206 protein-coding genes, 4 tRNA genes and 1 riboswitch (1 of these 211 running past the window's edge) are annotated in these 212,192 nt (G+C 65.4%); of the genes, 115 read left to right on the forward strand and 95 right to left on the reverse strand.

The genetic code is table 11. The features are described from left to right. The 5 genes in view from Q0C42_RS15775 to Q0C42_RS15795 are tightly spaced (at most 4 nt apart) and all read left to right on the forward strand, a layout consistent with a single transcriptional unit that may run on beyond the window. Positions 1–411: the final stretch of an ABC transporter permease gene (locus Q0C42_RS15775; protein WP_295077946.1), read on the forward strand. 678 nt of this gene lie to the left of the window's left edge; the window shows 411 of its 1,089 coding nt (coding positions 679–1,089); its start codon lies beyond the left edge, outside the window; the stop codon is at positions 409–411. Positions 412–415: 4 nt separating this feature from the next. Beyond that, positions 416–2,059 carry a nitrate ABC transporter ATP-binding protein gene (locus Q0C42_RS15780; protein ID WP_295077949.1) on the forward strand — a complete coding sequence of 548 codons (1,644 nt, stop codon included), beginning with the start codon at positions 416–418 and terminating at the stop codon, positions 2,057–2,059. Next, on the forward strand, positions 2,056–4,479 hold the full coding sequence (gene nirB / locus Q0C42_RS15785; protein ID WP_295077952.1) for a nitrite reductase large subunit NirB: 2,424 nt from the start codon (positions 2,056–2,058) through the stop codon (positions 4,477–4,479). The genes Q0C42_RS15780 and nirB overlap by 4 nt, the downstream gene beginning before the upstream one ends. Next, the gene (gene nirD, locus Q0C42_RS15790; RefSeq protein ID WP_295077955.1) at positions 4,476–4,811 is read left to right on the forward strand and encodes a nitrite reductase small subunit NirD; all 336 of its coding nucleotides are present in this window, start codon (positions 4,476–4,478) and stop codon (positions 4,809–4,811) included. Before nirB ends, nirD begins: the two co-directional genes overlap by 4 nt. Beyond that, the gene (locus tag Q0C42_RS15795; RefSeq protein WP_295077958.1) at positions 4,808–7,459 is read left to right on the forward strand and encodes a nitrate reductase; all 2,652 of its coding nucleotides are present in this window, start codon (positions 4,808–4,810) and stop codon (positions 7,457–7,459) included. The genes nirD and Q0C42_RS15795 overlap by 4 nt, the downstream gene beginning before the upstream one ends. 223 nt (positions 7,460–7,682) lie before the next feature. On the opposite strand, the gene Q0C42_RS15800 is transcribed toward Q0C42_RS15795, so the two are convergent. Beyond that, positions 7,683–7,767, reverse strand: a tRNA-Leu gene (locus Q0C42_RS15800). 153 nt (positions 7,768–7,920) lie between these two features. On the opposite strand from Q0C42_RS15800, the gene Q0C42_RS15805 reads away from it, so the two are divergent. From Q0C42_RS15805 to gltB, 7 genes are all read left to right on the forward strand, one after another. Further along, the gene (locus tag Q0C42_RS15805; protein WP_295077961.1) at positions 7,921–8,907 is read left to right on the forward strand and encodes a complex I NDUFA9 subunit family protein; all 987 of its coding nucleotides are present in this window, start codon (positions 7,921–7,923) and stop codon (positions 8,905–8,907) included. A 3-nt stretch (positions 8,908–8,910) separates the two neighbouring features. Then, positions 8,911–9,711, forward strand: coding sequence for an undecaprenyl-diphosphate phosphatase (locus Q0C42_RS15810; protein WP_295077964.1), 801 nt, complete (start codon positions 8,911–8,913; stop codon positions 9,709–9,711). Between the two features lie 162 nt (positions 9,712–9,873). After that, positions 9,874–11,310 (forward strand): NAD(P)-dependent oxidoreductase, encoded by a 1,437-nt coding sequence (locus Q0C42_RS15815; RefSeq protein ID WP_295077967.1) that lies wholly within the window; start codon positions 9,874–9,876, stop codon positions 11,308–11,310. A 105-nt stretch (positions 11,311–11,415) separates the two neighbouring features. After that, a complete protein-coding gene (locus Q0C42_RS15820) occupies positions 11,416–12,111 on the forward strand; it encodes a hypothetical protein (protein WP_295077969.1) in 696 nt (231 codons plus the stop codon). Then, entirely contained in the window at positions 12,101–12,544 is a 444-nt protein-coding gene (locus Q0C42_RS15825) for a GFA family protein (RefSeq protein WP_295077972.1), read from the forward strand. Before Q0C42_RS15820 ends, Q0C42_RS15825 begins: the two co-directional genes overlap by 11 nt. 7 nt (positions 12,545–12,551) lie before the next feature. Continuing rightward, positions 12,552–13,187 (forward strand): hypothetical protein, encoded by a 636-nt coding sequence (locus tag Q0C42_RS15830; RefSeq protein ID WP_295077975.1) that lies wholly within the window; start codon positions 12,552–12,554, stop codon positions 13,185–13,187. Between the two features lie 4 nt (positions 13,188–13,191). Next, complete coding sequence (gene gltB, locus Q0C42_RS15835) at positions 13,192–17,730, forward strand: glutamate synthase large subunit (protein ID WP_295077978.1); 4,539 nt, start codon at positions 13,192–13,194, stop codon at positions 17,728–17,730. Between the two features lie 46 nt (positions 17,731–17,776). On the opposite strand, the gene Q0C42_RS15840 is transcribed toward gltB, so the two are convergent. Both Q0C42_RS15840 and mgrA read right to left on the reverse strand, forming a co-directional pair. Then, entirely contained in the window at positions 17,777–18,283 is a 507-nt protein-coding gene (locus Q0C42_RS15840; protein WP_295077981.1) for a hydrolase, read from the reverse strand. A gap of 90 nt (positions 18,284–18,373) precedes the next feature. Then, positions 18,374–19,399, reverse strand: coding sequence for an L-glyceraldehyde 3-phosphate reductase (gene mgrA / locus Q0C42_RS15845; protein WP_295077984.1), 1,026 nt, complete (start codon positions 19,397–19,399; stop codon positions 18,374–18,376). An 85-nt stretch (positions 19,400–19,484) separates the two neighbouring features. On the opposite strand from mgrA, the gene Q0C42_RS15850 reads away from it, so the two are divergent. After that, positions 19,485–20,327 (forward strand): YihY/virulence factor BrkB family protein, encoded by an 843-nt coding sequence (locus Q0C42_RS15850; protein ID WP_295077987.1) that lies wholly within the window; start codon positions 19,485–19,487, stop codon positions 20,325–20,327. A gap of 53 nt (positions 20,328–20,380) precedes the next feature. Here the strand turns inward: Q0C42_RS15850 and Q0C42_RS15855 are convergent, their stop codons facing one another. Then, on the reverse strand, positions 20,381–22,048 hold the full coding sequence (locus Q0C42_RS15855; protein ID WP_295077990.1) for a glycoside hydrolase family 3 N-terminal domain-containing protein: 1,668 nt from the start codon (positions 22,046–22,048) through the stop codon (positions 20,381–20,383). A 20-nt stretch (positions 22,049–22,068) separates the two neighbouring features. Continuing rightward, on the reverse strand, positions 22,069–23,349 hold the full coding sequence (locus Q0C42_RS15860; RefSeq protein ID WP_295077993.1) for an ROK family transcriptional regulator: 1,281 nt from the start codon (positions 23,347–23,349) through the stop codon (positions 22,069–22,071). 214 nt (positions 23,350–23,563) lie between these two features. Between Q0C42_RS15860 and Q0C42_RS15865 the strand changes: the two genes are divergently transcribed. The 6 genes from Q0C42_RS15865 (at position 23,564) to xylA (ending at position 30,816) form a co-directional block, all read left to right on the forward strand. Further along, the gene (locus Q0C42_RS15865) at positions 23,564–24,589 is read left to right on the forward strand and encodes a substrate-binding domain-containing protein (RefSeq protein ID WP_295077996.1); all 1,026 of its coding nucleotides are present in this window, start codon (positions 23,564–23,566) and stop codon (positions 24,587–24,589) included. A 149-nt stretch (positions 24,590–24,738) separates the two neighbouring features. After that, the gene (locus Q0C42_RS15870; protein ID WP_295077998.1) at positions 24,739–25,764 is read left to right on the forward strand and encodes a substrate-binding domain-containing protein; all 1,026 of its coding nucleotides are present in this window, start codon (positions 24,739–24,741) and stop codon (positions 25,762–25,764) included. Positions 25,765–25,910: 146 nt separating this feature from the next. Continuing rightward, positions 25,911–27,302 (forward strand): sugar ABC transporter permease, encoded by a 1,392-nt coding sequence (locus Q0C42_RS15875; protein WP_295078001.1) that lies wholly within the window; start codon positions 25,911–25,913, stop codon positions 27,300–27,302. A 12-nt stretch (positions 27,303–27,314) separates the two neighbouring features. Next, positions 27,315–28,079 carry an ATP-binding cassette domain-containing protein gene (locus tag Q0C42_RS15880; protein ID WP_295078004.1) on the forward strand — a complete coding sequence of 255 codons (765 nt, stop codon included), beginning with the start codon at positions 27,315–27,317 and terminating at the stop codon, positions 28,077–28,079. Beyond that, complete coding sequence (xylB, locus tag Q0C42_RS15885; RefSeq protein ID WP_295078007.1) at positions 28,079–29,518, forward strand: xylulokinase; 1,440 nt, start codon at positions 28,079–28,081, stop codon at positions 29,516–29,518. The genes Q0C42_RS15880 and xylB overlap by 1 nt, the downstream gene beginning before the upstream one ends. Beyond that, positions 29,515–30,816, forward strand: a complete 1,302-nt coding sequence (xylA, locus tag Q0C42_RS15890) for a xylose isomerase (RefSeq protein ID WP_295078010.1) — start codon at positions 29,515–29,517, stop codon at positions 30,814–30,816. Before xylB ends, xylA begins: the two co-directional genes overlap by 4 nt. Positions 30,817–30,868: 52 nt before the next feature. Here xylA and Q0C42_RS15895 read toward each other — a convergent pair whose 3' ends face one another. Further along, positions 30,869–31,711 (reverse strand): SDR family oxidoreductase, encoded by an 843-nt coding sequence (locus Q0C42_RS15895; protein ID WP_295078013.1) that lies wholly within the window; start codon positions 31,709–31,711, stop codon positions 30,869–30,871. Between the two features lie 90 nt (positions 31,712–31,801). Here Q0C42_RS15895 and Q0C42_RS15900 point away from each other — a divergent pair, with 90 nt between their 5' ends. The 4 genes from Q0C42_RS15900 to Q0C42_RS15915 all read left to right on the forward strand — a co-directional run bounded on the left by Q0C42_RS15900 (position 31,802) and on the right by Q0C42_RS15915 (position 34,883). Then, positions 31,802–32,449 (forward strand): class I SAM-dependent methyltransferase, encoded by a 648-nt coding sequence (locus Q0C42_RS15900; RefSeq protein WP_295078015.1) that lies wholly within the window; start codon positions 31,802–31,804, stop codon positions 32,447–32,449. A 74-nt stretch (positions 32,450–32,523) separates the two neighbouring features. After that, positions 32,524–33,996, forward strand: a complete 1,473-nt coding sequence (locus tag Q0C42_RS15905; RefSeq protein ID WP_295078017.1) for an AMP nucleosidase — start codon at positions 32,524–32,526, stop codon at positions 33,994–33,996. 163 nt (positions 33,997–34,159) lie between these two features. Further along, complete coding sequence (locus tag Q0C42_RS15910) at positions 34,160–34,447, forward strand: HU family DNA-binding protein (RefSeq protein WP_295078020.1); 288 nt, start codon at positions 34,160–34,162, stop codon at positions 34,445–34,447. Positions 34,448–34,517: 70 nt separating this feature from the next. Beyond that, positions 34,518–34,883, forward strand: a complete 366-nt coding sequence (locus Q0C42_RS15915; protein WP_295078023.1) for a VOC family protein — start codon at positions 34,518–34,520, stop codon at positions 34,881–34,883. A 6-nt stretch (positions 34,884–34,889) separates the two neighbouring features. Here the strand turns inward: Q0C42_RS15915 and Q0C42_RS15920 are convergent, their stop codons facing one another. From Q0C42_RS15920 to Q0C42_RS15930, 3 genes are read right to left on the reverse strand one after another with little or no spacing between them, the layout of a single operon-like run. Then, positions 34,890–35,666: an enoyl-CoA hydratase gene (locus tag Q0C42_RS15920; protein ID WP_295078026.1), complete on the reverse strand. Its 777-nt coding sequence runs from the start codon at positions 35,664–35,666 to the stop codon at positions 34,890–34,892. Between the two features lie 58 nt (positions 35,667–35,724). Next, positions 35,725–36,576: a bifunctional DNA-formamidopyrimidine glycosylase/DNA-(apurinic or apyrimidinic site) lyase gene (gene mutM / locus Q0C42_RS15925; protein WP_295078029.1), complete on the reverse strand. Its 852-nt coding sequence runs from the start codon at positions 36,574–36,576 to the stop codon at positions 35,725–35,727. Positions 36,577–36,579: 3 nt separating this feature from the next. After that, complete coding sequence (locus Q0C42_RS15930; RefSeq protein WP_295078032.1) at positions 36,580–37,239, reverse strand: hypothetical protein; 660 nt, start codon at positions 37,237–37,239, stop codon at positions 36,580–36,582. Between the two features lie 86 nt (positions 37,240–37,325). Here Q0C42_RS15930 and ubiE point away from each other — a divergent pair, with 86 nt between their 5' ends. Both ubiE and ubiB read left to right on the forward strand, forming a co-directional pair. Continuing rightward, positions 37,326–38,072 carry a bifunctional demethylmenaquinone methyltransferase/2-methoxy-6-polyprenyl-1,4-benzoquinol methylase UbiE gene (ubiE, locus tag Q0C42_RS15935; protein ID WP_295078035.1) on the forward strand — a complete coding sequence of 249 codons (747 nt, stop codon included), beginning with the start codon at positions 37,326–37,328 and terminating at the stop codon, positions 38,070–38,072. Continuing rightward, positions 38,069–39,601 (forward strand): 2-polyprenylphenol 6-hydroxylase, encoded by a 1,533-nt coding sequence (gene ubiB / locus Q0C42_RS15940; RefSeq protein ID WP_295078038.1) that lies wholly within the window; start codon positions 38,069–38,071, stop codon positions 39,599–39,601. Before ubiE ends, ubiB begins: the two co-directional genes overlap by 4 nt. A gap of 63 nt (positions 39,602–39,664) precedes the next feature. On the opposite strand, the gene Q0C42_RS15945 is transcribed toward ubiB, so the two are convergent. Together Q0C42_RS15945 and Q0C42_RS15950 are read right to left on the reverse strand one after the other, a co-directional pair. Further along, complete coding sequence (locus tag Q0C42_RS15945; protein ID WP_295078040.1) at positions 39,665–40,324, reverse strand: flagellar hook capping FlgD N-terminal domain-containing protein; 660 nt, start codon at positions 40,322–40,324, stop codon at positions 39,665–39,667. A gap of 7 nt (positions 40,325–40,331) precedes the next feature. Continuing rightward, positions 40,332–42,113 carry a flagellar hook-length control protein FliK gene (locus Q0C42_RS15950; protein WP_295078043.1) on the reverse strand — a complete coding sequence of 594 codons (1,782 nt, stop codon included), beginning with the start codon at positions 42,111–42,113 and terminating at the stop codon, positions 40,332–40,334. Positions 42,114–42,221: 108 nt separating this feature from the next. Between Q0C42_RS15950 and Q0C42_RS15955 the strand changes: the two genes are divergently transcribed. The 6 genes from Q0C42_RS15955 (at position 42,222) to Q0C42_RS15980 (ending at position 45,828) form a co-directional block, all read left to right on the forward strand. Beyond that, positions 42,222–42,494: a rod-binding protein gene (locus tag Q0C42_RS15955; protein WP_295078046.1), complete on the forward strand. Its 273-nt coding sequence runs from the start codon at positions 42,222–42,224 to the stop codon at positions 42,492–42,494. Beyond that, a complete protein-coding gene (locus Q0C42_RS15960; RefSeq protein ID WP_295078049.1) occupies positions 42,481–42,789 on the forward strand; it encodes a hypothetical protein in 309 nt (102 codons plus the stop codon). The genes Q0C42_RS15955 and Q0C42_RS15960 overlap by 14 nt, the downstream gene beginning before the upstream one ends. A gap of 198 nt (positions 42,790–42,987) precedes the next feature. Next, entirely contained in the window at positions 42,988–44,196 is a 1,209-nt protein-coding gene (locus Q0C42_RS15965) for a flagellin (RefSeq protein WP_295078052.1), read from the forward strand. A gap of 71 nt (positions 44,197–44,267) precedes the next feature. Then, positions 44,268–44,639 (forward strand): flagellar biosynthesis regulator FlaF, encoded by a 372-nt coding sequence (gene flaF / locus Q0C42_RS15970; RefSeq protein WP_295078054.1) that lies wholly within the window; start codon positions 44,268–44,270, stop codon positions 44,637–44,639. Further along, entirely contained in the window at positions 44,636–45,040 is a 405-nt protein-coding gene (gene flbT, locus Q0C42_RS15975; RefSeq protein WP_295078057.1) for a flagellar biosynthesis repressor FlbT, read from the forward strand. The genes flaF and flbT overlap by 4 nt, the downstream gene beginning before the upstream one ends. Continuing rightward, on the forward strand, positions 45,037–45,828 hold the full coding sequence (locus Q0C42_RS15980; RefSeq protein WP_295078060.1) for a DUF1217 domain-containing protein: 792 nt from the start codon (positions 45,037–45,039) through the stop codon (positions 45,826–45,828). The genes flbT and Q0C42_RS15980 overlap by 4 nt, the downstream gene beginning before the upstream one ends. A gap of 75 nt (positions 45,829–45,903) precedes the next feature. Here Q0C42_RS15980 and Q0C42_RS15985 read toward each other — a convergent pair whose 3' ends face one another. After that, positions 45,904–47,214, reverse strand: a complete 1,311-nt coding sequence (locus tag Q0C42_RS15985; protein WP_295078063.1) for a FliI/YscN family ATPase — start codon at positions 47,212–47,214, stop codon at positions 45,904–45,906. 85 nt (positions 47,215–47,299) lie between these two features. On the opposite strand from Q0C42_RS15985, the gene Q0C42_RS15990 reads away from it, so the two are divergent. Genes Q0C42_RS15990 through Q0C42_RS16030 form a run of 9 tightly spaced genes read left to right on the forward strand, consistent with a single transcriptional unit; the run spans position 47,300 to position 51,806 of the window. Continuing rightward, a complete protein-coding gene (locus Q0C42_RS15990; protein WP_295078065.1) occupies positions 47,300–47,683 on the forward strand; it encodes a FlgB family protein in 384 nt (127 codons plus the stop codon). 10 nt (positions 47,684–47,693) lie between these two features. Then, positions 47,694–48,077, forward strand: coding sequence for a flagellar basal body rod protein FlgC (flgC, locus tag Q0C42_RS15995; protein ID WP_295078069.1), 384 nt, complete (start codon positions 47,694–47,696; stop codon positions 48,075–48,077). 11 nt (positions 48,078–48,088) lie between these two features. After that, positions 48,089–48,379 carry a flagellar hook-basal body complex protein FliE gene (fliE, locus tag Q0C42_RS16000; protein WP_295078072.1) on the forward strand — a complete coding sequence of 97 codons (291 nt, stop codon included), beginning with the start codon at positions 48,089–48,091 and terminating at the stop codon, positions 48,377–48,379. Then, complete coding sequence (locus tag Q0C42_RS16005; protein WP_295078075.1) at positions 48,376–48,642, forward strand: flagellar biosynthetic protein FliQ; 267 nt, start codon at positions 48,376–48,378, stop codon at positions 48,640–48,642. Before fliE ends, Q0C42_RS16005 begins: the two co-directional genes overlap by 4 nt. 3 nt (positions 48,643–48,645) lie before the next feature. Further along, positions 48,646–49,356: a flagellar hook-basal body complex protein gene (locus Q0C42_RS16010; RefSeq protein WP_295078078.1), complete on the forward strand. Its 711-nt coding sequence runs from the start codon at positions 48,646–48,648 to the stop codon at positions 49,354–49,356. A 9-nt stretch (positions 49,357–49,365) separates the two neighbouring features. Next, positions 49,366–50,151, forward strand: coding sequence for a flagellar basal-body rod protein FlgG (gene flgG / locus Q0C42_RS16015; protein ID WP_295078081.1), 786 nt, complete (start codon positions 49,366–49,368; stop codon positions 50,149–50,151). After that, positions 50,151–50,570 (forward strand): flagellar basal body P-ring formation chaperone FlgA, encoded by a 420-nt coding sequence (gene flgA, locus Q0C42_RS16020; protein ID WP_295078083.1) that lies wholly within the window; start codon positions 50,151–50,153, stop codon positions 50,568–50,570. Before flgG ends, flgA begins: the two co-directional genes overlap by 1 nt. 7 nt (positions 50,571–50,577) lie before the next feature. Further along, positions 50,578–51,297 (forward strand): flagellar basal body L-ring protein FlgH, encoded by a 720-nt coding sequence (gene flgH / locus Q0C42_RS16025; protein ID WP_295078517.1) that lies wholly within the window; start codon positions 50,578–50,580, stop codon positions 51,295–51,297. Between the two features lie 2 nt (positions 51,298–51,299). Next, the gene (locus Q0C42_RS16030; protein ID WP_295078085.1) at positions 51,300–51,806 is read left to right on the forward strand and encodes a flagellar basal body-associated FliL family protein; all 507 of its coding nucleotides are present in this window, start codon (positions 51,300–51,302) and stop codon (positions 51,804–51,806) included. A 3-nt stretch (positions 51,807–51,809) separates the two neighbouring features. Here the strand turns inward: Q0C42_RS16030 and Q0C42_RS16035 are convergent, their stop codons facing one another. The 10 genes from Q0C42_RS16035 to fliL form a co-directional block, all read right to left on the reverse strand. Next, a complete protein-coding gene (locus Q0C42_RS16035) occupies positions 51,810–52,151 on the reverse strand; it encodes a hypothetical protein (protein ID WP_295078087.1) in 342 nt (113 codons plus the stop codon). Next, positions 52,148–53,227, reverse strand: a complete 1,080-nt coding sequence (locus Q0C42_RS16040; RefSeq protein ID WP_295078089.1) for a flagellar biosynthesis protein FlhB — start codon at positions 53,225–53,227, stop codon at positions 52,148–52,150. Before Q0C42_RS16040 ends, Q0C42_RS16035 begins: the two co-directional genes overlap by 4 nt. After that, on the reverse strand, positions 53,224–54,006 hold the full coding sequence (locus Q0C42_RS16045; protein WP_367115745.1) for a flagellar biosynthetic protein FliR: 783 nt from the start codon (positions 54,004–54,006) through the stop codon (positions 53,224–53,226). Before Q0C42_RS16045 ends, Q0C42_RS16040 begins: the two co-directional genes overlap by 4 nt. Next, on the reverse strand, positions 54,003–56,075 hold the full coding sequence (gene flhA / locus Q0C42_RS16050) for a flagellar biosynthesis protein FlhA (protein WP_295078092.1): 2,073 nt from the start codon (positions 56,073–56,075) through the stop codon (positions 54,003–54,005). The genes Q0C42_RS16045 and flhA overlap by 4 nt, the downstream gene beginning before the upstream one ends. Next, positions 56,072–56,758 carry a transglycosylase SLT domain-containing protein gene (locus Q0C42_RS16055; protein ID WP_295078095.1) on the reverse strand — a complete coding sequence of 229 codons (687 nt, stop codon included), beginning with the start codon at positions 56,756–56,758 and terminating at the stop codon, positions 56,072–56,074. The genes flhA and Q0C42_RS16055 overlap by 4 nt, the downstream gene beginning before the upstream one ends. A gap of 78 nt (positions 56,759–56,836) precedes the next feature. Beyond that, complete coding sequence (locus Q0C42_RS16060) at positions 56,837–58,972, reverse strand: hypothetical protein (RefSeq protein WP_295078098.1); 2,136 nt, start codon at positions 58,970–58,972, stop codon at positions 56,837–56,839. Then, positions 58,969–59,838 carry a flagellar motor stator protein MotA gene (motA, locus tag Q0C42_RS16065; RefSeq protein ID WP_295078101.1) on the reverse strand — a complete coding sequence of 290 codons (870 nt, stop codon included), beginning with the start codon at positions 59,836–59,838 and terminating at the stop codon, positions 58,969–58,971. Before motA ends, Q0C42_RS16060 begins: the two co-directional genes overlap by 4 nt. Positions 59,839–59,907: 69 nt before the next feature. Beyond that, a complete protein-coding gene (locus tag Q0C42_RS16070) occupies positions 59,908–60,471 on the reverse strand; it encodes a hypothetical protein (protein WP_295078104.1) in 564 nt (187 codons plus the stop codon). Further along, positions 60,468–60,863, reverse strand: coding sequence for a hypothetical protein (locus Q0C42_RS16075; protein WP_295078107.1), 396 nt, complete (start codon positions 60,861–60,863; stop codon positions 60,468–60,470). The genes Q0C42_RS16070 and Q0C42_RS16075 overlap by 4 nt, the downstream gene beginning before the upstream one ends. Before the next feature lie 9 nt (positions 60,864–60,872). Continuing rightward, entirely contained in the window at positions 60,873–61,355 is a 483-nt protein-coding gene (gene fliL, locus Q0C42_RS16080; RefSeq protein WP_295078521.1) for a flagellar basal body-associated protein FliL, read from the reverse strand. Between the two features lie 117 nt (positions 61,356–61,472). Between fliL and fliF the strand changes: the two genes are divergently transcribed. The 4 genes from fliF to fliP all read left to right on the forward strand — a co-directional run bounded on the left by fliF (position 61,473) and on the right by fliP (position 64,652). After that, a complete protein-coding gene (gene fliF / locus Q0C42_RS16085; protein ID WP_295078109.1) occupies positions 61,473–63,074 on the forward strand; it encodes a flagellar basal-body MS-ring/collar protein FliF in 1,602 nt (533 codons plus the stop codon). Beyond that, the gene (locus Q0C42_RS16090) at positions 63,074–63,655 is read left to right on the forward strand and encodes a flagellar biosynthesis protein (protein WP_295078111.1); all 582 of its coding nucleotides are present in this window, start codon (positions 63,074–63,076) and stop codon (positions 63,653–63,655) included. Before fliF ends, Q0C42_RS16090 begins: the two co-directional genes overlap by 1 nt. An 8-nt stretch (positions 63,656–63,663) precedes the next feature. Continuing rightward, entirely contained in the window at positions 63,664–63,933 is a 270-nt protein-coding gene (locus Q0C42_RS16095) for a FliM/FliN family flagellar motor switch protein (protein ID WP_295078114.1), read from the forward strand. A gap of 62 nt (positions 63,934–63,995) precedes the next feature. Then, positions 63,996–64,652, forward strand: a complete 657-nt coding sequence (gene fliP / locus Q0C42_RS16100) for a flagellar type III secretion system pore protein FliP (RefSeq protein WP_295078523.1) — start codon at positions 63,996–63,998, stop codon at positions 64,650–64,652. 11 nt (positions 64,653–64,663) lie between these two features. Here fliP and Q0C42_RS16105 read toward each other — a convergent pair whose 3' ends face one another. From Q0C42_RS16105 to Q0C42_RS16115, 3 genes are all read right to left on the reverse strand, one after another. Continuing rightward, the gene (locus Q0C42_RS16105) at positions 64,664–65,515 is read right to left on the reverse strand and encodes a 4-(cytidine 5'-diphospho)-2-C-methyl-D-erythritol kinase (RefSeq protein WP_295078116.1); all 852 of its coding nucleotides are present in this window, start codon (positions 65,513–65,515) and stop codon (positions 64,664–64,666) included. Then, on the reverse strand, positions 65,505–67,220 hold the full coding sequence (locus Q0C42_RS16110; RefSeq protein ID WP_295078119.1) for a tetratricopeptide repeat protein: 1,716 nt from the start codon (positions 67,218–67,220) through the stop codon (positions 65,505–65,507). Before Q0C42_RS16110 ends, Q0C42_RS16105 begins: the two co-directional genes overlap by 11 nt. A gap of 115 nt (positions 67,221–67,335) precedes the next feature. Then, a complete protein-coding gene (locus Q0C42_RS16115; RefSeq protein ID WP_295078122.1) occupies positions 67,336–68,982 on the reverse strand; it encodes an electron transfer flavoprotein-ubiquinone oxidoreductase in 1,647 nt (548 codons plus the stop codon). A 276-nt stretch (positions 68,983–69,258) separates the two neighbouring features. Here Q0C42_RS16115 and greA point away from each other — a divergent pair, with 276 nt between their 5' ends. From greA to Q0C42_RS16130, 3 genes are all read left to right on the forward strand, one after another. After that, entirely contained in the window at positions 69,259–69,729 is a 471-nt protein-coding gene (gene greA / locus Q0C42_RS16120) for a transcription elongation factor GreA (protein ID WP_295078525.1), read from the forward strand. A 15-nt stretch (positions 69,730–69,744) separates the two neighbouring features. Continuing rightward, positions 69,745–70,779 carry a hypothetical protein gene (locus Q0C42_RS16125; RefSeq protein WP_295078125.1) on the forward strand — a complete coding sequence of 345 codons (1,035 nt, stop codon included), beginning with the start codon at positions 69,745–69,747 and terminating at the stop codon, positions 70,777–70,779. A gap of 150 nt (positions 70,780–70,929) precedes the next feature. Then, positions 70,930–71,580, forward strand: coding sequence for a peroxiredoxin (locus Q0C42_RS16130; RefSeq protein WP_295078128.1), 651 nt, complete (start codon positions 70,930–70,932; stop codon positions 71,578–71,580). Between the two features lie 27 nt (positions 71,581–71,607). On the opposite strand, the gene Q0C42_RS16135 is transcribed toward Q0C42_RS16130, so the two are convergent. The 5 genes from Q0C42_RS16135 to Q0C42_RS16155 form a co-directional block, all read right to left on the reverse strand. Further along, a complete protein-coding gene (locus Q0C42_RS16135; protein ID WP_295078131.1) occupies positions 71,608–72,198 on the reverse strand; it encodes a L,D-transpeptidase in 591 nt (196 codons plus the stop codon). A gap of 128 nt (positions 72,199–72,326) precedes the next feature. Further along, a complete protein-coding gene (gene pnp, locus Q0C42_RS16140; RefSeq protein WP_295078134.1) occupies positions 72,327–74,468 on the reverse strand; it encodes a polyribonucleotide nucleotidyltransferase in 2,142 nt (713 codons plus the stop codon). 177 nt (positions 74,469–74,645) lie between these two features. Further along, positions 74,646–75,434, reverse strand: a complete 789-nt coding sequence (locus Q0C42_RS16145) for an SDR family NAD(P)-dependent oxidoreductase (protein WP_295078137.1) — start codon at positions 75,432–75,434, stop codon at positions 74,646–74,648. 56 nt (positions 75,435–75,490) lie between these two features. Continuing rightward, entirely contained in the window at positions 75,491–76,441 is a 951-nt protein-coding gene (locus Q0C42_RS16150; RefSeq protein WP_295078140.1) for an NAD(P)H-binding protein, read from the reverse strand. A gap of 48 nt (positions 76,442–76,489) precedes the next feature. Further along, positions 76,490–77,200 (reverse strand): helix-turn-helix domain-containing protein, encoded by a 711-nt coding sequence (locus Q0C42_RS16155; RefSeq protein ID WP_295078143.1) that lies wholly within the window; start codon positions 77,198–77,200, stop codon positions 76,490–76,492. A 151-nt stretch (positions 77,201–77,351) separates the two neighbouring features. On the opposite strand from Q0C42_RS16155, the gene Q0C42_RS16160 reads away from it, so the two are divergent. Then, positions 77,352–77,606 carry a hypothetical protein gene (locus Q0C42_RS16160; RefSeq protein ID WP_295078146.1) on the forward strand — a complete coding sequence of 85 codons (255 nt, stop codon included), beginning with the start codon at positions 77,352–77,354 and terminating at the stop codon, positions 77,604–77,606. A gap of 62 nt (positions 77,607–77,668) precedes the next feature. Continuing rightward, complete coding sequence (locus Q0C42_RS16165; protein WP_295078149.1) at positions 77,669–78,442, forward strand: hypothetical protein; 774 nt, start codon at positions 77,669–77,671, stop codon at positions 78,440–78,442. Between the two features lie 50 nt (positions 78,443–78,492). Here the strand turns inward: Q0C42_RS16165 and trxA are convergent, their stop codons facing one another. From trxA to regB, 8 genes are all read right to left on the reverse strand, one after another. Then, on the reverse strand, positions 78,493–78,819 hold the full coding sequence (gene trxA / locus Q0C42_RS16170) for a thioredoxin (protein WP_295078151.1): 327 nt from the start codon (positions 78,817–78,819) through the stop codon (positions 78,493–78,495). A gap of 57 nt (positions 78,820–78,876) precedes the next feature. Continuing rightward, positions 78,877–82,188, reverse strand: a complete 3,312-nt coding sequence (addA, locus tag Q0C42_RS16175) for a double-strand break repair helicase AddA (protein ID WP_295078154.1) — start codon at positions 82,186–82,188, stop codon at positions 78,877–78,879. Continuing rightward, a complete protein-coding gene (gene addB / locus Q0C42_RS16180) occupies positions 82,185–85,076 on the reverse strand; it encodes a double-strand break repair protein AddB (protein WP_295078157.1) in 2,892 nt (963 codons plus the stop codon). The genes addA and addB overlap by 4 nt, the downstream gene beginning before the upstream one ends. Continuing rightward, positions 85,069–85,773, reverse strand: a complete 705-nt coding sequence (locus Q0C42_RS16185) for a nucleotidyltransferase family protein (protein ID WP_295078160.1) — start codon at positions 85,771–85,773, stop codon at positions 85,069–85,071. Before Q0C42_RS16185 ends, addB begins: the two co-directional genes overlap by 8 nt. After that, a complete protein-coding gene (locus tag Q0C42_RS16190) occupies positions 85,749–86,765 on the reverse strand; it encodes a phosphotransferase (protein ID WP_295078163.1) in 1,017 nt (338 codons plus the stop codon). Before Q0C42_RS16190 ends, Q0C42_RS16185 begins: the two co-directional genes overlap by 25 nt. Then, on the reverse strand, positions 86,758–87,219 hold the full coding sequence (gene tsaE / locus Q0C42_RS16195; protein ID WP_295078166.1) for a tRNA (adenosine(37)-N6)-threonylcarbamoyltransferase complex ATPase subunit type 1 TsaE: 462 nt from the start codon (positions 87,217–87,219) through the stop codon (positions 86,758–86,760). Before tsaE ends, Q0C42_RS16190 begins: the two co-directional genes overlap by 8 nt. 37 nt (positions 87,220–87,256) lie before the next feature. Next, positions 87,257–88,822 (reverse strand): PAS-domain containing protein, encoded by a 1,566-nt coding sequence (locus Q0C42_RS16200; RefSeq protein WP_295078169.1) that lies wholly within the window; start codon positions 88,820–88,822, stop codon positions 87,257–87,259. Positions 88,823–88,893: 71 nt separating this feature from the next. After that, on the reverse strand, positions 88,894–90,285 hold the full coding sequence (regB, locus tag Q0C42_RS16205; RefSeq protein ID WP_295078172.1) for a sensor histidine kinase RegB: 1,392 nt from the start codon (positions 90,283–90,285) through the stop codon (positions 88,894–88,896). Between the two features lie 92 nt (positions 90,286–90,377). Between regB and Q0C42_RS16210 the strand changes: the two genes are divergently transcribed. The 3 genes from Q0C42_RS16210 (at position 90,378) to Q0C42_RS16220 (ending at position 91,960) form a co-directional block, all read left to right on the forward strand. Beyond that, positions 90,378–91,004, forward strand: coding sequence for an SCO family protein (locus Q0C42_RS16210; RefSeq protein ID WP_295078175.1), 627 nt, complete (start codon positions 90,378–90,380; stop codon positions 91,002–91,004). A 20-nt stretch (positions 91,005–91,024) separates the two neighbouring features. Beyond that, positions 91,025–91,576, forward strand: a complete 552-nt coding sequence (locus tag Q0C42_RS16215; protein ID WP_295078179.1) for an ActR/PrrA/RegA family redox response regulator transcription factor — start codon at positions 91,025–91,027, stop codon at positions 91,574–91,576. Positions 91,577–91,645: 69 nt separating this feature from the next. Further along, positions 91,646–91,960, forward strand: a complete 315-nt coding sequence (locus tag Q0C42_RS16220; RefSeq protein ID WP_295078182.1) for an H-NS histone family protein — start codon at positions 91,646–91,648, stop codon at positions 91,958–91,960. A 3-nt stretch (positions 91,961–91,963) separates the two neighbouring features. Here the strand turns inward: Q0C42_RS16220 and Q0C42_RS16225 are convergent, their stop codons facing one another. Continuing rightward, positions 91,964–92,836 carry a LysR family transcriptional regulator gene (locus Q0C42_RS16225; protein ID WP_295078185.1) on the reverse strand — a complete coding sequence of 291 codons (873 nt, stop codon included), beginning with the start codon at positions 92,834–92,836 and terminating at the stop codon, positions 91,964–91,966. A 97-nt stretch (positions 92,837–92,933) separates the two neighbouring features. Between Q0C42_RS16225 and Q0C42_RS16230 the strand changes: the two genes are divergently transcribed. Further along, a complete protein-coding gene (locus Q0C42_RS16230; RefSeq protein WP_295078188.1) occupies positions 92,934–93,092 on the forward strand; it encodes a hypothetical protein in 159 nt (52 codons plus the stop codon). Between the two features lie 28 nt (positions 93,093–93,120). Here the strand turns inward: Q0C42_RS16230 and Q0C42_RS16235 are convergent, their stop codons facing one another. Both Q0C42_RS16235 and Q0C42_RS16240 read right to left on the reverse strand, forming a co-directional pair. After that, positions 93,121–93,711 (reverse strand): HD family hydrolase, encoded by a 591-nt coding sequence (locus tag Q0C42_RS16235; RefSeq protein WP_295078191.1) that lies wholly within the window; start codon positions 93,709–93,711, stop codon positions 93,121–93,123. Then, on the reverse strand, positions 93,708–94,658 hold the full coding sequence (locus Q0C42_RS16240) for a glycosyltransferase family 8 protein (RefSeq protein WP_295078194.1): 951 nt from the start codon (positions 94,656–94,658) through the stop codon (positions 93,708–93,710). The genes Q0C42_RS16235 and Q0C42_RS16240 overlap by 4 nt, the downstream gene beginning before the upstream one ends. Before the next feature lie 69 nt (positions 94,659–94,727). On the opposite strand from Q0C42_RS16240, the gene ahcY reads away from it, so the two are divergent. Beyond that, positions 94,728–96,116, forward strand: a complete 1,389-nt coding sequence (gene ahcY / locus Q0C42_RS16245) for an adenosylhomocysteinase (RefSeq protein WP_295078197.1) — start codon at positions 94,728–94,730, stop codon at positions 96,114–96,116. A gap of 36 nt (positions 96,117–96,152) precedes the next feature. Here the strand turns inward: ahcY and Q0C42_RS16250 are convergent, their stop codons facing one another. Further along, positions 96,153–97,355: a glycosyltransferase family 2 protein gene (locus Q0C42_RS16250; protein WP_295078200.1), complete on the reverse strand. Its 1,203-nt coding sequence runs from the start codon at positions 97,353–97,355 to the stop codon at positions 96,153–96,155. Positions 97,356–97,578: 223 nt separating this feature from the next. Here Q0C42_RS16250 and Q0C42_RS16255 point away from each other — a divergent pair, with 223 nt between their 5' ends. The 3 genes from Q0C42_RS16255 (at position 97,579) to Q0C42_RS16265 (ending at position 100,240) form a co-directional block, all read left to right on the forward strand. Beyond that, positions 97,579–99,372, forward strand: coding sequence for a hypothetical protein (locus Q0C42_RS16255; RefSeq protein WP_295078204.1), 1,794 nt, complete (start codon positions 97,579–97,581; stop codon positions 99,370–99,372). Continuing rightward, positions 99,369–99,749: a GtrA family protein gene (locus tag Q0C42_RS16260; RefSeq protein WP_295078207.1), complete on the forward strand. Its 381-nt coding sequence runs from the start codon at positions 99,369–99,371 to the stop codon at positions 99,747–99,749. Before Q0C42_RS16255 ends, Q0C42_RS16260 begins: the two co-directional genes overlap by 4 nt. 149 nt (positions 99,750–99,898) lie before the next feature. Continuing rightward, the gene (locus tag Q0C42_RS16265) at positions 99,899–100,240 is read left to right on the forward strand and encodes a DUF2853 family protein (protein ID WP_295078210.1); all 342 of its coding nucleotides are present in this window, start codon (positions 99,899–99,901) and stop codon (positions 100,238–100,240) included. A gap of 386 nt (positions 100,241–100,626) precedes the next feature. Here the strand turns inward: Q0C42_RS16265 and aroC are convergent, their stop codons facing one another. Further along, on the reverse strand, positions 100,627–101,727 hold the full coding sequence (gene aroC, locus Q0C42_RS16270; RefSeq protein ID WP_295078214.1) for a chorismate synthase: 1,101 nt from the start codon (positions 101,725–101,727) through the stop codon (positions 100,627–100,629). Positions 101,728–102,034: 307 nt separating this feature from the next. Here aroC and Q0C42_RS16275 point away from each other — a divergent pair, with 307 nt between their 5' ends. Next, entirely contained in the window at positions 102,035–103,060 is a 1,026-nt protein-coding gene (locus Q0C42_RS16275) for a TerC family protein (RefSeq protein ID WP_295078217.1), read from the forward strand. 58 nt (positions 103,061–103,118) lie between these two features. On the opposite strand, the gene Q0C42_RS16280 is transcribed toward Q0C42_RS16275, so the two are convergent. The 7 genes from Q0C42_RS16280 to Q0C42_RS16310 form a co-directional block, all read right to left on the reverse strand. Continuing rightward, complete coding sequence (locus Q0C42_RS16280; protein WP_295078220.1) at positions 103,119–105,470, reverse strand: sulfatase-like hydrolase/transferase; 2,352 nt, start codon at positions 105,468–105,470, stop codon at positions 103,119–103,121. Further along, positions 105,431–106,864: a hypothetical protein gene (locus Q0C42_RS16285; RefSeq protein ID WP_295078222.1), complete on the reverse strand. Its 1,434-nt coding sequence runs from the start codon at positions 106,862–106,864 to the stop codon at positions 105,431–105,433. Before Q0C42_RS16285 ends, Q0C42_RS16280 begins: the two co-directional genes overlap by 40 nt. After that, positions 106,864–107,757 (reverse strand): glycosyltransferase family 2 protein, encoded by an 894-nt coding sequence (locus tag Q0C42_RS16290; protein ID WP_295078225.1) that lies wholly within the window; start codon positions 107,755–107,757, stop codon positions 106,864–106,866. The genes Q0C42_RS16285 and Q0C42_RS16290 overlap by 1 nt, the downstream gene beginning before the upstream one ends. A gap of 81 nt (positions 107,758–107,838) precedes the next feature. After that, entirely contained in the window at positions 107,839–108,771 is a 933-nt protein-coding gene (locus tag Q0C42_RS16295; RefSeq protein WP_295078227.1) for a hypothetical protein, read from the reverse strand. Further along, positions 108,772–109,518, reverse strand: coding sequence for a hypothetical protein (locus tag Q0C42_RS16300; RefSeq protein WP_295078230.1), 747 nt, complete (start codon positions 109,516–109,518; stop codon positions 108,772–108,774). Next, a complete protein-coding gene (locus Q0C42_RS16305) occupies positions 109,518–110,315 on the reverse strand; it encodes a hypothetical protein (protein ID WP_295078233.1) in 798 nt (265 codons plus the stop codon). The genes Q0C42_RS16300 and Q0C42_RS16305 overlap by 1 nt, the downstream gene beginning before the upstream one ends. Beyond that, positions 110,308–111,408 (reverse strand): GSCFA domain-containing protein, encoded by a 1,101-nt coding sequence (locus Q0C42_RS16310; protein WP_295078236.1) that lies wholly within the window; start codon positions 111,406–111,408, stop codon positions 110,308–110,310. Before Q0C42_RS16310 ends, Q0C42_RS16305 begins: the two co-directional genes overlap by 8 nt. 116 nt (positions 111,409–111,524) lie before the next feature. On the opposite strand from Q0C42_RS16310, the gene Q0C42_RS16315 reads away from it, so the two are divergent. Next, complete coding sequence (locus Q0C42_RS16315; RefSeq protein ID WP_295078239.1) at positions 111,525–112,781, forward strand: DNA polymerase IV; 1,257 nt, start codon at positions 111,525–111,527, stop codon at positions 112,779–112,781. Between the two features lie 144 nt (positions 112,782–112,925). On the opposite strand, the gene Q0C42_RS16320 is transcribed toward Q0C42_RS16315, so the two are convergent. From Q0C42_RS16320 to Q0C42_RS16330, 3 genes are all read right to left on the reverse strand, one after another. Next, on the reverse strand, positions 112,926–113,279 hold the full coding sequence (locus tag Q0C42_RS16320; protein WP_295078242.1) for a hypothetical protein: 354 nt from the start codon (positions 113,277–113,279) through the stop codon (positions 112,926–112,928). Between the two features lie 56 nt (positions 113,280–113,335). Continuing rightward, on the reverse strand, positions 113,336–113,644 hold the full coding sequence (locus Q0C42_RS16325) for a hypothetical protein (protein ID WP_295078245.1): 309 nt from the start codon (positions 113,642–113,644) through the stop codon (positions 113,336–113,338). Positions 113,645–113,911: 267 nt separating this feature from the next. After that, positions 113,912–114,721, reverse strand: a complete 810-nt coding sequence (locus Q0C42_RS16330; RefSeq protein WP_295078527.1) for an N-formylglutamate amidohydrolase — start codon at positions 114,719–114,721, stop codon at positions 113,912–113,914. Between the two features lie 225 nt (positions 114,722–114,946). Here Q0C42_RS16330 and Q0C42_RS16335 point away from each other — a divergent pair. The 10 genes from Q0C42_RS16335 to Q0C42_RS16380 all read left to right on the forward strand — a co-directional run bounded on the left by Q0C42_RS16335 (position 114,947) and on the right by Q0C42_RS16380 (position 121,363). Further along, positions 114,947–115,021 (forward strand) — tRNA-Val (locus Q0C42_RS16335). A 71-nt stretch (positions 115,022–115,092) separates the two neighbouring features. Continuing rightward, positions 115,093–115,218: a type B 50S ribosomal protein L36 gene (gene ykgO, locus Q0C42_RS16340; protein WP_023666132.1), complete on the forward strand. Its 126-nt coding sequence runs from the start codon at positions 115,093–115,095 to the stop codon at positions 115,216–115,218. Between the two features lie 122 nt (positions 115,219–115,340). Further along, positions 115,341–116,117, forward strand: coding sequence for a hypothetical protein (locus Q0C42_RS16345; protein ID WP_295078248.1), 777 nt, complete (start codon positions 115,341–115,343; stop codon positions 116,115–116,117). Positions 116,118–116,208: 91 nt separating this feature from the next. Further along, positions 116,209–116,832, forward strand: coding sequence for an FMN-binding negative transcriptional regulator (locus Q0C42_RS16350; RefSeq protein WP_295078251.1), 624 nt, complete (start codon positions 116,209–116,211; stop codon positions 116,830–116,832). A gap of 9 nt (positions 116,833–116,841) precedes the next feature. Next, on the forward strand, positions 116,842–117,405 hold the full coding sequence (locus Q0C42_RS16355) for a hypothetical protein (protein WP_295078254.1): 564 nt from the start codon (positions 116,842–116,844) through the stop codon (positions 117,403–117,405). A gap of 133 nt (positions 117,406–117,538) precedes the next feature. Next, positions 117,539–117,844 carry a hypothetical protein gene (locus Q0C42_RS16360; protein WP_295078257.1) on the forward strand — a complete coding sequence of 102 codons (306 nt, stop codon included), beginning with the start codon at positions 117,539–117,541 and terminating at the stop codon, positions 117,842–117,844. After that, positions 117,841–118,449: a glutathione S-transferase gene (locus tag Q0C42_RS16365; RefSeq protein WP_295078259.1), complete on the forward strand. Its 609-nt coding sequence runs from the start codon at positions 117,841–117,843 to the stop codon at positions 118,447–118,449. The genes Q0C42_RS16360 and Q0C42_RS16365 overlap by 4 nt, the downstream gene beginning before the upstream one ends. A gap of 184 nt (positions 118,450–118,633) precedes the next feature. Then, positions 118,634–119,206: a ubiquinol-cytochrome c reductase iron-sulfur subunit gene (petA, locus tag Q0C42_RS16370; RefSeq protein WP_295078262.1), complete on the forward strand. Its 573-nt coding sequence runs from the start codon at positions 118,634–118,636 to the stop codon at positions 119,204–119,206. A gap of 11 nt (positions 119,207–119,217) precedes the next feature. Continuing rightward, positions 119,218–120,555 (forward strand): cytochrome b, encoded by a 1,338-nt coding sequence (gene petB / locus Q0C42_RS16375; RefSeq protein WP_295078265.1) that lies wholly within the window; start codon positions 119,218–119,220, stop codon positions 120,553–120,555. A gap of 13 nt (positions 120,556–120,568) precedes the next feature. Next, positions 120,569–121,363, forward strand: a complete 795-nt coding sequence (locus Q0C42_RS16380; protein WP_295078268.1) for a cytochrome c1 — start codon at positions 120,569–120,571, stop codon at positions 121,361–121,363. A 54-nt stretch (positions 121,364–121,417) separates the two neighbouring features. On the opposite strand, the gene Q0C42_RS16385 is transcribed toward Q0C42_RS16380, so the two are convergent. The 10 genes from Q0C42_RS16385 to Q0C42_RS16430 form a co-directional block, all read right to left on the reverse strand. Continuing rightward, on the reverse strand, positions 121,418–122,110 hold the full coding sequence (locus tag Q0C42_RS16385) for an ATP-binding cassette domain-containing protein (protein ID WP_295078271.1): 693 nt from the start codon (positions 122,108–122,110) through the stop codon (positions 121,418–121,420). Then, complete coding sequence (locus Q0C42_RS16390; RefSeq protein WP_295078274.1) at positions 122,097–123,641, reverse strand: thiamine/thiamine pyrophosphate ABC transporter permease ThiP; 1,545 nt, start codon at positions 123,639–123,641, stop codon at positions 122,097–122,099. Before Q0C42_RS16390 ends, Q0C42_RS16385 begins: the two co-directional genes overlap by 14 nt. Continuing rightward, entirely contained in the window at positions 123,617–124,600 is a 984-nt protein-coding gene (gene thiB, locus Q0C42_RS16395; RefSeq protein WP_295078277.1) for a thiamine ABC transporter substrate binding subunit, read from the reverse strand. The genes Q0C42_RS16390 and thiB overlap by 25 nt, the downstream gene beginning before the upstream one ends. A 37-nt stretch (positions 124,601–124,637) precedes the next feature. Beyond that, positions 124,638–124,736, reverse strand: a riboswitch (TPP riboswitch). 99 nt (positions 124,737–124,835) lie between these two features. Beyond that, on the reverse strand, positions 124,836–125,630 hold the full coding sequence (locus Q0C42_RS16400) for a hypothetical protein (protein ID WP_295078280.1): 795 nt from the start codon (positions 125,628–125,630) through the stop codon (positions 124,836–124,838). Positions 125,631–125,644: 14 nt separating this feature from the next. After that, a complete protein-coding gene (locus tag Q0C42_RS16405) occupies positions 125,645–126,370 on the reverse strand; it encodes a HupE/UreJ family protein (RefSeq protein WP_295078283.1) in 726 nt (241 codons plus the stop codon). A gap of 52 nt (positions 126,371–126,422) precedes the next feature. Further along, the gene (locus tag Q0C42_RS16410; protein ID WP_295078286.1) at positions 126,423–126,761 is read right to left on the reverse strand and encodes a hypothetical protein; all 339 of its coding nucleotides are present in this window, start codon (positions 126,759–126,761) and stop codon (positions 126,423–126,425) included. An 89-nt stretch (positions 126,762–126,850) separates the two neighbouring features. Beyond that, complete coding sequence (locus Q0C42_RS16415; protein WP_295078289.1) at positions 126,851–128,641, reverse strand: glycosyltransferase family 2 protein; 1,791 nt, start codon at positions 128,639–128,641, stop codon at positions 126,851–126,853. Continuing rightward, on the reverse strand, positions 128,638–129,450 hold the full coding sequence (locus Q0C42_RS16420) for a hypothetical protein (RefSeq protein ID WP_295078292.1): 813 nt from the start codon (positions 129,448–129,450) through the stop codon (positions 128,638–128,640). The genes Q0C42_RS16415 and Q0C42_RS16420 overlap by 4 nt, the downstream gene beginning before the upstream one ends. Positions 129,451–129,485: 35 nt before the next feature. After that, entirely contained in the window at positions 129,486–130,400 is a 915-nt protein-coding gene (locus Q0C42_RS16425) for a glycosyltransferase family 2 protein (protein ID WP_295078295.1), read from the reverse strand. Between the two features lie 51 nt (positions 130,401–130,451). After that, positions 130,452–131,156: a YafY family protein gene (locus tag Q0C42_RS16430; RefSeq protein ID WP_295078298.1), complete on the reverse strand. Its 705-nt coding sequence runs from the start codon at positions 131,154–131,156 to the stop codon at positions 130,452–130,454. A 69-nt stretch (positions 131,157–131,225) separates the two neighbouring features. Here Q0C42_RS16430 and Q0C42_RS16435 point away from each other — a divergent pair, with 69 nt between their 5' ends. The 21 genes from Q0C42_RS16435 to gyrB all read left to right on the forward strand — a co-directional run bounded on the left by Q0C42_RS16435 (position 131,226) and on the right by gyrB (position 157,309). Continuing rightward, positions 131,226–131,849, forward strand: coding sequence for a glutathione S-transferase family protein (locus tag Q0C42_RS16435; RefSeq protein ID WP_295078301.1), 624 nt, complete (start codon positions 131,226–131,228; stop codon positions 131,847–131,849). 298 nt (positions 131,850–132,147) lie between these two features. Then, positions 132,148–132,813, forward strand: coding sequence for a response regulator transcription factor (locus Q0C42_RS16440; RefSeq protein WP_295078304.1), 666 nt, complete (start codon positions 132,148–132,150; stop codon positions 132,811–132,813). A 284-nt stretch (positions 132,814–133,097) separates the two neighbouring features. Further along, positions 133,098–134,417, forward strand: coding sequence for a nucleotide sugar dehydrogenase (locus Q0C42_RS16445; protein ID WP_295078307.1), 1,320 nt, complete (start codon positions 133,098–133,100; stop codon positions 134,415–134,417). Then, complete coding sequence (locus Q0C42_RS16450) at positions 134,417–135,889, forward strand: glycosyltransferase (protein WP_295078310.1); 1,473 nt, start codon at positions 134,417–134,419, stop codon at positions 135,887–135,889. The genes Q0C42_RS16445 and Q0C42_RS16450 overlap by 1 nt, the downstream gene beginning before the upstream one ends. 24 nt (positions 135,890–135,913) lie before the next feature. Beyond that, complete coding sequence (locus Q0C42_RS16455; RefSeq protein ID WP_295078314.1) at positions 135,914–137,005, forward strand: hypothetical protein; 1,092 nt, start codon at positions 135,914–135,916, stop codon at positions 137,003–137,005. Continuing rightward, the gene (locus Q0C42_RS16460) at positions 137,002–138,441 is read left to right on the forward strand and encodes a mannose-1-phosphate guanylyltransferase/mannose-6-phosphate isomerase (protein ID WP_295078317.1); all 1,440 of its coding nucleotides are present in this window, start codon (positions 137,002–137,004) and stop codon (positions 138,439–138,441) included. The genes Q0C42_RS16455 and Q0C42_RS16460 overlap by 4 nt, the downstream gene beginning before the upstream one ends. Next, positions 138,441–139,868 carry a right-handed parallel beta-helix repeat-containing protein gene (locus Q0C42_RS16465; RefSeq protein WP_295078320.1) on the forward strand — a complete coding sequence of 476 codons (1,428 nt, stop codon included), beginning with the start codon at positions 138,441–138,443 and terminating at the stop codon, positions 139,866–139,868. The genes Q0C42_RS16460 and Q0C42_RS16465 overlap by 1 nt, the downstream gene beginning before the upstream one ends. A 4-nt stretch (positions 139,869–139,872) precedes the next feature. After that, complete coding sequence (locus Q0C42_RS16470) at positions 139,873–141,300, forward strand: MBOAT family protein (protein ID WP_295078322.1); 1,428 nt, start codon at positions 139,873–139,875, stop codon at positions 141,298–141,300. Positions 141,301–141,309: 9 nt separating this feature from the next. Then, positions 141,310–142,404, forward strand: coding sequence for a hypothetical protein (locus tag Q0C42_RS16475; protein ID WP_295078324.1), 1,095 nt, complete (start codon positions 141,310–141,312; stop codon positions 142,402–142,404). Beyond that, positions 142,397–143,170 carry a hypothetical protein gene (locus tag Q0C42_RS16480; protein WP_295078327.1) on the forward strand — a complete coding sequence of 258 codons (774 nt, stop codon included), beginning with the start codon at positions 142,397–142,399 and terminating at the stop codon, positions 143,168–143,170. Before Q0C42_RS16475 ends, Q0C42_RS16480 begins: the two co-directional genes overlap by 8 nt. Beyond that, positions 143,167–144,534, forward strand: coding sequence for a hypothetical protein (locus Q0C42_RS16485; protein ID WP_295078330.1), 1,368 nt, complete (start codon positions 143,167–143,169; stop codon positions 144,532–144,534). The genes Q0C42_RS16480 and Q0C42_RS16485 overlap by 4 nt, the downstream gene beginning before the upstream one ends. Next, entirely contained in the window at positions 144,531–145,160 is a 630-nt protein-coding gene (locus Q0C42_RS16490) for an alginate O-acetyltransferase AlgF (protein WP_295078333.1), read from the forward strand. The genes Q0C42_RS16485 and Q0C42_RS16490 overlap by 4 nt, the downstream gene beginning before the upstream one ends. A 17-nt stretch (positions 145,161–145,177) precedes the next feature. Then, positions 145,178–147,907, forward strand: coding sequence for a hypothetical protein (locus tag Q0C42_RS16495; protein ID WP_295078336.1), 2,730 nt, complete (start codon positions 145,178–145,180; stop codon positions 147,905–147,907). Next, positions 147,904–148,947 carry an alginate lyase family protein gene (locus tag Q0C42_RS16500; protein ID WP_295078339.1) on the forward strand — a complete coding sequence of 348 codons (1,044 nt, stop codon included), beginning with the start codon at positions 147,904–147,906 and terminating at the stop codon, positions 148,945–148,947. The genes Q0C42_RS16495 and Q0C42_RS16500 overlap by 4 nt, the downstream gene beginning before the upstream one ends. Before the next feature lie 156 nt (positions 148,948–149,103). Next, positions 149,104–149,379 (forward strand): 30S ribosomal protein S20, encoded by a 276-nt coding sequence (rpsT, locus tag Q0C42_RS16505; RefSeq protein ID WP_295078342.1) that lies wholly within the window; start codon positions 149,104–149,106, stop codon positions 149,377–149,379. 519 nt (positions 149,380–149,898) lie between these two features. After that, positions 149,899–151,260: a chromosomal replication initiator protein DnaA gene (gene dnaA / locus Q0C42_RS16510; RefSeq protein ID WP_295078345.1), complete on the forward strand. Its 1,362-nt coding sequence runs from the start codon at positions 149,899–149,901 to the stop codon at positions 151,258–151,260. A 117-nt stretch (positions 151,261–151,377) separates the two neighbouring features. Next, positions 151,378–152,496, forward strand: a complete 1,119-nt coding sequence (gene dnaN / locus Q0C42_RS16515) for a DNA polymerase III subunit beta (protein WP_295078348.1) — start codon at positions 151,378–151,380, stop codon at positions 152,494–152,496. A 35-nt stretch (positions 152,497–152,531) separates the two neighbouring features. Further along, the gene (gene recF / locus Q0C42_RS16520) at positions 152,532–153,623 is read left to right on the forward strand and encodes a DNA replication/repair protein RecF (protein WP_295078351.1); all 1,092 of its coding nucleotides are present in this window, start codon (positions 152,532–152,534) and stop codon (positions 153,621–153,623) included. Continuing rightward, complete coding sequence (locus Q0C42_RS16525; RefSeq protein ID WP_295078354.1) at positions 153,620–154,147, forward strand: GNAT family N-acetyltransferase; 528 nt, start codon at positions 153,620–153,622, stop codon at positions 154,145–154,147. The genes recF and Q0C42_RS16525 overlap by 4 nt, the downstream gene beginning before the upstream one ends. Positions 154,148–154,156: 9 nt before the next feature. After that, complete coding sequence (locus Q0C42_RS16530) at positions 154,157–154,777, forward strand: LysE family translocator (RefSeq protein ID WP_295078357.1); 621 nt, start codon at positions 154,157–154,159, stop codon at positions 154,775–154,777. Between the two features lie 81 nt (positions 154,778–154,858). Beyond that, positions 154,859–157,309, forward strand: coding sequence for a DNA topoisomerase (ATP-hydrolyzing) subunit B (gene gyrB / locus Q0C42_RS16535; RefSeq protein ID WP_295078360.1), 2,451 nt, complete (start codon positions 154,859–154,861; stop codon positions 157,307–157,309). Here the strand turns inward: gyrB and Q0C42_RS16540 are convergent. The 5 genes from Q0C42_RS16540 to Q0C42_RS16560 form a co-directional block, all read right to left on the reverse strand. Then, positions 157,306–159,102: a hypothetical protein gene (locus Q0C42_RS16540; RefSeq protein WP_295078363.1), complete on the reverse strand. Its 1,797-nt coding sequence runs from the start codon at positions 159,100–159,102 to the stop codon at positions 157,306–157,308. The genes gyrB and Q0C42_RS16540 overlap by 4 nt on opposite strands. Before the next feature lie 251 nt (positions 159,103–159,353). After that, positions 159,354–160,340 carry a uroporphyrinogen decarboxylase family protein gene (locus Q0C42_RS16545; RefSeq protein WP_295078366.1) on the reverse strand — a complete coding sequence of 329 codons (987 nt, stop codon included), beginning with the start codon at positions 160,338–160,340 and terminating at the stop codon, positions 159,354–159,356. Beyond that, positions 160,337–161,392 (reverse strand): DUF4037 domain-containing protein, encoded by a 1,056-nt coding sequence (locus Q0C42_RS16550; RefSeq protein ID WP_295078369.1) that lies wholly within the window; start codon positions 161,390–161,392, stop codon positions 160,337–160,339. Before Q0C42_RS16550 ends, Q0C42_RS16545 begins: the two co-directional genes overlap by 4 nt. Before the next feature lie 28 nt (positions 161,393–161,420). Continuing rightward, complete coding sequence (gene rhaI, locus Q0C42_RS16555) at positions 161,421–162,707, reverse strand: L-rhamnose catabolism isomerase (protein WP_295078372.1); 1,287 nt, start codon at positions 162,705–162,707, stop codon at positions 161,421–161,423. Between the two features lie 9 nt (positions 162,708–162,716). Next, positions 162,717–164,786 (reverse strand): bifunctional rhamnulose-1-phosphate aldolase/short-chain dehydrogenase, encoded by a 2,070-nt coding sequence (locus Q0C42_RS16560; protein ID WP_295078374.1) that lies wholly within the window; start codon positions 164,784–164,786, stop codon positions 162,717–162,719. 157 nt (positions 164,787–164,943) lie between these two features. Here Q0C42_RS16560 and Q0C42_RS16565 point away from each other — a divergent pair, with 157 nt between their 5' ends. From Q0C42_RS16565 to rhaM, 6 genes are all read left to right on the forward strand, one after another. Continuing rightward, a complete protein-coding gene (locus Q0C42_RS16565) occupies positions 164,944–165,744 on the forward strand; it encodes a DeoR/GlpR family DNA-binding transcription regulator (protein WP_295078377.1) in 801 nt (266 codons plus the stop codon). A gap of 41 nt (positions 165,745–165,785) precedes the next feature. Continuing rightward, positions 165,786–166,835, forward strand: coding sequence for a substrate-binding domain-containing protein (locus Q0C42_RS16570; RefSeq protein WP_295078380.1), 1,050 nt, complete (start codon positions 165,786–165,788; stop codon positions 166,833–166,835). Positions 166,836–166,902: 67 nt separating this feature from the next. Continuing rightward, entirely contained in the window at positions 166,903–168,414 is a 1,512-nt protein-coding gene (locus tag Q0C42_RS16575; protein WP_295078383.1) for a sugar ABC transporter ATP-binding protein, read from the forward strand. 163 nt (positions 168,415–168,577) lie between these two features. Beyond that, positions 168,578–169,585, forward strand: coding sequence for an ABC transporter permease (locus tag Q0C42_RS16580; protein ID WP_295078386.1), 1,008 nt, complete (start codon positions 168,578–168,580; stop codon positions 169,583–169,585). Beyond that, entirely contained in the window at positions 169,582–170,538 is a 957-nt protein-coding gene (locus tag Q0C42_RS16585) for an ABC transporter permease (RefSeq protein WP_295078389.1), read from the forward strand. The genes Q0C42_RS16580 and Q0C42_RS16585 overlap by 4 nt, the downstream gene beginning before the upstream one ends. Further along, on the forward strand, positions 170,538–170,852 hold the full coding sequence (gene rhaM, locus Q0C42_RS16590; RefSeq protein WP_295078392.1) for an L-rhamnose mutarotase: 315 nt from the start codon (positions 170,538–170,540) through the stop codon (positions 170,850–170,852). Before Q0C42_RS16585 ends, rhaM begins: the two co-directional genes overlap by 1 nt. Before the next feature lie 71 nt (positions 170,853–170,923). Here the strand turns inward: rhaM and Q0C42_RS16595 are convergent, their stop codons facing one another. Continuing rightward, positions 170,924–172,276, reverse strand: a complete 1,353-nt coding sequence (locus tag Q0C42_RS16595) for an FGGY family carbohydrate kinase (protein ID WP_295078395.1) — start codon at positions 172,274–172,276, stop codon at positions 170,924–170,926. A gap of 243 nt (positions 172,277–172,519) precedes the next feature. On the opposite strand from Q0C42_RS16595, the gene Q0C42_RS16600 reads away from it, so the two are divergent. Beyond that, positions 172,520–172,756 carry a hypothetical protein gene (locus Q0C42_RS16600; protein ID WP_295078397.1) on the forward strand — a complete coding sequence of 79 codons (237 nt, stop codon included), beginning with the start codon at positions 172,520–172,522 and terminating at the stop codon, positions 172,754–172,756. Between the two features lie 115 nt (positions 172,757–172,871). On the opposite strand, the gene Q0C42_RS16605 is transcribed toward Q0C42_RS16600, so the two are convergent. Continuing rightward, a tRNA-Arg gene (locus Q0C42_RS16605) sits at positions 172,872–172,947 on the reverse strand. Between the two features lie 249 nt (positions 172,948–173,196). Between Q0C42_RS16605 and Q0C42_RS16610 the strand changes: the two genes are divergently transcribed. Continuing rightward, positions 173,197–174,210, forward strand: a complete 1,014-nt coding sequence (locus Q0C42_RS16610) for a LacI family DNA-binding transcriptional regulator (protein WP_295078400.1) — start codon at positions 173,197–173,199, stop codon at positions 174,208–174,210. Positions 174,211–174,225: 15 nt separating this feature from the next. Here the strand turns inward: Q0C42_RS16610 and Q0C42_RS16615 are convergent, their stop codons facing one another. The 4 genes from Q0C42_RS16615 to Q0C42_RS16630 all read right to left on the reverse strand — a co-directional run bounded on the left by Q0C42_RS16615 (position 174,226) and on the right by Q0C42_RS16630 (position 176,827). Next, positions 174,226–175,044 (reverse strand): TylF/MycF/NovP-related O-methyltransferase, encoded by an 819-nt coding sequence (locus tag Q0C42_RS16615; protein ID WP_295078403.1) that lies wholly within the window; start codon positions 175,042–175,044, stop codon positions 174,226–174,228. 185 nt (positions 175,045–175,229) lie between these two features. Further along, positions 175,230–175,649 carry an NUDIX hydrolase gene (locus tag Q0C42_RS16620; RefSeq protein ID WP_295078406.1) on the reverse strand — a complete coding sequence of 140 codons (420 nt, stop codon included), beginning with the start codon at positions 175,647–175,649 and terminating at the stop codon, positions 175,230–175,232. Between the two features lie 13 nt (positions 175,650–175,662). Then, positions 175,663–175,944, reverse strand: coding sequence for a hypothetical protein (locus tag Q0C42_RS16625; protein ID WP_295078409.1), 282 nt, complete (start codon positions 175,942–175,944; stop codon positions 175,663–175,665). Between the two features lies 1 nt (position 175,945). Next, positions 175,946–176,827, reverse strand: a complete 882-nt coding sequence (locus tag Q0C42_RS16630; RefSeq protein ID WP_295078412.1) for an SPFH domain-containing protein — start codon at positions 176,825–176,827, stop codon at positions 175,946–175,948. Positions 176,828–176,987: 160 nt separating this feature from the next. Between Q0C42_RS16630 and Q0C42_RS16635 the strand changes: the two genes are divergently transcribed. Genes Q0C42_RS16635 through lpxK form a run of 3 tightly spaced genes read left to right on the forward strand, consistent with a single transcriptional unit; the run spans position 176,988 to position 179,421 of the window. Then, the gene (locus tag Q0C42_RS16635) at positions 176,988–177,233 is read left to right on the forward strand and encodes a DUF4170 domain-containing protein (RefSeq protein WP_295078415.1); all 246 of its coding nucleotides are present in this window, start codon (positions 176,988–176,990) and stop codon (positions 177,231–177,233) included. A 5-nt stretch (positions 177,234–177,238) separates the two neighbouring features. Then, positions 177,239–178,432: a glycosyltransferase N-terminal domain-containing protein gene (locus tag Q0C42_RS16640; RefSeq protein ID WP_295078418.1), complete on the forward strand. Its 1,194-nt coding sequence runs from the start codon at positions 177,239–177,241 to the stop codon at positions 178,430–178,432. Continuing rightward, positions 178,432–179,421: a tetraacyldisaccharide 4'-kinase gene (gene lpxK / locus Q0C42_RS16645; RefSeq protein WP_295078530.1), complete on the forward strand. Its 990-nt coding sequence runs from the start codon at positions 178,432–178,434 to the stop codon at positions 179,419–179,421. The genes Q0C42_RS16640 and lpxK overlap by 1 nt, the downstream gene beginning before the upstream one ends. A 41-nt stretch (positions 179,422–179,462) precedes the next feature. On the opposite strand, the gene Q0C42_RS16650 is transcribed toward lpxK, so the two are convergent. The 3 genes from Q0C42_RS16650 to Q0C42_RS16660 all read right to left on the reverse strand — a co-directional run bounded on the left by Q0C42_RS16650 (position 179,463) and on the right by Q0C42_RS16660 (position 181,778). Next, complete coding sequence (locus Q0C42_RS16650) at positions 179,463–180,596, reverse strand: CaiB/BaiF CoA-transferase family protein (protein ID WP_295078421.1); 1,134 nt, start codon at positions 180,594–180,596, stop codon at positions 179,463–179,465. Beyond that, positions 180,596–181,168, reverse strand: a complete 573-nt coding sequence (locus Q0C42_RS16655; RefSeq protein ID WP_295078533.1) for a DsbA family protein — start codon at positions 181,166–181,168, stop codon at positions 180,596–180,598. The genes Q0C42_RS16650 and Q0C42_RS16655 overlap by 1 nt, the downstream gene beginning before the upstream one ends. 85 nt (positions 181,169–181,253) lie before the next feature. Then, entirely contained in the window at positions 181,254–181,778 is a 525-nt protein-coding gene (locus Q0C42_RS16660; protein WP_295078424.1) for a DUF721 domain-containing protein, read from the reverse strand. A gap of 762 nt (positions 181,779–182,540) precedes the next feature. Here Q0C42_RS16660 and mutY point away from each other — a divergent pair. Genes mutY through Q0C42_RS16675 form a run of 3 tightly spaced genes read left to right on the forward strand, consistent with a single transcriptional unit; the run spans position 182,541 to position 185,456 of the window. Beyond that, entirely contained in the window at positions 182,541–183,647 is a 1,107-nt protein-coding gene (mutY, locus tag Q0C42_RS16665) for an A/G-specific adenine glycosylase (RefSeq protein ID WP_295078425.1), read from the forward strand. 28 nt (positions 183,648–183,675) lie between these two features. Further along, positions 183,676–184,797, forward strand: a complete 1,122-nt coding sequence (locus Q0C42_RS16670) for an alkane 1-monooxygenase (protein WP_295078428.1) — start codon at positions 183,676–183,678, stop codon at positions 184,795–184,797. Positions 184,798–184,844: 47 nt separating this feature from the next. Beyond that, on the forward strand, positions 184,845–185,456 hold the full coding sequence (locus tag Q0C42_RS16675) for a glutathione S-transferase family protein (RefSeq protein ID WP_295078431.1): 612 nt from the start codon (positions 184,845–184,847) through the stop codon (positions 185,454–185,456). A gap of 56 nt (positions 185,457–185,512) precedes the next feature. Here Q0C42_RS16675 and Q0C42_RS16680 read toward each other — a convergent pair whose 3' ends face one another. The 4 genes from Q0C42_RS16680 to Q0C42_RS16695 all read right to left on the reverse strand — a co-directional run bounded on the left by Q0C42_RS16680 (position 185,513) and on the right by Q0C42_RS16695 (position 189,753). Further along, positions 185,513–187,057, reverse strand: a complete 1,545-nt coding sequence (locus tag Q0C42_RS16680) for an acetolactate synthase large subunit (protein WP_295078434.1) — start codon at positions 187,055–187,057, stop codon at positions 185,513–185,515. Between the two features lie 229 nt (positions 187,058–187,286). Then, positions 187,287–188,408: a site-specific DNA-methyltransferase gene (locus tag Q0C42_RS16685; RefSeq protein WP_295078436.1), complete on the reverse strand. Its 1,122-nt coding sequence runs from the start codon at positions 188,406–188,408 to the stop codon at positions 187,287–187,289. A gap of 88 nt (positions 188,409–188,496) precedes the next feature. Beyond that, on the reverse strand, positions 188,497–189,129 hold the full coding sequence (locus tag Q0C42_RS16690) for a ribonuclease HII (RefSeq protein ID WP_295078439.1): 633 nt from the start codon (positions 189,127–189,129) through the stop codon (positions 188,497–188,499). A 129-nt stretch (positions 189,130–189,258) separates the two neighbouring features. Continuing rightward, positions 189,259–189,753: a hypothetical protein gene (locus Q0C42_RS16695; protein WP_295078442.1), complete on the reverse strand. Its 495-nt coding sequence runs from the start codon at positions 189,751–189,753 to the stop codon at positions 189,259–189,261. Positions 189,754–190,002: 249 nt separating this feature from the next. Here Q0C42_RS16695 and Q0C42_RS16700 point away from each other — a divergent pair, with 249 nt between their 5' ends. Beyond that, positions 190,003–190,287 carry a hypothetical protein gene (locus Q0C42_RS16700; protein ID WP_295078446.1) on the forward strand — a complete coding sequence of 95 codons (285 nt, stop codon included), beginning with the start codon at positions 190,003–190,005 and terminating at the stop codon, positions 190,285–190,287. Further along, entirely contained in the window at positions 190,259–190,963 is a 705-nt protein-coding gene (locus Q0C42_RS16705) for a hypothetical protein (RefSeq protein WP_295078449.1), read from the forward strand. The genes Q0C42_RS16700 and Q0C42_RS16705 overlap by 29 nt, the downstream gene beginning before the upstream one ends. A gap of 43 nt (positions 190,964–191,006) precedes the next feature. On the opposite strand, the gene Q0C42_RS16710 is transcribed toward Q0C42_RS16705, so the two are convergent. After that, positions 191,007–191,082 (reverse strand) — tRNA-Lys (locus Q0C42_RS16710). 95 nt (positions 191,083–191,177) lie between these two features. On the opposite strand from Q0C42_RS16710, the gene dapF reads away from it, so the two are divergent. After that, positions 191,178–192,017 (forward strand): diaminopimelate epimerase, encoded by an 840-nt coding sequence (gene dapF, locus Q0C42_RS16715; RefSeq protein WP_295078452.1) that lies wholly within the window; start codon positions 191,178–191,180, stop codon positions 192,015–192,017. Continuing rightward, positions 192,014–193,276 (forward strand): tRNA (N(6)-L-threonylcarbamoyladenosine(37)-C(2))-methylthiotransferase MtaB, encoded by a 1,263-nt coding sequence (gene mtaB / locus Q0C42_RS16720; protein WP_295078455.1) that lies wholly within the window; start codon positions 192,014–192,016, stop codon positions 193,274–193,276. The genes dapF and mtaB overlap by 4 nt, the downstream gene beginning before the upstream one ends. A 258-nt stretch (positions 193,277–193,534) precedes the next feature. Here mtaB and Q0C42_RS16725 read toward each other — a convergent pair whose 3' ends face one another. The 8 genes from Q0C42_RS16725 to pyrF all read right to left on the reverse strand — a co-directional run bounded on the left by Q0C42_RS16725 (position 193,535) and on the right by pyrF (position 201,260). After that, complete coding sequence (locus Q0C42_RS16725; protein WP_295078458.1) at positions 193,535–194,581, reverse strand: DUF1513 domain-containing protein; 1,047 nt, start codon at positions 194,579–194,581, stop codon at positions 193,535–193,537. Next, positions 194,581–195,582: an imelysin family protein gene (locus Q0C42_RS16730; RefSeq protein ID WP_295078461.1), complete on the reverse strand. Its 1,002-nt coding sequence runs from the start codon at positions 195,580–195,582 to the stop codon at positions 194,581–194,583. The genes Q0C42_RS16725 and Q0C42_RS16730 overlap by 1 nt, the downstream gene beginning before the upstream one ends. Further along, complete coding sequence (locus tag Q0C42_RS16735; RefSeq protein WP_295078464.1) at positions 195,582–197,087, reverse strand: di-heme oxidoredictase family protein; 1,506 nt, start codon at positions 197,085–197,087, stop codon at positions 195,582–195,584. Before Q0C42_RS16735 ends, Q0C42_RS16730 begins: the two co-directional genes overlap by 1 nt. 267 nt (positions 197,088–197,354) lie before the next feature. Beyond that, positions 197,355–198,371, reverse strand: a complete 1,017-nt coding sequence (locus Q0C42_RS16740) for a substrate-binding domain-containing protein (protein ID WP_295078467.1) — start codon at positions 198,369–198,371, stop codon at positions 197,355–197,357. A gap of 114 nt (positions 198,372–198,485) precedes the next feature. Further along, the gene (bfr, locus tag Q0C42_RS16745) at positions 198,486–198,971 is read right to left on the reverse strand and encodes a bacterioferritin (protein ID WP_295078470.1); all 486 of its coding nucleotides are present in this window, start codon (positions 198,969–198,971) and stop codon (positions 198,486–198,488) included. 60 nt (positions 198,972–199,031) lie between these two features. Further along, the gene (locus Q0C42_RS16750) at positions 199,032–199,259 is read right to left on the reverse strand and encodes a bacterioferritin-associated ferredoxin (RefSeq protein ID WP_295078473.1); all 228 of its coding nucleotides are present in this window, start codon (positions 199,257–199,259) and stop codon (positions 199,032–199,034) included. Then, the gene (locus tag Q0C42_RS16755; RefSeq protein ID WP_295078475.1) at positions 199,256–200,497 is read right to left on the reverse strand and encodes an imelysin family protein; all 1,242 of its coding nucleotides are present in this window, start codon (positions 200,495–200,497) and stop codon (positions 199,256–199,258) included. Before Q0C42_RS16755 ends, Q0C42_RS16750 begins: the two co-directional genes overlap by 4 nt. Before the next feature lie 67 nt (positions 200,498–200,564). Beyond that, complete coding sequence (gene pyrF, locus Q0C42_RS16760; protein ID WP_295078478.1) at positions 200,565–201,260, reverse strand: orotidine-5'-phosphate decarboxylase; 696 nt, start codon at positions 201,258–201,260, stop codon at positions 200,565–200,567. A 77-nt stretch (positions 201,261–201,337) separates the two neighbouring features. On the opposite strand from pyrF, the gene Q0C42_RS16765 reads away from it, so the two are divergent. The 4 genes from Q0C42_RS16765 to Q0C42_RS16780 all read left to right on the forward strand — a co-directional run bounded on the left by Q0C42_RS16765 (position 201,338) and on the right by Q0C42_RS16780 (position 204,612). Then, positions 201,338–202,207 carry an ROK family protein gene (locus tag Q0C42_RS16765; protein ID WP_295078481.1) on the forward strand — a complete coding sequence of 290 codons (870 nt, stop codon included), beginning with the start codon at positions 201,338–201,340 and terminating at the stop codon, positions 202,205–202,207. Then, entirely contained in the window at positions 202,198–202,920 is a 723-nt protein-coding gene (locus tag Q0C42_RS16770) for a copper homeostasis protein CutC (RefSeq protein ID WP_295078484.1), read from the forward strand. Before Q0C42_RS16765 ends, Q0C42_RS16770 begins: the two co-directional genes overlap by 10 nt. A gap of 9 nt (positions 202,921–202,929) precedes the next feature. Further along, complete coding sequence (locus tag Q0C42_RS16775; protein WP_295078487.1) at positions 202,930–203,703, forward strand: hypothetical protein; 774 nt, start codon at positions 202,930–202,932, stop codon at positions 203,701–203,703. An 84-nt stretch (positions 203,704–203,787) separates the two neighbouring features. Then, positions 203,788–204,612: a hypothetical protein gene (locus tag Q0C42_RS16780; protein WP_295078490.1), complete on the forward strand. Its 825-nt coding sequence runs from the start codon at positions 203,788–203,790 to the stop codon at positions 204,610–204,612. Here the strand turns inward: Q0C42_RS16780 and Q0C42_RS16785 are convergent. Continuing rightward, the gene (locus Q0C42_RS16785) at positions 204,609–205,049 is read right to left on the reverse strand and encodes a hypothetical protein (protein ID WP_295078492.1); all 441 of its coding nucleotides are present in this window, start codon (positions 205,047–205,049) and stop codon (positions 204,609–204,611) included. The two genes, Q0C42_RS16780 and Q0C42_RS16785, sit on opposite strands and share 4 nt — an antisense overlap. A 282-nt stretch (positions 205,050–205,331) precedes the next feature. On the opposite strand from Q0C42_RS16785, the gene clpB reads away from it, so the two are divergent. Further along, complete coding sequence (gene clpB / locus Q0C42_RS16790) at positions 205,332–207,947, forward strand: ATP-dependent chaperone ClpB (RefSeq protein WP_295078496.1); 2,616 nt, start codon at positions 205,332–205,334, stop codon at positions 207,945–207,947. A gap of 81 nt (positions 207,948–208,028) precedes the next feature. Here clpB and Q0C42_RS16795 read toward each other — a convergent pair whose 3' ends face one another. The 4 genes from Q0C42_RS16795 to Q0C42_RS16810 form a co-directional block, all read right to left on the reverse strand. Further along, a complete protein-coding gene (locus tag Q0C42_RS16795; RefSeq protein ID WP_295078499.1) occupies positions 208,029–208,514 on the reverse strand; it encodes a YidB family protein in 486 nt (161 codons plus the stop codon). 28 nt (positions 208,515–208,542) lie between these two features. After that, positions 208,543–208,797 (reverse strand): GlsB/YeaQ/YmgE family stress response membrane protein, encoded by a 255-nt coding sequence (locus Q0C42_RS16800; RefSeq protein WP_295078501.1) that lies wholly within the window; start codon positions 208,795–208,797, stop codon positions 208,543–208,545. 292 nt (positions 208,798–209,089) lie between these two features. After that, on the reverse strand, positions 209,090–209,581 hold the full coding sequence (locus Q0C42_RS16805; protein WP_295078503.1) for a fasciclin domain-containing protein: 492 nt from the start codon (positions 209,579–209,581) through the stop codon (positions 209,090–209,092). Positions 209,582–209,642: 61 nt separating this feature from the next. Then, positions 209,643–210,122: a fasciclin domain-containing protein gene (locus tag Q0C42_RS16810; RefSeq protein WP_295078506.1), complete on the reverse strand. Its 480-nt coding sequence runs from the start codon at positions 210,120–210,122 to the stop codon at positions 209,643–209,645. A gap of 283 nt (positions 210,123–210,405) precedes the next feature. Here Q0C42_RS16810 and msrP point away from each other — a divergent pair, with 283 nt between their 5' ends. Both msrP and msrQ read left to right on the forward strand, forming a co-directional pair. Then, positions 210,406–211,305, forward strand: a complete 900-nt coding sequence (gene msrP / locus Q0C42_RS16815) for a protein-methionine-sulfoxide reductase catalytic subunit MsrP (RefSeq protein WP_295078509.1) — start codon at positions 210,406–210,408, stop codon at positions 211,303–211,305. After that, complete coding sequence (gene msrQ, locus Q0C42_RS16820; protein ID WP_295078512.1) at positions 211,305–211,913, forward strand: protein-methionine-sulfoxide reductase heme-binding subunit MsrQ; 609 nt, start codon at positions 211,305–211,307, stop codon at positions 211,911–211,913. Before msrP ends, msrQ begins: the two co-directional genes overlap by 1 nt. Positions 211,914–212,192 lie beyond the last annotated feature (279 nt).

The raw sequence follows: 212,192 nt of genomic DNA on the forward strand, positions 1-212,192 counted from the left end.
AGCTTTGTCATCTCGGCGGTGACGGTGACCTTGTGCTCGCTGTGGCCGACGCTGATCAACACCGCCCTCGGGGTGGCGTCGATTGACAAGGATCTGGTGAACGTCGGACGGGTGCTGAAGCTTTCGACCTGGACGAAGGTGACGCGGCTGGTGTTGCCGTCGGCCCTACCGCTGATCTTCACCGGGCTGCGGCTGTCGCTGGGCGTGGGCTGGATGGTCCTGATCGCCGCAGAGATGCTGGCGCAGAACCCGGGACTGGGGAAGTTCGTCTGGGACGAGTTCCAGAACGGCTCGGAACAGTCCCTGGCGCGGATCATGGTGGCGGTGCTGACCATCGGGATCATCGGCTTCCTTCTGGACCGGGTGATGTTCGCCCTGCAGCAGGCCTTTACCTTCAGCGGAAAGCGGTGACGTCATGGGCATTCTTGAACTCAAGGGCGTGTCGAAGGGCTACGGCGACCATGCCGTGCTCAAGCGGTTGGATCTGTCCGTCGCGGAGGGAGAGTTTCTGGCGGTGCTGGGCTTCTCTGGCACCGGCAAGACGACGCTGATCAACCTTCTGGCCGGACTGGAATTGCCCGACGCGGGGGAGGTTCTTTTCCAGGGCGCGGCCGTTACCGGGCCGGGACCGGAGCGCGGGCTGGTCTTCCAGTCCTACGCGCTGATGCCCTGGCTAACGGTCGCGGGGAACATCGCGCTGGCGGTGGATGCGGTGTCCAAGGGGTCGAAGGCCGACCGTGCGGCGCTGGTGGCGAAGTATATCGGGATGGTCGAGCTGGCTCATGCGGCGGACCGGCGACCGGCGGAACTGTCGGGCGGGATGCGGCAGCGGGTTGCCGTGGCGCGGGCGCTGGCGATGCAGCCCAAAGTGTTGTTGATGGACGAGCCCCTCTCCGCGCTGGACGCGCTGACGCGGGCGAATGTGGCATCCGAGATCGAGGCGATCTGGGCGGCCGAAAAGCGCACCGTTGTGCTGGTCACCAACGACGTGGACGAGGCCTTGGTGCTGGCCGACCGCATCCTGTGTCTGAACCCGGACGGGACCTTGGGGGCCGCCTTCACGGTCGACCTGCCCCGGCCGCGTGACCGTTCGGCGATGAATGACGATCCGGTGTTCAAATCGCTTCGGGCGGATGTCACGGCCTACCTGATGGACGTCGGCATCAAGGGCAAGGTCGAGGGATCGCGTCTTCTGCCCACCGTCATCCCTCGCCACGCCCTGCCGCGCGCCTATGCGCAGGCGGCGAAAAGCTTCACCGACGACCGCTATCTGCAGTTCTCGCAACTCCACAAGGTCTATGCCACGCCGAAGGGTCCATTGACCGTGGTCAAGGACTTCAACCTGACCCTGAAGAAGGGCGAGTTCGTCTCCCTCATCGGCCATTCCGGCTGCGGCAAGTCCACTGTCCTGACGATGGCGGCGGGGCTGAACGAGATCTCCAAAGGCGCAATCAAGCTGGACGGTTTGCACGTCGAAGGGGCCGATCCGGAGCGGGCCGTGGTGTTTCAATCGCCCAGCCTGTTCCCCTGGCTGACGGCGCGCGAGAACGTGGCGATCGGCGTGGACCGGGTCTACCCGAAGGCGACGCAGGCCGAGCGGCAGGACGTGGTGGAATACTACCTGGAGCGGGTGGGGTTGGCCGATGCGATGCACAAGCCCGCGGCGGAGCTGTCGAACGGGATGAAGCAGCGGGTCGGCATCGCGCGGGCCTTTGCCCTGTCGCCGAAGCTTCTGCTGCTGGATGAACCCTTCGGGATGCTGGACAGCCTGACGCGCTGGGAGTTGCAGGAAGTGCTGATGGAGGTGTGGTCGCGGACCCAGGTCACCGCGATCTGCGTGACGCATGACGTGGACGAGGCGATCCTTCTGGCCGACCGGGTGGTGATGATGACCAACGGACCTGAGGCCACCATCGGCAAGATCACCGAGGTCAAACTGCCCCGCCCCCGAACCCGCCGGGCTTTGCTGGATCACGCCGATTACTGGCACTACCGGGCGGAGGTTCTGGGCTTCCTGGAGGAATACGAGCACGGCGTGAAGAAGAAGGACGCAGCATGATGCGGTTGGTTGTCATCGGGGCCGGAATGGCCAGCGGCCGGATGCTGGAGCAGTTGTTCGAGGCGGGGTTTGCCGGGGAGGTCACCCTGTTCAACGGCGAGCCACGGGGGAACTACAACCGACTGATGCTGTCGCCAGTGCTGTCGGGCGAAAAGACCTACGCTCAGATCGTGACGCATGACGACGCCTGGTATGCCGCGCATGGGGTGGAGTGCCGGTTCGGCGAACATGTGACGAAGATTGACCGGGAGCGGAAGGTTGTGGTCTCCAAGCGCGGCGAGACACCCTATGACGCGCTGGTCATCGCGACGGGGTCGGCTCCGTTCATCATTCCGGTGGCGGGGAAGGAGTTGCCGGGGGTCTGCACCTACCGCGACCTGGAAGACACGAATGCGATGATTGCCGCCTCACGCCCCGGGGCCAAGGCGGTGGTGATCGGCGGCGGGTTGCTGGGACTGGAGGCGGCTGCCGGGATGGCCGCGCGGGGGGCGGAGGTGACGGTCATTCACCTGATGGGTCACCTGATGGAACGGCAGCTTGATCCCTCGGCCGGGTATCTGCTGCAGAAGGATCTGGAGCGGCGGGGGATACGCATCCACTGCACGGGCGCGACGAAGGCGATCCTGGGCGCGGAGCGGGTTGAGGCGGTGCTGTTGGAGGATGCCACCGTCTACCCTGCCGATTTGGTCTGCATGGCCGTGGGTATCCGGCCCGAGGTGCGGCTGGCGACCGACGCGCATCTGGAAATCGGGCGCGGGGTGGTGGTGGACGACCAGATGCGGACATCGGACCCGGCGATCTTTGCGCTGGGGGAGTGTGTGGAGCACAACAAGCAGCTGTTTGGTCTGGTGGCTCCGCTTTACGATCAGGCCAAGGTGCTGGCGGCGACGCTGATGGGTACGGAGGCCGCGTTCAGGCCAGTGCAGACGGCGACGAAGCTGAAGGTGACGGGCGTCGACCTCTTCAGCGCGGGCGATTTTGCCGATGCGCCGGGACGTGAGGACATCGTGTTCCGCGATCCGGGGCGGGGGGTCTACAAGCGGCTGGTGCTGGAGGGCGACCAGCTGATCGGCGCGGTGATGTATGGCGACACAGGGGATGGGTCCTGGTTCTTCGACAAGATCAAGTCGGGAGAGGATGTAAGCGGCGCCCGCGAGACGTTGATCTTTGGCCCGGCCTTCCAGGGGGGTGCCCAAGCGGACCCTCTGGCAGCCGTTGCAGCCTTGCCGCCTGAGGCGGAAATCTGTGGCTGCAACGGCGTCTGCAAGGGCAAGATCACGGCCGCCGTGGCCGCTGGCGCGGTGACCTTGGACGCGGTGCGCGTCGAGACCAAGGCCAGCGCCTCGTGCGGGACCTGCACCGGGCTGGTGGAGAAGGTGATGGCGCTGACGCTGGGCGACAGCTTCACCGCCAACGCCAACCCACCGATGTGCAAATGCACCGACCACACGCATGAAGACGTGCGGAGGATGATCAAAGCGCAGGGGCTGAAGTCCATTCCAGCGGTGATGCAGGAGTTGGGGTGGAAGACGGTGGGGGGTTGTGCAAGCTGCCGTCCGGCGCTGAACTACTACCTGATCTCGGACTGGCCGCTGGAGTACCGGGACGACCGGCAGTCGCGCTTCGTCAACGAAAGGAACCACGCCAACATCCAGAAGGACGGAACCTATTCCGTCGTGCCGCGGATGTGGGGCGGGGTCACGACCTCGGCCGAGTTGCGGGCGATTGCCGATGCGGCCGACCGCTATGCCGTTCCGATGATCAAGGTGACGGGTGGGCAAAGGATCGACCTTTTGGGCGTGAAGAAGCATGACCTGCCCGCGATCTGGGCCGACCTGAACGACGCCGGGATGGTCAGCGGCCACGCCTATGCCAAAGGGCTGCGGACGGTAAAGACCTGCGTGGGGACAGAGTTCTGCCGCTTTGGCACGCAGGATTCGACGGGTCTGGGGATCAAGCTGGAAAAGCTGCTCTGGGGGTCCTGGACGCCTGCAAAGGTGAAGCTGGCGGTCAGTGGCTGCCCCCGGAACTGCGCCGAGGCGACGTGCAAGGATATCGGCGTCGTCTGCGTGGACAGCGGCTACCAGATCAGCGTCGCAGGGGCCGCGGGGATGGATGTGAAGGAGACGGAGCTTCTGTGCACCGTCGCGACCGAGGAAGAGGCGATGGAGGTCATCTCGGCCTTCGTCCAGCTTTACCGCGAGAACGCGCGCTACCTGCACCGGATCTACAAATGGGTGGCGAAGGTCGGCCTTGACTGGTGCAAGGCGCAGATCGCCGACCCCGCCAATCGCCGGGCGCTGCATGACCGCTTCATCCTGTCGCAACGTATCTACCAGACCGATCCTTGGGCCGAACTGGCGGAACGTCCCGCCGACTGGGCCCCGATTGCCGACCTGACCCTGAGGGCCGCCGAATGACCGCAATGATCGACATTGCCGCGCTGGACGACATTCCCCGCCAAGGCGCGCGGGTGGTGAAGACGGAGGCCGGATGCGTTGCGGTGTTCCGCACGGCGGACGATCAGGTCTTTGCGCTTGACGACCGCTGTCCGCACAAGGGCGGGCCCTTGTCCGAGGGGATCGTGCACGGAACATCCGTCACTTGCCCTCTGCATAACTGGGTTTTCGACCTTGCGACCGGGATAGCAAAGGGTGCCGATGAGGGGCAGGTCCGGACCTATCCGGCGCGCATGGAAAACGGGCGGGTGCTGCTGGACGTGTCTTTCCTTCAACGTCGGTCGGCGGCATGAACATCCCCAACCCCCTGCCCTCCCCCAACGGGGAGCGGGGAGACGTCCGCTCCACCTGCCCTTATTGCGGCGTGGGATGCGGCGTGATCCTGACACGGGATGGAAAGGGCGGTCTTTCGGTGAAGGGCGATCCGGAGCATCCGGCGAACTTCGGGCGGCTCTGTTCCAAGGGGGCCGCTTTGGGAGATACGGTGGGGCTGGAGGGGCGGCTGCTGAGCCCGCGTGTCTTCGGGCAGGAGGTCGGGTGGGATGCAGCCCTTGGCGTCGTCGCCAAACGGTTCGCCCGGACGATTGCGGAACACGGGCCGGACTCGGTGGCGCTTTACGTCTCGGGACAGATGCTGACCGAGGACTACTACGTCGCCAACAAGCTGGCGAAAGGCTTCTGGGGCACGGCCAACATCGACACGAACTCGCGACTTTGCATGGCCTCCAGCGTGGCGGGCCACCGGAGGGCCTTCGGGACGGACACGGTGCCGGGGCAATACGATGACCTGGAGCTTGCGGACCTGGTGGTGCTGGTGGGGTCGAACCTTGCATGGTGCCACCCCGTTCTTCATCAGCGTCTGCTGGCGGCCAAGGCGGCGCGGCCGGAGATGAAGGTCGTCGTCGTCGACCCGCGCCGCACGGCGACCTGCGAGAGTGCGGACCTGCACCTCGCGATTGCTCCGGGCGGGGATGTGGCGCTGTTCAATGCGCTTCTTGCCGGGATCGAGGCGAAAGGCTGCGCCGATCCGGCCTTCATGGCTCGGATCACCGGAGCCGAGGCGGCCTTCGCTGCTGCCCGGGCGACCGATCCTGCCGGGGCGGGGCTTGCAGAAAGCGACCTGCGCGCGTTCATCGACCTCTGGTGCAGGACCGAGAAGGTCGTCACCGTCTACAGCCAGGGGGTGAACCAGTCTTCACACGGGACGGACAAGGTGAACGCGATCCTGAATTGCCACCTTGCCACGGGCCGGATCGGGCGGCCGGGGATGGGGCCGTTCAGCGTCACGGGCCAGCCCAATGCGATGGGGGGCCGCGAGGTTGGCGGGCTGGCCAACATGCTGGCCTGCCATATGGAGATCGAGAATCCGCTTCACCGCGCCGCTGTGCAAGAGTTCTGGAACGCGCCCCGCATGGCCGAGAAACCCGGCCTGAAGGCCGTGGACATGTTCCGCGCCGTGGCGGATGGCCGGATCAGGGCGATCTGGATCATCCACACCAACCCGGTCGTGTCGATGCCCGAGGCCGACCTGGTGGCAAAGGCGCTGCAAGCCTGTCCCTTCGTCGTGGTGCAGGACATCACCGCCGCGACCGATACGGCCCGTCTGGCGCATGTCCTGCTCCCCGCGACCGCCTGGGCCGAGAAATCGGGCACCGTGACCAATTCCGAACGCCGAATCAGCCGCCAGCGGACGGCCCTGCCGGCACCCGGACAGGCGCGCGACGACTGGCGCATCCTGGCAGAGGTCGCACAGCGGATGGGCTGGGTCGCAAGCTTTGCCTGGGACACGCCCGCAGAGGTTTTTGCCGAACATGCAGCCCTTTCCGGAGTAGCAGGCGACTTCGGCCTGGATTTCGACATCTCGAACCATGCGTCGATCAGTACCGACGGATATGACAAGCTTGCCCCCTTCACCTGGCCCGCGAACGCCCGGCAGTCGGGGGGGCGGTTCTTTGCGGACGGGGGGTTCCACACCCCGGACGGCAAGGCGCGGATGATCGCCGTCCAGCCTCCGGTTTTGGTCGCGGATGGGCTGCCGTTCCGCCTGAACACCGGCCGGATCCGGGACCAGTGGCACAGCATGACCCGGACGGCGAAAAGTCCGCGCCTGTCGGCGCATCTGGCCGAGCCATTCCTGGAACTTCATCCATCGGATGCCAACAGTCTGGGGCTACGGACGGCCGACCTGGCCGAAGTGAGAAATGCGCTGGGCCAAGCAATTCTGCGCGTGCTGGTGACCGACCGGGTAGCCCCGCAGCAACCCTTCGCGTCGATCCACTGGACGGCAGAGACCGCTCCGACCGGACGGATCGATGTCTTGGTCGCGGCCAACCCTGATCCCATTTCCGGGCAGCCTGACAGCAAGGCAAGCCGCGTCTCTATCAGCAAGTTCGCCGCGCGCTGGTATGGCTTTGCCGTGTCGACCACGACGCTCCGACCGGACTGCACCTACTGGGCGGTGGCAAGGGCCGCGGGCGGCTGGCGTGCCGAGTTGGCCGGTGCCGAAGCCCCGGCAGACTGGGAGACCTTCGCCCGCTCACTTTTCGGGGTGACGGATGCCCCGGTTGTCTCGGTCGCGGACCCGGCACGCGGGATTGCCCGTCTGGCCTTTCACCGTGACGGTCGACTGGTTGCTGCCCTGTTCGTCGGGCCTGCACCGATCGCCGTGGCCCGAGATGCGCTTGCTGCCCGGCTGGTCGATGGTGACCTCAATGACATTCTGGCAGGGCGAGCCCGGGGCGACGTGCCCGATCCGGGCCCGACGGTCTGTGCCTGCCTTGGGGTTGGACGCAACACCATCTGCTCCGCCATCGAAGGCGGCAGGGCGACGACGGTTGCGGCCCTGGGCGATGTCTTGGGAGCAGGAACCTCCTGCGGGTCATGCCGTCCCGAGTTGGCCGCCCTGATCGGACAGTTCAGGCTTCGGGAGGCGGCGGAATAAGGGCCGGGCGTGGTCGCCGTCCGCTGAACACCTGAAGGTCAGCAGCGCGCTTTTGCCGCAAGGTTCGGTCTGCCGCTGGCCCGCCCTGTCCTTCGATCCGGCCATTCTCAATCATCTGGCAGCGGACCCACGGCAAAGCGTGAGTTCCTGAACGCTACCGAGCGACCAGGAAAAAAGAAAAAGCCCTGCAATCATTTAAGATTGCTGGGCTTCTGGTAGGTAGTGGTGCCCAGAAGAGGACTCGAACCTCCACGCCTTGCAGCGCTGGTACCTGAAACCAGTGCGTCTACCAATTCCGCCATCTGGGCACTGATGGGCGATGTAACGGCCCGGTTTGGCAGAGTCAACGGCCCCTTCAGCAAATTTCTTGGCCGTGCTTTGGCCTTGCCCGTCCGGGGCGGCGCGGCTATTCATCGGCCCAGTTTCCGGTGCCTTTCAGGTGCCCGTGAGGGAGTGCGCGCATGAGCAAGCTGGTCACCATCATCGGCGGTTCGGGCTTTGTTGGCCGCTACATCGCGCGCCGGCTGGCGAAAGACGGTTGGCGGGTTCGCGTGGCCGTCCGTCGCCCGAACGAGGCGCTGTTCGTCCGGCCCTATGGCGTGCCCGGACAGGTCGAGCCGGTGGCCTGCAACATCCGTGATGACGCCTCGGTCCGGGCGGTGATCCGGGGTGCAGATGCGGTGGTGAACTGCGTGGGCGTGCTGAACAGTGTCGGCGCGAACACCTTCGATGCGGTCCAGGCACAGGGCGCGGGCCGGGTGGCGCGGATTGCGGCGGAACTGGGTGTCGAACGTCTGGTCCAAATCTCGGCAATCGGCGCGGACGCCCAATCGGACAGCAGCTATGCCCGCAGCAAGGCCGAGGGCGAGGCCGCCGTGCTGAACGCTTTCCCGACGGCGGTGATCCTGCGCCCGTCGATCATCTTCGGGACCGAGGACCAGTTCTTCAACCGCTTCGCCGCGATGTCGCGGATGGGTCCGATCCTGCCGGTCGTCGGGGGCGATACCCGTTTCCAGCCGGTCTACGTCGATGACGTCGCGCAGGCCGCGGTCAAGGCGATCAATGGCGAGGCGGCTGCGGGCGTCTACGAGCTTGGCGGCCCGGAAGTCGACACCTTCCGCGGATTGATGGGGCGGATGCTCAAGGTGATCCAGCGCCGCCGTGCCGTCGTCACCGTTCCCTTCTTCGTCGCCCGGATGATGGGTTTCGGCTTTGACATGGCGCAGGCGGTGACGCTGGGTCTGATCGAGAACAAGATGATCACCCGCGATCAGGTGCGAAACCTTGCCCGCGACAACGTGGTCTCTCCCACGGCCCGCGGCTTTGCCGAGCTTGGCATTACCCCCACGGCGATGGAGGGCGTTCTGCCCGAATACCTGTGGCGCTATCGCCCGTCGGGCCAGTACGCGGCGATCAAGGATTCGGCCAAAAATCTCAAGAAAGTCTAAGGCGTGGACAACACGCTGACTGCAGCCTTCCTGGGTCTCCTGGAAGGCCTGACCGAGTTCCTGCCGGTGTCTTCGACGGGTCACCTGCTTCTGGCCGGACATTTCCTGGGCTTTCATTCCGCGGGCCACACCTTCGAGGTGGTGATCCAGCTGGGCGCGATCCTGGCGCTGTTTTCGGTCTACGCGACGCTGATCCTGCGCCTGGTGCTGCGTGCGCGTCATGAAGATGCGGCCCGGCGCTCGCTCACTTCGCTGTTTCTGGCGTTTCTGCCCGCCGTCGTGATCGGTGTCCTGGCGCATGGATTTGTGAAATCAGTGCTGTTCGAGACCCCGATTCTGATTGCCGTCGTGCTGATTCTGGGCGGGTTGGTCCTTTTGGTGATCGACCGCATCGCGCCGCCGGCTGTGCACCAAGACGCATTGGCCCTGCCATTCAGGAAGTCGCTGGCCATCGGGTTCTGCCAGACCCTCGCGCTCGTCCCGGGCGTCTCGCGGTCAGGGGCGACCATCGTCGGGGCCCTGTTGATGGGGGTCGAGAAGCGGGCTGCGGCGGAGTTTTCGTTCCTCCTCAGCCTGCCGACAATGGGCGCGGCGGTTGTCTATGATCTGTACCAGAACCGTGATGTCCTGGACTTTGCCGCCGTCTGGGACATCGCCATCGGCTTCGCGGTCGCCTTTGTTACCGCGGCAGTGGTGGTCCGCTGGGTGCTGAACTTCATCGGCAAGCATGGCTATGCGCTGTTCGGCTGGTGGCGAATCATTGTGGGATCCGTCGCTTTGACCGCGCTTTTGCTGGGTTACTAGCCGAGTTCGGAAACCATGCTGACCTAATTTCCCATAAAAACGGCAGAGCCGATGTCTTATCCGGTCAAAAACCGATAAATAGGTAAGCACTACTGACTTTTCATGTTGGCAGAAGGGTTGTATCCCGTCGGTCCCGGAAGAACTCTCAAGGGACGCTAGGTCATGGCCACGCAGAAGATGCTCAAATTCGTCACCGTCGGGAAAGAGATGCCCGAGAAACGGGACGCATCCTCGCGCGCGCAGGATTTCCACGAGATTTACCGGGAGTACGCGGACCGCAAGGCCGCCGAGCAGGCCAGTCGGTGCAGCCAGTGCGGCGTACCCTATTGCCAGTCGCATTGCCCGCTGCACAACAACATCCCGGACTGGCTGAAGCTGACCGCCGAGGGCCGTTTGCAAGAGGCCTATGAGCTTAGCCAGGCCACCAACACCTTCCCGGAGATTTGCGGCCGCATCTGCCCGCAGGATCGCCTTTGTGAAGGCAACTGCGTGATCGAGCAGTCGGGGCATGGCACGGTGACCATCGGGTCCGTCGAGAAGTACATCACCGACACGGCTTGGGAAGAGGGCTGGGTCAAGCCGATCCGCCCCTACGCCGAACGCACGGAATCCGTGGGCATCATCGGCGCCGGGCCGGGGGGTCTTGCGGCGGCCGACATGCTGCGGCGGCAGGGCGTGCAGGTCACGATCTATGACCGCTACGACCGTTCGGGCGGGCTGATGACCTATGGCATCCCCGGCTTCAAGCTGGAGAAGGACGTGGTCGAACGCCGCAATGCGCAGTTGGCGGACGGAGGCGTGAGCTTCGTCCTGAACTGCAACGTGGGCCAGGACATCACCTTTGACGCGATCCGGGGCCAGCACGATGCAGTGCTGATCGCCACGGGCGTCTACAAGGCCCGGGATATCGAGGCTCCGGGTGTGGGCGCGCGCGGTATCGTGAAGGCGCTGGACTACCTGACGGTGTCGAACAAGCAGGGCTTTGGCGACGACGTGCCGGAGTATGAGAGCGGTGAGCTGAACGCCAACGGCAAGCGCGTGGTGGTGATCGGCGGTGGCGATACCGCGATGGACTGCGTGCGCACCGCGATCCGGCAGGGCGCCCTGTCGGTGAAGTGCCTCTATCGCCGCGACCGGGCGAACATGCCGGGGTCGCAGCGCGAAGTGCAGAACGCCGAGGAAGAAGGCGTCGAGTTCGTCTGGCTTTCCGCACCGAAGGGATTCACCGGCGGCACGGAAGTCGACGGCGTGATGGTGCAGAAGATGCGTTTGGGCGCCCCGGACGCGACAGGCCGCCAGACGCCGGAGATCATCGAAGGGGCGGACTATGTCGAACCCGCCGACCTGGTGATCCAGGCGCTGGGCTTCGAGCCGGAGGACCTGCCGGTGCTCTGGGGTGTTCCGGAACTGAAAGTGACCCGCTGGGGCACGATCAAGGCCGATTTCCGGACCCATGAGACCAGCCTGCCGGGCGTCTATGCGGCGGGCGACATCGTGCGCGGCGCGTCATTGGTCGTCTGGGCGATCCGCGACGGGCGCGAGGCGGCCGAAGCGATCCTGGGCTATCTGGCCCAGACCGGAGCACTGGCGGCAGAGTAGGCTACAACCCGTCTACATCGCGTATGCATCCCGTGCATACGCGCGCCGGGTGCAGAGAAAGTTAAACGTCAGGACACGTGACCTGACTCCAGTGGTGAAACGGCGATGCGGAAGTTTCTGATCCTTGCCTGCCTGACCACCCCGGCCGCCCCCGCGCTGGCCGGTACCTGGGATGCACCCGAGGGCTGCGAGGGATTTCTGACCGTGCAGTCCAAGCAATGCCGCGTCTCGCACTTCTACCGCTGCGCCGCCGATCTGCCGGGCGACCAGTGGCGGGTGGATCTGGATCAGGAAGGGCCGTTCTTCTATTCGAAGATCGACGTCGAGGGTCAGTGGCTGGAAAGCTATGACCCGGTGAAGCAGGTGCTGGACCCCAACCCCGCGGACCCGGCCAGCATGTCCGAGTTGATCGGCGAAGGTGTGGACACCTGGAGTTTCAGCCTGTCGAAAGACGACGGCACCGGCAGCCGGGCCGAGGGCTATGACCGGCTGACCGGGACATCCGTCCTGATCGACGGGATCACGCTGCAACAGACCGAGGTCGATTTCACCGAATACGACCTGTCCGGCACCGTCCTGCGCCGGTCGCGCGGCAGCGAATACATCCACTCCGAGTGGCGTCTGTTCTTCGCGGGTCCGGGCGAGACCGACTTGGGTGACGGGCAGTGGCTGCCGATCGACGGCTCGCCGGTGCAGTTCGTGTTTCCCGGGGAAGAGGGGTTCCTGTCCAGCCAGCCGATGTTCGATTGCGACGCGCTGACGGCCTCGCTTCCCGTCTGGAGGGTGCGCCATGAACCTTGAGCGGGAAGGTGGCTGTCTCTGCGGGGCGGTGAGGTTTCAGGCCGTGCTGACGGGCACGAACTTTGGTGTTTGCCACTGTCCGATGTGTCGCAAGTGGACGGGGTCGGCGCTGCTGGGGATCACCGTTCCGGACGCGAATGTCGCGTGGACGGGGCTTGAGCATGTGGCAAAACGCCAGTCCTCACCCTGGGGCGAGCGGGCCTGGTGCGCCGACTGCGGCTCGGCCCTGTGGTTTCGGGTGACGGTGGACGGACCCTATGCGGGGAACGTGGAGCTGCCGATCGGCACGTTCGACGATGCGAACGGACTGACCATGACGAACGAGATCTACATCGACCACAAGCCCGACAGCTATGCCTTCGCGGGCGAGGGTCGGAACGTTTTGACGCGAGCGCAGTGCGTGGAGAAATTCCCGCTTCTGGCCAGTGAATAGGTCGATCATGCGCAAAGCGAACGTCTTACTGACCGGGTCCAGACTGACTTTGCTGCGGGCAAACGTGGTGACTGCCGCTTTTGTCGTTGGGATGGCCTGTGCGTGTCCGGCTGTCGCGAAAGACGTCGTTGGGTTGGCTGTGGAAGTGACTTATCTTGCGGCTCCGACGGACTGGTGCCCTGCTGACGCCGGCGTGCCGATGACCGTCAAGATGGATGGCCCCGATATCATCCGGGGGCCGAGTGAGGTTCCCAGAAAAGTCTTGGAGAGGCGCGGTGGTAGCCTGAGAATCATTCATACCGCCGAGAACACCGCTTCGTTCAATCGCTCCGATGCCTTTGCAGGACCGAACGCCGAGGTAATTGGCCGGTTCTCGGCCGAATTCCAGGCCTGTTTCAGCGCGATTGAGGCAAGCCTTGCGACAGGGGCCTGGAGCTTGACCGGACCAGATGGCCGGGAAATTGCAACGGGTGTTCTAGAGAATGAAGCGCTTGGCTTCTCGCTTTCTCTCCCTTTCTTTCAACCCGTTAGCGGACCCGTGACAGCCTACTACGCGCAGTTTGGTGAGCAGCTGCTTTTCACGTCGAGCAAACCGGACCCCAAGACCTCCCAGACATTCCTGGCCGAGCCAGACAAGGAGTAACGCCATGACGAACTATGATGCCGCCTGGGTGAAGGCCGAAGAGGAAAAGCGCGCCTGGTTGGATGCGAATGGTCTCTACAAGACCGAGGACGAGCATTCGTCCTGCGGTGTGGGGCTGGTCGTTTCCATCAGTGGGAAGCCCAGCCGCAAGGTCGTGGAGAACGGGATCAACGCTCTGAAGGCGGTCTGGCACCGGGGCGCGGTGGATGCGGATGGCAAGACCGGCGACGGGGCGGGCATCCATGTGCAGATCCCGGTCAAGTTCTTCTACGACCAGGTGCGGCGCACGGGGCATGAGCCGGATGTGGGCAAGCTGATCGCCGTGGGGCAGGTGTTCCTGCCCCGGACGGACTTTGGCGCTCAGGAGCGTTGCCGGACCATCGTAGAGACCGAGGTCCTGCGGATGGGGCATTACATCTATGGTTGGCGGCATGTGCCGGTGGATGTCTCGGTGCTGGGCGACAAGGCCAACGCGACGCGGCCCGAAATCGAGCAGATCCTGATCCGTTGCGAGAAGGACATCGACCAGGACCACTTCGAGCGCGAGCTTTACGTCATCCGGCGGCGGATCGAGAAGGCGGCGACGGCTGCGGGCATCCAGGGGATGTACCTGTGTTCGCTGTCTTGCCGGTCGATCATCTACAAGGGGATGATGCTGGCCGAGCAGGTCGCGACCTTCTACCCGGATTTGATGGACGAGCGGTTCGAAAGCGCCTTCGCGATCTACCACCAGCGGTACAGCACGAACACCTTCCCGCAGTGGTGGCTGGCGCAGCCGTTCCGGATGCTGGCCCACAACGGCGAGATCAACACGCTGAAGGGCAACGTCAACTGGATGAAGTCCCACGAAATCCGGATGGCGTCGAACAACTTTGGCGAGGCGGCAGAGGACATCAAGCCGATCATTCCGGGGGGGACTTCGGACAGTGGCGCGCTGGATGCGGTGTTCGAGGTGCTGGTGCGGTCGGGGCGGTCGGCGCCGATGGCCAAGACGATGCTGGTGCCCGAGGCTTGGTCGAAGCAGACGGTGAACATGCCCAAGGCCTGGGCCGACATGTATTCCTATTGCAACTCGGTCATCGAACCCTGGGATGGTCCGGCGGCTTTGGCGATGACCGATGGCCGCTGGGTCTGCGGCGGGCTTGACCGCAACGGTCTGCGGCCGATGCGCTACGTGGTGACGGGCGACGGGATGCTGATCGCGGGGTCGGAGGCTGGCATGGTTCCGGTCGATGAATCCACTATCCGCGAGAAGGGCGCCTTGGGGCCGGGGCAGATGATTGCCGTCGATATGGTGGAGGGCAAGCTTTACCACGACGTCGAGATGAAGGACAAACTTGCCGCGGCCCAGCCGTATGGCGAGTGGGTTGGCAAGATCGTCGACCTGAACGCGCTGCTGAAGGATATCCCCGAGACGCAAAGCTTTACCGGCGGCGACCTGCGCAAGCGGCAGATCGCAGCGGGGTTCACCATCGAGGAGCTGGAGCAGGTTCTGGCCCCGATGGCCGAGGACGGGAAAGAGATGGTCGCCTCGATGGGCGACGATACTCCTCCGGCGGTGCTGTCGTCGGTCTACCGGCCGCTGTCGCACTATTTCCGGCAGAACTTCAGCCAGGTGACGAACCCGCCCATCGACTCGCTTCGCGAAGGCCGGGTGATGTCGCTGAAAACGCGGTTCGGCAACCTGCGGAACGTGCTGGACGAGAACAACTCCCAGACCGAAATCCTTGTGCTGGAAAGCCCCTTCGTCGCGAACCGCGAGTTCGAGGTGATGGTGGAGCGGTTCGGGGATCAGGTGGCGTTCATCGACTGCACCTTCCCGGTGGGCGAGGGGCTGGATGACTTGCGTGTCGGGCTGGAGCGCATCCGCGCCGAGGCCGAGGACGCCGTGCGGTCCGGTGCCGGGCAACTGGTGCTGACGGACGAACATCAGGGGCCGGTGAAGGTCGGGATGCCGATGATTTTGGCGACCTCGGCGGTGCATTCCTGGCTGACGCGCAAGGGGCTGCGGACGTTCTGTTCGATCAACGTGCGGTCGGCGGAGTGCATCGACCCGCATTACTTTGCCGTGCTGATCGGCTCGGGCGCGACAACGGTGAACCCCTATCTGGCGCAGGATTCGATTGCGGACCGGATCGACCGCGGGCTGCTGGACGGCTCGTTGACCGATGCGATGCGGCGGTATCGGGATGCCATCGACGCGGGTCTTCTGAAGATCATGTCGAAGATGGGGATTTCGGTGATCTCCAGCTATCGCGGCGGGTTGAACTTCGAGGCGGTGGGTCTGAGCCGCGCCATGGTGGCCGAATACTTCCCCGGCATGCAGTCGCGCATCTCGGGCATCGGCCTGACCGGCGTCGAGCAGAAGCTGGAAGAGGTCCACAAGCGCGGCTGGCTGGGTGGGGCGGATGTGCTGCCCATCGGCGGCTTCTACAAGGCGCGGCGGTCGGGCGAGAAGCACGCCTGGGAAGCGCAGACGATGCACATGCTGCAGTCGGCCTGTGACCGGGCGAGTTATGACATGTGGAAGCAGTATTCGGCCGCGATGCGGTCGAACCCGCCGATCCATCTGCGGGACTTGCTGGACATCAAAACGCTGGGCAAGCCGGTGCCGATTGAAGAGGTGGAAAGCATCACCTCGATCCGCAAGCGGTTTGTGACGCCGGGGATGTCCTTGGGCGCTCTCAGCCCCGAGGCGCACAAGACGCTGAACGTGGCGATGAACCGGATCGGGGCGAAGTCGGACAGTGGCGAGGGCGGCGAGGACCCGGCGCATTTCGTGCCGGAGCCGAACGGGGACAACCCGTCCGCCAAGATCAAGCAGGTCGCGTCCGGGCGCTTTGGCGTGACGGCGGAGTATCTGAACGCCTGCGAGGAGTTGGAGATCAAGGTCGCCCAGGGCGCCAAGCCCGGTGAGGGCGGCCAGCTGCCGGGGATGAAGGTCACGGCGCTGATCGCTCGGCTGCGGCATTCGACGCCGGGGGTGACGCTGATCAGCCCGCCGCCGCACCACGATATCTATTCGATCGAGGATTTGGCGCAGCTGATCTACGACCTCAAGCAGATCAACCCGCGCGCCAAGGTGACGGTGAAGCTGGTGTCGTCGTCGGGTGTCGGGACCATCGCGGCGGGTGTGGCGAAGGCCAAGGCCGACGTGATCCTGATCAGTGGCCACAACGGGGGCACGGGGGCGTCGCCTGCGACCAGCATCAAGTACGCGGGCCTACCGTGGGAGATGGGTCTGACCGAGGCGCATCAGGTTCTGGCGATGAACAACCTGCGGGAGCGGGTGACATTGCGCACCGATGGGGGGCTGCGGACCGGGCGCGACATCGTCATGGCGGCGATGATGGGGGCCGAGGAATACGGCATCGGCACCGCCGCGCTGATCGCGATGGGCTGCATTATGGTGCGCCAGTGCCAGTCGAACACCTGCCCGGTGGGGGTCTGCACGCAGAACGAGGCGCTGCGGGCCAAGTTCACCGGCAGCGCGGACAAGGTGGTGAACCTGATCACCTTCTACGCGCAGGAAGTGCGGGAGATTTTGGCGTCGATTGGTGCGCGGTCGATGGATGAGATCATCGGGCGGGCGGACCTCCTGACGCAAGTCAGCCGTGGGGCCGCGAACCTGGATGACCTTGACCTGAACCCGATGCTGATCAGCGTCGATGGCGCGCGGGCGATCACCTATGACCGCACGAAGCCGCGCAATGCGGTGCCGGACACACTGGACGCCGAGATCATCAAGGACGGCCACCGGTTCTTCGAGGACGGCGAGAAGATGCAGCTGTCTTACGCGGTGCGGAACACGCTGCGGACCATCGGGACGCGGGCGTCGAGCCATATCGTCAAGAAGTTCGGGATGCGGAACGCGTTGCAGCCCGACCATCTGACGGTGAAGCTGACCGGCTCTTGCGGGCAGTCGCTCGGGGCGTTCTCGGTGAGGGGTCTCAAGCTGGAAGTGCAGGGCGATGCCAACGACTATGTCGGCAAGGGCCTGTCGGGCGGCACGATCACGGTGCGGCCGTTGATGTCCTCGCCGCTGAAGGCCGAGGAGAACACGATCATCGGGAACACCGTTCTGTATGGTGCGACCGACGGATTCCTGTTCGCCAGCGGTCGGGCGGGGGAACGCTTCGCGGTGCGGAACTCGGGCGCTTCGGTGGTCGTGGAAGGCTGCGGGTCGAATGGGTGTGAGTACATGACCGGCGGCGTTGCGGTGATCCTTGGACGGATCGGCGCGAACTTCGGGGCGGGGATGACGGGCGGGATGGCCTATGTCTACGATCCCGAGGGTGTGGCCGAGGACTTCATGAACCTGGAGTCGATCCTGACTTGTGCGGTGGAGCATCCGCATTGGGAGATGCAGCTGAAGGGCCTGATCGGCCGGCATCTGGAGGAAACGGGTAGCCGGGTCGCCGAGCGTATCCTGAGCAATTGGGACCGCGAGCGGCTGAACTTCCTGCAGGTCTGCCCGAAGGAGATGCTGGACCGGCTGCCCTATCCGCTGTCGGACGAGGTGGCGAAGGTTCCGGCGGAGTAACCCGAAGACAGGACGGCCCGACCGGTTCGGGCCGTCCACCAGAGCCTTAAACCTCGGCCAGCCCCACGACGTAGTTTTCCCCGTAGGCCTTCGCGCATTTCGGGCAGGTCGTGTAAAAGAACCAGATCCGACCGTCCTCCTTGCCGTGACTGGCGCTGAGAGCTTTCAGAGTTTCGTGCCAATCCTTTGCCTCGCGGTAAGGACCCTCGAACACCTTGGTGACGTAGTCGCCCGACATCCGGAGCATCTGTTCGTCCGGGACGACCCTGGTGACCGCGAAAAGGTGTTCCCCCTTGAACGCGGACAGATCCCGCGACAGCACGATGGACTGGTCGGGGTCCATCGCGGCGGCGGCGTCGATATGGCGTTGGACGCGGGAGAAGACCTTGCCCATGTTCAGCGGGATATGCATGGCGGACACGGTTTCGGCCCGCAGGAAAAGCTTGTCGCGGAAATGCAGCTCTGCCCCTTCCCATCCCGCGGGGTTGAAGCGCGGGCAGCAGCCGGTGGTGTTGTCAGAACGGTCCGAGACCGGGAGCGCGTTGGTTTGCATCGTCCTTCTCCTCCGGCGAAGGGCCGGAGAAGCAGGATAGCTGACAGCGGCGCGGTCGCCTTGACTGCGGTCAAGGCAACCGGGCAGGGGCTAGTCTTCGGACGACCGGGCCCAGAGGTTGATGTCCTTTTCTTCCGAGATGGCGTCGATCTGGGCCAGTTCTTCGGCAGTAAAGTCCAGCTTCTGCAGCGCGCCGACGCAGTCCACGACCTGCTCGGGCTTCGAGGCCCCGATCAGCGCCGAGGTGATGCCGCCGTTCCGCAGCACCCAGGCGAGCGCCATCTGGGCAAGGGTCTGTCCCCGCGCCGCGGCCATGTCGTTCAGCTTCTTCACCGAACCGATCGCCTTTTCGACGACGGACGGATGCAGCGACTTGTCCTGCGTGGCGCGGCTGCCAGCGGGAATGCCGTTGAGGTACTTGTTGGTCAGGATACCTTGCGCCAGAGGCACAAAGGCGATGGAGCCGACGCCCAGTTCCTTCAGCGTGTCCTTCAGCCCGTCGGTTTCGACCCAGCGGTTCAGGATGTTGTAGCTGGGCTGGTGGATCACCAGCGGCGTCCCGAGGCCTTTCAGGATCGCCACGGCCTCCCGCGTGCGCTGGGAGTTGTAGCTGGAAATGCCGATGTACTGCGCGCGACCTGACCGGACGATGTGGTCGAGTGCGCCCATCGTCTCTTCCAGGGGCGTGTCGGGGTCGAAACGGTGGGAATAGAAGATGTCGACGTAATCGAGGCCCATCCGCTTCAAAGACTGGTCGCAGGAGGCGATGACATACTTGCGGCTGCCCCATTCGCCGTAAGGGCCGTTCCACATTTCGTAACCGGCCTTGGAAGAGATGATCAGCTCGTCGCGAAGGGAACGGAAGTCGGTCCGGAGGAGTTCACCGAACGCCTCCTCGGCACTTCCGGGCGGGGGGCCGTAGTTGTTGGCCAGGTCGAAGTGGGTGATGCCGAGGTCAAACGCGGTCCGACAGATCGCCTGCTTGGTCGCGTGCGGCGTATCGTGGCCGAAGTTGTGCCAAAGGCCGAGGCTGATGGCCGGAAGTTTCAGGCCAGAGTTTCCGCAACGGTTGTAGATCATCCGCTCGTAGCGGTTGGCGGCGGGGATATAGGTCATGGGGTCCTCCTGTTGGAACTATCATGCGACGGAGGCTGGTCGGCTTCAAGTTGCGCTGGCCGGGAATCCGGGGGATGCTTGGCGAATGAGGATTATCCGCGAGGTTTGGGAGTTTCTGGTCTGCGTCTGGACGCGGGTTGGCAACGGGCATTTTGGCCTGATCGCCGCGGGGGTGGCGTTCTTCGCGATGTTCGCGGTCTTTCCGGGGCTGGCGGCGGCGATTGCGGTCTGGGGCATGTTCGCCGATCCGCGGGCGATTGAGGGCTACCTGTCCATCGCCGAGCGTTTCCTGCCGCCCGAGGCGCGGGCGCTGGTGCATGATCAGGTGATGGGCCTGATCTCGGCCCCGCGCACGGCACTGCAATGGACGACGCTTCTGTCGCTGCTGATCGCGCTTTACTCGGCCCGGGCCGGGGTTTCGGCGCTGGTGCAGGGGCTGGACGTGGTGCATCGGTCGAAGCCGCGGTCCTGGCTTTGGAGCTGGGCGGTCGACTTCGTTCTGACCGGGGCGCTGATCGGCGCGCTGTTCGTGGCGCTGGTGACGGTGATCGTCGTGCCGATCCTGTTGAACTTCGTGCAATTCGGCACTTTCGAGGCCTGGCTGACCAAGGTCCTGCCCTGGGGGGCGATGTTCCTGCTGGTGGTGACCTGCCTGTCGATCCTGTATCGCTTCGGACCGAATGTGCCGGGCGGGTTCCGGTCGCCCTGGATTTCGGTGGGCGTCCTGGTCGCGTCGATCGCCTGGGCCGGGGTGTCGATCGGGTTTTCGGTCTATCTGGCGAACTTCAACAGCTACAACGTCTTCTACGGATCGATCGGGGCCGTCATCATCCTGATGATGTGGCTGTACCTTTCGGTCTGGTCGATCCTGCTGGGCGGGGCGATCAACGCGGAACTGGACGCGCGGATGCGGATGGCGGGCCGATGACGGCGCCCCCCCCTCGCCGTGGCGAGGAGGAGACGCGGTCGATCAAGGAGCGGTCAGTAGCGGGCGTCTGGCAGGCCGCAGAACGGGTCGACCGGGTTGTTTCCCTGGAAGGGGGCGCGGCCCAGCAGACAGTCCAGCGTGGCGCGCTGCATCGTGTCCATTGTTGCATAGGCGTTGACGACACAGGGCAGGCGCGGCGCGTCGTACAGGTAGTAGGGATAGCCGAAGGAAATCAGCGCTGTCGGCACCTCGTGCCAATGGCGCTCCATCGCGCCGGACAGGCCCCCGGTCAGGCGGTTCCAGTCGAGGAAAATTCGGCCACGGGTCAGCAGGGTTTCCTCTGCCATCACATAAAGCACCAGGTCGAAGCTGCGCGGGTCCGGACGGGTTGCAGGGTCGTAAAGCGTGACCTCGAACCCTTCGGCGCGCAGAAGGTCCGGGAAGATCAACGGCATCCCGTCACCATCGAGGGGTGTGACGATCCCGGTGGAGTAGACCAGAACCCGTCGGTGGTCCTTGGGTGACAGTGGCAGGAGACCCTGCACGTCCTTCACCAGCGTCGGCGCACGGGCGGTGATCCTGCGGGCGGCTTCGGCACTGGCGGGGGTCGCGAGTTTGGAGCGGTCCGCCGGTGCTTTTCCCGTCTGGTGCAGCCCGAGGGCGGCCTTCAGGCCCAGGACACGGATCATTGCCTCGTCCAGCCGTGCTGCGGTGATCCGGCCATCCTCCAGTGCGGCCTCGATCCGGGCGATGTCGGCCTCGGGCTCGTCGGAAAAGAGGATGACGTCGCAGCCCGAGGAGACGATTTCCGGCAGCGCCACGTCGCGGTGCGCCCAGGCACCAAGTCCGGCCATCGGCGTCGCGTCCGAGACGATGAGGCCGTTGAACCCCAACTCCTCGCGCAGGAGGGTCTGGTTCAGCAGGCGCGAAACCGAGGCGGGGCGGTAGGCCTCCAGCCCGGCGTCGGGGTCCTGGGCCAGGACATAGGCCGGGAAGGCGATATGGGCGGACATCACGGACATCACCCCGGCCTCGATTGCCGCGCGGTACAGCGCGCCGTGGCTGGCGTTCCATTCGTCGATCGATAGCGGGTTGATCGTGGTGACAAGGTGCTGGTCGCGGTCGTCGTGGCCTTCGCCGGGCCAGTGCTTGACCGTCGCCGCCACGCCTGCGGCCTGCAGTTCGCGGATATGGGCAAGGGCATGCTCGCGGATGCGGTCGGGGGCGGACCCAAGGCCGCGGGTGGCTACGATGGGCGAGCGGAAGAGCGCGTTGATGTCGATGACGGGCGTGAAGGACCAGTTGATCCCGGCGGCCCGGGCTTCCGTCGCCATGATCCGGGCGATGGTGGCGGAAGCCTGAACGTCGTCGACCGCCGCAAGGGCGAGGGGGTTCGGCACCTCGGTCCCGAAAGAGGGACTCATCCGGCTGCCCTCAAGATCGGCGGAGACGAGGTAGGGGATGTCTGCCGCCGCGCGGAGAGCTTCCAGCGTGTCCAGTTCCGCCGTGGCATCGGGGCCGAAGAACTTGGTGATCCCGGCGGGGGCCAGAGCAGTGATGCGGTCGGCCACTTCGGGGCCGGTGCCAAAGCAGATATGGACGAACAGCTGCCGGACCTTCGCGGCGCGGTCCATGCCGGCAAGGGTGGTGCGGACCCAGTCCCTGGCTGGTGCGTCCAGGGCGAAGGGCGCGGCGGAAAGCATTTGATCGATCTGGGTCATCGGACAGCTTTGTCGGGGGGTTACTGCGCCGCGATTTCGCGCGCGACCGAAGAAAGGATCGCCTCGGTCACTTCGGAGAGGGCCAGTGCCGCCGCCCCATGCGCCCATAGGAGATCGCCCCAGGCGTGGATCTCGATCGGTGGGCGCGGGCGACCGGTGTTGATCGCCAGGTTCTCCATCTCGTCCAGCGTTTCGGCGGCGTAGAGGTAGTCGTAGCGCATCCGCTCGCCTGACAGGATGATCAGCGAGGGGTCGAAGAGGTTGACCACGTTGGACAGCCCCAAGGCCAGATAACGCCCGGCGCGGCGGAAGATCGACTTCGCGGTCACGTTGCCGGCCTTGGCGTGGTCGTAGAGGCTTTCCAGAAGCACGTTGATCGGCTGGCTTTCCTTGTGGCCCCAGTTCAGGGCCGTCGCCGCCTCGCGCGCAAGGGCATAGTCGGCGACATAGGCTTCGATGCAGCCCCGCTGGCCGCAACGGCACAGGGCACCGTCCAATTGCACCTTCATGTGCCCCAGTTCCATCCCCAGGCGCTGGGCGCCGCGGTAGATGCGGTGGTTCATCACGAACCCCATGCCGACGCCGTGTTCGATGGTGACCACGGCGAAGTCCGACAGGCTGCGCCCCGCGCCGAACCACAGCTCGGCCAGCGCGACAAGGTTGGCATCGTTGTCGACATAGGCGGGCAGGCCAAGCCGCGCTGTGGCGGCGGCGGCGATGGGGACGTTGCGTTCGGCCAGGATCGAGGACCAGAAGACCGTGCCTTCGGCGCAGTCGACGAAGCCGGGCAGGCCGATGCCCACGGCGGAAAGGTCCGATCGCTCCATCCCGGCCTTGGCGCAGACCCGGGCAAGCAGGGTTTCGATGACCTCAAGGATTTCGGGCAGCGACATCGGGCCGGGTCGGCGGGGAATCGCATCGTCGGCGATCAGCTTGCCGGCGAAGTCGACGATGACGGCGGTATGTTCCCGGTCCGACAGCTTCATCCCGGCGACGCGATGCGCCTGCGCGCGGACCCCCAGCGCCACGGCGGGGCGGCCGCGCCCGGCATCGTTGTCGCGCGGGGCGGCGACTTCCTCGATCAGTCCCGCCTCGATCAGTTCGGAGGATATGGTGGTCACCGAGGCCGGGCTGACGCCCAGATCCTTGGCCAGCTGCACGCGGGGGATGAGGCCGGCGGCACGCACCAGTTCGAACACCTGCTGACGCAGCGGCCGCTGGCTTTCGGTCAGCGGCGGGATCAAGGGGCCAACGCCCTTGCGACCCTCGCTGCCGGCGTGCCGAGTCGCGCTGGGAGGCATTTATTTGTTCCCCGAAGTAAACGTTGCCGAATGTGGCAGTAAGCGCCACCACTTAACCGTATTTTTGCCGGATTTGCCCCGACACTCGCGAATGCCCAGCTTCTGCCAGACGAATTATTTTGACAACTGAAATTGTTGTGGCAGCGTTGGGTCGCAGTTCGCTCAACCGAAAGAGTAGTCGTGTTGAGTTCCAATCCACCGGAGAAGACACCTCATGCGCAGCCTTATCCTTGCCGCCGTTCTGGTCATCACCAGCTTCGCCACTGATGCCCTTGCAGAAGGCAAGCGGATCGGCGTGGCCTGGGGCGACTTTCAAGAGGCGCGCTGGCGCTGGGACGCGACCGCGATGCGGTCGATGATCGAGCGGAACGGCAACAAGTACATCCCGACCAATGCGGGCGGATCGGCCGAGCAGCAGCTGCGCGACATCGAGAAACTGGTGGCGGAAGGCATTGATGCCCTGATCATCCAGCCCGTGGACAAGGAAGCCATCGGCCCCGGCATCGACCGCGCTGCGGCGGCCGGGGTTCCGATCCTGGGCTACGACCGGATGATCGAGGACGAGCGGGTGTTCTACCTGACCTTCGACAACGTCGGCGTGGGGCGGCTGATCGCTGCCATCGTCAAGCAGGTCCAGCCCGAGGGGAATTATGCCATCGTCCTGGGCGATCCCAGCGATGCGAACAGCACTTTCCTCCGGACAGGCATGGAAGAAGTCATCGGTGCGGCGGTGGCTGGCGGACAGATCAAGATCGTCGGCGAGGCCAATGCCGACGGCTGGAAACCCGAGAATGCCAAGGCGGTGATGGAGAAGATCCTTGCCGATAGCGGAAACCAGGTCGATGCGGTGCTGGCGCAGAACGACGGCATGGCCGGCGCGGCGATCGAGGCTCTGGCCGCGGCGGGGCTTTCGGTGCCGGTGGGCGGCCAGGACGGCGACCCGGCTGCGCTGAACCGGGTGGCCCAGGGCACGCAGACGGTTTCGGTCTGGAAGAACAACTTCGAACTTGCCAAACGCGCCGGCCTGATCGCCGGGCTTCTGGCGGACGGAACCCCGATGAACCTGATCCCGGACGCGACCCAGTTCACCGGGGGCGAGAAGGGCATTCCGGTCTGGGCCATCCTGCTGACCCCGACAGCCGTCACCGCGGAGAACCTGGACGTCGTCATCGATGCAGACCACGTGACGAAGAAGGATGTGTGCAAAGGCGCGCTTCCGACCGTGGAAGCCTGCCAGTAAACGCAAGGCTACCCCGCGATTGTGACGGTCGCGCAAGGCGCGGCCGTTTTATATTTTGACAACTGAAATTATTCGCGGCAAAGTCGCGCCTGCCACGGCGAATCTGCCGGGCCGGCCTTCTGCTGGCCGATACACTAGGGAGGTTACATATGCGTAACGCAATTCTCGCCGCCGTTCTGGCGGTGACCGGCTTTTCGTCCGCCGCGCTGGCCGAAGGCAAGGTGATCGGCGTCAGCTGGGCGCAGTTCCAGGAAGAGCGCTGGAAGATCGACGAAGCGGCGATGAAGGCCGCGATCGAAGCTGCCGGCAACACCTACGTCTCGGCCGACGCACAGTCGTCCGCTGAAAAGCAGCTGTCGGACATCGACGCACTGATCGCACAAGGCGTTGACGCCCTCGTCATCAACGCCTGGGACAAGGACGCCATCGGGCCGGCCATCGAGAAAGCCGCTGCCGAAGGTATCCCGGTCGTCGGCTACGACCGTCTGATCGAAGACGACCGCACCTTCTACCTGACGTTCGACAACGTTGGCGTCGGCCGCATCATCGCGGAATCGGTGTTCGCCGTGGCCCCCAAGGGCAACTACGCGATCATCAAGGGCGACCCGGGTGACCCGAACGTTGGCTTCCTGCGTCAGGGCATGGAAGAAGTCATCGGCGCTGCTGTCGCCTCGGGCGACATCGTGATCGTTGGCGAAGCGAACTCGGACGGCTGGAAGCCGGAAAATGCTCAGAAGAACATGGAGCAGATCCTGACCGCCAACAACAACGCCGTTGACGCCGTTCTGAGCCAGAACGACGGCATGGCTGGTGGCGCTGCCGCCGCGCTGGCTGCACAGGGCCTGAACGTTCCGCTGGGTGGCCAGGACGGCGACCTTGCCGCGATCAACCGTGTGGCACGCGGCACCCAGACCGTTTCGGTCTGGAAGGACGCGCGTCAGCTTGGCAAGGCCGCGGGCGAAATCGCCTCGGCTCTGGCCGACGGGGCCGCTCTGGACGCAGTTCCGGGCGCGACCAAGTTCTCGGGCGGCGAGAAGGGCGTGGAGATGAACGCCATCCTCCTGTCCCCGACCCCGATCACCAAGGACACGCTGAACGTTGCGATCGAAGCGGGTCACATCACCAAAGAGCAGGCTTGCGAAGGCGCTGCTGCCGAAGTCGCTGCCTGCCAGTGATCTAGGCTGATCTCCGGCGCCGTCCTTGCGGGCGGCGCCGGTCCTTTCCCATGGCTGGTCCGTCGTTCCGCATTTCGGGCGACATGGCGCACAGGTTTGCGCAAGCTACCGGCACAGCCCTATCCCCTCTCAGGCTGGACGAGGACATGACCGATACACCCCATTCCCCGACACTCCAGGCGCCACAGGAAGGCGGGTTCTCCCGATTTCTGCGCGCAACGGAGATCGACCCGCGCCTTCTGGGCATGGTCGGCGCGCTGCTGCTGATCTGGGTCGCTTTCGAGGCCTATTCGACCTTCGTCCTGGGCCGGCCCTCGCTGCTGCTGGGTGCCGCGCAAGCCGAGGCGAACGGCTTCCTGACCCCGCGCAACCTGTGGAACCTGTCGGTCCAGACCGCCTATATCGGCATCATGGCGACGGGGATGGTGCTGGTCATCATCACCCGGAACATCGACCTTTCGGTCGGGTCGATCATGGGCATGGTCGGCATGTACATGGGCCTGCTGCAAGTCGAGTGGCTGACGCCCGCCCTGGGCCTGGGTCATCCGTCGATCTGGATCATCACGGTGATCTTCGGCATCGCGATGGGGGCACTGATCGGGGCCTTCCAGGGCGTGCTGATCGCCTTCCTGAACATCCCCTCGTTCATTGTCACGCTGGGCGGTCTTCTTGTCTGGCGCGGGGCCGCGTTTCTGGTGGCCGGCGGCAAGACCATCGCGCCTCTGGATGACACGTTCTCGTTGATCGGTGGCGGGTCCTTCGGGGCACTGGGCAAGACCGGCAGCTGGATCTTCGCGGTCATCGCCTGCGTCTTCGTGGTCTGGGCCTTCCTTAACGGTCGCCGCTCGCGCAAGACCCACGGTTTCGCGCAACGCCCGGTCTGGGCCGAGACCTTCGTGATCGGTCTGGTCTGCGCGGTGATCCTGGGCGCGACGGCGATGGTCAACAGCTACATCTGGCCGCTGGGCAACATCCAGAAATACTATGCCAGCATCGGGCAAGAGGTACCGGCCTGCGCGCAGAAGGGTGGGGACATCTACACCGACGTCTGCGCCAGCTTCGGCCACGGCTTCGCCTACCCCGTGCTGATCATGATCATCGTCGCCATCGGGATGACCATCCTGATGACCCGAACCCGGTTCGGCCGCTATGTCTTTGCCATCGGTGGCAACCCCGAGGCCGCGGCTCTGTCCGGCATCAACACCCGCGCGATGACGGTGAAGATCTTCACCCTGATGGGTGCGCTGGCTGGGATCGCCGCCGTGATCGGTGCGGCGCGTCAGAACAGTGCCACCAACGCGATGGGCAACCTGGACGAATTGTACGTGATCGCGGCGGCCGTTGTCGGCGGGACATCGTTGGCTGGCGGCGTGGGCACGATCTACGGCGCGATCATCGGGGCGCTGATCCTCACGTCCTTACAGACCGGCATGGTGCTGATCGGCTTCGGCGACGGGTCCTACCAGCGGATCGTGATCGGCATCGCACTGGTGTTGGCCGTCTGGCTCGACATCGTTTACCGCAAACGCATCAAGTAAGGGGCTGATATCATGGTAGACAGAACCGGAACCCCGCTTGTCGAACTGCGCGATATCTCGATCTCGTTCGGGGGGATCAAGGCCGTGGACCATGTCACGGTCGACCTTTTCCCCGGTGAGGTCGTGGGCCTTCTGGGCCACAATGGCGCGGGCAAGTCGACGCTGATCAAATGCCTGTCCGGGGCGTATCAGAAGGATGCGGGCCAGATCCTGATCAACGGCCAGGAGGTCGAGATCAAGGACCCGCGCGATGCCCGCGCGCAGAACATCGAGACGATCTACCAGACGCTTGCGCTGGCGGACAATCTGGATGCGGCGTCGAACCTGTTCCTGGGGCGCGAGTTGGTGGGGCCGATGGGCTTCGTCGACGAGTCGAAGATGGAGGCCGAGACGCGGAAGATCATGGGTCGCCTGAACCCGAACTTCCGCAAGTTCAACGTGCCGGTGAACATGCTGTCCGGCGGCCAGCGTCAGTCGGTCGCCATCGCGCGGGCGGTCTACTTCAACGCCAAGATCCTGATCATGGATGAACCCACCGCCGCTTTGGGTCCGCATGAGACGCAGATGGTGGCCGAGTTGATCCAGGAGCTGAAGGCCCAAGGCCTTGGCATCTTCCTAATCGAGCATGACATCCACAACGTCATGAAGCTGTGCGACCGGGCGTCCGTAATGAAGAACGGCCAGCTGGTCGGCACGGTGAACGTGGACGAGGTCACCGACGACGACATCCTGGGCATGATCATCTTGGGCAAGAAGCCCCAGCATCTGGCCGCGTGATGTATATCGGGCTGGACCTCGGGACCTCGGGTCTGAAGGGCATTCTCATCGGCGAGGACCAGACGGTCCTTGCCGAGGCGACTGCCCCCCTGACCGTGCAGCGCCCGCATGAAGGGTGGAGCGAGCAGGCCCCGTCCGACTGGATTTCCGCGGCCGAGACGGTGTTCGACCGGCTTGCGGCGCAGAAACCGCTGGGACAGGTACGCGGCATCGGGCTTTCGGGTCACATGCACGGCGCGACCCTTCTGGACGCCAGCGACGAGGTCCTGCGCCCCTGCATCCTGTGGAACGACACCCGCAGTCATGAGGAAGCCGCCGAGCTGGACGGCGACCCGATGTTCCGCCGCCTGACCGGCAACATCGTGTTCCCGGGCTTTACGGCGCCGAAGCTGATGTGGGTCGCCCAGCACGAACCCGCGATCCGCGAGCGGGTGGCGAAGGTGCTGCTGCCGAAGGACTACCTGCGGCTTTGGCTGACCGGAGAGCATGTCGGCGAAATGTCCGATGCCGCCGGGACGGCTTGGCTGGACACGGCCAAGCGCGACTGGTCGGATGAGCTGTTGCAGGCCACTGGCCTTGACCGCAGCCATATGCCGAAGCTGGTCGAAGGCTCGCAAGTCTCGGGCTATCTGCGCGATGCGCTGTCGGCCCGCTGGGGCTTGCCGAAGGGCGTGGTCGTGGCCGGGGGCGGCGGCGACAACGCGGCCTCGGGCGTTGGCGTGGGCGTCGTGCGGGCGGGGGAGGCGTTTGTCTCGCTTGGCACCTCGGGCGTTCTCTTTGCGGCGAACGACGGCTACCAGCCCGATCCGGCGACAGCGGTGCATACTTTCTGCCACGCGTTGCCGAATACCTGGCATCAGATGGGCGTGATCCTGGCCGCGACCGATGCGCTGAACTGGTATGCCAATCTGATCGGCACCGATGCGGCCCGGCTGACCGGGGAACTCGGCGATCTGCAAGCCCCCGGCAGGACCCTGTTCCTGCCTTACCTTGGTGGTGAACGGACGCCCCTGAACTCGGCCACCGTGCGGGGCGCCTTCACGGGCCTTGAACATGCGACCGACCGCAAGGCTGCCACCCGCGCCGTGCTGGAGGGTGTCACCTTCGCCATCCGCGACAGCCGCGATGCGCTGGCTGCGACGGGCACGCGGCTGCAGCACCTGCTGGCTGTCGGGGGTGGATCGAAGTCGGACTACTGGCTGAAGCTGATCGCCACCGCGCTGGATTGCCCGGTCCAGCTACCCGTTGCCGGGGACTTCGGTGGTGCCTTCGGGGCCGCTCGCCTTGGCCTGATGGCCGCGACCGGTGCCGGTGCCGAGATCGCCACGCTGCCGCAGATCGCCCGCATCATCGACCCCGATCCGTCCCTCAAGGATGCCTTCGACGCGGGCCATGCCCGCTTCCGCGCCGCCCAAACTGCCATCAAGGACCTGACATGACCGACTTCTTCAAAGGCATTCCGCACATCACGTTCGAGGGTCCGGAGTCCCAGAACGAATTTGCCTTCCGCCACTACAATCCGGACGAAGTGGTCCTGGGCAAGCGGATGGAGGATCATCTGCGCTTTGCCGTCGCCTATTGGCACAGCTTTGCCTGGCCGGGTGGCGACCCGTTCGGCGGGCAGACCCTGCAGCGCCCCTGGTTCGGCGACACGATGGATCTCGCGCGGCTCAAGGCCGACGTGGCTTTCGAGATGTTCGATATCCTGAACGTCCCCTTCTATTGCTTCCACGATGCCGACATGCGGCCGGAAGGCGCCACCTTCGCGGAATCGCTCAAGAACCTGAACGAGATCGCGGATTACATCGGCGAGAAGCAGGCCAAGCATAAGGCCAAGCTGCTTTGGGGCACGGCGAACATGTTCAGCCACCGCCGCTGGATGTCGGGCGCGGCCACGAACCCCGACCCGGACGTCTACGCCTATGCAGCCGCGACCGTGAAGGCGAACATGGACGTGACGCACCGGTTGGGTGGCGCGAACTACGTCCTTTGGGGCGGGCGTGAAGGCTATGAGACGCTGCTGAACACCGACCTCAAGGCCGAGCGCAACCATGCTGGCCGCTTCCTGCAGCAGGTGGTGGAGTACAAGCACAAGATCGGCTTCAAGGGCCAAATCCTGATCGAGCCGAAGCCGCAGGAGCCGTCGAAGCACCAGTACGACTATGACGTCGCGACGGTCTACGGCTTCCTGAAGGACTTCGGGCTGGAAAAGGAAGTGAAGACCAACATCGAACAGGGCCACGCGATCCTGGCTGGGCATTCGTTCGAGCACGAGATCGGGCTGGCCGCCGCGCTGGGGATCTTCGGGTCGATCGACATGAACCGGAACGATTACCAGTCCGGCTGGGACACCGACCAGTTCCCGAACAACCACGCCGAAAAGGCCGTGGCCTTCTACGAGATCCTGAAGGCGGGCGGCTACACCACCGGCGGCACCAACTTTGACGCCAAGATCCGCCGTCAATCGCTGGACCCCGAGGATCTGATCCTGGCCCATGTCGGCGGGATGGACACCTGCGCCCGTGCGCTGAAAGCCGCCGCCGCCCTGCTGGAGTCGGGCGAGATGGAGGCAGCGGTCAAGACGCGCTACGCCGGGTGGAACGACCCGAAGGCTCAGTCCATGCTGAAAGGCAGCCTGGAAGATGCCGCCGCGCGCGTCACGGCCGAGAAGCTGGAACCGCAGCCCAAGTCCGGACGGCAGGAGCGGTTGGAGAACCTCTGGAACCGCTACGTCTGAACGAGATTGCATCAAACCAGAAGGCCGGGGAATTGCCCCGGCCTTCGTCGTTTCAGTCGCCGTCGGCCAGCAGTGCTGCCAGCCCCAGCGGATAGTCGGGATACAGAAGCTTCACCCCCAGCTCGTCCTTGATCCGGTCGTTCCTGACCTTCTTTGACTCGCTGTAAAAGCCAAGCGCCATCGGGGTCATCGTTGGCGCGACCGCTTCGAAGGGCACCGCAGGTGGCTCGGGCATCCCCAGAAGCTGGGCGGCGTAACCGATCACCTCTTGCGGCGGGCAGGGGTTGTCGTCGCAGACGTTGTAGGCCGCCCCGGGATTGGGCTGGCGCATCGAGGCTTCCAGCACCTGCGCGATATCGTCGACATGGATGCGGCTGAAGACCTGCCCCGGCTTGATGATCCGGCGGGCTGTCCCGTCGCGCACCTTCTCGAACGGGCCGCGGCCGGGGCCGTAGATGCCCGCGAGGCGGAAGATGTGGACCGGCAGGCCCGTGGCCAGCCACTGCCCCTCGGCCAGCACCCTTTGCCGCCCCCGGTCAGATTGCGGAGTGAGCGGCGTCGTCTCATCCACCCAGCCGCCGTCATGGTCGCCATAGACTCCGGTGGTCGAGAGATAGCCGACCCAACCCGCTTTCGACCGTGCAATTTCGGGCACCGCCTGCAGGAAGGGGTCGCCCTTCGCATCCGGAGCGGCGGAACAGAGGATATGCGTCGCCTCTTCCAGCACCCACTCCAGATCGCCGGGCCAAAGCAGCGGCTCCACGCCTTCGGCGCGGAACTTGTCGGCCTTGGCGGGGTTGCGGGTGGTACCGATGATCCGCCAGCCCTGGGGAACCAGAAGCCGGGCAAGAGCGCGGGCGGAATAGCCGTGACCAAGGGAAAGTAACGTGGACATGGGGCGACTATCGGGGGGCGGGCAAGGCGAGGCAAGGGCTTGCGACATCCTGGATCGCATTCCATGCTGAACAAGACGCGGAGGTGACAGATGGAGCAGGGCAAGGACCAGGGGCTGAAGGGCGCGCTGGGGCTGGCGGGGCCAGAGGCCTGCCTGGCCTACTACCGTCACTGGGCCGAGAACTACGACCAGGGGTTCGCGTCCGAGATGCAGTACCTCTTGCCCGCCCATGTTGCGGCGGCCTTTCTGGGATCACGGGGGCAGGGCCCGGTTCTGGATGTGGGCGCGGGCACGGGGCTTCTGGCCGCGGCGTTGCGGCAGATGGGGTTTACCGATCCGGTGGATGCCGTCGATTTCTCGGCCGCCATGCTGGAGCGCGCGGCCGAAAAAGGCATCTATGAGGGTCAGTTTCAGGCTGACATCACCAAGCCGCTAAGCCTGCCTCGGCGCTATGGCGGCATCGTTTCGTCGGGCACATTCACCGCGGGGCATGTCGGACCCGAGGCGCTGCCGCACCTGCTTTCGGTCGCCCGCCCGCAGGCGCAGTTCGCGCTGTCGATCAACCGCCGGGTCTGGACCTCGGCGGGGTTCGACGTTGCGCTGGCGGATCTGGCGGACCAGAAGCGCATCACCGACCTTCACCTGATCGAAGTCGATGTCTATGGCGCCGCTGCCGCCGGGATCGATGCCGAACATGCCGCCGACCGCGCTGCTATCGCGCTTTTCCGGGCCGCCTGATCTGTCATGATGGCTTCACTTGCGGACCCGACCCGGTTTCGGCTTATATGCCGGATCAATTTGCAGGACCCGCAATGGACGACGCCCATACCATCCTTTCCCCAGAAGCCCCGGCGCATGAAAGCTTTACCAGTGCCGCCGCAGCCGTCGACCGGCTGGAGGCGCTGTATTCCCAGGCAACCCAGTTCCTGTCCGACCAGTTCCTGCGGACCGTGTCCAAGGGCCATCCCGGCCGCCGAATTCGCGCCTACTACCCCGAAATCCGCCTGACGGTCAGCAGCTTCGACAAGGTCGACACGCGCCTGGCCTTTGGCCATGTCTCCAGCCCCGGGACCTATGCCACGACGGTCACGCGCCCCGACCTCTTTCGCAACTACCTGATCCAGCAGATCGAGCTTCTGATCCGCAATCACGGGGTGTCCGTGGATGTGGGCCTGTCGGAAACGCCGATGCCCGTCCACTTCGCCGTCTCTGGCAGCGCTGTCGCCATTCCGCAGGAAGGTGTGATGGACTTCTCGCTTCGGGACGTGTTCGACGTGCCGGACCTGGTCACGACGAACGACGACATCGTCAACGGGGTGATGACCCGCTACGACGACGGCTCGGTGCCGCTGGCGCCCTTTACCGCGCAAAGGGTGGACTACAGCCTTGCGCGCCTGTCGCATTACACCGCGACCGATCCGACGCATTTCCAGAACCACGTCCTGTTCACCAACTACCAGTTCTACGTTGACGAGTTCGAGGCCTACGCCCGCGCTGCCCTGGCCGACAGGTCTACGGGCTATACCGCCTTCGTCGCGACCGGGAACCAGGTGATCGAGACGGCCGACGGGGTGATCCACCCGGTCACCAAGATGCCGCAGATGCCGACCTATCACCTGAAACGGGCGGACGGGAACGGGATCACCTTGGTCAACATCGGCGTCGGTCCGTCCAACGCCAAGACCGCCACCGACCACATCGCCGTCCTGCGGCCCCATGCCTGGCTGATGGTCGGTCACTGCGCGGGCCTGCGCAACAGCCAGTCGCTGGGCGATTTCGTCCTGGCCCACGCCTACCTGCGCGAAGATCACGTGCTGGACGACGACCTGCCGGTCTGGGTCCCGATCCCGGCGCTGGCGGAAATCCAGATCGCGCTGGAAAAGGCCGTGGCCGAAGTCACTCAGCTGGAAGGCTATGAGCTGAAGCGCATCATGCGGACCGGCACTGTCGCGACCATCGACAACCGCAACTGGGAGCTGCGCGACCAGTCCGGCCCGGTCCGCCGCCTGTCGCAATCGCGCGCCGTGGCGCTGGACATGGAATCGGCCACCATCGCCGCCAACGGGTTCCGGTTCCGTGTGCCCTACGGCACGCTTCTGTGCGTCAGCGACAAGCCTCTGCACGGCGAGCTGAAGCTGCCCGGCATGGCATCCGATTTCTACAAGACCCAGGTCAGCCGCCATTTGCAGATCGGCATCCGGGCGATGGAACGTCTGCGCGAAACGCCTATCGAACGGTTGCACAGCCGGAAACTGCGGTCTTTCGAGGAAACAGCCTTCCTTTGAGAGCCAAAAAAGCCGTCCGTCTGCAATTGGCCGCGGTTTTTTGGGTTGATTTTGGGCTTTAAACCGTGTGTCTGGGCCGGGACCCCGGAATGGGGGGACGCCCGCCATTTGCGGGTGGATACGTGCATATGACACGAAACGAATAACAACGAAGGATGATCCAATGTCCAAACCGATGACCAAGACCCAGCTGGTGGCTGCCCTCGCCGAAGAAATGGGCGGCGACAAGAAGACCGCGAATGCGGCTCTGGATGCAATTGCTGCGGTCGTGTCCCGCGAAGTCGCTGCTGGCGGCACCGTGACCCTGCCGGGCCTCGGCAAGGTGGCCTGCAAGGCCCGCCCCGAGCGTCAGGTCCGCAACCCGGCCACGGGCGAGACGATGACTAAGGCCGCCGACAAGCAGGTCAAGTTCGCCATCGCCAAGGCGCTGAAGGATGTAGTCAACGGCTAAGGCTTCTCGCCTGTCGTTATGTGTGAGAGGGTCGTCCAAGGGGCGACCCTTTTGCTTTGTGGAGGCACGCATGGCCAAGGTCACCGGCATCGGCGGCATCTTCTTCCGGGCGCGCGACCCCGAGGCGTTGAACGCCTGGTACCAGACCCATCTTGGCATCACCCAGCCCGATCTGGCGGTCTGGATGCAAGAGGCCGGGCCGACGGTCTTTTCCCCGTTCAAGGCGACGACGGACTATTTCGCGGCCGACAAGGAGTGGATGCTGAACCTGCGGGTCGATGATCTGGCCGGCCTTATGGCGCAACTTAAGGCCGCAGGGATCGCGGTTGAGACGCGGGCGGAGTGGGACGGCGACGGCAGCTACGGCATATTCGCCCGCATCCACGATCCCGAAGGGACGCCGATCGAGCTTTGGCAGCCGCCGTCAGGGACCTGAAGCGGCTTAGCGGTCGCGGAACTGCGGCTGGCGCTTTTCCAGGAAGGCGGCCATGCCTTCCTTCTGGTCCTCGGTCGAGAACATCGCGTGGAACATCCGGCGTTCGAAAAGCAACCCCTCGGCGAGCGAGGTTTCCTGTGCGCGGTTGACGCATTCCTTGACGACGCGGGTGGTGACAGCCGATTTCTCGACGATCTTCTGCGCGGCCTTCATCGCCTCTTCCATCAGAGCCTTCGCGGGGACCACGCGGCTGACAAGGCCGCAGCGTTCCGCCTCGGCGGCGTCCATGAAGCGGCCGGTTAGGTGCATGTCCATCGACTTCGACTTGCCCACGGCGCGGGTCAGGCGTTGCGTGCCACCCATTCCGGCGACGATGCCCAGGTTGATCTCGGGCTGGCCGAACTTGGCGCTGTCGGCCGCGATGATGAAATCGCACAGCATGGCCAGTTCGCAGCCGCCGCCCAGGCAATATCCGCTCACCGCCGCAATGATCGGCTTGCGCGCGCGGGCGATGATCTGAGCCTCGGGGCCGAAGAGGTCGTCGAAATAGACGTCGATAAAGCTTTTCTCGGCCATCTCCTTCACGTCGGCGCCGGCCGCAAAGGCTTTTTCCGACCCGGTGATGACGATGCAGCGCACCCGTTCATTCGCCTCGGCCGCCGTCACGGCCGCCGCAAGCTCGCGCATCAGCGTCGAGTTCAGGGCGTTCATGGCGTCGGGGCGGTTGAGCCGGATCAGCGAGACATAGTCTTCGATCTCGACGATCAGCGTTTCATAGGCCATGTCGGCCTCCTTCATGGCAGTCGGGGTGACTCCTAGCACCAATCGGCGCGTTGGCAAGTCACCTCTGGCAGGAGGGGCACCAGAAGGACGACCGGCCGGACTGCACCGTGCGGGTGATCGTCCCTGTGCAGGCCGGGGTCTCGCAGGGGTCGCCCTCACGGTCATACACCTGGAAATGCTTGGAAAAGTAGCCCAGCTCGCCGTTGGCCTGCCGGAAGTCGCGCAACGAGGACCCGCCCGCCTCGATGGCTTCCGCAAGCACCTCGCGGATGATCGGGACCAGACCGTTCGCTTCGGTTTCCGACAGGTCCCCGGCCAGCCGCAGTGGGCTGATCCGGGCGCGGAACAGGGTTTCCGCGACATAGATGTTGCCAAGGCCCGCCACGATGCGCTGGTCCAGAAGGGCGGCCTTGATCGGGGTCTTGCGGCCCTTCAGACGGGCGGCAAGATAGGGTTCGTTGAAATCGTTGCCGAAAGGCTCGGGTCCAAGGTCCTTCAGCAGCATGTGGTCCTGGGCGCGGTCGGTGGGCATCAGGTCCATCGCGCCAAAGCGGCGGGCGTCGTTGAAGGTGATCCGTGCGCCGCCGTCCATGTGCAGCACCACGTGGTCATGTTTCTGCGGCGCGGGGTGATCGTGGTAGAACGTCCCAAGCTGCGTGCCCGAGATCAGCATTCGTCCCGACATGCCCAGATGCACCAGCAGCGTCTCGCCGCTGTCGAGGTCGGCCAGGATATACTTCGACCGCCGCCGCAGCGCCGTGACGCGTTTGCCGGTCAGCCGGTCGGCCATCCGTTCGGGCAATGGCCAGCGCAGATCGGGACGGTTGACCTCGGCCTGCGCGATCACGGCACCTTCCATGACGGGAAGGAGCCCTCTGCGGACAGTTTCGACTTCGGGAAGTTCGGGCATGATCTACCTGGCTTTGCGCACCTGTTCCTGCGCGAAAAGCTTGAACTCTTCAATGCCCCGGCAGTGTTTCAGCACCTTGGCCTTGCCGCCCGGCGTGAAACGCAGGACCAGATCATAGGCCCCATCGTCGCCGATCCACTCCAGGTTTTTCCAGCGGTACTCTCGGCGGCTTAAGAACATCCGCGTGGTGACAAGGATGTCACGGTTATAGCGGGCCTCAAACCCGAAGATGTAGAAGACCCCGTTCAGCGCGGCCAAGAACAGCAGCAGTTGCGGCACGATGGGCGGGACCGGCAATTCGCGGAGCGCGGCGTCAAAGCCCTCCGAGCCAAAGCCGGGCAGAAAGAGGAAGCCGGTGATCGCCAGCGCAATCCCCGCCACCAGCAGGCGCACGCCGGGCGAGGGGCGCAGGATGCGGTCGTCCAGCGTGCGGGGCGCATCGCCCTTTGTGCCCAGCCGGGCCAGGGCGTCATATTGTTTCGGCAGGTCCGCCCCTTGCAGGAAACCCGCCGGGCCGATGGAGCCTTCGGTCCGATGCTTCTGGATCAACCGATAGCGGCGAAAGGCCGTGCGCCAGTGAAACCAGGCAATCGGCCCCAGAACGATGACCAATCCCAGCACGACCGGGACATAGCGCAGAACCAGTTCCAGACTCTGTGACATGCTTTGCCTTTCCCTGCGGCACAGTTGCAGGTTTTCCTTATCGCGGCTTCGGTATAACTCCTGTGTGGCACCAATCGGGCGGACCCATGATCGAAGAACCCCAAGTCAATTTCGGCGAGAAGCTGGTCCCCGAGTCCGAGAAGGCCGGGATGGTGCATGAGGTCTTCACCCGGGTCGCCTCGAAATACGACATCATGAACGACGTGATGTCCGTCGGCATCCACCGGCTGTGGAAGGATGCGATGATGGACTGGCTGGCCCCGCGGCCGGGCCAGCGCCTTCTGGACGTGGCAGGCGGGACCGGCGACGTGGCGTTCCGCTTCCTGGGTCGTGCGCCCAGTGCCACCGCCGTGGTCTGCGACATGACCGAATCCATGCTGGTCGAGGGCCGCAAGCGGGCCGAGGCCGAGCGGCTACATGACCACCTGGACTGGGTCGTCGGCGACGCAATGGCGCTGCCGTTTCCCGACAACAGCTTCGACGTCTACACGATTTCCTTCGGCATCCGGAACGTCACCCGCATCCCCGACGCCCTGTCCGAGGCCTACCGCGTGCTGAAACCCGGCGGGCGGCTCATGGTGCTGGAGTTCAGCCAGATCCCCAACGACCTGCTGCAAAAAGCCTATGACCTGTATTCCTACAATGTCATCCCGGTGATGGGCCAGATCATCGCCGGGGACCGTCCATCCTATCAGTACCTCGTCGAATCCATCCGAAAGTTCCCGGATCAGGAGACTTTCGCCGCGATGATCCGCACCGCCGGGTTCGGGATGGTCAAATACCGCAACCTCTCGCTTGGCATCGCAGCACTTCATTCCGGCTGGAAGCTGTGAAGGGTCCGCACAACATCATCCGCCTGATCCGCACTGGCGCCACGCTGGAGCGGACCGGCGCCATGGACGTGGTGCTGGAAGCCTTCCGCGCGCCCCCCCGCCTGCGCTTTGCCGCCAGGATGCTGGGCTGGCCCTTCAAGTGGCTGGGTCTGAAGGGTGACCCCGAGCTGCCGCCCGCCACCCGCGCGCTGACCGCCCTTGGCCCGGCCTACATCAAGTTCGGCCAGGTCCTGTCCACCCGCCCGGACGTGGTGGGCGAGGAACTGGCGCTGCAGTTGAAGTACCTGCAGGACAAGCTGCCGCCCTTCCCCAGCGCCATTGCCAAGAAGATGATCGAGGCCGAGCTGGAGCTTCCGGTTTCGACCATTTTCTCGGAGTTCTCGGAGCCCGTCGCCGCCGCCTCCATCGCCCAGGTCCACCGGGCGCGGCTGGCGGATACGGGTGAGGAGGTTGCGGTCAAGGTCCTGCGCCCCGGCATCGAACGCGCGTTCCGCAAGGACATCGACGCCTTCTACCTTGCCGCCCGCTGGATCGAACGCCTCGCGCCGTTCTCGCGCCGCCTGCGCCCAGTGGAGGTCATCACCCATTTCGAAGGCGTGGTGATGGGCGAATTGGACCTGCGGCTGGAAAGCTCTTCGGCCGCCGAGTTCGCCGCGAACACCGAAAAGGACGAGGGCTTCCAGGTTCCAAAGCCGCACTGGTTCCTGTCCAGCCGCAACGTGATGACGCTGGGCTGGGCGGAAGGCATCGGGCTGAACGACAACGCCGCCATTGACGCGGCGGGCCACGACCGCACGGTCCTGGGTGCGCGCGTGTTGCAGCTGTTCCTGAACCACGCCCTGCGGGACGGGTTCTTCCACGCCGACATGCACCAGGGTAACCTGAAGATCGCGGCCAACGGCGACATCATCGCCTATGACTTCGGGATCATGGGCCGGATCGACGAGTACACCCGCCGGGTCTATGCCGAGATCCTGATCGGCTTCATCCGCAAGGATTACCGCCGCGTCGCCGAGGTGCATTTCGAGGCCGGTTACGTCCCCCCCGACCGCGACATCGACGAATTTGCCCGTGCGCTGCGTGCGGTGGGCGAGCCGATCTTCGGCATGGACGCCAGCCGCATCTCGATGGCGCGGCTGCTGGCCTATCTTTTCGAGGTCACCGAACGCTTCGGGATGGAGACGCGGACCGAGCTGATCCTGTTGCAACGCACGATGGTCGTCGTCGAAGGCGTGGCGCGCAGCCTGGACCCGCACATCAACATCTGGCAGGTCGCCAGCCCCATCGTCGAACGCTACATTCGCGAGAACATCGGGCCGAAGGCCGTGGTGCGCGACCTGCTGAAGACCGCCCGCGTCCTGGCGCGCTTCGGGCCAAGGCTTCCGGCCCTGGTCGAGGCGCAGCTGATCCGTTCGGGGAACCCGACCACGGTGGTCGTCCGGCCGCGGCGATCTGTGGTGCCGCTGCTTTGGATCATGGCGGTCGGACTGGCTTTCGTGGCGGGGATTTCGTTCGACCGTTTCTTCTGACCGCAGGGCGAGGTCGACATTCCTGCAAAGGAATTTCCAAGAGTTTTCGAAAATTCTTGGGTCTTACGACTGCGGTTCGCGCAAGGCGGTGACGTCGGTGGCAAGCACTTCGATGCCGCCTTCAAGCACCAGCCTTGTCCCGCCGGTGCCACCCCCCTTCGCCTCGATCACCCTCGCGTAATGCTCCACCGGGGTGGTCGAGATCACCCGGTCGCCGTTCAGGCTTTCCAGCGCGATGGAATAGTTGCCCGGCGGCAAGGGCGTGCCGTCGATGCCCGCGCCCAGCCACTGATATGGCCGCGTGCTGACCGGAATCTCCTCGCGCGAGACGAGGGTTCCCTGGGCGTCCTTTACCACCAGCACCGTCCGGTCCGCGCCGACAGCGGGGTTGGGCGACAGGGTCACCGGCATGCCATCATAGCGGACCGGAGCCGCGGAGCGCGCTTCCTTGCCGATCCAGCTGGCCATTTCTGACATGCCAAGCTGCTGGAACTTGCCCTGCATCTCGCCCAGAAGCTGGTTGGTCCGGACCTGCTGCTCCACACCGGAAAAGGTCGCAAGCTGGACTGCGTAGTCCGCAGAATCGAGGGGCTTCAGGGGGTCCTGGTTCTGCATCTGCACCGTCAGCATCCGCAGGAACGTGTCGAAATCGGAACTGATCTTCGAAGGTGCCGCCGTTGCAGGGGTCGTGGTCGGGGCGGTGGTCACAGAGGTGACGTCCATTCTGGCCTCACAATCTAAGGTCTAAGGAAGCCCCGGCGGTAAGGCGCGGGGCGGAGGAATGCGGGTGGTCGTGCTCAGGCTGGTCTTGCCCCGTGGCCCTGCCGGCAAAGCGGGCGGCGGACCCCTCCGAGCCACCTGAACCGGACTGATCCTGTCCAAAGCCGATGTCGGCTGCGGAATAGCCCGCGTCGCGCAGGGCATCCGCCAGTTCGCCGGCGTGGCGGCGGAAGAGGTCCAACGTCTCGGGCCGCTCAAAGGTGATCATCACCACCATACGGTCGGGGTTGGCCGCGTCGGGTTCAAGCCGCAGTCGGACAGTCCCCAGTTCATCCGGTGAAAGCGCAAGTTCCGTCGCCCCGTCCGCGCCGCGAGACAGGGCCGCCACGATCTGTGCCGCAACCGGCAAAGCCGGGCTGGCGTGCACCGCGTGTGGCGCTGCCTGCGTCGAGGGTCCCGTCGCCGCTGTCGCGCCAGGTGCGAAAAGGGGCTGCAGCGCCTCCTCTGCGCGCGCCGCATCATGATCGCGTCCCGCCGCAACCAGGGGCGATGCATCCGCCCAAAGCACCACGGAAGGAGCGGCACGTGGTGCAGCAGTTGGGAATCCTGGAGCGTCGGCCCGGCGACTGGGTGCTGTCGGCCCGTCTGCGACCGCGGTCTCCAGGCGGCGCCCTTCTACCGCCTTGCCGTCTTCCTGCGGCGGGATCACACCCGCGCCACCGATTGACGTGGCCACTGCCGTCGGCGCGGTCGCGCCCGTGGGCAATTCCCGCGCGACAGCACGTGTTAGCGCGTCGTTTGCCGACAGGGGCAAGGGAAGGGAGGTGAATATCCGCTCCCAGAACCCGGCCTGAAGTGGTAGGGGCCGCACCTGATCGGCGGACTCAGGCTTGTCAGGTGCGGCAGCAGTCGAAGGCTGCGCTTCCGTGGCGGTATCGGTTCCCGGAGAATCCGTGCTGTCGCGGGCGGCGTTCACCGTGGTCGCGATGCTGTCCCGGATTGTCGCGGGCGTCTCCACAGGCGCCTGTATGGGCGTCGCCTTGCCCGTCGAATCCGCCAGTGCAGGTGCCAGTTCCGGTCGATCCACTGCCACCACGGGCAAGGCTGCCGACGGCAACAGGTCTTGCACCGGAACCCGGTGACCCGCCGCCCGAGTCTGCTGTGGGTGGTCCTCCGATGTTGCACCCTCCACCCCCGGAGCGCGGTTCGCGGGAATGGATGGCAACCCTTCCGAATCCTTCCCCCCCGTCCGTGCTACCGTCAAAGCCGTGTCGGCGTTCGTCGACCGGAAGGAAGAACCCGCCCCCGATTCTTTCGCCACTGGCGGAGTGGCTGTGGCGTCCAGGCCCGACCGAATGGCGACGGACAGTTCCTTCGCGTCGGGCGCAGCGTCCAGATCCGCAGCCATCCTGCGAGGCGCGGTGATCCCCGAGTCGGGCGTCATCTCCACAGCCCGAGCCACCTGCGCCACGCTGTCACTTGGCGGACGCGAGATGCCATCATTCCGGGTTTCGGCCCGAACGGCGGCCCCTTCCAGCGGCGCGGCAGGCCCTTCCAACGTATCCGCCATACTCTCGCCGGTCGGCGTGACCCCATCGTCGGTCGCGTCGACGGGCAATGGCAGCATCTGTGCCACCGAAACCGCCAGCATGACCGGGGTCGCCTCTGGAGCCGCATCGGAAGGCTCCGGTTCGAACGCGGAAAGGAACGCCCCGTCCGTCACCGGGGGGACATTCTCCACGACGTCGGGCGCGGAGGTCAGGTAGGGAGAAAGGACAAGCACAGTCTGCATGGTTCCACGACTTCTGCCGCAACTGCCCCGTTATCCCGCCAAGAGGTTACCCATTCTTTACCCCCATCGTGGATCGTTGGTGAAAATCCGACCGATCCAGAGGGCCGCATGGACATTGCACCGATCACTCTGCCCCCCCCGTCGCGCCACGACCAGCTCATGGCCAAGGCGGAGGAGCTTGAAGCCACCTTCCTGGCGGAAATGCTGGCCCACACCGGGTTGGGTGAAATGCAGGGCACCTTCACAGGCGGCCCCGGTGAGGCGCAATTCGCCTCGCTCCTGCGGCAGGAGCAGGCGCGGCTGATGGTCGAGAAAGGTGGCATGGGCCTGGCGGAACTCATCTTCAACTCGATGGTGGAGGCCGAGAATGTCAGCCCTTGAAGAACTTCTCGACCAGGCGGCCGAGGCCCTTCTTGCCGGAGACCTATCGGGTCTGGCGGGTCTTACCCCCCGGATCGAATCGGCAGGCTTCCCGCAGGACCTTGCGACGGCCCAGCGTCTGCAAGCGAAGGCACAGCGGAATGCCCGCCTCCTGGAAGCCGCGACCCGGGGCGTGAAGGCCGCCCGCCTGCGCCTGGCCGAGATCAAGCGCGGGCCCATGCTGACCACCTACGACTCGCGCGGGTTGAAGGCAGACATTGCGCCGCAGGGCCTGAGCCCGGCCAGAAGGGTCTGACCTTTAAGTCAAATGCCCTGCATTTGCCCGGCGGCGTTTAGGAATTGGTTAGCTGCTTTGGCCCTTCACTGGTCTTGCGCCTCATGACGGGGCGGCGCTTTCCGGCCAGCCCGGCAAGCACGGACAGAACGCCTAAACTGCCGCCTCCGGTGGCTTTCCGGCCGTGAAACCTGCGGCCCCGTGTGAAGGACTGAATACATGTCGTCGATCCTGACCAATACCAGCGCGATGGTTGCCCTGCAGACCATGAAGGGCATCAGCGCCAACCTGAACAAGACCCAGGCGGACATCTCGACCGGCAAGACCATCGCCAGCGCGAAGGACAACGCCGCCGTCTGGGCCATCTCCAAGGTGATGGAATCGGATGTCGAAGGCTTCAAGGGCATCTCCGACAGCCTTTCCGTCGGCAATGCCACGCTCACTGTGGCGCGCAACGCGTCGGAGTCCGTGACCAAGCTTCTGACCGAAATGAAGGGCAAGATCGTCGCCGCCCAGGCCGAAAACGTCGACCGCAGCAAGCTGCAGACTGACATCACGCAGTTGACCAAACAGATCGAATCGGTCGTCGGCGCGGCGCAGTTCAACGGCCTCAACCTGGTTGACGGGTCGCAGACGTCGATCAACGTGCTGTCTTCGCTCGACCGCAGTGCGACCGGTGTCGCCTCCTCCAACATCCAGGTCACGGCGCAGAACCTGTCGACCGATGCGGGGTCGGCGCTGACAGGCACCGCGCTTGGCGCTGTGACCAACCCGACGGGTGCGCCGAACGCCACCAGCACCGTGGGGACCTTTGTCCTCCAGGGTGGCGCTGGGGCCCTTGCATCGAATGCGTTCGGTGCAAACCCGGCCACCGCAACCGCATTGATCGAAGGCGATGCCATCGAACTGACCGTCGGTTCCACCACCGGACGCTACGTCGTGAAGGAAGGCGATACCAATGACGAGCTTGCCGAAGGCCTGCGCAATGCGCTGACCCAAGGCGGGCTCAACGGGTCCGACTTCACCTTGTCGGCAGCCGGTGGGGTCCTGAGCGTCACCAACAACACCAACACGGCAGCTGCGGTGGCGGTGACGGCGACGCGGGGTGAAGGCGGGCTGGCTGCGCTGGGCACGATCGACGTGACGGCTGATCCGGCGGCGGCGCTGGCCGACATCGAGGGCCTGCTGCAAACCTCGATCAACGCGGCGTCTAGCTTCGGTTCGTCGCAAAAGCGGATCGACATCCAGTCCGAGTTTGTTGGCAAGCTGACCGACTCGCTCAAGACCGGCATCGGCGCAATGGTCGATACCGACATGGAGGAAGCCTCGGCCCGGCTGCAGGCGCTGCAGGTTCAGCAGCAGCTGGCCACCCAGGCGCTGTCGATCGCCAACCAGCAGCCGCAGGGTCTCCTGTCTCTGTTCCGTTAAGCACTTCGGGCCGCGGGGGGTGACCCTCGCGGCCCACCGCACCCCAACGCTTTCGAACAGATGGACACCCCATGACCTTCCATTCCGCCATCAGCTACGCCCGGCCCGAGGCACCGACCCGGTCCCTGCGTTCGGTCGAATACGATCTGCTCGCGCAGACCACGCAGCGGCTGCGCACCGCCTGGACCCATCGCGACGCGGACTATCCCGCGCTGGTCGGAGCGGTGACCGACAACGTCACCCTTTGGTCCACGCTGGCCTCCGACGTGGCCTTGCCCGGCAACGGATTGCCCGCAGCCTTGCGCGCCCGGCTATTCTATCTTTACGAGTTTACCGCCAAGCACAGCCGCGCAGTCCTGGACGACAAGGCCAGCGTCGAGGTTCTGGCCGACATCAACATGGCCGTCATGCGCGGCCTGCGCGGTGATGGTGGTGCCAAATGAGCGGCCTTGTCCTGAAGCTTGGGCCGCATGAACGGGTGCTGATCAATGGCGCGGTGATCGAGAACGGCGAAAAACGTTCGCGCCTTGCGATCATGACGCCCCACGCCAACATCCTGCGGCTGCGCGATGCCATCCATCCAGAAGAGGTGAACACTCCCGTCCGCCGCGTTTGCTACATCGCCCAGCTGGTGCTGACCGGCGACGCCGAACCGGAGGATGCCAAGATGCAGCTTCTGCGCGGGATCGAGCAACTCAGCCAGGTGCTGACCGACTATGACAGCCGCACGCAGCTGACCCTCGCCAGCCGCGCGGTGATGGAGGCGCAGCCCTATCAGGCGCTCAAGGCCTTGCGATCTCTGCTTCCCCGGGAGGAGCGGCTGTTCGCCGCCGCGCGGGCATGAGCTTTCAGCCGGTCCTGCCGCTTTCCGGCTTTACCGGCTGGGGGTTCCTCAAGCGCACGATGGAACGTCAGCAGGCGGTGCAGCAGGCGCTTCCGGTCCAGAAACGCGACGAGGCCTATTTTCGCGACAGGATCGCCAAGGCGGACACCGCCGAAAAGCTGGTGAACGACAAACGGCTTCTGCGCATCGCCCTCACGGCCTTCGGGCTGGAGGGCGATGTGAACAGCAAGGCCTTCATCCAGAAGGTGCTCGAGGGCGGCACCTTGAAAGAAGGCAGCCTTGCCAACAAGCTGGCGGACAAGCAGTACCAGAAATTTGCCGCGGCCTTTGGCTACGGCGATTTTTCGGTTCCCCGGACGAAGATCTCGACCTTCCCGGACGAGATCCTGGCACAGTTCCGCGCCCGGACCTTCGAGACGGCCGTGGGTCAGCAGAACAACACCTACCGCCTGGCGATGAATGCCGAACGCGAGCTTCCGGCGCTCGCTTCGCGGACGATCAGTGAAGGCGCCAAATGGTTTACCGTTCTTGGCAACGCGCCGCTGCGCGAGGTGATGCAGACGGCCCTCGGCCTGCCGAGAAGCTTTGCCTCCATCGACCTCGACCAGCAGGTCGCGGTCCTGAAGAAGCGGACCGAAGCCACGTTCGGCTCGCCCGACATCGGCCAGTTCAAGGACCCCGCAAAGCTGGAAGCCCTGACGCGGCGGTTTATCCTTCAGTCCGAGATGCAGGGGCAACTGGCGGCCAATTCACCGGCGGCAACGGCGCTGATGCTGTTGCGGCACTAGGCAGCGGCGGCGCACGGGTCTGGCAAGGCGTTAAACTTTCGGAGGGTCGCCACCGTGGCGGGTGCCCGTCCTCCGTCAGCCCTTTAGGTTGACTCGCAACCTTTCGAAACTTCCGGCGATCCCGTTGGCCGGTGCCGACTCTGCCAGAAACCCGTCCAGTTGCGGCCAGACCTTGATCGCGCGGTCGATCACCGGGTCCGACCCGGTCGCATAAAGACCGGCCTGGATCATCATCTCGGCCCGGTCATAGGCCCCCAGAAGCCGCCGTGTCTCGCCGATCATCTGGTTTTCTTCCTCCGTGGCGGCCTCGGGCAAGGACCGGCTGACCGAGCGAAGCAGATCGATGGCCGGAAACCGCCCCCGCTCGGCGATCCGGCGGTCCATCACCACATGTCCGTCCAGGACCCCGCGCAGGATGTCGGCCACGGGCTCCTCCATGTCCGACCCTGCGACCAGGACCGAGAAGACCGCCGTGATGTCCCCTGCCCCCTCCGGCCCCGGACCGGCCCGCTCCGCTAGCCCCATGATCGTCTGGGTCAGCGAGGGCGGGAACCCGCGCAGCGAGGCGTCCTCACCCCCGGCCAGTGCGACCTCACGGTGCGCCTCGGCAAAGCGGGTGACGCTGTCGACCAACAGCAGCACATGCTTGCCTTGGTCGCGGAAATGCTCTGCCACCGCCATCGCCGTCATCGCGCACATCCGCCGCATCAGCGGGGACTGGTCCGAGGTCGCCGTGACCACCACGCTGCGCGCCATTCCAGAAGGGCCGAGCACGCGCTCGGTAAACTCACGCAATTCGCGGCCCCGTTCGCCGACCAGTGCGATCACGACGAGGTCCGCCTCCACTCCGCGCGCGAACTTGGCCAAGAGCGAGGACTTGCCGACGCCCGAGCCGGCGAAAAGACCGATCCGCTGCCCGCGGACAAGGGGGAGCAGCGTGTCGAACACCGCCACGCCGGTTTCAAGCCGCGCACCCAGCCGCCGCCGGGATGCCGCCGGGGGGGCCGGTGCCCGCAACGCGCGCGCCTGCGCACCGCGCAGCAACGGGCGTCCATCCAGCGGCTGGCCGGTCGCATCGATGATCCGACCGATCCAGCTGTCGTCCGGAGCGATTTCGGCCTTTCCCAGAAGCTCGACCCGGTCGCCGATCGCCATGCCGTCGCCGGAGGCATCCGGGAGAACCGAACAGCGACCCGGAGTGAGCCGCAACACCTCGCCCCCTGCCACGCCGTCGCGGCTGTGGATCAGCACCCGGTCGCCGAGTGCTGCGGTTTCCAGCCCCGTCACTTCGGCCAGGCCGCGCCGCGTCTCCGCCACGCGCCCCAACCGCCGCACGGACGCGCTGCCGGCGATTTCCGCCAGGAGGCCATCGAAAAGTCCAGCCACGGGATTCTCCCTTTGTTCGCTCTCAACCGTTTCTAAAGGAATCACCCTTAAGCCTTGGTGAAGCAGGTCGAGGGAGAAGCCCCGAATGTTCGAAAAACTGGAACTCACCCGAATGGCGCAGGCCCTGGCCGCGCAGTCCGGGTCACGCATGGCGGTGATCGCCGAGAACGTCGCGAATGCGGATACTCCTGGCTACAAAGCCAAGGACATGCCCGCGTTTGCCGACGTCTACGAAGCGGCCGGACTGGACATGCGCGCCACCCGGTCAGGCCACCTCACGGCGGCTTCGCCAGCATCCATGCCGGTCCCCGACATCAAGCGCGGGCATGAATCGCCCAACGGCAACTCGGTCTCGCTGGAGGCCGAGATGGTGAAGTCGGTCGAGGCACGCCAGGGCCACGAGATGGCGCTGGCGATCTACCGGGCGACCTCGGATGTGGTCCGGGCCAGCCTTGGCCGGCCGCGGTAAGGGATAGGACATGGGCAACGATCTGATCTCGTCACTGTCCTTTGCCGCCTCGGGCATGGAGACGCAGGCGATGCGGCTGCGCCATGTGTCGGAGAACATCGCGAATGCCGACACGCCTGGCTACCACCGCAAGGTGATGACCTTCGAACAGGCGATGGACAGCGGACTTGTCCAAGCCGGTCCGGTGAAACTGGACCAGACCGATCTGGCGAAGATCTACGATCCCGGGCATCCGCTCGCGGACGAAACCGGTCACTACGACGGCTCGAATGTCGATCTGGTGATCGAAATCGCTGACGCGCGTGAAGCGCAGCGCAGCTACGAGGCGAACCTCAGGATGTTCGACCAGACGCGTCAGATGACGCAAAGCCTGTTCGATCTTCTGCGCCGTTAGGGAGCTCCAGAATGGACGTGAAAACCTCTTTCGTTTCTCAGGCCTACGCGAATGCCCGGACGGCCGCCGCACCTCAGCCAAAGGCGGGTGCGGCGGAACAGGGCTTCGCTCGCCTGGCCGACAACTTTCTTGGCGCCCTGCAAGAGCACGAGCAGACGGCGCGCGCGGCGATGACCGGCGGCGCCGATCCACATGCGCTGGTCCAAGCGCTCGCCTCCTCGCAGATGGCGGTCGAGACCGTGGCAACCGTCCGCGACCGAGTGGTCGAGGCCTACCAGGAAATCCTGAGGATGCCGGTATGACCGAGGCCATGATCTATGACCTGACCCGCCAGGCCCTGTGGGTCTGCGTGGTGATCTCGGCGCCCCTGCTGACGATTGCCCTCGTGGTCGGGGTGGTCATTGGCCTGTTCCAGGCACTGACCTCGGTGCAGGAGATGACGCTTACCTTCGTGCCCAAAGCTGCGGTGATGCTGGGCGTCTTCTGGCTGTCGATGAGCTTCATGACCTCGACGCTGGTCACCTTCTTCACCGAAACGATCATCCCGCAGATCGCAGGGAGCTAAGCCATGGACGCCGCCGGATATGCGACGCTGAACCGCCAGTCGGGCCTGATGCGCGAAATGGGCGTGGTGGCGAACAACATCGCCAACGCCTCCACGACGGGCTTTCGGCGCGAGGGGGTGGTGTTCTCCGAGTATGTCGCCGCCCTGGACCAGGACCCGTCGCTGTCGATGGCCCATGCCAGCGGTCGCCATGTGGACCTGTCGCAGTCCACCCTCGCGCAAACCGGCGGACAGTTCGACTTTGCGATCCAGGGCGAGGGGTTCTTTCTGATCGAAACGCCTCAGGGCGAGCGGTTGACCCGTGCCGGCAGCTTCACGCCCTCGGCCGAGGGTGAGTTGGTGACGCCGGACGGCTACCGGCTGCTCGACGCCGGAGGCGCACCGATCTTCGTGCCTCCCGATGCGAAGGGCGTGGCCCTGGCGGAGGACGGCACGCTGTCGACTGCAGGACAGCCCATCGCGCAGGTGGGGCTCTGGCGGCCCGCCGACCCGCTGTCGCTGCGCCACCAGGCGGGCACGATGTTCGCCGCGGGCGAGCTGGAGCCTGCCGAGGGCACAACGGTCCTGCAAGGGATGCTGGAGGACAGCAACGTCGAGCCGGTCTCGGAGATCGCGCGGATGATCGAGGTCCAGCGCGCCTACGAGATGGGACAGAAATTCCTGGATGCCGAGGACGAACGCGTCCGCGGCGTGATCCAGGCACTTGGTCGATAGGAGGCCATGATGAAGGCTTTGCAGATCGCTGCAACGGGGATGTCCGCGCAGCAGATGAAGGTTGACGTGGTGTCGAACAACCTCGCGAACATGTCGACCACGGGGTACAACCCACGCCGCGCGGACTTTGCGGACCTGACCTATCAGCAGATGGCCAGACCCGGCAGCGTGTCGGCGGCGGATGGGTCCATGCTGCCGACCGGTGTGCAGATCGGCCTCGGCGTGCGGCCCGCTTCCGTCTCCATCGTGGTCGGGCAGGGCACTCTGGACGCTACGGGCGGCGACCTTGACGTTGCCATCGACGGCAATGGCTACATCGAAGTGCAGATGCCGTCAGGTCAGGTTGGCTACACCCGCGATGGGGCGCTGAAGCGGTCGGCCGAAGGGCTGATCGTGACCTCGGACGGCTATCCGGTGGTGCCGGGCATCACGATTCCGGATGACGCGCGTGGCCTGACGATCTCGCCGTCGGGCGAAGTCTGGGCCGATTTCGCGGACCGCGTGGACCCCGAGCTGATCGGGCAGCTGACCCTGTCATCGTTTCCGAACGAGAAGGGGCTGGAAGCAATCGGATCAAACCTGTTCCTGGAAAGCCCGGCCTCGGGTGCGGCCTCCTCGGGTGCGCCGGGGCAGGAGGGGCTGGGGACTTTGCGGCACGGCTATCTTGAAAGCAGTTCGGTCGACGCGGTGCGCGAGGTGACCGAACTGATCAAGGCGCAGCGCGGCTACGAGCTGAACGCCAAGGTGATCACAGCGGCCGACCAGATGCTGGCCGCCACGACGCAGGTGCGCTGATGCTGAAGGTCATGCTGCTTGTCGCGCTGGCGACCCCGGTCTCTGCCGAAAGTCTGGTCGCCACGCGGACGATCCGCGCCAAGTCGGTTGTCGCGCCCGAGGACCTTGTCCTGGTCAGCGCAGCCCTTCCCGGGGCGCTGAGCGACCCCGGCCAGGCTGTGGGGCTTGAGGCACGCGTTGCGATCTATGCCGGAAAGCCGATCCGCGCGGGGGACCTTGGTCCACCGACGCTGGTCGAACGCAACCAGCTGGTGACGCTGGTCTTCCTGTCCGGAGGGCTGGCGATTTCCACCGAAGGGCGAGCGCTGGCGCGAGGGGCGGAGGGTGAGGAAATCCGGGTGATGAACCTCGGCTCACGCAACACGGTCATGGGGCGGATTGGCCCGGACGGAGCAGTCTATGTCGGATGGAATGGATAAGATGATGATGCGGTCCTGCATGATTTTTACGCTGGCTCTGGCCGGTTGCGGCAAGCTGGAACAGGTCGGGCGGGCACCCGACTTTTCGGGTCTGGAAGGCTCGGGGCAGCACTATGCGATGTATTCCGCCACGATGCCGGACGACGCGCCGCCGGCAACGGCGACGGACGGCTCATCGCTGTGGACCGGGGAGACCCAGTCACTCTTTGGCGACCGGCGTGCGGCGAAACGCGGGGACATCCTGACCGTCGTCATCGAGATCGACGACAGTGCCTCGATTTCGAACTCCACCGGTCGCAGCCGCAGTGGCGAGCAAAGCGGCGGCATTCCCGATCTGCTTGGCATTCCGCAGCGGCTCAACGAAAGCCTGCCCGAGGGCGCCAGCATGGGAGACGCATTCGACATGGATTCGTCGTCCAGCTTCAAGGGCCAGGGCTCGGTTTCCCGGAACGAAGAGCTGACCTTGCGGGTCGCGGTGACCGTGGTCGAGGAACTGCCGAACGGCGTCCTGAAGATCGAAGGCCAGCAGGAGGTACGGGTGAACTTCGAGATGCGCGAGCTGATCGTGACCGGTTACGTCCGTCCCACCGACATCTCGCGGCAAAACGAGATCACCTATGACAAGATCGCCGGAGCGCGGATCGCCTATGGCGGGCGCGGCCAGATTACGGACGTGCAGCAGCCGACCTACGGCCAGCAGGTCGCCGATATCGTGATGCCGTTCTGATCATGCTGGGCAAACTGCTTCCCATCCTCCTTGCGCTGATCGGTCTGGGCGGAGGCGTCGGTGCCGGTCTTTTCCTGCGCCCCGCCCCAACTCCCGAGGACCATGCCGTGGCGTCGGGGTCCGAACCTGACGCCGCGGGCGATCACGCCGAAGCTGAGAGCGAGGGTGAAGAGGCGGCAGAGAACGCGCCGGACTATGTGAAGCTGAACAACCAGTTCGTCGTTCCGGTTGTCGAGAAGGGCCGGGTGGCCGCTCTGGTGGTCCTGTCGCTGTCGCTGGAGGTCGCCCCGGGGAACACGGAGGCGGTCTATCTGCGCGAACCAAAGCTGCGGGACGTCTTCCTGCAGGTGATGTTCGACCACTCCAACACTGGCGGGTTTTCGGGCTCGTTCACCGACGGGTCCAATCTTGTTGTCCTGCGGACCAGTCTGAAAGAGGCCGCCGCACAGGTGCTTGGTCCGGTGATCAGCGACGTCCTGATTACCGATATCGCGCGTCAGGACAGCTGACAGTCACCGCTTTTCCTTCAGCCGCGTGGCCAGACCCTGCAGGGCCTGCACGCGGCCGAAGGCTGTCTGCGCCTCGCCACGGGCCTCCATCCAGGCAACGGTCTGGCGGGCGATCACCAGGTTAAGCTCGGCTCGGCGCTGGTCGGCCCAGCGGCTGTAGGTCAGCGACACCTTTTCAGCTGCCAAGGGCTCCAGATCCGTCGGCGTGGTCTTTTGATCAAGCGCCGCGATCTGCATCCGGCTGCGATCCAGCTCGGCCGCGGTACTGCGCAGTTGGCTCAGGCGATGGTCGAGCACCAATTGAGCCAAGTCTGCCATGCGGGCTATCTCGGAAGCCTTGGTCATTTCCGACGCGCCCGTTTGCGCATGGCTTCTGCGAACCGGATCGCGGCGGCGACAGCCCGATACTGCTCGGCGCGGATTTCCTGTCCAATCTCGACCGTTGCATGGATTGCCCGGGCAGTCGGCGGATCGCTGTGGATCGGCACGCCATGTTCCGCGGCACGCTCGCGAATCGTGCGGGCGATTTCATCGACACCTTTGGCGACGCAGATCGGGGCGCCTCCCTTGGAGCGATCCCATTTCAAGGCCACGGCGTAGTGGGTCGGGTTCACAACCACCACGTTTGCCGTCGCGACGTCAGTGAGCATCCGGTTCGTCGCGACCTCTTGCGCACGCTGGCGCCGGGCCGATTTCTGGTGAGGATCGCCCTCGCTTTCCTTGTACTCATCCATCATCTCCTTTCGTGACATGCGCAGGCGCTGGCGGTGCTGATGGATCTGCCAGAGAAAATCCACCCCGCCGATGACCAGCTGGACCAGGAAGACGATGAACAGAAAGTGCAAGGTCAGTCGCGCCATCAGCGCGCCGGACATCGCCGGGGTAAGGTAGAGGCTGGCCAGGATCTCCTCGAGCCGTGCGGCCAGGAAGTAGTAGAGGATGATCGAGACGAGGCAGAGCTTTATTGCGCTTTTGGCAAAGTCCACCAATCCCTCGATGCCGAACTTTTGGCCGGCCGTCGCGATGGGCGAGATCCGCGACAGCTTGGGTGCCAGCTTGGTGGGGGCGACGACAAAGCCGCGCGTTGCCACCAGAAGCGCCAGAACCAGCAGGGGTGCCAGCACCAGAAGGGCCAGTGGCGGTCCGGCGGCTGCCAAAAGGATGCCCGCAACCGGGCCGCTTCCCCCGGCCGTCAGAAGCGTGGACAGCCGGTCCGCCTGGTCCAGAAGTACCATTCCGGCCGTGCCCGCGCGTTCGATTGCCCAAGCACCGAAACTGAAGACCGCAAGCAGGAAGCCACCTGTCGCAACGGCGGTCTGCAGATCAACCGACTTCGGAATGTCCCCGTCCGTGCGGGCCCGGTCAATCTTCTGCTGTGATGCCTCGTGTTCCTTGTCGCCGTCGTCTTCCTGACCGCTCATGGGGACACCGCGAAGGGTTGCTCCAGATGGGTCATGAAGGCGTCAAGCCAGACGGCCAGGAGCACGGGCGTGGCAACCGCGAGCAAAGCGAGACCGCCCAAGGTCAGCGCTGGCGCGCCGACCATCGATACCATCAGCGTCGGCATGGCCCGGTTGATGGCCCCGAGCGCAAGGTTGTAGATCAGAGAAGCGATGACGAAGGGTGCCGCCAGGGAAAAGGCCAGGCTGAAGGTGCGGCTGATCAACAACAGACCCCAATCGGCTGCTCCGGCGGCCGAATGGTGCACGCCCGCGGGCAGGATGTCATAAGACAAAAGCACAAGCTCGGCGGCCCTGACATGAAGTCCGGCCGCCATTGCCAGCGCAATCCCGGCGATGATCAGCAGGTTCCCGATGGCCGGTTGCGGTTCGGGTGCGACACCCGAGAAAAGCTGCGACAGAGTCGTCGCCTGTGCGATCATCGCGGCTGCGGTCTGAAGCGAGGCGATGAAGAGCCGCATCCCGATCCCCAGGATCAACCCCGCGACGGCCTCGCCGCCCAGGGCCAGGAAGGAGGGCGGGACCCCGGACGCGCTGATGCGTTCGGCCAACAGCGGTGTGACGACAAGCGTGAAGGCGACGACCACGGCAAGCTTGATACGCTGCGGAACCGCAGGATCGCCAAAGCCCGGCATCAGCGCGACCACGGCACCGATCCGGACAAAGGCCAGAGCCGCCGCCCAGGCAATACTTTCCGCCAGCCCGAGAAGTCCGGACAGATCAGCGACCAGCTGATTCACGCCGGCACCTGCCCGATCAGGGCCGGGCGGGCTTCGGTTCCGATCTCTTCATAGGAGAGGACCGGCATGTGGAGGCCTTTGGCGTTGACAACCGTTCGCAGAAAGCGCCGACGCCCGACCGAAGTGACAAGAGCGGGGTAAACGCCGTTCTCGGCGGCGCGGTTCACCCGTTCGGTCAGGCCGTTGGCAAGCCGGGCGAAGACCTCCGGCGGAAGGGCCACGTCCCGCTGCCCCCGCTCGCCATCGATCTGGTAAGTCGAGAAGGCCCGTTCCCACTCGGGCGCCAGCTGGATCAGGGGGACCGAACCATCGGAGCGTTTAAGCTCGGCGAGGATCTGGAAGCCCAGGCGCTGGCGCACATGCTCGCAGATCGCTTCGGGTGTGCCATATTGGCGCGCTTCTGCCACCGCTTCCAGAATGAGGGGAAGGTTCCGGATCGAAACGCGTTCGTCCAGAAGAAGGCGCAAGACGGCGTGAAGAAGATCGATCGGAACCTTGTCCGGGATCAGTTCATCGAGGAGACGCCGGTTCGCCTCGGCCCGGGAAGGATCGGAGAGCTTGACGAATTCGTCCAGCAGTCGCCGCAGGCCGCGCAGGGTAAGGAGCCGCGCCAGGTTGGACTTCAGGACCTCAAGCAGATGGGTCGCCAGCACTTCGGTGGGCGACACCACAGTCAGCCCGGACAACGCGGCGTCCTCCTGCTGGTCCGGGCGGATCCATCGCGCCGGAGCGCCGTAGACCGGTTCCCGAGCATCCAGGCCGTCGGGCGCCGGTGTCCCGTCGGTGAGAAGGACCAGAACCCGGTCGGGGTAAAGCCGATCCGCGACCCGTTCGACGCCCTGAAGCCGGATGCGGTACTGCCCCGGCGGCAGAGCCCCTTCGTCGGTCAGCCGGATCTCGGGCAGGATGAAGCCGTAGGCCGTCGCGACATGGTTGCGCATGTTGGCGATGCGGCTGTCCAGCCCGGTGGCCGGATCAAGCACCATCGCCACCAGGTTCGGAGCGAACTCGATGTGGATGTCGTCGAAGTCCAGGACATCGCCAATCGAGCGCGGCACCGGTGCCTCAAGGGTCGGAAGAGGAGGGGGCACGGGCTGAGACGCACGGCGGGACTGGACGAAGGCCATCGCGCCAAGCCCCAGCGCGGAAAGCATGAAGGGCAGGAACGGCATCCCGGGAACCAGCGCGAACAGCGCCATCAGCGCAGCCACCGTTCCAAGTGCACCAGGATAGCGGCCGAGCTGCGCAAAGAACGAGACGTCCGCGGCGCCCTTCTCGCTACCCTTGGCAAGAAGAAGTGCGGCGGCGACCGAGATGATAACCGCGGGGATCTGGCCGACAAGACCGTCCCCGACGGTCAGGATCGTATAGGTCTCGAAGGCCGTGGCAGTATCGAGGCCATGGACGAAAATGCCGACGATGAGACCCACCACGATGTTCAGCATGGTGATCAGAAGGCCGGCAATCGCATCCCCCTTCACGAACTTCGAAGCACCATCGAGCGACCCGAAGAAGTTGGTCTCGGCCAATTCCTGTTCGCGCCGCCGCTTTGCTTCGTCGTGGTCGATCGCGCCGGCAGAAAGGTCCGCATCGATCGCCATCTGGCGTCCGGGCATCCCGTCCAGGGCAAAACGTGCGCCGACCTCAGCCATGCGGCCTGCGCCCTTGGTGATGACGATGAAGTTCACGATCAGGAGCACGATGAAGATCACCAGGCCCAGGATCAGGTTGCCGTCCATGATGAAGTTGGCAAATCCCTCGATCACGTGACCGGCGGCGTCTGTGCCGGTGTGGCCCTGCCCGATGATCAGCTTGGTCGACGAGACGTTCAGGGAAAGCCGCAGCAGGAGCGATGCCAGCAGGATTGTGGGGAAGGCCGAAAAATCCAGCGGGCGGTCGATGAAAAGCGTGACCGTAAGCATCAGGATCGCCAGTGCGAAGGAGATGGCAAGTCCGAGGTCCAGCAACCACGGCGGCACCGGCAGGATCATCATGACGATGACAGCCATCAGGCCGATGGCCAGCAGGATCGTGGGGCGGAAGACCGCTGCGGAAAATCCCTTGATCATGTGCCTGGTGCCCCGATCAGGCGGATTCCCCCGGAACTTGCCGGGACAAGGGAGCCTCGCGATCCGCCAGACCCGGCAACCAGCAGGGGAAACCGGTTCTCGCGTGCGTGCAAATCGGGCTCCGCGCCGTGGGTTACAGGGGACGTGGCGTCCAGATCGGCATATGCCCTTTCGAACTTGGCCCGGTACGCCGAGGCGTATTCCGGCGTGGCCGAATGATAGGCCGCCGCAGCAAGCGCCCAATCTCCGGTCTGCGCATAGTGCTGCGCCAGGTATTCTGCCGCGTAGGTGGCGTTCTGGGCGGGATCCAGCATGTCGGCGACCGAGGCAAAGCCTTCGGCGTGCCAGCGATAGTTCAGCTGAAAGCAGCCAAGGTCGACGTTGGTGGCCCCTTGGCCAAGTGCCTCGGTCACGTCCTCCGCGGCTTCGGCCGCGCTGTCATACCAGCGGCCATCGCCGCCGAAGTTCACCGTCCAAGGCCACGGACGGCCTTGCCGCCCGGTTTCGACCGTGGCGATGGCTTGAAGCACGGCAAAGGGTACTCCAGTCCGCTCTGCGGCATTGGTGGCAGCCTGCAGGCAAAGCTCCGACGGGTCTTCGCGCGCCTCGGCGACAGCAGCGGACAAAAGGGACGCCAATGCTGCCAAGAGCGGGAAGTCGGGTATCGAACGTCTGCGGTGCATGTCTCGCTCCACCCTCCGCGTTCTGCGAAGGCTCGGGAGCCAGACTATTCGGCGAATCTTTCTGCGAAGTTACCGCCGTCAGTTTTCGCCAGGCGACGGTACGCCTTCGAGCAGCGCTTTGATCGCATCGCGGGCGGCAAGACTGGCTTTTACCGTGCGATTGCCACGATCAAGCAGGCCGGATGCTTCGGAAGCTGGCCGGGCCTGCGCCAGATCAGCTGCTGCCCGCCATGGATCTGCGGCTTGCGGTGAAAGGTTTGCCCAGTTGCCCGCCCATAGCTCCACTCGGGAGGCGGCTTCGCTCTCGCCAGCATCGGCGAGCGCAGCCCTTGCGCCCGGCAGATCGCCAAGTTGCAGCAGTGCCTGCGCGCGAACCTCTTCGGCCTCGGTCCCTGGCACGCCCTCAAGCAAGGTCAGCGCAGCCCTGGCATCGCCCCGCTTGAACTGCATCCTTGCGGCTGGGAGCCGCAGCTCTGGCGGGGCGGAGGCATCGACGGGTCCAAGCCAGACAAGGGCTGCGTCCGCGAACCCCAAGGCGAGCAGTCGGTCAGCCGTGGCGCGGGCCACCTCGTCGGCAACCTCCGGCCAAGAGGCTTCTGCAGGAAGCACGGCATGGCGCAGGAAGTCGTCGTCGGAGGAGCGGGCTTGCACGACTTGCCACAGATCCGAGAGGTCCAAGGACGTTGGCCCCGCTTCGAACGCGGCGTTCGTTCGGTTGGACAGTGCGAGTGCCAGCACGATGGCACGATCGATCTCCAACAGTTCGTCGCCGCCAGCTTCCCCGCGCAGTGCCAGAAGAGCATCCGCGATGCCCGGATCAATCGGTTGCAGCTTCCGGAAATGTGCTTCGACCAGAGTAACAAGGCTTCCCGCCCTGTTGCCGTCCAGTGCCACGGCAGCTTCGGCATGGCTCCGCGCCGCCTCCGTGTCGCCTTCGTGGAGGCTGGTCTTTGCATCCAGGAGGGCAACGCTGCTTTCATCAACCTCTGGCGACCGTTCCATCGCGTCGCGGATCATCCGGACGGCTTCGCTGTCGTCACGGGCAAGGAATTTTTCGGCAAGTTCGGCGCCCAGGTGGCGCCGCAAATGGGCTGGAAGCGCCATGAAGGCCTGCAGGATCGCATCGCGGTTCACGCCGGGTCCGGCGGGAAGCCGGTCATGTGCCAGCGCGGCCCAGAGAGCGGCCGGTCCAGCGCACTCCAGCATCGCGGCGAAGGGTGTTGTCGGATCGGTTTCGCCATCCACGAGACGGGACATCGATAGATAAAGCGCCACGGCTTCGTCCGCAGACCCCATGCTCAGCATGTCCAGCGTCTGGCGCGCCTCGACACCGAATCCTAAGTAGAGCAATTGGCGCGCCGAGCGCAGGATCGTGGCATCATCCGGCAGGTCGAATTCTCCAAACAGGCCCGATCGCGCCTCGACCAGCAGGTCGTGCGGCATCCGGCCTTCACCCCAAGCCGCAAGATCGACAATCTCGATCGCTGCGCAGGAGTCGGGCGGTATGTCCTCGGCAATCAGGGCGCCGGGATTTGTCACCGTGACGCCGGGCTGCTCACCAATCCTGATGTTCGACCAAGGCAACACCGCGCGGTCAGACGCTGGCATCTCGGTGGGCTTTCCGGGCAACTCCATGTCGACCAAGCCGTCCGCCGCGCCCTTGGCAATCTGTTCCAGAAGCTCGTCACGCAGGGGTTCAAGCGATACGGTCCCGGTGTCCAACCGAAGGGGCAGGGCCGCGACCACAGGACGGTCGGGCGGGATCGCGGCAATCCAGCTGTACTCCGGCGCCGGCTTCGTCCCGTTTGCAGGCGCGGGCTGAGAGGAGAAGTCAGCCTCGAAAGCCGAGCTTTCGGGCGCCGGACCCTCCTTGATGTCTAGCACCACGATTCCGGTATCGTATTCAAAAGGGAATATGTGACAATCGCATCCGAGGTCGAGCGACAGGACACCGCTGGCAGGATCTACCGCAAGGTCCGCCAGTCTGGCGCGCGGGATGCGCTGCCATACGGCCGTCAGGTCATAGTCCGGCTGTGTCTCGCCCCTTGCGGAAAAGGCATAGCCCGTAGCCGTGCGGCCCAGGGTCCATTCCGGCGCGCCGGGCAGCTCCATCACCAGACGGGTGAATGCGCCATGCTCGCCGGAAAGCACCCGAGCCGTTTCCGCCCGGGCCGGTGCAACCAAAAGCAAAAGCAGCAGCAGCGCGTATATCATGCCGCTTCCTGTTTGAGGTTGCGCATGGCTTCTTCGAGTTCGGTGAAGCCCGGGCGGACGTGGTGCGGCGTATTCTGGCGGCCGACCTCGATGCAGATATTGGCCGGGTGGCGGTGGAGATTGGCGACCAGCACCTCGCGGATCAACTGGTAGAAGTGGATGTCCTCTTCCACCACGGCCTTCACCCGAGCTGCAAACGGCCCCATCAGGCCATAGGCCAGGAACACGCCCAGGAAGGTACCGACGAGCGCGCCGCCGATCATCTTTCCCAGGACCTCTGGCGGCTGATCGATCGAGCCCATCGTCTTGATCACGCCCAGAACCGCCGCGACGATGCCCAGCGCGGGCAGCCCATCGGCCATGGTCTGCAGAGCGTGGCTGGAGTGCATCGCGTGGTGCAGGGTCGCCTCCATGCGCTTGTCCATCACCTCTTCCACCTGATGCGGGTCATCGTAGTTCATCGAGGCCGCGCGCATCGTGTCGCAGATGAACTCCATCGCCTCGTGGTCGTGCTGGATTCGAGGATACTTGCCGAAGATCGCCGAGGTGTCGGGCGATTCGACATGCTCTTCCAGCGCGACAGGGTTGGCGCGGGCCAGACGGATCAGTTCGAACAAGAGGCACAGCAGATCGCGGTAGTCGTCCGGCTTCCACTTCGGTCCCTTGAAAACCTTGCCGATGTCCTTCAGCGTCTGTTTCACTCCGGACATGTCGTTCGAAATCAGGAAGGCGCCAACGGCTGCCCCGCCGATCATGATCATCTCGAAGGGCAAAGCCTTGAGGATGATCCCCATCTTGCCGCCCGCAAGGACATAGCCGCCGAAGACCATGATAAGAATGACGGCGATGCCGACGATGCCGAGCATGATGTTGTCCTGTGTGGCCTTCGGTTGCGGTCAGTATCGTGGAGGTGGGTTAAGACTCTCTCACCGGCTTCACTCGGTCGGCACACCGGCGTTGCGGCCTGCAACGATCACGCTGACGCCGTATGCCGCCTCGGCAGACATGCCAGAGAGGATCGCCGCCGCCGACTCGGGAGGCATCCGGCCCAGAAAGCCCGCTGCGAACTCGGGAGACATCGTCTCGAACAGGACCGCAGCATCCTTTGGCTTCATCGCCTGGTAGACGGCGGTAAGCTGCTGGATATCCTCTTCGGCGGCACCATCTGCCAATGCCAAGGTGGCCTTCAGCTCGTCCTCGACCGCCTGCATCTCTGCCATGCGCGCAGAGATTGCCGCCTCGGCCAGCGCCAGTGCCGCAAGACGGTCCTGCAACGCCACTTCCTGCGCCGCGACCCGGTCTTCGCGCAGGCTCAGCGCCTCGGAGAGCGCACTTGGCATCTCGCAGCTTGCCGGGACCGTCTCCGCGGTCACCGCTTTTTCACCGGACTCAGCCAAGGCAGCACCGATACCCGACCCCAATCTCAACGCACCGGACGAAGCAAAGAGCATCGCCACGATCAGGAGCGCGCCCTGGCCTGCACGCCGCCGCCGGCTCATTCTGCGGCCTCCAGTTCATCGCGGGGCGCGCGGCGGCGCACAAAGCGCGGCCGGCGCTGTTCTTCCAGCGGATCGTCGGGCTCTGCCCGTCCAGCAGGTGCCTTTGGATCGGGCAGGTCGTGCAGCGATGCGACCAGCAGTTCCAGCTTGCGCGCGACCGTCTCTCCGCGCGCCGTCAGCGCTTCCAGGCTCTCCGCCGAGCCGTTTGCGGCCCCCCGTGCCCGGTCCAGGGCCACGGTCATGTCATCGACCTGGGCCGAGAGGACGGCGATTGCCCCGCCCATCCCGGATTCAAGGGTCGTGAATTTCTTCAACCGGTTGGACAGAACGTAACAGTAGATCGCGGCTCCGAACGAGCCTGCCATCAGAAGGATATCGGCAATCAGGTTCATGTGTCCGTCCTAGTTCAACACGAATTCGGTGATCAGAAGGTCGCGCACCCGGCCTTCGCCGGTCACGACCTGAATGCGGCGCAACATCTGCGCGCGAAGCCGCGCCAGGGCCTGCGGGTCCTCGATCGACGCAGTGTCGATTGCGCGCAGGTAGCTGTTCACCACGTCCAGAATGCGTGGCGTCAGCGTCGTGACGTCCTTCACTGCGGACTCCACGACCTCGAGCTGGGCAGTGAACCGCAGATGCTCACTGCCCGAGTCCGGGGCAAGCGAGACGACAATGGTTTCCAGGGGAACGAAGGCGATGCCGGCCAGAGGGCCCGGAAGCATTTCCTCCTCGGTGTGATCCTCTCCGCCGCCCAGGATCAGTCCGGAAAATGTGGCGTAGAATCCACCCCCGCCCAGCAGCAGGGCCAGCATCAGACCGATCAGCAAGGGCTTCTTCGATCGCTTCTTCGCGGGCTCTTCGATCGCGGCTTCGGCCGTGGCCATGTTCATGCTCCGTTTCTCGGGACAAGGCGACCATAAGCCAAAGGTCACTAACCGATTGTTAAGCCCGACCGGCGAAAGCTTGGCGTACGGCAGAACCGCCGGAGCCGGAGAATCGCCTTGCAGAACGTGATCGACATCTGGACCAAACTCGACCTGCGCCGCCGCATCATCATCGTGGGGGCCACGGTGGCCATGTTCGCGGCGGTCCTGGCCCTTAGCCGCATGGCGGGTCAGCCGGAAATGGGCCTGCTTTACGCAGGGTTGGAGCCTGGTGCTGCGGGCGAAGTGGTCGCCGCTCTGGACCAGCGCGGGGTGGCGTACGAAATCCAGGGCGACTCGATCCTCGTAGATGTCAGTCAGCGGGATGCCCTGCGCATGGCATTGGCGTCCGAGGGACTGCCGGCCGCCGGTGGTGGTGGCTACGAGCTGCTTGATTCGCTTTCCGGCTTCGGCACCACGTCGCAAATGTTCGACGCGGCATACTGGCGTGCGAAGGAAGGCGAGATCGCGCGGACGCTGCTTGCCATGCCCGAGATCAGGGCCGCCCGCGTTCATATCGCCAGCGCCCCGACCCGGGCGTTTCAGCCGGAATCGCAGGCTACGGCCTCGGTGACGCTGACCACGGTCTCGGGCAGCCTCAGCGAGGGTCAGGCGCGCGCGATCCGGCACCTCGTGGCCAGCGCGGTCGCCGGGATGACGCCCGATTCGGTGCAGATCATCGACACGGTGGCAGGCCTGATCGGCGGGCAGGAGAGCGAAGGGTTTGAAACCGGGGATGCTGCCGACCGTGCCGCGGCGATAAAGGGGAATGTGGAGCGCCTGCTGGCCGCCCGCGTGGGTGCTGGCAAGGCGGTTGTGGAAGTCTCCATCGATCTTGTCTCCGAACGCGAGGCGATCACCGAGCGCAAGTTCGATCCGCAGGGTCGGGTGGCGATCTCCTCTGAAACCGAAGAGCGCAGCGGGTCCAGCACCGAACCCGGGGGTGAAGTCACAGTCGCATCGAACCTGCCCGAAGGCGACGCCGGGGCGGGCAGCCAGGGGCAGAGCCAGAATTCCGAAACGCGCGAGCGTGTGAACTACGAAGTGTCCGAGACGCAGCGCGAGATCTTGCGAAGCCCCGGCGGGGTGCGTCGGATGACGGTGGCCGTCATGGTCGACGGAGTGGCGGCGGTTGCCGACGACGGCACCCGGACCTGGGAGCCGCGTCCGGAGGAAGAGCTTGCAACGCTGCGCGAACTGGTGGCCTCGGCCGTGGGGCTGGATGAGGCTCGCGGGGACGTGCTGACCCTGAAGACGCTGGAATTCCAGGAACTTCCGTTTCCGGCGGGTACCGAGGCGACCACGAGCCTCTTGCCGCCGCTGGGCCAGATCGACGTCATGTCGATGATCCAGACGGCCGTTCTTGCTCTGGTGGCGCTGGTTCTGGGCCTGTTCGTCATCCGGCCGGTCCTGACCTCGGCCAGCCGGGCGGCCCTGCCCGCGCCAGACGGCCAACTGGCGCTCCCGCCAGCCATACTTTCGGGGCCGGTCGCGCTGAACGGAGTGGTGGACGACGGCTTCGACTACGGGTCCTTTGCCAGCGCCCGCCGTGAGGGCGGGGAAGGCGAGGAACCGGAGGAGGACCCCGCAACCCGCCTGCGTCGCCTCATCGAGCAGCGCCAGACCGAGTCGATCGAAATCCTGCGCGGCTGGATGGAACACGAAGAGGAGCCTGCATGATGCCGGCTCTGCGCCTTGAGGTTTTCGATACCGCTTCCGCCGCCGATGGGTCCTTTCGCCCGCTTGTCGAGGCCACTGCAGTCGAGGAGGCCAAGGTCGCCTCTTTCGAGCAGGGCTATTCGGCCGGGTGGGATGACGCGGTGGCCGCGCAGCAAGGGGACCAGGGGCGGATCCGTGCCGACCTTGCCCGCAATCTGCAAAGCCTTTCCTTCACGTTCCAGGACGCCCGCAGCCATGTGCTTCAGGCGATCAAACCGCTGATCCTGGAGATGATCAACCGGCTGCTCCCCGAAGTTGCGCGCGAGGCTTTGGGGCCGACCGTCCTGGAAGCGGTGATGCCGATGGCCGCGGATTTGGCCGACACGCCTCTGACCCTGGTCCTGAACCCTGCCGTGCGCGGTCAGATCGAGGAGCTAATCGTTCAGGCCACCGGCTTGCCGATGGTGATCGAAGAGGAGCCGACCATGCCCGACGGCCAGGTCTACATCCGCTTCGGAACCTCGGAGGCCAAGGTCGATCTCGGCCAGGTCACCACCGATATCTCGATCGCCGTTCGGGCGTTCTTCAACCTCAACACCTGAGGATCATCATGGAAGATCTAGCCGATACCAATCCCTTCTCGCAGGTTCCGATCGAGGTCATGATTTCGGTCGGGCGGGCGCGACCGCTGGTGCGCGACCTGCTGAAACTGTCCAAGGACGCAGTCCTGCAACTGGACCGCAGGATCGATGATCCGGTCGAGCTTTACGTCGGCGACCGTCTGATCGCACGCGGAGAGCTGACCGAGCTGGAGGGCGAAAACGCCGGGCAGCTTGCGGTGCGGCTGACCGAGGTCGCCAACCTTCGGGGCGGATTGTGAGGCTTGCTGCGGGCGTTGCGCTTGGCCTCGTCTTGCTGGCGGGCCCCGCCGTCGCCCAGCAGATGACGCTGGACTTCGGTGGCGATGGACAGTCCCTTTCGCTGCGGTCCGTGCAGTTGCTTCTGCTGATCACCGTCCTGTCGATCGTGCCGGGATTGGCGGTCATGGTCACCTGCTTTCCGTTCATCGTCACCGTGCTGTCGATCCTGCGGCAGGCGCTTGGCTTGCAGCAGGCCCCGCCGAACATGGTGATCATCAGCCTTTCGCTGTTCCTGACCTGGTACGTGATGGATCCCGTGTTCGCCGAAGCCTGGGTCAGCGGAATCGAGCCCCTGACGAACGGGACAATCGAGGTGGGACCGGGTCTGCAAGCCGCCATCGCTCCGTTCCGGACCTTCATGGCGCTGCGCGTCGATCCGGAAACGCTGCAGACCTTGCAGGACCTGCGGTCCACCACGCCGATCACCGCGACGGACGCTCCGCTATCGCTTCTCGTGCCGTCGTTCCTGCTTTCCGAGATTCAGCGGGCCTTCGAGATCGGCTTCATGATCTTCCTGCCCTTCCTGATCATCGATCTTGTCGTCGCTGCGATCCTGATGTCGATGGGGATGATGATGGTCCCGCCGGCCATCGTCTCGCTGCCGTTCAAGCTGGTCTTCTTCGTCGTTGCGGATGGCTGGGCGCTGATCTCGGGAGCTTTGGTCCGGAGCTATTTCTGACGAGCGGGCGGTCAGTCCAGAATGCGGCCGGTCTCGATCCACCAGAACGGATGCGCAGCTTTCAGAAAGGCGGCGGCCGCTTCAGCCGCATGGTCCGTGGCGAAAAGGCCGAAGTGCGTTCCGCCCGAGCCGGTCATGCGCGCCAGAAGGCAGTCGGGCGTTGCCTCCAGCGCAGCCTGCACGTCGGCCAGAATGGGAGCGACCTCGCGTGCCGGGGGGATCAGATCGTTGCGAGTGTGCGCAGCCAGCCAGGCGGCGAAGCTTTCGGCGGAGGCCAGGGCGCTGTGGGGCAAGTCGGCCAGGGGCGGGTTTTCACGCGAGGTCAGGGCGGCAAACACCTGCGGCGTCGGCACCGGCAGACGCGGGTTGACCAGCACGCAGGCCAAGCGCGGCAAGGCAGGAAGCTGCGTCACCTTCTCGCCGATCCCGGTCATGCGTGACGGACGACCGTCCAGACAGACCGGGACATCCGCCCCAAGGCGCAGGATGTCGGACATCGGCGGCATTGGCAGCCCGGTCAGGCGCTGCAGGGCCCGCAGCGTCGCGGCCGCGTCGGCGGATCCGCCACCGATCCCCGAGGCGATGGGCAACCGCTTGTCGAGGACCAGCGCCGCATCCGAAACTCCGAACAACCGGGCAGCCCGCAGGACCAGGTTGTCGGCTTCGGCCTGCAATCCGGCACCTTCCGGACCAGCGACGACCAGGGACAAGCCATGCGCCGGCGTCACGAAAACCCGGTCGGCCACGTCGGCAAAGACCACGAGGCTGTCCAGAAGATGATAGCCGTCCAGGCGCCGCCCGGTCACATGGAGACAGAGGTTGATCTTGGCTGGCGCGTTTTCCGCCACTGCCTCAGTTGTCATTCTCGGCTGCCTTGACCGGAGCCGGGGAAGCGCCCTCTTCGGCCATGACCGCGTCCAACCCCACCTCAAGCTTGCGCAGGATACGGGCCTTGTCCGTTTCGGACGGCTCGAAGGACAAGGCGCGGCGCCATTGGAACCGGGCTTCGAGTGTGCGGTCGTTCATCCAGTAGACGTCGCCCAGATGGTCGGTGACGATCGGATCGACGGGTTCCAGCAGCGAGGCCTTCTCCATCGGCTCCAGCGCATCGGCATACCGGCCAAGCTTGAAATAGGCCCAGGCGAGGCTGTCGATGATATAGCCCTGGTCGGGATCACCGGCGACGGCCTTCTCGATCATCCCCAAGGCTTCGTCCAGCTTTTCGCCGCGGTCGACAAGGCCATAGCCGAGATAGTTCAGGACCTGCGGCTGCGTCGGGTTCAACTCCAGCGCCTTGCGAAAGTCGGCCTCGGCGGCGGCCCAGTCCTTGGATTGCTCGTGGCAGATCCCGCGGTAGAAATGCAGGACCCAATCCTCGGTCCCGGCCTGTTTGGCAAGATCGATCGCAGCACTGTAGGCAAGCTCTGCTTCGTCGAAGCGCTCCTCGCTGCGTAGCAGGTCGCCAAGACCGAAATGGACGCGCGGGATGTTGCCGTTGGTCCGGGCCAGCGCCTGAAGCGCCTCGATCGCGGCGTCGGTCCGGCCCTGGGATTTCAGCGCGCCGGCACGGCCGATCTCGGCGGTGACATAGGCCGGGTCTTCGGGGGGAAATCCGGCGTAGGTTGCGGCGGCAAGCACGTGCTGGCCCAGCTCCTGAAGCACATCACCGGTCAGAAGCAGCGCATCGGAATGGTCTGGCCGCAGGTAGCCCGCGATCCGAAGATGCAGCAGCGTGTAGACCGGGTCCGCTTCGCCATTCAGCGCCGTCGAGATCGAGAACAGGACTTCGGCAATGCCGTCGCGGGCCGAGTTCACCGTATCGAAGGGAATGGGCTCTCCCGCCTGAAGCCGCTTGCGCAGACCATCGACCATCGGGTCGGCCGCAGTGCCGAAGGAGCGGTCCAGAAGGGCCAGCGCCTCGGGGTTCTTTTCCAGTTGGCTCAGGATTTGCGCATGGGCAAAGACCCCGCGGCGCATGACATAGATCGGGCCAGCCGCACGACCGGACAGGATCTCATCCGCACCTTCGAAGTCGCCGACCGAGGCGAGTGCCAGGGCCTTGTGGTAGAAACCGAAAGCCTCGAAGCCTTTCTTCTTGGTCACGGCGTCGAAAGCTTCGACCGCCTCCGACATCTTGCCTTCGCCAACCTTCGCCCAGGCGACGACAAGCGAATTGGTCAGGTCGCCCACGTCACGCCCCGTCCCGGCGGCAGAGAGGAGCGCGGCATAGTCCTCGCGCTGGGCTTCATCGGCGAGAAGCGCCATTTCGGCCAGTTGGCTGGGGGGACCCTCGACGGCCTTGCGCAGTTTGGCCGCCTCGATTGCCAGGGCAAAATCGCCGATGCCCATTTCGGCCAGGACAGCACCGTCCAGAAGCTGGGGATTGGACGCATCGGCCATGATCGCCTTGCCGTACCAGGTCGCGGCGGCGCGGAAATCGTTCTGTGATTCGGCGGTGCGTGCGGCGAGATAGGCACCGCTGTCGACCTGTTCCTCGGCCCGCAATGGCGTACCCAACGCGGCCGCAAGAAGAAGGGCGGTCAGGGTGCGGGACATGATCTGGCGCATCGGCCTCTCCTACAGGGACAGGGCGAGGGTAGCCGGACCCAACTGCCTGCGCAATGCACCGGGGCCCGACCTTGCGGCCGGGCCCCGGGGATTGGGACAAGCTTTCGTGAGGGCGTCACATGTTGGGGTAGTTCGGCCCTCCGCCGCCCATCGGCGTGGTCCAGACGATGTTCTGGCTGGGGTCCTTGATGTCGCAGGTCTTGCAGTGGACGCAGTTCTGGAAATTGATCCGGAAGGTGGCTGTGTCGCCTTCGCCCAGGACTTCGTAGACGCCGGCAGGGCAGTAGCGCTGGGCGGGTTCCGCGTATTTCGGCAGGTTGACGCCAATCGGGATCGAGGCATCCTTCAACACCAGATGGGCGGGCTGCGCCTCGTCGTGGTTGGTGAAGGAGAAGGCCACGTTGGTCAGCCGGTCGAACGACAGCTTACCGTCGGGCTTGGGATAGTCGATCGGCTTGTGGTCCTTGGCCAGGCCCGTGGCGGCCGCGTCGGATTTGCCGTGCCGGATGGTGCCGAAGGCGCTCAGGCCGATGGTGTTCAGCCACATGTCCACGCCGCCGCCCATCAGGCTGGCGACCAGACCGTACTTGGACCAGAGCGGCTTGACGTTGCGGACCTTCTTCAGGTCTCGGCCGATGGCGCCTTGGCGGACGTCGGTTTCGTACGAGGTCAGCTCATCGCCCTGCCGGCCCCCACTGATGGCGGCGTGCGCGGCCTCGGCGGCGGCCTTGCCCGAGAGCATGGCGTTGTGGTTGCCCTTGATGCGGGGGACGTTCACAAGGCCCGCCGAGCAGCCCAAGAGCGCCACCCCTGGCGCCACCATCTTGGGGATCGACTGCCAGCCACCCTCGCTGATCGCCCGTGCACCGTAGGCCACGCGCTTGCCGCCCTTCAGAAGGTCGGCCACCATCGGATGGTGCTTGAAGCGCTGGAACTCCATGTAGGGGTAAAGGTGGGGGTTTTCGTAGTTCAGGTGGACGACGAAGCCGACGTAGACCTGGTTGTTCTCGAGGTGATAGATGAACGACCCGCCGCCCGCATTCTTGCCAAGGGGCCAGCCCATCGTGTGGGTGACGGTGCCCTCGCGGTGCTTTTCGGGGTCGATCTCCCAGATTTCCTTCATGCCCAGCCCGTATTTCTGCGGGCAGTGGCCTTTCGACAGGTCGTATTTGGCGATGACCTGCTTGGCCAGGCTGCCGCGGACGCCTTCGGACAGGAAGACGTACTTGCCGCGCAGCTCCATCCCCGGTTCATATGACGGGCCAGGCTCGCGGGTTTCAGGATCGCGGCCGAATTCGCCGGCAACGACGCCGACGACGGTGTCGCCTTCGAACACCAGTTCGCTGCAGGCCATGCCGGGGAAGATTTCCACGCCCAGCCCTTCGGCCACGCCCGCCATCCAGCGGCAGACATTGGCCATCGAGACGATGTAGTTGCCGTGGTTCGTCATCAGGGGAGGCATCGGCCAGTTCGGGATGCGGATCTGGCCAGCCGGCCCCAGCATGTAGAAATTGTCTTCGCGCACGGGCGTCTTGATCGGAGCGTCCATCGAGCGCCAGTCGGGCAACAAGGCGTCCAGCCCGCAGGGGTCCAGGACCGCGCCCGACAGGATATGCGCCCCGACTTCGGAGCCTTTTTCCAAGACGACGACCAACCGATCCGGGTCCAGCTGCTTCAGCCGGATCGCGGCTGACAGGCCCGCCGGCCCGGCGCCGACGATCACGACATCATAGTCCATCTTCTCGCGCTGAATGGCGGTCATCGCTTGTCCTTCCCCGGGCGGCCACACCTGGTCCTGAAACACTGGCTTTTCGCGGCTTCCCTGTTGCCGCAGCGGGGCAGCAAGGTCAACCGTGACGCAACATCCCAAAGGCACATCCCGCCGCAAAGCTTTCTGTCTTGCCCGCGACGGACTGTTGCCCGCGCGCGGCATGACCCCTTGCATTTATGCATTCCATCGGGTGTGGTGAAGGGGAGTTAGTCCGAAGTCATGGGCCGCGATCCGGTCCGTGGCTTCTTCTTTTACTGTGGAATGCCGATGGAAAAGATCCCGATGACCCGGCGCGGCTTCGATGCGCTGGATGCTGAACTCAAGCAGCTCAAGACGGTGGACCGTCCGGCGATCATCCGCGACATCGCCGAAGCGCGCGAACACGGTGATCTGTCCGAAAACGCGGAATACCACGCTGCGCGGGAAAAGCAGGGTTTCATCGAAGGCCGCATCAAGGAGCTTGAGGGCGTCCTGTCCTTGGCCGACGTGATCGACCCCAGCAAGTTCACCGGCTCGATCAAGTTCGGCGCGACCGTCACCCTGGTCGACGAGGACAACGACGAAGAGAAGACCTACCAGATCGTCGGCGAGGTCGAAGCCGATATCGAAAATGGCCTATTGAACTTGCGCTCTCCGCTTGCCCGCGCCCTGATCGGCAAGGATGAGGGCGACAGCGTCGATGTAAAGACTCCCGGCGGGACCCGATCCTACGAAGTCCTGTCGATCCGTTACCTCTGATCCGGGGATGCCCTGGTGAAACCGCCGGTCAAGGATCTGCCGAAACGGGACGCTGGTCTGGACCAGGGTCCCCTTGCGCTCCTCAACGATCCACCCCGGCGGGGGATGGAGATCGCGGGCATCGGCCTAAGCGTGGTCTGGGTGCTTCTGATCCTGGTCTATGTGCTGGTGACACCGCCGGGCAGCGAGTCGCGCACACTGGGCCTGATCATGACCTTGCTCATGGTCTTCCTGCCCATCGCGCTGATCTGGGCAGTGGTGGTCACACTTCGCTCGATCCGCGAGCTGAGGGCCGAGGCGAAGCGGCTGCAGGCCACGGTCGACGCGATGCGGTCCAGCTATGTGCAAGCGCAAAGCCAGGGCAATGGCCTGAAACCCTCGGTGGAGCGGAAGATCGATGAGATCGCCGCCTCGACCAAGCAGGCCGAGACGGTTCTTGCCACCTTCTCTTCCCGGCGCGATGCCACGCTGTCGGTGCCCTCGGCGGATCGGAAGGCCGTGCTGGTCCAACCCCAGCCGGAACCCGCCGCAGAGGAGCCGACGCTGGCCCTTGGAACTCCGGCCGAGGAGTTCCGGCCACCGCTTTCGGTTTCAAGCTTCATCCGCGCCTTGCAATTTCCCGAGACGCCCGAGGACAAGGAGGGCTTTCGCGCCCTGCGACTTGCGCTGGAGGACCGGACCTCGGCCAAGCTGATCCGGGCGGCGCAGGACGTGCTGACCCTCCTCAGCCAGGATGGCATCTACGTCGATGATCTGCAGCCTGACCTGTGCCATCCCGAACTTTGGCGGCGCTTTGCCGGGGGCGAACGGGGCCGGTCGATTGCAGCCTTGGGCGGGATCAGGGATCGCGCCTCGCTGGCCCTGACCGCAGCGCGGATGAAGGCCGACCCGGTGTTCCGCGACGCGGCGCACCATTTTCTGCGGACCTTCGACAAGACTTTCGCCGCCTTCGAGCCCAATGCCACGGATGCCGAGCTTGCCGACCTGGCAGACACCCGCACGGCGCGGGCCTTCATGCTGTTCGGACGGGTGACGGGGACGTTCGACTGAAGCTGCGGCGAGCGGGAAGATCTTGCTGCAGGGGTGGCCATGCGTGGAACGGCTTTCCTATTTGACCGTCAAATCATGCGAGGGGATGAAACCTTGTTCCGTTAGGCATATGTTCGCCCCAGACAGGATTCCAACCGTAAGAGGTTCCACATGGCCGTCCGCATCAACGACATCGCCCCCGACTTCACCGCTGAGTCCACCGCCGGGACCATCCGCTTCCATGACTGGCTGGGCGACAGCTACGGCATCATCTTCAGCCATCCGCGCGATTTTACCCCGGTCTGCACCACGGAGTTCGCCGCCGTCGCCCAACTGGCCGCCGAATGGCAGAAGCGCAAGACCAAGGTGATCGGCGTGTCCGTCGACGGCGTATCGGACCACGAAAAGTGGAAGCGCGATATCGAAGCCTTTGGTGGTGCACCGGCCGATTTCCCGATCATTGACGACACCTCGCTGACGGTGGCCAAGGCCTATGACATGCTGCCGGCCGAATTCTACCTGCCGACCGAGGGACGGACTCCGGCCCACTCGGCGACGGTGCGGACGGTCTACATCATCGGGCCGGACAAGAAGGTGCGGCTGACGATGACCTATCCGATGTCGGTGGGCCGCAACTTTGCCGAGATCCTGCGTGCGCTGGATGCGGTGCAGAAGACCGACGGCGTGCCGCTTGCGACGCCTGCGAACTGGGTGCCGGGGCAGGACGTGATCGTGGCGCTGGCGCTGAACAACGAGCAGGCCACGGAACGCTTCGGCGAGCTGGACATCAAGCTGCCCTACCTGCGCTTCGCCAAGGTCTGAGCATTTGGGGGCGGCTTCGGCTGCCCCTTATACGCTTTCCACTTTGGGCAGCAAAAGCACCGGCGCGCCAAGTTCGACAAGGTCGTAAAGCTCGCCGATGTGCTCATTCGCCAGGCGCACGCAGCCGTTCGACACGGCTGAACCGATGGTCCAAGGCTCGGGCGTGCCGTGGATGCGCAGGAAGGTGTCTGCTCCGCTGTCGTCGAAGAGATAAATCGCGCGCGCACCCAAGGGATTGTCGGGTCCACCGGGCATGCCGTCGGCCCATTTCGCGTACTGGTCAGGGTCGCGGTCGATCATTTCGTCCGTCGGGGTCCAGCTCGGCCATTCCTTCTTGGCGCCCACGCTGAAAACTCCGGACTCGTACAGCGTTCCACGTCCCACGCCGACGGAATACTGCATCCCGCGATCGGGCGTCACGGCGTGGTAAAGCGCGAAGTAATCCGGGTCGACGATCAGCGCACCCGGGGCCTGCGGTTCCGAGAACCTGACGGGGCGGGGCAGGAATTCTTCGGGCATGATCCAGTCTTCGGCCGATTGCTCGGTGTGCGCGAAGGCGCGCAGCGGCAGGGCGGTAGCCAGGCCGGTGGCGATGAAGTGGCGGCGGGTGAAGCTCATGCTCTTGTCCTTTTGCTGTCATCCTTGCGGGAACGCTGGGTCACGCGCACCACAAGAAGCTGTGACACAAGACGGAAAAGGCCCCGCGGTTTCCCACGGGGCCTTCACATTCACGAAAGTCGGAAGGATCAGCCTTCGGCCGACTCTTCCTTCTTCTCGGTGATTTCCTCACCGGTTTCCTGGTCGACCATCTTCATGCCAAGGCGGACCTTGCCACGGTCGTCGAAGCCCAGAAGCTTGACCTTGACCTCCTGGCCTTCCTTCAGGATCTCGTTCGGGTGGTTCAGGCGCTTGCTGGCGATCTGGGACACGTGCACCAGACCATCGCGCTTGCCGAAGAAGTTCACGAAGGCGCCGAAGTCGACCAGCTTGACCACCTTGCCGGTGTAGATCTGGCCCTCTTCGGGTTCGGCGACGATCGACCAGATCATCTCGTAGGCCTTCTTGATGGCCTTCTGGTCGTTCGATGCGATCTTGATGATGCCGTCGTCGTTGATGTCGACCTTGGCGCCCGACACTTCGACGATCTCGCGGATGACCTTGCCGCCCGAGCCGATGACTTCTCGGATCTTGTCGGTCGGGATCTGCATCGTCTCGATCTTCGGGGCGTATTCGCTGAAGGCTTGCGCCGAGGTCAGCGCCTTGGCCATCTCGCCCAGGATGTGGATACGGCCGTCCTTGGCCTGCGCCAGGGCCTGCTTCATGATCTCGGGGGTGATGCCGGCGATCTTGATGTCCATCTGCAGCGAGGTGATCCCGGCTTCGGTGCCAGCCACCTTGAAGTCCATGTCGCCGAGGTGATCCTCGTCGCCAAGGATGTCGGTCAGCACGGCCCACTGGCCATCGTCTTCCAGAATCAGACCCATCGCCACACCGGCGACCGGGGCTTTCAGCGGAACGCCTGCGTCCATCATCGACAGCGAGCCACCGCAGACCGACGCCATCGAGGAGGAACCGTTCGATTCGGTGATCTCTGACACGACACGCACGGTGTACGGGAAGTCGGTCGGAGCCGGCAGAACCGCCTGCAGCGCGCGCCAAGCCAGCTTGCCGTGGCCGATTTCGCGGCGACCGGGCGAGCCGACACGGCCAACTTCACCAACCGAGTAGGGAGGGAAGTTGTAGTGCAGCAGGAAGTTCGACCGGTAGTTGCCGTTCAGCGCGTCGATGATCTGCTCATCTTCGCCCGTGCCGAGGGTCGTCACCACCAGACCCTGGGTTTCACCCCGGGTGAACAGCGCCGAGCCGTGCGCACGCGGCAGGATGCCGGTTTCGCAGGTGATCGGACGGACGGTCTTGGTGTCGCGGCCGTCGATGCGCTTGCCGTTCTTCACCACGTCGCCGCGCAGAACTGCCGATTCCAGCTTCTTGATCGCAGGATAAAGGTTCGAGTCGGCTTGGTCTTCCTCGCTCATCGCGGCCTTGATGGCATCGACAGCGGCTTCGATCGCACTGGTGCGGTCTTGCTTGTCGCGGATCGCGAAAGCGGCGCGCATCTGCTCTTCGCCGGCCTTCTTCACCTTGGCATAGAGGTCCGAGTAATCCGGCGGGGAGAAATCGAACGGCTCTTTCGCCGAGGTTTCGGCGAAGTCGATGATCAGGTCGATCACCGGCTGCATCTGCTCGTGGCCGAAGACCACCGCGCCCAGCATTTCCTCTTCCGTCAGCTCGTAAGCTTCGGATTCGACCATCATCACGGCGTCTTTGGTGCCGGCGATGACAAGGTCAAGGCGCTGCTCGGGCTTCAGACGCAGCTGCGTCATGTCGTCCATTGCAGGGTTCAGAACGTACTGGCCGCCGACAAAGCCGACGCGGGCCGCAGCGATCGGGCCCATGAACGGGACGCCCGAGACGGTCAGCGCTGCCGAGGTGGCAATCATTGCCACGACGTCCGGGTCGTTGACCAGGTCGCACGAGAGCACGGTCGCCATGACCAGCACTTCGTTGCGGAAGCCTTCGACGAACAGCGGGCGGATCGGCCGGTCGATCAGACGCGAGGTCAGCGTCTCTTTTTCCGACGGGCGCGCTTCACGCTTGAAGAAGCCGCCGGGAATCTTGCCGGCCGCGTAGTACTTTTCCTGATAGTGAACCGTCAGGGGGAAGAAGTCCTGACCCGGCTTCGCATTGCGCGCGAAGGTCACGTTGGCCATCACCTGCGTTTCACCCAGCGTCGCGATCACAGACCCATCAGCCTGGCGCGCAACTTTCCCGGTTTCCAGTGTGAGCGTTTCATTGCCCCACTGGATGGATTTCTTGGTCACATTGAACATGTATCGTTTCCTCTGAGGACCCGGCCCCTGCCGGTGCCCTCGTTGTCTGGCGGCCCCATTGCCGCCCTTCCCCCGTATCCTTTGCATGTGCCCCGGGGGCGGGCCGCACGTCTCAGATGGCGCGGGCCATACAGGAAAAGCCACTGTGCGGCAATGGTGTTGGGCAAAGCGGTCCGGCTAGTGCCGGGTTTCGCTGATCAGGCCGGGTCGAACGCCCAGACCCATCGAAGCGTCGATCACCGCGCCATGCAGGACGGTCGATGCGGGGGAGCAGAGGAACGCCGCAAGGGTCGCAATTTCAGCAGGCTGGATCAGGCGGCCCTTGGGCAACCCCGCGACAAAGCGGGCGCGGTCTTCCGGGGCCATCTGGTTCAGGGTCGACTGGCGGAACATCTCGGTATCGGTGGCGCCGGGGCAAATGGCGAAGACGTCGACGGGCTGGTGGACAAGTTCCGCGGCCAGTTGCCGGGTCAGGTGGGCGACGGCGGATTTGCTCATCCCGTCGGCAAGCGAAAAGCCCGGGAAAGCCGCGATGCCGCCGCCGACCGACGAAAGGTTGACGATCTTGCGCGCCGCCCCGGTGGTGCCCTGCGCCGCCAAGAACCGCCGGCACATCGACAGCGTCCCGGTGGCGTTGATCGCCAGCATGACCCCATCGCGCTGGTCTTCGTCTTCGGTGAAGGCAGCGACGGTTGCCGTTCCGACAGCCGCGTTGTTGACCAGGGCATCGATCCCGCCATGGCGCGCGGCGACGTCGGCCACGCAGGCGGCCATGCTGGCCGAGGAACGCAGATCAAGCGGGTGCAGCGTGGCGCTTTGCCCGGCGAAGGCCGCCTCAAGCGGCTCGGGTGGTTCGATACCCGGCACATGGGTCAGCGCGACGGTCCAGCCGTCCTGCAGAAGTCGGTCGACGATGGCGCGCCCGATCCCGCGCGCGCCGCCGGTTACCAGGGCAATGCCGGTCATGCGGTCTCCTGTCTTTGCGGAAAGGCTACCGCCTTACGCAAGATTGGGCCAGCGGATCAGAAGATGGCATGGGCGCCACGGTCATCGTCAACCTCTCCACGCAGCATGGCGGCATAGTGATCCTCCAGCCGGTCCTTGCCGAATTCGGGCGTGGCATCGGCAGCATAGCGTCCTGTTGCGGGGTCCCACAGCAGCATGGACTGGGTCGCGTAATAGCGCCCGATGCGGGCAAGCTGTGCCTTGGCCTTCAGGCGCGGAGAAAAGGTGCCAAGCGCGGAAAGGAGGCCAACAATCCCATGCATCAGCGCGACGGGGACCCGCCGGATGCGAACAGGTCGGCCAGTCAGCCGCTCCAGCATCGCGGCCTGGTCCAGGGGTGTGATCGCTGGTCCCGATCCACCAAGCGGCAGAATGCGGTTGCGCATCATCGGGTCGGTCAGTGTCAGGGCAAGGAAGCGGCCCAGGTCGGCGTCCGAAATGGGCTTGCAGGCCGTAAGCGTGCCGTCGCCGAAGACGAGGAAGGGCTTTCCCTGCGCGACCCGCGGGACCTGACCGGAAAGGGATTTGAAGAAGGCCGTCGGACGGACGATGGTCCAGACGATTGGCGCAGCCTGGAGCTCGCTCTCGAAGGCAAGTTTGGCGTGCTGGAACGCAAGAAGCGGCTTTTGCACGCAGATCGCCGAGAGGAGGACGAAGTGACGAACGCCTCCGGCCACGGCGGCTTTCAAGGCCGCAGAGTTGGCAGCGTGGTCCACGGCCCAGGCGTCAGCGGGCGCCCCGGTCCGGCTGGCGAGGCAGGAGACGACGGCGTCGATGCCGGTCGTGGCGGAGGCCAGCGTGTCCGGCGTCAACGCGCCCTGGAGCACCCTGCAGCCGGGGAGAAGAGCGGCGTCGGCACCGGGTCGGATCAGGGCGGTGACGTGGTGCCCCTCGGCGCGCAAAGCCTGCGCGGTCGCCCGGCCAATGGTGCCGGTGCCGCCAAGGAGGAGGATGGAAAGTGGGCCCATACTGTCAGTCTAGCATGACACTTTTTCTTGGCCAGCCGTCTTTGCAACCTATTCCGCCGCAGGCAGCATCCGGATGCCTTCGGCCTTGGCGTAGACCGACCGGGGCAGCCATTGGTCCATCGTCCGCATCAGGACCGCGTCGCCAGTGACGAACAGCCGACCGGCATCAATCTCGCGCGCGATGGTCGATCGCCCAAGGAAAAGCGCATTCCACGATACTTTCGTCGTCTCGACGTAAAGGTCGACGTCGACGTCCGGGATCTGGACGCAGACCTCGCATTGGGAGCCGGGGTCCGCAAGAAGCCACCAAGTCGGGTAGGCGCCGGGCTCGTCCACGAAGTGCAGGCGGATCACCACACGACGCGGCGGGAACTTCTCGGTCTGCACCGCCTTGCCCAAGAACCACATCATGCTGCCAAGGTCGCCGTCCGACAGCGCCACCTCGGCATCGATATGGCGCTGTGCCCAGATCGACAGCGCGTCCATGACCGGCTCCAGGTCCAGTGCCATCTGGGTGCGGATATAGTCCACCGATCCCTTGGCGCGATCCTCGACCCGCTCGACAAGGCCCGCCTTTTCCAGCTCGGCCAGCCGCTTGGACAGCACGCCGGGAGAGATGTTCCCGACCGCGCGGCGGATGTCGTTGAAGCGGGTATAACCGGACCAGATCTGGTTGAGGATCAGAAGTGTCCAGCGCGGTTCAAGAAGCTCGCACGCTTTGGAAAGGGCGCAGATCGTTCCATAGGGCCTGGATGGCATGGCATCGCCTCCTGTCTCGGAAAGTCTACAGGCCGGGGCCGGGGCGCGGCTAGTTCGAAAACCGTAGCAGGTCGCTCTGGTTGCTGCACTGGAGACGGCAGCCTCGGTTGGACAAGATCGGTGCAACGCAATCCAGGACAGGAGGTGCATGATGGACCGGACGAAAGGAATGGCGCAGGGCGGACGGGGCGTGCTTTTTGCCCCGGTCATGCAGGCAATGGGCCTTGTCGCAGAGTGGCGACGCCGGCAGCAGATCCGCAAGGCCCACGGGCTGACGTCGGAGGTGTTGCTGCGCGATATCGGACTGACGCCCGACGATCTGGTCGAGGCCCTCTCCCAGCCGCTGGACAGGGATGCCTCGGACAGGTTGGTCAGGGCGGCGGCAGAGCGGGCGGGGAACTGGTAGGCTTGCAGGATGTCCCCGTTGTGGCAGGATTGGCCCGTTGTGTTGTGTTGTGAGGTGTGGTGATGGGTGCCTGGGGCGTTGCGCTGTTCTCGGACGACACTGCCTGCGATGTACGCGACGAATACCGCGCCGCGCTGACCGAGGGGTTGACGCCGGATGCCGCCCGCGACCGTGTGCTTGACCGGTTTGCCGATGCTCTGGCTGATCCGGAGGAAGGGCCGGTGGTCCGGCTGGCGCTGGCGGCAACGGCCTGGAAGCTGGGCCGGCTGGATGCAGAGACGCGGGACCGTGCGCTGGAGGTGATCGCGCGGGGTGACGGGATGGATCGCTGGGCCGAGGCCGGCCTTGCCGCCAAACGTGCGACGGTGCTGGACAATCTGGCAGCAACGCTGCGCCAACCGCAGCAGGCCCCGGCCCCGATGAAGCCCAGGCGCGGTTTCGTCAGCGCCTGGGCCGTAGGAGAGATCCTGGGCTATCGGCAAGCGACCGGACTTTGGCTGGCACTGCATGTTGTCGGTCACAGCGATGGCGGGGCAGGGGTGTTTGCGGTGGTCAACCTGCTGGACTGGACCGGCGAGGCGGGTCCGCCGCCAGAGACCGAGCTTGCGCAGTCTGGCCCCGTCCTGTTTCCGCCAGAGTGGGACCTGTCGATGCCCAAGCACGCAGACCTCTGCCTGCTGGTGACCCGGAAGATGGAGAAGGACTTCGCGCGCTGGAAATTTCACCGCACGCCGGCCCACCGTGGGCCGTTCGACACGCAATCCCTGTCCTATGTCGGTCCAGCACTGTTCGAACGTGACATCATCACGGCCTGGCGCTCGCGCTTGAGGACATGAAAACGCCCGGCCTTCACTGGAAAGACCGGGCGTCGCCATTCTGCGGCAGATCAGATCGCCGACTTGATCCAGTTTTCGAGTGCGGCCTTCGGGGCCGCGCCGACCTTGTTCGACACGACCTGGCCGTCCTTAAACATGAACAGCGCCGGGATGCCGCGGACGCCAAGGACAGCGGGGCTGTCGGGGTTCTCGTCGACGTTGACCTTCACGATCTTGACCTGGCCCGCGTATTGCGTCGCCAGTTCCTCAAGCGCCGGGCCGATCTGGCGGCAGGGGCCGCACCATTCGGCCCAGAAATCCACGACGACCGGAATCGGCGACTTGCGGACTTCGGCATCGAAAGTGGCGTCGGTGACTGCGACGGTGGCAGCGCCCATGATCGTTCTCCTGCGGGATTTGTCGGCTTACGAAGGTAAGAAGCCGCGCGGCGAACGTCAAGGTATCGTGGCACGCCCCAGTGCTGCCCTCACGATATCGGGACTGACCACCATCAGGCCGGGGGCACGCGTCCACAGGATCGCGGTTTCAATGCGGCGGTTCGGGTAGATCTGTCCCAGCATGTGGGCATAGGCACCCAGCTGGCGCAGGATGCCTTCCGGGGTCGCCTCGGGCCGGTCGGGGACCACGGCGTTCGACTTGTAGTCGATGATCAGTACGCGGTCGGGCATGACGACCAACCGATCGATGGTCCCCGCCAGCGTCCGGTCGCCCCAGGGGGCCGAAACGGCAACTTCGGTCAAGGTGTCAGGTCCGAAATGCGGTGACAGGGCCGGATGGTTCAGGACTTGCTGCGCCTGGGCCAGAGCATCATCGAGGTAGGGTGCCTCCAGAAGTGATGCGGCGAGCGCAGGCCAATCGGAGGCTGCGAAGGCAGGCAGTCGTTCCAGCAGCAGATGCAGCGCGGTGCCCCGCGCCTTGGCCTCGGCCTCGGGCCAGGCGGGTTCGCCGGGCAGGGCCTTTGCGCCGCCAAGGTCGGAGGGAGACAGGACCTGCGCCGGGCGGTTGGCCTCGGGCGCTGGAAGGCTGGCCCATGTGGGCAGCGCAACGGCGGTCTCGGTTACTGTCGGGCGGGTTGCGGGCGGGGGCCAGTCGCCCGCCTGATGGCGCAGGATACCGCCCGTGCTGGGCACTGCCCCGGCAGCCTCGACCCCCTGCCGGATCAGGCTGTGCCAGCATTCCGACTGTTCGGTCTTGCCCGCCCCGGCGATCACCAGCCACGACCGCGCGCGGGTCATCGCGACGTACAAGAGCCGCAGCCGCTCCGCCGCGTCCCGCGCTTGGCGGGCGGCACGTTCGCTGGCGACGACGGGAGGGCTTTCCTCCTTTGCGACCTTCCAGACCGGCGGCCCATCTGGGATGCGGTAGATCTGGTCGCGGTCCTGCGGAGTGCGGTCGCAGGTGTCGGGCAGGATGACGATCTCGGCCTCCAGCCCCTTGGCGCCGTGGACGGTCATGACGCGAATGCGGTGGCCTTCCCCATCCAGCTGGCGCTTCACCTCGACCTCGTCCGTCTCCATCCAGGTCAGGAAACCCGTCAGGCTGGGGACTTCAGAGGTCTCGTAGGACAGGGCCTGACCCAGCAGTTCGTCGATCCCGTCCTCGGCTTCCGGTCCCAGCCGACCGATCAGCTTGCGGCGGCCGTCGTGGCGGTGAAGCACGCGTTCGATCAGGTCGTAGGGGCGCAAAAAGTCCGCCTGGCCGCGCATGTCGTTCAGGAAAGCCTTGGTCGCATCATGTCCCGGATGGTCACGCAGCGCCTCCCACAGATAGCCGCGGCGCGGGTGGGCAAGGCGGAAAAGGTCGGTCTCGGTCCAGCCGCAGAGCGGCGAGCGGAGAACGGCCGCCAGCGACAGGTCATCCTCGGGGGTGTCGAGGAAGGCCAGCAGCGCGGTCAGGTCCTTGACCGCGAGCTCGCCGCCCAGCTTCAGCCGGTCGGCCCCGGCAATGGGCAGTTCCAGCGATTTGCAGGCGCGGATGATCTCGTGGAAAAGGTCGGAGCGGCGCTGCACCAGGATCAGAAAGTCGCCGAAGTGGATCGGGCGCGGGCCTTTCGCGGTGGGGATCTGCTCGCCCCCCGCCACCCGGTCGCGGATCCATTCGGAGATCCGGCGGGCGAGGACGACGTTCGGGTCTTCGGGGTGAGGGGTGTCGATGGGTTCGAACCAGGGGCCGGACTCTTCCTTGGCCTCCTTCTCGATCACCGGCCAGATGTCGACCCGGCCGGGCAGATGGTCGTTGAACGCAAGGTGATGCGAGCTGCCGCCAAGCGCCTGGGCCTGGGCCGGGGTGAAGGTCTGGTCGACCACATTCAGGATCGCGGGGGATGATCGGAAGGAATGCTCCAGCGCGCTGGACGCCAATCCCGGCCCACCGGCCAAGCGCGAATCGAAGTGCCCGCGCATCCGGTCGAAGGCGGCGACGTCGGCACCCTGGAAGGAATAGATCGACTGTTTCTTGTCGCCCACGACGAACAGGGTCCGGGGCCGGGTGTTGGCGCCTTCGCCCGCGATCAGTTCTGCCGCCAGCGCCTCGACCAGCTGCCATTGCTCCGGGCTGGTGTCCTGCGCCTCGTCCACCAGGATATGGTCGATCCCGCCGTCCAGCCGGTACAGCACCCAGGCCGCCAGAGCCGGGTCGGTCAGCAGCGCCTTGGCGCGGGAGATCAGGTCGTCGAAGTCGAGCAAGCCCCGCGCGGCTTTGCGGCTCGCATACTCCGGCAGGAAGCAGGCCGCGAAACCGTGCAGCGCCAGGGTCTTCTCTGCGGCCATCAGAGCGACGCGTTTGGAACGCGCGGCTTCAACCCGCGCCATCAGGTTGTTGAGGGGGTCGATAAGCGCGCCCAGCAGTGGCTGGACCGGCTTGGTCGGGAAGCTGCCGATCTTGGCTGCGTAGTGCTTGGAGGCATCCGCACTGCCGCCCTTGTTCAGCAGGCAGTCCTCCAGCGCCATGAGGGTGGTGGAGTTGGGGATGCGCAGGTCCAGCGCCCGCAAGGTCTCGGCCGCCTTAGCGTCGGTTTTTGAACCGTTCGCCAGGATGCTGACCACGCCCGACATCCACACGGCCTCGTCGCCGAAGAAAACGTCCGCCAGGATGTCGCCAAGGGTAAAGCCCGTCGGCAGGCCGAAGATCGGCCAGATTTCGGCGGCGGTCAGCGTCTGGGTGAAGGCCGCGCGGTGGCTGGCAATCTGCTCGACGAGGGTGCCGAAATCTTCGCCATTCTGCACCTCGGTCAGGCGACGGACCACTGGGGCGGCGGGACCGTCGGCAAGTTCTTCGACGATCTCGGCGCGCATGTGTCTTGCGGCGCGGTCATCCATCTCGGCAAAGCCGGGGGGCACTCCGGCCTCAAGCGGGAAGCGGCGCAAGAGGCTGGCGCAGAAGCTGTGGATCGTCTGGATGCGCAACCCGCCGGGGGTCTCGATGGCGCGGGCAAAAAGCTGGCGGGCGCGTTGAAGGCGGCGTGGAGAGAAGTCGGCCTCGCCCAAGTCGCCAAGGGCGGCGCGCAAGTCGGCGTCGGGCTTCATCGCCCATTCGCCCAGCCGCTTGAACAGCCGGTTCTGCATCTCGGAGGCTGCGGCCTTGGTGTAGGTCAGGCAAAGAATGTGCTGCGGTTCGACGCCGGACAGCAAAAGCCGCGCCACGCGGTCGGTCAGGACGCGGGTCTTGCCGGACCCGGCATTGGCCGAAAGCCAGGTGTTGCGGGCGGGATCGGCGGCCTCGATCTGGCGCTGGGCGGCCGGGGTCATGACAGGTCCTCCGGCACCGGGTCGGCAGTCAGGTCCCATTCGCCAAAGCGCGACAGGTGGTCGTAGTCGCTGGCGTCCCGCACCGATTCCAGCGCGCGGCGGGCTGTGTAGCCCTGTCCGGGGCGGGCGTAGGCGGCGATCAGGCGGGTGAACTCGGCCCAGGTCTCTGCCACCTGGCCGGGCGACAAGGGAATGTCGACCATCTTCAGCTCGGCCTTGAGGCCCACGTAAACCACCCGCGCGACCTCCTCTGCGTCCAGACCCTTGAAACCGCCGCCTTCCGCCATCGCGGCCAGAAGGAGCAGCTGCTTGTCGAAGTGCTGCTGCTGCTTCGCCGATGGCGGATCGCCGGTCTTGTAGTCGATCAGAAGAAGCCGACCATCCTCCAGCCGGTCGATGCGGTCGGGCTTGCCGGTCAGCTTGAAATCCAGCCCCGGAAGCTGGACGGCTCCCTTTTCCTCGACCAAGACCGGGGTCCCTCCGGTCGTGGCAGAAAAGGCGAGGAAGGCATCGGCGGCCTTGGCGATGCGAGAAAGCCAGATGGTCCGGGCCAAGGGCCAGGCAACCTTTTCGGTGATCACGGCATCGGCAATGGCCATCAGCGCGTCCCGCCCGCCACCGCCCCGGCGCAGGAAGATCTCCAGGATCTCGTGCAACACGACACCGCGCAGACGGGGGTCTGGCTCGGGCCGAAGCGGGTCCAGCGGTCGCAGCTTCAGCACATGGCGGGCATAGATCGCATAGGGATCGCGGATCAGGGTCTTGATCTCGGTCACCGACAGACGCTTGGGCCGCGCCTCGACCGGAGGCCTGGGGGCGGGGCGTTTCGCAGGCTCCGTGACTGGCGCACGGTCGAAGGCGGCGGCCTTGGCCAGCCAATCGTCGCCGCGCCGGATCATCGCGGCCAGCGCCTCTGGCCCCCGCCGTTCGGGCAGGCCCGCCATCAGGTTCACCAGCCGGTTCAGCCAGCGCGAGGGCACCGTTTCCGCTTCGGCCCCGCGCTTGGACCGCGACAGGACCACCCGCGGTGCGGCCACCGCCTGCTGGTAGTCATGCGCTGACAGGCCGATCCGGCGGTCCGGCAGCAACAACCCTGCCTCCTTCCGCATCGCGCGGTTCAGCCAGGGGTCGGGCGGTGGCTGTGCGGGCCAGGTGCCGTCATTGAGGCCGCCCAGAATGACGAGGTCCGCCCCCTGCACCCGGCTTTCCAACGTGCCCCAGATCATGATGTCGGGATGAACGCTTTCCGTCTCGCGGACTTCATGGCGCTGCAGGACACCCTGGAAGACGCCGACGTAATCCAAGGGAGACATCTCGCCCCCGGCATCGGCTTCGGCCTGCAACTCGGCCAACGCTTTCGCAGCCTCTTCCCCGGCCGCCTTGTCCCACAGCCCGCCCGCCCCGGTCTCGGCAAAGCCGCGCGCCAGGGTTTCGCTCAACGCCAGATGCAGCGCGACGAAATCGGCCAGCGGCATCCGGTCCATCTTTTCGTGCCCGCAAAGCGTACCGGCCACGATCCGCGCCCAGTCCACGGCGCGGTCGTGTTTCTGAGCTTCGGCCCAGGTCAGGATGCTGTCGGCCGTTGGGAAGGCGGGGCCGTGGCGGCGCAGGTGCAGTTCGAACTCGCGCGTGAGGATCAGGTGCGGGCCGCGACCGGGGCCAGAGAAGGCAAGCGGGTGCTTCAACAGCGCCAAGAGCCCGTCACCGGTCAGCTTCTGGCCAAACAGCGCTGCCACCTGCCGCATCAGGCGACCGGGGGCGGAAAGCGCCAGCGGGCGACCTGCGGAATCGTCTGGCCGGATGCCCCAGCGGTCCAAGGCGGCGGTAACGCGGCGGGTCAGATTGCGGTCGGGGGTAACCAGGGCGGCACGGGTCCCGTCCTCTGCCGCCTGGCGCAGGATAAGCGCGATCGCCAAAGCCTCGGTCCGTTCACTGGGCGCTTCAAGCAGTGTCACGGCGTCGGTCGCGGGCAGGAGGTCGGGCAACAGCGGCCCCTCGGCCAGCCATTGATCGGTGATCGGCGCGGGGCGTAGCGACAGTGAAATCAGGCGGTTGCGGTCTGGCGCCGGGGGCTGGGTCGTCGTCCAGCGCCGGATATCGGTCGGGCCGCAGTCCAGCATGTCCATCAGCTTGCGATAGCGGTATTGCGGGTGATCCTCGGCGGTGAGCGCGTCGCCCATGCTGTCCCAGACCGTCGCCGGCATGTCGAAGTCGAACCCCGGCAGCACCACGGCTCCGGCGGGCATGCGCATCAACACCTGCATCAGAAGCGCCGTCGTCCCACGCGAGCCGGTGGACCCTGCCAGGATCACCGGGTGCTGCGGCGGCGTCTGCGTCCATGTCTCCCCCAAGGCATCGACCGATTGCCGCAAGACGGCTTCGGCGTCCGCGGATTCCCCCGCCAGCACCTGCGACACGATCGCCAGAAAAGCCTGCATGCGCGCCCAGTGGGCAGAATGGTTGGCAACGTCGAGTGCGGCGATCCGGCCGGGAGTGACGCCTTCGCCCTGCATCTCCTCCATCAACGCGGCCAGGCTGTCGGACAGATCGTAAAGCGCGGTGCGGGGAAAATGGGTGGTACCGGCCGTCAGAAGGCCGTCCAGCAGGACCGACAGCTGCAACCGACGCCGCAGCGGCGAGATCGGGCGCGGCAGGGTCAGGTTGGCCAGCGCGGCCACCTCGGTCACCAGCAGGATCCGTGGCAGGAGGAGCGCACCCTTGGTCTGCAGGACCTCGGTCACCCGCCGCCGCATCCGCTGGGTGTTGACGATCAGCGTGACCCGCGCCAGCGCTTCGGGTGTCTGACCCGCCATCCGGTCCATAAGCCCCGCGACCAGTTCGGCAGGGAAATCGGCGCCGGGCGGCAGGGCGTAAAGCATGTCAACCATGCCGGGTAGAGTGGAGGAGCCGTTCCGCCTCGGCAATCCCCTCCGGGTGGCCCACGTCGCACCACCCGCCGTCGTGAACCAAGCCGAAGGCGGTACCGTCAGCGATCATCTCGGTCCAGGTTCTGTTCAGCCCGAAGGCGCTGTCGGGCGTGGCCGCGATACGGTCAGTCAACAGGATCTGCGCGCCGATGTAGACATGGTCCTCACCGCCTGCGCCCCGGCTGATCCGGCCGTCGGGTGCCAGGCTGAAATCGCCTTTCGGACCATGTGCCAGCGTGCGGTCGAGGGGCAACAGAAGAAGCAGCGCCTCCATCCTTTCCGGGTCCCAGGCGTGCGCCAACTGGGCCAGCGGATTGGCTCCGGTCCAGATGCCGTCGCTGTTCAGGATCGCCACTGGCCCGTCGCCCAAGAGCGGCAGAGCGGCCTTCAGACCCCCGCCGGTTTCAAGGATGCGGTCGGCTTCGTGGCTGATCCGCACAGCGCGTCCCGCAAGGTGGGCAGCCATCTGGTCGGCCTTGTAATGCGTGTTGACCACCGTCCGCGTCACTCCCGCCTGTGCGCCAATTTCCAGCGCATGGTCGATCAGCGGTTTGCCCGCGACCGGGATCAGCGGCTTCGGACGGTCTTGCGTCAGCGCCCCCATCCGGGTGCCGAAACCGGCGGCGAAAACCATCAGCGGGAAGGGGAAGCCGGGCATTGCTGTTCGATCTTCTGCAGGATGTCGGGGGTCGGCGCGGGGAGAAGGTCGTCGCAGATCGCGCGCAGTTCGGCAAGGGCGGGGTGGGCAAGGTTGGCCTGCAACTGGCCCCAGACGCGGGGGATCAGGCGCAGATAGCCGGGTTTCCCGGCAACGAGGCAAAGCCGGACAAAGACACCCAGAATGCGCAGCGCCCTTTGCGCGCCAAGCGTCGCATATTGTGCGGCGAACGCCTGCGGGTTTGCGCCCGTGGCGGCGGCAAAGCGCGCGATCATCGCGGCCTCGGTCCCGCGCGAGACATCGCGGCGCGCGTCCTGCAACAGCGAGACGAGGTCATAGCCGGGCTGGCCCATCTGACCCAGCTGGAAGTCCAGAAGCCCCACGCGTTTCAGCCCCGCGCGACCGGGAAGCCAGAGCAGGTTCTCGGCATGGTAGTCGCGCAGGATCAGCACGCGCGGCCCATCGGCATGGGCCTGCAGGGCGGCGGTCAAGCCGCTCAGAAATGCTGCAGGGTCCGGCTTTCGACCCGTCGCGGCAAAGGCGTACCAGTCCAGGGCGAACCCGGCGGCGGTCGCCCAGTCTTCGGCCGACAGATTGACAAGGGCGCAAGGAGCGGCAGCCTGTTGCAGATGCACAAGGACGTCCACGGCGGGGGCGTAAAGCTCGGCCTCGCGGGCGGGGTCGGCCTGCAAGAGACGGGCATAAAGGTCGTCGCCCAGGTCTTCCAGCAAAAGGAACCCCCGGGAAAGATCCTCGGCCAGGATCGCGGGGGCAGAGAGGCCAAGGCCGCTCAGGTGGCGGGCCATTGCCGAAAACGCGGCAGGGTCGTCCGCTCCGCCGGGTGGGTTGTCCATCAGAACGGCGGTGGCAGCCGCAAGACGCAGGCGTTCGTAGCGGCGATCCGAAGCGTCGCCGGCCAGATGCCTGCGCTCGGCCGCACCCCATCCGGCCGCGGCGAGGAAGGCCGCGATTTCCGACGCGCGTTCAGTCATCACTCAGGGCCTGTGCCAGACCTTCGCGCCCGCCGGAAATCACTGCGCGGCGGCTGTCGTCGCCGGCCGCCTCCAACCGGATGCGAAGGGCCAGCGGTGGCACATGCGCACCCAGGCGGTCAGGCCATTCGACAAGGCAGATCGAGGTCAGGAAGGCATCGTCGAGGCCCAGTTCCCAAACCTCGTCGGGATGCGTCAGCCGGTAAAGGTCGGCGTGCCAGATCTCGACGCCAGCAGCCTCGTAGACCTGGACCAGCGTGAAGCTGGGGGAGGGGACCTCTTCCTCTCGGCCCAGGCGGGCGCGGATGAACGCGCGGGCCAGGGAGCTTTTCCCGGCGCCAATCGGGCCCTCCAGCAGGATCACGTCGCCGGGTCTGGCCAGACCTGACAGGCGGCGGCCCAGCGCCTCGGTTTCGGCGGTTGTGGGAAGGAACAGGGTCAGATCACCAGACATGGCGCGACTGTAGCGGCACGTCGGGCCACCGCAACCCTCAGGCCGACAGGAGCCCCATCGTGCCCGTGTCGCGGACCGAACTGAAACTTACCGACGCCTGCAGCCGAAAGGTGATCAGGGTCGCCCCGCCGGTCAACGGGCGGAAGCGGCACATGACAAGGCGACCGTCCAGAAGGCGCACCTCCCCCTCCCAGGGGGTGCGGTCGCCAGAGGTGGTCACATAATCGACCGCGTCGTCCCAGAGCAGCGTCGGTGCGGCATGTTCCCGCCACCAGGCGCAAAGGGTCGACACGCTGGCCTCGGACAGAAGGACCTGCGGGTCGTGCTGCCAAAGCTGCGCATAGGCGTGGTTCGACATCACCAGCTGACCGCCCTGGGAAAAGACGGCCACCGCGTCCTCGACCGCGTCGATCACCGACTGTCCCAGTTCCACATCGGCGCGGTAGCGGCGCGTCCGGGACATTTCGTGCGAGATGTCCTCGAACATGAAGGCCAGCGCGCCGTTCGGATGCGGGCGACCGATCACGCGGTAGGTCTGGCCGCCCGGCAGGCTCCAGGTTTCCTCGAAAAGACCCATCGTCGCTTCTTCCTCCAGCCGGGTAAGTTGTTTGCGCCAGCTGCGGTAATCGCGGGGTTCCGGGATCATCGCCTTGGCGCGCATCGCATCCAGAAAGGCGTTCAGCGTCGGGCGCGAGATCAGGAATTCGGGGGCCAGCATCGTCAGATCAGCCAGCGCCGGGTTGAACATCTGCAAAGCCCGCGAGCGGTCGAAGATCGCAAGACCGATCGGCAGGTCTGCAAAGGTCTTGGTCAGGGTCTGCATGAATTCGCGGAGAGCGGTTTCCGCCTGCACAGCCTTGTCGGCCGCCAGCGCGTAGCACAGCGTTTCCTCGCCCGAGGCCATCCGCACCAGGTCGAACCATTCCGGCCCGCTGGGCAACTGCAACTTCAGCCGCGGCAGGCGGCCCTTGCCCGGGTCATGATCGAAAAGCTTCGGCAGCGGCCAGGACAGATCCTCGCCCTCGGGCAGAAGTTCGACTGCGCGGATCAGATAGGCGTGATTCGCCCAGATCACGCTGCCATCCAAGGCTTCCTTCCAGATCAGCACCGGGGCGCGGGACAAAACAGCGCGCTGGGCGACCACTTCCTGCTGCAAGGCCGCCGCGGTGGCCCCATCGCCACGCTCGGCCCGGTCGTCCTGTCCGCCTTCGACCGTAAGCCGGGTCAGGCCCGAGACATTCTCGGCCTTCAGAACCAGCACCGGAGAGACGCCGGGCAGCGATGGGATCAAGAGCTGACCAGACCGGGGCAAACTTGCCAAGCGTTCGGAAAGGTTGGGAAACTCCGGTGCAAAGCGGGCAAGAAGCCGGGCCCAGGCGCGGCTGTCCTCGCCTTCCGGCAACAGGGCGCGCGCGGCTGGGGAGGCGTCAACCAGTCGGTCCCCGTCGAAGAGGTAGGCGATGCGGGCCGGGGACTGGTCGAAGATGCTGGCCGCGCGGGCCGGGCGGCGGGATTGCCAGGCTGTGATCAGCAGCAGCGCCGACATCGCGACCAAGAACGCAGTCAGCACGCTGCCCACCATCATCGACCATTCGCCCGTCATCTTTACCCCCGGAGCTTCACCCGTCCAGGGCAGCCTAGGCCGCAACCGGTTAATTGCCCGTTAACTGCGCTTCACCCTTCGATCCGGATGTTCTCGCCTAGGCCGCCCGGGGTAAGCGGGGCGACGATTTCGGCGGCGTCCCATACCGCCTCGACCACGGCACCGGAGCGTTCGGGGCGATCCGAAGCCGCCAGGAAAGGATCGGTCGCGTTGGCAAAGGAAAGCTCGGCGCCCGACCGTTCCAGAAGGGTCTTGGCGATAAAGAGCCCAAGCCCCATACCCTCATAGCCGGGCCGCTTTTCGGGCTCGGGATCGTTGCGCCGCGCGCGGACGAAAGGGTCGCCGATGCGGCCGATCAGGCCCGCCGGGAAACCGTCGCCGTCGTCCGTGATCCGGACGACGATCCTGCGCGCCGTCCATTCGCCTTCGACCCAGACGGCAGAGCGCGCAAAGTCCACGGCGTTCTGCACGAGGTTGCGCAGCCCGTGGATCACTTCGGGCCGGCGCAGGATCACGGGTTGCTCGGCATCGCCGTCCTGAATGGCCGCAAAACTGAATTCGACACGCTTGCCCCGGGCTAGATGCGGCTCGGCGGCTTCGCGGACCACGGCGGACAGGGGTGCCTGCCGCAGGTGAAGGTCATCCTTCCCGGCCCGCCCCATGTCGCGCAGAATGTCGCGGCACCGGTCGGCCTGCTCGCGGATCAGGCGGGCGTCATCCTGCAGGTCAGGGTGGGCGTCCAGTTCCGAGATCAACTCGGCGCTGACCAACTTGATGGTCGCAAGCGGCGTCCCAAGCTCATGAGCGGCGGCGGCGACCACGCCAGCCAGGTCGGTAAGCTTCTGTTCCCGGGCCAGCGCCATCTGCGTGGCAAGCAAGGCTTCGGACATTGACCGCATTTCGGTCGCCACACGGCGCGAGTAAAGGCCCAGAAACAGGATGCCGATGACGATGGACAGCCAGAAGCCGAAGGCGAAGATGCCGGGGATCACCAGCGCACTGCCATCGACGAAGCGGAGCGGCAGATACCAGACCGTTGCCGTCGAGACGGCCAGAATAGCCAGCGTCCCCAGCACCACGGTGTAGCGCAGCCGCAGAACCGAGGCCGAGATCGTGACGGGGGCCAGCACAAGGATCGCGAACGGGTTGGTCAGCCCGCCGGTCAGGAACAACAGGAAGGCAAGCTGGCCAAGATCGAAAAGCAGGGTCAGGAAGGCCTCGCCCTCGGTCAGCCGCCGGTTCTGGGGAAACAGCATGATCAGGACAAGGTTCGCCAGCACCGACAAGCCGACCGCCAGCATGCAAAGCCCCAAAGGCAGTTGCAGCCCGTAGACCTGGCTTGCCACCAGAATCGCCGCCACCTGCCCGGTGATCGCCATCCAGCGCAGCAGGATCAGCGTGCGCTGGCGGACCATGTGCGCCCCGACGTCGGTGATCTGGAAGCCTGCAAATGCCGGAGTCATGCTGTGACCCGTTGTCCTTGTCTGGGGTTTGCCATTGTTAAGGGTGCCACCATCTGAGATCAATGCGACCCGACAGCCACAGGAGACCCGCAATGACCAAGCTTTACGCCGGAGTAGCCGCCGCTGCGGTTGCGGCTTTCCTTGGCTTCATGACCTGGATGGTCGTCTATGACCGACCCGACGACGCCTATGCGCAGTGCCGGCAGGGCCAATTCGCGGGCGGCGACATTGGCGGGCCTTTCACTCTGGTCAACACCTCGGGCCAGACCGTAACCGATACGGAGGTGCTGACGAAGCCCAGCCTCGTCTATTTCGGCTACACCTTCTGCCCGGATGTCTGCCCGCTGGACATGGCGCGCAACGTCGAGGCCGTCGACCTTCTGGAGGAGCAAGGTCTGGATGTCTCCCCCGTCTTCATTTCCATCGACCCCGAGCGCGACACACCGGATGTCTTGAAGGATTATGCGTCGAACATGCATCCCAGGCTGATTGCCCTGACCGGAACGGCTGACCAGGTCAAGGCGGCCGCGCAGGCTTACAAGACCGTCTACAAGAAACGCGAGACGGGCGACGAATTCTATCTGATGGACCACATGACTTTCACTTATCTTATGCTTCCGGGCGAAGGCTTTGTGGATTTCTTCCGCCGGGAGATTACCTCAGAGAAGATGGCGGAAAGCGTTGCTTGTTTCGTTCAGGCAAGCAAAGCTGCGCCCTAAGTCTGGAAGCAGGGAAGACCATGACGGAAGAGCCAATCGACCTCGGGCCGGACCCGACGCTGCTGTTGGTCGACGATGACGAGCCATTTGTGAAGCGGCTTGCCAAGGCGATGGAAAAGCGCGGGTTCGTGACCGAGACAGCGCAAAGCGTGGCCGAGGGCAGGGCAAAGGCAATTGCGCGGCCCCCTGCCTACGCCGTGGTCGACTTGCGGCTCGAGGACGGCAATGGCCTGGAAGTGATCGAGACGCTGCGCGAAAAGCGCCCCACCTGCCGGATCGTGGTGCTGACCGGCTATGGTGCCATTGCGACGGCGGTGGCGGCGGTGAAGATCGGGGCAATCGATTATCTGTCCAAGCCCGCGGATGCCAATGACGTGACGAATGCGCTGCTGGCGCGGGGCGGCAACCTGCCGCTTCTGTCGGAAAATCCGATGTCCGCCGACCGCGTTCGCTGGGAACATATCCAGCGCGTTTATGAAATGTGCGAGCGAAATGTATCCGAGACCGCGCGGCGGCTTTCGATGCATCGGCGGACGCTGCAGCGGATTCTGGCAAAAAGAAGCCCGAAGTAACATCAATTGTTGCGCATATGGTCTTTCAGGCCTATTGATGTCCCGTCTTTATCCGAGGGGGATCAGACATTGAACCTGGACTTGAATAGCCTGTCCCTGAAAGAGCTGAAGGATCTGCAATCGCAGGTAGCAAAGGCGCTTTCGGGATATGAAGATCGCCGCAAGCGCGACGCGCTGGCGGAACTGGAAGAGAAAGCCAAGGCAATGGGCTTTTCGTTGGCCGAGTTGACGGGGGTCACGGCCACGCGCAAACGCTCTCCGTCGGTGGCGAAGTACGCCAATCCGGCGAACAAGGCCGATACCTGGTCGGGCCGCGGGCGCAAGCCGCGCTGGTTCTCGGAAGCCTTGGCCAAGGGCAGGAAGCCTGAAGATCTGGCGCTCTGACCGCTAGCGCTGCGCTTTCAGCCACTTGAGAAATGCCCGGGCTGCGGCCCGCTTTGGCCCGGGTAAATCGACGATGAAATAGGCCGGAAGCTTGTCCTTGCTTTCGTGCACGATGCGCAAGCGGCCTTCGGCCACGTCGGATTCGATCAGCGCCACACTTTCCACGACCAGTCCCAATCCCTGTCGCGCAGCTGCCAGCGCCAATTCTTCGTTGTTGATATCGGTGCTGCTCAGGTCGGTCGGCTCAAGCCCCAACTGGCGCAGATAGGCATTCTGCTCCGCCCAATTCGGCGACAGGATCCAGTCCATTCGCGCCATCGCGTCTATCGTCGGATCCTCGTCGCCAATCAGCGAGGGTGCCCCCGCGATTACCAGGCGGGCCGAGGTCAGGTAACTGCTCTCAACACCCGGCCAATCCCCATTGCCATAGCGGATGCCCAGGTCCATGCGCTCGCGGTGCAGGTCGACCACCTTGCTGTCGGGGTGCAATGACAGGCCGATGTCGGGATGCTGCTGCCAGAAGTCCTTCAGCCGGGGCATCAGCCATTGCGCGGCAAAGCTGGCTGTCAGGGTCAGGCGAACCGGACGATCGGCTTCCCCGGCGCGCAGGGCCTCCAACCCACGCTGGATCGCGCCGAAGCCTTCGCCCAAGGCCTCCGCCAGTTGCTCGCCATCCGCAGTCAGGCTGACGCCGCGCCCTTCACGCTGAACCAGCGGGCGGCCCAATTGCTCTTCCAATGCGCGGACCTGCTGGGCGACCGCGGCATGGGTCACATTCAGCACGCGCGCCGCCTGACTGAAGTTCCGCAACTCGGCCGTGGCCGCGAATGCCCGCAGCGCGGTCAAGGAGGGAAGGCTGCGCCAGTCGGTTGCCATATGATAGCCAGCCTTACAGTTGGAAAGCCTTCCTGAGTCGTAGCACGCCGCGTTTCATGGCAAAAGAGATCATCGAAAGCCTGAAAGGAGAAAGGCCATGTTGAATATCTTTGCCGACGCCCTGCTGATCGCAACCCGGTTCAAGCACGCGTCCGAGGACTACCTGCCGCACCACGCCCCGCGCCGGTCCCCGCGCGAGTTTCAGGATGACGCCGGCCTGCGCACTGCCGATCACCTGCGGCACGTGGGCCGCTGATGCCCAGTTGCTGTAAACTCAGCCGGTGTCAGCAGTCCGCAAGCAGTCTCGCCACCGTCGAGACGTAGTCCGCCCGCACCTCTGCGGGCGGACGAAGCCGTATCTCCAGCCGGTGAACCAGTTCCGGCAAGGGCCGTCCGAACAGCTTGTCGGCCTCCACCTCGCGAAACCCTGCGATCCGCACTGCCTCCAGCCAGGCCGAAACCTTGTCCGCCGCCTTGATCGCCTTCTTGATCGGCGCGGGCAACACCGCAGGCAGGCCAAAGCGCAGATGCACCGCTGCCGTCAGCCGCAGGTCCAGTTCGCCATATCCCGGCCCGACGGCGGCCTTCACCGGGCTGATCATGTCGCCGATCACATATTCCGGCGCGTCGTGCAGCACCGCCGCCAACCGCCACTTCGCCGCGACGCCGGGATTGCCCCGCGCGAAGATCTCCTCCACCAGCAGCGAGTGTTCCGCCACCGAATAGGGCCAGTCCCCCCGCGTCTGCCCGTTCCACCGCGCGACGAAGGCCAGCCCATGCGCGATGTCCTCGATCTCGATGTCCACCGGCGTGGGGTCCAGGAGGTCCAGCCTGCGACCCGAAAGCATCCGTTGCCAGGCGCGGGGTTGTTTCATTTTGTTTCGTATGGATTTGGAAATCGGGACAAATAGCGCAAGATGCGCGGCCGAAGCGCAAGAAAGCGCAACGCCATCCATGCCATGCGACGGGGTGAGTGCAATACGTTCGTTCCCATCGCACCTATTGCAATCACTTCCGGAAAGTGCTGCCGAAGGAATAACTCATAGGCCAGGCGGATTCGTTCCGGACAAAGGCGCATTGGATCATTCCAAGGTTTCACTCCGCCAAAGAAATGCAGGATCCGTGCACCTGACCAGTCTGTGAAAAGCGGATACTTGGAGGGAAGCTGCCAGTTCCACACGGGAGACAATTCTGTCCAATCCCCAGCCAGACAAAGGTTGAGAAGCGACTGGTCGTGATGAATGATCAATTTTTCCGAATCTGACCCGATCTGCAGCGCGCGTTCCAGTACCTGATTTGACAGATAGTTCGAGATATCTATCAGAAGAAAACCAGCATTGAAGTACTTCTTAAACCCTTGATTAGAAGCCGAAAACTCTTCGACAACGCGCCGTGGATTGTACCACTGCTGGACATCGAGAACGGCCGCCAGGGGCTTTCCCCTCATGTCTACCTCGAACAATTTCGATAAACCCCCGACATCTATGAACATGTCGCTGTCGAGATAAATCAGTCGATCATAATCTTTCGCGAGTAGCCGGGGCGCCCACATTCGCAGATAGGTTGACTTGGCAAGGTGTGAAACGTGTAGTTTGTCGTATTCCTGATTTTCAACAGGCTCTGGCAAGATCAGGCGCAGTCGTTCAAATTCATCGGGGATCTTAAGCCTCGTGTCAGAGATAAGGCAAATATCATAATCCCGATCAACTTCGTTCTGGTGCAACTGGTTCGCCAAGAATAGTGCATAAGGCAAGAATTGCTGATCTACACATAGCACCACCGCTTTCCGGAGGGCTGATTTAGGTGCTGTGCTAGGTTCCATAGGAATCTTTCGGTTTGAGGCCTGGCCGAGATAGTGCTAAGGCCCCGCGGACTCTATGAGGGGACCATCATGCCGAACGACTACATCGTCAAGGACATCGCACTGGCCGAGTTCGGCCGCAAGGAACTGACCATCGCGGAAACCGAGATGCCGGGCCTGATGGCGTGTCGTGAAGAATTTGGCGCCTCGAAGCCGCTGAAGGGCGCGCGCATCGTCGGCTCCCTGCACATGACGATCCAGACCGCGGCGCTAATCGAGACCCTGGTGGCGCTGGGTGCCGATGTCCGCTGGGCGTCCTGCAACATCTTCTCGACGCAGGACCACGCCGCTGCCGCCATTGCGGCCGCCGGCATTCCGGTCTTTGCCGTGAAGGGCCAGACCCTGACCGAGCATTGGGATTACCTCGACCGCTCTTTCATGTTCCCCGAAGGCGCGAACATGATCCTCGACGACGGTGGTGATGCCACGCTTTACGTCCTTCTCGGCGCCCGTGCCGAAGCGGGCGAGGAGATCATCCCCGTCCCGCAGTCTGAGGAAGAGGAAGTCATCAAGCTTCAGATCGCCAAGAGGATGAAGGAAACCCCCGGTTTCTTCACCAAAACCAAGGCGGCCATCAAGGGCGTTTCCGAGGAAACCACCACGGGCGTTCATCGCCTGTACGACCTGCACAAGAACGGCCAGCTGCCGTTCCCGGCGATCAACGTCAATGACTCCGTCACGAAGTCGAAGTTCGACAACAAGTACGGCTGCAAGGAATCTCTGGTCGACGGCATCCGTCGCGCGACCGACACCATGATGGCCGGCAAGGTTGCCGTCGTCTGCGGCTATGGCGACGTGGGCAAGGGCTCCGCCGCCTCGCTCCGTGGCGCCGGTGCCCGCGTCAAGGTCACCGAAGTTGACCCGATCTGCGCGCTGCAGGCTGCGATGGACGGCTACGAGGTCACGCTGCTGGAGGATGAAGTCGCCAGCGCAGACATCTTCATCACCACCACCGGCAACCGCGACGTGATCCGCATCGAGCATCTGCGCGAGATGAAGGACATGGCCATCGTCGGCAACATCGGCCACTTCGACAACGAGATCCAGGTCGCCGCCCTGCGAAACCACAAGTGGACGAACATCAAGGAACAGGTCGACATGATCGAGATGCCCTCGGGCAATCGCATCATCCTTCTGTCCGAAGGCCGCCTCTTGAACCTCGGCAACGCCACCGGCCACCCGTCCTTCGTGATGTCGGCCTCGTTCACCAACCAGGTGCTGGCGCAGATCGAGCTTTGGACCAAGGGCAACGAATACAAGCCCGGCGTCTACATCCTGCCGAAGGCGCTGGACGAGAAGGTGGCTCGCCTGCACCTCAAGAAGATCGGCGTGAAGCTGACCGAGCTTCGCAAGGACCAGGCCGACTACATCGGCGTCAAGGTCGACGGACCGTTCAAGGCTGAACACTACCGCTACTGATCACGCGCGCCGGCCCGGGTCACACCGGGCCGGGCCTTACGCCTGCTGTACGGTCTCGACGGTCTCGACGGTCTTGACCTCGGCCGCGGCCAGTGTGGGCGATTTCTGGGTCATCAGGCCCCAGAGGAAACCCCCGGTAAAGCTTTGCAGCCCCAGCGCCGACAGCACCGCGACAAGCGAGGCGGCGCGGGTGATCGTGCCGGGGTCGATCGGGCCGAACCCGTTGGACGCCCAGTGACCCACCGATGCGACGGTGGCCACCAGCGCCAGCGCCATGAAAATCGCGCCACCCTGACAGGCGGTTTCGACCGACAGGCGGGCGCGCAACCGCTCGAACCGGGGCGAGGTCGGCAACAGGTTCATCCGCACGGCGAACTGCCGGGCAAGGGCGTGGAACCACATCAACTGGAAGCCGGTGATTATGAAGGTTGCCGCGAAGATCATAGCGCCGGTGTCCAGCGTCAGCGCGCCCAGGTCCAGCGGTCCGAACAGCAGCGGCAGGAACAGCACCGATCCCAGCGTGAACAGCATCGCGCCCGGATACAGGAACAAGCTGAATGGCGCGAAGGTGAGAAGCAGCTTCAGGTGCCGCCAGCCGTCATGCCATGTCCGCAGGTGCGGCTTGCGCGACCGGCCGTCTGGTTTCAGCGTTGTCGGGACCTCGACGATCTTCAGACCCGCCATCGCGGCGCGCATCACCATCTCGGGGCAGAATTCCAGCTGCTCGGTGATCAGGTTCAACGCCAGAATCTTGTCACGGTCAAAGCCGCGCAGGCCGCACTGAAAGTCGCCAACGGGCGCGCCGTACAGCACTCGTCCGACGAAGGACAGGACCGGGTTGCCCAGGTAGCGGTGCAGGAAGGGCATCGCCCCGGGCTCGATTCCGCCCCGGAAGCGATTGCCCATCACCAGGTCCGCCCCGCCGCGCAGCGCGTCGACGAAGGCATCGAGGCGTGAGAAGTCATAGCTGTCGTCGCTGTCTCCCATGATGACATAGCGGCCCTTTGCCGCCGCGATCCCTGTCGACAGCGCGATCCCGTTGCCCCGGCGCGGTGCAAGAACCACCCGCGCGCCATGCGCTTCGGCAATCTCTCGGCTGCCGTCAGTGGACCCGTTGTCAGAGATCAGCACTTCGCCCTTGATCCCGCTGCGCGCCAGAAAGCCCTTGGCCTTGTCGATGCAAGCAGCCAGCGTCTCGGCTTCGTTGAGACAGGGCATCAGGATGGTCAGTTCCAGCATTCGCCGAATCCTTCTGGAGCCTCTCGGTCCAAGAGGCATGCGTTAGCGCGCATTTCACCGGGCAACTGTGCCCGAAATGGGGCGAGATGCAGCAGGAAAAGCGGTTTTGCGGGCCAGGAAGTCTTGGAAGCGAAGGATTTTCGCCTTGAGGATGACTGTTTCCAGCGACAGAGATATCCCTGCCAATCCAATTGGCGGCAATCAATTGCGGAAACAACACGTCGTGACCCCCCCGACCGACTCACGCCCGTCGCTGATCTGTTGGATCTGCCTCGGCGCCATTGCCCTCGTCCTTGCGAATGCCGCCCGGACCTGGCCGGAGACTGCCGCCCTTCTCTTTGCCACCGACAACGACGACCTGATGCGCCTGGTCCAGGTCCGCGACTGGCTCGGCGGGCAGGACTGGTTCGACACCCGCCAGTACCGCGTCCTGCCGCCCGAGGGCATCTCGATGCACTGGTCGCGCTATGTCGACGCCGGGATTGCGTCGGTAATGGTGCCTGCGTCCTGGCTGCTGCCGATGCCGCAGGCGGAACTGCTGACGGTGGTCGTCTGGCCCAGCCTGCTGGCCTGCCTCATGGTGCTGCTGATCGGTCTGGGGACCAACCGGCTGTTCGGTCCCCTCGCAGCCCTTGGCGCGCTGGTGGTGTTCTTCACCTGGGGCAAACTGCGAGGAGAGTTCACGCCACCGCGGATCGACCATCACAACGTCCAGATCCTGTGCGGCACGGCGCTCTTCTTCCTGGCCGCCCTGCCTGGCCGCGACCTGCTGCGCGGCGTTCTGGCCGGTGCGGTGACCGCCCTGTCGCTCGCCGTGGGGCTGGAGATGCTGCCGATCCTGGCGCTCGTCCCGGGTTACATGGCCATGCGCCACGCCTTCGACCAGCCCGGAGCCGGCGCATGGCTTCTCGGCTATGGCGGCGCACTGGCGGTAACGGCCCCGGCGCTGATGGTGGGACAGACGCCTGCTGCCGCCTGGGGCACGATGTATTGCGATGTCCTCGGGCCTCCGGTGCTTGCCCTTGCAGCGGCGGGAGTCGCGGCAACGCTGGTGCCGGTTCTTGCCGCGCGCGTGCTGAAAGGTCCGGTTTTCCGGATCCTGGCGATGGTGGTTGTGCTGGCCGCAAGTCTGTGGCTGGCCGCGCCCTTGCTGACGCCTTGCCTCGGCGGGCCCTTTGCCAATGTTCCGCCCGAGGTCCGCACCCTGATCGAAAGCCGGATCATCGAGGCGCTTTCGGTGTCCGAACTGATCGGCATCATGCCCGCCATGCTGGGCAAGACCCTCCTGCCGCCGGTCGCAATCCTGCTTCTTGCCCTGGCTGCGTTGCTTCCACTTTGGCGACGGCTGGATGGGGCCCAGAGGTCTGCTCTCGTGCTGGCGTTCCTCATTGCCTTTGCGGGCTTGGGCATCACCCTTTTGCAGATCCGCGCGGCGACCCTGATGGTCCCAGGACTGCCCCTTCTGGCCGGTTTCCTGGTTCATGCCTTCCAGCAGATCCCGCGCTCCAGCGCCCTCCGGCTGCCCGCGCTTCTGGTGCTGGCGGCAGCGACCCCGACTGCCGTGGAAGAAGGCGTCGCATACGCCCTGAACCGTGCACCCACAGCCCCCGCGACCGCCGAGGCGCAGACGCCCCCCCGCTCCCCGGCAAACTGCCGAACCCCCGCCGCGATGGCCGAGCTTGCGGACCTTCCGCCGTCCACGCTGTTTGCCGCGCTGAACCTGGGCACGACGCTGCTGGCCTATACGCCGCACGCCGTGGTGGCCGCGCCGTACCATCGCAGCTCTGACGCCTTCTGGAACGGTATCGCCGGGCTGGAAACGGAAACGGACATGCGCCGCGCGCTGGTCTCGTCGCGCGCCGAGTATGTGGTGCTGTGCGCCGGCGACACGTCGAAACCCTTCGCGGCCGCCGTGCTGGGCGGCGCTGTGCCGGACTGGCTGACCGACATCACTGGCGACCGGCAGGCGCTTCGGGTCTACCAGGTCGATCCGGCGCGGCTGGCAGCGGCACCGTGAACACCTTTCTCCGCTTTCTGCTGGTGGGGGGCGCACTGGCAATGGTTTACGCCGTACTTGCGGCGGTGGCGACATCGCAACTGCCTTGGCCGAAGGCGGTTTCGGCCGGGGCTGTCTGGATAGCCTGCATCCCCGTCGCCTTCTGGTGCCACCGCCGGTTCACCTTCACCGGCAGCGTCCGCCGACCCTTCGCCCTCGGCCTTTACGCCCTCACCCAACTCCTGGGTATCGGCATCGGCGCAGGAATGAGCTTTCTCTTCGCCACCGGCAGTTTCCGCCCCGACGTTCTGGTCCACCTGTCGGCCAACGGACTTGCAGCGATTGCCAGCTATGCCATCAACCGCACTGTGACTTTTCCGAAGGGCGGGTCCGCCTGACCTTGCCAGCCCGACCCTGCCAGTGACGCCCAACACATGCGGCAACATCCCGCAGTTGAGCCGAAAGGACGGAAATTCCCCTTTCTTAACGCAAAAGCTGGCACTACGGTTCCCAAGTTAACGATCACGTTCCAGTAAGGGAGAAGAAGATGGGCAAGAGGGACGAACTCATCGCCAAATATGCCGATGATCTGAAGACCAAGTGCAAGGTAACGCCGGACATGGCGCTGCTGACGAAAGTCACGATCGGCTGCGGTCCGTCGATCTATGACAATGACGCGCAGACCGTTGCCGCCTCGGACAAGGACGAGCTCGAGCGGATCAAGAACAACTTCCTGATCAAGAAGCTGGGACTGAAAGAAGGCTCCAGCCTGATGGACGGCATTGGCGCTGCCGTCGAAACCTACGGCAAGTCCGAGCGCAACAAATACCGCGCCGTCTTCTATTACTTGCTGGTCAAGCATTTCGGCCGCGAAGCCGCCTACAAATAACCGTCCCCACCAGGGTGGTCATCAGGCCCGCGCCACCGCGCGGGCCTTTGTCGTCTTCGATTTGAAGCAAACCTTCCGCACTGCGCGCTTGCCCGACCGCCGGGATTCGGGGCACAACGGACAAGTCAGGGCAGGACGCCCGGGACCCTTATACTACAGATCACGTGCGGTGCTTGGGGTGTGCGCGTGGGGTGGATGGAGGGTCCCGTAGGGGTGCGGGGCCCTCCATTCTTTTTCCGGCCGAATGCATTCCAACCGCCAGTGCAGCGCGCAGGCGCAGGGTCGGCAATGCGCCCACCATTCCCTCGGAATGTGTTCAGCACCGCGTCCGGGGTGGCGCAACCGACCACCGGACTCACGTGCTGTCAAAGCCGGTCCAGAAAACGTCAGCCGATCCGGCCGCGAACGCCGCCGGTCTGGCCCCGGTCCAGAAGCAGATGGTCCAAAAGAACACAGGCCATCATCGCCTCGCCCACCGGCACCGCCCGGATCCCGACGCAGGGGTCGTGGCGACCCTTGGTGATCAGGTCCGTCTCTTGCCCTGCTTGCGTGACGGTCTGGCGCGGGGTCAGGATCGACGAGGTCGGCTTCACCGCAAACCGGCACACCACCGGCTGCCCGGTGGAAATCCCGCCCAGAATCCCGCCCGCATGGTTCGACAGGAACTCTGGTCCGTCCAGGCCCATGCGGATCTCGTCTGCGTTCTCGACCCCGGTCAGCGCGGCCGAGGCCATCCCCTCGCCGATCTCGACACCCTTGACCGCGTTGATCGACATCATCGCGGCGGCCAGATCGCTGTCCAGCTTGGCGTAAAGCGGCGCACCCAGGCCCGCCGGAACGCCGTCCGCCACCACCTCGATCACCGCCCCGACCGAATTGTGCGACAGGCGGAGCGCATCCAGGTAGTCCGCCCATTCCACCGCCGCCACCGCATCGGGTACCCAGAACGGGTTCTGCTCGATCTCGACCGCATCAAACCGCGCCCGGTCGATCCCCTTCACCCCCATCTGCACCATGTAGCCGGTGATCTTCAGACCCGGCACCAGCGCCGCCAGCGCCGCCCGCGCCACGCCACCTGCCGCGACCCGCGACGCTGTCTCGCGCGCCGAGGACCGACCGCCCCCGCGATAGTCACGGATGCCGTATTTCTGGTGATAGGTGATGTCGGCATGACCCGGCCGGAACGCGCCTGCGATCTCGCCATAGTCCTTCGACCGCTGGTCGGTGTTCTCGATCATCAGCTGGATCGGGGTGCCAGTGGTTTTGCCCTCGAACACGCCCGACAGGATGCGAACTTCGTCCGGCTCCTTGCGCTGGGTGGTGTACTTGTTCTGGCCCGGCTTCCGGCGGTCCAGCCAGGGCTGAAGGTCCGCCTCGGACAAGGTGACGCCGGGAGGGCAGCCGTCCACCGTGCAGCCGATGGCCGGCCCGTGGCTTTCGCCCCAGGTGGTGACACGGAAAAGATGTCCGAAGGTGTTCAGGCTCATGACGGATCCTCGCTTGGGCAAGGGCATACAGGCCGCGCGACCCCTGCGACAAGCCCTTCTCCTTGGGAAAATCGGCGTGCAAGCGCGTTCGACTCACGCTTCCGTGAAAATACAGCGGGCGCGGGGGTTGAAATGTCGCACCCCCGGCCCACTTACTCGAAGCGGGCCGGGCCCCTCTGACGATGCCGATTCCATTTTGGTTGTCGTGATGTCGGACCGCATCGAGAAATCGTGCTCGATGTCATGCCCGGCACTCTGCCCCTCAGAAGGCTGACCTCTCGACGCACCCGAATAGAGGTTAACGGGGATGGATTTCCTCTTCGAACTGTTTGTGGGCAAGCCCGTCTGGCTGTGGCTGATGTTCCTTGGCATCGTCATCGCGCTGATGGCTTTCGACCTTGGCGTGTTGCACAAGGACGACCACGAGCTTGGCGTAGCCGAAAGCCTGAAGCTTTCTGCCTTCTACATCTTCATCGCTATCCTGTTCGGCGGCTACATCTGGTGGGCCTGGCAGAACGGCACGCTGGTGACCAGTGACGGCACCAACCCGGTGGCAAGCTACTTCCAGGGCTACATCATCGAGAAGGTCCTCTCGATCGACAACGTCTTCGTCATCTCGCTGATCTTCGGCTACTTCGCCATTCCGCGGAAATACCAGTACCGGGCCCTCGTCTGGGGCATCATCGGTGTCATCATCCTCCGGGGAATCATGATTGCCGTCGGCGCCGAACTCATCTCGAACTACTCGTGGGTGACACTGGTCTTCGCCGCCTTCCTGGCCCTGACCGGCATCAAGATGCTGGTCGTCCCGGAAGGTGACATGGATGTGTCAAAGAACCCGGTGGTGAAGCTGACCGCGAAGTACATGAACGTGACCAAGGACCTGCACGGGCAGAAGTTCTTCGTCCGCCAGCCGCACCCGACAACGGGCAAGCTGGTCGTCTTCGCGACGCCGCTGTTCGTGGCGCTGATCGTCATCAACTTCGCCGACCTGATCTTCGCCGTGGACTCGGTGCCCGCGATCTTCCTGATCACCACCGACACCTTCATCGTCTACACCGCGAACATCATGGCGATCCTCGGTCTGCGCGCACTGTATTTCGCGCTGGCCGCACTGGTCCACCGCTTCCACTACCTGAAGTACGCGCTGGCCGTGGTGCTGATCTTCATCGGCATGAAGGGCTTCTACAGCTACTTCTTCGGCAAGTTCGACCCCTACCTGTCCCTCGCGATCACCATCGGCATCATCGCGGCGGGCATCTTCTACTCGCTGTGGAAGACGCGCGACGGCGGTGACGACGGGCACGGCAAAGAGGCCAAAGCGGCCAAGTAAGGCCGTCCCTTTCGAAGACAGAACATGCGCCCGTCCCGAGAGATCGGGGCGGGCGGTCCTATTCCGGCCCCTGCCGGATCTGTGTCCTCAGGTCGTGACCGTCCGGCACACCGCTGATGCGCAGCACCGACAGCCCCAGGGTGACATCGACCGCCCCATCCGCCCGACGCAAGACGTCCGGCGGCTGCGGCCAGGCGCTCAGGTCATAGACCTGTTCCGCCTGCCACTGGCCCACGTGGGTGACCCCGCCATAGGCCAGCACGAAGACCACCGCCCCCGGACCCGGCTCGATCAGGTTGACCCCCGTGCCCGCATGCACCGTGTCGTTGCCACCCCCCAGCCGCACCCGGTTGCGGCCTGGCCCGGTCTGCACCAAGGATGATCCGTCGCCGTCGATGATCTCGTCATTGCCGTGCCCGCCGAAGATCCGGTTGCGCGCGGCCGTGCCGATGATCGTGTCGTCGCCGGTGCCCCCGTCCAGCACATCCCGCCCGCCGCCACCGACCAGCCGGTCGTTCCCCGCCCCGCCATAAAGGAAATGTCGCGAGCTTTCCGACACGGAAATCGCCCGCAGCAGGTCGTCCCCCTCGCCGCCATAAAAGGTCGCACCGCCGTACTTCGGCCCGATCATCACGTCGTCCCCGCGCGACCCGCGGACGTTGACCATCACCCGTTCCGTCGTCTCGAAGTGGATCGGACTGTCCGGATGCGCCACGATCCGCAGCACCCGGCCAGACTGCTTGGCGGCCTCGGGATCTTCGTGTCGGGCCAAGACGGTGGCGATCCGGATATTCTCGACGTTCATCGGGCAATGCAGGACATAGTCGTCCGGGCCGCCCAGATACCAAAGCGTGTCGTTCCCGCCGTCCTTCGCCTCCCGGATCTTCTCGGCCTCGGCGCCGTAAGCCCAGTAACTGTCGTTGCCCCGCCGCCCCTCCAGCACCACTGACCCGTCCACCGCCATCATCGCGTTGACCCCATCCGCCGGGTTTTCGAAGCCGCGCAGGTCCAGGCCCAGGTCCAGCGCGCCCTTCACCAACTCGCCCCGCAACATGTCCATCGGAGCCGTCGCAATCAGGTTCTGCGTCTCGCCCGGGTCGGCGACCACGTCGTAGACATGCTCTTCGCCGTTCGGATAGCGAAAGTAGCGGAACTGCCGGTAGCCCTCGACCGACGGGCGCACCGACAGGGTGCCAAAGACCGAAGTGACGGGCGATTTCGTCGCATCGAAATTGCCGAAACTGGGGTCGACCAACGGCAGCAGGCTCTGACCCGAGGTCCAGTCCGGCCGCGGCGGCAACCCGGCCAGCTGCATCACCGTCTTCGGGAAGTTGTGCAACGACACCGGCAGATCGATCACCCGGCCCGCCGTCATCCGGGGCGACCAAAGCCCCAAAGGCACATGGGCAGCAGAATCCCACTGGCTCATCTTGTGAAAGCTGTCGTGGTTCCCAAGGTTGAACCCGTTGTCCGACAGGAAGATCACCGTCGTCCGGTCGCCCAGCGGGGAAGCCTCCAGCGCGGTCAGAAAGCGCCCGATCTCATGATCCACATGGCTGATCGCCGCAAAATAGGCGCGGACGACCTGTCGCCAGCCGTCGTCGCCGCCCTTTTCCGGCGTCCAGTTGCCGTTGGCGATATAGGCGGCCTCATAGACCGCAAAGCCCGGCGGCGGGCCGTAATAGTCCTCGGGGGCGGCGATGTCGGGCCAGCGGATCTGCGCGGGGTCATAAAGCTGGTAGAACCGGTCCGGGCATTCCAGGTTGTAATGCGGGTGCTTGAAGCCAAGCTGGATCAGGTGCCTGCGACCCGGGTCGGCCCGGCCCAGAAAGTCGATCGCGTTCTGGGCGACGGTATAGTCGTAAAACAGCTTGTCCTGCGATCCGTCGTCGTCGGGATGGTTCACCCCCGCAATACCCGGCCCCCGGTCAAGGTACAGCTTCACCTTCTCGCGCCCGCCACTGTCATAGGCCAGCACGTCCTCGTGAAACAGCATGCGCCGATAGCGCTCCGGCATCGGCTTGTAGGTCGCGTCCACCTTGCCGGTGGTGAAGGTGTAGAACCCCGCCCGCCGCAGGTCGTAGGCCCAGGCCTTCTGGGGCGGCAGGACCTGGCGCCAGAAGCGGTTCAGGTCCACGAGGCCCGTCCGGAACGGCGACAGCCCGGTCGCAAGCTCGGCCCGGCAGGGCGCGCACAGCGGGATCGTCGCGTATGCGTTCGAGAACCGCACCCCGCGCGCCATCAGCCGGTCAAGGTTGGGCGTCTGGATACGGATGCCGAAGGTCTCGCGCCAGGTGAAGACGTCGATCATGTCATCCACCCAGATGACACAGACGTTGTCGTCCTTGATGCTGTCGGCGTCGAAGCCCATCAGCCGCCCGTCAGTTTCAGCCGCGCCGGAAGCGCCCAACGCCGGACGGCACCCGCGCCGAAATCACCCCGCAAGGCCCCCCGGTTCGCCGAGTAGGGTCCCGGACCGGGCGCGGCAGCATGGGCGTAGGTGACGAACACCTCGCCCTCGGGTGGCTTCGAGCATGTCAGCACGACCACCTTGGCATCGGCCTTGTCGACGGCGACCCCGGTGATCTTCGCCCCGTTCGTCACCCCGTCCAGCGCAAAGCCCGCAAGCTTGCCAGCCCCAAAGGGATCGGCCCCGTCGATCACCAGCCCGTCCTGCGCTTCGCAGATCAGGCGGATGTCATTGCCAGAGCGTTCCGCAAGCTGGATCGTCGGACACAGCCACTTGCCGCCGCCCTGCACCGCCAGCAGCGCCTCGGCCAGCAGGACCGCCTTCTCGGCACGTCCGGCATCGGTCAACCGCCCGGTGTCATCAAGCTGGAAGGCGTAGGACGGCGCCGCAAAGACCAGCCGGTGGTCGGCGTGGTTCCAGGAAAGCTCCCACTGCCCCTCCAGCCCCGGGCCTTGGCTGACCATGTGCGTGCCGCAGTCGAAGGCGGTCAGGAAGATGGGCCGCGCCAGCCCCTCTTTCGCCATGCCCCGGGCGATGCGCTCCATCAGCGCGATCATCCCGTCGCGGTAGGCATTGGGGTCGCCCGTCAGGTCCTCCAGCGTATAGTCCAGCACCACGGCCAGCACCTGCGCGCCCACGCCCAACCGGCCCGCCGCGGCCTTCAGGTTGGCAAAGGTCCGGTCCAGGTTCGCCACCGCCGCTCCACCGCCCAGGTCATGCGCGCTGGCGGACGTGTCGGTTTCGGTCCTGACCAGCATCAGGGACAGCGACTGATGTGCCGCCCGCCTGCGTGCCAGAAGTTCGTCGGCAATCAGGGCCTCTATGGTCAACTCGCGCAACGGCTCCAGCGCGTCGGTTGCCACCGCCTCGCCCTCGCCGCCCTGACCCACGGCGCCGATGTCGTCGGCGGGGGCCATGACATGCCAGCGGAACCGCGCCGGACCGGGCGAGCCAAGTGCCGCCCGCGCCCCGCCGATCCCCAGGATCGCCAGCAGCGGTCCCCGAGTCTCGGCCAGGATCGCGCCGCCCTTGACATGCCGCCGATAGCCCCGCGCCCCATCCGCGCCGGGCATGTTGGCCTGAAAGACCACCCAATTCCCTTCGCGGCGGGGAGCCCAGAGGTCGATGTCCTCGGGCAAGTCGGGCAAGTCGGGCAAGTCGGGCTGGGGCAGGGTCCCAGCCATCACGGTGGCTTGCGGCTTCAGCTCCAGCCGGGCGGCGATGTCGGCTATCACCTTGTCCGACAGCCGCAGCACCAGCCCTGTCTCGTCATAGCGGATCACATCGCCGTTCTCGGCCCGGATGATCACACCTTCGGTCGGGATATCCGCCATCAGAACAGCACCTTGAAACGTTCGGGCAGCCGGTAGACCCCCTTCGGCCGCGCGCCGCCGGGGGCGAAGTAGACCACCTTCTTCTCCCGCCAGCCTTCGACCATTTCCTTGCGAAACTCGGGAAAGTCCACCGTCTCGGCCCGGGGCTTTTCCTTGGACAGCGCCTTGTAGGTGTCCCATGCGGTATCCCACCCGGTCTTTTCCCGCTCCACTTCCTCCAGCGCGCCGCTCTGGACCACCCGCTGGGCGCGGCGGGTCGCAAGGCGCGCTTCGGTCATGTCGTGGTCGATGAACCGCAGGTGGAAAAGGTAGAGATGCGGGTCGAGATGCAGCTTCGGGTGGTTGGCGAAATGCCCGCCCGGGGCCAGGTCGATCCTGTCGCAGGTGATGCAGGGCTTGGCGTAGTTGGCGTTCAGCCGGAAGATGCGCCGCACGTCCAGGATATTGCGGCCGTCGCTGATCAGCTCGGGCTCCAGGGACGGGTTGTGCACCATCTCGATGGCAAACGGAGTGATCACCCGCGGCCCGCCCTTCCGCGCCGAATACTGCGCAAGATAGTCCGGCAGGCTGTCCGACACGGCGGGATCGACGCAGACGATCTCGTCCACATCGCCCACCAGCACCCAGTTGTAGAAGTTGGTGAACCCGGTCGTCAGCCGCGACAACATCTGCCAGCGCCGCTGGTTGAAGCAGTTCCGCGTCTCGTCCAGGGGCAGGTAGATGATGTTGCAGCCATCCGCGATCCGCTTGTGTTCGGGGTCGCCGCCGTGGCTCAGGACGAAGCAGTTTTCCCGGCCCAGCTGGCGGCCGTAATAGTCGACCCAACGGCCGAGGAAGAAGTGATCCCCCCCGACCATCGTCATCGCCATCATCCTGCCGCGCGTCTGGTCCATTCCACCGTCCCTGCCCGTACCTTTCCGCATAGCATGAGGTCCGCAGCAGGGCCTAGGGCCTCCGTGGACCTGCGCCAGCCATCAGTCCGGCACCACCTTGAGCGCATTCACCGCCGCCCGCCGCGCGCGCCGGATGAAGACCTTGTCCTCATCCGGCAGGTCGGCGCCCAGACGCAGCATCCCGTCCGCGGCCAAGACCACCAGCGCATGCCGCCCACGGTTCGCCGCCGCCGCCAGCACTGCGCGCTGCCACTTGGTCACACCGCGACGCGCGCGGAAGGCGGCCCAGAACTCCGGCCCCACCTCATCGCGCTGTAGCAGCGTATCGATCAGCAGCGGGAAGGTCCCCGATTTCAGCACCACGCGGATCGCCTCATGCGTGGTGAAGGGCGCGCGCAGGAACTGCACGTTCGGCCCTGCCAACCGCGCGGCATGGGCGCGGTCCTCGGGGACGAAAGGGTCATACAGCACCACCGCCCGCCGGATGTAGGGCACGGCAGCCGCGGCATCCAGAAAGGGCACCGCCTCCCAGTTCGACTTGCGCACGGCGAAGGGAAACCGCTCCTCGAACGGAGCAATCACCTTGCTCATCGTCGATTGCGGGCTGAAGGCCAGCACCCGCGCCTCGGGGATCAGGGGCGCGAAGTTCAGCGCCGCGAAGCCACCCATCGAGGCCCCTGTCAGCACCACGCGGCGGAAGCGGCGGAAGAAGCCCCGGTCCTCCAGGCCCTGCAACAGGGCCGGGGCCGTCGGCTGGCGAAACCAGTCCTTCGCATGACTCTGCACCCCCAGGACCGAATGGCCCAAAGGCGCAAGTCGCGCCCAGGCCCAGGGGGCGCGGGGCCAGCCTTCGTCGATCGTGGCAAGGTTGTCGAAGGATATGACCAAGGCATCGCCCGCACCTTCGAACCACAGGTTCGCATGGTCGCCCTTGACCAGAAACCGCCCCGACCGGGCGGCCTCGTCCAGCCCCATCTCGGGTGGCACATCCAGGGCTGGGGCAGGGGCGTCCACCTAGTAGGTCCAGCGATGATGACGCCGCATCGCGGCCAGCGCGGCAATATCCTCGGCGTCCGACGAGCCAAGCAGCGACCGGTCCGGCCAGAACAGCACCTCGTGCAACCGCGCCTGCCCCAGCGTCTTTGCCAGCCCGGCCCGGTTCGACCGGCAGCCGATGAAGAAATCCGCCTGATGCGCCAGACCCGGCACCTTGCCTGCGGCCTCGGCCGTCTGGCCGTCCATCTCCAGCAGCAGGGTGCGTCCGTTGAAGCTAAGGATCACCAGCTTCGCCCCTGTGCCCCCGGCCAGCGGCAGCGCCACCTCGACCGACGCGGCCTTGTCCTTGGCCAGCACCCGACCCTCGGCCTCGGCCAAGAAGATAAGGTTGTTGGTCTGTCCTGTAAAGATCGTCGCCAACGTCCGCGCATCCCCCTCCGAGCGGTAGATCACCGCCACGGTGAAAGCCTCCACCTCGGGCGCAAAGCCCGGCAGGGTGAAGCCGCAGTTCAGCCCCTCCTGACAGGTCAGCGCGGCCGGTGGCCCCGGGTCCAGCCGACTGTTTCCACTGTTCGGAGTGGCGACCCCGGCCTCGACCGCCAGCACCGAATCCCGCCAGCCGGTGATCCGCCCGTCGGACCGGACCAGATCCGCCTCGCGCGCGATGAAACGCGCACCGCCGGTGGTCAGGACAGCTTCTGCCAGCTGGGCATCCTCGCCCCCGACCAGGGCGCCCGGCGGCAGTTTTGCGGCAATGTTCAACATCAGACCCCTGTCCCCCCGATCATTCTGCCGGGCGACGCCAAGGGTCGCACGCTGGCAGCGCCGACGTCCATCCCGTCCACCAGCGCCAGCGCCTGCGACAGGATCGCCGCGCCATAGGCGGCGTTGTGGTGTTCGTAATCCGCCTTCGCCTCGTGATCCGCCACGGCATAGGCCGGATCGGTGAACATGCCGGCCGCCACCGTCTCATCGGGTTGCGCGATCAGGGTGATCCCGTCCGCCGCTGCGGCCTCGGACAGGACCGACCAGAACCACGGCAGACGGTCAGCGATCAGCCCGGCAATGACCGGGGTGATCGAGGCCGCAAAACGCTCCGGGTTCGCCGTGTAGAAGGCGACCGGAGCCATAAGGACCCGCGCCGTTCCGGTCGCGGCAAGCCCCGACGCAAGTTGGTAGCCGTGATAGCCGCGCAGCCCGTCGGAAAGGATGCGCCGCTGCAGGCCCTCGCTGACGAAAGTGCCGTTCGACAAAAGCTGCAAAAGCCGGAAGAACACCCGCCAGGGATAGATCCGCGCACCCATGACCAGGATCGCGTCGAACTCGGCGGCGGGTAGGAAGGTCCGGCCTTTGGCGTTGAACTTTGCGAAGCGGCTGGCAACAGCGTCATCCGGGGGATGGATCGCGCCGTCGCGGAATTGCAGATAGCGGAAGCGGCCGCCGACATTGCCCCAGTATTCCAGCGCGACGCCCGCGGTGTCGACCAGCCCTTGCGCCTCGGCCTGCCGGACGCAGGCGTAATGGCTGTCACCAAAGACACAAAGGCGCGGCAGGTCAGCCATGCCGCTGATCCGGCGCAAAGGTGGCCAGGATCTCCTCCTCGCAACGCAACTCCTCGGCCTCGGTCAGCTCGGGCTCCGCTGGCTCCTCGATGGTCGGAAGGGGCCGAGGCGGGGGCGTCACCGCCGCTGCCTCCCCGCCAAAGGTGGATGCCTGATCCTGGAAGAACTGGGTCATCACATGGTCCACCCCTTCGGGCAGGACCGACCGCAGGTTCGGCGCGAAGAACCGGCCCCGGTAGGCGGGATGGGTGATGATCTCGTAGGACGGAAAGTAATCCACCCGCGACTGCGCCGCTGTCAGTTCGGACGCCACCGCCCGCAGAAGCGACTTCGAGTGGCTGGTGGCCGTCAGCACATGCTGGCCCGAGGCCGTCGCGGTCAGCGGAACCGGCGAGACGGTAAGCAGCACCTTCAGCGCCCGGTTCGCGCGGAACATAAGCCGCAGTGCCGCCGTCATGTCCCCCATCAGCGCGCCGAAGCCATGGTTCACAAAGCCGTGCCGGTCCGCGTCGTACTGCCCCGCCAGCGTGCCGGGACAGACGGCATATTCCACGCCGGTCTCACGGCTATTCCAGGCTTCGGTCAGGCCCATCGTGAAGACAAAGACCTGCGCCCCCCGCACCGCCTCCGCAATGGCGGCCAGCGTCTCGGCACGAGACGTCAGCAGTTCTTCGACCGACAGGAAGCCCCCCGGCTCCACCCCCGGGCGAAAGGGGTCGTAGAAGCGGCCGTCCTTCTCCCACACCTCGTCGGGAGGGGTGGCATCGGTCAGGGCCCAGGTCAGCCACTGCAACAGCATCCCGGGCGTGTAGATGTTGCCCGTCCGGAAGCTGAAGGTGCCGTAGTGGTAATCCTTCCGCTGTTCTGCCGTCAGGCCCGCCGGTCCCGGCTCGAAGTCCAGCCAGCGATAACGCCGCGCGACCAGCGCCTTCGAGAAATGCTGCGCAAAGCAGGACCCCGCCGTGACGATCCGCGTGCGCCGCTTGATCGGATACCTCGGCTGCCACAGCCCGGCGATCTCCAGCGCATCGCGTTCCGCCACGGCAGTGCGCCAGAAGCGGTCCTCGGGCAGGGTCTCGTAAGGCTGCGACATGCGCGGGATGGTCCTTGGTTTCGGTCAGGATAAGGCGGCAGTGGTTGCTCAGACGTCAACCGCTTTCCACGGGCGCACTCCACAGGCCCCGGTGGCCGTGGTAACCTCGCCCCATCATGCCCAGCCTCTGCCGCGACTGCCTGACCCTGACCGACAGCCCGGCACCGCGCTGCCCGGCCTGCCGCTCGCCCCGGATGGTCGCGCACGCGGAACTGACACAGCTCTCCATCGCCCACATGGACTGCGACGCCTTCTACGCCTCCGTCGAAAAGCGCGACAACCCCGAACTCCGGGACCAGCCGGTGATCGTCGGCGGCGGCCAGCGCGGAGTCGTCTCGACCTGCTGCTACATCGCCCGCATCAAGGGCGTGCGGTCCGCCATGCCGATGTTCCAGGCCCTGAAACTCTGCCCCGAGGCCGTGGTGGTAAAACCGCGGTTCAGCGCCTACACTGAAGCCTCCCGCGCCATCCGCGCGATGATGGAGGACCTGACCCCCGCCATCGAACCCCTCTCCCTCGACGAGGCCTTCCTCGACCTCACCGGCACCGCCCGCCTGCACGGTGCACCCCCCGCCGTCCTCCTCGCCCGCCTCACGAAACGGATGGAAGACGAACTGGGCCTCACCGGCTCCATCGGCCTGTCGCACAACAAGTTCCTCGCCAAGATCGCCTCCGACCTCGACAAGCCGCGCGGCTTCTCGGTGATCGGCCGCGCCGAGACCGAATCCTTCCTGAAGCCCCGCTCGGTCCGCATCATCTGGGGCGTCGGTCAGGCCACCCAGACCGCCCTGGAGTCAGCCGGCATCCGCACCATCGCCGACCTCCTCCGCTGGGACCGCGCCGACCTTGGCGCGCGCTTCGGATCAATGGGCGACCGGCTCTGGCATCTGGCCCGCGGGCTGGATACCCGGCGGGTCAACCGGGACGAAAAGCTTAAATCGATCTCGAAAGAGACGACCTTCTTCGAGGACACCTCCAATCCCGATCTCCTGGATGGCCACATCTGGCGGCTTTCCGAACAGGTCGCCGACCGCGCCAAGGCCAAGCGCCTGTCGGGCCGCACCGTGACGCTGAAACTGAAGCGCAAGGACTTCCAGCTCGTCACCCGCCGCCACGCCCTCAGCGACCCCACCCAACTCACCGACCGCATCTACCGCGCCGCCCGTGACCTGTTCGACCATGCTGGCACGCAAGGCCCCTTCCGCCTGATCGGCGTCGGCATCTCCGACCTCGCCCCCGAAGACCAGGCCGACCTCTCCCAAGACCTCCTCGACCCCAATGCCACCAAACGCGCCGCCGCCGAACGCGCCACCGACGCCATCCGCGCCAAGTTCGGGGCGGAAGCGATCATCAAGGGCCGCGCGCTGCGCTAACCCGCTCCTCGCCCGCGTCCCGCATCGCTCCTCGCTGACCCTCCGCGCCCCGATGCGGCCTCGTAGGGTGCGCTACAGCGCACCATCTTGCGTGCCGAATGTGGATACGATCCCGGCGCAAGGCGCGCACCAGTTTGGCGTTGCTTACCTGTAAAGCTCTGTCGAAAACGCGCTTGGGCCAAGCAGCTGAATTTCAGGGTTCTTGATGTCGGTGCTCAGCAAAGGCGGGTCAGGAATCAGTGTCCCTCTCGCCCGCCCGACCGCCGCAAGCCACCCCAACACCCGCTCAACCCGCCCCTCCGTCACCGCCTCCTCCGTGATCTCCAGCGTCACCGTCTGCAACCGCACCCCTTCCCCAAACACCGCCGCAAGGTCCGCCGGATCCACCTCCCGCACCGTCTCGGGCTTGGTGATGTCGTCGAACGCCACCAGCATCGGCCAGGCCTCACGCGGCAACTCCACTGGCGTGTCCTTCGGGAACCTGACAATCGCCCGCACGCCCTCCGCCGACTTCGCGAAATGCCCACGCGGCACCGCGATTGCGAACCCTGCGTTCAGCCCCGGCTCACCCTGCCACCCCTCGCCCCCTTCAGAAGCGCAAACAGCCAGCGCCCCGGCACCACCTCGACCGCAAGCGCCTCGCCCGTGACCCGAACACTGGCCGACGAGGGATCAACGCCACCGAACAGCGCCTTCCCGATGGCACCCGTTCCCTCCCAGTCGATGCGCTGAACCACCACCCCGCGCACTTCGCCCTGCGGGGTCTCGATCACCAGCGTCAGCCGCTGGTTCCAGGTCTCGCTTGGCGAGCAGCCCGTCAGCACCAGCAGAACGACGCTCAACAGACCCAGCAATCGCACCATCAGAAATTCCTCACCGCAAACTCACCGGAACCCCTACCCATTTCATGTCCCAAAGTATCCCCGCCGGAGGCACCTCCGAGCCGGTTGGCCGCAGGCCAGAGGCGAGACAAAAGGCTCGCGCGTCAGCGCTCAATTTCAAAACCGCCGCCACCAGCGACTCCGCCAGTCCCCCGGCGCCATTCCCTAACGCCCGGTAAACGCCCATAGCCAACCCCTTGAAATCCCTCACCCGAAATACCTGCCCACGCGTGGGCACCCCTCCGGCCCCTACTCCGCCGCCAGCCGTTCCGCCGCCCCGGCCCCCGAGACCAGTTCCGCCACCACACCCGCGATCAGGTCCCGGAACCCGCCGAACCCCGCCAGCTTCTCGACCCGCACCTCGTCCATGTACAGCGCCCGGTCGATCTCGACCTGCACAACATGCACACCCCGCGATGGTCGCCCGTAAGCCTGCGCCACATAGGCCCCCGCAAAGGGCGCATTCCGACCAACCCGCAGGCCCGCGCCCGCAAAGGCCGCCTCGACCCGCTCCATCACCTCGCGCCCTGCCGTCGCCCCATAACGGTCGCCCAGCACGACCTCGGGCCGTGGCTGGCCGGGCCGCGTGTGGGCTTCGATCGCTTCATGCGGCATCGAATGGCAGTCGATCAGCACCGCCTGGCCGCATTCGGCCCGCACTTCTTCGACCAGACCCGCCAGTGCCTTGTGATAGGGATGCCAGAACCGCTTGAGCCGCGCATCCACTTCGCTCAGGCTCAGCTTGCCGCGATAGATCGACCGCCCGCCTGCCACCACGCGGGGAATCACCCCCAGCCCGGAGGAAATCCGCGGATTGTGCGGTGCTCGTGCGATTCCCTCGATCACCCCAGGGTCAAGCTCGTCGGCCGCGCGATTGAGGTCGATGAAGGCCCTGGGTGCCCGTGCCGCCAGAAGCGGAGCGCCCATCTCCGGCGCCATGCCGAACAGGTCATCGACGAAAGCATCTTCCGAAGAGCGGATCGCCTGGCGGTCCAGCACCGCCTGAGCCAGGAAATCGGCCGCATACTCGCGCCCCGAATGCGGCGATGCAAAGATCATCGGTCCGGACAGGGCGTCCGGACGGGTCAGGACATAGGCTTCGGTCTGGGTCCGCGCCACGTTTCGCCTCCACTTCCATGCCACCGATATAGCGCCATAATCCGGAAAGCCAAAACCCCTTGCAGGCCTCCGCGCTTGTCAGTATAGACCCGCCCTGTCGACGCGGTTCGCCCCGCGTCCTTTTCGTTTCACCGGAAAGGGCCAAGGCGGGCCATTAGGCAAAGTGGGCGGTTAGCTCAGCGGTAGAGCACTACGTTGACATCGTAGTGGCCACTGGTTCGATCCCAGTACCGCCCACCATTCACCGCCCCCCGCAAGGGGGCACGTTTGTTTTCACTGGCGCAGACGCGCCGCGAACAAGGAGAAGATCGATGAAGGTTGCGAACTCGCTCCGCTCGCTGAAGACGCGTCATCGCGATTGCCAGGTCGTGCGCCGCAAAGGCCGCGTCTATGTGATCAACAAGACGCAGAAGCGCTACAAGGCCCGCCAGGGCTGAGCCGCTTCCGGCTGACGGAATCAGGGCCGCTGGGGGAAACCTCGGCGGCCTTTTCCATTCCGGAATTGTGCCAACAGCGATTCTGTCGCTTGATGGGGCCACCCAATACGGCGGAATGGTCCATGTTCGGCAAACTCTTCGGCAGGAAACCTTCGGCACCCACTGCCCCGACGCCTGCGGCACCCGTGCCGGAGACCTTTGCCTTGCCGGAAGGCCAGGTCTTCTGGGAAATCCGCCCGAGCCCCGCATTTGGCGGCAAGTCCAAGGGCTTTGGCGAGTTCGTCACGCTTGGGCCAGACTGGAACGCGCTTGCCCAAACCCGCCTCGCCGCCGCAGCAAAGGCCGCCCCCAAGCTGGCACACCTGCACAAGGCCTGGGGGATTCCTGCCTATGACTACCGCTTTCGTACCGATCAATATCCCCGACACCTGACCCTGAAGGGCAAGACGGCCAAGGGCCTGCCCGAATATGGCGTCATCGGGTCGGTTCCCGCCGCCTGGGTCGCTTCGGCACGGGTCGCGGCGATCATCGAGCAGTTCGAGCCCGGGCGTTTCAATTTCCTGCCCTTCACGGTGGCACCCGAGTCGGGATCGCCGCAGCTTGATTACTGCTTCTGGCAGCCCGAAGAGTTCATCCACACCGCCACGGTGCTTTATGACCGGTCCGGCTATCGTCAGGCCACGGCTCCAAACGGCAACCCCTATTGGGAGCAGCCCTTCCGTCTGGTCCAGCCTCCGGTGATCCTTGATGCCGGCAAGCTGCAAGGGCGGCACTGGATCACGACCGGAACCTTGGGAATGCCAAGCCACCGCCTGCTTTCGGACGCGTTGAAACAGGCGCTTGGGGATTTCCTGCCCCCGTATCTATCTTTGGTCGAAGCCCGCGCCGTTCAGACCTGACCAAAGGGCGCGACCAATTTTTTTCGAAAAGATTTGCAAAGCTGTTCGGAGCGTTCTGACCTGCCCCGACGACGCGCCCGGAAAGAATCAGATGCACCCCAATCCCGCCTTCCGTCAGGACCCCCTCGACCGGAACCTTGCCTTCGCCCGCGCGCGGGGCTTCGGCATCCTGTCCGTGAACGGCCCGGAAGGCCCCCTCGCGGCGCATGTGCCGTTCCTGCTGAACGACGACGCAAGCTTTGCCGAACTGCACCTCGCCCGGTCGAACCCCATCGCCCGCGCCGGACTTCCCCTGCCCGCGCTGATCGCCGTGGCGGGGCCGGATGCCTACATTTCCCCCGATTGGTACGGCCCGCATGATCAGGTCCCCGACCAGGTCCCGACCTGGAACTACGTCGCCGTCCATCTGCGGGGCACCCTTGAACCCCTGCCCGAAGACGCGCTCCGTCCGCATGTCGATGCGCTTTCCGCCGAACACGAGGGCCGAATCGCGGACAAACGCCCCTGGACCAGCGCCAAGATGACCGAAGGCGCGATGCCCAGGATGATGCGGATGATCCTGCCCTTCCGGTTCCATGTCACCTCGGTCGAGGGCACCTGGAAGCTGAACCAGAACAAGACCTCCGAGATCCGCGCCCGCGCGGCCAAGGCCCTGTCGCAGGGCAATGCCAACGCTCAGGAGATCGCCGCGCTGATCCAGCAGGATCTTGGCTAGCGGAATTCATTGCCGGGCAGCGACCGGCATGGCAGTTTCCCCCCGATCCAGATCGACGGGTTGCCCATGAAGGTCGTCCACCGTTCAGACCAGTTGCTTGTGATCGAGGACAGGCCCTGGTTCATCGGCATCGTCATGATCGGCATGACGCTGGTCTTCGTCTTTGGCAGCATGACGCTGGTGTCGGCGGGCGAGGTTCTTGGCGGTCTGATGATGCTTCTGATCGGCGGTGGTGTCCCGCTTCTGATTGCCGCGCTGATGGTGCGCCGGGTGCGGTTGACCTTCGACCGCGGTCAGGGGCTGGTGACCCGCACCAGCCGCTCGGTTCGCAGTCTGACGCGGCAGGACTATGCGCTGGACCGGCTGGAGATCGCGCAGCTGGGCATCAGCACGGACAGCGAGGGCACCACCTACCGGACCGAGCTGCGCCTGACGGCCCCGTTGGAGACGGTGCCCTTCACCACCTACTACACCAATGGCCGACGGCCCGAGCAGATGGTCCAGGCGGTGAACGACTGGCTGACCACACCCGAGGCGCGCCCGGCGGCGGATGTGCCGGTGGGCATCCGTTAAGTTTTCGTGACCGCCCGCGGGCAAGTCATTGAAATCGTTATCCCTGGCAAGCGCACCACGCGCGGGCACTTGCCAGCCGGTTTACACCTGCCCCCGGTCCGCCCTACACTTCCCCATCTGTCCGGAGGTCCCCATGCCCCTGCCCCTCGCCCCCCTGATCCCGCTGGCCGTCCGCCTCGGCCTCTTCGCCTCGACGACCTGGGCGGTGACCCGATGGGTCCGCTCTGCCGCCCATACGGGCCGCACCGACCAGCGCGCCGAGGATGCCCTGGACGAGCTTGGCGAGGGCCTGACGATCCACCGCCCCGCCGACCGGGCCGAGGATCGCCAGACCAACGCGACCGCGCGGGTCCGCCGGGTGGTCCGCTTCCGGGGCCGCAGCTACGAGGTCGACGCCGGCCTGATGGCCCGCTTCCGCCTGCGCGAGACCGACGAATGAAGCTTTTCCACGCCCCAGCCTCGCCCTTCGTCCGCAAGGTGATGGTCCTCCTCCACGAGGCCAAGGCCACCGACCGCGTGACCCTGGTGCCGGCGTCGGGCAGCCCGCTTGACCCCGGCACCCTGCCGGTCGACCGCAACCCCTTGGGCAAGATCCCGGCGCTGGAGCGTCCCGACGGCCCGACCCTCTACGACAGCCGGGTGATCAGCCGTTACCTCGACGACCTTCTGCAGGCCCGCCTCTACCCCGCCGCCCCGCGCCTGTGGGACACGCTGGTCATCGAGGCCACCGGCGACGGCATCGCCGAGGCCGCGGTCCTGATGCGGTACGAAGTGCATCTTCGCCCCGAAACCACCCGGTCGCCGGCCTGGGTGGATGCCCAGTGGCAGAAGATCGCCCGCGCCCTGGCCGCGCTGGAGGACCGCTGGATGAGCCATCTCTCCGGTCCGCCGGACATGGGCCAGATCGCCGTCGCCTGCGCCCTCGGCTACCTGGATTTCCGCCACGCGGATCGGCCCTGGCGGACGACCCACCCCGTTCTCGCCGCCTGGTACGCCACCTTCGACGCCCGCCCGGCGATGCGCGGCACCGCACCGGACGCGTGACCCCCGCGCGACTGCCGCGCCACACCGGATCAACCGCAGCACAGAAATGCGACCCTGCGCCCCTTTGTCCGCTGGACGAGGGGGAAAGCCTTGGCTAGATACACGCGCGGCGGGGCATGGGATATCCATTGCCCCTCAAGTCATATGGGTCGGCATCCACCGGCCTGAAAGGGGAGAAGATCTCGTGTCCCACGCAGACGATCACGCAGGCACCGGCGAAGGCACTCGGCGGGATTTCCTGTACTACGCAACGGCAGGCGCCGGGGCGGTGGCCGCTGGCGCCGCTGTCTGGCCGCTGGTCAACCAGATGAACCCCTCGGCCGATACCCGCGCCCTGGCCTCGATCATGGTCGACGTCTCGGCCATCGAGGTCGGCACGCAGCTGACGGTGAAATGGCTGGGCAAGCCCGTGTTCATTCGCCGCCGGAGTGCCGAAGAAATCGAAGCCGCCCGCGGCACTGCGCTGACGGACCTGGTCGACGCGAACTCGGAAAATGCCAACAAGCCCGGCACGGATGCCTCCGACACGAACCGCACCCTGGACGAGGCCGGTGAGTGGCTGGTGATGATGGGCGTGTGCACCCACCTTGGCTGCGTGCCCCTGGGCGACGGCGCCGGTGAGTTCGGCGGCTGGTTCTGCCCGTGCCACGGCTCGCACTACGACACTTCAGGCCGCATCCGCAAAGGGCCCGCCCCGCGGAACCTGCCGGTGCCGATGGCGGCCTTCTTTGACGAAACCACGATCAAGCTTGGGTAAGGATCACAACCATGGCCGGAATTCCGCACGACCATTACGAGCCCAAGACCGCCGGTGAGCGCTGGCTCTACAAGCGCCTCCCGATCGCGGGGCTCTTTTACGACACCATCATGATCCCCACGCCCAAGAACCTGAACTGGATGTGGATCTGGGGCATCGTCCTGACCTTCTGCCTTGCGCTGCAGATCGTCACCGGAATCATCCTGGCGATGCACTACACCCCGCATGTCGACAAGGCCTTCGCCTCGATCGAGCACATCATGCGCGACGTCAACGGCGGCTACTTCCTGCGCTACCTGCACATGAACGGCGCGTCGCTCTTCTTCTTCGCGGTCTACCTGCACATCTTCCGCGGTCTCTACTACGGCAGCTACAAGGCCCCGCGCGAGATCACCTGGATCGTCGGCATGATCATCTACCTTCTGATGATGGGCACGGCGTTCATGGGTTACGTGCTGCCCTGGGGCCAGATGTCCTTCTGGGGTGCCACGGTGATCACCGGCCTCTTCGGCGCGATCCCGGGCGTCGGTGAATCGATCCAGACCTGGCTTCTGGGCGGCCCGGCCGTCGACAACGCCACGCTGAACCGCTTCTTCTCGCTTCACTACCTGCTGCCTTTCGTGATTGCGGCGCTGGTTGCCGTCCACATCTGGGCCTTCCACACCACCGGCAACAACAACCCGACCGGGGTCGAAGTCCGCCGTGGCTCGAAAGAAGAGGCCGAGCGTGACACCCTGCCGTTCTGGCCCTACTTCGTGATGAAGGACCTGTTCGCGCTTGCGGTCATCCTGGCGGTGTTCTTTGCCATCGTCGGCTTCATGCCGAACTACCTTGGCCACCCCGACAACTACATCGAGGCAAACCCGCTGGCGACGCCGGCACACATCGTTCCGGAATGGTACTTCCTGCCGTTCTACGCGATCCTGCGCGCCTTTACCGCCGACGTCTGGGTGGTGATCGCGGCCGAGTGGCTGTCCTTCGGCATCATCGACGCCAAGTTCTTCGGCGTGCTGGCGATGTTCGGTGCCATCGCCGTCATGGCTCTGGCGCCGTGGCTGGATACCTCCTCGGTGCGTTCGGGTCGTTACCGCCCGATGTTCAAATGGTGGTTCGCCCTTCTCGTGATCGACTTCATCGTCCTGATGTGGTGCGGCGCGATGCCGGCGGAAGAGCCCTATGCCACGATCTCGCTGATCGCCTCGGCCTACTGGTTCGCCTACTTCCTGGTGATCCTGCCGCTTCTGGGCGTGATCGAAAAGCCGTTGGCCCAGCCCGCGACCATCGAGGAAGACTTCAACGCCCACTACTCGCCGACCACCGGCGGGACCAAGACCGTCGCGGCCGAGTGAGAGGATACCAGTCATGATCCGCAACATCGCACTCATCGCCGCATCGGCTTTGACCCTGACCGTCGGCGGCGCCATCGCTGCCGGAGAGAGCGAACAGCACATCGAGGACGTGGCCTTCGCCCATGAAGGCCCGTTCGGAAGGTTCGACCAGTTCCAGCTGCAGCGCGGCCTTCAGGTCTATACCGAGGTCTGCTCGGGCTGCCACGGGCTGAAGTATGTCCCGCTGCGCACCCTGTCGGACGAGGGTGGGCCTGGTCTCCCCGAAGACCAGGTCCGCGCCTATGCCACGCAGTTCACGGTGACCGACAAGGAAACCGGCGAGGACCGCGAGGGCCTGCCGACCGACAACTTCCCGGCAAATACCGGGGCCGGCGCACCCGACCTTTCCATGATGGCCAAGGCCCGCGCGGGCTTCCACGGCCCTTATGGCACCGGGATGAACCAGCTCTTCCGCGGGATGGGTGGTCCGGAATACATCTACTCGCTCCTGACCGGCTATACCGGCGAGGAGAAGGAAGAGTTCGGCTCGTTCTTCTACGGAAACTCCGCCTTCCCCGGCGGCTGGATCGCGATGGCGCCACCGCTGTCGGACGACCAGGTCACCTATGCCGACGGCCACCCGGCCACCGTGCATCACATGGCCGAGGACGTCGCGTCGTTCCTGATGTGGACGGCAGAACCGAAGCTGATGGACCGCAAGAACGCGGGCTTCGTCAGCGTGCTGTTCCTGGTGCTGCTGTCGACACTGCTGTACCTGACCAACAAGCGCATCTGGGCTGGGGTCAAAGGCAAGAAGCAGCACGCCTGATCTTCAGTCTGCATTCCAATGAAAACCCCGCCCTTGTGGCGGGGTTTTTCGTTCTCAGCCCAGGTAGGCTTGCACGTCGGGTGGCGGGTGGGCCAGCAGCGCCCGGGTTTCGACAGGGGACTGGACCTGCCCGTCCGAGACAAAGGCAAGGTCTCCGCCAAGGGCCAATGCGTCCTGCGGGTCATGCGTGACCATCAGGACCAGGGCCGAGGTCTCGTCGGCCACCTCGCGCACCAGCTTCAGCATCTCTGCCCGAAGGGCGGGGCCAAGGGCGGCAAAGGGCTCGTCCAGTAGCAGGATCGGCCGCGCCCGCAGCAGCGCCCGCGCCAGGGCTGCCCGGCTGGCCTGACCGCCGGACAACTGGGCCGGGCGGCGGGGGCCCATACCTTGCAGTCCGACGCGGGCCAGGGCTTCGTCGACGCGGCTCCGGTCCTGCGGGGTCAGCCGCAGGTCGGCGCGCAGGCCGAGGCCCAGGTTCTGCGCCACCGTCAGGTGGGGGAAGAGGTTCTGATCCTGGAACAGGATGGTTACCGGACGCTCGCCGGGTGGCACGTCGGTCAGATCCTCCCCCTGCCACCGTATGCGGCCTGAATTCGGCACCAGAAAGCCCGCGATGGCGGACAGAAGCGTGGATTTCCCGGCCCCCGACGGCCCCATGACCGCGATCCGGCTGCCCGGTTTGGCTGACCAGTCGGCGGTCAGGCGAAAGGCCCCCTGAGCAAGGGTCACGTGGTCAAGCTGCAACACGGCGACCTCCGGCGTCAAAGGCCCAGAAGAGGGCGAAGGAGAGGGTGACAAGGATCAGCGCCGCCGAGGCGGCCGCCTCGGTCCGGTAGGCGCCGGTCAACTGGCTGACCACAAGAGGCAAGGTCGCCTGCCGCTCTCCCGCGAACAACGCGATCACGCCCAGATCGCCCATCGACAGGGCAGCGGCAATCCCTGCCCCGAAGCCAAGGGGGCGGGCCAGGCGCGGCAGGACCAGCCAGCGCAGTCGCGACCAGCCCCGCAGAGAGAGGCTGTCGGCCAGACGGCCGTAATCGCTGTGCAGGGCGCGGGTTTCGGGCAACAGGATGCGGTAAAGGTAGGGCAGCGACAGGGCCACGTTGACCAGGATGGTGACCGGCAGCGCCAGGGATATCGGCGGCGCAAATGGCTGGATCAACAGGAAAAGCCCGGTTCCCAGAACAAGCCCCGAGGTGGCCAGTGGCAGGGTTGCCGCCGCCTCGATGATCGGACGGGGACGGCGTGCAGCGGCCAAGGCCAAGATCAGCGCGGCGCTTGTCGCGATCAGAGCCGAGGTCAGGGCGACAAGGACCGAGCGTCCTGCGGCTGGCAGCACCGAGGCGGGAAGGTCGCTCAGCCCAGGCAATCCGCGCCACAGGACGGCGGCAAGGGGCAGGGCGAGGAAAAGGGCACTCAGGGTAAGCGCCACCCCGTCGATCCCACGCCGCCATCCGCGAGGCGTCGGCAGGGCCAAGGTGCGATCCAGCCCGGCCCCGAAGCCGGCCGGTCGCGTCAGTATCCATGCGGCCAGCGCGGCAACGCCCCCGACCATCAGCTGCAAGCCCGCCAACCCGGCCGCCCGCCCGAGGTCGAATTCGAAGCGCACCGCCTGGTAGATCGCCAACTCGATCGTGGCCGCCGACGGGCCGCCCCCCAGGGTGATGACCACGGCAAAGCTGGTCAGGCAGATCACCAGGATCACCAGGGCAACCCCCGGCAGCACCTCGCGCAGCATCGGCCATTCCAAGTGGCGAAAGGTCTCGGCCGGGCCGAAGCCCAGGGATTGCGCCAGCCGGATGCGCTCGGCTGGAATCGAGAGCCAGCCTTGCAGGATCATCCGTGTGGCCAGCGGCAGGTTCAGGAACACATGCGCCAGGACAACGCCGTGGAGGCCGTAGATCGAGATCGGGGGCAGTCCAACCGCGACGAGTGCTTGGTTCAGGACGCCCGACCGACCGAAGATCGCGAGGAGACCAATGACGGCGACCACTGCGGGAAGCAGGAAGGGTGCCCCCATCAAGGTGATCAGCGCGGCGCGGCCGGGAAAGCGGCGACGGGCCAGTGCGCGGGCGACGGGAATGGCGAGAAGGGTGGAAAAGGCCGCGGAGAGAAGGGCTTGGCTGACCGAAAATCGTACAGCAGACCAGTCGGCGGGGCCAAGCGAGATCCCTGCCCCCCGCCAGCCCACGGCGGCAAGAGGGGCAAGGACCAGCGCCAGCAGCAGGACTGCCAGCGCCGGTGCAGTCAGGTTCAGCGGGCGAGCGCGGCTTGCCATTCGGCCAGTGCCGCATCGCGCGCGGCTTGCGCCTCGTCCGGGGTCAGGAGGAGCGACTTGGCCGGGCGGAATGCGTCGAACCCTTCCGGCAGGCCGGTCGCCGGGGTGACCGCCGGGTACATCCAGTTCGTTTGCGGGATCACCGACTGGAAGGCGTCGGTCAGCATGAAGTCCAGGAACTTGTCCGCCAGTTCGGGCTGGTCAGTTGCGGCCAGCTTTCCGGCAACCTCGATCTGCATGTAATGGCCTTCGTCGAACAGCGCGGCACCTTTGGTGTCGTCGCTTTCCGCGATCAGGTGATAGGCGGGGCTGGTTGTATAGGACAGGACCATGTCCGCCTCGCCTTCCAGGAACAGCCCGTAAGCTTCGGACCAGCCGGGGGTGACGGTGACGATGTTGTCAGCCAGCCCCTGCCAGATCTCTGGCGCGCGGTCGCCGTAGGCCGCTTTCACCCACATCAGGAGGCCAAGGCCGGGGGTCGAGGAGCGGGGGTCCTGGATGACGATCTTCAGGTCCGAGGCGGCGAGAGCCTCGAAGGACTTCGGCGGCGCGGCCAGCTTGGTCTTGTCGTGAACGAAGGCGAACCAGCCCCAGTCAAAGGGCAGGAAGTTCGGGTCCGCGAAGTCGACCGGCAGGTTGGTCGCCGGCGTTTTCCCATGCGCCGCAAAAAGCTGCGTGGCCGAGGCGGCCGCCGTAAGGCTGGTGTCGAGGCCGAGGACGATGTCGGCGTCTGACGCCGCGCCCTCAAGCTGGATGCGGGCCAGTAACGCCGCGCCGTCACCTGCGGGCACGAATTGCAGATCGCAGGCGCAGGTGGCTTCGAAGGCCTTCTCGACGGCCGGGCCGGGGCCCCACTCCGAGGTGAAGCTGTCGTAGGTCAGCACGGTAAGGACGGGAGTTTCGGCCAGCGCAGGCATCGCGATGGTCAGAAGGCCCGCAGCAAGGAGTTGTTTTTGCATCGTTTTTCTCCATGTTGCGACGGAATGGTCGGGGATGGAGAAACCCATGCACCTTCCCTCCGCCGGTATGATCCGGTTCAGGTTCGACGGGTTCGCTTTCGCATCTCAGCCGGTAAGGGCTCCCCGAGGTAAGGGGAAACATAGGGGAAGGGACGGCAGGTGCAAGGGGTGTTTCGGGACCTGGGCCGGTCCGCGTCACCAGCGACCTACGGCGGGTGGCGCGACCATCGGCGGATCAGGGTACGCGCAGCTCCTGATAGTCGCCCCCCGTTCGGAGGGTCACGGTCACCGGCGCGTCGCTCCGGTTCCGCCAGAACCAGCCGTGATTGCCGGTGAAAGCGGCGGTCAGGTCTCCGGCCTGTTCGGGCACGGCGCGGCCCTGTTCGTAGCTGACCTTCTGCCCGCCGCCGTCGCCATGCATGTCGAAGTTCACCACGCCGCCATTGGCCGTCCATGCGTAGCGGGCGGTCTGGCCTTCCTCCATCGCCAGCTTCACCTCGATCCCCTCGCCCGCGGCCAGAGTGTAACTGACCTCGTCGCGCCATTCCGCGGTCGTGGCCTCGGCGACGGCGGCCTCGACGGGATCGGGAGCGGTCGCGATCTCCTCGGGTGCTGGCTCTGCCGTGGCCGGTGCCACCGGTACAGCTTCGGCCGGGGGCACCGTGCCGATGACGGCAGCGATTGCGGCAAGCTGGGCGTCGATCCGGTCAAGCCGCGCAAGGATTTCGGGTGCGGCGACACCGGGATCGGTTGGCGCGGCAACCTCGGTTTCGGCGGCGGCCCGGGCATCCGCCTCGGCCTCTGCGGCAAGCTGCTGCTTGATCTCGCCCATCTCGGTCAGGCCGGTCAGCCCGCCCACGCCGGTCGGGTCGATCCCGTATTCAGCGGGCAGCCAGAACAGGACAAGGACCGCCCCCGCAGCGCCCGCAGCCAGCAGGGTGGACCGGATCAGGCCGCCGGGGGTGGCGGGCACTGTCTGGACGGCAACTCGGGGCACGGCCCGCAGCGAAGTGTCGTAGCGGTTGGTCATGATGCGCCCTCCCTTCAGGCGACGAAATAGCCGGTGATCTGCAGGCCCATCAGGGCAAAGCCAGCCACCATCATCAGGACGTTCGCGGCATAGGCCTGCCGCGCGAAGGCGGAACGCGCCCGCCATTGACGCATCGCCAGCAGAATCAGCGCCAGCGCCATCAGCTGTCCGAGTTCCACCCCGACGTTGAAGGCGATCAGGTTGCCCAGCAGCCCGTCCGGCGAGATGTCATAGTCCTGGATCTTCGTCGCCAGACCGAAGCCGTGCAAAAGACCGAAGATCAGCGTCGCGGCCTTGGTGTCGGGCTGGACGCCGAACCACAGCCGGAAGGCGCCTAGGTTGTCCAGCGCCTTGTAGACCACCGAAAACGCGATGATCGCGTCGATGAGGTAGGCATTGATCGCGATCTGCCACCAGACCCCGGCGATCATCGTGACGGAATGGCCGACGGCGAAAAGGCTGACATAGATGGCAATGTCCTTCGTCCGGTAGAGAAAGAAGATCACTCCGGCCAGGAACAGCAGGTGGTCGTAGCCCGTCACCATGTGCTTGGCGCCGAGATAGATGAAGGCGATGGGGCGGAAGCCCGTGACCTCCTGCACATAGCCCGCGTCGCCTTCGGTGACGTTGTGGGCAAAGGCGGCTCCGGCGACGAGGATGGCCGCCGTGACGGTGGCAAGCGCCAACAGCGCCTGCCAGGGCAAGGGGGGACGCCACTGCGGCCGTTGGGTGGAAACCATGTGAACTTTCCTGACGGATGAGAACTGTCGGACCGCCGCTTGGGGCAGTGGCTCAGGTCATCATCGGACGGGGTGGACGCCTGGGTCCGTCAGGGGGGGAACTGTCGGCCACCACCGCGCCGACAAACTCCAGTCGACCGGGCTTCGGGTGGACTCCGGCATCTTCGTGTCCCAGCAAGGCGACGCTGACATGGTCATGGTCGCTGGCGTCGTGGTGGGCCTCTGGATGGTGATGGCGCGAGTCCGCTGCGTGGTCATGGTGGTCCACCTCGGCGGCCAAAGGTCCCGGGCCGTGATGAGAAGCCTCGACCGCAGGGCCAAGCGCCAGTGCGAGCATCAGCGCCAGGCAAAGCGCCCTCCGGATGCCCAAACTGGTCAGGATCGCCAGCATTCCCTGCCTTTCGGGGATGGTTTCCCCTGTCGTTCTTTGCTTGGGGGAAGGTAGGTAGTGCCCGCACCTCCCGCAAGCCGGGCGGAGGATCATTCCCGACGGAAGTAGATCGTGCCGTTCGGCTCGCCATTCATGTCCTCAGCGAAACCGAGCTCAGTCAGGATCGGAGCCAGTTTGGTCCGGGCGGCGGTCACTTCGGATGGGTCGAGGAAAGGAACCAGAATACGGCGAACGGCGGTAAGGGCTGCCTCGGTAAAGGCCTCGGACGGGAGAAGCGGGCCGGATAGGCGCAGGACCTCGGGACGGGTGTCTAGGATAAGCTTGTGCAGACCGGACCAGGTACCCTCGGGGTTCAGCGTCGCCTGCGACCAGGCGATGCCGGATGGGTCGGGAAAGTTCAGCGCGGTGATGCGGCGCGACATCAGCAGCAGCGATGGCCTTTCCTCGTGGATCGTCACCTGCAGGTCAGGGTTCGCGGCACGGGCGCGCAGGGCGACGAAGCCGATTCCGCAGTCGAGGTCGAGAAGCCTTGTGCAGCCGTTCAGGAAGCCCGCGATGTTGCGCGCATGGCGGCGGTCGAACTTGCCGGACTTCAGCACCTCCAGCGTGGCCGCGGTGAAGACGCGCGGGTCGAGCGGGACCTTCAGCGACTGGTTCTCCACCAGTTCCAGCGGGATTTCGGCGGACAGGTCCGCTTCGCCCGAGACATAGGGCGAAGCGAAGGGCGAGCCCCAGCCGGGCGGGGGCGGAGTGCGGCGTTCTTCCTTCGGCTGGGCGTTGCGGCGCTGTTCCAGCTTGGTCTGGACGGCTTTCACCGCCTCGGGGTCGCGGGCCTTCGGCGGCTTGGCGACGACCTGGCTGATCGGCACGTTCGAGGCGGCGACAAGGTTCGCGACATAGGCCTGGTAGTCCGGTGACTGCTGGTATTCCGCCAGCCGCGCCTCGGCCCTTGCATGGGCGGCTTCGTGCAGACGGCGGACTTCGTCGTCCTTCAGCAACTCGGCCATGATCTCGGCCCGCCGCTCGCGGTGCCGGAAGATGCGCGTATCCTCGACCTCGTTGCGGTCCTGAAGCGACCAGTAGTCCGAGTTGTACTTGTCCTTCTTCAGGTTCGCGTTGCCACGGAACTTGCGCAGGGAATAGGCGTCCATCGACTTGATGGCATAGTGGTTGATCTGCGCCCAGTCGTAGCCCACCGTCCTGCGGATGGACCTCCAGCCGCGGAACTTGAACCAGTCTTCCAGCGGGCGGCCCGAGCCGTTCAGCCAGAGCAGCGTGTCGGGATAGTCGGTGTCCTTGAACTGCGACTTGATGATCGGACGGTGCATGCCCAGCCGCAGGTGCTTGGGATCATAGCGCAGCATGGTCTTGGTGCCCCAGCCCTTGTTCCAGAACTCGGGCGCGGCGCGGGTGAACTGGTCGGTGATGGGTGCGCGAGACCAGTCGCGGATGCCGGACGACCCGAAGATGCGCCAGGTCAGGACAATGGCCTGCGCGTTCATCGCGTTCAGGTCGGTCACCATCCCGTCCAGCGTGGCGGAGGGGTGGTTGATGCACAGGAACTCGTCGGCATCCAGCACGAGGACCCAGTCGGAGTTGATGATCAACTCTTCCTCGCCGGCGCTTTTCAGCATCGAGGGGTGCGGCTTCATCCCTTCGGGGATCAGGTTTTCGCGGTGATGGACGCCGATGTCCATCGCCTCCAGCCTTTTGAGAAGGGTGTCGGTGCCATCGGTGCAGTCGTTGGTGTAGACCATCAGCTCCGTGAAACCGACGGCAAGGTGGTGGGCCACCCATTCCACCACGGTCGGGCCTTCGTCCTTCATGGTGGACAGCGCCACCAGCGACCCATGCGGGCTGGTCTGCTTCCTGAAGGTCATTCTTCCAGCGCAGCGGTGGGGTCGATGTCCAGCTTTTCGCACATCCGGGCGATGTAGCTGCCTTTCAAGGGCGGGTTCTTCCGCCACCAGGGCCGGGCGGCGTTGGTGTAGATGTGGACCGACAGCGTCGCGTCTGTGAAGTGGCCTTCCACGTTGGAATGCGGGTCATAGAAGACGTCGTTCAGCTGGAACGGCACGGGATACAAAGTGTCGGCGGTCATCGCCTTGTCGATGTCGCCCGTCACCTGCGCGAAGTGGGTAAAGGCCTGGGGTCCAAAGGCGGTGCGTTCGGTCTGGAAGATGCGGACGGCTTTCGGCAGTGACCGGTCCAGCTTGTCCATCTTCTTCTTCTGCCGGTTGCCCCACCAGGCCGGATAGTCCGGCAGGTTGTCGTAGTAGTCGAGCAGGCTTTCGATCAGCTTGCCCGTCTTCGGCATCGCCACCACGCCGCAATTCAACGCCCCACGCATGCCGTGGCCTGCATAGATATGCTCCTGCCCTTCCGCGAAGGGGCGATGGCAGTAGGCGTCGCAGTCGATCCAGATCGCGCCAGTCTTGGCGATCATCTTGTAGCGGAAGACGTTCGACAGGAACGAGGCCGAGGTTTCAGCGACGATGGCACGGTCGATCTCCATGATCTCGGTCGCGGGGCGCACCTCGACCCCCTGCGGCACGTTCCGCACCGTGTCGGTGCAATACAGAGTCACCGGGTGGCCCATCACCAGATGCGACTTCAGGCAGAGCTGGTTGATGTAGTGCAGGCTTTCCCCGATCCAGAGCGAGGCGACGGGGCGGCGGTTGAGTTCCATGATGGAGCCTTTGGCGATGGGGTCAGAACCCGAGATCAGAAGACGTGGGCGAAACGTTCGGGCAGTCGGAAAAGCGACTTGGTGCGACCCCCGCCGAAAAAGGTGATCTTGCCGTCATGCAGGTGTTGCTGTTCTTCGACCATCTTCTTGCGGAAGTCGGGAAGCTCGGCATCCTCGCGCACGGCGACGCCTTTGGATAGCGCAAGGAAGGTTTCCAGATCCTTTCCCCAAGCGCGGCCAACCTCATCGGCGTTGCGGTCGCCGGCCATGATGGCGCGCATGTCCTTGCGGCCGGCCAGACGTTCCGTGACGCGGTCGAAGTCGAAAAAGCGCAGGTGGATCAGGTAGAGATGTGGGTCCAGCACCCGCGGTTGGTGGCTATTGGCGTGCCCGCCGATGGTAAAGCCGGTTTCCTTCCGCAAAACGCAAGGCTTGGCGTAATTGGCGTTGGCCCGGAAGACGCGGCGGCGCGACAGGATCGGCTGGTCGTCAGCCAGCGGCTCGGGCTCGGCTTCGGGGTTGTGCACCAGTTCGATCCCGAAAGGACAGAGTGACGCCGGGGTCTTCTTCGCATGGGTGTAGCGGCCAAGGTAAGTCACCAGATCGGGCGCGACGGCGGGGTCGACGATAACCACCTCGTCCACGTCACTGACGATGAACCAGTTGTAATACCGCAGCATCCCGGCCGAGAACTGGGTGTTGATGCCCCAGCGCCGCCGTTCCATCCGCCACATCGTCGGGTCGCGCGGGAGGTGGATGACGTTGGCGCCTTGGCAGATGCGGTCGTGTTCGGAGTCGCCGCCGTGTGACAATATATAAAGGTGCTCGCGCCCGAACTGGCGGCCGTAATACTCGACCCAGCGCTGCAGGAAGTAATAGTCCTTGTAGACCATCGTCATGGCCCCGGCCGGCTTCTTGGTCGGATCAAGCGAGGCGGGGGCGTCGGTCATCTGGGTTCCCTGGACGTGCGGCGGGACGCTATCACGCGGTTCCAAAGGCTTTCAAGCGCGGGCGGGGCGGCGGCCCTCGGTGCGCAACTGGTCGATGAAGCTGCGCAACAGGGGCACGCGGCGGGGGCGGAAGCTTTCGTCGGTCAGCCGGATGTCGGTCATCTGCGCAACCTTGAAGCGGCGGAAATCCTGGCGCAGGCAGCAGAACGCGAGGCACTGCACCTCGCGGTCCAGAAAGACGGTGCCCAGGGGCCAGATCCGGCGGTGGGTCACCTGGCCGTTCAGGTCGCAGTAAGACAGGTCCAGCGCCCGCTCGTCCCAAGCCGCTTCGCGCAGGGTCTGCATGTGCGGCGGCAGGGGCGCACGGCGTTCGTGGCGGTAGGTCTGGGTCACCGCGTGGACTGCCTGACGCTGCACCCGGTCGGGCAATGAGGCGATGATCTTGGCCTGCGCTTGCGCTGCCGCCTTTGCCAGCGCGGGGTCGCCGGCCATCTTCACCTCGGCCAGACCCAGGATCAGCGCCTCGACTTCCAGTCGGGTGAACATCTGCGGCGGCAGGGCAGGGTCCTCGGTCAGGGTGTAACCCGCACCCGCCGCGCCGTCGATCAGCGCACCCGCCAGCCGCAAAGCCTGGATGTCGCGGTAAAGCGTGCGCTCTGACACGCCCATTTCCTCGGCCAGCCGGGCGGCGGTCACCGGCTGGGGCAGAAGCCGGAAGGTATTCAACAGGCGAAACAGGCGGTCGGACTTCGGCATCTGATCCTGACAGGTTCTGGCAGGAGGCCGAGGCTAATCTGATCCCATCGACAATCAAAGGAGAAAGACATGCTTACCCTTTACCACTCCCCCGAAAGCCGCTCGGTCGCGATCCTGTCGCTGATTGAGGAGATGGGCATCCAGGACTGGGTCGAGGTGCGCACGGTGACGATCCCCCGCATGGACGGCTCGGGCGGACGCGACCCTGCGAACCCGCACCCCGAGGGCAAGGTCCCGGCGCTGGTGCATGACGGCGTCGTTCTGACCGAGCGGGCGGCGATCATCCTGCACCTGACCAGCCTGTTCCCGGACAGAGCAATGGCGCCAAAGGTCGGCACCCCGGAGTGGGGCGCCTTCGCCACCTGGATGGCCTGGTATCAGGGCGTGCTGGAACCGGCCTTCATCCTGGAAGGTGCCGGCGTCTCGCACCCGTGGCTGACTGCGGCGATCCGCGACCACAAGACGGCTGCGGCGCGGTTGAGGGCCGCGCTGGAGAAAGGCCCCTGGATCATGGGCGAGGCATTCAGCGCGGCGGATATCCTGCTGCACGGACCCTACGCCTGGTTCCCCGAGGGCACCCCGGACGATCCGCTGATCCGCGATTGGGTGGACCGATGCAAGGCACGCGCAGCAAGTGCCAAGGTTCGCGCAGAAGATGCGCAGCGGATGGAGGCTTTGCGCGCCGCGGCCTAAGATTGCGACCATGAATGGACCGGAGCCTCCGCATGGCTCCGGTCTTTCAGAATTCCTGTTTTTAAACTGCACTTTAGCTGGGCACATGCCGCCCTGTTCGCGCGGAATTCTGGCGGATCCAAAGCCGCGAAGACAGGATCGGCGGAAAGATGCTGCGGCGCTGCTGCATCGCGGCACTTGTGCGACTTCCAAGGGAACAATCCCGTCCGGACTGCGTTGATCAGCCGGAAGTGGGACTTGGGAACATGGGACGTGGGACGCTTGGCATATGCACAGGCGCGTGCGCAGGAGGGCGGCGATGAATGCGCCTGACCGACTGAGCATCGCGATTATCGACGCCAATCCGTTGCTTGCAGACGGAATTGCCGCCCTGCTGACGCAGGACGCCAGTTTTGCTGCGCGTACCGTTTTCCTTGGCTCCAACGCAGAGGAAACAGCACCTGGTGGGTTTGATGTCATCATCATTGATCCCGCCCAGGTCGACGTCGCTCCTGCCGAGCTTGCGCGTGAATTGAGCGGTCGCGGCACGGCGATGGTGGCCTATTGCAGTTCTCTGTCCGAAAGCCTGGCGCGTGACTGTATCCTTGCCGGGTTCCACGGAGTTCTGCCTAAAACCGTGTCATTCGACGTGCTGAAGATCGCCCTGGCCACGACGGCACGGGGCGGCATCTTCATCGACAAGGCCTTTGCGGCGGTGATCGCTCCCAGATTGGGAGCCGAAGACCCGTCCCCTGCGCCTGTCCAGGACCGTCGTCTGTCCGAACGTGAGTTGTTCGTGCTGAAATCGGTGGCACATGGCAAGTCGCTGAAGGAGATCGGCCGTGAGCTGGATCTCTCATCCAAGACGATCGAGACGTACAAGGCCCGCGGGACCAGCAAATTGAACCTGTCCGGCCGTCGTCAGATCGTGGAGTTCGCCATCGCCCAGGGTTGGGTTGACGGACCCTTGCTCACCGCCGGCTGAGAAAAGCGCCGGCTTTCAATGGGATCTGAAAACCGCCGTTTCGGTGGCAGCGCCACCTTCGCACCTGCAGAAAGTCCTGACAGGAAAACCCTTACACCGACGGTTTAGTCCGTCAGGATCACCCTGCAATGTAGGGGGATCGCCTGACAAAAACCCCCGAAAACAGGGGTTTTTCCCTGACTTTTCGCAGGCTTCGGACCGTGCCTACCCTGTTTACGGGATGCTGCACTGCTGCATGCGGTGTGGGGAATTGCGGTCTGACGACCGGGGAAAAGGAACGGGTAATGACACGTCTTGCAGTGTTTGGAATCGGCTATGTCGGGGTTGTCTCGGCTGCCTGTCTTGCCAGGGACGGCCATCAGGTCGTCGCGGTGGACGTCGATCCGGGCAGGGTGGCGGCAATCAACGAGGGGCGGTCGCCCATCGTCGAAAAGGGCCTGCCTGAACTGATTGAACATGTGGTGGCCGAGGGTCGGCTCACCGCCACGACCGATGCGCGCGCGGCGGTCCACGGGTCCGACGCCTCGTTCGTCTGCGTGGGCACGCCCAGTGCGGCGGATGACTCGATTGGCCTAGACTATGTGAAAGCGGTCTGCGGCGAGATCGGTCGGGCGCTGGCGGACCATCCGGGTTTCCACTCGGTGATCATGCGGTCGACCATCGTGCCGGGAACGATGGAGCGGGTCTGCATTCCCCTGCTGGAAGAAGCCTCCGGCAAAGTTGCAGGACAGGATTTCGGGGTCGGGTACTACCCGGAGTTCCTGCGCGAAAGCACCGCAATCCAGGATTACGCGGACCCCGGCCTGATCGTCTTCGGCGCGCTGGACGCAGGAACCGGCGCGCTGCTGACCGAGTTGAACCGCGACTTGCCGTGCGAAATGCACCTCGTGGACCTGCCGACGGCCGAAATGGTGAAATACACATCAAATGCCTGGCGGGCGGTGAAGGTCAGCTTCGCCAACGAGATCGGGAACATTGCCAAGGCGGCCGGGTTGGATGGCCAGCGGGTCATGTCGATCCTGTGTTCGGATCACAAGGTTTCGATGAGCCCCTACTTCCTCCGCCCGGGATTCGCGTTTGGCGGGTCCTGCCTGCCGAAGGATGTCCGCGCGCTGCGGGCGTTCGCGGCCGATCGCAAGGTCGCCTCGCCTCTGCTGGATGCGGTTCTCGTCGCGAATGCGGCGCAGATCGCGCGGGCAGAAGAGATGATCCAGGCTTCGGGAAAGCGGCGGGTCGGAATGGTGGGCATCAGCTTCAAGCCCGGCACCGACGATCTGCGGGAAAGCCCGCTTGCCGAACTGGCAAGCCGGTTGATCGGCCGCGGCATGGAGCTGTCGGTCTATGACCCCTTCGTCCACGAGGCCTTCGCCAACGACAACACCTCGGTCGGCCGCGGGCTGGAGCAGGACATCGCTCTCGGCAGCCGTCTGGTCGGCTCGATCGACGAGCTGATCGAGGGGTCGGACATCGTTCTGGTGGGCAACCGCTATGACGAGACGATCCGTCCCTTGCAGGCCGCTCTGGGCAACCGCCCGATGATCGACCTGACCCGGATCAAGCCGGGCCAGCGGTCCGAAGGCACCTACGAGGGGATCTGCTGGTGATGACCCGCCCGTCCGTCATCCTTGGTCACGTCCTGTACTTGGCGGTGCTGGCACTTCTGGTGCTCAGCATCCCGCCGGGTGCGTTGGGCCATGTCTCGGACGGGCTGATCGTCGTGGGTGTTGTCGGGGCCTGGCGGTATGGCTGGGCCCTGGTCAACTACCTCCGGGCGTTGACCTACATCCATTTCTCCTATCCCCGGCTCAAGGCGCGGGCGCAGGCTGCCCATGCGGCAGAGCCGGTTCACGGCCACGCCTATTTCCTGATCACCAGCTACAAGATCGACACCGACACCACGCGGCGGGTCTATCACGCGCTGTTCCGGGCGGCGGCAGCGGCCAAGGGCGGCGCGACGATCGTCGCCTCGGTCGTCGATACTTCGGACCTGCGGCTGATCCGGCGTGTCCACTCGCTGATGGACGTGCCGATGGGTGGGGTCGAACTGGTGATCGACCAGATCCCCGGCACCGGCAAGCGCGATGCCCTGGCCCGGTCCTTGCGGCTGATCGGCCGGCAGGCGCCGTCGCCACGCGACATCCTGCTGCTGGTCGACGGCGACAGCTGCGTGCCCGAAGATATCGTCGCGGCTTCGGCCCCGTTCTTCACCGACCCGACTGTCGGCGCCCTGACAACCGACGAAGCGGTCGAGATCAAGCCAAGCCTCTTTGGCGACTGGTTCGCCCTGCGCTTCACCCAGCGGCAGATGATGATGAGCTCGATGGGCCTGTCAGGCCGCGTCCTCACGCTGACCGGTCGCATGTCGGTTTTCCGCGCCGACCTTGCGACCCAGCCAGAGTTCATCCGTCTGGTCCAGCACGACCACATCGACCACTGGCGGCTGGGGCGCGTCGATTTCCTGACCGGAGACGACAAGTCGACCTGGTACTGGCTGCTGCAACGCGGCTACCGGATGCTGTACCTGCCCGACGTCACCTCGCTTTCGATGGAGACGCAGCCGCTGCCCGGCTTTGCCGACAGCGCCGTCACTCTGATGATCCGCTGGTTCGGCAACATGCTGCGCACCAACGGGCGCGCGCTGTCGCTGGGGCCGCGGCGGATCGGGCTGTTCACCTGGTGGTCGATCCTGGACCAGAAGCTTGGCATCTGGACCACGCTGGCCGGGCCGATCTCGGTCGCCCTGACCGCCCTTTTCGTCGAGCCCCTGGTGCTACCCGCCTACATCGCCTGGGTGATGGCAACGCGCTACGTCTTCTGCTGGGTGCTTGCCACCGTGCGGGGCCGCGGCTTTCCGATCACCTATCCGCTTCTGCTGTACTTCAGCCAGATCGTCGGCGCGGGGGTGAAAAGCTACGTGCTGTTCCGCCTCGATCGCCAGCGCTGGACCCGGCAGTCCACCGGCTTTGCAGCCCCCGCCCTTGGCGAGCGCCTGCGCGCCTTCGGCTCGACCTACGTGCATGTCCTTGCCCTCGGCTGGCTGACCTTCGGGGTCATGCTGCTGTCTGGGCTTGTTTGAAACCCGCCTGGAAAGGACCTACCCTTGGACAAAGCGATCACCTCTTCCACGACCCGCAACAGTCCGGCTGCCGTCACCTGGGGCGGGCCGGCCGATCACCCGATGCTGGACATCCCGTTCCACGTCGAGATCGACGGGCGGCAGTACAAGGGCCGCGAGATCTCGTTGGTCCGGGCGACGATCAGCGGGCTGATCGATCCCCACATGCAGGGACTTGAACGCCTCGCCTGGGTGGTCTTCCGCTTTCAGGGCTATACCGTCGGCCTGTCGGTCGAAGTCCGGCTGGACGAGGTAGATGCGGCCAAGGGCACGGCGACGCTGGCGTTCCTGGAACCGATGGGCGAGCACCTGCCCCAGCTTCGGCACCTCTTGAATGCCTATATCGCCGGGGACGTGGTCACGCTGGGAAATGTCTTGACGGTGCGGTCCCCCGCAGGAGCCAAGCCCAAGGGCGTGGCCCCGGCGCGCCGGGTCCGGCGCTTCGGCGGGACGCTTCTGTTGCTGGCGCTGACGGCCCTGCTTCTGGGCCTGGTCGCCACCAAGGTCTACCAGCGGGTGTTCACGTATCAGCTTGTCAGCCCCGCAGTCGTGGGCTTCGAGGGTCGCGCCCTGGCTGCGACGGCCACGGGGCAGATCGACTTCCTCGACCCCGAAGCCAAGTCGGGCGACGTCGCTTTCGCGATCCGGTCGAATACCGGGCAGACCCTGTCCGTGGTGATGCCCTGCGACTGCCGGGTTGAGGTGCTGGGGGTCGAGGCAGGCTCGACCGTCTTTGCCGGCGATCCGGTGCTGCGGGTGTCGCAGCCCGATTCGCCTCTGGTCCTGACCGGCACGGTTCTGCCCGAGGAAATGCTGGCACTGGCGCAGTCCAGCGCGGTCGATCTGCGGTTCGCCGACGGCCGCGACGTGACGGCGCACCTTGCTCCCGGCGGCATCGGCACGGCTGCACCCGGTGAACCGGTTCCCGTTCGTCTGATCCCTGACCAGCCTTTGGCCGACGATCTCGTCGGTCAGCTCGCCGAAGTCACCCTGCGCCGCGCGGTTCCCGAGCTGATCCAGCCGGTCACCGCCTACGCCAGATCCCTCGTTTCCGAAGAAAAGGCAGACGCGCCATGACCCAACCCATCATTCCCGTAGTTCTTTGCGGTGGTATGGGCTCCCGACTCTGGCCGATGAGCCGGATTGAGCAGCCGAAACAGTTCCAGCCGACGCAGGGCAAGGGCAGCCTGACCTATTTTCAGGCCACTTTGCAGCGCCACCGTGGCCCTGATTTCGCTGAACCCATCGTGGTGACGAATGCCGGCCAAGCCGCACTGGTCCACCGCCAACTGGCTGACCTCCAGCTTCAGGGCCAGGTCATCGGCGAGCCTGTCGGTCGCAATACCGGGCCTGCCGTACTTGCTGCGGCGTTGTGCGCCTACCGGCAGGACCCGGATGCGCTGATCCTGGTCCTGCCATCGGACCACATGATCAAGGGCGGGATCAACCGGATCATCCGGTCCATGCGCCCGGCGGCCGAGGACGGACGGATCGTCAGCTTCGGCGTCATCCCGACCTATCCCGAAACCGGCTATGGTTACATCACCGACGGCGGGGCGGTGCCGGACTATCCCGGCCTGCACCAGGTGGCGCAGTTCGTGGAAAAGCCGGGGTACGAGCACGCCCAGCGGCTGATCGAGGCGGGCGGCGTGTTCTGGGCTTCGGGCATCAGCCTGATGCGGGCGGCGACGCTGATCGACGAGTTCCGCCGTCTGGACCCGGTGACCCATTCGGCCGTCACCGCTTCGCTTGAAGGGGCCGAAATGCGGACCCTTGGCATCGTGCTGGAGGAGGCAAGCTTTCGCCAGGCCGCGAACGAGCCGACCGAGCGTCAGGTCTTCGAACGGACGCCCACAATTGCCATGGCCCCTTTGCACGGGGTCGAGTGGGATGACGTCGGCGCCTGGAACGCGGTCTACAAGATCGCGGACCACGACCAGGACGGCAACGTGCTGCATGGCGACGTGATCGCGATGAACACCCGCAACTCGCTGGTGCAAAGCGAGACGCGTCTGGTGGCGGTGATCGGTATGCAGGACACGGTGGTCATCGACACGCCGGATGCCTTGCTGGTGACGAAACGGTCGAACTCGCAGGACGTGAAACAACTGGTCGACCGGCTGAAGGCCAACCAGCGCCGCGAGGTGCGGACACACACCCTGCGCGAGATGCCCTGGGGCCGGGTCGAGACCATGCCGACGGACGTCGGCAACGACATGCGGATCATGACGGTGCAGAAGAAGGCATCGCTGCAGGTCAATGGTACCGGTATCGGGCCCAGCCTGCTGACGGTCCTGTCGGGTGAAGGGCGTTGCATGATCGACGGGCGCGAGGTGACGGTGCGGCGCGGGCAGACCGTGGCCATCGAGCCGGATGAAGCCCTGCCTCTGTCGAACCCGACAGATGAAGAGCTGAAGCTGGTCCACCTCGTCTTCCGCGGCGGGACCGAGGTCAGTGCCTTGCGGCGCGACCTCATGCTCCTGGCCTCGGAGCGGCTGCCGGAGGCGATCTGATGCGCCTTGCGGCGGTCCTTCTGGCGGTCCTCGCTTTGGCCGGTCCCCTGCGGGCCGAGCCGGACGCGGTCCTGCACGGGGCCATCGCCCGCGTGCTGGACGGGGGCGCGGATGGCGAAGTGCTGGCGGTCCTGGCCGACCGGCTGGCCGGGGGCATTGTGCTTCCGGACGTGCCGCAGTCGGCAGCCCCGGCCGCCGGGCCGATGAAGGTGCTGGAAGGGGATGTCCAGGCGGCGCTGACGCAGTTGGCGATCCTTGCGGGCGGCAACGGGCACCTCTCGCTGCAACTGGCGCAGGCCAGCACGACGGATGTGATCTACATTCTGTCCGGAACCGCGACCCTGCCCGAGCTTGAGGCTGCAGGCTACCTTCAGCGCCGCGCCAACGGTTGGCGCCTGTCGCGGCCCCTGGTCCTGTGGCCCGGCGCGGCGCTGGTGTTGACGAAGGGCCAGCTTCTGGAACTCGACACCGCTGGCGGAGCCTTCGTCCTCAGCTTCGGAGACGTGCGTGCAACTGGCGCGACCCTCAGGGGCGACGCCGGCCAGAACGCCCGGGTTCCCACCTTCCGCCCCTTCCTCCTTGTGACCGGGCAGGGCAGCTTTCGCGCGGAAAGATCCACTTTCGCCGACCTCGGCTTTGACGGGCCGGTGGCTTTCCGTGGAGTTTCGGTACTGACGGGCGGGCTGATGAAACCGGCCAGCCCGCCGGTGGTGGTCAGAAGCCGGTTCCAGAATGTCTTCAGCCTGTCCTTCGAAGGCGCGGACGGGATGGTCGTGACCCGCAACCGCTTTTCCGGAGCAGGAGCTGCGGCAGTGTCGGTCAAGGACGGACGCCGCGTGGTGCTGGCCGGGAACCGCATCGCGGGCACCGACAGCGGGGCGGGCATCCGGCTTTCCGGTGTTCTGGAAGATGTGGTCATCGCGGGCAACGTGATCGTCGAAGGCGGGCGCAACGGCATGCAGATCGACGGCAAGACCCAGCGCCTTGGCCTGCGCGGCAATGTCATTCTGGGCAATGCCGGGTCTGGCATCAGCCTTGGCCCGGCCACCTGCGTCGCTGTGCAGGGCAACATCATCGCCGGAAACGGCACCGCGGGCCTCCGCCTCACACGGACCGGCGCGGCGCGCATCGCCGACAACGCAATCCTGGACAACGCCTCGGCGGGGATCGAGGTCGAGGCGCAGGCTGGCCTGGGGCCGGTCCTGCTGTCGGACAACCTCCTGCGTGGCAACCGCGAGGGTCTCAGCGCCGCGAACCTGGGCGAGGTGCGACTGGCGGGCAATGACCTCTCCCGCCAGACCCCGCGCCAGTTCGCGGGCGACTTCTCGCCTTGGCTCGGGTCCTATCTTGCAGCCCACGACGCCTTTGTCATCCCGGCGGCCAACAGTGCCACGACTGCCACCCCCGATCCTTGTAAGCCGGAGTAACCCGATGGTATTTTCCTCGGAAACCTTTCTGTTCCTGTTCCTGCCCCTGTTCCTCGGGCTCTATTACATCACGCCCTTCCGCTATCGGTCGGCCCTGATCCTAGCCGGGTCGTGGACCTTCTACGGCTGGTGGCGGATCGACTTCCTGGGGCTTTTGATCCTGACGACGCTGTGGACCTACGGGTTCGGGCGGGTGATCGGGGCCAACCTCGGCACGCGCCGGGCGACCTGGGCCTGCGCCATCGGCACCGCCGGGTGCCTCGCGGTGCTGGGGGTCTTCAAGTACCTGAACTTCTTCATCGACAGCTTTGCGGCGATGCTGGGCACCGATGCTGCAGGCCTCGGCGTCCACTGGCACCTGATCCTGCCGATTGGCGTGTCGTTTTACGTCTTCCAGTCGATCAGCTACCTGATCGACGTCTACCGCCGGGATGCCAGTCCCACCGCCAACTTCTTCGACTTCGCCGCCTTCATCTCGCTGTTCCCGCAACTTGTCGCGGGTCCGATCCTGCGCTTCAAGGACCTGGAGGACCAGTTCCGCGACCGCACCCACACCGCTGACAAGTTCGCCGACGGCATGGCGCGCTTTACCGTGGGGCTGGGCAAGAAGGTTCTGATCGCCGACAGCCTGGCACCTCTTGCCGACCTGGCCTTCACCACGCCTGACCCCACCGCACCTTTGGCCTGGGTCGGCGCGCTGGCCTACATGATGCAGCTTTACTTCGACTTCTCGGGCTACAGCGACATGGCCATCGGCCTTGGCCTGATGATGGGCTTTCGGTTCATGGAGAACTTCGACACGCCCTATATCTCGGGATCGATCACCGAGTTCTGGCGGCGCTGGCACATCAGCCTGTCGGTCTGGTTGCGAGATTACCTTTACATCCCCCTGGGCGGCAACCGGATCAGCGAGGGCCGCACCTATGTCAACCTGATGACGGTCATGGTCCTCGGGGGCCTGTGGCACGGCGCCAACTGGACCTTCGTCCTCTGGGGCGCCTGGCACGGCGGCTGGCTGGCGCTGGAACGCTGGACCGGTATGGCCCGTGCGCCGAAAAGCACCCTGAATGTGCTTCGGACGCTGCTTATCGTGCTGATCGGCTGGGTGGCCTTCCGGGCGACGGGCATGGGAACGGCCATGGACTTCTACGCCGGGATGTTGGGCCTGAACGGCTGGGCGCTGCCCTTCGAGATCGCCGTGCAGATCACCCGCGAAAGCCTTGCCATGCTGATGGTGGCGATCCTGATTGCGGCGTCCGAGCCGTTTCTCAGCGACTGGCTGGGTCGGCGCTACCACGCGGTCCTGCCCTCGGGGAAGCTGGCCTGGTCCGGCACGGTCCTGCCCGCCTTTGCGACCACCGTGATCTTCGCGCTGGCCGTGATGCGGCTGGCTGAACAGAGCTTCTCTCCCTTCCTGTATTTCCAGTTCTAGGAGTCGACAATGCAACCCATTCTCAGGGCCTCGCGCTTCGTGCTTCCCGTCGCCTTCTTCGGCTACACCGCCGTGGTGAATTTTGGTTACGCGCAGTTTCCGGGCCAAAGCGACCTGCCCAAGGACGTGGACGTGCTGCGGGGCGAGCTCACGGCAACCGTGGACAGCGTCTACCGCAAGTCGCTTCCGCACCGGGAGCCGGCCATCGGCATGATCGGCGCTCTGCGCTATCTGGCGGTGGGTGAAGGCCGGAAGGGCGTGCTCGCGGGCGAAGATGGCTGGCTTTTCACCGCCGAGGAAGTGCGGCCCCTGACTGGCGACCTTGATCTGTCCCTTGCCCGCATCGCCCGGGTCCGCGATCAGCTTGAGGCGGCGGGCGCGCGGCTGGTCGTGGTCCCGATCCCCGGCAAGCTGGACGTCATGGTGGCCCACAGCGACCATAAGGCGGCACAGGGGATCGCCACGCTTTACGACGCTTTCCTGGCCGGACTGCGCAGCCACGACGTCGCCGTCCTCAACGCGCGCTCTGCACTAACGGGCGGTGCCGAGGCCGAACTCTCGTTCTTCCGCACTGACACCCACTGGACCCCCGAAGGCGCCGAGGACGTGGCGCAGGCGCTGGCCGCCTCGGGCCTGGTCGATCTGGGCGACACCGAGTTCGATATCGAACGGTCCCCGCCGCACCAGTTCACCGGGGACCTTGTCGCATTTGTGACCAACGAGGATCTCGCCCCGTCAATCGGCCTGGAGCCGGAAGCGGCGTCTTCCTTCATCGCCACCGCGCGGGCGGAAGGCGACGGCCTGGACATCTTCGCGGGAACCGAGTCGGGCGGAACGCTGCTGATCGGTACCTCGTATTCCGCCAACCCGACCTTCAGCTTCGCAGAAGCGCTGAAGCTTGCCTTGCGCCGCGACGTCCTGAACCTGGCCGAAGAGGGCAAGGGACCGGCGCGGCCGATGCTGGACTATCTCGCATCGCCCGACTTCCACGACGCCCCGCCCGAGGTGGTGATCTGGGAATTCCCGGTGCGCTACCTGACCGACCCCGCGCTGTGGGACGCGCAAGGCCCAATGAAGAATGGCCCGGTGAAAAGCGGTGCGTAACGTCCTTCATATCGGGCTGATCCTCGCCCTTCTGTCCTCGGTGGCCCCGGTGGCGGCCGACGTGGTGTTGCCCCCGGCCATCGCGGGCAGTCCGTCGCTCAAGGCCCTGCGCAAGTCGATGCTTGCGGGGCGGGAGCTGTCGGAAGTCCAGCTTCGCACGCTTGCCGACGCAGGGGAGGGGCTGGCCGCTGCGCGCTTTGCCAAGCGGCTTGAGGAACGGGCCGACCCCGCCTTCATCGACGACGCGGCGCATTATTATTCAATCGCTGTCTACCAGGGCCGCGACTTCGCGATGCCCCGCCTTCTGGCCACCCTCACCGACAAGAAGGCCGAGTTCTCCCCCGCCCGACTGCGCAACATCCGCGGCGTTCTTGACCGCGCTGCACGACGCGGCGATGCCAAGGCTGCCGCAGGCCTGGCCCGGATGCTGATCCAGGGTGCCCCGTTCGAGACCGACATCCCGAAGGCGCGGGAATTGCTGCTTCTGGCCGCCCAGGCCGGGGACTCCAAGGCCGCGATGCAACTGGCACTCAGCCATATCCAGGGCGAGGCGGGCCTGCCGCCCGATCCCGAATCCGCCCGTCCGGCACTGGAGCTTGCACTCGCCAGCCCCGACCCGGGCGTTCAGGCAATGGCTCTGGCGCTTGCGCGGCAGATCCCCGGTGGCGAGGCGCTGCAGCCCGCCGTCCTGCCTGCCGGCTCGCCCGATCTTGACCGCAGCAAGCGCCCCCCCGTGCGCCCGCCCCTGGAAGGAGACGCCCCATGATGCGCCCCATATTCGCCCTTTGCGTGCTGATGGCTCCGGCGGCCCATGCCGGCCCCACGCAGTTCGGCTGTGCCAGCACCCAGTTCGCCGCCTCGGCCAGCATCGAGGGCAAGGACGGTGTCTTCTACCGGGTGCAATCGGACCTTCGGCTTCAGCATCCGATGGACGATATCGCGGTAGCACAACTGGCCCGGTTGGCCCGCGTTCTGGAAGAACAGGGCACGACGCTGATCTATGTGAACGTGCCGACCAAGGGTCAGGCCATGCCGCAGTTCCTGCCCCCGGAAGCCGCTGCCTACGGCTATGACCCGGCGGTGATGCAGGCGAACTACAAGGACGTGACCGACCGTCTCAACGCAGCCGGTGTGCCCGCGCCGGACCTGATGACCGCCATGCTTGCCGCAGAACCGGACGAGAAGGTCTTCTTCCAGGCCGACTTCCACTGGACCCCGGACGGTGCGCGGCTTGCGGCAAAGGCCATCGGCGAGATGATCCGCGGCCTGCCGGCCTATGCCGACGTCACTCCGGTGGAGTTCACGTCGCAGGAAGCCGCGCCGGAAGTAGCATTCTCCGGTCTTCGGCGCGAATTGCAGACCTACTGCAAGGAAACCCTGCCGCAGGTCCAAGCGACCACCTGGGTCACCACGCGCGCCACCGATGGCGAGCTTTCCGCCGCCGACATCTTCGCCGATGCAGCGCCCGCCGAACCGGCGGAAGCCACCGCGGAAGGCGAGCCGCTCGACATCTTCGGCTCCGGCAGCGACGAGGCCAGCCTGGTGCTGGTCGGCACCTCGTTCTCGGACAGCGGCATCAACAACTTCGCCGGCTTCCTCTCCGAATATGCCGGGATCGAGGTGGTCAACTACGCCATCACCGGCGGCAACCAGTTCGGCTCGATGACCTCCTACCTCACCTCGCGTGAATTCGCCGAGGACCGGCCGACCTTTCTGGTCTGGGAGAATCCGATCTACAACAGCCTTGCGCAATTCGGCCCCGTCCCGATGGACGAACTGATCGTCGCCGCCGGCCCGACCTGCGACATCGCCACCGAGACGACGGTCGAGGACAGCGCCCTCACCGCCAGCTTCCCACCCGGGCAGTTGAAGCCGGAGACGGCCTTCCTCTTTGACCAAGGTGGCGAAGGCGCGCGGATCGCCGACGTGACCTTCGAGACCAAGGCAGGCATCCGCCGATTTGTCCGCATCGAGCGGTCAGACCGCCTGCGCGCCACCGGCCGCTTCTTTCTGAAGCTGGAACCGTATTGGCACCCCGATCTTGTCAAGGTGGCTGTCAGCTTCGATCGACCGCTCACCGACACTTCAGCCCTTACCCTTTGTCCCATCCAGAAAGGAGACGCGTCATGAAACGCATCCATCTGACTTTGCCGTTCCTGATCCTTGCCGCTTCCACCGTGACTGCGCAGGATGCCAGCCTGTATGAAGATGTCGCCAACCCCAACTCCAGCTTTGTCCGGGTCGTGGACGCCACCGCCTCGGTCGCAGTGATCCAGGCGGCCAGCTTCGACCGGGTCGAGAAAGGCGTGACACCCTATGTGGTGATCGATGGCGACAAGGAAGTCCGCATCACCTCGGGCGAGACTTCGGCCACCGAAGCCATCCAGCCCGCCACCTTCTATTCCTTCGTGGTCGGTGCCGACGGCACCTCCGCCCTCGTGGTGGACAAGATCACCCGCAACCCGGCCCAGGCCGACGTGACCTTCTACAACTTGTCGGACATCGCCTTGGCCAACCTTTACGTGCCCCAGGCCAAGGCCGTCGCCATCGAAGGCGTGGCCCCCAGCAGCGGCGGTGCCGTCGCGTTGAAGGCCCCGCTGACCCTGGATTTCGAAATCCGGGACGGTGAGACCGTGGTCGCCTCGGTCCCGGCCGTCGCGCTCAAACGCCGCGAAGGCGTCGCCATCGTCCTGTCCGGCACGGGCGGCACCTACACCGCCACCGTCTCGCCGAACGCCCTGGCCAAACAACCTTGACCGGAGGGCACATGCCCATGCAGCGCATCCTCGCCACGCTTCTGATCCTGGCCCTGCCCACCGTGGCAGGAGCGCAGACGGTGGACCTTGTCTTCGAGCCGCCAGATCTCGAGACCGGTCAGGTCTGCGAACCCCGTCCCTCGGACGAGGCCCTCGTGGCGAAATGGGAGGGCGTCGCTTTGGACGCCCTTCCCGAAAGCGATACCGCGCTTATCAAGCGCGACTTCCGCCGCCTGATCGAACTGGACCCGCAGCGCTGGTTCGACACCGTCGACACCGTGCAGGCGAACTTCCGCAGCATCGACCCGCAGTACTCCCTGGCCAACATGCTGATCGACCGGATCGAGCTTCTCCTGGCCGCCGGTCGCGTGTCCGAGTTGCAGCGCGAGCGGCTGGTCGAAGAACTTGCCGCCCTTGACCTGCGCCAAACACCCCGGGCGCAGCACCTCTTGGCGGGCTACCTGATCCGCGGCGTCGGGATCGACCGGGATGTCGAGAAGGGCGAGGAACTTCTGTTGCAGGCCGGTTTCGGCGGCAATGCCGACGCGATCCTGCAACTGGTGGAACGCGAAATTCAGGGCAACCCGGTCCAAGGTTGGGATGTCCCGCCCGAACTTGGCGTCACGATGGCTTTCGGCGCGCTGGTCGGCAAGCTTGACCCCTTGATCTGTGACCGGGTGAACCGGATCGCGCGCGAATACATGAACGGTGACATCGTCACCCGAAACACGGCCCTGTCGGAACGCTGGTACCGCTTTTCGGCGGACCTCGGCGATGCGCTGTCCGCTTGGCGGGTGGCTGAAATCCACATGCGCGCCGAAGACCTGCCCAAGGATAACGAGGTGCTCGTCACCTACCTGACCGCCGCCGCCGATGCGGGCCTGCCTTACGCGCAGGTCGCGCTGGGCAGGCTTTATGCGGACGGCGCGCTGGTGCCTCGCGACCTGGAAGTGGCGGATGCCCGCTACAGCGCGGCGGGCGAGGTCTGGGCCTCGGGCGAGGCAAGCCATGTGCTTTTCCTGCAGGCCCAGGCGCGGCGCAACCCGAACTGGTCAGAAGCTTATGTCGACGCCCTGTCCAACCTGGTTCAGACACCCGACGCCCCGGCCTGGGCCCTTATCGCGATGGCCGATCAGGTGCTCTTGTCCAAGGGCCGCTGGGCCGGCGAGGCCGAGGCGCTGGAGCTTCTGGAACGCGCCATCGCGCTTGGCGAATACGCCGCGATGGAGAAGACCGCGCCGATGAAGTACCGCACGGCCCGCACGCCGCAGGACTTCTATGCGGTGACAGACCAACTGATGCAGGCGGTGGTGTCCTCGGGCGAGGTGGACCCGATGCAGCAGCTTTCCAGCGCCTTCATCTGCCGCGCCCCGGATGCGCCGCAGATCGAAGAGGCCGACTATTGGGTGCAGGTCGCCGACAGCACCGCCTCTGAAGCGGTGGATTTCACCCCGGAAGAACTGGCCCAGCTGGCCACCTCGCCGGACCCCATCGCCGAGGCTGAGATCCAGACCCAGGCCCTGACCGGACGGGTCACCGCCATTGCGCAGTACATGTATCTCCTTGAACAGCGGCAGGCCCCGGTCGAGATGCTGGAATTCTGGGAAAACTACGCCGCGCGTTTTCCCGGCGTGACCACTGCCCGCGCCTCGCTTGCGATGAAGGCCGCCCGCAGCCCCGCTGCCCGCAAGGCCGCGCTGGACCTGTTCCGCAACGCCGTGGACCTGGGCGAGCCCTCTGCCGGCACCCAGTTCGCCGAAGCACTGCTCGAAGACGGTTTCGTGACGCCCGAAACTCAGGCCGAGGCGCTGGAAATCCTGCTGCCGCTGGCTGAGCGTGGGGTTGGCGACGCCTTGGAGATGCTTCCCCTGGCGGACCCCGAGACTTTCCCGACAATGGCCGCCGTGATGGACCTCTACGGTGAAACCGTTGATGAGCGTGGCGATTTCGATGCGCTTCTCCTGGCCCTGCCCCTGATCAAGGATCGCACCGATTATGCCGACTACCTGACCCGGGCCACCTCGATCACTGCCTGCACCTTCAACGAGGCCCTGCGCCTGACCGAAGCCGTTGGCCGCGCCGGTGACCGGACGCTCTTCGAACGCTGGCTGCGGATCTCGGACTATCTGTCGGCGGGCGAGGGCTATGCGCTGGCCGAACTGGCAGACGTCTACGGCCGCTACGGCACCGACGCCGACCAGCCGAAGATCCTCGCCTACTATCAGGCCGCCCGACAGGAAGGCAGCCGTATCGCGATCCACCGGCTTTTGAACATCTACTCGCGTCGATCATCGCCGCAATACGACCCCGCGCAATCGGCGGCGCTGTTCGAGGACCTCGTCCGCTTCAGCGCGCCCGAGGATCTTCCGGGCACCCTCGCCCGGCTGCGCGCCGCGACGCCGGAAATCCGGGCCATTGCCAGCCGGACCATCGACGAGACCGCGCTTTACCTCTCGGCCGCCGAATCCGGCAGCGCGGTCGCCATGCGCGAATACGCCGTGATCCTGCGCGAGGCCGCCACGACCCCAGCCGGCGTGCTGGAGTCGACCGACTGGCTGCGCCGTGCTGCCGAAGCCGGCGAGCCTGCCGCAATGGTCGACTACGCCGACGCTCTGGTCTTCGGCATCGGCGTCGATCCCTCGCGCGATGAGGCCTTGGTCTGGCTGCAAAAAGCTGCCGACCTGGGCAGCGAAGACGCCACGCAACGCCTGCGATCCCTGCAACTCTCGACGGAGGTCAACCAATGACCACGCGATCCTTTGCCTTGCTTCTCCTCCTCGCCAGCCCCGTTGCTGCCGAAGAGGCCGCGAAATGCCCGATCGACACCAAGCCTGTCGTCACCCTGGGCTTCGGCAGCCGCTACACCGACGACAGCGAAAACCGCAGCGACTTCGACGAGGAAAGCGACAAGGCCGTGACTGAGGCTCTGAAGCCGATCGATGATTTCATCACCGATCTCGCCAAGCAGACCAACATCCTGAACGACACCGAGACAAAGCCCGAGGAGGCGCAGAAAGCCGCTGCCTGCGTGATGGAGAGCATCCTCGCCTGGGCCAAGGCCGATGCCCTCAGCGAGCTGACCACGCAGGGCGCGAACCTCTCCGCCCCCTCGCGGGTGGGCGGTGTCGCCTTCGCCTATGGCGCCGCGCTCAAGGTTGTCCCCCAGCCCGCGGGGAAAGCCGAAATCGAGGCTTGGCTGCGGGATCGGTCCAAACAGACGATGGCCTTCTTCGACACCAAAGCCCCGCCCCGTGCCTCGCAGAACAACCTGCGCGCCTGGGCCGGTCTTGCCGTGACGCGCGTGGGCCTGGTGCTGGACGACCCGGCGCTGATCGACTGGGGCGCCGAGACGCTGCGCCTGGTCGCCTGCACAGCCGAGGCGGACGGCAGCCTGCCGAACGAGATGTGGCGCGGCAAGCTGGCGCTCCACTACCAGCTGCACGCCGTGGCACCCCTGGTCACCACCGCCGCCCTTCTGCAGGACGAACGGCCCGGGCTTTTCACCGACTGCGACGGCGCCTTGCGGCGCATCGTGGCGTTCACGCTGGACGGTCTGGACGACCCTGCGGCGGTCGAGAAGATCACCGGCAAGAAGCAGACCGTGGGCGGCACCCGCAAGGCGCGTGACTTCGAACTTGCCTGGATCGCGGCCTACCTGACGCTTGACCCCGACCCCGGCATTGCCGCACGGGTGGAAAAGGTGAAGGAACTGGGCAACTCGAAGCTTGGGGGCAACCAGCGGCTCCTGTGGCCGGTCGCAGTTGCGGACGATCCGGTGGATGGCTGACGCCTTGGGGGTTTCCTTTCCATATGGGTTGGTCTATAGGCCGCCCCACATGCGCGTGGGCCCGCTTAGGCAAGAATCAGATCCATCCCTTCGGATGGGGCCTTCTGGTCTTTCGTGCGACAGAATTGAAACCGATAGACCGCAAGGAAGCCACCAATGGCAAACACTGAACAGTCCAAGAAACGCGCCCGCCAGTCGGAAGCCCGCTACGCCATCAACAAGGCCCGCCGTTCGCGTATCCGCACCTTCCTCCGCAAGGTCGAAGAAGCCATCGCTTCGGGCAATGGCGAAGCCGCTCAGGCCGCGCTGAAGGCCGCCCAGCCGGAACTGGCCCGTGGCGTGACCAAGGGCGTTCTGCACAAGAACACCGTCGCCCGTAAGATGTCGCGCCTTGCCTCGCGCGTGAAAGCCGCTGGCGTCGCCAAGGAGTGATCCGGCCCTGACGGCCCGGACGGACCGAATCCAGAACACGAAGGGCGCGCCCGCAAGGGTTGCGCCCTTCGGCATTTTGGCGCCTTCCGGATGAGCGTTTTCGGCCCCCCGTTGCCGATTTGCCAGAGCCTCCGGATTCGGGTTTGGGGAATCTCTGTCAAGCGCGTTGTTCGGTTGCAGAGCCTGCGCGGGGGTTGTTACCGTGACGCTGCGATTCACTTCGTCTTGGGGGACATAACGGGTCGCAAAGGGAAAGCTGCTGCACGGGGCGGGCGACCAAAAGGCCGTCAAACCCGAGTTTTCCATTTGCGATCATAGGGTTGGAGGCAGCATTCAAGCTGTCCCGTCTGTACGGCAGGAACCGGCAAGCCGGGTCAGCCTGTCGTGCGTTGTTCTGTCCTACCTGACCAGTCCGTCCGCGAACGTCCGAAAGGGTGGCGCGGTGGCATGGGCGAAGTGGCTCGTGGCGGAGAAAGGACCGACAAGCCTGTTCGGTCCGAGGATATTGGCAGGTTAAGAATGACGAATGAAGCCTGGGGGCAGGTTCGGGAAGAGTTGATCAAGCGGGTTGGCAAGAACAACTATACGACCTGGATCGAACCGCTGAAGCTTTCGGATCTGAAGAACGGCGTCGCACGCTTCGAAGTGCCGACGATCTTCTTCGGCGACTGGGTTCAGCGCAACTACGCCGACCATATCCGCACCCAACTGGCCAGCACCGGGGCCACGGTGGACCGCATCGAATTCGCCGTTGGCACCGCTCCGGTCGTCGCCCGCCCCGTTGCGGCCGCCGCCCGGCCAGCCGCCAAGGCCAGCCGCCCGCGCGCCGCGGACGAAGAGCTTCCGGGTGCCCCGCTGGACGCCCGCTTCACCTTCGACAGTTTCGTCGTCGGCAAGCCCAACGAACTGGCCCATGCCGCCGCCCGCCGGGTGGCCGAGGGCGGGCCGGTGACGTTCAATCCGCTGTTCCTTTACGGCGGCGTCGGTCTGGGCAAGACCCACCTTATGCATGCCATCGCGCATGAACTTCAGGCCCGCCGCCCCGAGCTGCGCGTGCTGTACCTGTCCGCAGAACAGTTCATGTACCGCTTCGTGCAGGCCTTGCGTGACCGTCAGGTCATGGATTTCAAGGAACTGTTCCGCTCCGTCGATGTCCTGATGGTGGATGATGTCCAGTTCATCGCCGGCAAGGATTCCACCCAGGAGGAATTCTTCCACACGTTCAACGCCTTGGTGGACGCAAATAAGCAGATCGTCATTTCCGCCGACCGCGCCCCGGGCGAGATCAAGGATCTTGAAGACCGCATCAAGTCGCGCCTGCAATGTGGGCTTGTCGTCGACCTGCACCCGACGGACTACGAACTCCGTCTTGGCATCCTGCAGCAGAAGGTCGACTTCTACCGCTCGCAGTACAAGGGCCTGGTGCTCGCTGCCGGCGTGCTGGAATTCCTTGCGCACCGCATCACCACCAACGTCCGCGTGCTTGAAGGCGCTCTGACCCGGCTTTTCGCCTTCGCCAGCCTCGTGGGCCGCGAGATCACCTTGGACCTCGCCCAGGACTGCCTGGCCGACATCCTGCGCTCCTCGGACCGGAAGCTTTCGATCGAGGAAATCCAGCGCAAGGTGGCCGAGCATTACAACATCCGCCTGTCCGACATGATCGGGCCGAAGCGGCTGCGCAACATCGCGCGGCCCCGGCAGGTGGCGATGTATCTGTCCAAGCAGCTGACCCCGCGCTCGCTTCCCGAGATCGGCCGTCGCTTCGGGGGCCGCGACCACACCACGATCATGCACGGCGTGCGCAAGATTGAAGAGCTGATGACCATCGACAGTCAGTTGGCCGACGATCTGCAGCTTCTGCGCCGCCTTCTGCAGGGCTAATCGGGGGCCGCACTTGACGGCCCCGTGAAACCTTCGCACAGTCCATCCAACACTTGTGAACCGGTAAAACCCGGATAAATTCGTCGTCCCTTCAAAGGGTCGGCAGGGGGAAGCCAGATGAAGCTCAGCATCGAACGCGCCACGCTGTTGAAAGCGCTCGCCCAGGCGCAGTCCGTGGTCGAACGCCGCAACACCATCCCGATCCTCGCCAACGTCCTGATCGAGGCCGAGGGGGCGCAGGTTTCCTTCCGCGCCACCGACCTCGACATCGAGGTCGTGGACCGCGCCCCCGCGATGGTGGAACGCCCCGGCTCCACCACCGTCTCGGCCGTCATGCTGCACGAGATCACCCGCAAGCTGCCCGACGGGTCGCTGGTCAACCTGACCGAAGACGCCGCCTCGGGCCGCCTGACCATCGCGGCCGGCCGCTCGACCTTCAGCCTTGCAACCCTGCCGAAGGAAGACTTCCCGGTCATGGCGACCTCCGAGTATTCCTCGAACTTCTCGGCCCCCGCGCCAGTCCTGCGCAGGCTGTTCGACAAGGCGAAGTTCGCAATCTCGACCGAGGAAACCCGCTACTACCTGAACGGCGTCTACATGCACGTCTCCACGGGCGAATCCGGCAAGGTCCTGCGCTGCGTCGCGACCGACGGCCACCGCCTGGCCCGCATCGACGCCCCCCTGCCCGAAGGCGCCGACGACATGCCCGGCGTGATCGTCCCGCGCAAGACTGTCGGCGAACTGCGCAAGCTCCTCGACGATGACGAGGCGACCATTGCCGTCTCGGTCTCCGAAACCAAAGTCCGCTTTGCGACGCCCGTCATCACCCTGACTTCCAAGGTCATCGACGGGACCTTCCCCGACTACACCCGCGTCATCCCGACCGGGAACACGCGCAAGCTGGAAGTCGATGCCTCGGAATTCGCCAAGGCAGTTGACCGGGTGGCCACCGTCTCCTCCGAACGCTCCCGCGCCGTGAAGCTGTCGCTTGAGGAGGACCGGCTGGTCCTGTCCGTAAACTCGCCCGACAGTGGTGCCGCCGAGGAAGAACTGGCCGTGGCTTACGGCGACGAACGGCTGGAGATCGGCTTCAACGCCAAGTACCTTCTGGAAATCGCCAGTCAGGTCGACCGCGAGAATGCCGTTTTCCTGTTCAACTCCGCCGCCGATCCGACCCTGATGCGCGAAGGCAACGACCTCTCGGCAGTCTATGTCGTCATGCCGATGCGGGTCTGATCCACTTCAAACGTCTGGACTGAAAGGACATTCCGGTGGGCGGTCTCGCGATCGAAACCCTCGCGCTGACGCATTTCCGCAGCCACCGGTCCACCCGGCTGGCCTTTGACGGCCGCCCCGTCGCCATCACCGGCCCCAATGGCGCGGGCAAGACCAACATCCTGGAAGCGGTGTCCCTTCTTTCCCCCGGTCGCGGCCTCAGACGTGCCGCCGCCGAGGATTTGGCCCGCCGACCCGAATCCCTTGGCTGGAAGATCACCGCCACCGTCCAGGGCCTTTCCGCCGCGCATGAGCTGGAAACCTGGGCCGAACCCGGCGAACCGCGTCAGGTGCGCATCGATGGCAAGGCTGCCACGCAAGCAAGCCTCGGCCGCATCCTCCGCGTCCTCTGGCTGGTCCCGGCGATGGACCGGCTCTGGATCGAATCCGCCGAGGGCCGCCGCCGGTTCCTTGACCGCATGACGCTGTCCTTCTTCCCCGAGCATGCCGAACAATCGCTCACATACGAAAAGGCGATGCGCGACCGGAACCGGCTGATCAAGGATCAAGTGACCGACGCGCACTGGTATGCCGCCCTCGAAGCCCAAATGGCCGAGGCGGGGGAAGCTATCACCCGGCACCGTCGCGCCACCATCGCCCGCATCGCCACCGCCGCTGACCCGACCAGCGCCTTCCCCTCGGCCGACCTGACCCTCACCGGGCCCGAGGGCGCCGACGAGCCCGCCGATCTTGCCTTGGCCCTGTCCGAGGGCCGCCGCCGTGACATCGCCGCCGGCCGAACGCTTGTCGGCCCGCACCGCGCCGACCTCCTGGCCCGCTACAGCGCCAAGAACGTCCCCGCTGATCAATGTTCCACCGGCGAACAGAAGGCGCTTCTCATCAGCCTGATCCTCGCCAACGCCCGCGCCCTGGCCCAGGACCTGGGCCGCGCGCCGATCCTCCTGCTCGACGAAGTCGCCGCCCACCTGGACGAACACCGCCGCGCCGCGCTCTATGACGAGATTTGTGCGCTCGATGCCCAAGCCCTGATGACCGGAACCGAGTCCGAGCTTTTCACGGCATTGGGCACCCGGGGGCGGAGCCTTCCTATCCTGGAACAGGACGGCATCTCCGAGGTGAAGCAATGACTATCGAGACAATACCTGAACACTTGCTCACAAATGCTGACGAGGTTGCGATTGCGGCCCTGCTGGCGCGCTGCTTCACGACCGATTTCGGCGGCCGCAGCTACTTCCAGACCCGACACAGCTGGCGTCACGTGATCCGCAACGACGGCATCGCGGCCCACCTCGCCGTGCAGCTTCGCGCAGTGCGACTCGGGGCGGAAATCGTCACCATCGCCGGCATCGCTGACGTCGCCACCGAACCCGACCACCGGGGGCAGGGCCACGCCGCGAGCCTTCTGCAGGCGGCCCTGCAAACTGCGCGCCAGTCCCCGGCCCAGCATGTCCTGCTGTTCGGGACCGCCAAGCTGTATCCCGCTGCCGGGTTCCGCCCCATCGCGAACCCCCTGACCTACATCGACCTGACCGGCGCCAGCACCGGCCCATTGCATCGAAACAGGCCCGAGGACCACCTGCAAGTGCTTGACCTGAAAGACCAACCCTGGAACTCAGCCAAGCCCCTCGACCTCCTCGGTGGGCTGTTCTAAAGCTGGCACATGACCGTCTCCCTGCACGAACTCCTCCTTTACGCGCTTGGCATGGCCGGCCTCTGGGCCGTCCCCGGCCCGGTCTGGGTCGCACTGACCGCCCGCGCGCTGTCGGGCGGTTTCGCCTCGGCCTGGCCGCTGGCCGTCGGCGTCGCTTTGGGCGACCTGATCTGGCCCCTCGCCGCGATCCTGGGGCTGACCTGGATCGAAAGCAGCTACGGCGATTTTCTCAGCATCCTCCGCTGGGTCGCCGCCGCGATCTTCGTGGTCATGGGGGTGCTGCTGATCCGCAAGCCCGCAGCCACGATGAACGCCGATAGCCGGCTCACAAGACCCGGCATGCTGGCAGGCTTCACCGTCGGCGTGGCAGCGGTGATCGGGAACCCCAAGGCAATCCTGTTCTACATGGGCGCGCTGCCGGGTTTCTTCACGCTTGAGGCCCTGACCGCCCCCGACATCGCCGTCATCATCGCACTTTCGGCGCTGATCCCGGCGGCGGGAAACCTGGGGCTTGCGCTCTTCCTCGACCGGGCAAGGCAGCTTCTGTCCAGCCCCGAGAGCGTGCGCAAACTGAACGTCGGATCGGGCATCCTGCTGATCGGCGTCGGACTGGTCATCCCCTTCCTCTAACTACCAAATCTTGTGGGCAAGGGGTGACATTCCCGCCCCGAAACGCTATAAATCGCGCGTAACGATCAGGGTTCCCCACGCATGGCTGACCAGCCCAAGAACAACGCCACCTACGGCGCCGATTCTATCAAGGTTCTGAAGGGGTTGGAGGCGGTTCGCAAACGCCCCGGCATGTATATCGGTGACACCGACGACGGCTCGGGCCTGCACCACATGGTCTACGAGGTCGTAGACAACGGAATTGACGAGGCACTGGCCGGTCACGCGACCGAAGTTGCGGTGATCATTCACGCCGACGACAGCGTTTCGGTCCGGGACAACGGTCGCGGTATCCCGGTTGACATCCACCAGGAGGAAGGCGTTTCCGCGGCCGAGGTCATCATGACCCAGCTGCACGCCGGCGGGAAATTCAACAACACGGATGAGGGTGGGAACGCCTACAAGGTGTCGGGCGGTCTGCACGGCGTGGGCGTCTCGGTCGTCAACGCCCTGAGCGAATGGCTGGAACTGACGGTCTGGCGCAACGACATGGAGTATCGGGCCCGGTTCGAGGATGGCGATTGCGTTGTCCACGTGCACGAGGTGGGCCCCGCCCCCGGCAAGAAGGGGACGATGGTCCGCTTTCTGGCCAGCGCCAAGAGCAACCGGCCTGAAGGCACCTTCTCGAACCTCGAATACAGCTTCAAGACGCTGGAGCATCGCCTCCGCGAACTGGCCTTCCTGAACTCGGGCGTGCGGATCGTCCTGGAAGACGAGCGTCACGCCGAACCGCAGAAGATCGAGCTGTTCTACGAAGGCGGCGTCCGCGAATTCGTCAAGTATATCGACCGATCCAAGTCCAGTGTGATGGCCGAACCGATCTACATGATCGGCGAAAAGAACGGCATCGGTGTCGAAGTCGCGATGTGGTGGAACGACAGCTACCACGAAAACGTACTGCCGTTCACAAACAACATTCCGCAGCGCGATGGTGGCACGCACCTCGCCGGTTTCCGCGGCGCCCTGACCCGCACGATCACCGGCTACGCGCAATCCTCGGGCATCGCAAAGCGCGAGAAGATCGACTTCACCGGCGACGACGCCCGTGAAGGCCTGACCTGTGTGCTCTCGGTCAAGGTGCCGGACCCCAAATTCTCCAGCCAGACCAAGGACAAGCTGGTCTCCTCCGAAGTCCGCCCTGCCGTCGAAAACCTGGTGAACGAAAAGCTGTCTGAATGGTTTGAGGAAAACCCCGGCCCCGCCAGGATCATCGTCGGCAAGATCATCGAGGCCGCTCTTGCCCGTGAAGCCGCCCGCAAGGCCCGCGAACTGACCCGCCGCAAGACCGCGCTGGACGTGGCCTCGCTCCCCGGCAAGCTTGCCGATTGCCAGGAACGCGATCCCGCCAAGTCGGAACTCTTCCTGGTCGAGGGCGACTCCGCCGGTGGTTCCGCCAAGCAGGGCCGCAGCCGTTCGAACCAGGCCGTGCTGCCCCTGCGCGGCAAGATCCTGAACGTCGAACGCGCCCGCTTCGACCGCATGCTGGGAAGCCAGGAGATTGGCACCCTGATCACCGCGCTTGGCACCGGCATCGGCCGCGACGAGTTCGACATCAAGAAGCTGCGCTACCACAAGGTCGTCATCATGACCGACGCCGACGTCGACGGCGCGCACATCCGGACGCTTCTTCTGACCTTCTTCTTCCGCCAGATGCCGCAACTGATCGAGGGCGGCTACCTCTATATCGCCCAGCCCCCGCTCTACAAAGTCGCCCGCGGCAAGTCAGAGGTCTACCTCAAGGACCAAGCCGCGCTCGAGGATTACCTGATCGACATGGGCACCGAAGGCGCTGTTCTGCGCCTGACCGATGGCCAGGAAATCGCCGGCAATGACCTTGCCCGTGTGGTCGAGGCTGCGCGCCAGTTCCGCCGCGTGCTGGATGCCTTCCCGACGCATTACCCCCGCGCGATCCTGGAGCAGGCGGCCCTCGCCGGGTCCTTCGATCCGGGCAAGGCCGACGCCGACCTCCAGGCCGTAGCCGACACCGTCGCCCGCCGCCTGAACATGATCGCGCAAGAGTTCGAGCGTGGTTGGTCCGGTCGGATCACCCAGGACCAGGGCATCCGCCTCTCCCGCATCCTGCGCGGCGTGGAAGAGCTGCGGACGCTTGATGGTGCTGTCCTTCGTTCGGGTGAGGCGCGGCGCCTGTCGCAAGTCGCTGGGCAAACCCGCGACATCTACCGCGACCCCGCCCGCCTTGTCCGCAAGGACCGCGAGCAGCTCATCCACGGGCCCATCGACCTTTTGAAGTCCATCCTGGCCGAGGGTGAAAAGGGCCTGACCCTGCAGCGCTACAAGGGCCTGGGCGAGATGAACCCAAGCCAGCTGTGGGAAACCACCCTCGACCCCGAGGCGCGCACCCTGCTGCAGGTCAAGGTCGACGACCTCGCAGAGGCGGACGACATCTTCTCCAAGCTCATGGGCGACGTCGTCGAACCCCGGCGCGAGTTCATCCAGCAGAACGCCCTATCGGTCGAACACCTGGACTTCTAAAGCCAGCCCAGCGGGTGCGCGGAAAATCCGTGGCAGGCCGACCCGTCGGGAAAGTCGATCGACCAGTTCTCTGGCGTGGTCGGTCGGCCTTCACGCACCCAGCGTCCCCAGCGGGCGGCGATGATCTCACGAACCTGCGCGCGGCGGCCAAGCCTATGAAGTGCAAGGAAAAGATAGTGGTGCATGAAGGGACTGGCGAGCGTTGGCTGCCCCTCCATCGGCTCGTCCCGCAAGTCCAGTGAGCGGGCAACAATCCGATCCGCCAGCGCCCCCGCTTCCGCCTGATCGACCACTCCGGTCAGGATCAGCAACGCCAAAGCCAACTGGCTTGCTGCCTCTCGATCTGGGCTTTCGCGCCAGCCGTCAGGCCCGCGATGCCCCTGAAGCGCTGCCGCCAAAGCAGCCCCCTCGGCCGCCCAATCTGCCGTCCGCCACACCCGCTCTGCCATCCCCGCCGCCAGTTGCAGCGCATGCAGATAGCGCAGGTTCAGCGTCAGGTTGGGTTCCACCCTGCTCATCGGCGACCAGTCCAAGAACAGCCGCCGCCCCGGCGGATTGCGCAGCAACCCGTCCGCCCCGCGCGACAAGGCCATCCGTTCCAGCATCCGGGTCAGCGTGCCCCAATGCCGCTGCCAGACGGCCTCCGGTTCAACCACTCCGGGATGCGTCGCGCAACCCGCCAGCAGTTCCACCCAACTGAAGTTGTAATCCGTCACCGCATAAGCCGGGATCTCCCCCGGCAAGACCGATGGTAGCAGGCCTTCAGCGTCCGCACCCTCCGCCGCCATGTCGATCGAAAACAGCAGCGGCCGGGGGTCATCCGAAATCGACCGCAGCGCCCAGTCCTGAGCCACGGCGTCGCCCAGCCAAAGACTGCTCTCCCGCCACACTCCATCCACAAACCCGTCCTGCAGGCAGTTCAGCACCGTGCGGCGGCACATCGCTGCCACGCCGTCCAGCACCGGGTCCAGGCGGGGCAGGGGCCGCTCCAGCACCGGTGTCATCGGCAAGCGGACGTGAAACTTCGGCTCCGCCGCAACCCCGCCCCCCTCCAGCGCAAAAACCAGATACCGCGCGCCGCGGGGCGTGAAGCCTTCCACGACCTGCCGCCCGGGGCGAAGCGTGATACGGTCCGTCGGGCGCATCCGGCAGTAGGTCTCGGGGTCCGAAAGCAAAAGCTCCCCGTCCCGCAGCTTTTCGGCATAGGACACCAGCAACCGCTCCCCGCCCGCGGCCGTCAGCTCCACGCCGCCTAGGCAGGCCCGGCTATCGCCCAGATCGAAGATCCAGATTGCCTGCGTTCCCTTGGGAAGCAGGGCAGGGGCCGACCCGATGCTGCTTGTTGAAAAAGCTTTTCGCAGGTCGTCATGCGGATCACTGGTTGCGGTCACTGCCGGACCGACCCGCGCTTGCCAGGGCGCGTCCAGCTTGCGCACCTCTTCCACCGGAAGCGCAGTTGCGCGGGGCCGCAAGTCCTGCCAGATCGCCCCCTTGGCCCCCTGCACTACCCGCGCCGCTTCCCAGCCCGAGGCATCGGCCTCCAGCCAATCGTCGGCCAGTCGCAGGTCCCGATCCTCGACCGCCGTACCATAGATCGACACCCGCTCGACCCGATCCGACCACGACCAGTCCCGCCGCGTTTTCCAGTGCGACCCCGTGGTCAGAACGGCCACCCCATCCACCTCCAGCCAGCCAATCAGCCCGCAGGCGCCGCGATGGACATAGGCGAAATACGAGTGACCGGGAGAATAGACCTGAACGGCGATCCGGTTCACGCCCGGACGCAGATTCATGACCAAGCGTTCGTCTATCGCCATCGATGAGGGCCAGGACCGCTCCGGTCCACGGCCCACGAAGACGCCATTGACCCAAAGCCGATACCGACTGTCCGCTGTAAGCTTTAAAATCGCCGTTGACGGCACTTCTTCCAGCAGAATATCCGCACGAAAGTTCACATAAGCATCGCGCAGGTCAAACGGATGCGCCGGACCGATCCACACTGCCCCGTCAGGAGCTTTCACAGGCCCGACGGCGTGGGCCAGCACTACTGCAGCGTCCCGTATTGCGACGCCAGCTTGTTCACCAGCCGGTAGGCCCGAACCAGCCGCAGCGGAGGAATGTCCGGCTGAATGAAGTGCCCGCCGTTGAAGATGAACCCGCCGCCCGGCGCATAGATGCCGAACCGTTCGGTGATGTATTCGTCCAGTTCCTCGCCGTCGTACTTCAACAGACCGTCGATCACGTCCAAGGACCCGTAGATCGTGATCTTGTCGCCCCACTTCTCCTTGACCTCGCGCGGGTTGATCCCGGCGCTTTCCTGCACGGGGTGCCACGAGGTGTAGCCCATCTCGATGATGTCATCGACGACCTGCAGGATGTAGCCGTCTGAATGCAGGTTGACCGGCATCCCCCTGGATCTTGCGTGCTGCACCACCCGCATCGCATAGGGCTTGATCAGCGCCCGCCAGGATTTCGGCGAAAACAGCATCGTCCCGTTCGACCCCCAGTCGTCCGACAGGGTCATCATGTCCACCCCGGCCTCGATCATCTGGTCGACCTGGATGCACATCCAGTCGGCATAGCGGTCGAAAAAGTTGGCCATCAGCTGCGGGTTGCCGCCCAGGTTCATCCAGCAGTTCTCGATCCCCAGAAAGGACGACGTCCCCTCGACCATCCCCCAGCAATGCGCCAGCACGCAGCGCTTGCCCTTGTGGTCGCGGATCGCCGTGGCGATGTTCGTGCCGCCGAAATCATAGTTCCAGTCGGTGAAATTCAGCCACTTCGGATCGCGCGGGTCCTCCAGCGGAACATCGGCCAGCTCGTGGATGTCGAACTTGCGGCCGTGCTGGTTGGGGAAGGGCATGAGGCCGACGAAGACGTCGATGCCGAACTCCTCGATGAACTTCTCGCGCGGGCCGTAATCGGCCTCCAGCCGTTCCAGGAATTGCTTCTGGTACAGCCAGCAGTCGATGGGCGTGCGGTCCACCGGCTGGTGATTGATCGTCGCCATCACGCGTTCATAACCGTTCATTCGCATTCCTCCAGAAGCAGCATCCGCCGCCAGTCCTCCAGCCCCACCCCCGCGACGAATTCGGAGTGGAACCCTTCCCAATGCACCTGCTCCCATTGTGGAACGATGCCCCGGATCTCGGCCGGGCATTTGCGGATCAATTCGGCATAGGCGCTTTCCAACAGCCGGTAACCCGAAGTCTTCGAGACCTTGTACGCCGGATGTGGCGCGATCAGCCCGTCCTCGACCATCGCCTGATCCAGCACGTCCGACATCTGGTGCAGAAGTTCCAGCTTCCGCTCCCAAGTCGTGCCAAGCCTTGGCGCTTCCTCGACAATCGCCGCCAGCCGCGCCCCCATCCGGGGCAGGCGGTGGAACATCACCGTCAGCCATTTGTCATAAGGGTAGTATTGCCGGTCCAAGAGGAAGGCCATTTGCACCCCCCACCGAAGGCTCCGCGCGAAGGTGGTGTTGGCGTAAAGCTCGTTGTTCCGCAGCAGCGCCCGTTTCAGCGCATAAACCCCCATGCCGCTGAAATAGCGGCACCAATGCGCCAGCCGCCGCAGCCTGACCTCCTCGGGGTAATAGCCGTCCAGCGCCTCCCGCACCGCGGAAAATCGGCCCGAAGGGTCATGCCAGACCTCCCCGGCGACAACATGCATCATGTCCTCCTCCGGGATCGCCAGCCACTCGGCATGGGTCTGCGGTGGATGGTCCAGCCCGATGGTCGACCGCAGGTGATGCTCCAGCGAGGCCAGCGCGACGCCCTTGGTCCGGGTGTAGCCCTCGCGCAACTCCCGCCCCCGCCAACACGAGGGCAACCCCTCGGCCAGCGCATCCTCGATCAACGCTCCGCGCGCGGCCATCACCCCCTCGGGCAGCAGCACATTCACCCGCAGGCCGAAGTGGTGGTCGGTGGAATACTCGTCATCCAGCCGCAGCACTTCGGACCCGTAGCCGAAGACCCCCGCCGCCATCTGCTTCGTCTCCTCGGGAAAGCGCGCGGCCAACAGGGGCAGCACCACCTCGTCCCAGAAGGCATGGCTTTCGTCGATGATCGAGTGTTTTTCCATCCAACCGGCCTCCCCTCCGGTGCGGACCTCAGACGATGCCGGACGAGGACCCCTTCACTTCAGGCCGCTCCTTGGCCACCCGGTCGCGGTAGCCGGACGCCCGGTAGGCCGCGATGGGATCATAAGCCCCACCCTGCCGCATCCGCGCCTCGGCGAGGATCGGTGACACGTCGGTCAGGAACCCCGCCTTCAGGCAACGATGTGCGGCCATGACGTCATTGGCCTCCTGTGCCTCGGCCAGTGTCTTCCGGTCCACCAAGGACGCCTGCACATAGGCCCGCGCGATCTCCACCGCGCTACCCATCAGGCTTTCGATCGGATCGGTGACGTTGTGGCTCTGGTCAATCATGTAGGACGGCGCAAAGCCCTTGGCCCCGCGCAACTCCGCCTCGACCAGCTCGTTGAAGACCAGAAACAGCCGGAACGGGTCAACCGAGCCCGCGTCCAGATCGTCATCGCCATATTTCGAATCGTTGAAGTGGAACCCCGCCAGCCGCCCGACATGCACCAGCCGCGCGACGATCTGCTCGATGTTCACGTTGGGCGCGTGGTGGCCGAGGTCCACCAGGCACTTCGCCTGAGGCCCCAGCGCCTGCGCCGCCATCAGGGATGACCCCCAATCGCTGATCACCGTCGAATAGAAGGCCGGCTCATACATCTTGTGCTCGATGAACATCGCCATCGACGGGGGCAGGGCGGCATAGACCTCCGCCATCGCCGACAGGTAGTTCTCGAACATGGCGCTTAGGCTCTGCTGCCCGGCAAAGTTCGTCCCGTCCCCGATCCAGACCGTCAGCGCGGGCGCACCCAGCGCCTTCCCGATCTCGATGCATTCGATGTTATGCGCCACCGCCTGCGCCCGGATATCCGCCTTGGCGTTGGCCAGCGACCCGTAGCGGTAGCTCAACCCCTGATCCGCCTGGTCCTGGAAGGTGTTCGAATTCACCGCGTCGAACCCCAGCCCGTACTGCGCCGCTTCCTGCCGCAATGCGTTGTAATCGCTCACCTTGTCCCACGGGATATGCGGAGAAACCGTCCGCGTCCCCCGCGTCAGCTGCTGGATCACGCCGCAATCGGCCAGCTTGTCATGGATGCCCCGTGGCTCTCCGAGACCCGGAAACCGCGCGAACCGCGTTCCACCGGTCCCCACACCCCAGGTCGGCACCGCGACCGACCAGGCCATCGCCCGGGCCACCACCGCCTCGATGTCCAAACCCCGACGCTGAAGCTTCCGCCCCAGCGCGCCAAACTCATCCTCATGCGCAACCCGCGCCGCGTCGTTCAGCGATCCGACCAGATCCTCGGAAATCAGCATCACCGCCCCCTAGCGCGTGAAGGACACGGCATTGCCCGCGTCCACGTTCAGGAAATTGCCCGTCGACTTGTTCGAAACGTCAGAGGCGAAGAAGTAGACCCCCTCCGCAATGTCCTCGGGGAAGACCGACCGCTGCAACAGGCTGCGCTTGCGGTAATGCTCCTCCAGGTCCGACACGGCGATCTTGTTCGACGCCGCGCGCTGTTCCGACCACTCGCCCTTCCAGATTTTCGAGCCGCGCAAGACGGCGTCCGGGTTCACCACGTTGACCCTGATCCCCAGTGCGGCCCCCTCCAGCGCCATGCAGCGCGCAAGGTGAATCTCTGCCGCCTTGGCCGTGCAATAGGCCGACGCGCCCGGCGACGCCGCCACTCCGTTCTTCGAACTGATGAACACCATCGACCCGCCGATGCCTTGCGCCTTCAGCACCCGGTATCCCTCGCGGCCCACCAGGAAATAGCCGGTGGACAGGATGTCCATCGTCTTGTTCCACATCGCCAGCGTCGTATCTTCGACCGCCGCCGCGCTGGTGATTCCGGCGTTGTTCACCAGCACGTCCAGCCCGCCGTATTCGCTGACCGTGTACTCCACCGCTGCAATGACAGCCGCCTCGGACGTCACGTCCATCAAGACGCCCCGAACCATGTCGCGCCCGTACCGCTTGGAAAACCCGGCGACGACCTCATCCAGCGCGGTCTGGTCGATGTCGGCCAGCACCACGTTGCAGCCTTCCCGCAGCAGCCGCTCCGCCGAGGCCGACCCGATCCCGCCCGCTCCCCCGGTGATGAAGGCAATCCGCCCCTGCATCGCTTTCGGCTTCGGCATCCGCTGCAGCTTGGCCTCTTCCAGAAGCCAGTACTCGATGTCGAAGGCCTCTTGCTCCGGCAGGCCCTGATATTCCGAAACGCCCGAAGACCCCCGCATCACGTTGATCGCGTTGACGTAGAACTCGGCCGACACGCGGGCCGTGGCCTTGTCCTTGGCGAACGACAGCATCCCCACTCCCGGCACCAGGTAGATCACCGCATTCGGGTCGCGCATCGCGGGCGAATTGGGCCGCTTGCAGCGGTCATAATAGGCCGCGTAGTCCACGCGGTACCCCGCAATCAGCCCGTCCAGCGCGCTTGCATCGGCATCCGCCGGCACCACCAGCGGTTTGATCTTTGTCCGCAGGAAGTGGTCCGGGCAAGACGTCCCCATCGGCGCCAGCTGGTCCAGCGCATTGGAGTTTACAAACTCCAGCACCTCCGGCGCGTCGGTGAAATGCCCGACCATATGCGCGCCGCCGGAGATGCGCCCCCGGATCAACGGCATCAACCGCCGCGCCGTCGCCTTGCGGTCCTCGGCGGCCAGCGAGGCCACGTTCTCCCCGCCAAACACCGGGCGCTTCACATTCGCATCCAGCCAGACGGCAGCCTTGTTGATCATCTCCAGCGTCAGCAGGTAGCAGTCCTTCGCCGTGTCAGCCCAGGTGAACAGCCCATGCTGCCCCAATACGACGCCCTTCAGCTTCGGGTTCTCTTCCGCCATCCGGCCAAGCTTGATACCCAAGTCGATCCCGGGCCGTTGCCAAGGCAGATAGCCAAGCTCTCCGCCAAAGATCTCCTGCGTCAGCCGAACCTGATCCGCACTGGCGGCAATCGCGATCACCGCGTCGGAATGCACGTGATCCACGTGGGCAAAGGGAACAAACCCATGCAGCCAGGTATCAATCGACGGCGCGCGCGGGTTCAGGTTGAAGATCGTATGCCCCAAGGCCTCGACCATCGCGTCTTCCTGGTCCAGCCCCCGGTACTGCGCCCGCAGCTGCATCAGCTTCGTCATGTACAGCGTCGCGAACCCATCCAGCTTCATCGACCCGATGTCCCCGCCCGAGCCCTTGACCCACAGAACCTGCACGTCCTCCCCCGACAGCGGGTCCTTGTGCGTCACCTTAGCCGAGGTATTCCCGCCCCCGAAATTGGTGATTCGCAGGTCCGATCCCAGCAGGTTCGACCGGTACAGAAGCTTGCCCGGCTCGTCCAAGGTGGCGGCATAAGCGTCGTCCCACAGGGACTTTAGGGTGATTTCCTGGGTCATCGGTCCGGACTTTGGCTAAAGGATTTGGGGCCAAGGATAGGCGCAAAGCGATCACAGTCAATCATGAAACGCCATTCTGCGCCGCAGAGAACCTTCCGCAGTGCAGCATTGCGATTGTTTGTTGACGGATATGAGCGATTCTGACAGCCTTCCGTCCATGATGCACGAACGCGAAAGATGGCAACTGATCCTGACCCGCCTGCGGGACCGTGGCATCGTCCGCGTCGCCGACCTGGTGGGCGTCACGGGCGCTTCCGTCGCCACCCTGCGTCGTGACCTCGCGAAACTGGAAGACTCCGGCCAGCTGCGTCGGGTCCACGGCGGGGCGGAATCCGTCGCCTCCGGCCAGACGCCGCTGACCGCGCCCAGCTTCGATGCCAGCCAGACCCTGAACGCCGACCTAAAGCAGGCTGTGGCCCAGGGCGCGGCCAACCTCTGCCAGGACGGCGATTCCATCATCCTGAACGCAGGTTCCACCACCTGGTTCATGGCGCAATACCTGCGGCAACACCGGATGCAGGTCCTCACGAACTCCTTCCCCATCGCGCAGGAACTCATCAGCCATTCGATGAATCGCGTCGTCCTGCCGGGGGGTGAGCTGTACCGCGAGGCCGGGATCATCCTTTCCCCCTTCGACGAAGACGCGATCCAGCATTTCGCCGCGTCGAAGATGTTCATGTCCTGCTATTCGATCACGCCCCTTGGCATCATCGAAAGCGATCCGCTGGTGGCCCGGGCCGAGGCAAAGCTGCTGACCCGCACCGAAAACCTCATTGTCGTCGCCGACAGCTCCAAGTTCGAGGCGCGCGGCAACATGGTGGTCTGCCCCCTGACCCGTGTGTCCACACTGGTCACCGACACGGGCGCGCCACCGCACATGCTGGATCACCTGCGACAGCTGGGTGTCGAGGTGATCCTGATCGACCCTAAGGAAGCGAAGGTCCTGACCGCAGCCTGAGGAGGGGGCGGCAGGCATAACAAAACGGGAGGAGACTACCAATGATGATGAAACTTTCCGGCCTTGCCCTCGCGGCAGGTCTTGCGGCCAGCCTGATGGGCTCGACCGCGTTCGCCGAAGCCGTCACCGCGACGCCAGGACAAGAGGTCAACGCCGTCCTCTTGCCGAAATTCCTCGGCATCCTGCCCTTCGACCAGGCCAACCGTGGCGCCCAGGAAGCCGCAGCCGAGCTTGGCTCGACCGGCAAACTGGAATTCATCGGCCCGACCCCGGAAAACTCGGCCGCTGGCCAGGTCGAGATGCTGACCACCGCGACCACGCAGAAGCAGCACGTCGTGATGCTCTCGAACAACGCCGGTGACCAGATCGCCCCCGCCGCCGAAGCCGCCGCCGCCGCGGGCACCAAGGTCGTGACCTGGGACAGCCCGATCCCGAACGGCGCGGGTGAGTCGTTCTTCGTCGCCCAGGTCGACTTCGGCTCCATCGGCGTCGTGATGGCCGACATGGCCTTCGACCTTGCCGGTGGCGCGGGCGAAGTCGCGATCCTCTCGGCATCCCCCGACGCCTCGAACCAGAACGCCTGGATCGAAGCGATGAAGGGCACGATGGCTTCGGACGCCAAGTACAAGGACCTGAAGCTGGTCGACGTCGTCTACGGCAATGACCAGTCCGAGGAATCCTACAACAAGGCTCTCGGCCTCGTCGACAAGTACCCCGACCTCAAGGTCATCATGGCCCCCACCACCGTCGGCATCGTCGCCGCCGCCAAGGCCATGCAGGACGAGGGCCTTTGCGAGAAGGTCAAGGTCTCCGGCCTCGGCCTGCCCGCAGAAATGGTCAGCTACTCCCTCAACGGCTGCGCCCCGGCCTTCGCGCTGTGGAGCTTCGTCGACCTTGGCTACCTTACCTACCAAGCATCCTACGCTCTCGCCACCGGCGCCATCAAAGGCGAAGTTGGTGAAGAGTTCGCCGCCGGCCGGATGGGCACCTTCAAGATCGAGGAAGACCCGGGCCGCGCCGGTGCCAAGCGTATCCTGATGGGGCCGTTCACGGTCTACACCAAGGACAACGTCGAAGCCGCCGCCAACTAAGGCAGCCTTTGCTCCCTGGGGGTCGCCACGCGCGGCCCCCTTCCCCTTCTTTGCATCGGAACGCCCCATGACCCAGCCGGTCCTGGAACTCAAAGGCCTGTCCAAGTCCTTCGCGGCCACCCAGGCGCTGAAGGACATGAGCCTTGCCGTCATGCCCGGCGAAGTTCACGCCATCGTCGGCGAAAACGGCGCGGGCAAGTCGACCCTCATCAAGATGATGACCGGCGTTCACCAGCCCGATACCGGCACCATCTTGGTCGACGGTCAGTCCGTCACCCTGAAATCCACCGAAGCCGCGCAAGACGCCGGCATCGCCGCGATCTACCAGGAGCCGATGGTGTTCCCCGACCTCAACGTCGCCGAAAACATCTTCATCTCGAACCGCTCCAAGGGCCGCATCATGCGCTGGTCCGAGATCTATGCCGAATCCGACGCGCTGATCGCGCCTTTGGGCGTGAAACTGGACGTCCGCCGCGCCGCCTCGGGCCTCACGCTCGCCGAACAGCAGACCGTGGAAATCGCCCGCGCGCTGTCCTTGAAGGTCAAGGTCCTGATCATGGACGAACCGACCGCCAGCCTTTCGGCGCACGAAGTCGCCCGTCTCCTCGACATCGCCCGCGCGCTCAAGGCCCAGGGCGTCGCCGTCATCTACATCTCCCACCGCCTGGACGAGATCTTCCGCATCGCCGACCGGGTCACCGTGATCCGCGACGGCCAGCACATCTCAACCAAGCCCATCGCCGAAGTGACTGAAGACGGTCTGGTGAAAGACATGGTCGGCCGCGCCCTCGAAAGCTTCGCCGTCAAGACAGCGGCCAATCCGCATGGCGAGACCCTCCTTTCGGTCAAAAACCTCACCTGCGCAGGCGTCTTCCAGAACATCAGCTTCGACCTGCACAAGGGCGAGGTCCTCTGCTTCGCAGGCCTTGTCGGCGCGCGCCGGACCGATGTCGCCCTCACCCTCTTCGGCATCGCCCCCGCGACCGAGGGGACAATCACCCTCGCAGGCCAACCGGTCCGCATCACGACCCCGCAGCAGGCAATGGACCTCGGGATCGCCTATGTCTCCGAAGACCGCCGCAAGCTCGGCCTCGCCATGCCGCTCTCCATCTTTGCCAACATCTCGCTGGCGAGCCTGAAAAAACTCCTGAAGCCCTTCGGTCTCATCGACCGGCAGGCGGAATCCGCAATGGCCGAAACCTACCGCAAGCGCCTCGCCATCCGCTCCCCCGACACCAGGGTCGAGGTCGGCAAGCTCTCCGGCGGCAATCAGCAGAAGGTGATGCTGGCCAAGTGGCTGGAGACGAAACCCCGCGTCCTCATCTTCGACGAACCGACCCGCGGCATCGACGTCGGTGCCAAGGCCGAGGTCCACGCCATCATCCGCCAGCTGGCCTCCGAAGGCGTCGCCATCCTCGTCATCTCCTCCGACCTGCCCGAAGTTCTCGCCCTCGCCGACCGCGTCCTCGTCATGCGCGAGGGTCGCCAGGCCGGCATCCTCCCCATCGAGGACGCCACCCAGGAACGCGTCATCGCCATGGCCGCCGGCCAAGCCAACGCCGAAAGACCCGCCGCATGACCGCGTGCCACCCCTACACCCATTCATCTGTCCCCAAATATCCCCGCCGGAGGCAAAGGCCCGAGCCGGTTGCGCGCCCTTCGCGCGCAGAGGCGAGACAAAAGCAATGCGCGTCAGCGCTCCATTCACCCACCGCCCCAACCCGCGCCACGACGAGGCACACATGACCGGCCTCCTCTCCCGCGCCTCGCCGCAGACCCTGCGTCTCCTCGCCTTGGCCTTGGCCCTCCTCGCCACGATCCTGTTCTTCGCCACCCAGATCGAGGGCTACCTCTCCCCCCGCATGTTCAACCGGATCAGCACCTCCGCCGCCGTGGTGCTGCCCTTGGCCGTCGGTCAGGCCATCGTCATCATGACCCGCAACATCGACCTCTCGGTCGGCTCGATCATGGGGGTCGTCGCCTATATGGCCGGGCAAAGCCTCAGTGCGATGCCCGAGATGCACCCCGTGCTGGCGGTCCTTCTCTGCATGGCCATCGGCGCCGGCTTCGGCGCGCTGAACGGCATCATCATCGCCTTCGGCCGCGTGCCCTCGATCATCGTGACCCTGGGCACCCTGGCGCTGTTCCGCAGTTTCCTCGTCGAATGGTCCGACGCCAAGACCATCACCACCGCCAGTCTGCCGCAATGGCTGGTGGACCTCCCCTCCGCCAACGCCTTCTCCATCGGCGACCTCGACGTCCGCGTGACCGTCGTCCTCGCCCTCGCCGCCTGCCTCGTCACCGGCCTCGCCCTCACCTTCTACCGCCCCGCCCGCCGCTTCTACGCCGTCGGCTCCAACCCCGATGCCGCTGTCATGGCCGGGATCAACGCCCGCCGCGTGGTCCTGTCAGCCTTCATCCTCAGCGGAGCTTTCGCCGGCCTCTCCGGTTTCCTCTTCCTCGCCAAGTTCGGCAACATCACCGTCGTCGCAGGCCTGGGGTTCGAACTGAAAGCCATCGCCGCCGTCGTGGTCGGAGGCGTCTCCATCATGGGCGGCACCGGGTCGATGATCGGCGTCCTGATGGGCGCGCTTCTGGTCGACACCATCGACAACTCCCTCACCCGCTGGGCCGTCGTCTCGGAATTCTGGCGTGACGCCCTGCTCGGGGGCCTCATCATGGCCGCCGTGACCCTCGACACGCTGGCCAGCCGCCAACTCACCCGACTTCGCAAGGGGGGCCAACCATGACCAAGTTCCTCACCCCCTGGGAAACCGGCCTTCTCGCCGTCTTCCTCGCCACGCTCGCCCTCAACGCCAGCTTCGCGCCCGAATTCCTGACGATCCAGAACCAGATCAACCTCTTCCAGCTGTCGATCGAGAAGATCATCGTCGCCCTGATCATGACCCTCGTCATCATCAACGCCGAGATCGACCTCTCCGTCGCCTCGATCATGGGCCTCTCCGCCGCCCTTTTCGGCTACCTCGTCAACGTCGGCACACCGGGGGGTCTCGCCATCCTGATCTGCCTCGCCGCCGGCCTTGTCGCCGGAATGGTCAACGCCGTCCTCATCGCCCGCGTCGGCATCCCGTCCCTCGTCGTCACCCTTGCCATGCTGATCGGTTTCCGCGGCCTCGCCCGGGTCCTCGTCCAGGACAATTCGCTCGGTGACTTCCCGCAATGGTTCACCGACCTCGGCCAGAAGGGCATCCTCGGCCCGATCACCCTGGCCATCCTCCTGTTTTTCATCCTGCTGATCCTCCTCGGCATGACCCTCCACCGCTCGTCCTTCGGGCGGCAGGTCATCGTGATCGGCACCAATGCCGAGGTTGCCCGCTTCTCCGGCCTCAACGTCGCCCGCGTCAAAACCATCCTCTTCCTGCTCTCCGCCCTCGTTTCCGCCCTCTGCGGCCTCCTCTACGCCGCCCGCCTCGGCTCGGTCCGCGGCGACACCGCCTTCGGCTTCGAGCTTGACATCATCACGATGGTCCTTCTGGGAGGCGTGAGCATCTTCGGCGGCAAGGGCAGCATGGTGGGCGTGCTCCTCTCGATCCTCATCATCCTGAATCTCAGGAACGGCATGGGCCTGATGAACATCACCGGCCACATGCAGACCGGCGTGATCGGCATTCTTCTGATCGCCTCCGTCCTCCTCCCCAACCTCCTCAACGACTTCAAATCCCGCCGCAGAAAGGAAGCGTAATGCAGCGCCACGCCTTCAAGATGCGCCTCAATCCCGGGATGGAGGCCGAATACACCCGCCGCCATGACGAGATCTGGCCCGATCTCGTGGACCTCCTGCACCAAGCGGGAATCTCGAACTACTCGATCCACCTGGACCACGAGACGAACACCCTCTTCGGCTACCTCGAACGCCGCGACGACCACGGGATGGACGACCTGCCCAACCACCCGGTGATGAAACGCTGGTGGGCCTACATGGGCGACATCATGGCCACGAACCCCGACGGCTCCCCCGTCGCGATCCCGCTAGCCGAGACCTTCCATCTCCCCTGACCGCTCCTCGTTCGACTTCGTCTCCTCCTCGCTGACGCCCCGCGACGAGTGACGAAGTCATCGAGGAGCCGTCACCAGTGCGCGACAGCCTCCCGCCACGCGCCGACATAGCAGGTCCAGACCGCATCCCGCTCCGGCAGGACCTCCACCGCCGCAGGCCCCTTCGCCTGCAACGGCCCCGCCAGCAGCGCCGCGCCCAACCCCGTCCCGGCCCCTTGGCCCGAGCCGCGCACGACCCGCCCCGTCGCCGTCGCCAGCATCCGCAGGAACGCGAGGTTCCCCCCAAACGCCCCCTCCACGATCACCGGCCCCTCCGCCCCGGCCAGATCAAGACACTCCGCCCCCATCATAGCTGCATAGAACGAGGCCGCCGCCATCCGCGCGCCGCCTTCCGGCTCGCCACCAATCCAGCCGAACCGCTTGCCCGGAAACGGCCCCGTGTCCGGATGCAAGGACGGCATCGCCATCACCCGCCCCTCCAGCACCGCGCGCAAATCCTCTGGCGAGGGCTCCACGATCCGCCCCCCCATGATTTCGTCCATCTCGCGCCCGCCCATGAACCGCGCCGTCGGCACCGGCTGGCCCAGGGCGTTGACGTTCACCAGCACATCGCGGCTTGCGTCCAACTCCACCGGACGCCCGCCCAGGGCCATCACGATCATCCAGGTCCCCGTCGACAGCACCCCGCAGGGCGCCTCTGCCAGATGCGGCACCAGCGAGGCGTTGGAATCATGGATCCCGCACAGGACCGGCGTCCCCACCGCCAACCCCGTCGCCTCGGCAACCTCAGGCAGCACCGGCCCCAGCACATCGGCCGCCTTGCGGACCGGAGGAAACAACCCCTCCCAGCCCATCCGGCCGACCAGGGACGAAAACCGTCCCGCCCACGGGTTCCACAGATCCGTATGGCAGCCCAGCGACGTCGCCTCGCTCGCAGCCACGCCGGACAACCGGAACGACCAATACTGCGCCAGCATCAGCACATGGCGGACCCGCGCGAACTCCGCCGGATGCGCCCGCGACAGCCAGAACACCTGTGCGCCCACGTTCAGTCCAACCGGCAAACGCGGGGACCCCGTCTCGGCAAACCCCGGCCGAACCGCGCCATACTCGGCGGCAAGCGTATCGGGCCCGTCATGCTCATAATCCAGCATCGGCAGCGCCAGCGCGCCCGCCTCGTCCACCAGAACGCAAGCCGCGCCATGCGTGGTGATCGACACAGCGTCAACTCCCCGCGCTGCCGCCAGCTTCAGCCCAGCCAGCGCAAAGCCCCACAGCGCGTCCAGGTCATGATGCGGATAAAGCCCACCGCGCACCACCGCGTTGGGCGTCCGCGCCAGCACCTCCTCGGCGCCCGTGGCAAGGTCCACGACCAAGACCTTGGCGTTGGTCTTGCCAATATCCAGCACCGCAATCCGCCGCATGCCAAAGCCCCCCTGCGATACCGCAAGAAACAGCCTATCCGACTGATTCTAGGGAAGGAAGCGCAAGGTTCGATCCCGGACAGACCGCACCGTGCCCGGCTTCTCCATCACCTGTGCCTGGAAAGCACAGTGCCGATTATTCTGTCGCAGCCGGGATCGTCTGCCGGTCGCCCGTTGTTTCCACAACGGCTCTCGCGCTCCCCCAGGACCGCAGAAGACGCTATCAACCAAAGGAACAACAACATGAAACTGCTTGCACTCGCCCTGGCCGTCTTCACTGCCATTCCGGCGCACGCCGGGGGACCGGTGATTATCGAAGAACCACCAGAACTTGGCCGACCCGCGGTTATCTTCTCGCCAGGCGAGAAAATTGCGCTCGGCGCCGGGCTCCTACTTGTCGGAGCGCTGCTTCTTGGGGGTGGAGGTTCAGACAACTGCTCGTGCAACACTCTGGGTGAAGCGGGGCAGTGCACCTGCTGAGAACGCTCTGGTGTCCAGCCCCGGCGTGGGCTGGCATCCGCAACGGCACCGCCAGAAATTCCGTTCGCACTGGCTGGCCGCAGCTCTTCCAGCTGGCCGTCCTGACATCAGATGATGGTGACCCCGGATGGATTCGAACCATCGACCTGCCGCTTAGGAGGCGGCCGCTCTATCCCCTGAGCTACGGGGCCCCGTGTCTGGACCTGCTTCGTCATGCGACGAAACGCGCGGCAATTCAACCTTTGGAAATGAAAAGGGGAGGCAAGTTTTGGCCCACTACCCCCCCTTTGGTCCGTCGTGTCCAGTTTGAGAGCTTGCAGGACACGCCAGATATGGCCAGCACAAGGTGGCTGTTAGCGGTAACAATAGCAGACGAAACCGCCTTGGACAAGCCTTCTCTTTGGCGGTAACAAGGGGTACCGCATGAACGGAAGAGCGCCTTGACCAAGCCCACCCCCGACCCGCGCCACACCCTGACCCTCCGCGACGTGTCCGAGGCCTCAGGCGTTTCCGAAATGACGGTCAGCCGGGTCCTGCGCAACCGCGGCGATGTCTCGGCCCCGACGCGGGAAAAGGTGCTGGAGGCCGCCCGCGCCCTTGGCTACGTCCCGAACAAGATCGCCGGTGCACTCGCCTCGCAGCGCGTGAACCTGGTCGGCGTGGTGATCCCGTCGCTGTCGAACATGGTCTTCCCCGAAGTGATGACCGGCATTTCCGAAGTGCTGGACGGCACCGGCCTGCAACCCGTCGTCGGCGTCACCAATTACCTGCCCGACCGCGAGGAATCGGTCATCTACGAGATGCTGTCCTGGCGTCCCTCGGGGATGATCATCGCCGGGCTTGAGCACTCCACCGCCGCCCGCGCCATGCTGGGCCGCGCCGGTATTCCCATCGTCGAGATCATGGACATCGATGGCGACCCCATCAACCACGCCGTCGGCATTTCTCACCGCCGCGCCGGCCGCCAGATGGCCGAGGCGATCATCGCCGCCGGCTACCGCAAGATCGCCTTCCTTGGCACCCAGATGCCGAACGACTTCCGCGCCAAGAAGCGGCTGGAAGGCTTCGAAGAGGCGCTGGCCAAGGCGGGCCTGACGTTGGTGGACCGCGAATACTACTCCGGCGGCTCCGCCCTTCTGAAAGGTCGCGAGATGACCGCCGCCGTCCTCAACCGCACGCCCGACGTCGATTTCCTCTACTATTCCAACGACATGATCGGGGCAGGGGGCCTTCTTTACTGTCTCGCCCAAGGCATCGACGTCCCCGGCCGCATTGGTCTTGCCGGATTCAACGGTGTGGAACTGCTGGACGGGCTCCCCCGGAAACTCGCCACGATGGACGCCTGCCGTCTGGAAATCGGAAAACGCGCGGCCGAGATCATCGCGGGCAAGGCGTCCCAGGGCGAGAAGGTGGAACTCTTCCCGACGTTGCAGCGGGGCGATACGATCAGGTAAGCCGCGGCCCGGCCTTCAAGCGAGGCTGGCGCCTGCCGGCTTGATCCAGTAACGAACATCCGCCGTTACATAGTTCAGGAATGGCTGCTCAGGCTGCATTGCAAGAAACTCGTCGACGGCCTTCCGACAGCCTTCATAGGTTCCATAGTCGTCAACGATGACAAACCCACCCGGAACCACGGCATCATAAAGATGGTCCAGACAAAGCTTGGTTGACGCGTACCAATCGCCGTCCAGCCGTAAAATGGCAATCGGGCCGATGGTGACAATTGGAACGGTATCTTCGAACCAGCCCTTGTGAATGCGAGTAAAGTCAGTGCCGTAACCAAGCTCTTCGGCCACGAATTTCTGCACGGCCTCTGCATCGCCGGGACCGCCTATATGGTCGTAAACACCTGATAATGGTTGCATCTTTCCCGAAAGGCTTGCCCGACTGCGCCCGGCAAACTGCTCGACTTCAGTCAAAGCACGCTCACCATCAACGGCGGGGTCCGGCTCGCAGATATCATCAAAGATGTCGAACAGGTGAATCGGACGACGGTCCGCACCATAGGCCATGTTCGCCAGCGCCATCAGCCCGCCAACACCACCCTTCCAGACACCACATTCGACATAGGCACCCGGGAGGCCCTTCAATTCGCAATGTCGAATCTGCGCCCAAAGTGAAAGAAGCGAGGCGTGCGCCACCATTGTCCGCGACCTAACCCGCGGGATCGCAAGCAGCGCGTCGGCCTCGCCGTCATAGCCCAGCCGCTCGTTCGGAATGGCAGTTGCCGTACTTTCACTGCGGCCAAAAAGCTTGCCGACTTTGCGCAATTCCCGCCTGACACCCATTTCGCCCCACCTGTCTCTCCGTCGGTGCAACCAAGCCGACGTCGAGCAAAAACGCCTTCACCCAACTCATCTGACATTTGCAGTTGAGTTGGTAAACCAGATTTCTGCCAGACGCAGTATGGGCCTCTTCCGTTCCACGTGGCGTTGGCCGTTGACCACTGGCCCAAGCCACAGCATAGGGGGCGCTACAGCGGACCGATCTCGCCCCACACGATCCCGGCCCGCCGCTGCATCTCGGGAACCCCCAGAGGATGCTCAAGGAACCCCTCGACCGGCATCAGCTCCCAGCCCTGCCCCTCGTCCCCGAAGCGGACCGAGGCGACCTCATCGACGGACAGCCAGCCCCCGAAGAACACCGCCTCACGCCCCTCGTCCACCATCGACGGAAACACCCCCCGCCAGACCAGCCGGTCCGCGGGCAGCGTCAGCCCGAACTCCTCCCACAGCTCGCGCAGCAGGCAGTCCTCGGGGCTTTCCAGACCCTCCCGACCGCCGCCGGGCAGGTCCCAGAGACCGGGCCAGCGCAGGCCCGGTTTCTCATCCCTCAGGTAGACCAGCACCGAGGCCCCGCAAAACAGCGCCGCCTTGGCCCCGGTGAAGTCCACCCTCAGGACCCGGTCAGGGCTTGTCGTTGATATCGCGGTCCCAGATCTTCACCTGGCCCTCGCGCACGCCCACCACCCGGCGCAGCACCAGCCAGGCGACCACCGAGACGACCGCGAAAATCAGGACCAGCGCGGGCAGCCCGGCCGGAAGGCCAAACCCGACCAGCGCGCCGGTGACGATCGCCCCGACGGCGAAGCCCAGGAAGATGTAGCCGGGCGCCAGGATCTCCAGCACACCCAGGGCAAAGCCCAGGACCACCCAGGCCCACCAGGTCCCGACAAGCGACGTCAGCATCTCAACCCCGTCCTTTCAGCATCTTGAAGGCATCCCCGAACGCCTCCAGCGCGCTGGCCGGGATCAGGATCGTCTGCTTGCCCTGGCCGACAGCGATGGCTTCCATCGCTTCGACCTGCTTCAGCGCCACCTGGAACTGCGCTGCCTCCAGCCCGTTTTCCTTGATCGCACCGGCGATGACGCCGGTCGCATAGGCCTCGGCGTCGGCGGTCACGCGGCGGGCCTTGGCGGCCTGTTCGGCGGCGTAAAGATCGGCGTCGGCACCCAGCTCGACTGACCGCTTCTTGCCCTCGGCCTCCATCACCTGCGCACGCCGCGCCCGCTCGGCGTTCAGCTGCTGCAGCATGGCAGCGCGGGTCTGTTCGTCCAGGTTGACGTCCAGGATTTCGGCCCGGGTCACCTCGACCCCCCAATCATCGACCATCGCCGTAACCTGCTCGCGCACCCGCTCGATCAGCTGGGCGCGGTTGGACTGGACCTGGTCAAGCTCCAGCTTGCCGATCTCGGACCGGACGATGCCGGCCACGGTGGTCGCGATGGCGCCATCCACGTCCCGGATCCGGTAGACGGTCTTTTCTGGTTCCGTCACGCGGTAGAAGACCGAGGTTTCGACCTTCACCAACACGTTGTCGGCGGTGATCGCATCCTGGCTGGCGGTGGGGAGCTGGCGTTCCAGCACGGAAACCTTGTGGGCGATCCGGTCCAGGAACGGGACCAGGAAGTTGATCCCCGGCCCAAGCACCGACCGCAGCCGACCAAAGCGTTCCACCACGTGCTTTTCCGACTGGGGAACGATGCGGACCCCCAGGAAAATCGAGATGATGATGAATAGAGCGATAAAGATATAGACCAGCGGCCAGCCGATAAGGTCTTGGATGTCCACGAAAAACCCCCTCTTTACAATGGTGGCGCGTCCCACGCCCGAACGCAATGTTGCCCTTCATGCTGCGCAACGCAAGACCCCCGCCGCGAAACGGCCCGCATCTTCCCCCCGGCGGGCGAAGCGGATAGGGTCCGCGCGATCTCATGACACGGAGCCTGCCATGACCCAGCGCCTGCATCTCGTCTTCGGTGGCGAGCTGGTGGACCCCCAGACCAACGTCTTCCGCGACGTCGGCCAGATCCATATCGTCGGGATGTTTCCCAACTACGAAAGCGCGTTTTCGGCCTGGAAGGCCGAGGCGCAGCGCACGGTGGACAACGCCCACATGCGCTATTTCATCGCCCATATCCACCGCTTGCGCGACGAGGCCAAACCCGGCTCGGCAACCGAGGAGCTGGGCGACTGAAAGCCATGCCATCATCGCTGGGCCTGACGCTCTACAATCTCGGCCAGCGGCGCGAGCAGGCGGAAGGCTCGGCGCGTCCTCCGCGTCCGGCGGGGCGTCTTGTCTGGCTGCATGCCCCGGATGCCGAGGCTGTCAGTCCCATGCAGGCGCTGGCGCGCAGGCTGGTCGAAGAGGACGGCGTTCCCGTCCTCCTGACCGCGCCGGGACAGATCACGGCGCATCCTGCCGTGCTGGTGCAGCCGCCCCCCAACGACAGCCCAGCCGAGGCGCGCAGTTTCCTCGACCATTGGCGCCCCGAGATCGCCATCTTCGCCGGTGGCCAGCTGCGGCCCGCCGTGATGCACGAAGCGGCCGAACGGAAGATCCCGATGCTTGTGGTCAACGGCAGGGCTCCGGCTTTCCTGCGCGAACGGGACGGCTGGTATCCGGGCCTGATGCGTTCGGCACTGGCGCGGTTCCGCGGGATCATGGCCGTCGACGAAAGCGCCGCGCGCGCCTTCCGCAAGGGCGGCGCTGCGCTGTCCGCCGTGGCGGTCACCGGACGGATGGAGGAGGACGGCGTCGTTCTGCCCGCGACCGAGGCCGAGCGGTCGGCGCTGGCAAAGCTGCTTGCGGCCCGGCCGGTCTGGTTTGCCGCCGGCGTGACCCATGAGGAAGAGGCGGCAGTCCTGCAGGCGCACCGGATGGCCCTGCAACATTCGCACCGCCTGCTTTTAATCCTGATGCCTGAAGATCCGACCCGCGCGGCACCCCTGGCGTCGGCGCTGGAAGCCGACGACTGGGCCTTGGCACAGCGTGCACTCGAAGAAGAGCCCGAGCCGGACATCGAGGTCTTCGTCGTCGACAACCCGGCAGAATATGGGCTCTGGTATCGGCTTGCCCCGGTCTGTTTCCTGGGTGGCAGCCTTATGGGCAAAGGCCCGACCCGCAATCCGATGGAGGCCGCGGCGCTGGGGTCAGCGATCCTGCATGGTCCGCGCACCGGCCTGTCAGGGCCGATCTTCGGTCGCCTTGGTGCTGCGCGGGCGACGCGGGCGGTGGCCTCCGCCACGGGCCTTGGCGAGGCGCTTGGTGATCTCCTTGCGCCGGACCGCGCCGCGCGGCTGGCCCAGGCCGCCTGGGCCGTTGCCAGCGACGGGGCCGAGGTGACCGAACTGGTGCTTACCCGCGTTCGCGCCATCATGGACGGGGACGAATGATGCGCGCCCCCGGCTTCTGGTGGCGCGCGCCAGATCACCCGGGGCTGCTGCCGCGCCTCCTTGCCCCCCTGGGCTGGCTTTACGCCGCAGGCACCGCCCGCCGCTTGCGCCAGCCGGGCCTTGAGCCACAGGTCCCGGTGATCTGCGTCGGCAACCTGACCGCCGGGGGCGCGGGAAAGACCCCCACCGTCATCGCCCTCATCGAACGCCTCACCGCCAGGGGCCACAGGGTCCACGTGGTCAGCCGGGGATACGGCGGGTCGGTGGAAGGCCCCGTGCGGGTCGAGGAAGCACGCCACACCGCCGCCGAGGTTGGCGACGAGCCGCTGCTCCTCTCGGCCTTCGCCCCGGTCTGGGTCGCCCGCGACCGCGCTGCCGCAGTGCAGGCCGCCGAAGCTGCCGGAGCCCAGGTGATCCTGATGGACGACGGCTATCAGAACCCGGCCGTGCAACCCTCGCTGTCTCTGGTCGTCGTTGACGCAGCAAAGGGCTTCGGCAACGGACGCTGCATCCCCGCCGGCCCCCTGCGCGAGCCGGTGGCAACCGGCCTCGCCCGCGCCGACCTTGTCCTGACCATCGGCGCGGCCGCCGCACAGGCGCAGTTCGACACCACCTGGGGCCGCACCGTCCAGGTCCCTCGCCTGACGGGCGCGCTCCTGCCGCTGAAGATGGGCATGGATTGGAAGGGGGAGCGCCTCCTCGCCTTCGCCGGGATCGCCGACCCCTCCCGCTTCTTCGCCACCCTAAAAGCCGAGGGGGCCGAACTGATCCGCGGCGAGGCGCTGGCCGATCACGAGATGCTGTCCGAAACCCTCCTCCGCCGCCTGGAGGCCGAGGCTGCGGCCGCAGGGGCGCAGCTTGTCACCACGGAAAAGGACGCCGCCCGCCTGCCCCCGCAGTGGCGGCCGAAGGTCCTGACCCTGGTGGTCCGCCTGAAGATCGACGACTGGACCGCGCTGGATACCCGGCTCGACCGGCTGGGCCTGTAGCCCGCCACAAAGGCTGGCCCGTTTCAACACTCCGGTGCGTCCTACCGCTTCCCCAGCACGTCGTCCTGATGCTGTCCCAGTCTTGGCGCCGGCCGGTCCAGCGCCAGTTCCGCCCCCGAGAATGTCATCGGGCTGCGGACGCCCTTCATCCCCTCCGGCGCAATCTGCATCCCCCGCGCCACGACCTGAGGGTCGGCGAAAACCTCCGCCAGATCGTTGATCGGCCCCGCCGGAACGCCCTCCGCCTCGCAAGCCGCCAACAGGTCCGCCTTGGCCCAGGTCCGCGTCGCCGCTGTCAGAAGCTCCGTCATCTCTACCCGGTTGGCGATCCGGTCGGCGTTGGTCAGGAAGCGCGGGTCCGTCGCCATCGCCTCCAGCCCCAGCAACCGGCACAGCCGCTGGTACTGCCCGTCATTCCCGGTCGCCAGGATCAGCCAGCCATCCGCACAATCGAACACCGCATAAGGTGCAAGGTTCGGATGCGCGTTGCCCATGAGGCCCGGAGCCTTCCCGGACACCAGATAGTTCATCGCCTGGTTCGCCATCACGCTAGTCGCCACGTCCAGAAGCGCCATGTCGATCTGCTGGCCCTCGCCCGTCCGCCCGCGCTGCACCAGCGCCGCCAGGATCGCGGTGGCCGCATAGACGCCGGTGAAGATGTCCGTCACAGCGACGCCCACCTTCTGCGGTTGGCCCTCAGGTGCGCCCGTCACCGACATCAACCCCGACATCCCCTGGATGATGAAGTCATAGCCTGCCCGGTGCGCGTAAGGCCCGTCCTGCCCGAAACCGGTGATGCTGCAATAGATCAGCTTCGGGTTCACCTTCCGCAGGCTCTCCCAATCCAGCCCGTATTTTGCCAGCCCGCCGACCTTGAAGTTCTCGATCACCACGTCCGCATCGGCCACCAGCCGACGCACAACCTCCTGCCCTTCTGCCGTCCGGAAATCGCAGATGATCGACCGCTTGCCCCGGTTCGCGGCGTGGAAATAGGCGGCGGTCTTCTCGCCCCCCGCCTCGATGAACGGAGGCCCCCAGCGCCGGGTGTCATCCCCCTCGGGTGCCTCGACCTTGATCACGTCGGCACCAAGGTCAGCCAAGGTCTGCCCCGCCCAGGGACCAGCAAGGATCCGCGCCAGCTCGATGACGCGGACCCCCTCCAGCGGTGTCGTCATTACTTCGCCAGTTCCGCGTCGAGGATCGCCTTCAGGTCCTCGTAAGCCATGTTGCCATGCTTCGAGCCGTTGATGAACAGGGTCGGAGTCCCCTCGACCCCGTCGGCCTCGAAGTTGGTCTGGAACTGCTTGATCAGCGCCTCGGCATTGGCGGTGTCGTTCAGGCAGGCGTCCATCGCCGCATCCTCAAGGCCCGCCGCGCGGCCGATGGTCTTCAGCTTCTCGACGACCTGCATCGGGTCCTCGGACGCGGCCCAGTCCTTCTGCTGCGCGAACAGCATGTCGTGGATGCCGAAATACTTCATGTCGCCGCCGCAGCGCGCGATCAGCGCGGCCCAAAGGCCGTAGCGGTCGAAGTAGACCTCGCGCAGGGTGAAGTGCACCTTGCCGGTGTCGATGTATTCCGTCTTCAGCTGCGGATAGACGGTCTCGTGGAACGTCGCGCAATGCGGGCAGGTGAAGCTGGCATATTCCACCATCTTCACCTTGGCATCGGGCGAACCCACCGAGAAATCCTTCACGGCGGTCTCGGCAGTGGCCGTCGTGGCTTCTTGCGCCAGTGCCGGGGTCATCGCCGCGGTGGCGGCAGCGGCAAGGGCAATCATCGCCCGGCGGTTGAGTTTCATCATGGGTCGGCGTCCTTTTTCAGCCCGGATATCAAGATCGGGGGCGAGTTAAGATGTTTTGCGCCAGCTGTTCAAGCGCGCTGCGCAAACTTGGGTCAGCCACGCCGTCTGCAGCAGCCTGCGCCTTGGCAGTCGTGGCGGGATCGGGGACCTTCGCGGCCTTGGGGGCCGGGGTGAACTCGGCCTGGCCCTCGGCAAAGCCGGTGGCCGCGGTCTGGGTCAGGTGGATATGGCTGATCGCGGCGTAACCGTAGACGGCGTTCACGCGCTCCTTCAGCACCGGCAGCGCCATCTGCACCATCGGAGCCTCCGACGACTTGACCAGCAGCGTCAGCGTGGCACCCATGCCGCCCTTGCCGTAGCCGATCTTCACCGGCCGGGTCTTGCGCGCCATCTCCTCGCCCGCAACCTCGGCCCAATGCGTCAAAAGCCGCGCCACGGCGAACCCGCGCGATTCACCTGCAGTGCGAACCGCGTCCTTCATCAGCCCGAAGGCGGGCTCGAACCCCCGCATCCGGTGGTCGGCACTGGGTGATGAAATCGGTTTACGGCTCATCCTGCGGGGCGCGGCTCCTGTTCGCCGCATTCTACTGCACGGTGCCGTTCCCGCCAGTGGCATCGACGGCTTGCAGAATAAAGAATGCGTTATGGAAATCGGGGTTTTCCGAAACATTCTGACACGGAAGCATCCATACGCCCCGGTTTTCGATCGCAGGGTGGGCGAAACCGCCCACCCTACCTTGCCGCACAATCCCAATCGTCGCCCGTGCTGTCGAGCACCGCTGGGCATCGGTGTCATTTGCTAACCGTGTTGCAGGCCTCCCGCCTGGCTGCTTGGGCCTCGTCGCACCTTGCGACGCGTTGAGACTGCTTCGCAAATCCGGAACCGCTGGAATCTTGTTCCTCAACCAAACGGACTTGCCGCCCACCGCATTTTCCTAACTGTCGCGCACAAGGCGTGCGTGCCGCTCAAGGCCAGTCTCGGGGGCGAACTCCAACCCCGCCCGTACTTGGGAACCGCCCTCAGCCAGCGGTCCGTGTCGGCGCTGGCCAAGCTGCAAGCTGCACGGGAAGCCGGTTGCGAAACACGGCAAGCCGATTGCGAAGCACGGGCAGCCGGTCAAGAAAACGGCATCCCGGCGAACCGCGTTTGTTGCAGCAACCGGGACCTGCATCGTCGCGGCTACCTTGGTCAGGATCGCGGCCGACAAACCCCACGGTCCCACCGGCCTCGCATCGCGCCGGCCTGCCGCGCGCCCTCTACCGGTCCGGCCCATGCCCTCTGGCCGCCCGCGCTCCTTCCGCTATGTTCGCTGCGATGGACAGCGCCGACTCCCTCTCCGCCCAACTCCTCGGCTGGTACGACCGCCACGCCCGGGCGATGCCCTGGCGGGTCTCGCCCGAGGATCGTGCCCAAGGCATCCGCCCTGACCCCTACCGCGTCTGGCTGTCCGAGGTGATGCTCCAGCAGACCACCGTTGCGGCCGTGAAGGATTACTTCAACCGTTTCACCGCCCGCTGGCCCACCGTCGCGGCACTGGCCGCCGCCCCGGATGCCGAGGTGATGGGCGAATGGGCCGGCCTTGGCTACTACGCCCGGGCGCGGAACCTGCTGAAATGCGCCCGCGCTGTCGTGGCCGACCACGGCGGCGTCTTCCCCACGACCCGCGAGGGTCTCCTGACCCTGCCGGGTATCGGCCCCTACACCGCCTCCGCCATCGCGGCCATCGCCTACGACGAGCCCGCCACCGTGGTCGACGGCAACGTCGAGCGTGTCATCTCCCGCCTCTTTCTGGTCGAGACCCCACTGCCCGCCGCCAAACCCGAGCTTACCACCCTCGCCGCCCGCCTGACGCCCGCACAAAGGCCCGGAGACTACGCCCAGGCGATCATGGACCTCGGCGCCACGATCTGCACACCGCGCTCGCCGGCCTGCGGCATATGCCCCTGGTCCCACGCCTGCGCGGCCCGGGCAAAGGGTGTGCAGGCCGACCTCCCCCGCAAGTCGCCGAAACCCGAAAAACCCACCCGCCGCGGCACGCTGTGGCTGGGCCACCGCGACGGAGCCATCCTTTTGGAACGCCGCCCCGACAAGGGCCTTCTGGGCGGCATGCTCGGCATCCCGGGCGATGGCTGGGACGGGCAGGGCGGCCCCGCCCCGGCCGCAGCCGACTGGCAGGACATCGGCGAGGTCCGCCACACCTTCACCCATTTCCACCTGATCCTGACCGTCCGGACCGCCCACCTCGACGGCCCCCCGCACCGAGGCGACCTCATTCCCCGGCATCTCTTTCGCCCCGCCGACCTGCCCACCCTGATGCGCAAGGCCTGGGATCTGGCGCGGCCCGCAATGGACACTCCACCGGATGCGCCTAAACTTGTCGACGAGATTCCTTTGACTCCGGCGCCGGTTCGGGAAAGCTGACGCCCGTGTCCTTGACCCGTTGTCCATCATGTCCGTAAGCCCGCTGCCCGCAGCCCTGCCGTTCTGGCTTTCGCTGGCCCTGCCGCCGCTGGCCGGGGTCGGCATGGTCTACGGCGGCTGGACCATCGCGCTCTTGCCGCTGTCCACCTGGTGGCTGTTCACGATCCTCGATGCGCTGACCGGCCACAACACCGCCAACCCCGATCCCCAAATCCCCGACGCGCAACTGACCGCCTACCGCCTGATCACCCTGGTCTGGCCCCCGGTCCAGTTCGCGCTCCTCCTCCTCATGCTCTGGTACGTCCCCCAGGCCCCCCACCTCGACACCGGCGAGAAGATCGCGCTCTTCTTCGGCATGGGCGTCATCTCCGGCACCATCGGCATCAACTACAGCCATGAACTGATGCACCAGAAATCCCGCCTGGAACGCTGGCTTGCCGATCTCCTTCTCGCCTCGGTCCTTTATTCGCACTTCCGTTCCGAACACCTGCGGGTCCACCACATCCACGTCGGCACCCCGCGCGATCCCGTGACGGCGCGCTACAACGAAGGTTTCCACCGCTACTTTCCGCGCGTCCTGCGGCAGTGCCCGCCCTCCGCCTGGAAGGCCGAGGCTGCGATGCTCGCCCGCAGGGGCCTGCCCTGGTGGCACCGCACCAACCCGTTCTGGCGCTACGCCACCCTGCAATCCGTCTTCCTGGCGCTTGCCCTGGGACTGGGCGGCTGGACCGGCTTTGGCCTCTTCCTGATCCAGGCCGGCACTGCGGTCTGGCAGCTGGAGCTGGTGAACTATATCGAACATTACGGCCTGACCCGGCGCCACCTTGGCAGCGGCAAGTACGAACGTGTCCTGCCGCGCCACAGCTGGAACGCCGACCAGCGGGCGTCAAACTGGCTCCTGATCAACCTCCAGCGCCACTCGGATCACCACTACAAACCCGACCGGCGATTTCCCGTCCTGCAAACCTATCTGCTGGACGAGGCGCCGCAGCTTCCCTTCGGCTATCCCCTGATGACGATGGCGGCGATGGTCCCCCCGCTGTGGAAACGGGTGATGAACCGCCGGGTAAAGGCCTGGCGCCGCAAGCATTACGCCGACATCAAAGACTGGCAGCCCTACAACAAGGCGGCGCACCCGGTCGCGGATTGACAAACATACCATATGGTATGTAGGCTAACCCAGAAGGGGACGCCGCCATGAAGCTTTACTATTCGCAGAACCTGAATCCGCGCGTTGCCGTGGCCGTGGCACGCCACCTCGGATCTCCGGTCGACTACATCGCCGCCGCACCGATGGCGCCCGACCAGCAAGAGGCGTTCCGCCCGATCAACCCCAACACCCGCGTTCCGGTCCTGACCACAAAGGCCCGGAACTACTGGGAAGCCGACGCCATCGCCTGCAAGCTTTCCGCGCTGGCGGGGTCGGATTTCTGGCGCACCGGCGACAGCCATCCCGAAATGATCATGTGGATTTCATGGGCGGCGTACCACCTCAACAGCGCCGGAGGGGTCTATTACTTCTGGAAGCTGATCGCGCCGCAGTTCATGGATTTCCAGCCCGAGCAACCCGTCTTTGACGAGGCGATGCGCGACTGGCGTCAGTTCATGGGCATCCTTGACAGCCAGTTGCAGGGCCGGAAATGGCTGGTCGACGACCGCCTGTCCTATGCCGATTTCCGGGTCGCCACCTGCTTTCCCTTCGCCGCCGCGGCGGGCCTGCCGCTGGCGGACTTCCCGCAGGCCCAACGACTTGCCGACCAGCTCAATCAGCTCGACGCCTGGCGTGACCCCTTCGCCGGCCGGCGCTGACGGTTCCGCCAGGCGCCAAAATTCTTGCTCAAGAATTTTGTCCCGGACGCAGAGGTTCAGCACAGAACTTCGATCAGCCTCGGACCACGTTGTTCCATCGCCTCCCGGAAAGCCGCGTTGAACCCGGCCATATCCACAACGCGCTTCGCCTCTACCCCGTGGCCCTTCGCCAGTGCCACCCAGTCGAGACTTGGCCCTTCCACGTCGAACATCCGCTGTGCGTTGCGACCGACTGCGTTCACCCCCATCGCCGCCAGTTCCTCGCGCAGGATCTGGTAGCCGCGGTTGGCGAAGATCACCGTGGTCACGTCCAGCCCCTCGCGCGCCATCGTCCACAACGATTGCAGCGTGTACATGCCGGACCCGTCACCCTCCAGCACCACGATCTTTCGATCCGGGCAGGCCACCGCCGCACCGACCGCATTGGGCAGACCAAAGCCGATCGACCCACCGGTGATCGTCAGGACGTCGTGTCCCGGCCCCCGCTTCAGCGCCGGGGCAAGGTGGGCCGAGGCAGTGATCCCCTCGTCCACGATCACCGTCTCATCGGGCATCAACGCCGCAATGGACTCCCCGACCTTGGCCATCGTCAGCGGCCCGTCGGCCAGCGCCGGGCGGTCATCCGGGACAAAGTCATCGGGCGCGAGGTCCGCCTCGCCCAAGTCCTCGGCCAGCGCCTGCAAGGTCCAGGCGATATCCATCTCGCGGCTGCACAGCTCGATCAGCCGGGTGTCCGGATCGTCCGGGGTCGAAGGCAACCCCGGATAGGCGAAGAATCCCGCCGGACGCGCCGTGCCACACAGGACCAAAGAGGGTATCCCGGCAAGGATCTTCAAATTGTCTTCAATGCGGTAGGCCATCCTCTCGATCTTCACCGAGCCCGCGCCGCGCCGAAAGCGGCTGACCAGGAACGGCTGCATCAGCCGGGCGCCGCAGGCCTTGGTCAGCCGCTTCGCCAAAAGGCCAAGGTCCGTGTGAAGCGCCGGGCCGTCGATCATCAGCACCGCGCCCGGCTGGCGCAAAGCGCGGGCAGCGGCTGCGACCTCGGCCGCTGACGAACGCAGCAGAGCCGGGGCAGGCGCCGCGACCGCGAAACTCGACGCCTCCTCCCAGGCTGTGTTGGCCGGCAGGATCAGCGTGGCGATCTGCCCGCCCTTGGACCCTGCCGCGTGCACCGCCTCGGCCGCGTCGCTCGCGACCTTCCCGGCCGACGAACAGACCCGCGTCCAGTGCGACACCGCTTGCGCGACGCCCACCGTGTCGCCCTTCAGCGGCGCCTCGAACCGCAGGTGATAATCCGCATGGTCGCCCATGATGTTCAGGACACCCGACTGCGCCTTGCGGGCATTGTGCAGGTTGGCGAAGGCATTGCCGAAGCCTGGGGCAAGATGCAGCAGGGTCGCCGCGACCTCGCCCTTCATCCGGTAATACCCATCCGCGGCGCCGGAAACGCCGCCCTCGAACAGACACAGGATACAGCGCATCTCGGGGTGCTGGTCCAGCGCGTGGACGAAGTGCATCTCCGAGGTGCCGGGGTTCGCAAAGCAGACCTTCACGCCCGAGGCCAGCAGGGTCCGCACCAAAGTCTCTGCGCCGTTCATCGGGTGCCTCCGTATTCGCTTGGCGTCAGAAGACCGGATTCAACTGCATTGCACAACCCGCAAGGGCAAAATCCACGGGTTAAGATTTCCCTAACGCCCGCGGCCAACCTATTGATTTTATGAGGGGATCAGGAAGTGTCCGCCGTGGACATGAAAAAACCCCGCCGAGACATCTCGGCGGGGTAAAGGTGTCCCCCAGGCGGTCCAGGGGACAGGCGTGTTCCGTAATTCAGTGCGGCCGCGTGCCGTCGGCCTCCATCTCGGCCCGGATCTGCTGCCGCAGGATGTCGATCGGGACCATCTTCCCGTCCCGCTTGAAGTGCCAGTAGGTCCACCCGTTGCAGGACGGCGCCCCCTCCAGCGCGGCCCCCACCTGGTGGATGCTGCCCTTCACGTCGTTCCCGATCAGCGTCCCGTCAGCGCGAACCTTGGCCTTGAAGCGGTTGCCCAGGCTGAACAGCTCCTCCCCCGGTCGCAGCATGCCGCGTTCGACGACCTGCCCGAACGGCACCCGAGGCTCCGCCCGCTTCGACCCGGTCACTTCCAGCGCCGAGGCATCGAACCGCCGCACGCGCGCGATCCGGTCCTCCGCCGCCTTCCGGTAGGCCGCCTCACGTTCGATCCCGATGAAATCGCGGCCCAGCATCTTGGCCACCGCCCCCGTCGTCCCGGTGCCGAAGAACGGGTCCAGCACCACGTCACCCGGATTGGTCGTCGCCACGATCACCCGGTGCAGCAGCGCCTCGGGCTTCTGGGTGGGGTGGGCCTTGTCGCCATTTTCGTCCTTCAGCCGCTCGTGCCCGGTGCACAGCGGGATCACCCAGTCCGACCGCATCTGGATGCCGTCGTTCATGGCCTTCAGGGCCTCGTAGTTGAAGGTGTACTTCGCCGCCTCGTCGCGGCTGGCCCAGATCAGCGTCTCATGCGCGTTCGTCAGCCGCTTGCCCTTGAAGTTCGGCATCGGGTTCGACTTGCGCCACACCACGTCGTTCAAGAGCCAGAAGCCCTGGTTCTGCAACTCGGCCCCCAGCCGGAAGACGTTGTGATAGCTGCCGATCACCCAGATGGCACCGTTCGGCTTCAAGAGCCGCTTCGCCGCTGCCAGCCAGTCCTTCGTGAAGCTGTCGTAGGTCGCAAAGCTGGCGAACTGGTCCCAGTGGTCATCCACCGCATCGACCTTGGAGTTGTCCGGCCGGTGCAGGTCCCCCCGCAGTTGGAGGTTGTAGGGCGGGTCGGCAAAGATGAGGTCAACCGAGCCGGCAGGGAGGGAGTTCATCACCTCCACACAGTCGCCGGCAAGGATCTGGTTCAGCGGAAGCGCATGCTCCGCCGTGGTATTTCTGGTTGTCATTCTCTGCCTCTGCCCCGGCATCTGTTGTGTGCCGTTGTTGGGTTGAATCATGAGTCAGAGGCGAATCGCCGTCAAATTCTTTATTGAATCAACAGGTTACAGAATTCCCTTGATACAATATGTTGTGGACCGGCTTGAACGACCGTCTATGCCAAGGGGTCACACCTAGATTCTGCAGCGCGTCGAGATGCGCCTTTGTCGGGTAACCTGCGTTGGCTTCCCAGCCGTAGCCGGGGTGCTGTTGCGCCAAATCCACCATGATCCGGTCGCGCGTCACCTTTGCGATGATCGAGGCGGCAGCAATCGACAGGCAGATCGCATCCCCACCGATGATCGCGGTCGCGCCACAGCCCAGGCCGCGCGGCAGCATGTTGCCGTCGATCAAAGCGTGATCGGCACCCAGGCCCGCCACCGCCCGCTCCATCGCAAGGTGGCTGGCGCGCAGGATGTTCAATTCGTCGATCTCCTCGACCGAGGCATGGGCGACCGATATCTCGGCCACCGCGATGATCTCGATGAAAAGCACCTCGCGCCGTTCCCGGGTCAGGACCTTGGAATCGCGCAGACCCTGCGGGATGCGGTCGGGGTCCAGCCGGACCGCGCAGGCCGTCACCGGCCCGGCAAGCGGCCCGCGTCCGACCTCGTCCACGCCCGCAACGCGCAAAGCTCCCCGGCCAAAGGCCAGCGTCTCATGCGTGAAGTCGGGAATGATGTCACCCATGCCCGCTGGATTAGCGCGGAACCGGCCGCAGAAAAAGGGGGCGGAAGCTGCTCACCCTTCCGCCCCCCAGACGGAAGCGGGGAATAGGGCAACCCCGCTTCGTTCAAGACCGCCTCGACGGCTCTTTTGTCAGCGACCCGAGACGCGATACCCCGCATCGCGCAAGCACTGCGCCGAGTAGACCCGGTCGCGCGCGCCATAGATCGTCGCCGTGTTGGCGCAGCCGCGCGGCAGGCGGGGCTTGAAGCCCTCGGCCCGCAGGCAGCTTTCGGGGTACAGCGTCACTGACCGCTCCGTCCCGTCGATGGAGATCGCGCAGACCGCGGGCACCCGTTTGGACGAGACCGGCTCGGGTTCCGGAAGCGGCACGGGGACGGGTACGGGGGCAGGCTTGTCGTTGTCTTTCAACTCATGCGCGATGGCACCCACCACCAGAGCCGCGATCAGCGCCTTGGCAAGATCGTTCTTGCTGTCTGCCTTGGCCGGGATGGTCGTCGCCAGCACCACGGCCAGAGCGGCGGCCCCGCCGGTCAGCATGGCGGCGAAGCGGCGGGCGGAAAGCGTCGTCTCGCTGATCCCCCGCGAGGCGATGCGGTGCGACCGGCTGGTGAAGTCTACGGACATGGATGCCTCCTGATGCGATCTTCTTGGTCTTGAGGGGATCGCAGCACACATACTGATCGACCCGGTAACCAAGCCTCGCCCCGGGGCTGTGGGGTAAGCAATATCGCTGCCCTGCTAAGGCATAACGGTGTGGGAAAACGGACTTGCTATCGGATAACACGCGACCAAAATCAGTCGTGATATTGAATATCAACGCGTGTATGCGCATTGTCCGTCCGAGCCGAGCGGCTCCTTCCGGGGACCATAAGAATGAAAACCTTCCTCACCTCAGCGGCACTTGCCCTTGTCCTTGCCGGACCGGTGGCGGCGGAATGCTATGCCGACTACAAGGCCAAGCGTGACGAACCGCTGAAGCTGATCTACGGTGTGGCACAAGTGTCGGACGGCAACTGTTCGCCCGGGGCCGCTGAAGGCGAATTGACGCCGAGGCTGGCCGCGGACGGCTGGACGCTTCTGACGGTTTTGTCCACGTTCGGGCCCGAGGGCCTTGAGGAAAGGAAAGCGAGTGCCGGAGAACACTTCCTCCGTTACTGAAAGCCTGAAGGCCGGCAACCGCGTGGTTGCCTTCGGAATTGCCGCCATCGTCCTGATTCTCCTGGCCGCCGCGCTGTTCCTGTTCCTCAACCTCCCCGATGCGAACGCTTTCAACGCGCGCGTCGAACGGCTGTTCGTGGAAAACGACGATCTGAACACTTTGGCCGAGATCAAGCTTCTGGAGATTCTGGCGCAGTCGGGTACCTCTTTTTCCGAGGTGTTGATCAGCTACCGCAGCGTGATCTTCGTGCTTCTGCTGTTCTCCACCGCGCTTCTGGTGTCATCGCTGTTCTTCCTTGTGATGATCATCGCACTGAACCGCCGGATTTCGGCGATCCAGCGGTCGGGCATCCAGGTCTCCAGTCTTATGATCAGCCGCGAGTCGCGGGCGGTCTATATCAACGACCTGGAATTCGCCCTGACCGAGGCGGCGCTGGAAACCCTGTCCGTTTTGGCGGAAGCCCGGATGGACGACGAGGTCCTGACCGGCGCGCAGATCGAGGCGGTGATCTCGGGGCGGAACGAAGCGGACTGCGACGAGGCGGCCGGGGCGACGCGGGTGAAGCGTCTGCGCGATACGCTGGGCAACCAGCTGGTCAGCGAACTTCTGGTCAAGACCATCGCCCGGCGCGGCTATATGCTGGCCGTTGGCAAGGACACCATCAAGATGATCTGAAACGCAAAAGGCCCAGGTCCTGCGACCCGGGCCTTCTGTGTGGTGGTGAGCCGGACAGGATTCGAACCTGTGACCCGCTGATTAAAAGTCAGCTGCTCTACCAACTGAGCTACCGGCCCCACGAGGCGGCTGATTAGTCGTGGCGTTGCCGGGGGTCAAGGGCGAAAACGTGCGGCACTGGCAAATCTTGGACCGTCGGCGTATATGCCATCGGATGATGGATAGCCTTGCGCAAACTGGCCTGCCGTTCATGAAAATGCATGGTGCCGGCAACGACTTCGTGGTGATCGACTCGCGTGGGCGCGGGGCGGTGATGTCGGCTGGGTTGGCGCGCGCTGTGGGCGACCGGAATCGCGGCGTGGGGTTCGATCAACTGGCCGAGATCACCGATGCCGCCGAGGCCGATTTCGGGCTGGTGTTCTGGAACAGCGATGGCAGCCAGGCGGGTGCCTGCGGCAACGCGACCCGCTGCGTATCCGACTATGTGATGCGCGACCTTGGGGTCGAAACCGTGTCGCTGGTGACCGCCCGGGGCCAGCTACGGGCCGAGCGCGCCGCGGACGGCCGGGTCTGGGTCAACATGGGTGAGCCGCAACTGGACTGGGCCTCGATCCCGCTTGCGCAAGAGGTCGATCACCTGCATCTGCCGCTGCCGGGCGATCCGGTGTCCGTCGGCATGGGCAATCCGCATTGCGTGCATTTCGTTCAGGATGCGGCAGGCATCGACCTGGCGGTCCTGGGGCCGAAGATCGAGCACGATCCCCTCTTTCCGCAGCGGACCAACGTGGAATTCGCCGAACTTCTCTCGCCCTGCCGGATGCGGATGCGGGTGTGGGAGCGGGGAACCGGGATCACGCTGGCCTGCGGTTCGGGCGCCTGTGCCGTGGCGGTGGCCGCGCATCTGCGCGGGATGATCGGACCTCGGGTCGCGCTGGAGGTGGATGGCGGCACGCTGGAGGTCGACTGGCGCGACGATGGCGTCTGGCTGACCGGCCCGGTGGCGCGGGTCTTCGACGGAATGCTGTCGGCGGACTACGTGGCGGCAAACAGATGAACGTCGCTCCGAAGCCCCCGGTTTTCGCGACGCTGGGCTGTCGCCTGAACGCCTATGAGACCGAGGCAATGAAGGAACTGGCCGCCGCTGCGGGCCTGTCCGAGGCGGTGATCGTGAACACCTGCGCGGTGACGGGCGAGGCGGTGCGGAAGGCCAAGCAGGAGATCCGTCGGCTGTCGCGGGAAAACCCCGGGGCGGCTATCATCGTCACAGGCTGCGCGGCGCAGACCGAGCCCGAGACGTTCGCGGCCATGCCCGAGGTCACGCGGGTCGTGGGCAACCACGAGAAGATGCAGGCCTCTACCTGGGAAGGCATCGCGGCGCCTGACCTGATCGGGCAGACCGAGAAGGTCCAGGTCGACGACATCATGTCGGTGCGCGAGACGGCGGGGCACCTGATCGACGGATTCGGGCGGCACCGGGCCTATGTCCAGGTCCAGAACGGCTGCGACCATCGCTGCACCTTCTGCATCATTCCTTACGGTCGCGGAAACTCGCGGTCGGTACCGGCGGGGGTGGTGGTCGAGCAGATCAACCGGCTGGTGGACCGCGGGTTCAACGAGGTGGTGCTGACGGGTGTGGACCTCACCTCCTGGGGGGCTGACCTGCCGGGGGAGCCGCGCCTGGGCGATCTGGTGCGGCGGATATTGAAGCTGACCTCGGTGCCGCGGCTCCGGATCAGTTCCATCGATTCCATCGAGGCCGATCCTGCTTTGATCGAGGCGATCGCGACGGAGCGGCGGTTGATGCCGCACCTGCACCTGTCCTTGCAGGCGGGGGATGATCTGACCCTGAAGCGGATGAAGCGGCGGCACCTGCGGGACGACGCGATCCGGTTCTGTGCCGAGGTCAAGGCGTCCCGGCCGGAAATGGTGTTCGGGGCGGACATCATCGCGGGCTTCCCGACCGAGACCGAGGAGATGTTCCGCCGGTCGCTGGACCTGGTGGAGGAATGCGGGCTGACCTTCCTGCATGTCTTCCCCTTCTCGCCCCGCAAGGGGACCCCGGCCGCGCGGATGCCGCAGGTTCGGGGGCCGGAGATCAAGGAGCGGGCGGCGCGGCTGCGGGCCTTGGGCGACCGGGTGCTGGGCGTGCATCTGGCGGGGCAGGTGGGGCGGGTCCATCGGGTGCTGACCGAGGGACCGCGGGTGGGGCGGACCGAGCAGTTCACCGAGGTGGCCTTCGGGGCCGACCAGCCGGAGGGGACGATCCTGGAGGTCCGCATCGCGGGGCGGGACGAGGCGCGGCTCCTGGCTTGAATGCCCGCGCGTGGTGCGGAGCTACGGCGTAACGAAATCAATGGGTTGCGTTTGGGCGTTAGGGGTTTCTTAACTACCTGCGGTCGCGCCTGACCCCGCGTCGTGAATCGAGCGCTGACGCGCAAGTCCTTGTCTCGCCTCTGCGCGCGAAGAGCGCGCAACCGGCTCGGACGTCGGGGGCGCTTCGCCCCCCGAACCCCCCGAGGATATTTGTGCAAATGTGAAAGGGCTTGGCCGGGTCGCGAAACCGGGCCGCGGTTACGTCAGGGCGACGAGGTGGTTGTCCCATTGCGTCGCCCCATCGGCGAGCGGGACGAGGCCGTTGTCGTCGGCGAGCCACACCGCGCCTTGGCCATCCGTGACGGTAAAGGCCCCGCCGCTGGCTGCCGCACCGCAGAGGTCGGGGCGGTGGTGGGTGGCGACGTGTGCCCCGCTGGCGTCGAAGAACATCACGGCGCCACCCTTGGGCGAGGTGATCAGAACGCGGTCGGGCGTGGCGGCGATGGAACCGGCGTAGCCCTGCATCGTGAAGGCTTCCGCTTCGGGTGGGGTGCAGAGCCGTGGTGCCGCCCCCGGCGTCCAGAGGCCAAGTTGCGGCACGGGCTCGGCCGGGTCGCCCTCCCATTGCATGGCGAAGGCGATGGTGTCGCCCTGCAGCGCAAGGTGGCGGATCGAGTTCTGGTGGAGGTCGGGCAGGTCGATCTGGTCCAGAAGCGCGCCGTCTTCGGACAGAAGGGTCAGGTTCGGACGCATCTCGGCGATGTTCAGCTTGGCGCGGTCCACCGGGTCGGTCCTGATCCCGCCGTTTGCGACCGCAAGGCGGCCATCGGCGAGGCGCTTGATCTCATGCGGGCCGGTCCCGTGGCTGGGCCAGTCGGTCAGTCGGCTGTAGTTCGCGGTATCCCACAAACCGATGCGGCCTTCGGAGGTCTCTGCCACGACTTCCGAGGTCATCAGCAGGGTGCCGTCCCGCGAAAAGGCACCGTGGCCGTTGAACTGCATTCCTTCGGGCGGGGTCAGGCGGTGACGGGTCGCGCCGGTGGCGCAATCAATCACCAGGGCGAAGGTGCCGGGGCGGCGCGCGAAGGCGACCGCCTCGGCGCGTGTCGGATGGGCGGCAGCGGCGTGACCGCGGCCGGGCAGCGCGATCTGGAACAGGCTGGCTCCACTGGCGGAAAGACCGTGGAGGAAGAAGTCCTCCCCGCGTTTTCCGGCAGCCAGGAAGGCTGGGGCGCCAATCGCGGCCCAGGTCAACCTGGGTGCAAGGCCGGCGGCCAGCGTGGCGAGGAAGGTACGACGTTGCATCAGTCGCCATCCTGCGAGTTGAAGCCAAGCTCGACGCCCAGCGCGGGGCCAAGCTCGGCAATCGCGGTTTCGCGGGTGGTGCGGACGGCCTGCTGCAGGATTTCCCATTTCAGCCAGGTCTGCGGATCAGCGAGGCCGTCGATCTGGGGGTCGATTGCATCGGCAAGGGCGATTGCATGGTCGAAGGCGGACTGAGTTTTGGGGCTGTCGGGGTCGAGGGTCAGGGCGAGGTCCCGCAGCGCCGTCAGGGACAGCGTGATGTTGCGCAGCGACCGGGCGGAGGCGTGGGCCTCGGCAAGGTCGGGGCGGGGTTTGTCGAAACTGCCGAGGGGCCGTCCGATGCGGCGGTCGGCAAGCATTTCAAGGCCGGTGGCAAGCTGGGTGAAGAGGGCCTGCGTCGCCTCGTCCGGTGTGAGGAAGCGGTCGTTGCCGGCCGTGCCTGCCGTCTGCATCAGTGCGCCGAAGGCACCCCAGTCTTGCGCCAGTCCGTCGGCGGTGGCGGCCAGATCATCCGCGGTCGCCTGGATCAGCGGACAGGGGTCGCTGGGCAGCGCCTCGGTCGGATAAAGCAGGCGTTCAAGTGCGGGCAGGCCGCGGGCGGCGACGGATTGCTGGGCCATCGCATCCGCTGCGGGCGGGCTTTCCAGCAGGGCGCGCTGGGCCTTCCAGCCAGAGCCTTTCGCGTCGGGCCAGAAGAGGACGGCAAGGCCGCGACCGTCCTTCTCGGCGGGGCCGAGGGAGATGTGGGCGACCTGCATCCAGGCGTCCCAGGCAGCGTGGAAGGCGGGGCGAAGGCTGTCCGGCTCGCAGGTCTGGATGTCCGCAAGGGACTGGGTCGCCTCGGCGAAACTGGTGAAGCCGGGCAGGATGTGGTCCTGGACCACGGCGGCGGTGTCTGCAGTGGCGGGCAGGGAAACCAGGGCCATCGCAAGACACCAGCCCGTGCTGCGCAGGGCGCGTGGACGCGGGGCGGGGCGCTGGCTTGCGGGGGTGGTTGGCATCAGAGGCTTTCCAGGAAGGCGAGGAGTGCTGCGCGGTCCTCGGGTTGCATGTCGGCGACGGCATCGCGCTGGCCCTGGGCTTCGCCGCCGTGCCAGAGGATCGCCTCCAACAGCGAGCGGGCACGCCCGTCATGGAGGTATTCGGTGTGGCCGGACACTTGGGCGGTCAGGCCGATCCCCCAGAGGGCCGGGGTTTTCCATTCCGATCCGGTCGCGCGGCCCTCGGGGCGGTTGTCCGCAAGGCCTGGACCCATGTCGTGCAAAAGAAGGTCGGTGTAGGGCCAGATCAGCTGGAAGCTTTGCTCGGGTTGCCCGTCCAGGCGGTGGGTGACGTGTTTCGGGGTGTGGCAGCCGGTGCAGTTCAGGCTGTGGAAAAGCTCTTTGCCGCGCAGGACCTGGGGGTCGTCGATGTCGCGCCGTTCGGGGACGCCGAGGTTGCGGGAGTAGAAGGTGACGAGGTCGAGCGACGGCTGGTCGACCTCGAGCCCGTCGCGGATGCCCGGTTCCTGGCCGTGCGGGGCGTCCACGCAGGTGGGCTGGGTGGCGGTGCAGTCGCCCCAAGGGTCGGGGTGAAGGGGGGTGGACAGGCCCATGTCGCCTGCGAAGGCTCCGGCGGATTGTTCGCGGACGGTGGGCGCGCCGGCTTTCAGGCCGAAGCGGCCAAGCATGGGGGTGCCGAATTCGGCGGAGGGCACGATCTGGGGAAGGCCGGAGATGCCGTCCTGGTTGGCGTCGTCGGGGTCGGCCTTGGCGAGGATGTCGGCGGCGGGGATCGCCTCGAGCAGGCCGAGGCCGATCATCTGCGGGGCCACGCGGGGGGAGAGCATGAGGCCGTCGGCCGGGGGGCCGTAGGCGGGGTCGGTGAAGCTGTAGGCGGGCGTGCGGAGGGAGACGGTGGTGCCGTCGGCAAGGATGACGGGGGTTTCGGTCCAGGTGATGTCCATGCGGCCTTCGGCGGGCTGGCCGGGGGCGGCGAGGTCCTGGAGTTGGCCGCCGTAGGTGGGGTCGGGCGAGGTGGCGATCCAGTCTGCGATGCCGTCGGGGACGGGGCCGCCGGGGACGGAGAGGCGCAGGAACATCGATACGTGCGAGGCATCGGCGTCGGGCGGCGTATGGCCGCGGCCGTCCTTCAGGTGGCAATCCTGGCAGGCGCGGGCGTTGTAAAGAGGGCCGAGGCCGTCGGAGGCAAGCGTCGAGGCGGGGGAGGCGACCCAGGTCTTGCGGAAAAGCGCATTGCCAAGCTTGAAGTCCATCTCGCGCTCGAAGGGCATGTTGGCGGAGTGCTGGCTGAAGGCGTCGGCGGTGGTGATGGCGCGGACGGTGGCGGCGCCGGCGGGCTTGGCTTCAAAGGGTTCAGGCTTGGTGAAGTCGGTTGGTGCGGCAAGGACGGTGGCGATCTTGGCGTCCTCCGCAGGGGTGCGGGGGATGACGGGGAGGTGGGGATCGTCCAGCGTCTGGGCGAGTGCAGGGGCGGCGGCGAGGCAAAGCAAGAGGGAAAGGCGCATCGGTGCCTCCTTTGCGGAAGTCATATCCCCGGTATGTTGACAGTTTCAATCGGAAAATTCTGTCCAGGCATATGGGCCGTTACCGGGGACGTTGCGAACGGTGATCTAAGGCGGACAAACTTCGGGGGGGGGGCGACGAAAACGATTGCGTAATTAGCGCAAATCGCGCAAAAGAGTTCCGTTCGATCGGTGCGCGTAACGAGTTGCATGGTATTCCTAGCACCTTGGTCCGGCCGCTGCTGCGGTCGGACCATCCAATGCCCCGCGTCAGAGATAGCTCGAAAAATCCGGCAGCTCGACTTCCTGCATCGGCGGCTCTTCCGGTGAGCGAATCGCTTGAAGAACCGCGCGGGACAGGAACGCCGCCCCGCGCCGGCTGTCCTCTTCGATCACGATGATAGCGGGATGCACCATCCCGAGATAAAGGCGTGAGCCTTTGACGATAACCTCGACATCCTTGCCGATTTCCCTGCCTGCCCGCGTGAGAGCGGAGGTAACGGCAAGCGCAGCCGCGTCGGACAAGCAGACAAAGCCGTCACAGTTCGGGTGCCTCGCCAGAAAGGCGGATGCCGCAGCCTGCAGGTTGCCAAGGGCGTCGCTGCTGTAGACACCCTCGATCTCACAGAAATCGAGGTCGAGTTCCGCAGCGGCTTCGCGTGCCTTCAGGAATGTGTCGAGCCCATAGTGTCGATCATGCGGGGGACCAAGCAATGCAAGACAGCGCCGCCCGCATCGATGCAGAACCTGGGCTGCCTTGCTGGCAAAATCCCCGTTGTCGAAGTCGTAATAGGGATGCAGATGCGAAAGCTTGCTGCGGCCGTGTGTTGCAAACGGCAGGCTACGTTCCAGCAGATAGGCGGTGCGCGGGTCGTCGATCTGGGTTTCGTTGAAGATCAGCGCATCGGCCATCCGGCCCTCGACCACCTGCCGGATTGCCTGCAGGCCCTCTTCATACGACAGGGCTGGAGTGATCGTGATCTGGAACCCAGTCGATAGCAGCGCCCGGGCGATCGAGGGGATCAGCCTGCTCATCTGGTCATCGGCCGAAACGCGGAAAACCAGGTTGATCATGAAGGTCTGCCCCGTCCGCAACCGGATCCCGGCCCGGTCGGGGACATAGCCCACCTCTTGCGCAATCTGGCGGACCCGACGCTTTGTCTCTTCGCCGATCTCGGGTGAATCGTTCAGGGCGCGGCTGACCGACGGCACGCCCAATCCGCAAAGGTCGGCAATCGTCTTGAGCGTCGGCCGCGGGTTAGGTTGTTTGCGTCCGTTGGCTTCCACTCTGATGGCCTTCCGTTTCTGGTCCCACCAGCGAGACCATCTAGGGTCCGGAAACCGGGTATATGGTCAGGTTGGCGACGGACAAACACAAAAGTGCTTCGTCTCCCGGACGGATCACTCTGCCTTGCTGGCGGGCTTGGCGTTCAGGAGGCCGTAGCCTTCGGCGCCAAGTCTGTCGAACAGGCCGATCTGGGTTTCCAGGAAATCGATGTGACCTTCTTCGTCCGCGAGGAGTTCGTCGAACAGACCGCGGGTCACGAAATCGCCCACGGCGTCGCAATGACGGCGTGCCTCGATATACAGCGTCCGGGCGTCGTGTTCGGCGGCAAGGTCGGCCTCCAGCGTCTCGCGCACGGTCTGGCCGATGCGCAGGGAGTCGAGTTTCTGCAGGTTCGGATGACCTTCCAGGAAGATGATCCGGGCGATCAGGCGGTCGGCGTGGTGCATCTCTTCGATCGACTCGGCGCGGGACTTGTCCGCGAGATGGCCAAAGCCCCAGTCTTCCTGCAGCCGGTAGTGAAGCCAGTACTGGCTGACCGCGGTCAGTTCGGACCGGAGAGCCGCGTTGAGGTAGTCGATGACCTTGGCGTCGCCCTGCATGGAAGCTCCTTTTCGTGCCGGTTGCCGTCTTTCAACGGTGTGGGTGCGGGGGTGGTTCCGTCAGCCGGTCTTGCGGACCGGGTCTGGTGGTGCGGGAATGCGGAAGGCCGGGGTCCTGCGCATCGTATTCAGGAACAGCGGCAGGCACCCCCCGCAATCGGCCCGTTTCCCCAGCGCGCGGTAGATCTTGCCGGGGGTGATCAGCGTCTGCGGGTCGGCGGCGCGCATCCAGTCCACCGCCGCGCGGATGTCGTGGTCGGAGATGGACTGGCAGTGGCAGATGATCATTGGAAGACGGCGCCCGGGCTGTCGAGGCTGTCGGAGCCTTCGAATTCCACCTTGCTGAGGCCAAGCGCCGTGACGGCACGGTCGATCGAGGCGGTCTGGGTGACCAGCGCATCGACGGCGGCCATGATCAGCGTCTCGCCTTCGGCATTGCCGGGGGCGATCAGGGTGTCGAAGGTGCGGCCGGCGTCGCCCGCATCCTTCACCGCCTGCAAAGCGGCGACCGAGGCGTCGAGTTCGGTGGTGAGCTGGCTGTCGACGGCTGGGTTGGCCGCAGCAACCAGTTCGGACAGCGACGGCCCTTGCAGGTCCGTACCGTCAAGGCGGGTATAGGTGCCGAGGTAGACGTTGCGGATGCCAACCCCGTCGTAGAAATGGCTGTTGTGGGTGTTGTCCGAGAAGCAGTCATGCTCTTCCTCGGGGTCGTTCAGCATCAGGCCCAGCTTGATCCTTTCGCCCGCCAACTCGCCGTAGGACAGGCTGCCCATCCCGGTCAGCGCAGCCAGAACCCCAGCCTGCGGGTCGGCAGTAACGGCGGCGCGGGCGGGGCCGTCGGCGTCCCAGTTGTCCACCATTTCGGTCAGATCGGCGACGAGGAGGTCGGTCGCGGCCTGCAGATAGGCGGCGCGGCGGTCGCAGTTGCCATTGGTGCAGGCCTCGCCGATGGCGAAGTCCGTTGCGGGACGGTTGCCCGCGCCCGGTTCGGTGCCGTTCAGGTCTTGGCCCCAAAGCAGGAATTCGATGGCGTGGTAGCCCGAGGCGACGTTGGCCTCGATCCCGTCGGCTTCGTGCAAGGTCTTGGCGATCAGGTCAGGAATGATGGCGCTGGCGTCGATCTCGGTGCCCGACAGGGTGAACTTGGGCGTGGCGATGACATTCAGGGTGGCGAGCTGGTTTTCCTCGTTGCCGTAGTCGGTTCTGACGTAATCGATCAGCCCTTCGTCCAGCGGCCAGGAGTTCACGCGGCCTTCCCAGTCATCGACGATGGGATTGCCGAAGCGGAAGGCTTCGGACTGCTGGTAGGGCACGCGGGCGGCTTTCCAGGCGTCGCGGGCGGCTTGCAAGGTGGCGTCCGAGGGGGAGGCGGTCAGCGCTGCGACAGCCTGCTGCAGCGCGGTCGCGGTGGTCAGGCTGTCCTCGTAGGTCGCAAGTGCCAGATCGGCGTAGTGCTCTGTCACCTCCTGCGGTGAGGCGGCAAGGGTGGGGGTGGCGGTGAGGAGCAACAGGGAGAAGAGGCGCATGGAAAGACCTTCGGCTGGAGTTGCCGAATATCTGACCAATTTGCTTGGTCTTGTAAACCCGATTCTTTTAGTAAGGTAGCTCGGCGGTCACCGCACGGGCAGCTGCGGCGGGGTCCTTGGCCTGCCAGATCGGACGGCCCACGACGATGTGGTCAGCCCCATCGGCGATGGCCTGATGCGGGGTGGCAACGCGCTTCTGGTCGCCAGTGGCAGCACCCGTCGGGCGGACTCCCGGAGTGACGATCAGCTTGCCCCGCGCCTCGGGCAAAGCGCGGATCATCGCGGCTTCCTGCGGACTGGCGATCACGCCGTCAGCACCTGCCAGCAAAGCGCGGGAGGCGCGTTCCAGGGTGATGTCGTGGATGTCGCCGGGCTTGATCAGGTTCGCATCCAGATCGGCGCGGTCCAGCGAGGTCAGCACGGTCACCGCCAGGATCTTGAGTCCGGTGCCGCCCTTGCCCGTCGCGGCGGCGGCGACGACCTGCGGGTCGCCGTGGACGGTCAGGAAATCAAGGTCGTATTGCGCCAGACCCCGGACGGCGGCCTCGATGGTGGCGCCGATGTCGAACAGTTTCATGTCCAGAAAGATGCGCTTGCCCTGTTCGTGCTTCAGCTCGTTGGCCAGCGCGAGGCCCCCGCCGGTCAGCATCCCGAGGCCGATCTTGTAGAAGCTGGCGGCGTCGCCGATCCGGGCGACGAGGTCCAGGCCCTGCACCACGTTCGGCACGTCGAGGGCGACGATCAGGCGGTCATCTGCAGGCATGGCTGTCTCCGGGGGTTTGCGGCGGTTTGACGGGGCTGGGAAGGGCTGTCAAGACTGGCGAAAAATCGGGGTGAGGGATGATCCTGGCATTCGACATTGGCGGCAGCCGGATCAAGGCGGCGGTCTGGGACGGCGCGCTGCGGCCGCTGGGCGAGGTGGCGACGCCCTTGGGCGACAAGGCGGCCTTCACGGACGCGATTGCAGGCTTTGTCAGTGGGGGCGAGACGGGGATCGCGATTTCCATCGCGGGGGTGGTCGATCCTGCCTCCGGCGTGGGGAAGGTGGCGAACATCCCGGCTATCGACGGTCTGGCACTGGGACCGGAGGTCAAGGCGGCCACCGGGTTGCCGGTGCGGGTGCTGAACGACGCGGACTGCTTTGCGCTGGCCGAGGCCAGTCACGGCGCGGGGCGCGGGCGAAGGTCGGTCTTCGGGGTGATCCTGGGGTCTGGCGTCGGCGGTGGGCTGGTGATCGACGGGCGCGTGGTCACGGGCGCGGGCGGCTATGCGGGCGAATGGGGGCATGGGCCGGTGATCCGCGGCGAGTTCTCCTTTCAATGCGGCTGCGGGCAGGTGGGCTGCGTGGATACCGTGGGCAGCGCGCGCGGGCTGGAGCGGCTGCACCGCAAGCGGACCGCCGAGCTTCTGGGGTCCGAGGCGATCATCGCGGGGTGGATGGCTGGCGAGGCGGAGCCCGGAGAGACGATGGCGCTGTGGCGCGAGCTGGTTGCGGGGCCGCTGGCGATGGTGGTGAATGTGATCGGCGCGGATGTCGTGCCGGTCGGGGGCGGGCTCAGCCGGGCTCCGGGGCTGGTGGGATATCTGGACGAGGCGGTGCGGGTCAGGGTGCTGCGGCGGACGAAAAGTCCCCTCCTGGTGCCGGCGGAATGCGGCGCGGATGCGGGGCTTCTGGGTGCGGCAATGGCGGGGGTCGCGGAATGGGTGTGACGCTGGAGGTCTGCGTCGACACGGCGGAGGGGTTGGCCCAGGCCGTGGCGGGCGGCGCTGACCGGATCGAGCTTTGCGCCGCTTTGGCGGTGGGGGGCCTGACGCCCTCGGCCGGGTTGATGGCGCTGGCGGCGGGCTGTGGCGTGCCCGTGGTTGCGATGATCCGGCCCCGCGCCGGGGATTTCGTCTGGTCCGAGGCCGAGGTCGGGATGATGGAGGCAGAGATCGCTTCCGCACGGGACGCAGGGTTGGCGGGGGTGGTGCTGGGAGCCTCGCTTCCCGATGGGCGGCTGGACGTGCCGGCCCTGCGGCGACTGGTGGCGGTGGCGACAGCACGGGCGGGGAGCTTCGAACTGGTGCTGCATCGCTGCATCGATCTCGCTCCGGACATGCTGGCCGCACTGGAAGAGGCCTTGGCGCTGGGCTTTCACCGCGTACTGACCTCTGGTGGCGAGACAACAGCCGAGGCCGGGGCGGCGCGGATCGCGGCGCTGATCGCCCGGGCGGCGGGCCGGATCACGGTGATGCCGGGATCGGGGGTAAACCCCGGGAACGCGGCGATGCTGAAGGGGCTTGGCATAAACGAGATTCACGCGTCATGTTCGGTTTCGACTGCGGTTTCGGGCCGGGTGGTCGAGATGGGATTTGCGCCGCCGGTGCAGCGGCAGACCCATGCGGATGCGGTGCGGGCGTTGCGCAAGGCGCTGGAGTAGGAGCGAGTGATGGAGTTGAGGCTGGACTACGACCGCCCTGAGGAAGGCCCCGGTTCCGGGCCTTTGACCGTGGGCTGGTTTCTGGCGTCCGACAAGGGCGCGGTGCTGTATGACCCGCCGGAACGGGTGCAGATCCGCCCTCCGAACAAGTCGCACGCCAAGTCGGCCAGCAGGTGCCCGGCGGTGATCCAGCTGGAAAGCCGGTATTTCATGGTGAAATGCCCGTTCGATCTGCACATCGGCTTTCAGCGCGACGACAAGGGCAAGGCGGTGCTGGTCAACCGGGCGGGGGCGAACAGTCCGATCCGGTCGTCCAAGCTGAACGAGGTGCTGACGCTGGTCAATGAGGCCGAATGGCGCTTTCCGGATCGCCCGACGGTCCAGTTGCACCTGCCCTATTACTTCATCGCCGACGAGATGGTGTATCTGACCCAGTTGTCGGCCTTTGCGCATTACCGGCCCGACCCCTTGCCCGGAACGATCTTCGGCGGGCGTTTCCCGATCTCGATCTGGCCGCGCCCCTTGATGTGGGCCTTCGAGTGGCACGAACCGCAGAAGGACCTGATCCTGCGGCGGGGTGAGCCGCTGTTCTATGTCCAGTTCGAAGGAATGGACCCCTCGCGCCCCGTGCAGGTGGTGGAGGCCGAGAGGACAGCGGAAGTTCAGGCTTATCTGGAACAGATCTCGGGCGTGGTGAATTACGTGAACCAGACGTTTTCGCTGTTCAAGTCTGCCGAAGCCTTGCGGCCAAAGAAGCTGTTGGTCGCCAAGGCCCGGGAGTAGGCGTCTTTGCTGGCCCCGGAGGGCTTCGCGCGGGATATTTGTGCAAATGTGAAAGCACAATTTTAGTCGAATTGGAGAGATCCTGTGCGCAGCATCATCGAAACCTATGAGGTGGCATCGGGTCGCGTGACCGAGGTGCTGGCGGTGGACGGGCGGATCGAAGCGCCGAACTGGGCGCCCTCGGGGGACTGGCTTCTGGTCAATGGGGAAGGGCGGTTGTTCCGCGTGCCCTTGGCGCAGCCCGCCTTGCAGGAAGTGCCGTCGGGCGCGGCGGTGAAGTGCAACAACGATCACGGGATCAGCCCGGACGGCAAGACGATCATCATTTCCTCGCATCACGAGGGGGCGGGGTCGCAGGTCTATGTGATGCCGGTCGAAGGGGGCGAGCCAGCGCGGGTCTCTCCCGACAGCCCAAGCTGGTGGCACGGGATTTCTCCGGACGGGCGGGTGCTGACCTACGTCGCGGCGCGCGGTGAGAAGAAGGTGATCGACGTCTATACGCTGGTGCCGGGGCAGGCCGAAGCGCGGCTGACCAATGGCGAAGGCCATTGCGACGGGCCGGATTTCAGCCCCGATGGCAGCCGGATCTACTATAACTGCGACCGGACCGGACATGCGCAGATCTGGGTGATGGCGGCGGATGGCGCGGATCAGCGGCAGTTGTTCCAGGACGAGTGCGTCAACTGGTTCCCCCACCCCTCGCCCGATGGGGGGCATCTGCTGTACCTGGCCTATCCCCCCGGCACCACGGGCCACCCAGCCGACCTTCCTGTGGCGCTGGTGCTGTGCGACCCCGAGGGGTGCAACCGGCGCAGGGTCAGGGAGTTCACCGGCGGACAGGGGTCGATCAACGTGCCTTGCTGGGCCCCGGATGGCAGCGCCTTTGCCTACGTGCGCTACGAGCCTTAGGCCGGTCGCAACCCGCTGAGGCCCTTTGGCGCCTTGGGCTTCGGTTCCTGCGGCAGGGCCGGAAGGTCCACGGTGCGCAACATAGGCTGCAGGTGGCGCGGGTCGCCCCAGACCGAGATGTAGACCTCGGGCGGGAAACCGTTTGCCAGATGTTCGGGCGTCAGGTCGATGATCCGCACCCGCAGATCGTCGCCGTGGGCAAGCGAGGGCTCGATGATCTCTTCGGCCGCGGGGCCGAGGTGGCCGATCAACCCCTCACGGTGGTGCGGGATCAGGCCCAGGATCGGTTTCCGCAGCCGGGCGAAGACGCCGATGCGGCCGTCGGACAGCCGTTCCAGGCGCGCGCCATCGCCGATGGACAGGCCGGTCCGCGCGACATGGATCACCAGTCCCTCGACCGGGGCCTTGTGGATCAGGGGACGTTTCGAGTCGCTCATGCGTTTGGCCTTTCCATAGTCGAAGGCCAAGGATGGGTGCGGGGGTGGGCTTTGCAAGCCACGGTTATGGGGGCGGTCTTTTGCCTGCCCTAAGTCGCCGATGCGGAAGCGGCGGATCGGCAAGGAAAGGCCCAACCTGCCGAATTCCCGGGTACTGTGGATTTTGCGCAAGCGGGGATTGCAAAGTTTTCGGCCCGCGCCCAGATGAAGGGCAAGGCCTTCACGGGGTGTGCTGGATGACCGGGCACCGCAGGCAGGGCGCTTCACACAAGGAGAATGCCGATGAATTTGGAGAAATTCACGGAGCGGTCGCGCGGTTTCCTTCAGGCCGCCCAGACCATCGCGATGCGGGAAAGCCACCAGCGCGTGCTGCCCGACCACTTGCTGAAGGCACTCATGGATGACGACCAGGGCTTGGCCGCGAACCTGATCCGCAAGGCGGGGGGCTCGCCGGAACAGGTCAACGCGGCGGTGAATGCCGCGATTGCCAAGCTGCCCAAGGTCACGGGCGGCGATGCGCAGACCTATGTCGATCCGCAATTGGTGCGGGTGCTGGACGAGGCGGAGAGCGTCGCGAAGAAGGCCGGGGACTCGTTTGTCCCAGTGGAACGGCTGTTGACCGCGCTGGCGCTGGTGAACACGCGCGCCAAGGATGCGCTGACGGCAGGGGCAGTGACGGCCCAGGGGCTGAACACGGCGATCAACGAGGTCCGCAAGGGGCGGACGGCGGACAGTGCCTCGTCGGAAGACACGATGGAGGCGCTGAACAAGTATGCGCGCGACCTGACCCAGGCGGCGCGGGATGGCAAGATCGACCCGATCATCGGCCGGGACGAGGAGATCCGCCGCGCGATGCAGGTGCTGTCGCGCCGGACGAAGAACAACCCGGTTCTGATCGGCGAACCCGGCGTCGGCAAGACGGCGATTGCCGAGGGTCTTGCCCTGCGCATCGTCAACGGCGACGTGCCGGAATCCCTGCGCAACAAGCGGCTGATGGCGCTGGACATGGGCTCCTTGATCGCGGGCGCGAAGTATCGCGGCGAGTTCGAGGAGCGGTTGAAGGCCATCCTGAAGGAGATCGAGACGGCGGCGGGTGAAGTCATCCTGTTCATCGACGAGATGCATACCCTGGTCGGCGCGGGCAAATCCGAAGGCGCGATGGATGCGGCGAACCTGATCAAGCCGGCGCTGGCGCGGGGCGAGTTGCACTGCATCGGAGCGACCACGCTGGATGAATACCGCAAGCACGTGGAAAAGGACGCGGCCTTGGCCCGTCGTTTCCAGCCGGTTTTTGTCAGCGAGCCTACGGTCGAGGACAGCATCAGCATCCTGCGCGGGATCAAGGAGAAGTACGAGCTTCACCACGGGGTGCGGATCACCGACGCGGCGCTGGTCGCGGCGGCAACGCTGTCGCACCGCTACATCACCGACCGTTTCCTGCCGGACAAGGCCATCGACCTGATGGACGAAGCCGCCAGTAGGTTGCGGATGGAGGTGGATTCCAAGCCCGAAGAGCTGGACGCGCTGGACCGCCAGGTTCTGCAGTTCCAGATCGAGGCGGAGGCCTTGAAGAAGGAAGACGACGCGGCGTCGAAGGACCGGCTGGAGAAGCTGGAGAAGGAACTGGCCGACCTGCAGCAGAAGTCGTCAGAGCTGACGGCGAAGTGGCAGAACGAACGGGCCAGCCTGGAAGTGGCGCGGACGCTGAAGGAACAGCTGGATACGGCACGGGCTGAACTGGAGGGCGCCAAGCGCGAGGGCAACTTCGCCAAGGCAGGCGAGCTGCAATACGGTCGGATCCCGCAGCTGGAGAAGGACCTGGCCGAGGCGGAAGCCAAGGAAGGTCAGGCTCTGGTCGCCGAGGCCGTCCGTCCCGAGCAGATCGCCGAGGTGGTGGAGCGTTGGACCGGGATTCCGACGACCAAGATGCTGGAAGGCGAGAAGGAAAAGCTCCTCAAGATGGAAGAGGAGCTTGGAAAGCGCGTCGTTGGCCAGCGGGCGGCGGTGGAAGCCGTATCGCGCGCCGTGCGGCGGTCGCGGGCCGGGCTGTCGGACGAGAACCGGCCGCTGGGGTCCTTCCTGTTCCTGGGACCCACCGGCGTCGGCAAGACCGAACTGACCAAGACGCTGGCGGCGTATCTCTTTGACGACGACAGCGCGATGGTCCGCATCGACATGTCGGAGTTCATGGAGAAACACTCCGTCGCCCGACTGATCGGCGCGCCACCCGGCTATGTCGGGTATGACGAGGGCGGGGTGCTGACCGAAGCCGTGCGGCGCCGTCCGTATCAGGTCGTTCTCTTCGACGAGGTCGAGAAAGCGCATCCGGACGTGTTCAACGTGCTGCTGCAGGTGCTGGACGACGGTCGGTTGACCGATGGCCAGGGCCGGACGGTGGACTTCAAGCAGACGCTGATCATCCTGACCTCGAACCTTGGGGCGCGGGCCTTGTCCGAACTGCCCGAAGGGGTGGATGGCAGTAGTGCCAAGGCCGAGGTGATGGAGGCGGTCCGGCAGCACTTCAGGCCGGAGTTCTTGAACCGTCTGGACGAGCAGATCATCTTCGACCGGCTGAACCGGGCGGATATGTCGGGGATCGTGGAAATCCAGCTGCACCGGCTGGAAGCCCGCCTTGCCGCGCGCAAGATCGCGCTGGAACTGGACGCCGAGGCGAAAGCCTGGCTCGCGGACGAGGGCTATGATCCGGTCTTTGGCGCGCGGCCCCTGAAGCGGGTGATCCAGCGCCAGTTGCAGGACCCGCTGTCGGAAATGCTGCTGGCCGGGGAAATCCTCGACGGCAGCGTGATCCGGGTGACTGCGGGGCCGGAGGGGCTGATCATCGGCGACCGCGTGGTGCAAAGCCGCCGCGAGCGTCCGCAGTCGGCTGTGGTGCACTGATGATCATAGGGTGGGCGATATCGCCCACCCTACGCCTGCGCCTACATATGGAATGGGGGCGTTGGTGCGCCCGTTCGCCTGTCAGATCGACCGCGGCTCGCGCGCGCTGATCGGCGGGAATTCACCGTCCGGCGTCACCTGGTCCACCGCTTCGGGAAGCGAGGTGCTTAGCCGCGACAGAAGCTCTTCCCGGTTGAGGCCGGTCTTGGCGACCAGTTCGGCGATGGTGTCCTCGTCCAGCGCTTCTTCCAGCTCGGACGGTGCCAGTGGAGCGTTCGGGCCGCGCTGCACCCAGCTGTCGACCTTGGCGCGCTGCACCGGGTTGGCAAACCGCTCGAAGAGCTCGGACAACCCCCCCATGGGATTGCCGCCGCCGGCGCCGCCCAGCATCTGGCGGAAGCCGTCGAGCAAGCCACCTTCGCCTCCGGCAAGGCCGTAGCCTTCCGGTCGGGACGGATCGGTGGCGCCGCGATTGTTCATCAACTCTCCCAGCTTGTCGCGGTTCTGGTAACCGGCGACTGCGAGCAGTCCAAGAAGGGCGACAAGAGACGGGCTGCCTTTGGCCATCATGATATCCTTTCTGTTATTGAGGCGGTCAGGCGCGGCGGCGCATGTAGCCGTAGATCATCAGGACGATGATCGCGCCGATGACCGCGCCGATCAGGCCGGCGCCGTCCTCGGGTCCGTACCAGCCAAGCGCCTGACCCAGGAAATTCGCCACGAAGGCGCCCACGATGCCCAGAATGGTGGTCATCACGAAGCCCGCAGGCTCGTGCCGGTCACCCGGCATGATGAACTTTGCGATGATCCCGGCCAGAAAGCCGATGACGATGGTCCAGATGATACCCATGAGCGTGCTCCCCGGCTGTGCTTCACGACGAAAACCCGCGACCACGGATTTCGTTCCACTCAGAAACCGGGGACCGCTGCTGCGCGCGGTTGTCAGGGCCAGCGCAGGTGCTGCGTCTACTGGGCGGGGTTCGCCACCCGCGCGCGCGTGGGCGAAGGACTGGACGTGAAAAAGGGCCCCCGAAGGAGCCCGTTTCCTGATCTTGGTCGTCAGTATGGTGAGCCTTCGGCAAAGTCCACAGGCGTCGGGTTGATTCCGTCGGAACCGTAACCCCCTGCCCAGCGTGGACCGTTCACTTCGGCAGCAGCACCTTGTCGATCACGTGGATGACCCCGTTCGAGGCGATGATATCCGCCGTGGTCACCCGCGACTTGTTCACCTTCACTCCGCTGCGTCCGTCGATATGGACGGTCTGGCCCTGCACGGTGGCGACGTCCATCCGCTTGCCGGCCAGCTGGTCCGACGTCACGGCGCCCGGCACGACGTGATAGGTCAGGACCTTGATCAGCTGGTCCTTGTTTTCCGGCTTCAGCAGGTTCTCGACCGTTCCCGGCGGCAGGGCGGCGAAGGCTGCGTTGGTCGGGGCGAAAACGGTGAAGGGGCCATCGCCCTTCAGGGTCTCGACCAGGCCCGCGGCGCTTACGGCGGCGACTAGGGTGGAGAAATCTTCATTCGACGAGGCGATATCGACGATATCGGGCTCGGTCTCGGCAGGTACGCAAGCGGCGATCAGGCTGGCGACCGATACGGCTCCGGCCAGACGAAAGAGAGTGCGGCGGTTCATGTGGTTGTCCCCTGTTGGTTGAAAAGGAAGGGGGCGCCGAAGCGCCCCCCCTTTCGATTGATCAGCCTTCCGGCGGCAGGATGACGGAGTCGATCACGTGGATCACACCGTTCGAGGCCGCGACGTCCGCGGCCGAAATCACGGCGCCGTTCACTTTGGCGCCGCCTTCCAGGGTGATGGTCACTTCGGCGCCGTTCACGGTGGCGGCCTTCATGCCTTCGGTCAGGTCGGTGGACATCACTTTGCCCGCAACGACGTGGTAGGTCAGGATCGCGGTCAGCTTGTCCTTGTTCTCGGGCTTCAGCAGGTCCTCGACGGTGCCGGCGGGCAGAGCGGCGAAGGCAGCGTCAGTCGGTGCGAAAACGGTGAACGGGCCTTCGCCCTTCAGCGTCTCGACAAGGCCTGCAGCGGTCAGCGCGGCGGCGAGGGTGTTGAACGAACCGTTCGCGACAGCGGTGTCGACGATGTCCATGTCCTGCGCGAAGGCAGGCATCGCAAAGGCGGTGGCGGCGGTCAGAGCCAGGAAAGTTCTGCGGATCATAGGGTCACTCCGTTTGATCGGTATGCCGTCATTGGCGAGACTGATAGGCACGGGATGCGACATTGGATCATACCGACTTTCTTGTGAGCGCCGGTTGACCTTGGCTTTCGTCGCCCTAAGCCGCGCCCCGTTTCGATTTCCAGTCAAACCAGCGTGAGCAGAGTTCAGCCAGCGTGAGCGATCCGGCCGATGTTTCACCGCTCTGGCGGACACGTGACGCGGTTTGTTTTGCCTTTCATGCCGATTGGCGCATGTTTGGCGAAACCTGAACCGGAGCTTTCCCATGCGCCTCAACTGGTCTGACGTCACGCCCAAGAACATGTGGTTGAACCGCCGCCAGTTGATGGCCGGGGGTGCCGCCCTTCTGGCCACGCCCGCGCTTGCAAGGATAGAAGCCGCGAAAAGCGCCTACTCGACCGACGAAGAGCCGAACAGCTTGGAGGACATAACCTCCTACAACAACTTCTACGAGTTCGGCACCGGCAAGGGCGACCCGGCCGAATATGCCGGCGGGCTGACGGTGGACCCCTGGTCGATCACCATCGACGGGCTGGTCGACAAGCCGGGCACCTATGATCTGGCCGACGTGATGAAGGATCAGCCGCTGGAGGAGCGGATCTACCGGTTCCGCTGCGTCGAGGCCTGGTCGATGGTCGTCCCGTGGATCGGCTTCCAGCTGTCGGGCCTGCTGGACCGCGTGGGCGTGCAGCCAAGCGCGAAGTTTGTGGCCTTTGAAACCCTGGTGCGGCCGGAAGAGATGCCGGGCGTGGCGTCGCCCTTCATAGAGTGGCCCTATCGTGAGGGTCTTCGCCTGGACGAGGCGATGCATCCGCTGACGATCCTGGCGACAGGTCTTTATGGCGAGCCGATGCCGAAACAGAACGGCGCGCCGATCCGGTTGGTGGTGCCGTGGAAGTATGGCTTCAAGTCGATCAAGTCGATCGTGCGGATCTCCCTGACAGACAAGATGCCGCCGACGACCTGGAACATGCTCCAGCCCTCCGAGTACGGCTTCTATTCCAACGTCAACCCGACCGTGGATCACCCGCGCTGGAGCCAGGCCTCGGAGCGCCGCATCGGGACTGGCCTGTTCGGCGGGCGGCAGGACACGCTGATGTTCAACGGCTATGAAGCGGAAGTGGCGCCCTTGTATGCCGGACAGGATCTGGCGGTCGATTTCTGATGGACTGGCTGAACGCGCAGGCGCGCCGGATCCCGACCTGGTTCGTCTATGTCCTTGGCCTGGTGCCGCTGGGCTTCCTGATCTGGGGCGCGATCTTCGGCGGGCTTGGCCCTGACCCCGTGAAGGCGATCGAACGGGGCTTGGGCGAGCGCGGTCTGCAGTTCCTGCTGGCTTCGTTGGCGATAACACCGCTCCGGCGGTTCGGTCTGAACCTTCTGCGGTTTCGCCGGGCGCTGGGTCTGCTCGCCTTTATCTATGTCACGCTGCATCTGATGGCCTGGGTGTTGCTGGACATGGGCCTGCGCTGGGACGAGATGCTGGCCGACCTGACGAAGCGGCCCTTCGTGATTCTGGGCATGGCGGGCTTCCTGGTGATGATTCCCCTGGCGGCGACCTCGTGGAACGGGGCGATCCGTCGGCTGGGGGCGGCGGCATGGAATCGGCTGCACAAGCTTGCCTACGTGGCGATTCTGGCCGGAACGGTGCATCTGGCCCTGCTGTCCAAGGTCTGGACGACCGAAGTTCTGGTCTACATGGGCCTTACGCTGGGGCTTCTGGCCCTGCGTCTGCTTCCCAAGCCCGGGATGAGGCAGCGCATCCCAGCCTGAGCGGTCCTGGCATTGCTGCAAGCGCAAGAAAGTTGCCGCAATGCCGCGTCCGTTGTGGGGTTTCTTGCGCCAACCACCAGATTTTGCGGCTCTTTCCGATTTCTGCAAAATTTTTACGACGAACGTGTTTTTTGCTCTTGCGGGTTCCGGGTCCTCTCCGTAAATACCGCCTCACCGAAGCGGAAGGGAAGCGGGAACGCGGAACGGACGGGACGGGAAGCGGTGGCGCAGACCACGGCAAGACAATCTGGAGGCAAGACGGCAGGTACGCCAGGAGTT

It is taken from the genome of Tabrizicola sp. (genome assembly GCF_022842145.1).
In the GTDB taxonomy this organism is placed as follows: domain Bacteria; phylum Pseudomonadota; class Alphaproteobacteria; order Rhodobacterales; family Rhodobacteraceae; genus Tabrizicola.

Coding starts and splice junctions, on each gene's coding strand:
- Q0C42_RS15780 (WP_295077949.1), top strand. CDS start 416: ATGGGCATTCTTGAACTCAAGGGCGTGTCGAAGGGCTACGGCGACCAT.
- nirB (WP_295077952.1), top strand. CDS start 2,056: ATGATGCGGTTGGTTGTCATCGGGGCCGGAATGGCCAGCGGCCGGATG.
- nirD (WP_295077955.1), top strand. CDS start 4,476: ATGACCGCAATGATCGACATTGCCGCGCTGGACGACATTCCCCGCCAA.
- Q0C42_RS15795 (WP_295077958.1), top strand. CDS start 4,808: ATGAACATCCCCAACCCCCTGCCCTCCCCCAACGGGGAGCGGGGAGAC.
- Q0C42_RS15805 (WP_295077961.1), top strand. CDS start 7,921: ATGAGCAAGCTGGTCACCATCATCGGCGGTTCGGGCTTTGTTGGCCGC.
- Q0C42_RS15815 (WP_295077967.1), top strand. CDS start 9,874: ATGGCCACGCAGAAGATGCTCAAATTCGTCACCGTCGGGAAAGAGATG.
- Q0C42_RS15820 (WP_295077969.1), top strand. CDS start 11,416: ATGCGGAAGTTTCTGATCCTTGCCTGCCTGACCACCCCGGCCGCCCCC.
- Q0C42_RS15825 (WP_295077972.1), top strand. CDS start 12,101: ATGAACCTTGAGCGGGAAGGTGGCTGTCTCTGCGGGGCGGTGAGGTTT.
- Q0C42_RS15830 (WP_295077975.1), top strand. CDS start 12,552: ATGCGCAAAGCGAACGTCTTACTGACCGGGTCCAGACTGACTTTGCTG.
- gltB (WP_295077978.1), top strand. CDS start 13,192: ATGACGAACTATGATGCCGCCTGGGTGAAGGCCGAAGAGGAAAAGCGC.
- Q0C42_RS15840 (WP_295077981.1), bottom strand. CDS start 18,283: ATGCAAACCAACGCGCTCCCGGTCTCGGACCGTTCTGACAACACCACC.
- mgrA (WP_295077984.1), bottom strand. CDS start 19,399: ATGACCTATATCCCCGCCGCCAACCGCTACGAGCGGATGATCTACAAC.
- Q0C42_RS15850 (WP_295077987.1), top strand. CDS start 19,485: ATGAGGATTATCCGCGAGGTTTGGGAGTTTCTGGTCTGCGTCTGGACG.
- Q0C42_RS15855 (WP_295077990.1), bottom strand. CDS start 22,048: ATGACCCAGATCGATCAAATGCTTTCCGCCGCGCCCTTCGCCCTGGAC.
- Q0C42_RS15860 (WP_295077993.1), bottom strand. CDS start 23,349: ATGCCTCCCAGCGCGACTCGGCACGCCGGCAGCGAGGGTCGCAAGGGC.
- Q0C42_RS15865 (WP_295077996.1), top strand. CDS start 23,564: ATGCGCAGCCTTATCCTTGCCGCCGTTCTGGTCATCACCAGCTTCGCC.
- Q0C42_RS15870 (WP_295077998.1), top strand. CDS start 24,739: ATGCGTAACGCAATTCTCGCCGCCGTTCTGGCGGTGACCGGCTTTTCG.
- Q0C42_RS15875 (WP_295078001.1), top strand. CDS start 25,911: ATGACCGATACACCCCATTCCCCGACACTCCAGGCGCCACAGGAAGGC.
- Q0C42_RS15880 (WP_295078004.1), top strand. CDS start 27,315: ATGGTAGACAGAACCGGAACCCCGCTTGTCGAACTGCGCGATATCTCG.
- xylB (WP_295078007.1), top strand. CDS start 28,079: ATGTATATCGGGCTGGACCTCGGGACCTCGGGTCTGAAGGGCATTCTC.
- xylA (WP_295078010.1), top strand. CDS start 29,515: ATGACCGACTTCTTCAAAGGCATTCCGCACATCACGTTCGAGGGTCCG.
- Q0C42_RS15895 (WP_295078013.1), bottom strand. CDS start 31,711: ATGTCCACGTTACTTTCCCTTGGTCACGGCTATTCCGCCCGCGCTCTT.
- Q0C42_RS15900 (WP_295078015.1), top strand. CDS start 31,802: ATGGAGCAGGGCAAGGACCAGGGGCTGAAGGGCGCGCTGGGGCTGGCG.
- Q0C42_RS15905 (WP_295078017.1), top strand. CDS start 32,524: ATGGACGACGCCCATACCATCCTTTCCCCAGAAGCCCCGGCGCATGAA.
- Q0C42_RS15910 (WP_295078020.1), top strand. CDS start 34,160: ATGTCCAAACCGATGACCAAGACCCAGCTGGTGGCTGCCCTCGCCGAA.
- Q0C42_RS15915 (WP_295078023.1), top strand. CDS start 34,518: ATGGCCAAGGTCACCGGCATCGGCGGCATCTTCTTCCGGGCGCGCGAC.
- Q0C42_RS15920 (WP_295078026.1), bottom strand. CDS start 35,666: ATGGCCTATGAAACGCTGATCGTCGAGATCGAAGACTATGTCTCGCTG.
- mutM (WP_295078029.1), bottom strand. CDS start 36,576: ATGCCCGAACTTCCCGAAGTCGAAACTGTCCGCAGAGGGCTCCTTCCC.
- Q0C42_RS15930 (WP_295078032.1), bottom strand. CDS start 37,239: ATGTCACAGAGTCTGGAACTGGTTCTGCGCTATGTCCCGGTCGTGCTG.
- ubiE (WP_295078035.1), top strand. CDS start 37,326: ATGATCGAAGAACCCCAAGTCAATTTCGGCGAGAAGCTGGTCCCCGAG.
- Q0C42_RS15945 (WP_295078040.1), bottom strand. CDS start 40,324: ATGGACGTCACCTCTGTGACCACCGCCCCGACCACGACCCCTGCAACG.
- Q0C42_RS15950 (WP_295078043.1), bottom strand. CDS start 42,113: ATGCAGACTGTGCTTGTCCTTTCTCCCTACCTGACCTCCGCGCCCGAC.
- Q0C42_RS15955 (WP_295078046.1), top strand. CDS start 42,222: ATGGACATTGCACCGATCACTCTGCCCCCCCCGTCGCGCCACGACCAG.
- Q0C42_RS15960 (WP_295078049.1), top strand. CDS start 42,481: ATGTCAGCCCTTGAAGAACTTCTCGACCAGGCGGCCGAGGCCCTTCTT.
- Q0C42_RS15965 (WP_295078052.1), top strand. CDS start 42,988: ATGTCGTCGATCCTGACCAATACCAGCGCGATGGTTGCCCTGCAGACC.
- flaF (WP_295078054.1), top strand. CDS start 44,268: ATGACCTTCCATTCCGCCATCAGCTACGCCCGGCCCGAGGCACCGACC.
- flbT (WP_295078057.1), top strand. CDS start 44,636: ATGAGCGGCCTTGTCCTGAAGCTTGGGCCGCATGAACGGGTGCTGATC.
- Q0C42_RS15980 (WP_295078060.1), top strand. CDS start 45,037: ATGAGCTTTCAGCCGGTCCTGCCGCTTTCCGGCTTTACCGGCTGGGGG.
- Q0C42_RS15990 (WP_295078065.1), top strand. CDS start 47,300: ATGTTCGAAAAACTGGAACTCACCCGAATGGCGCAGGCCCTGGCCGCG.
- flgC (WP_295078069.1), top strand. CDS start 47,694: ATGGGCAACGATCTGATCTCGTCACTGTCCTTTGCCGCCTCGGGCATG.
- fliE (WP_295078072.1), top strand. CDS start 48,089: ATGGACGTGAAAACCTCTTTCGTTTCTCAGGCCTACGCGAATGCCCGG.
- Q0C42_RS16005 (WP_295078075.1), top strand. CDS start 48,376: ATGACCGAGGCCATGATCTATGACCTGACCCGCCAGGCCCTGTGGGTC.
- Q0C42_RS16010 (WP_295078078.1), top strand. CDS start 48,646: ATGGACGCCGCCGGATATGCGACGCTGAACCGCCAGTCGGGCCTGATG.
- flgG (WP_295078081.1), top strand. CDS start 49,366: ATGAAGGCTTTGCAGATCGCTGCAACGGGGATGTCCGCGCAGCAGATG.
- flgA (WP_295078083.1), top strand. CDS start 50,151: ATGCTGAAGGTCATGCTGCTTGTCGCGCTGGCGACCCCGGTCTCTGCC.
- flgH (WP_295078517.1), top strand. CDS start 50,578: ATGCGGTCCTGCATGATTTTTACGCTGGCTCTGGCCGGTTGCGGCAAG.
- Q0C42_RS16030 (WP_295078085.1), top strand. CDS start 51,300: ATGCTGGGCAAACTGCTTCCCATCCTCCTTGCGCTGATCGGTCTGGGC.
- Q0C42_RS16035 (WP_295078087.1), bottom strand. CDS start 52,151: ATGACCAAGGCTTCCGAGATAGCCCGCATGGCAGACTTGGCTCAATTG.
- Q0C42_RS16040 (WP_295078089.1), bottom strand. CDS start 53,227: ATGAGCGGTCAGGAAGACGACGGCGACAAGGAACACGAGGCATCACAG.
- flhA (WP_295078092.1), bottom strand. CDS start 56,075: ATGATCAAGGGATTTTCCGCAGCGGTCTTCCGCCCCACGATCCTGCTG.
- Q0C42_RS16055 (WP_295078095.1), bottom strand. CDS start 56,758: ATGCACCGCAGACGTTCGATACCCGACTTCCCGCTCTTGGCAGCATTG.
- Q0C42_RS16060 (WP_295078098.1), bottom strand. CDS start 58,972: ATGATATACGCGCTGCTGCTGCTTTTGCTTTTGGTTGCACCGGCCCGG.
- motA (WP_295078101.1), bottom strand. CDS start 59,838: ATGCTCGGCATCGTCGGCATCGCCGTCATTCTTATCATGGTCTTCGGC.
- Q0C42_RS16070 (WP_295078104.1), bottom strand. CDS start 60,471: ATGAGCCGGCGGCGGCGTGCAGGCCAGGGCGCGCTCCTGATCGTGGCG.
- Q0C42_RS16075 (WP_295078107.1), bottom strand. CDS start 60,863: ATGAACCTGATTGCCGATATCCTTCTGATGGCAGGCTCGTTCGGAGCC.
- fliL (WP_295078521.1), bottom strand. CDS start 61,355: ATGGCCACGGCCGAAGCCGCGATCGAAGAGCCCGCGAAGAAGCGATCG.
- Q0C42_RS16090 (WP_295078111.1), top strand. CDS start 63,074: ATGCCGGCTCTGCGCCTTGAGGTTTTCGATACCGCTTCCGCCGCCGAT.
- Q0C42_RS16095 (WP_295078114.1), top strand. CDS start 63,664: ATGGAAGATCTAGCCGATACCAATCCCTTCTCGCAGGTTCCGATCGAG.
- fliP (WP_295078523.1), top strand. CDS start 63,996: ATGACGCTGGACTTCGGTGGCGATGGACAGTCCCTTTCGCTGCGGTCC.
- Q0C42_RS16105 (WP_295078116.1), bottom strand. CDS start 65,515: ATGACAACTGAGGCAGTGGCGGAAAACGCGCCAGCCAAGATCAACCTC.
- Q0C42_RS16110 (WP_295078119.1), bottom strand. CDS start 67,220: ATGCGCCAGATCATGTCCCGCACCCTGACCGCCCTTCTTCTTGCGGCC.
- Q0C42_RS16115 (WP_295078122.1), bottom strand. CDS start 68,982: ATGACCGCCATTCAGCGCGAGAAGATGGACTATGATGTCGTGATCGTC.
- greA (WP_295078525.1), top strand. CDS start 69,259: ATGGAAAAGATCCCGATGACCCGGCGCGGCTTCGATGCGCTGGATGCT.
- Q0C42_RS16130 (WP_295078128.1), top strand. CDS start 70,930: ATGGCCGTCCGCATCAACGACATCGCCCCCGACTTCACCGCTGAGTCC.
- Q0C42_RS16135 (WP_295078131.1), bottom strand. CDS start 72,198: ATGAGCTTCACCCGCCGCCACTTCATCGCCACCGGCCTGGCTACCGCC.
- pnp (WP_295078134.1), bottom strand. CDS start 74,468: ATGTTCAATGTGACCAAGAAATCCATCCAGTGGGGCAATGAAACGCTC.
- Q0C42_RS16145 (WP_295078137.1), bottom strand. CDS start 75,434: ATGACCGGCATTGCCCTGGTAACCGGCGGCGCGCGCGGGATCGGGCGC.
- Q0C42_RS16150 (WP_295078140.1), bottom strand. CDS start 76,441: ATGGGCCCACTTTCCATCCTCCTCCTTGGCGGCACCGGCACCATTGGC.
- Q0C42_RS16155 (WP_295078143.1), bottom strand. CDS start 77,200: ATGCCATCCAGGCCCTATGGAACGATCTGCGCCCTTTCCAAAGCGTGC.
- Q0C42_RS16160 (WP_295078146.1), top strand. CDS start 77,352: ATGGACCGGACGAAAGGAATGGCGCAGGGCGGACGGGGCGTGCTTTTT.
- Q0C42_RS16165 (WP_295078149.1), top strand. CDS start 77,669: ATGGGTGCCTGGGGCGTTGCGCTGTTCTCGGACGACACTGCCTGCGAT.
- trxA (WP_295078151.1), bottom strand. CDS start 78,819: ATGGGCGCTGCCACCGTCGCAGTCACCGACGCCACTTTCGATGCCGAA.
- addA (WP_295078154.1), bottom strand. CDS start 82,188: ATGACCCCGGCCGCCCAGCGCCAGATCGAGGCCGCCGATCCCGCCCGC.
- addB (WP_295078157.1), bottom strand. CDS start 85,076: ATGGTTGACATGCTTTACGCCCTGCCGCCCGGCGCCGATTTCCCTGCC.
- Q0C42_RS16185 (WP_295078160.1), bottom strand. CDS start 85,773: ATGCCCGGCTTCCCCTTCCCGCTGATGGTTTTCGCCGCCGGTTTCGGC.
- Q0C42_RS16190 (WP_295078163.1), bottom strand. CDS start 86,765: ATGACTGAACGCGCGTCGGAAATCGCGGCCTTCCTCGCCGCGGCCGGA.
- tsaE (WP_295078166.1), bottom strand. CDS start 87,219: ATGTCTGGTGATCTGACCCTGTTCCTTCCCACAACCGCCGAAACCGAG.
- Q0C42_RS16200 (WP_295078169.1), bottom strand. CDS start 88,822: ATGACGGGCGAATGGTCGATGATGGTGGGCAGCGTGCTGACTGCGTTC.
- regB (WP_295078172.1), bottom strand. CDS start 90,285: ATGACTCCGGCATTTGCAGGCTTCCAGATCACCGACGTCGGGGCGCAC.
- Q0C42_RS16210 (WP_295078175.1), top strand. CDS start 90,378: ATGACCAAGCTTTACGCCGGAGTAGCCGCCGCTGCGGTTGCGGCTTTC.
- Q0C42_RS16215 (WP_295078179.1), top strand. CDS start 91,025: ATGACGGAAGAGCCAATCGACCTCGGGCCGGACCCGACGCTGCTGTTG.
- Q0C42_RS16225 (WP_295078185.1), bottom strand. CDS start 92,836: ATGGCAACCGACTGGCGCAGCCTTCCCTCCTTGACCGCGCTGCGGGCA.
- Q0C42_RS16230 (WP_295078188.1), top strand. CDS start 92,934: ATGTTGAATATCTTTGCCGACGCCCTGCTGATCGCAACCCGGTTCAAG.
- Q0C42_RS16235 (WP_295078191.1), bottom strand. CDS start 93,711: ATGAAACAACCCCGCGCCTGGCAACGGATGCTTTCGGGTCGCAGGCTG.
- Q0C42_RS16240 (WP_295078194.1), bottom strand. CDS start 94,658: ATGGAACCTAGCACAGCACCTAAATCAGCCCTCCGGAAAGCGGTGGTG.
- ahcY (WP_295078197.1), top strand. CDS start 94,728: ATGCCGAACGACTACATCGTCAAGGACATCGCACTGGCCGAGTTCGGC.
- Q0C42_RS16250 (WP_295078200.1), bottom strand. CDS start 97,355: ATGCTGGAACTGACCATCCTGATGCCCTGTCTCAACGAAGCCGAGACG.
- Q0C42_RS16265 (WP_295078210.1), top strand. CDS start 99,899: ATGGGCAAGAGGGACGAACTCATCGCCAAATATGCCGATGATCTGAAG.
- aroC (WP_295078214.1), bottom strand. CDS start 101,727: ATGAGCCTGAACACCTTCGGACATCTTTTCCGTGTCACCACCTGGGGC.
- Q0C42_RS16275 (WP_295078217.1), top strand. CDS start 102,035: ATGGATTTCCTCTTCGAACTGTTTGTGGGCAAGCCCGTCTGGCTGTGG.
- Q0C42_RS16285 (WP_295078222.1), bottom strand. CDS start 106,864: ATGGCGGATATCCCGACCGAAGGTGTGATCATCCGGGCCGAGAACGGC.
- Q0C42_RS16290 (WP_295078225.1), bottom strand. CDS start 107,757: ATGGACCAGACGCGCGGCAGGATGATGGCGATGACGATGGTCGGGGGG.
- Q0C42_RS16300 (WP_295078230.1), bottom strand. CDS start 109,518: ATGTTGAACATTGCCGCAAAACTGCCGCCGGGCGCCCTGGTCGGGGGC.
- Q0C42_RS16305 (WP_295078233.1), bottom strand. CDS start 110,315: ATGGCTGACCTGCCGCGCCTTTGTGTCTTTGGTGACAGCCATTACGCC.
- Q0C42_RS16310 (WP_295078236.1), bottom strand. CDS start 111,408: ATGTCGCAGCCTTACGAGACCCTGCCCGAGGACCGCTTCTGGCGCACT.
- Q0C42_RS16315 (WP_295078239.1), top strand. CDS start 111,525: ATGCCCAGCCTCTGCCGCGACTGCCTGACCCTGACCGACAGCCCGGCA.
- Q0C42_RS16325 (WP_295078245.1), bottom strand. CDS start 113,644: ATGGTGCGATTGCTGGGTCTGTTGAGCGTCGTTCTGCTGGTGCTGACG.
- Q0C42_RS16330 (WP_295078527.1), bottom strand. CDS start 114,721: ATGATCTTTGCATCGCCGCATTCGGGGCGCGAGTATGCGGCCGATTTC.
- ykgO (WP_023666132.1), top strand. CDS start 115,093: ATGAAGGTTGCGAACTCGCTCCGCTCGCTGAAGACGCGTCATCGCGAT.
- Q0C42_RS16345 (WP_295078248.1), top strand. CDS start 115,341: ATGTTCGGCAAACTCTTCGGCAGGAAACCTTCGGCACCCACTGCCCCG.
- Q0C42_RS16350 (WP_295078251.1), top strand. CDS start 116,209: ATGCACCCCAATCCCGCCTTCCGTCAGGACCCCCTCGACCGGAACCTT.
- Q0C42_RS16360 (WP_295078257.1), top strand. CDS start 117,539: ATGCCCCTGCCCCTCGCCCCCCTGATCCCGCTGGCCGTCCGCCTCGGC.
- Q0C42_RS16365 (WP_295078259.1), top strand. CDS start 117,841: ATGAAGCTTTTCCACGCCCCAGCCTCGCCCTTCGTCCGCAAGGTGATG.
- petB (WP_295078265.1), top strand. CDS start 119,218: ATGGCCGGAATTCCGCACGACCATTACGAGCCCAAGACCGCCGGTGAG.
- Q0C42_RS16380 (WP_295078268.1), top strand. CDS start 120,569: ATGATCCGCAACATCGCACTCATCGCCGCATCGGCTTTGACCCTGACC.
- Q0C42_RS16390 (WP_295078274.1), bottom strand. CDS start 123,641: ATGGCAAGCCGCGCTCGCCCGCTGAACCTGACTGCACCGGCGCTGGCA.
- thiB (WP_295078277.1), bottom strand. CDS start 124,600: ATGCAAAAACAACTCCTTGCTGCGGGCCTTCTGACCATCGCGATGCCT.
- Q0C42_RS16400 (WP_295078280.1), bottom strand. CDS start 125,630: ATGACCAACCGCTACGACACTTCGCTGCGGGCCGTGCCCCGAGTTGCC.
- Q0C42_RS16405 (WP_295078283.1), bottom strand. CDS start 126,370: ATGGTTTCCACCCAACGGCCGCAGTGGCGTCCCCCCTTGCCCTGGCAG.
- Q0C42_RS16410 (WP_295078286.1), bottom strand. CDS start 126,761: ATGCTGGCGATCCTGACCAGTTTGGGCATCCGGAGGGCGCTTTGCCTG.
- Q0C42_RS16415 (WP_295078289.1), bottom strand. CDS start 128,641: ATGACCTTCAGGAAGCAGACCAGCCCGCATGGGTCGCTGGTGGCGCTG.
- Q0C42_RS16420 (WP_295078292.1), bottom strand. CDS start 129,450: ATGGAACTCAACCGCCGCCCCGTCGCCTCGCTCTGGATCGGGGAAAGC.
- Q0C42_RS16425 (WP_295078295.1), bottom strand. CDS start 130,400: ATGACCGACGCCCCCGCCTCGCTTGATCCGACCAAGAAGCCGGCCGGG.
- Q0C42_RS16430 (WP_295078298.1), bottom strand. CDS start 131,156: ATGCCGAAGTCCGACCGCCTGTTTCGCCTGTTGAATACCTTCCGGCTT.
- Q0C42_RS16435 (WP_295078301.1), top strand. CDS start 131,226: ATGCTTACCCTTTACCACTCCCCCGAAAGCCGCTCGGTCGCGATCCTG.
- Q0C42_RS16440 (WP_295078304.1), top strand. CDS start 132,148: ATGAATGCGCCTGACCGACTGAGCATCGCGATTATCGACGCCAATCCG.
- Q0C42_RS16445 (WP_295078307.1), top strand. CDS start 133,098: ATGACACGTCTTGCAGTGTTTGGAATCGGCTATGTCGGGGTTGTCTCG.
- Q0C42_RS16450 (WP_295078310.1), top strand. CDS start 134,417: ATGACCCGCCCGTCCGTCATCCTTGGTCACGTCCTGTACTTGGCGGTG.
- Q0C42_RS16460 (WP_295078317.1), top strand. CDS start 137,002: ATGACCCAACCCATCATTCCCGTAGTTCTTTGCGGTGGTATGGGCTCC.
- Q0C42_RS16465 (WP_295078320.1), top strand. CDS start 138,441: ATGCGCCTTGCGGCGGTCCTTCTGGCGGTCCTCGCTTTGGCCGGTCCC.
- Q0C42_RS16470 (WP_295078322.1), top strand. CDS start 139,873: ATGGTATTTTCCTCGGAAACCTTTCTGTTCCTGTTCCTGCCCCTGTTC.
- Q0C42_RS16475 (WP_295078324.1), top strand. CDS start 141,310: ATGCAACCCATTCTCAGGGCCTCGCGCTTCGTGCTTCCCGTCGCCTTC.
- Q0C42_RS16485 (WP_295078330.1), top strand. CDS start 143,167: ATGATGCGCCCCATATTCGCCCTTTGCGTGCTGATGGCTCCGGCGGCC.
- Q0C42_RS16490 (WP_295078333.1), top strand. CDS start 144,531: ATGAAACGCATCCATCTGACTTTGCCGTTCCTGATCCTTGCCGCTTCC.
- Q0C42_RS16495 (WP_295078336.1), top strand. CDS start 145,178: ATGCAGCGCATCCTCGCCACGCTTCTGATCCTGGCCCTGCCCACCGTG.
- Q0C42_RS16500 (WP_295078339.1), top strand. CDS start 147,904: ATGACCACGCGATCCTTTGCCTTGCTTCTCCTCCTCGCCAGCCCCGTT.
- rpsT (WP_295078342.1), top strand. CDS start 149,104: ATGGCAAACACTGAACAGTCCAAGAAACGCGCCCGCCAGTCGGAAGCC.
- dnaA (WP_295078345.1), top strand. CDS start 149,899: ATGACGAATGAAGCCTGGGGGCAGGTTCGGGAAGAGTTGATCAAGCGG.
- dnaN (WP_295078348.1), top strand. CDS start 151,378: ATGAAGCTCAGCATCGAACGCGCCACGCTGTTGAAAGCGCTCGCCCAG.
- Q0C42_RS16525 (WP_295078354.1), top strand. CDS start 153,620: ATGACTATCGAGACAATACCTGAACACTTGCTCACAAATGCTGACGAG.
- Q0C42_RS16530 (WP_295078357.1), top strand. CDS start 154,157: ATGACCGTCTCCCTGCACGAACTCCTCCTTTACGCGCTTGGCATGGCC.
- gyrB (WP_295078360.1), top strand. CDS start 154,859: ATGGCTGACCAGCCCAAGAACAACGCCACCTACGGCGCCGATTCTATC.
- Q0C42_RS16540 (WP_295078363.1), bottom strand. CDS start 159,102: ATGAATCTGCGTCCGGGCGTGAACCGGATCGCCGTTCAGGTCTATTCT.
- Q0C42_RS16545 (WP_295078366.1), bottom strand. CDS start 160,340: ATGAACGGTTATGAACGCGTGATGGCGACGATCAATCACCAGCCGGTG.
- Q0C42_RS16550 (WP_295078369.1), bottom strand. CDS start 161,392: ATGGAAAAACACTCGATCATCGACGAAAGCCATGCCTTCTGGGACGAG.
- rhaI (WP_295078372.1), bottom strand. CDS start 162,707: ATGCTGATTTCCGAGGATCTGGTCGGATCGCTGAACGACGCGGCGCGG.
- Q0C42_RS16560 (WP_295078374.1), bottom strand. CDS start 164,786: ATGACCCAGGAAATCACCCTAAAGTCCCTGTGGGACGACGCTTATGCC.
- Q0C42_RS16565 (WP_295078377.1), top strand. CDS start 164,944: ATGATGCACGAACGCGAAAGATGGCAACTGATCCTGACCCGCCTGCGG.
- Q0C42_RS16570 (WP_295078380.1), top strand. CDS start 165,786: ATGATGATGAAACTTTCCGGCCTTGCCCTCGCGGCAGGTCTTGCGGCC.
- Q0C42_RS16575 (WP_295078383.1), top strand. CDS start 166,903: ATGACCCAGCCGGTCCTGGAACTCAAAGGCCTGTCCAAGTCCTTCGCG.
- Q0C42_RS16580 (WP_295078386.1), top strand. CDS start 168,578: ATGACCGGCCTCCTCTCCCGCGCCTCGCCGCAGACCCTGCGTCTCCTC.
- Q0C42_RS16585 (WP_295078389.1), top strand. CDS start 169,582: ATGACCAAGTTCCTCACCCCCTGGGAAACCGGCCTTCTCGCCGTCTTC.
- rhaM (WP_295078392.1), top strand. CDS start 170,538: ATGCAGCGCCACGCCTTCAAGATGCGCCTCAATCCCGGGATGGAGGCC.
- Q0C42_RS16595 (WP_295078395.1), bottom strand. CDS start 172,276: ATGCGGCGGATTGCGGTGCTGGATATTGGCAAGACCAACGCCAAGGTC.
- Q0C42_RS16600 (WP_295078397.1), top strand. CDS start 172,520: ATGAAACTGCTTGCACTCGCCCTGGCCGTCTTCACTGCCATTCCGGCG.
- Q0C42_RS16615 (WP_295078403.1), bottom strand. CDS start 175,044: ATGGGTGTCAGGCGGGAATTGCGCAAAGTCGGCAAGCTTTTTGGCCGC.
- Q0C42_RS16625 (WP_295078409.1), bottom strand. CDS start 175,944: ATGCTGACGTCGCTTGTCGGGACCTGGTGGGCCTGGGTGGTCCTGGGC.
- Q0C42_RS16635 (WP_295078415.1), top strand. CDS start 176,988: ATGACCCAGCGCCTGCATCTCGTCTTCGGTGGCGAGCTGGTGGACCCC.
- Q0C42_RS16640 (WP_295078418.1), top strand. CDS start 177,239: ATGCCATCATCGCTGGGCCTGACGCTCTACAATCTCGGCCAGCGGCGC.
- lpxK (WP_295078530.1), top strand. CDS start 178,432: ATGCGCGCCCCCGGCTTCTGGTGGCGCGCGCCAGATCACCCGGGGCTG.
- Q0C42_RS16650 (WP_295078421.1), bottom strand. CDS start 180,596: ATGACGACACCGCTGGAGGGGGTCCGCGTCATCGAGCTGGCGCGGATC.
- Q0C42_RS16655 (WP_295078533.1), bottom strand. CDS start 181,168: ATGACCCCGGCACTGGCGCAAGAAGCCACGACGGCCACTGCCGAGACC.
- Q0C42_RS16660 (WP_295078424.1), bottom strand. CDS start 181,778: ATGAGCCGTAAACCGATTTCATCACCCAGTGCCGACCACCGGATGCGG.
- mutY (WP_295078425.1), top strand. CDS start 182,541: ATGGACAGCGCCGACTCCCTCTCCGCCCAACTCCTCGGCTGGTACGAC.
- Q0C42_RS16670 (WP_295078428.1), top strand. CDS start 183,676: ATGTCCGTAAGCCCGCTGCCCGCAGCCCTGCCGTTCTGGCTTTCGCTG.
- Q0C42_RS16675 (WP_295078431.1), top strand. CDS start 184,845: ATGAAGCTTTACTATTCGCAGAACCTGAATCCGCGCGTTGCCGTGGCC.
- Q0C42_RS16680 (WP_295078434.1), bottom strand. CDS start 187,057: ATGAACGGCGCAGAGACTTTGGTGCGGACCCTGCTGGCCTCGGGCGTG.
- Q0C42_RS16685 (WP_295078436.1), bottom strand. CDS start 188,408: ATGACAACCAGAAATACCACGGCGGAGCATGCGCTTCCGCTGAACCAG.
- Q0C42_RS16690 (WP_295078439.1), bottom strand. CDS start 189,129: ATGGGTGACATCATTCCCGACTTCACGCATGAGACGCTGGCCTTTGGC.
- Q0C42_RS16695 (WP_295078442.1), bottom strand. CDS start 189,753: ATGTCCGTAGACTTCACCAGCCGGTCGCACCGCATCGCCTCGCGGGGG.
- Q0C42_RS16700 (WP_295078446.1), top strand. CDS start 190,003: ATGAAAACCTTCCTCACCTCAGCGGCACTTGCCCTTGTCCTTGCCGGA.
- dapF (WP_295078452.1), top strand. CDS start 191,178: ATGATGGATAGCCTTGCGCAAACTGGCCTGCCGTTCATGAAAATGCAT.
- mtaB (WP_295078455.1), top strand. CDS start 192,014: ATGAACGTCGCTCCGAAGCCCCCGGTTTTCGCGACGCTGGGCTGTCGC.
- Q0C42_RS16725 (WP_295078458.1), bottom strand. CDS start 194,581: ATGCAACGTCGTACCTTCCTCGCCACGCTGGCCGCCGGCCTTGCACCC.
- Q0C42_RS16730 (WP_295078461.1), bottom strand. CDS start 195,582: ATGCCAACCACCCCCGCAAGCCAGCGCCCCGCCCCGCGTCCACGCGCC.
- Q0C42_RS16735 (WP_295078464.1), bottom strand. CDS start 197,087: ATGCGCCTTTCCCTCTTGCTTTGCCTCGCCGCCGCCCCTGCACTCGCC.
- bfr (WP_295078470.1), bottom strand. CDS start 198,971: ATGCAGGGCGACGCCAAGGTCATCGACTACCTCAACGCGGCTCTCCGG.
- Q0C42_RS16750 (WP_295078473.1), bottom strand. CDS start 199,259: ATGATCATCTGCCACTGCCAGTCCATCTCCGACCACGACATCCGCGCG.
- Q0C42_RS16755 (WP_295078475.1), bottom strand. CDS start 200,497: ATGCGCCTCTTCTCCCTGTTGCTCCTCACCGCCACCCCCACCCTTGCC.
- pyrF (WP_295078478.1), bottom strand. CDS start 201,260: ATGCCTGCAGATGACCGCCTGATCGTCGCCCTCGACGTGCCGAACGTG.
- Q0C42_RS16765 (WP_295078481.1), top strand. CDS start 201,338: ATGATCCTGGCATTCGACATTGGCGGCAGCCGGATCAAGGCGGCGGTC.
- Q0C42_RS16770 (WP_295078484.1), top strand. CDS start 202,198: ATGGGTGTGACGCTGGAGGTCTGCGTCGACACGGCGGAGGGGTTGGCC.
- Q0C42_RS16775 (WP_295078487.1), top strand. CDS start 202,930: ATGGAGTTGAGGCTGGACTACGACCGCCCTGAGGAAGGCCCCGGTTCC.
- Q0C42_RS16785 (WP_295078492.1), bottom strand. CDS start 205,049: ATGAGCGACTCGAAACGTCCCCTGATCCACAAGGCCCCGGTCGAGGGA.
- clpB (WP_295078496.1), top strand. CDS start 205,332: ATGAATTTGGAGAAATTCACGGAGCGGTCGCGCGGTTTCCTTCAGGCC.
- Q0C42_RS16795 (WP_295078499.1), bottom strand. CDS start 208,514: ATGGCCAAAGGCAGCCCGTCTCTTGTCGCCCTTCTTGGACTGCTCGCA.
- Q0C42_RS16800 (WP_295078501.1), bottom strand. CDS start 208,797: ATGGGTATCATCTGGACCATCGTCATCGGCTTTCTGGCCGGGATCATC.
- Q0C42_RS16805 (WP_295078503.1), bottom strand. CDS start 209,581: ATGAACCGCCGCACTCTCTTTCGTCTGGCCGGAGCCGTATCGGTCGCC.
- Q0C42_RS16810 (WP_295078506.1), bottom strand. CDS start 210,122: ATGATCCGCAGAACTTTCCTGGCTCTGACCGCCGCCACCGCCTTTGCG.
- msrP (WP_295078509.1), top strand. CDS start 210,406: ATGCGCCTCAACTGGTCTGACGTCACGCCCAAGAACATGTGGTTGAAC.
- msrQ (WP_295078512.1), top strand. CDS start 211,305: ATGGACTGGCTGAACGCGCAGGCGCGCCGGATCCCGACCTGGTTCGTC.